Here is a 227,456-nt window from a genome sequence, read left to right as displayed (position 1 = left end):
TTTTTTGTAAGGATATCTGCCGAGTTTTATGGGGCCTCTTGCCAACACGTCAGAGGTGTGGATTCCGGCCCAAAGCGAGCACCGGTTCCGAAGCAAATCGTCCACCCGTTGCGACTGAAATCGTCCACCCGTTCCGGCCAAACCGACCATCAGTTGTTGGGCCGGAAGCTCTAAAGCAGCGCTGGAGACCACTCGGCCAGAGGACTTTAGTCCCGAGGCCCGGAACTAGCAAACAAGCAAGTTTTACGGGGAAGGGGTCAAGAGCGTGGCCAACAGGAGGTTATCCATGCACAAGATCAAAGAGATTCTTCGCCTACGTTACGAGCTGGAAATCGGAGTGCAGCAGATCGCCCGCAGCCTCTCCAGGCGCACAGCACCGTGAGCGGCCTCCTTGAACGGGCCAAGGCGGCAGGCCTTACCTGGCCGCTTCCCGCAGACCTCAGCGATGTCGACTTGGAAAGAAAGCTGTACCCCGGTAATGCCGACAAAGCGCGTCCGCCGCTTCTGCCGTGCTAAGCCAGCCGACCGTGGAGAAGCTGGCGTAAGCTCAGGCTGACGGGGATGGCAGAGGGCTTTCTTGCCCAGCTTCAAGCACTGGACTATGATTGAGCAACACCCATGCCGAGCGAACAAAAAGGGGCCCTTTCTAGAGCCCCTTAAGCACTCAACCTAGTCTCTCTTAAATCAAACTACCCTGATGGCAAACTCTGGACATACTGGGTTGCAGTATCCGCACAGTATGCACTTGGTCGGATCAACTTGTGCACGACCGTTACGCACTGTAATAGCCAGATTAGGACAGGCCCTGGCGCACGTGCCGCAGCCCTTACAAAAGCCCATAATCACAACCCGTTTCTGATCCCTGCCCAGATTTCCTGCTGATTTCGTCGGCATTTTTCCACGGGTGAACAGTTCCACATTATACAGTAATTCCTGCTCGTTAACCATTCCTACAGCTACGGCACTAATTCCAGGCAAACTGCGCACGTAATTGATGCTCGAAGGAACATCGGATACGAGGTGCCCCCCTGCCAGGGCTTTCATTGCATAAACACCCTTGCCCGCACCGGCTGCATCACGAATTGCGGCTTCCATTTCCCCTCTCGAACCATCCTGAATACCGCGTCCGGCTTTATTAATAATGGGGAAAATAACATCTATGTCATTGCGCTTCGCCGCTGCTTCAACCACTGCTACAGAATGAGTCGATACACCGATGGCCCGAATTCGTCCCTTGGACTTATACTCACTTAAACAACCAATAGCTCCTGCTCGCGAAGCGAACACAGTCGCCGTTTCGCGTGAGGCATGAAGATGGTATATATCAATGTAGTCAGTCCTAAGTTCAACCAGGGACTTCTCCACGCTCCGGCGCATGTCCTCATAGGTCGTCGCAGCCGACTTCGTCGCCACCACTACTCTACTGCGATCCCACCCTTTTAGTGCTTTGCCGAGGTACTCCTGGGTTCCGTATAGTTCTGCAGTATCGAAAAAGTTGATCCCAAGTGACAAGGCATGTTGTAGCAACGATACTATGCTTTTCTCATCCAGGTTTTTCTGCAAAGGCCCGAGCGGCAGCAAACCAAAACAAAGTTCCGTTACCCTGAGGTCCATTGGCCCTAGGGCGCGAAATTCCATGTGCCAGGTAGCCTCCTTTCCGGCAAAATCACCCCCATTCATACAGTCCCTTCAGCCACCGACACCCCAGAAGAAAAACACCACTTCGCTGTCATGCGGAACAGGAATGGTAAGGTCGCCTTGGGAATAAACCTCCCTGCCGTTCAAAAGCATAGAAAACGGGGCGATAGCCTCTTCCCGCGGCTTGTAGAGAAGACTGCGCAGTGGGGGCAACGTCTCTGCAAGCTTCTCTATGAGCTGCCCCAAGCTGTAAGGCGGGTCTATGGCTACGTCTAATTCATCGGTTCCCGCTACGTCCCGGAACTCGCCGAGAAACTTAACATGTGCCATCTGTTTAAACATGGGCCATCCCCTTTGCCCGACTATTAAGGCCAAAGTTCCTCTGCTACTTGGTCGAGTCCTAATTCTAGCAACTTGTCGCGCGAAGGAATTCCGTCCCGAGTCCACCCTCGGATCTCGTAGAGTTCGTCTTTCATTTTTTCCAGCTCCTCCGGCGGGCAGTACATGCCCTCGGAGGGGCCTTCCGGAATCGGCTCGTGCATGAAGCGGTAGGGTAGAACATCATCTTTGCGGCTCATACCCTCGCGTACATTGAAGGCGCGCTCCAGGTTCCAGATTCTGTCCGCCAGCTGCTGCACCTCATTCACGGAGAGGTTCAGGCCGGTTACGGCATTGACCATTTCCGCATGTTTTTCCGTGATGCCCACGCGCCCGACCACATCTTCGATCATAGCGCAGTAGTTTAGGGTATCACGAATAGTTGTTGTGGAGGTGATATCGTAGTTGAGCTGTGCTTTGCCGCTGGGGTCGCGTCTATCGAATAACCCGGCACGTTCAGGAATATGCCGCATATCCTGGTGGCTACCACCGCGCGTGCTGGTGGCATAGCCCAAGCTCATGCCTTTATAGCCCCGAACGCTGTGGCCGGCCAACTCCAAGCCCTTGACATTGATGGCATACTTGTACGTTTCCCGGCCCAGGACTTCCGCCGCCCGCTTGGTACCTTCACCCAAGAGTTTATAGATGCCGCGGCGGGCCACGATGGACTCCAAAGCAGCAAGCAAACCCTCATCATTGCCGAAGGTGAGATCCAGCCCCCCCAGCTCTTCGTAGCTCAGTATGCCCCGCTCGTAAAGCTCCATGGCAAAAGCCACGGTGACCCCGGCCGAGATAGTATCGAGACCCATCGCATTGCAGTACTCATTGGCCTTGGCGACAGCCTTAATGTCTGTAAGGCCGCAAACTGAACCCAGGCTGTACATGGTCTCGTATTGCGGACCGATGGTGGTGGTGCCGGCATACTTGCCTTCTTTGATTCTCGAAAAATGCGTGCACCGCAACGGACACTGGAAGCAAGCCAGGTTCTTTTCGAACAGCTCTCTGAGGCAAGCATCTCCGTCGATGCTCGAGGCGTGTTCAAAGGTTTCACTTTGCCAGTTGCGCGTTCCCAAAATCCCCGAGGTCTGGTTCGCCTTCAGCGCTCCTGTGGTGCCATACTTGGGCATGCCGGTAGCCAAAGACGGGGTTTCTTGAATGTGCTGGTAGATCTTCTCTGCAAGCGCCAGCACAGCCTCGGGATCGGCAACCGGGATCGGGTTCTTTCTACCATACACAGCGATGGCCTTGAGTTTCTTGCTGCCGAGGACCGCCCCAACGCCACCTCGTCCGGCGGCATGCGACATGTCCACCATGACGCAGCTAAAGCGCACTAGTTGCTCCCCGGCGGGGCCTATAGAGGCAACGTGCACGGCGTCGTTGTTTAGATCGCGACGGACGGCGGCCTCTGTCTCGGGTACCGAAAGCCCCCACAGCTTGGAGGCGTCACGTAGCTCAGCCTGACCGTCCTCAATGTAAAGCCAAGTGGGAGCCTCGCTGGCACCTTCTATAATCACGCCGTCAAAGCCGGCGAACTTGAGCTCTGCCCCAAAGTGCCCGCCGGCATAAGAATCCATGAAGCCGCCCGTGAGGGGAGACTTGGTGAAGAAACCAACCTTAGGGGTGCACGGCACCACAGTACCCGTGAGGGGACCGGTAGCAACCACCACCTTGTTAGCGGCCGAAAAAGGGTCAATTCTTGCCGGAAGTTCGTTGTACAGGATGGCGGCACCGAAGCCGTTGCAGCCGACGTACTTTTTTACAAACTCCTCGGTCAATTCTTCCGTGGTTATTTTCTTGGCCGTAAGATCTACCCGAAGAAAGCGTCCACAGTATCCCCCGTACTTCAACATACAAACCTCTCCCCCTAGTTAATCTTGCACCGTCAGAGCCTGGGCCAGGCAGTGCTTCACGCAGGCCGGATCGCCCTGGCACAGGTCGCATTTGTCCGCCTTACCTGATTCAGTATCCAGGCGGATAGCGCCATAGGGACAGGCTTCCAGGCAAAGGCCACAGCCGACGCACTTCTCGGCGTCCACCACCCAGGCGCTGGTCTTACCGTCCTTTTGAATAGCCCCTTGGGGACAAGCCAGGGCACAAGGGGCGTTTTCACATTGACGACAGTAGATCACATGGCTGTCTGTAGGGCTGACGTAAGCGAACTTGATCCGGGTGCCGCCTGGGTGCACTAAGCCTTTCAGCCTAAAAGAACAGACGCTAGCACACACCGCGCAGCCGGTGCACTTGGATTGATCATACGCCAGTTTCATGCTCTGTCTCCTCTCCCGAGAAAGATTCCTTGCCTACTGCCGCTCATACTTCTGCAGCAACTTGGCAGCCCGATCGGGGTTAAAGATGCCGCACACACAGGGCCGCGCCATCTCCTCTGCGGCCTGTCGAGGGGTACGGCGCCCCGCCTTTACGTCGGCGATCAGTCTCTCCACCAAGCTGGCCGAGATCATACCGTGACCGCACATGGTAACGAATTCTAGGACCTCAGGGGAGGGCAGTGCCTCGGTCTTGCCGTGGATGCCGAGGGACAGGTTGATCGAGTGAGGCTGGATGTTTACGGCTTGCGTTATGTCCTTGATCTCGTCCACCAAACCGCTGACAGTTACAGACAGTCCGAAGTCTCGTTCCTTGATAAACTCAACCAGCTTTTTCACCTTCTCTTTGCTAGAAAAGCAAACCCGTACCCTCGGTGTTTCCGACAATTTCTCCTTGATCTCTTCGATGGTAGCTCCAGAAAAGACGGTACCCGTTTCGTACGAACCAATGTTGGTCGGTCCGAGGTCAAAGATAAAGTCGAGGATTTCCCTCAGCTTGTCCTGGCTTCCTTTGTTGTTTATGCCAACGGCCGGTGTAACCAAGACGACGAAATCATCTTTTAGGTTTTCGGGCGTTCCCGTTCTGTGAAGAGAGTGCGTCATTTTTAGTCCTCCTTCAGCGGTCGACCGAGCCCCAAGTTAACCTTGGCGTTCGGTCTGGGCGTAATCCCTAGGACTTCCAACTGTGGGGCTACTGCGATAGTAGGCTCGTTTTCTAGGCGCGAAATGAGATCCAAGGAGAAGACGGTGTCTATCTCCTGCGCGACCTCTTTGATGGTAGCCAGAGTACGCTCCAACATCTCATCCGGAATGGTGAACTCGATGATTGCAGACACCACCCGGCACTGTTTGGCTTCGTCGGTAAAGATGCCCTTCTCGGGATCTGCCATGAGATGTGTCAGGGGGTTGTCCCGCTCGAAGCGGGTTATGCCTTCCCGCGCCAGGGCCATCGTCACTTTCTCAATGTCCACAAACGAAGCCCCCAGGCACGGACGCCCCATCTCAATGGCGATACCAAACTGCCCCTTTTTCACCCGCCCAGTAACATCGTTGGTCTTTACCTCTTCTGTGCCGCGGCCTGGAACCTTCGTCTCCACATGGTAGGCCATGGGATCACTGAAGTACTTCCTGATGGAGCGCGGCCGCTGGTAGACGTCCTCGTCTTCGTGAATGGCTCCGCGAGGGCACCGCACTACCCGCGCCCGGCCACAGGTTCCGCACTCCAAGCACTTGTCCCGATCAATATGCGCCTTCTTGTTTTGGATGCTGATAGCGCCGGCGGGGCAGTAGGGCATGCAAACCCCGCAACCTATACACTTGTCCTCGTCGATACGCATGTTAACCCTCCTCCACAACCGGACTTAAATGCTCGGATAGATATTTGTAAATGCCGGAGATGTCCTTAGCCCCATAGCCTTGGTGTTTTGCCGCCTCGAAAAGCTGCAGTCCTAAGGCTCCAAGCAGCAACGGTTGTCCTGCTTCTAGAGCAGCCGACACAGCCAGTCTCAAGTCCTTGGCCGCCAGCTCCAGACTGAACCCCGGCTCGAAGTTGTCAGCAAAGATAAACTTGGGGCACCTGGTTTGTAGGGCATAACTGTTCCCAGCGCCGGCGCTGACGACCTCGTAAACTACGTTCTGATCCAATCCCAAGGCTTCAGCAAGTTTCAGGCCTTCCGCTAGGGCTGCCATATTGACCCCGAAAAGGAGCTGGTTTACCAGCTTGACTGCCTGTCCCGTACCAACCGGACCGACATGCACGATTTTCTTGCCAAGCACTTCGAGAATCGGCCTGGCCCGTGCCACCAGCTTTTCCGGCCCGCCAACCATGATGGTCAGGGTGCCGGCTACGGCCCCAGCCACGCCGCCGCTTACCGGCGCATCCAGAAAGTCTACGCCGATGGCTTGGCCTTGGGCGGCGATCTTATGCTCACTTTGGGGAGTGGATGAACTGAGGTCAATCAGCAGTTGCCCCGCTCGCGCCGCAGCGAATATGCCCCCGGAGCCCAGGACAACGTCTTCAACGATGGCTGGGTTGGGCAAGGACAGCAGGATGATGTCGCTCTCCTTCACTAGCTTGGGAAGCTCTGCCGGTATGGCTCCCGCCTCTGCCATGGCTTCCATGGCCGCCGCATAACGGTCGTAGACACGCACCTCGTACCCGGCCCGCACCAAATTGCTGGCCATGGCCCTGCCCATGCGCCCTACTCCGACAAATCCCAGGCGCACTGCTCTAGCTTGCTGTTCCATGTTCTCGATCTACTCCTCTCCTGACGCGCCCGCCCGAGCGGACAGTTCACCCTCGGGCAAACGGATCAACTTGTATCCTGTCATGTAGATGTGCTCGCGCATCAACCGTTCGGCCGCTTCGCCATCCCGCGCCTCCAGGGCCTGTAGGATGGCGTAGTGTTCCTCCTCGGCCTTGTGTACTCGCCCCGGCACTTCCAATGACGACACTCGTAACCCGTCCAGCTGCTCGGTAACCGTTGAGATCATCTTGGACAGCGGTACGCTCTTGGAACCAAGGTAGATCAGGCGGTGGAACCGCCGGTTACGCTCCGCCACTTGGCACATCCGCCTCTTGCTAGCGTAAAGCGTCGCCTCGTCCAAGATGTCGCCCAGCATTCGCAGTTCTTCAGCAGTCAGGCGCTGCGCCGCGATACGGGCAGCTAAGCCCTCCAGCATACTTCTTACAGTGTAGATAATCTCGATGTCCTGTGGCGACAGTTCCACCACTACCGCCCCGCCATTCGGCGGGATGGCCACCAGCCCCTCCTGCTCCAGCTTGTGAATGGCTTCCTTAACCGGAGTGCGGCTTACCTGCAGCTGCTCCGCTATGGCGCTGACGTTGAGCCGTGACCAAGGGCCGAATTCCCCGTGCAAAATGGCCTGTCGGAGCTCTTTGGCGATCTTGATGCTCAAAGGTCCAGCTTCGTTTATTTCCTTGTGGTCCACTTTCCTGGCAGGTCACCCCCTCTCAAGCTAGATTCATAGATCCGTGGATTCACTCTGGGCCAAAAAGCAGCGAGGTTTAAGGCTTAGCCGGCATGGGATTTACCTAGCTTCTGGGTTTGGCCCGTTTGGCGCCCATCGGCGCCTTTCACGAGCGCGATGCCGGAGATCACGATCAGCCCAGCCGCGGCCTGTTTCAGCGTGATCACTTCTCCAAGGAAGATCACCGAGCACAGGGCACCGACGACCGGGACCAGGTACTGGTAGACCATGGCGCCCGTGGCCCCCACCGCCTTGAGCCCCGTGTACCACGCGACGAAGGCAAAGACAGTCGACAGAACGGTGGTGTACATGAGGGCCAGCCACCCGGAAGCAGGCACCTGCTGCCAATCGAGCCGTACTACCTGAACTAGATTCAAAGCCAAAAGCACCACGGTACCGAACAGTGCGGCATAAGCTGTCACTTTCAAGGGCGAGTGTTTCCGCAGAATAGGTACACTCAGCGTCGAGTAGACCGCGAAACAGGCCGCACCAGCCAGCCCTAAAGCATCGCCCAGGAAGTGCCTTCCGCCCAAAGGCAGGGATGAGGTTCCAATAAAGGCAGCGACGCCGAAAAAGGCGAGGAGCATGCCCGCGTACTTGACTAAAGAAGCCTTCTCCTGGCGGCTCACTACCGTGAGCACAGCCCCGAACAGCGGGGAGGTGTTGTTGAGAAGGCTGGCGTTGGTTGCTGTGGTATAAGCCACGGCATGGATGAAGAACATCTGGTACATGGCTACGCCCGTGAGGCCCAAAAAGGCCAGCGGGATGAGCTCACCACAGTCGATGCCAGCCTTCTCTTCCCGAAGCTTCAGCAGCAGAAACAGCAGCGGCGTCGCCATGACGTACCGTACGGTCACGAACACGGATGGGGGAAAGTAGTTCATCGCGACCTTAGACACAACGAAGTTACCGCCCCAGATTAAAACAGTCCCCAAAAGTGAAATCTCGGCCAAGTAGGGTGAGGGAACGATCAAACAATCACTCCTTTACCGGCAGCCTCCTTGGCCACTTTACCCTCCAATTTCGCCGTACAAGTTGCCACCTTTCCCTATGTCTTGCGCTCCGTACTCCTTAAGGAAGATCGTCACCTTACCTGGTTCCACCCCCAACGCCTTTACCACCGCGTTGGTGATCCCACGGACGAGGTTGCGCTTTTCTTCAGCACTTTTCCCACCTAGCATGGACACATGGATTACCGGCATGCTGCACTTCCTTCCTGCTGTGGGGGAGCCTTTCCTCGGCCTTGGCTAAGCCTTACCGTGGACGCAGGAAAAGGCTCCCGCCGTCTTAGCTGTGCTCCAACCGTTACTTCGTGTTCAAAATCTGTTCGATCAGGTCTTTTGCGTTCAGCTTCTCTGCGTACTCGTCGTAAACAGGCTGTACAGCTGCTTTGAAGGCTTCCCTGTCAGGATTATGCTCGATCTCCATGCCCAAACCAGGTAGCTCTTTCAAAGCCTTGTCTTCCAGATCCTTAACGTAATTGCGCTCCCAATCGGCCGTCTCCTGCGCGGCTTCCACCAGCACCTTTTGCAGGTCAGCAGGGAGTTTGTCGTAGGTCTTTTTGCTCACCATAATCACTGCTGCACCATAAACGTGGCCCGTCAGGGAGATATACTTTTGCACTTCGTAAATCTTCTGGGTGTAAATGGTCTGAATGGGGTTTTCTTCGCCGTCCACCGTCTTTTGTTGGAGGGCGGTGTAAACCTCCGTCCAGGCCATTGGGGTGGGGTCAGCACCGAGTATCTTCCAGAAAGAAACATGCAGAGGAATCTCCTGCACGCGAATCTTTAGGCCCTTGACGTCGTTCGGCGTCTTGATCGGTCGTACGGAGTTGGTCAGGTGCCTGAGCCCATTTTCCCAGAAGGCCAAACCTACTATGCCTTTTTGGTCAAAGTCCTTTAATACTTCTTTGCCGATCGGCCCGTCCAGGACTTTGTAAGCGTGCTGTTGATCACGGAAAAGGAAGGGCAGATCGAACAGCTGCAGCCGGGGAACGAAACCGACCAGGGTGGCACTCCCGGCCACTTCCATATCCAGCGTCCCCATCTGCATGGCCTCAGCCAGGGTGCGGTCGTTTCCCAGCTGACCATTGGGGAAAATCTTAACTTCAAGGCGTCCGCCGCTCTTTTCCTTCACAGCGCGGGCAAACTCTTCCGCACCCTTGTGGAAAGGACTGGCTTCATTTAGGACATGACCAAGCTTCAAGACAATGGGTCCCTCTTGCTGTTTTTCCCCGGCATTGCTGCTCGCCTTATTCCCACTTCCACCACAACCGCTTAGCACAAGCAGTCCAACGAGCATCGCAGCCATGAACGCGAACGGTTTTTTCCTCAACACTAACACGTCTCCTTCTTCTTCGTCTCTGTGTTACCGTCCAAACCCCTCAGCCCCGTTATCCTCAAGAGCCAGAACGAACCACTTTTCTGCCCACCCCCTTCCACACTCAGACAGACAGCTACCGACCTGCCAAACGAACGAGGAACAAGGAAAGCTGTGGAATATAGGTAACCAGAAGAAGCGGGACCAAGGCAGCCCCTAAGAGCGGGATCAACCACCTGGTTACTTCCTCGATCTTCATCTTTGCGATCCCACAAGCTACGTAGAGGTTAACGCCAAAGGGCGGGGTCACCAAGCCCAAGCAAAGGTTGGTCACCATAACAGCGCCCAGGTGAACAGGATCCACGCCCAGATGGGTAAAGATGGGCATAAGGAGTGGCGCAAGGATAACGATAGTTGCATTTAATTCGATGAAGCAGCCGGTAAACAGTAGCAACGCGTTCAGGAGAATAAACAGCACATTGACATTGAAATTGCGCTCAACCACGAATCTTGCAAGGTTGCTCGGTATCTCCGCGTTGGAGAGAACCCAGCTAAGTGCAGATGCCGTTGCAATCACATACATAACCATGGCGGAAGTGATGGCGGACTTGACCAGTATACCTGGAAGATCACGAAGCTTGAGTTCCTTATAAACAAACATGCCCACGAGCAATCCGTAACCGGCAGAGACAACAGCTGCTTCCGTAGGCGTAAAAATCCCACCATAGATCCCGCCAAGGATCAGCACCGGCAAAAAGAGAGCCCAGGAGGCTTTTAATGTTCTTTGCCAAAGCACAGTGCCGGTTACCTGCGTCTCGGTCCCCACGTATCCCCGTTTCTTAGAAATGACGTATACGGCCACCATAAGTGATAGTGCGGTAAGAATCCCTGGCACAACTCCTGCCAGGAAGAGATCGCTGATGGATATGCCGGTGGCCACTCCATAGGTTACGAAAAGGATACTCGGAGGGATCAAGGGACCTAATGCTCCAGCGATTGCCTCAAGCGCTGTGGCAAAGGCCCGGTCATAGTTGTTCCTCTCCATGGCTGGTATCATTATGCTGCCGATGGCAGCGGTAGTGGCCGGTCCAGAACCTGAAATAGCCGCAAAGAAGGCACTGGTCACAACAGCGATCTGCCCTAGGCCGCCGGCCAGGCGTCCTACGAAAAGTTCGGCCAAGTCGACCAATTGGCGGGAGATTCCGCCGCGCTCCATGAAGTTCCCGGCGACAATAAAGAACGGTATCGCCATCAGGGGAAAGGAGTCTACAGCCGCATACATGCGTTGCGCGATGATGGCTGGGGACGTACCCGTCGTCATAGCAAGACTGAGCAAGGTCCCGGCCCCGATAGCTACAGCTATTGGCACGTTGAGCAGCATGAAGAAGAGGAGAAGGACAAAAACCAGAATTCCTGTCGCCATGTTTCCACTCCCCTTATCCGATCAGAGATCGTAACAGCGGGGCCGCTTGTAGCAGGAAGCGCACAGCCATGGAGAAGCTGCCCACTACCACAGCAAGGTAGGGCCCCCACATAGGTATTTCCATTGCCGGCGAAAGCTGCTGGGTCTCAGCCTGAAGTGCCACCAAGCCGTACCCAAAGTAAGCGATGGCAGCGCAAAATGCAGCACTTATCATCGATGCTATGATGTTGACCAGCAGCGCTGCCTTTTTGGGCAGCCGATCCACAAGCACTGAAACCGATACATGCGCCTTCTCGGCCACACCCACGCTGGCCGCGAGAAAAGATATCCATATGAAAGAGAAACGCAGCAACTCCTCTGACCAGGGCAAAGAAGAATGGAACACATAACGTGCTGCTACCTGCATGATGCCGACAACAATCGTCTCTGCCATAAGTAAAGCAATAATTCCTTCCTCAGCGCGCCGGACTCCTCGTGTTAGCTGGTCGAGCATGCCGATACCCCCTTGTACCAGATTTCCAGGCAACTGAGCCTATCTTGCATAGTGTGTCAACCCAAGCCTGGACAAAGTTCGTCTAGGCGTCACGCCGTCATTGCGTGCCGTGTAGCCCGCTGCGTGGAATCGGGCGAGAGCTTCCTCAACGTCCTCCGCCGCTACTGTGCAGGCTTGGGTCTTGTAGGTCCGACCAAGCTGATCGTACTTTCGCACACCCAATTCGTGATAAGGCAAGAGATGAACTTCGCGTATGCCACCGATAGAGCGCAACAGTTGGATGGTTCTCTCAACGGTCTCAGTATCCGCGTTGACTCGGCCGATGAACGGTATCCTCGCCACAACCGTTGCCTGGTGTTCCGCCAAATACCTTAGATTGGAGATGATTTGAGCATTGCTGACGCCTGTGTAAGCGCGATGCTTGTCCTCGTCGGGGTGCTTGATGTCAACCAGCCATAGGTCTATCAAACCCATTAGCTCCGCGATTCTTTCTTCCGGTGCATACCCAGAGGTTTCAATGGCCGTGGGAATGCCTCTCTCCCGGCAAAGGAGAGCAATTTCCTGCACGAATTCAGCCTGCAGGAGGGGCTCTCCACCCGAGAAGGTAACGCCCCCGCCTGACGCACGGTAAAAAGGCTGATCTCTTTCGATTACCTCTGCAATCTCACGGGCAGATTTGTGTTCGCCTGACCAGCGCAGTGCTTCGGCCATGCATTCGTTCACACATAGCCCGCACGCAGTGCACTTTCTGCGGTCGATTATGCGTTGACCAGCTGTCCCCGAGACAATCGCTCCTTGGGGACAGACGGCAGAGCAGGTCCCACAGTGCAGGCAGCGGCGCTCCAGGTACATGATCTGCGGTTCCGCTGTCTGCGACTCGGGATTAGAGCACCACTGGCATCGAAGAGGACAGCCCTTTAAAAACACCGTTGTCCGGATGCCCGGGCCATCGTGTAAGGAAAAACGCTGAATGTTAAACACAATGCCACGCATGGTGCTATCCTTCACAGCGCATGTTCTGTGCGATCGATGATGTCATCTTGCAGATCGCGGTTGATCTCCACAAAAAAGGCACTATAGCCGGCAACGCGGACGAGCAAATTGCGGTAGTCTTCAGGGTGTTCTTGGGCTTGCCGCAGCGTTTCTGCCGAAACGGTATTGAATTGGACATGGTTTAGCTTGAGGCTGCAGAACGTCCGCAAGAAGGCACACAGCCTGGTAAGCCCATCGTCACCGGCGAGTGTATCTGCCTGGAACTTTAGGTTCAGCAAAGTACCGTTCGTTGCCAGCACGTGCGGTACTTTTGCGACTGATTTGAGGACGGCGGTCGGCCCAAGCCGGTCAGACCCGTGGCAGGGCGAGATCCCATCCGCGAGCGGTGTAGCGGCACGTCGCCCGCTAGGAAGCGCTCCTACCACACGACCCAGTGGGACGTTCGAAGCTACGGGGTACAGGCCAGGCCGGTATTTGCCGCCCCTCGGGTTTTTGTATTTCTTGACTTCCAGGCAATAGATGTCGCCCACCAAACGCGCGAGTTCATCAGCGTAATCATCATCGTTACCGTATTTGGGTGCCTTGTTTAGCAAGCGCTGGCGTACCAGTTCGTAGCCCTGAAAATCATGCTCGAGAGCTGCATTCAATTGGTCCCATGTAAGGACCTTATCCTCGTACACCAACTTTCGAATGGCCGCCAGCGAATCAGCCACATCTCCTAAACCGATCCCTTGGGGACCGGTATAGTTGTACTTGGCCGAACCGGCCGTCATGTCTAGACCGTTCTCGATACAGCCGTCAGTAAGAATGGAAGCGAACGGAGTTGGATTGACCTCTGCCTGGACGATGTCCCAGGTGTTGAGCATTGTCACCATGTGCCGGACAAAGTAGCTGATTTGGGTTTTGTATGCCGCCAAGACGTCTTCGAAAGTGGCCATTTCTCTCGGGTCTGGCGTAACGGGACCAACCTGCTTCCCAGAAAGCCGGCACACGCCGCGATTGACCGCTAATTCGAGGCATTTGGCCATATTGAACATTGCGGCGTTCGTCCAACCGTTGCAGTTGTAAGAAGGAGCAGGTTCAACACAACCCACTATGGCATAGTTCAAAGCATCATCAAGAGTAACGCCATCACTCAGAAGGGCCGGTATGATAGCTTCGTCGTTGTAAACCGCTGGCTTTCCGTCCCCGAGCCTTATGACTGCTGCAGCCCACCGGAGGAACTCTTCCGGCGTGCCTTGGTGGATACGAATGCTCAACGCTGGCTGATCCAAACGAACATGGCTTTCAGCCACCAGGCACATGTACGAAAGCTCGTTAGTTGCATCCCGTCCCTGGCCGTCAACGCCACCTAAAATCAAGTTTTGTGACATGCTCACGCCGCCAAAGTATTTTGTCGCCGGGGGAACATCTGCAAGCTTTATGACTTCACCGAACTTGACCCAAAGGCAATCAAGGAGTTCTTGGGCCTGGTCCTTAGTCAATCTCCCGTTTTCCAGGTCAGCTGCCAGATAGGGATACACGTACTGATCGAACCGTCCCGGGGACTCGGCAAGTCCGTCGGTCTCAATATGAACAATAAGATGAACAAACCAGAACGCTTGTAATGCCTCCTGGAACGTACGCGCCGGGTGCTCCGGCACCCAGTCGCACACCTCGGCGATCTTCTCCAGCTCACGCCGCCGCTCCTGGTCCGTTGTCGTTCGGGCCAACTCCCGCGCTTTTGCGGCGTAACGATGTGCGAAGTTCACCGCCGCCTTGGCCACAATCTTGCCGGCATAATAGAACTGGAGCTTTGCGATGGCTTCCGGATCGGTCTGGTCCAGGCGCTTTTCCTGTTCCTCGATCTTGCGGTAGATCCCCGCAAACCCAATCCTCAGGACTTTAGGGTAATCAACGATTAGATGGCCGACGGAGTTTCTTAAATAAAGGGTTGGGGAGACTACCGGGTACTCCATGTCAAAGACTTGGCGTGTTTCTTCGGGGAGCATGGCCAGTGCGCGTTCTTGAACGGTTTTACCTTTCCAATAGGGCAGTATTTGCTCCTGAAGTTCTTTCTTGGTTTCTTCAGGCACATCAAAACGGTACTTCTCCCGTTTATCAAAATAATCAAGTTGCTCGCCCACCCAAACAGCCGCCGTCTCTGGAAAGACAGGCGCCCAGCGCGGATGGCTCGCCAGGTTACCTACAATCAATTCCCCATCGGAAATGTAGATCGTCATCTCGTTTAGGATTCTGGCAAGTGCCTTTGCCTTACGAACGACTATCGGGTCGCTTTCCGTTTCGCGGTAAGACAGCGTAATCAGCCTCGCCCTTTCGACACAGACCGCCGGCCTACTGTCACGAATTAACGTGCGAAGCTTTTCAATCCGCGGGCTCGCTTCTGTCACCAACATGCTATCCCCTCCCCTGACAAGCTGTTTAAGGCACCAACGCCACCCTGATACAGTCCCCAGGCGGGTTAAGGAACAACTTCATGGCATCTTCCGTTCTTTCTAGCGGAAAGTGGTGCGTAATAAGCTTCTCAAGCGGGTACTTGCGAGAGTTGAGCAACCTGACTGCATCCTCCACCTCCCAGGCCTGCCCGTGTCCACCAATAACCTGAAGTTCTTTGTTCACGATCTGGTCTGTGACCAGCTTCACCTCCTGCCCGCCGGTAACACCGGCCAACACGTAACGGCCCTCAGCTCGCACCAAATCTAAACCCATCACGATGGACGCCGGCGCCCCGGCACATTCCACAACCACGTCCGCCATCTTACCTCCGGTAAGCTCACGAACTTTTTCCTTCACGTTTTCCGTCTCGAGGTTGATAGTCGCATCTACGCCCAACTGATGCGCAACCCGAAACTTCGCCTCATCGCGGGTAAGGCCGATGACGACCACCGGTGAAGCCCCAGCTTCCGCCGCCGCGACAGCCGTAGTCAGGCCCAAGGCACCAGCTCCGACAATAATTACCGATTCGCCCGGCACAACTCGGGCCTTGGTCCGAATCCAGCGAATACCATTGCCAAGGACGGAAGAAAGGCAGGCAGCCTCAGCCGGGACATCGCCATTTACCTTGTGCACTTTACTTCCTGGCCCAATGTACATGTACTTACTGTATCCTCCGAGGAGATACGGCGGCTCATCACACGTGAAGCTCACCCCATAGTTCTTGCGCGGCTGGCAAGCAGCATAGTTGCCCGTGAGGCAGTGCTCGCAGTGGCCGCACATTTGGTACGGTTCAGGCGTCACGCGATCCCCCTTCTTAACCCCGTAACGCTCCGCTGCTTCTTCCCCCACCTCTTCCACGTAGCCGACTATCTCGTGGCCCAGGATTTTGGGGAAAGAGGAAGCTTTGTGCGTTCCCCGAAACAGCAGCCGGTCACTTCCGCAAATGGATACCATCTCGACACGCAGGAGAAGATCCCTTGGACCAATTTCAGGCAGAGGAAATTCCTTGAGGTAGAGTTTCTCTGGAGCCTCCAGAACTACCGCCAACGATGTTCTCTTCGACATTTACGCTCTCCCTTTCAGCGGGGCCCCGGGGCTCACGCATGCCCAGTCCCATTTATCAGCCCACTTAGTCCCAAGTAGGTCGTTGAGGGAGAGTACGTGCGTGACGAGAGCCGCGAACGCATACTGCCGTTTTTCCAAGAGATTCCTAGCTCCTTTAACATCCCAGCTAGGGCCGCTGATGGATTTGAAAGCTATCTCCTTCTTCATTCCATACTGGAATATCTCTTTGGGCACACCGTCCACGGTATCTACGACGACCACTGTCCCCCCTGGAACTAGCGCCTTAACACCGGACGTAAACGTCCGCGCATCACATGATGTTACCAAGAATAGGTCTGGAGCTGGCATATTCTCTGGAAGATCTTCCACTTTCTCTCCTCGCAGAAAGACACGCAGCGCTCCCATCCGGGTGGCCAGGTCCTTATTCGTGTCATCACAGTTCATCACAATCGGCTGCAGGCCGCTTTCCCGTGCCAAGGCAGCAGCCAAAAGGCCAGGAACAGTGGGAGCATCGATAAGGATTCCCTTGCCCAAACCGGCTTTACCGACTTCAAACAGGGCATCAAAAACCCAAATCGCTTCTGGAAGCAGAACTGCTGCACGCTCGTCCCAGGAGTCTGGTACCTTGTGAACCCGTGATCCAGGACGAACATACATGTACTCGCTGTAGGCGCCGCCTAAACCTGGGTGTTCCGTCAGGGAGAACCCTGCACCATACCATCGCTTGTGCGCGCAGAGCCGACGCTTGGCTGTAAGGCACGGCTTACACCGGTAGCAGGTGGTAAAGGGCTCAACCACTACCCTGTCACCCGTCTTCACTTCATAAAAGGAGGCAGCTTTCTGACCAACAGCTTGAACATACCCCAGTGCGATGCAGCCAGGAATCACAGCAGCCGTCAATTTTTCCCAGGAGAGCACTGCTTTATCCCGTTGCGTGATGCGTGCCAGTTCCACTTTCAACAGGAGTCCATCTTCGGGAACAGTAGGCACAGAGAACTCCTGTATTCGTCGATTAGCATCCGGTTCCAGCACCAACGCTCGAGAAGTAGTCAACTTTCTGCCTCCTCTGGGCTCAGCTGCTCCGACCCGGTTTCTTCGTAAAACCGGCGCCTAAGAGAAACCCCCGCTGTTTCCAAGAGAGCAACTTCCATAGTGAGTAGCACCGTGGTAGGTTTGAAAATGTGCCCACCGTAAACGTGATCCAACTGGTCCGCCAAGGCTGCATGTATATGAATGTAATAGTCGTCACGTTCTGTTCGAGCGACCGTACCCTCAGCTGCCAAAATGTTTAGAGGACCTGGAAGCACAAAAGGAACTCCTTTCCCGGCTCCAAGCTTGCTATCTTCCTTAGGCACGATGTATGTAAACTTAGCTTCAGACAGACTGCCGGTAAGGCCAAGGATAACTGCAGACTTAATATCGTACTTACTGCAAATGTCCTTGATGCCTTCAAGAAGGTCGGTTTTTGCACCGATTCGGGCAACCACCAGTCGACCTGGCTGGCCGCATGCAGATACGATTGTTTTCACTTCTTGTCATCCTCCACACAACTATCATTTCTTCATCTTGAGAACTTCATAGGCTGCTCTTACGATATGCTCCGGACTCATCCCGTATTTTGTTAACAGTTTCTCGTATGCGCCGGATTCTGCAAAGGTGTCGGCCAACCCTATACGCTTAACGGGAACCGGACAACCGTCACTGACAGTCTCTGCGACCGCCCCGCCAAGGCCATTGATAATGTTATGGTCTTCAACCGTCACAATTGCCCCTGTTTCTTCGGCGGCGCGCAGCACAGCCGCCTTGTCTATGGGCTTGACTGTATGCATATCAAGGACGCGCGCCTGAATACCTTCTCGTTCGAGTCGCCTTGCCGCTTCCTCCGCCCAACATAGCATGTCACCGAGGGCAATGATTGTCAGATCTGTTCCATCTCGTCGCTGGATTGCTTTCCCCAGCGCGAATTTCTGTTCCTGAGAGTACATAACCGGAACCGGGCCCCGCGTAAGCCTCACGTAAACAGGCCCTTCCCATGCAAGAGCTTGGTCAAGCAGCGCTTTCGTAGCAACTTCGTCAGCAGGCATAACAATGGTCATGGCCGGGATCGTTCGGAAAATGCCTATGTCCTCCGTGGCCTGGTGCGTGGGCCCATCACTTCCAGGGGTCACCCCTGCATGGCTGGAAGCAATCGTCACATTCAAACAGGGGTAAGCGATAAATGTCCGGACTTGTTCACAGGCACGCATACTTGCAAATACACCATAGGTGCTAACCAAAGCTCGCATTCCCGTACTGGCAATCCCTGCTGCGGCGCCCATCAGGTTTTGTTCAGCGATCCCAACGTTGACAAACCTGGATGGGTACCGCTCTGCGAAATGAATCGTTTGAGTTGATTTCGTACCGTCTGCCTGCAGAACGACGAGGTCCGGGTATTTTGCTCCCATTTCCACCAAGGCCTGCCCAAAAGCCTCTCTTGTAGACAACCCGAGCATTACGCCACCCCCAGTTCACGCAACGCGGCCGCCAGTTGCTCATCAGTGGGGGCTTTCGCGTGCCACTCGCGTACGTTTTCCATGAATGACACGCCCTTCCCCTTAATCGTGTGGGCAATCACCATGACCGGTTTGCCTTCGATACTTCGCGCCCAATCAAGAACACCAACAATCTCTTCCATGTTGTGTCCGTCTATCTCTCGGACCTCCCAGCCGAACGCCTTCCACTTTTCCGCCAGGGGTTCAACAGGCATAACGTTTTCAGTAAGCCCGTCCACCTGCATTTTGTTCCGATCAATAAATGCGACCAGGTTGTCCAGCTTGTATTTAGCGCAGGCCATGGCCGCCTCCCAAACCTGGCCCTCTTGAACCTCTCCATCCCCTAAGACCACGTACACCCGAAAACCTAAACCGGATATCCGACTCGCCATCGCCATTCCGAAAGCCAGGGACAAACCCTGGCCCAACGAACCAGTGGTCATGTCAACTCCGGGAGTCTTCTTCTTGTCCGGGTGTCCTTGAAGCATACTGTCAAGCTGGCGAAGAGTAGGGAGTTGATCCTTTGGGAAAAAACCGCGTTCTGCCAAGGCAGCATACCAAGCAGGGCAGGCATGCCCTTTCGAAAGAATGAAACGATCCCTTTGTGGCCAGGCAGGGTTCGTGGGGTCAATATGAAGCTCATAGAAATAGAGTGCCGTTACAATGTCTGCCACCGACAAGGATCCCCCTGGGTGCCCTGCGCCGGCGGCATGGATCATTCGTAAGATGTTTGCCCTCAGCTCGCAGCTTTTCTGGACTAACTGCCGGATAAGTTCTCTCCTCTGCATAATACAGCCCCTTTCTATTGCTCAAAGAACCGATTCTTACCGTTGTTCAGATGTGTCTCCATGAGGAGTTGAGCTGATGGGCTGTCGGTTCCGTTTATCAAGGCGTGTAAAATCGCCTCATGTTCTTCTATGGTTTGGCGCATACGTTGCTGATCGCGAGCAGCGTATATGCCACACTGTATCATGCGATCTCGCAAGTTCTCTAGAATAGCTACCATTTTTGTGTTGCCGTATTTCTTCAGCAGGTATAAATGGAAAGAGAAATCCAGGGTTACAAAGTCCGTTACGTTGCCTTTTTCCGCTATCTTTCGTTGTTCCACCAGTAATGTTTGCAGCGCCTCAACATCTTTTGAGTTTAGTCTATTCGGCAACCTCTGAGCAGCGTGGGCCTCCACAGCAATACGAAGGTCGAAAATGTCCCTGACCTCTTCGGCAGACATGTCGTTGACGATGGCGCCTTTCTGAGGAACTATTTGTACGAAACCCTCTTTGCTCAGCCTGACCAGAGCGTTGCGGATCGGGCTCCGACTCATCCCCAAGTCTTCGACCAGGCCATTTTCTGATAACATTTCCCCGGTCTTGTAGGTGTTGGTCAAGATCCGTTTTTTAATTATTTCGTAGGCTTTTTCTTGAAGTAGCAACCTATCTCGGACCTCCCCAAGAGCTCTGGTATACTAGTACTTTACTTGTATACTAGTATATCGGTTTAGGTATTCGGCATGTTTCCCCATTTTCCTCTCACAGTATAATAAATCTTTCTGCATATCTTATAACGGTTTATTATTGGATCGTGTCAAGGCACCGTAGGTCAATGCACATGAAAAAGACCGGCCCGGCTCCCAGGCTCACAGCTCAAAACCTCAGTCACGAACCTGGCGGGGAACTATCGCTCAGGTTGCATGCCTTAGCAAACGCACATAGTAAGGCAGCCCGCCCTGAACAAATCAGGACGGGCCGCCTTATTATCCACTTCATGCCTGGGCAACGCACCTTTTCCCCACTTCGGTATCTAATTAAGAGTACAATACCTGAACAACGTTGTTACCTCCCGCCAAGAGCGCCTGTAAAAGGTCAGGTTTCTGCCCGCCGGTTGTTAGGAACCACTGCACCTTACTAAGAGTTCTTTTGTTTCTCCGGCAACCACTTAAACGTGATCTCAGACTCCACCTTGTGAAACTCGGGGTCGCCTGTGACAACGGCGGCCCCCTGCTGCTTAGCCAACGCCAAACAGAAACAATCGGCATAGGCTATAGGATATTTGGCCTTGTAAAGCGCTGCTGTCAAAGCGAGGTCTCTGGAGATGGAGACAACCTCTATTGGCAGGAGGTCCAGCAGCGCCAGGGAGGATCGCATGGCCCTGCCTCCTGCTTTTCTCTTGACACTGTACGCTACTTCGCCGTAGTTCACAGCCGACAGAAAAAGGACCGCCTCACCCTGGGAAGCCTTTCTGAACAGGCTTTCCACCTCATCGGCACCGGGTTCATCCTGGAAGTAGACCAGGAGCGCGTAACTGTCCAAAACGTAAGGAGTCATTTGCTTTCAATCTCCAGTTCTTCTGCTTCCCTTTCTGTGGCACGATTGAACAAAAGGTCCGAAGTGAGATCATGTCCCTTTAGAATACCGCGTCCGGTTGCAATGGGATCGCGTGGCACAGGAAGTAACAAAAGCGCACCCTCTTGCTCCACAAACATAACCTTAGAACCGGCAGCAAGGCCGTAGTGTTTCCGCAGCTCCTTCGGTATAACAACCCAACCTTTTGGGGATACCCGGGCAATGGACGGCATGTCATCACCCCACAATGTAATACTTCCAGTTTGAGTTTAGCACCTTGGCAGTTACTTTTCAAGACCGGGTATCCGGCGATAGTGTCCAGGCAGGAACCGCTGGCACCAGAAGATCGCCGGCGGGTGCCGCCGCCGGCACCTCCACCTCGCACTGCTCCTCCTCGCTGGGAAGATCGCTGCGGTCCATGTGGAGGAACTCGGTACGAAAGAGGCCTACTCCCTAAACAGACTGATCTTATCCTGCACCAATTGTTTTACGGCCGCTATTACAGGTTTAAGCACTTTTCGTGGATCGGTCTCCTTCGGTTGTTCATCAAGGGATCGCCTGAGTTCCCGGGCCCACGTGAGCTTAAGGTCCGTGGCGATGTTTACCTTGCAGATGCCTCGGGAAATCGCATCGCGCAGTTGTCTGTCAGGTACTCCCGAGGCGCCGTGAAGAACCAAAGGAACGTTCACGGCAGACTTGATCAAATCCAGCCGGTCGAGATCAAGATGCGGCTCGCCGCGATAGACCCCGTGTGCTGTCCCAATCGCCACCGCCAGGCTGTCTACTCCGGTTTCAGCCACGAAGCTTCTTGCTTGTTCAGGGTCAGTGAGCGAGGTTGATCCGCTTCCCGGCAGCTCTTTTTCTTCTGTTCCCCCCACTTCTCCCAATTCCGCTTCCACCGCAGCTCCCTGCTTCCGGGCCAGGGCGACCACCTCACGCACTAAAGCCACGTTTTCTTCATAAGGCAACCTGGAGCCGTCGATCATTACGGAAGGATATCCTGCTGCCAAACACTCTTTCACAATTTCAACACTGTCCCCATGATCCAAATGTAGTATCAGGGGAACCTGCGCCTGCTTGAGTGCTTCTTTAAACAATGCAACCAGATAACCTGCGCCAATGAAGCGCACCGTGCCCGGCGTCGTCTGGATATAAACCGGCCTGTGCGTTTCTGCTGCCGCATCGGTCACAGCGCGAAACATCTCGAGGTTGTGTATGTTAAACGCGCCCACTGCGTATCCGCCCTGCTGTGCAGCCTGGAGAATGTTGCCCACGTTTTTGCCCATGTCTTGCACACTCCTCTCCACCCGGGCCTCCGACCTAACCGATTTTCTCCACCTGGACAACCTTGGCCAGGTGTTGAACATCAGCGGGCGACAAGACTCCTGCACCCACCTTTGTGACGCCGGCCGCAGCGCAGGCCGTCGCGTAGCGCAGAGCTTCGGCAAAATCGCCCTGTCTTAACCACGACAATGCGAACCCCGCTACAAACGAATCTCCCGCACCCACGCTACTTATTGCCTTTACCTGCGGCGGCCGGACGCTCCAGATACCATCTGCGCAGCCCCCAATGACCCCATCTTTACCGAGCGATACGGCCACTGCCTCCAACCCGTCGGCCAACAGTCTCTTTATGCCCTCAACGACAGACGATTGACTGTCCAGCGGACAGCCAAGGAGCTCTTCAGCTTCTACACGGTTGGGCTTGACCATCCAGGGGTGGGCAGCCAGACCAACCCTCAGTGCTTCCCCGCTCGTGTCCAGAATGACAGAGCGTTGTCTTGCCTTTGCCATTCTGATTAGCTCCGCATAGGCAGAAGAAGGCAGGCCGGCGGGAAGGCTCCCGGATAACATGATCATATCGGCCTTGTTGAGCTGGCGAGCAAAATGGTCCTTGAACCTTTCCCAATCTTCCCGGTCAATAACCGGCCCGTGTTCATATAGCCCCGTCTCGGAAGAACAGATAGGGTCGATTATGCTGATCGTGACCCGGGATTCGGGTTTTACCCTCACAAAAGCTGAGGGAATCCCTTCAGCCGCAAGGCGCTCTTCAATAAAAGCCCCGTTGTGCCCGCCGATAAAACCCGCGGCGAGAACATCGCCGCCCAGTGAATGGATAACCCGGGAGACGTTGATTCCCTTGCCCCCGGGAAGGGCTTTTGTCTCCTTTACGCGGAAAATCTCCCCCGGTTTGAAGCCTTCAATAACGTACGTTTTATCGATGGCGGCATTCAACGTGACACAGAGAATCATCCCACCATTTCCCCTAACCCCCGCTCGATCAGATCCCTTAGAGTCGCCGCGGCTGCAGCCTCATCCTTTCCGTCCGCTACAAGTTTTAGAGAAGTTCCTTGTTTCGCGCCCAGCGACATCACTGATAAAATGCTCTTAGCGTTAACCCTCCGATCATCTTTTTCAAGCCAAACGGCAGCTTCGAAGCGCTCTGCCGCTTGCACAAAGGCCGCTGCGGGGCGGGCGTGCAAACCCGTAGGGTTTTTTATTGTGACAACGATCTGAACCAAGAACAAGCCTCCTCCATCCCACTATTCCTTCTGCAGACTGTCCCAGACGATTGTCCCTCTAACCATGGTCAAGACCACATTGAAGTCCTGATCAAGCACCGTAATGTCGGCATCTTTCCCCGCGGCAATTTCTCCTTTCTTCGCGCTTACCCCCAGCACACGGGCCGGGTTCACCGTCGCCCATTGAACGACTTTCTGCAACGGAAAACCGGTAAAGGCCACCGCGTTCTTAACAGCCTTAACCAAGGTAAGTGTGCTACCGGCCAGGGAGCCGGTCGGTAATTTCGCCACCCCATCCTTAACGCGAACGGTTAAACCGCCCAGATCATACTGCCCGTCAGCGAGACCGGCCGCGCGCATGGCGTCAGTGACAAGGACCAGATCGTCCGGAGCTTTCAGCGAGGCTGTAAGCCGTACCGTGGCCGGGTGTAGGTGATGTCCATCGGCGATTACCTCACAAGTAACCCCCGGCCTGGTTAGAATGGCTCCGACTACTCCGGGTTCACGGTGATGCAACGGCCCCATTCCGTTAAAGAGATGAACCCCGTGGGTGAGCCCAGCTTCGAACGCTGCGTTCATAGTGGCAAAATCAGCACTGGTGTGTCCCGCTGCGGCTGTGACTCCTTGCCCTGCCATGTACTTAATGCAATCAAGCGCCCCTGGCAGCTCAGGCGCCAGGGTGACAACCCGTACCAAACCAGGAAAGCGGTGAAGCAGCGCCGCGACAGCGTTAAGGTCCACGCCTTGGATGGCCGCAGGGTTGTGCGCGCCCCGTTTTTCAGGGTTTAGGAAAGGACCTTCAAGGTGCAAACCCAGGATCTCGGCTCCAAGAGTATTGCTCTTCTTTGCCTCCACCGCAGCACTTGCAACTTTCCCCAGCTGCTCCCAGCCGGCACTCACCGTTGTCGGTAAGAATGAAGTAGTCCCGTTTTTCGCCAAGAAGCGCGCTATGGTCGAGATAGCCTCGGGTGCGGCATCCAGCGTGTCCGCTCCAAGAGCACCGTGGATGTGCATGTCAACAAAGCCTGGAACTACAGTCAGTCCTCTCAGATTCAGCACTCGTGCACTTGAGGGAAAGTCATTCAGTGCAGCAGGTTTCGCTTCCACTATTTGCCGTCCTTGGATAACAGCCGTTCCAGTCTTTATTTCAACATAAGGTGTGAGAATACGCCCGTTTGTCAGAACGGTTAACGTGTCAGATTCATTCCCCGCCGGCCGCATTTACAGACATTTGACCCTCCCTCTGTACTCTTTAATATAGCGGGAATTGATTTGATCACCTTGGTCCAGGTTGGAGCTGACCCATACAGGTGGTGTTATGCCTCGAGCCAAAAGCTTTTCTATGGCCTCCACAATTACAGCCTGGAGAATAGCACACCCAACGACTGTCGATGTCGGCCCGGCCTTAAACGGTATGCCCTCAAACCCTATTACCGCGTCACCGCTGACACCGCAATTGTCCAACACTACATCCGCCAGCTCATACAGCAACTTGCCGCTTGCGTGACGGGACTTAACGCTTCGCGTGAAAGCCATGGAGGTCAAGGCAATCACCTTGAGGCCCATATCCTTGGCTTGGAGGGCGGCGTCGATTGGCACTGCATTCCTCCCCGACGTAGAAGCGATAATCAGCGTATCGCCGGGTTGCGCAGGTTCGTTCTTCAAGATTTCTTTACCGTAATCTGGGCAGCGCTCGAACCAAGTGCTTTTGGGTGCCTCCGGCCGAAGCGAAAGGGCGGGCTCCAGTATGGCGTTTACAGGAACCAGGCCGCCTGCACGGTAGAAGAGCTCCTCGGCGTACATCTGGGAGTGACCGCAGCCGAATACATGAAGTAAACCGCTGCCCTCAATGGTATGGGCCACAAGCTCCGCAGCCTGCTGGATGGCTTGAAGCTGGCTTCCTTTGACCTCCTTCAAGATTGTCTCTACCTTATTCAGGTATTCTAAAGCTTTCATTTTTCAATTCAACCTCCAGATAGATATAATAGGGGGAAACCGGTGTGCCAGTTTCCCCGTCGCCTGCAACACTAGAAAATGCTGGCAATAGCTTTGATAATTGCTAAAACAGCCAGCCCATCCGGGACAAGCATGGCAACCCCGGTGATCCCATACTTGGGGAGATCGTACAGTGGGTAGAAAAGTGCGACTGGAATTGTAAGGATTAAGCCGTAGACAAAGCCTGCGATGACAGCGCCTCGCCTTCCTCCTACAGCATTACCAAAGATACCCGAGGTACCACCCGTAAAGAAGCCCCCGATGATCGAGGGAAGAGGTATTACGGTTCCGAGCAGCCGGGAGACAAACATGCCGACGATCATGCCCATCACAGAACTAACAAACCCCAGCATTAGAGCTGTAGGGGCATAAGGAAAAACCACCGGGCAGTCCAGCGCAGGGATCGCACCAGGAACCACCTTCAGCGCAATACCACGAAAAGAGGGGATAATCTCGCCCAGGAACATTCTTACGCCTTGCAGGAGGATGAGCACTCCCGCCGTGAAAGTCAGGGCCTGGACAACAGCGTAGGTCAGCGGTGACTGACCACCCGATGCCTTTGCCACAGCGGCAGGGCCAGCAACAAGTACTGTAACCACGTATATAACAAGCATCACCACGGAAATCGAGATCGCGGTGTCCCTGAAGAACTCAAGGCTTTCCGGCACCTTTACGTCCTCACTGCTTTGCTCAGGATCGCCGAAGACTTTTCCGACCAGGGCTCCAGCCACCACCCCTAAGGTCGTGAGGTGCCCGTAGGCAAACTGGTCGGATCCGGTCACCCGCCGCATGATCGGTTGGGCAATAGCTGGAAGCAGAGTCAAGACTACGCCTTGCACAAGGGATCCAATTACCACGATGCCGGTTTCAGAAAAGCCCAGATCGAAGAGGGCAAATGCCAAGAACCCTGCCATGATCCAGATCATGTGGCCTGTGAGGAAAATGTACTTGAAAGGAGTAATTCGCGCGACAAGCAGGTTTACCAGGAACCCAAAGGCAATAATCAACGAAGATGTTTTCGCCACGACCGCGATCTTCTGTATGACGGCGCCTGTCACTGCTTCGTCAAACGGGACTATACCTGTGAGGTTGAAGGCTTTTGTGAAAAGGTCGCTGAAGGGGCCAAGCGATTGCACGATGACGCCCGCCCCGCTGCTTAAGATAAGAACCCCAAGGATAGTCTTAAAGGTCCCAGTTATACACTCCGATGCAGATTTGCGCTGCAACAGCAAGCCAAGTAGGGCAACGAACCCGAGCATAATCGCCGGCGTCGTGAATACTTCCACCAATGCCTTAACCATCCAAATCCCCCCTTGATTGTTATCTTGGTAGTTCCCCAAGGAGCTTAGCCCTGATCTCAGCCTTGTCGGTCAAATTGTTGATAAGCACAACCTTCGGGAAACTATTGGCAAGATGCTTACCGATGTCTCTTGAAGCCACAACAATGTCCGCCTGCTTGCCCTTAGCGGAACCTACATCACACGCTTCTGTACTGGCCTTTATCCCCTCCTCCTTCAAAATATCATCAATCGTCATCTTGAGCATCAAACTCGTACCAAAGCCCATGCCACACACGGTAACGATCTTCATGGTTTTCCGTTTCACCTCCTGAGCTAAAGTCTCACAACTTGGGTTAGGTGCTGCGGCACATCGGGGTCGAGTTTTTTCGCAATGGCATGGTAATAGCCGAGCAACTGCACAAGCGGCATGGCCGCCAAACCCCGTGCAAAAGCATTCACCCCTTGGGGCAGAACAACGTTCCACTCGCTGACGGCATCCTCCGCACCAAGTGTAAGTACTTTAGCACCGTAGTCCATCATCTCTTTCAGGACATCCGCCTCGAAGCGCCACGCACTAGGTGAAACAAAAGCTACCACCAAAGTGTTATCGTCGACGATGGATTTAGGGCCGTGGCGCACCTCGAGTGAATGGTAAGCTTCTGACCAGGCGACAGCCTGTTCCTTGACTTTCAGCATTGCTTCCAAAGCCAGGCCGTAAAAAGAGCCCGAGCCCAGGAAAACAAAGCGGCCGGTCTTCGGGTCAGAGGCAAGGGTTGCCATCATTTGCTCATACCCCGCAATAACTTGTTGACCGATTTGCGGGAGCGATGCCAATTCGTCAAGGATACCCCTTTGCTGTCCAAGCGCGGCTGCAACCAGATCAAGGAACAACAGCAGGCTGGAAAACGATTTCGTCATGACCACGCTTTCTTCTTGCGCTTCCGGAATCGTCCAGACCTTTTCTGCCTGCCGGGTGATGCTGCTACCGGGATAACACGAAAGCGCGGCACTCGTTCCACGGCGGTTCTCCTTTACGTAGGAGAGTGCCATGACTGTCTCGCTGCTCTCCCCCGACCTGGAAACACCGATGACCAGCGAGTCGTTCCCTGCGGGAAGTGTTGTTTCCGGTTGCAGGAATACTTCCGATCCCGGAACACCTTGAGCTGGCTGCCCAGCCATGGCCCGAAAGGCCGCTGCCGCCGCCAAGGAGAGATAGTACGAGGTTCCGCAGCCTGTAAAGAGAATTGTTGCCGGAGCTTTTTCCCTAATCCACTCCACCGAATTGCCGAGATCCCCATTGAACCGTTCAACCGTGCGCTTCCAAGTCGCCGGTTGATCCAGGATTTCTTTAAGGGTTTTGTAGCCAGCAGTCTGAGTCATGGTGAACATCCTTTCTTCTTGGATTCAGTTTTCTTCGGAGACCTGAGAAACCAGCGCCAGAATCCCCTCCTTGCTGCCGGCTTCTCTAATGACTTTCAGGCGATTTGGGTTATTAACAAGTTTAGAAAGCTGGGCGAGAAGCTTCAGATGAGAGTCACTGTCAACGGCGCTCAAGCCGATGATCAAATCAACAGGATCGTTTGTTGGGTTACCAAATGAAACCGGGTTCTTGAGCCGAACCAGACTCAGCCCGATCTTTCGTGCCCCGTCTTCCGGGCGGGCATGCGGCATGGCGATACCCGGCGCTATTACAATGTAGGGTCCCAGTTCCTGGACCGCCTTGATCATACTGTCCACGTAGCGTTCTTCGATGGAACCACTTCGCACCAACAATCCCCCGGCAAGGCGAACGCCCTCTTCCCAGTCTTTTGCCTCTACATCTAGAGCTATGGTTTCTGCCACCAGCACGTCAGAAAGCACCGGTTTTGTCCCTCCCGAAAAGCCATGTTTGCTTTCTAAACCTTCTTTTTGCTTCACCCCGGGCTCACTTGAGCCAAAACCAAGTGCGGCCCGGAGTTCCTTGATTTCTTGGGAAGTTGGAATGCCGGACAAGACAATTGTCTGAACCCCACAATTCTTAATAGGAACGGTCGAAAGGACTAAATCGGGTTGAAGGCTCTTTATCTGCTGGGCAACGCAAAATGCCGAGCTAAAACCGACAAGCTCGATCTCCGGGATTTCGGACTCCAAAACGCTTGCAATGAGTTGTGATGTACCCACTCCACTGCCGCACACCACAAGAGCTCTTGGCCGGATACGATACCTGGTTTTCAGTCGCTCCACGGCTGCCCCCAGGTGCAGGGTGAGGTAGCCGATCTCTTCTTCGGGGAGGTTATTGCCCCAAGTGTCTTCAAGTGTCCTTGACGCCTGTTTAGCGACGAAGAACAGGAAGGAGAACTTCTGCTTGATTTCATCGAGGAGTGGATTGCGAAAGGGAAGGCCAAACTTCACTCGCGCTTGGACAGGTTGCAGATGGATTGTCAGCCCATCCAAAAGTTGCGTATCTGTTGAGAGTTCCACACCCAACAATGTCTCCGCACGACGTATGAATTGGGTTGCCAAGACCTTTATTCCATCTGCTTTACCGTCATGTCCCTTATAAGCTTTTTTCCTGTAAGAGCACAGCTTGGCCCCCATAAGATGCAAACTAATGTACCCTATCTCCGCCGGTGGCATCTCTACCTTGTACTGCTCGCGCACAGCCAATGCCACTTCGCCGGCTATGCCAAACTCAGGACTTTCCTTGATCTCGTCCAGGTCCGGGGAAAGCATCACGATATCCTTACCTTGCTTGAGACGCGTAATGGCAAGCGCGAGATGGATCACAAGGCCGACCATTGAACTGTCGTTTAAGGCAAGCCCGTTGCGTCCGCACACCTCCGTTACGATTTTCTCAAGCTCGGTCAAGTTCACTTCACGAAAAAGAGTCAGAACAAGCATGATACCGCCGTCCGGACCTTCTCGTCGCCATGGTCCGGACCCTGAACTCATCTCTGTAAGGTAACGAATCAAATGCTCTTCCCCGGCGGATCCTGTGAGAAGATCGCTGACAGCCCGCCGCCAGTCTTTTTCCGAGCTTTCTTGGTAGTATCCTACGTTGGGCTTACTGTGAAGGGAAATACCCCGGTCGGCAAACCAGCTGCGGACTTTCTGAAGGTCCGATACGACAGTCGCACGGCTGACCATGAGTCTGTCCGCGAGCTCTTCCGCGGTTAAAGGCCTGTCGGATCGCAAGAGCAAGGCAGCCAGCAGCTCCTGCCGCTCTTTCGGTGACAGCGAACAGTCATAGGAAACAGTCGGTCCCAATTCGTGTTGCAGCGCACACAATAGCTCCGGGTCGCCTTCAAGCCAGATACCTTGGTTTGGTTTACGGATAAGGTTAACATTACGTTTCTCAAGCCAGGACTCCAAGGAATCGAGGTCATAGCGGACGGTCCTTTGACTAACCCGAAGTCGTTCGGCCAACGCACGAATCGTTACACGTTCTGGAGATTGCAGAAGAACCCCTGCCAGTTTCCGCTGTCTTTCATTCAGGCTCAACACTGCCACCTCGCAATGTGGCAAATCTAGTCTTTCTATGTCGCCTCTGCATCCAGTCGGAGCTCTGTTCTTAATGTCATTTTAGCATATCCGGGAGCCGCTGACGGACTATTCTATTGCTATCTAAATGTGGCAATATTATACTAATATGGGGCTGGTCTTCGCCAAGCTCCGACCCTGGTGAAGACCAGCCCCGACGACGAGCGCTTCATGAAACCTTTTGTCAAGAAGCTCCATATGTATGCTACCGCGAATCAAGGAGCCGCCCCCGCACAAACAGCGCAGGAGCGGCTCCTTGTAGCTAACTGATATACTCCTCCAAACCGAGCTCGCGCAGCTTGGCATGTGTTGGGATGCCCTCTTCGCTCCAGCCTCGCCACGTGTAGTACTCGCTCAACATCTTGCCTAAAGGCGGCAGATTATCGGCTGCACCACCACTGCCGCGTTTGTGGGTCAGAATGCGGGGCGGCAAGATGTCGTCCTTACGGCTTATGCCGCAGCGCACGTTATACAGGCGCTTTAGGTTAAAGATGCGCTCCCCTGTCTTGAGGAATTCCTGTAGCGAAACATCCCAACCAGTTACGTAATTGAGCCATTTGATCATGTGGGTGACCTTCACCCCGCCCGACAAAGAGAACTTGCACATTTTTAGTGCGTCCATCAGGCACATAAGGTCTTGGCACTTGGCCGTCAGCTCACCCTTGCCCTCAACGCCGAACCGATCCTGGATCTCGTCGTAGCCGAGCTCGGGCATGGTGACGCTCTTTTCGAACATATGGGTGAAGCCCTGCAGGTGGCATGCTCCCCTGTTCGAGGTAGCATACCCGACCGCCACGCTGTTATAGGCACGCGGGTCATGCGCGGGAAATTCCAGGCCCTTGACATGAATGGCGTATTCCTCCGCCCGGGGACCCAAAGCCTGGGCGGCCGCTCGGACTCCGTCCGCCAACAGCCGGCCGAGCCCCTCGCGCCGGGCAATGGCCTGCACCAGCGTCAGCATTGCCTCAGCGCTTCCCCACTCGAGCTTGAGCCCGTCGGTATCTTTCGCAGTTATCAGGCCATGCTCCCAGCACTCCATGGCAAAAGCGATGGCGGAGCCGGTGGAGATGGTGTCCAGCCCGGAACGGTTGCAGTATTCATTGGCCAGGGCTACAGCTTCCAGGTCATCCACCAGGCAGAGGGCGCCAAGTGAAGCCAGGGTTTCGTACTCCGGTCCACCCTGTTCGACTCCGGCGTACTCCCCGCGGCCTAGCTTGACTACCCGGCCGCAACCGATAACACAGGCTCCACAGTGGTAATTCCGCGTCAGAATGCTCTCGGCCATACGCTGGCCGCCAATCTTAGCTGCTCCTTCCGGCCAACTGCCCTGACACCAGTTGCGGATGGGCAGGTCGCCCAGCTCCTCCATGGCCTGGAGGCCGCCGGCTGTTCCAAAACGGCTCATTCCCTGAGTCCGGTCTCGTATGGCAGTGACCATCTCTTTGGTAAACGTTTTGAGGTCTTCTTCTTTTGCCGCCATTGGGCGTTTAGTGCCGTACACTGCGACTGCCTTGAGGTTCTTGGATCCCATGACAGCCCCTAAACCGCCCCGCCCGGCTGTACGGCCCTCACGTCCATCACTCATAATTACAGCAATCCTGACGAGGTTTTCCCCTGCCTGGCCGATGGAGCTTACAACTGCCTTGGGATGCGTTTCGGCTTTAATCAAGTCCGCCACCTCAAAAGTGTCCTTACCCCAAAGGTGCTCAGCCGGACGGATCTCGACGCCCTGTTCGTGAACCCAAAGGTACACGGGTTCTGTGGCCTTGCCTCTAATCAGAATACCGTCAAAACCAGCCCGCTTCAGCATTACTCCCCAAGTTCCGCCGGCATCCCCTTCAGCCCAAATTCCGGTAAGAGGCGACTTAGCCGCCACAGCGTGCCTGCCCGAGTTCGGCACCACAGTGCCGGTGAATGGTCCCGTCATGAAAACAAGTAGGTTATCCGGCCCGAGCGGGTCAGTGCTGCCGTCCGTCTCCTCGTACAGATACTTGGCCGCAAGCCCGCTCCCTCCAATGTATTTGCGCGCAACCGCCGAGTCCAGGTCCTCTACGCATGTTTTCTTTTGCGTAAGATCAACACGCAAAAGTTTTCCCATGTACCCATAAGGCATTCGCAAGACCCCTCCCCTGAAAAACTGCTTGCTGGAACCTTATAACCAACACGCGTTTCTGTAGGCGGTCTTGAACCAGAGCGAAGACTCCAGCCACTCCTTGTCTTTGCTGTAAAACTCACGGTCTGTGGATACTGCTAACTCTGCGTTCCTAAGGCTCGTTCTCTTTCAGCCTCAGGGTCAAACAAGCTGACGAGCCTATCAGGAATGTGATACTGTACGTTCGCTTTACTATTCAAGAATCTTCCTGGCCTTGACCGCCCACTGCGGATCAGCAAACTGAGCCCTTCCAACACCGATGAGGTCCGCTTTACCATCGCGCACAATGCCATCGGCCAGGTGCGGTTCTCTGATACCACCAGTACAGATCACTGGAACAGAGACTACCTGCTTGATCGCACTCGCCAGGGGCAAAAAGTAAGCTGGCCCGGCACCTTCTGGGCTATACCCCCCCAGTCCTCCCGAGATGTCAAGAACATCGACACCGGCAGCAACTGCTTCTCTAGCGACAAGCTTGGACTCGGCAAGGGTAACCCCGCCCGGCAACATATCATCGCCTGCTAAGCGAAAAAGGAGTAGGTAGTCGGGGCCCACTACACGGCGGACTGCCTTCACTATTTCTAAGGGAAGGCGCATGCGCCCCTCCAAATCTCTCCCATACCTATCTTGCCTTCGATTCGTTATGGGTGACAGAAATTGGTTCAGGAGGTAACCGTGGCAACAGTGAATTTCCACTCCATCGCAGCCAGCAGCCTGCGCTCGGAGAGCCGCCTTAGCAAAGGAATTAATGACGCTCTCTATATCCTGCATTTCCATTTCCCTGGGTACCGTGTGGCTTTTTGGATGCTCAACCGCAGACGCGCCCAAAGGTTGCGCCCCGATAAGCTCAGCTCTAGTGTTGCTTCCTGCATGATTTAGCTGTGCCACCACCTTGGCCCCGGCCTGGTGCAAAACCCCGACCAGTGCAGCCAGTCCTGGAATCTTGGCGTCGCTGTCAATCCCCAGCTGGTTTGATCGGGCCTTCCCCTGCGGTGTGATGAAGGCATGCTCAAGAACTATGAGGCCTACCCCGGCCTGAGCCCGAGCCAGATAATGCTCTCGGTGCTCTTGCGTTACTCCTCCATCAGCCGTCGCCAGATAAGTGCCCATGGGAGGAAAGACAAGTCGATTCCGCAGGTGAATTCCCTTTATAGTTATCGGTTCAAATAGCATTGCCATGTCCTAATTTCCCTTTCCCGAGCCAATTTTCTCACTACAAAAGCTTGGGTAGCAACAGGGAGAGCTGCGGCAAATAGGTGAAGAGCATAAGGTTGATGATAAGAATGGTCAACATCGGCAGAACGGCTTTGACGAGCTTGTTGAAGGTCACCAAGCGGTCGAGTCCGCAGGCCACAAACAGGTTGACCCCGAGCGGCGGCGTCAAGAGGCCGATGGTCATGTTAACGACCATGATTATCCCAAAGTGAATAAGATCAATGTTTGCTTTCGTCACAAGCGGAAGGAAGATCGGGCCCAGAATCACGATGGCCGCGTTCAGCTCCATTAAGCAACCAGTAATGAGCAGGATGATGTTAATAACGAGCAAGAGAATTACCGGGTTGGTCGCCAAAGGAGCCATGCTTTGGGCCAGTTTCGTCGGAACCTGCTCGGTGGTCATCACCCACCCCATGGCAGTAGCCGTAGCAATGATGAGCATCACCATTGCGGAAGTGACCCCAGCCTCGTAAAAGACTCTAGGTAGCTCATTGAACTTGAGGACCCTGTAAACGAAAAGACCAACGATTAAACCATAAACGCACGCGATGCCGGCTGCCTCTGTCGGCGTAAACACCCCGCCGTAGATACCGCCTAGGATGATGATCGGCATAAGGAGTCCCCAGATCGCGTCCTTGAAAGCGGTAAGAAAACCTTTGAAGGTAGGTTTTATCGAAGCCTGGTAACCGCGCTTCTTGGCAACGTAGTAAGAGTAAATCATGAGGGAAAGCCCCATGATGGTGCCCGGGATGAATCCCGCCAAAAAAAGATCTCCAATCGAGGTGTTCATGGTGATGCCGTACGTGACAAAGGGAATGCTTGGGGGAATGATGACACCGATGGTCCCAGCGGAAGCCAACAGGCCTGCTGCAAAAGCGCGGTCGTAACCTGCTTCAACCATTGCGGGAACCATGATGCTACCGATGGCGGCCACGGTCGCCGGGGCCGAGCCGGAGATGGCGGCAAAGAACATGCACGCCAGGACTGAAACCATGGCAAAACCTCCGGGTAACCACCCGACGACCTGAGCAGCCAGGTCGACGAGACGGCGCGAGATTCCGCCTCGCTCCATTACCTTGCCGGCTATCATGAAGAGGGGAATTGCCAGAAGAGGGAAGGAGTCGAGCCCGGTAAACATCCTTTGCGCCACCAGAATTAGGGGTACCTTGCCGCCTGCTGAAAGCAACGCCACCGTGGTGGCCAAGCCAAGGCAAATACCAATCGGGACGTTGGCGATAACGAGAAGGCTAAACGTTAAGAGTAGGGCATTCGCCATCGGTTGACTCTTCCTTCCCTTTGAAAATTACGCCGACATCCTGGACAACAAGCATCAAGTAACGCACGCCCATGAAAAGCGCACCGACAGGAACCCCGGCATAAGCCCACGCCATCGGAATCCGCATGGCCGGGGAGAGCTGTTGGGTGGTCAGGAGCTTCTCGGTAAACTGAAAACCGGTCACCGTTACAAAGGCGACAAAGGCCAGGCAGGCAAGGTAAGTGACCAGGTTAACACAGCTGCGGGCCTTTTTCGGTAGGAGATTGACAAAAGCCTCTACGCCGATATGAGACCCCCAGCGCACCCCGAGGCTCGCGCCGACGTACGTGGCCCAAATGGTCAGGTACCGCGACAATTCTTCGGACCACTGCAGGGAGCGTTTGACAATAAACCGGTTGACAACCCCGTAAAAAACGATACACATCATGAGCGCAAGGCAGATGGCCACCACAGATTTTTCCACGACGGTCATCACTTTGTCTACCCGATCAGCGAATGACATGGTCTCTTTTTCCTCCTTGAACATAAGAGGGAGGAGGTATCTCCTCCCTGAGGCTGTTGACAAAGAAGGTCAGCAGCCTCTTTTTGTCGAATACTATATTAATGTAGTCAATAGAAAAAGGAGTGAAAGCAAGATAGATGTTTAGAACTCGTAAAACCCAACAACTGAGCTATGAATTCGTTAACATAGAAGACCTGGTTCCCAAGGACCATCTACTTCGAAAGATCACCAAGTACATAGATTTTGGGTTTATCACAGAGAAGACCAAGAACTTATATTGTGAGGATAACGGTCGGCCGTGTATTGATCCGGTGATTCTCTTTAAGATGTTGTTCATTGGTTACATTTATGGGATACGTTCAGAGCGTCGTTTGGTTGAAGAGATCAAAGTTAACGTGGCCTATCGCTGGTTCCTAGGGCTTTCTCTTTCAGATCTAGTACCCCATCACTCCACCATAAGCCAGAATCGACGTCGGCGGTTCAATGGAACAGATGTATTCCAGCAGATATTTGACGAGATAGTATTTCAGGCAATGTCCAAAGGGCTGATCGACGGGAAAGAATTGTTTTCCGACTCTACGTTCCTAAAAGCAAACGCCAGCAAAAGCAAATTCACCATTGAAAAAGTAGCCAAGTCAACAAAGGACTACGTAGAGGAACTGGACAAAGCAGTAGAGGATGACCGTTTAGAACATGGGAAGAAGCCGTTAAAGGATAAGGGAAAAGAACCTCCCGAAACAAGGCAAACCCGAATCAGTACAACTGACCCCGAAAGCGGGCATATGGTACGGGAAGGTAAGCCACGGGGATTCTTTTACCTGGAACATAGAACTGTAGACGGGAAGTTGAACCTAATCACAGACTCTTATGTAACCGCTGGGAATGTCCATGATTCTGTTCCCTATCTCAGTCGACTTGACAGGCAAATCCATCGCTTTGGTTTTAAAGTCGAGGCTGTGGCGCTTGATGCAGGCTATCTCACTAATCCTATTGCCCATGGTCTAAGGCAAAAAGGAATTTATGCTGTCATCGCTCATAGGAGGTTCCGTCCTAAGAAAGGGGTCTTTCACAAGTGGCAGTACAAATATGATCCTGAACAGGATCACTACACCTGTCCTGCCGGTAGCGTCCTCACCTATCGCACAACCAATCGTGAAGGGTACCGGGAGTATAAATCTGACCCCGAAGTATGTAAAAAGTGCCCAATGCTAAGCCGTTGTACACATTCCAAAAACCATACTAAAGTTTTAACCAGACATGTTTGGGAAGACGATAAGGAATGGATAAGGGAAAATCGTCTTAGCGTGCGCGGGAAAGAACTATACCGGCGAAGGAAGCTAACCATTGAAAGAAGCTTCGCAGATTCTAAAGAACTGCATGGTCTAAGATATTGCCGTATGCGGGGGCGCAGCAAAGTCACAGAGCAGTGCCTCCTTACGGCCGCTTGCCAGAACATGAAAAAGATGGCCCTCTTCTTGTGGAAACAGGGACAAGGACCATCTCCTAGTTCTCGCCTACATCAACTTTTACAGCATCTCTTCTCCTTCATAAGCCCGATATTAAGATTAAACCCCTGCACCGCTTGACGTTGCAGGGGTTTGTCAGCAATCTCAGGGAGGAGGTATCTCCTCCCTCCCGGTTGAAAGCTGAAGACTAAATTCCGTTAGCCTCCTGAGCCGCTTTCAGTACTTTCTCCATCAAGGCGGGGTCAAGCTGTTTGGCAAACTCGTCGTACACGGGCTGAGTCGCTTTGCGGAATACTTCCTTCTGTTCCGTTGTCAATTCATCAACCTGCACGCCGGCGTCCTTCATCAGTTTCACACCGGCCTGTACCTGCTCTTCGTTCAGCTTCCGCTCGACGTCCCTCCAGAGCGCCGCTGCTTCCTGCAACGCCTTCTGGGAATCCGCATCTAGTGACTGGAAAAACTTGTCATTGATGATTAGGAGGTAGGGGTTATACACGTGACCGTCCAACGTGCAGTACTTCTGCACTTCGTGGAACTTCATCGAGGTTATCAGCGAAACCGGGTTTTCCTGGCCATCCACAGTCTTTTGGGCCAGGGCCGTGTAAACCTCGCCAAACGCCATGGGCGTGGGGTCGCCGCCCAGAGTGCGGACGATAGCCATGTGCGCCGGGTTTTCCATAGTGCGGATCTTGAGGCCCTTTAGGTCTTCTGGCTTAAGTATGGGGCGGACGTTATTGGTAAAGTGGCGGAAGCCGTTCTCGCCCCAAGCGAGAGCCCGGATGCCGGTCTTTTGCAGCAGGCGGTCGAGGATCTCCTGCCCCACCGGGCCGTCCAGCACTTTAAAGGCCGCTTCGCGTGAGAAGAACAGGTAAGGCATGTCAAATACCATGATGTCCGGGAAAATGCCCGGGAAGGGGCCGCTGCTCAGGGCCGCCATCTCGATCGTACCCATCTGCACGCCTTCGAGCTCTTCCCGCTCTCCACCCAGCTGGGAAGCCGGGTACGTCTGTACGATGATTTTACCGTTTGTCTTTTCCTTTACCGCTTTAGCAAATTCCTGGCACGAAGCCTCAAGACGGTCGTTGGTAGCTGGAGAAGCGTGGGCTAGCTTAATGGTAATCGTATCCTGGGATGGTGCCGTACCGGAGCCTCCTTGCGGTTGAGCTTGCCGCCCCCCACCGCAACCGGAAAGCAACGATATGATGAGCACAGCCACTACTATGAAAGCGCAGAATTTTTTCACCCTAAACCCTCCTTCATGTGTTCTAAAACTTAAGCTTCTTACTCGTAAAAACCAGCTTAGCGCAGCTTGCCAACGTTTCTGCTTAGAAAGCCCCGGCTATCGCGTCCTGATACAGTTTACGGATGTCCTGAACCGTAGTCTTGCGAGGGTTAATCAAAACGTTTCCGCTGCGCATGGTGTCCTCGCAGAGCTTGTCCAGAGCCGCTGTCGTCACGCCAAGGCAACCAAGGTTATCCGGGATACCGATATCCGCGTTCAGCTCACGGACAAGCGCCACCGCTTTGAGCGCCGCCTCCCGCGGTGTCAGCCCTGTCACATCGGCTCCCATAGCGGCCGCGATGTCGGCAAATTTCTCCGGGCAAGCCAGGGCATTAAACTTCATGACGTACGGAAGGAGGACAGCATTGGCAATGCCGTGAGGTATGTTGAAAACGCCACCCAACGGGTGCGCCATGGCATGTACGTTTCCAAGTTTAGAGACAGCGAAAGCCATGCCTGCAAGAAGACTACCCATCATCATGTCGCCGCGGGCCTCCCGGCTGTCACCGTCGAAGACGGCGCGGCGAAGGCTGCGGCTGATGAGCCTGATGGCGTGCAGGGCAAAAGCTTCTGACTGCGGAATAGCTTCCTTGGAAACATAAGACTCTATGGCGTGGGTTAGGGCATCCATTCCAGTAGATGCCGTAAGAGCCGGGGGAACGGATAGAGTCAGTTCTGGATCGACCAGCGCGTACTCAGGTATAACGTTGAAACTAATGACTGCCATCTTGATCTGCCGCTGCCGGTCTGTAATCACAGACGACGCCGTGACTTCACTACCGGTCCCGGCGGTCGTGGGAATGGCTATGACCGTCTTCTTCGGCCTCGTTACTTTGTTATAGCCCTCGTAGTCGACAATGTGACCACCGTTGGTGGCAAGCACGGCAACGGCCTTCGCCGTGTCAATGGAGCTCCCGCCTCCCAGGCCAATTACCACGTCAGGCTTATACTGCTGATAGATAGCAAAGCAGGCCTCAACGTTTTCTATGGAAGGGTTTGGTTCTACCTGATCATAGCAGCTGAACGTAATACCTTCTTCTTCCAGCATGGAGCTAATAGTTCTCAACAAACCGGCCTTGACTAAGCCGGGATCGGTAACTATGAGGGCACTCCTGCTGCCGACCTCTTTTGACAATGCACCGATTGTCTTCGCAGCTCCGAAACCATACCTAACCTTGGTGGGTACGGTAAACTCGCGGATACCGGTCATAAGCCTATACCCTCCTCTTACTGCGTAAAGACAGTAGCTCATGCCACTTGGCTCTTTTTCCCCACCCCCCAACTCACTTTGTACATTGGTGCCCAACGGGCCGGCAGTACTTCTGCCAATGGTGCAAGTGAAAAAACATGCTCCTCTGAGCCGCCTCACAATCACCTCGCTTAAGGTCGTCTAATATTCTTGAATGTTCTTTAATAGCTTCGGTATGGTGGTATTCTATAGCCATCGCGTAGGAAAGCCCTTTCTCCTTGGCGATAATTGCTATCTTCTCGCTCATTTGCGCCGCAATGAGTTCGCTCATCGTTTCCATCAAGCTGTAAAGGATCTTGTTACCGGTCATCTCGACTATGCCAAGATGGAATCTAACGTCCTCGTCGAAAAATTCTTTGCCCTGCCCGATAAGAGTGCGTAACGTCTCGATACTCTGTTCCAACCTGGCAACTTTCTCCCTTGTTGCACGCTCCGCTGCCAACCCAGCGATTCCCACCTCTATAATCTTGCGGGCCTCATAAAGCTGGTAATCACTACTCCCGTAGATAAGCGAGGCACTTAAGACGGTCAACGCGGGAAGTTTCCCAGGTTTGTCATTTACAAAAGTTCCTTCCGGTGTTTTTTTCAAAATGCCCATAAAGGTAAGAGCTGACAATGCTTCTCTAATAGAAGCACGTCCAACACGTAGGGACTCAGACAGTTCTTTTTCTGTCGGCAACTTATCTCCCGGACTCAGTTTCCCCCGCAGGAGTTGGTTTTGAAAGTAGCCAATTAACGAGTCGCGTACGGTTATCCTTTTAATTACATCCAAAAAGATTCCTCCAAACATATGTTCATTCTAGAGAACAATTGTCTTTTTGGAAAAACATGTCTGGTTGTAGCCTTGTCCGACAATCATAGTGTTCGACACGCCTCCTCATATTCCTCTTGTTCTGCCAATATTTTTTCTCATAGCTCTTATAAGCGGTATTAGATGCAAAACTGTGCATTCTGATTAAAGTGACCACCCATTCACTTCAAAACAGGCCCAAAGTGTGGGCCACCAATGCTCAAATGCGTTGTGAAAGGAGAAGTTCACAGGGTGCTGGATTGTTTTCGATAATGTAAAAAAGACCACTTAGCGGCCTTTCGCCAACGCTAAAGGGGACCACCCTAACACGTCGAATCCTGTTGCTTAAGATCACTAATCTTGGCAACAGGAGGAAGAAGAGGTGCTAGAAGATTATATCCGGTGGCTACATGAGCGGCGAGGAAAGTCGATCCACCAGATCGCCCGTAAGCTGGGCCACTCGCGGAAGACGGTAAGCCCAGGCGGATCAATCTCTTCTGCATGCGGCTCTGCACGGTTTCGTTCGTTACCGCGTTCCTACACGTGAGTTCGTCCATATCTTCTGTCTTGAATGCTTCTTCGGTGAGCCGACGCTCAAGACAGCAATTGAGCAGGCTCTGGCTACCGGCAGTTACTCCTTTGCCACCATCCACGAGGTCCTATCCCAAATGGCTCGCGTGGGCCCTACAGAGAGATCGGCAGGCATACCCCATTCACCTACGGTGCAAAAACCTAACGTGGCCCGCTTTAACGTACTCTTGGGGGAGTAACAGTAAATGGACCGCAATATCTTACTTGAGGCGAACTTGAAGCGCCTAAGGCTCCCGGCCATGGCCCGCCTGTATCTATATCCCTGGCCAGAGAGGCTGTAGAGAGAAATGAGAAGCACGTCGACTACCTGGCTGCACTTACGGAACGAGAAATCATAGGGCATGAGAAAAGCAGCCTCCGCCGGCGTGTTAAGGCCGCCCGTTTTCCGCTTACGAAAACTCTCACTCTTTGCCGCCATCCCGTTGCTCAACAAGAGCAAGGTGCTCCTTCTAAGCCAATGTAAGTTCTGGTAAAACTGGTAAACCCATCTGGCCATCGCTCTTGGTATCTGTGCTTGCTGCCAAGGCCTTAAGGTACGCGGTTTTGACGTTAGTAATGACTCTGTGAGGTGATGTTTTTCACTCTACCCTTCGCAACTTCGATGCGTAACTTGCTTTGACCACGTCACTTATTAACCACTGCCATGGTATTACCCTAGCCGCTTTGGTACCTGTAACTCGGCCACACCAGGGCCTGGAACTATTAACCCCGAAGACAACGTTTCAGTAGCTTACATCTTTGGTGCTATTGGCAGTTACTTACACTCTACACCCTTCGTTTTTATACGGCCCGTTCTCGCCTCAATTATAGGCTGGACTAGGGCCCGGGTTAAGAACATCGGTGATTTATGCGGGTCCCACTTTCCGCGCTTCGCGCTGCATGTTTCTTGATTTGTTAGGCTTCGGGGAGGCATGGTTGCAGGGCCTGCCTGTCGAAGAAGAAAAAAGGCCATCCCTCAGTGAAAGGGTGGCCCTTTCGGATCGTATGGTCTATGCCTTATGCGCACGATACGCCTGTGATCATCAAATCGCAGCTCATAGTACCATCATCATCATCCGCCGACACCCCAGAAGAAAAAGGTCACCTCACTACCATCCGGAACTATTTGGGAAAGATCTCCCAGCGAGTACACCTCTTTTCCATTTAAGATCATGGAGAATGGCGCAAGGCCCTCTTCTCGGGGTTTCAAGAGGAGGGTCTGCAGCATTGGTACACACTTGCACAATTGGTGAATGAGATCTCTCAGGGTATGCCTGCTTTCCAATACGACCATCATTTGCTCTGTGCCAGCTAAGTCGCGAAACTCACCGAGAAACTTAACGTTAACCGAGCGTTTATCCATAGCCTAAACGCCTCCATGCGGGCAGACCTATTACGGCCACAACTCCGCCGCCACGTCATCGAGTCCAAGATCTAGGAGCAATTCCTTAGACGGTATGCCTTCCGGTGTCCAACGGCGAAGTTTGTAGAGCTCGTCCTTCATCCTCTCCAGTTCTTCGGGCGGACAGTGCATGCCCTGCGACGGCCCTTCCGGAATGGGCTCGTTCATGAAGCGGTAAGGAAGAACGTCGTCCTTGCGGCTCATACCCTCGCGGACGTTAAAGGCCCGCTCGAGGTTCCAGATCCTATCTGCGAGTCGCTGTACGTCTTGAACTGAGAAATTCAGTCCGGTAACAGTATTCAGTAACTCAGCATGCCGTTCGTTCAGGCCGACTCTTCCAATCACATCTTCTATCATGGCACAGTAGTTTAGGGTATCGCGGATTGTGGTTGTGGAGGTGATATCGTAGTTGAGCTGCGCCTTCCCGTTGGGATCTCTTCTGTCGAATTGCCCAGCTCGTTCCGGAAGATGCCTCATGTCCTGATGGCTTCCTCCGCGTGGGCTGGTGGCATAGCCAAGGCTCATACCCTTGTAGCCACGACCGCTATGACCCGCCAGCTCAAGGCCTTTGACGTGGACGGCATACTTGTAAGTTTCCCCACCGAATATTTCAGCGGCACGCTTAGTCCCTTCTCCCAGCGTGCGGTACACGCCGCTACGAGTCACTATTCTTTCCAGCGCTGCAAGCAGGGCGTCATCATTACCGAAGGTAAGTTGTAGCCCACCCAAATCTTCCGCCGTCAAAATGCCCCGTTCATAAAGCTCCATTGCAAAGGCTACCGTAACACCGGCCGAAATGGTATCCATCCCCATTGCGTTGCAGTATTCGTTAGCCTTGGCCACGGCTTTGATGTCCGCAATTCCGCACACCGAGCCTAAGCTGTACATAGTTTCGTACTGCGGCCCGATGGTTTCTGTTCCAGCGTACTTTCCTTCCTTAATCCGGGAAAAGTGAACGCAGCGCAGCGGGCATTGGAAGCAGGCAAGATTTTTCTCAAAGAGTTCTTTAAGGCACGCATCACCGTCGATATTGGAAGCATGCTCGAACGTTTCGCTCTGCCAGTTGCGCGTTCCAAGAATGCCGGAGGCCTGGTTTGCCTTAAGCGCCCCGGTGGTCCCGTATTTGGGCATCCCGTCGCGTAACGCGGGCGTTTCAGAAATGTGTTGGTAGATACGATCCGCTACAGCCTTCGTTGCCTCAACATTGGCCACCGGCACTGAGTATTTTGTGCCATGAACGACAATGGCCTTGAGCTTTTTGCTACCCAGGACCGCGCCTACCCCCCCTCTTCCGGCAGCGTGCGACATATCCACCATGACGCAGCCGAAACGTACCAGACGTTCCCCGGCCGGTCCAATAGAAGCTACGTGAACCGCGTTGTTGTTCAGCTCGGCTCGAACAGCCGCCTCCGTCTCAGGAACCGAAAGGCCCCACAGTTTGCCAGCATCTCGGAGTTCTGCCTGACCGTCGTGGATGTACAACCAAACTGGGTTTTCGCTGACGCCTTCAATAATCACACCGTCGAAGCCGGCAAACTTAAGCTCTGCTCCGAAATGTCCGCCAGCATAGGAATCCATAAAGCCCCCCGTCAGCGGTGACTTGGTGAAAATGCCCACTTTGGGAGTACATGGTACTATCGTGCCTGTCAGAGGACCGGTGGCCAGCACAACCTTATTTGCCGGCGAAAAAGGATCGATTCGTGCCGGCAATTCTTTGAACAGTATAGCAGCACCGAAGCCGTTGCAACCAACATACTTCCTGATGAAGTCGTCGGTCAGCACTTCTGTGCTTATTTTTTTCGTGGTAAGATCAACGCGCAGCAAACGTCCGCAGTAACCGCCGTAGCTTACCATTGTTCGCTCCTCCCTTTTTCTTATTCGTCGGCCAACTTGAGAGCCTGGGCCGCGCAGTATTTCACGCAGGCCGGTTCCCCTTGGCACAAGTCGCACTTGTCGGCTTTGCCGTTCTCTGCATCAATGTAGATGGCACCGTAGGGGCAAGCATCAACGCACAACCCGCAGCCTATGCATTTTTCGACATGCACCATCCAGGTGCCGGTTGCGCTGTGGCGGGTAATGGCCTCTTGGAGGCAGGCCTTGGCACAAGCGGCATCCTCGCACTGATGGCACACTACAACGTAGCTGTCCGTGGGGTTAACGTAAACGAATTTAATCCTTCCGTTGCTTTCATTGACCGGCCGCACATAACCCTTCCGGCAGAACGAGCAAACGCTCACGCATACGGCGCAGCCGGAGCACTTAGCCTGGTCATAAACCAACTTCATCGCCGTTTCTCCTTTCCAGGTATCTTCTACTTTCGACTACTTTTGAACATACTTGGCCAATAGCTTAGCAGCGCGCTCGGTATTAAAGATCCCGCACACACACGGGCGAGCCATTTCTTCAGCCGCCTTTTCCGGCGTGTAACGGCCCTCCTTTACACCTTCGATCAACTTTTTCACCAGGCTGGCAGAGATCATGCCGTGGCCGCACATGGTGATGAACTCCAGGACCTCGGGAGAGGGTAGGTCTTCTACCTTGCCGTGCACTCCCAATGACAGGTTAACTGAGTGCGGCTTAATCCCAAGTTCACGGGCCATGCCTTGGACTTCATCGATCAGCCCACTGACCGTTACCGATAGACCGTAGTCACGCTCCTTAATAAACTGAATCAGGTGTTTTACTTTCTCTTTGCTGGAAAAACACACTCTTACCCTTGGCGTTTCGCTGAGCTTAGCCTTGATTTCTTCGATTGTAGCTCCGGAAAAGATGGTACCCGTTTCGTAAGAGCCAATGTTCGTCGGCCCCAGATCGAAGATAAAATCGAGAATCTCGCGCAGCTTGTCCTGGCTGCCTTGGTTGTTAATACCAACCGCAGGCGTGACCAGTACTACGTAGTCCTCCCGCAGGCTTTCCGGAGTTCCAGTTCTGTGCAGGGAATGTGTCATTGTTAAACCTCCTTAAGTGGCTTACCTAAACCTAGATTGATCTTGGCGTTCAGCCTGGGTTTAATTCCTAGAGACTCTAATTGGGCCATAACTGGGATAGATCCGTTCTCATCCAACCGACAAATCAGGTCCAGTGAAAACACAGTATCAATTTCCTTCGCTACCTCTTTTAGAGTGGCGACCGTACGCTCGAGCATCTCTACGGGAATGGTAAATTCTATGATGGCCGATACAACCCGGCACTGTTTGGCTTCCTCGGTAAAAATGCCTCGCGCAGGATCGGCCATCAGGTGTGTCAGGGGGTTATCGCGTTCGAAAGTCGTGATTCCCTCTCTGGCCAGAGCCATAGTTACTTTCTCGATGTCGACAAAGGAGGCCCCAAGTACCGGCCGACCCATTTCAATGGCAATTCCGACCTGGCCTCTTCTGACGCGGCCGGTTACGTCATTGGTCTTGACTTCTTCCGTTCCCCGCCCCGGCACTTTGGTTTCGACGTGGTAGGCCATAGGGTCACTAAAGTACTTTCTTATCGACCGTGGCCGCTGATATACTGTTTCCTCCTCGGTTATAGCCCCTCTTGGACAGCGTACGACCCTGGTACGTCCGCACGTCCCACACTCTAGGCACTTTCCAGCGTCAATGCGCGCTTTTCTGTTCTCAACAGTTATCGCGTTAGCTGGGCAGTACGAAACACAAATCCCGCAGCCGATGCACTTTTCTTGGTCTATGTGCATTATTTTACCTCCTCAAGACGCCTACTAAGATGCTCAGACATATAGCACTTGAGCTCTGCCCCTAAGTGCCCCACCGGCATAAGAATCATGAAACCACCCGTGAGGGGAGACTTGGTAAAGAAACCAACTTTTCTTGCACCGTCAGGGCCTGGGCTGGGCAGTGCTTCATATAAGCCGGATCACCCTGGCACAGGTCGTGTCCGGCTTTACCTAATTCAGTATTCAGTGGAAGGACGCCACAGGGATAAGCCTCCATCCAAAAGCCACGAAGCTTCTGCCACCTAGGCGCCAGTCTTATTTTATCGTCCTTTGGGATGGCCCCTTGGGGATAAGCCTGAGCACAAGGGGTGTTTTGTCACGGCAGTAGATTACATGGCTATCTGTTGGGCTAACGTAAGCGAGCTTGATCGGGGCGCCGCCGGGGTGCACTAACCCTTTTAGGCTAAAAGAACAGATGCTAGCACACATCACACAGCCCGCTGCAGTTGGGTTGATCATACGCTAGTTTTCGTGTTCTCTCTCCTCTCCTGAGAAAGATCCCTTGCTTACTGTCGCTCATACTATTGCAACAGTTGGGCAGCCCGATCAGGGTTAAAGACGGCCGTACACGCAAGGCCGCGCATCTCCTCTACCTCCTGTCGATGGGTTCGGCGCCTCAGGCGCGAAATGAGATCCAAGGAGAAGACGGTGTCTATCTGCTGTGCAACCTCTTCGATGGTAGTTAGAGTACGCTCCAGCATTTTATCGGGAATTGTCAATTCAATCATTGCAGACACCACCCGGCAATGTTTAGCTTCGTCGGTAAAGATACCCTTCGCGGGCCATGAGTGCGTTAGCGGGTTATTCTGCTCGAAACAGGTTATGCCTTCCCGGGCTAGGGCCATTGTGACTTTCTCCGATGTCAGCAAACGAAGGCCCGAGGCACGGACGCCCCATCTCAATGGCGATACCGAACTGCCCCTTTTTCACCCGCCCAGTAACATCGTTGGTTTTTACCTCTTCTGTGCCGCGGGCTGCAACATTTGTCTCCACATGGTAGGCCGTAGGATCACTGAAGTATTTCCGAATGAGCGCGGCCGCTGGTAAACGTTCTCCTCCTCGTGAATGGCTTCGGCAGGGCACCGCACAACCTGCGCACGGCCACAGGTTCCGCACTCAAGGCACTTGTCCTGATTAACCTGCGCTTTCTTGTTCTAGACACTAATGGCTCCGGCGGGGAGTAGGGCACACACACCCCGCAGCGTATACATTTAGCCTCATCAATCTGCACGTTAACCCTCCTTAATAACCGGACTTAAATGTTCGGATAGGTATTTGTAAATGCTAGAGATGTCTTTAGCCCCATAGCCTTGGTGTTTTGCCGCCTCGAAAAGCTGCAGGCCTAAGGCTCCAAGTAGTAACGGTTGTCCGGCTTCTAAGGCAGCCGACACGGCTAGTTTCAAGTCCTTGGCCGCTAGCTCCAGACTGAACCCCGGTTCGAAGTTATCAGCAAAGATAAACTTGGGGCACCTAGTTTGCACGGCATAACTGTTCCCAGAACCGGCGCTGACCACCTCGTAAACTATGCTCTGGTCCAATCCCAAAGCTTCAGCAAGGTTCAGGCCTTCCGCCAGGGCTACCATGTTGACCCCAAAAAGGAGCTGGTTAACCAGCTTAACCGCCTGTCCAGAACCTATCGCTCCTACATGCACGATTTTCTTACCTATGACCTCTAGGACTGGCTTAGCTCGGGATACTACCTCTGTCGGTCCACCCACCATGATGGTCAAGTTAGCAGCCACCGCTCCGGCTACACCACCGCTCACGGGAGCATCAAGGAAATCCACTCCAATCTTCTTTCCTTGAGCGGCAATCTTCTGTTCGCTCTGAGGGGTAGATGAACTAAGATCAATAACCAGTTGACCAGGCCAGGCTGCAGCAAAGATCCCCTCCGGTCCAAGAACGACCTCTTCCACGATTGCGGGGTTAGGGAGAGAGAGTAAGATGACACTGCTTTCCCGTACTAGCTCAGGTAACGCTGTCGGCAGGGCCCCTTCTTGGGCCACCGCGTCCATAGCCAGCCTGTGGCAGTCAAATACGCGGACTCTGTACCCTGCTTTCACAAGGTTCGTAGCCATAGCTTTGCCCATACGACCTACACCAACAAATCCCAGGTTTTGTTTCTCCATCACGGTTTCTCCTTCCAGAATGTGATCTAATGGTTCCCTGCTGCTGTCAGAGGGTTCTTGCTCGCTCTTCCGGCAACCAAAGGCCAGGTGAGCGACATAACTATTAATACAATCAAGACCACTGAAAGCGGCCGAGTAAGGTAGAACAGCAGCACACTCCCTTTAGCTAATAGCAGTGATTGGCGAAAGCCTCGCTCTGCCATAGGGCCTAGTATAAGGCCAAGCACCATAGGTGCTGGATGGAAACCAGCCTCTTTAAGGTAATACCCTGCTGCTCCGAACACAAGCATAACACCGACATCGAAAAGGCTATTATTGATTGCATAAGATCCAACAACACACAAAATGGCAATGATGGGCGCCAGGATATTCGTTGATACCCGCGTTACTAGGACAGCATATCGTGAAAACGCTAAGCCAACAAAGAACATCACGATATTTCCGATCAAGAAGCCAATGATTAACGTGTATGTTATGTTGGCGTATGTGGTGAAGAGTTCGTGTCCCGGCACAAGACCATGTATTAACAGTCCACCAAGCATCACAGCAGTAGCAGCGCTTCCCGGAATACCTAACGTTAAGAGAGGTATCAGGGTTCCACCAGTTACTGCGTTATTGGCGGTCTCCGGAGCGGCTACTCCTTCAATTGTCCCGGTACCGAACTTCTCGGGATTCTTGGAAAACCGTTTGGCCTCGTTGTAACTGATCCAGGACGCTATATCTCCGCCTGCACCCGGGAGAATGCCGATGATTGTCCCAATTACTGCTGAGCGCAAGATAAGTTTCCAAAGTCTCTTAAGCTCGTCCCATGCTGGCAGAATGCGCTTGTCTCCTACCTGACCTGCGCTTTGGCTGGCTATAGACGAACGGCTTTCGCTAAGAGCCATAACTTCAGACAGGGAAAATAGTCCAATCATAGCCGGAACAAAGTTAACACCTGATTCCAGGGGAATAATGCCAAAGGTGAACCGGGGAAAACCTGAGAGCACGTCTACTCCAATCGTACCTAGCATGAGACCGACAAGTCCTGAAAGCAACCCTCTTAGGACAGACCCACTGGTCAAGCCACCTACGGTAGAGAGCCCAAAGATAGCCAAGAGGAAATACTCAGGGGGGCCGAACTTTAGGGCAATTTGTGACAGAGGCGGTGCAATAAGGAGAAGGGCTACCGCGCCAAAAACTCCTCCAATGGTTGAAGCTGTAATGGACATTCCCAGAGCTTTTCCGGCTTCCCCTTTCAAGGTCATCTGGTAGCCGTCCAAGGTAGTTGCGCAGGAGGAGGGCGTACCTGGGGTGTGAAGAAGAATCGCTGAGATAGAACCACCATAAGTGGCAGCGGTATAGATAGTTGCCAGCATTATTAGTGCCGGGGCAGGTCTCATCCCGAAGGTCAAGGGGATCAACAAGGCAATGCCCATGGTTGCACTGAAACCTGGCAACGCTCCAATAACTAGTCCACTAATTGTGCCTACTAGAATAGCAAACATAGTGTCCGGTTTAACAAGCTCTAATAAAACTGTACCCATAAGTACTTTTAGTACCCCCCTTCTAAATCCCCCAAATACCTTTTGGTAATGGAACATGTAACTCTATCACAAACACAAAATAAATGAATAGCTCAACCCCTAGGGTGCACAAAGCAATTGTGAGCCACTTACGGACGCCCTGAATGTACATTAGCGTAGGGAGAAAGATCGCTGTTGCAATACCAAAACCGACTAGGTAAAGCAAAAAGAAATATCCCAGGCAAACTGCAAACGTAATAAGGGGTACCCACTTCCATGAAACATCTTTGGGTCGCCGCAGGTCACTTATGAATAGGAAGACAGAAAGAGCAACAATGATAACCATAAGGGTCCTAGGATAAATTGCAGCTTCTGGAACGTAAGGGAGAGACTGATACCAAAGAAAAAAGCAGCATAAGATAAAGGCGAGGGCATACCACCGGGCTTTCATTATTACTCCTCCCGCTTCGAGTTAGGGAGGCCCTGGCAGGGTTTGACCAGGGCCTGCGGAATCAGGGTACTAGCTATTACCAGCCCATAAGCTCCTTAACAAGTTTCTCTTGATCTTTCAGGTACTTCACATACTGGTCGCCAGACATCGGATCCACAGTCAGCCCCAGTTTCGCCATCTTTTCAATATGCTCGCTGTTCATTATCGCTTTCTTAAAGGCGTTTTCCAATACATTGCGAACCTTTAGGTCAAGCCCGGCAGGAGCTGCAATACCCCGGCTTACCCCTCCCACGACGTTATAACCGAGTTCTTTGAAAGTTGGGACGTGAGAGGCAAGATCACTCCTTTTCTCGCTCATAACTCCAAGGATTTTGATCTTCCCTTCTTTTTCCAAACTAATCATCTCACCAAGATTTGCTACCAATAGATCTACATGGCCGCCTAAAACTTGGGCAATACCTTCAGATGTGCCATTGTTCTGAATAACCTTAAATGAACTTCCAATAGCCTTGCCAAAGGCCACGGCTGCTAGGTGGTCATCGCTACCAACGCCTGTAGATGTCGTTGTTAGTTCATCCGGGTGCATCTTTGCATAATCAACTACTTCTTTCAATGTTTTAAACCTGCCATTGGCTTTTACAGCCACAGCGCTAGGGTCTGTTACATGATTGATAATTGGTACGAAGCTTTCTAATGACTCCTTTCGGTTGAGTTTAGGGTCCAAGTATCCGGTAATAATAGTAGGAACGTTGATGTAGCCGAGAGTATAGCCATCTGGCTTCGCATGTGCGAGTTCTGTCCAGCCGACCCAGCCTCCCCCACCGGGCTTGTTAACAACGACTAACGGCTGCCCAAGTTCTTTTTCTACATAAGGCTGTAAGGTGCGGGCTCCTACATCTGTTCCTCCACCTGCTGCATACGATACAATAAGGGTGATTGGTTTATCCGGAAACTTTGTTTCTTGTTTCTCTGGAGCAGTTTCCCCCTTGAATCCTTGCCGACTATTACAGCCGACAGCTGCAATTGTAACAAGAGCCAACAGCAGTGACACCGCAAAGCTCTTCCTAGACATGTTCTTACCCCCTCGTAATATAGTTCTTGGACCGACCTCCAACAGCTTTACGGCGGACTAGGAGCTTGGAGCAGAAGAGCTGTTTCCCGTTCCTTCCCTAAAGCCCCAATAAGAAGAGGGTTTAGATCACCGCCGCCGGGGCTGTGGAGATGTGGGCAACGCGAGGCGGAGCCGAAGCGTTGTCCAAGCGCTCCTTCCAGCCTGGCCCGCATCCGTTTCGTAGAGAAGCAGATCAAGGCGGTGGACAAGCAAATCGAGCGGGAACTTACTGCGGTCAGCAATCCGCTTCTTTCGGTGCCCGGCCTGGGCCGTGTCTTTACCGCCGGGATCATCGCTGAGATTGGCGACATCTCCCGTTTCGCCACCGAGGCCGCTCTAGCCAAGTACGCCGGGCTGACCTGGCGTCGCAATCAGTCGAGTGAGTTTGAAGGTGAAGATCGCCCCCTTACCAAAACGGGCAACCATTATCTCCGGTACTACCTGGTGGAAGGTGCCAACAGCATGCGGGTGCACAATGCTGAGTACCAGGCGTACTACCAGAAGAAGTACCGGGAAGCCACGCGACACCACCACCGCCGGGCCGTGGTCCTCACAGCCCGGAAGCTCGTGCGGCTGGTTCATGCTTTGCTGCGCAAGAACCGACTCTACAAGCCGCGGAAAGGAAGATGATCTCTTAACTGGGTCACCGAAAACTTGATCGCTAATGCTTATTTTCCCAGTTAACTTATTCCTGGGGCTTAGTTAAATGTTGCCTTCTTGCCGCAACCGACCTTTCTCGAACATGTTTTCTGACATGTTGCCTCGTTACTAAATCGAACTTACTACTTCAGCAGCTTACCATCAGAAGCTTACCAACCGAACACTAGCCAAATTGGCCTCAGGCCTCTACTAAATGCCAACTCTAATCAAATCCCTAATTCGTAATTCCAACACTACGTCAATTACGACACCCCCACTTCAATTTATTTGGTACATAATGTCAGCCTTAAGATGTTCCGGCCTCCTCGCTCCATTATTGGCGTTGTCACGCTCGTCGTAGATTTTCGGGACGGGCGTTTTGGTGATTTTTAGGGTCCTTAGGCGACTGGATAGTTCTGTGAACAGTTTTCCTCCGCATCGCCTCCTCGGTATCCCTTGATGCGGTGAAAGCCCGGTTCAGCCTCCAGGTAGGCCGCCGCCATCCAGCGGAGGATGTGTTCCCTATGCCGCCATCTCTTCACGTTGCGGCAAGTCACCCGGACCTTGTCATTAGCACACTCAATGATGTCGGTGAGCTCAGGCTGACAAAGAGCTTTTCGGGGAGATGGAGGCAGACCGCTGGTCTGCTCGCCTTCAGGCAGGTGCTCCATTCCTGCGCCCCGGCGTTGATAAGCTGCCCGTACCGTCCTCGCCAGTCTGTCAATCCCCATCCATCCCTTGGCGATGGTTCTTTGTTGGTGCAGAGCACACTAAAGGGGAAAAGAGATCCTCCACCCGCCCGCCGAGAGCAGCTGCGATAGCCAAGGCAACTTTGAAAGAGGGAGGTCTTCCCGACTCGATATGGGCGTATGTCGAACGTTCAATGCCTACCAGTTCCGCAAGCTGTTTCTGCGTCAGCTTGGCTTCCTTTCGGGCCCGTCTTAGCTCGTAGCGCATGCGGTCCACTCCCGATGACTTGTGCTGCGCTAGCACAATTATATCGTGCTTTTTGCGCACTGTCAATGTTTTTTGTCGTATGTTGTTTTTATTTAGCACCTTCGTTGTAATACGGCACCCGGCACATTAACCTAGGGATGGAGGTGTGGCAAATGAGCACATTGGGGCAGCGGATCCGTGTGCTGCGGAAGGAAAAACGGTTGACCCAGGAAGAATTGGCCGATAATCTCAATGTCGCCCGTGGTACTCTGGCTAACTGGGAAGTGGATCGAACTAATCCAGATCCCCAAACGTTGCAGCGCCTGGCCGACTTCTTTGGGGTATCAACCGATTACTTGCTTTGCCGCACCAACGACCCTCACGGCACTTATGTGCCGCCTGGTACGCGCCCTGTCGGTTCGATGGTCCGAGTTCCTGTGCTTGGTATTATCCGGGCCGGCATGCCGATTTACGCCTGCGAACATGTCGAAAAGTACGAAGTCGTACCGGCAGCCGAGGTTGACGGAGCGGAATACTTTTTCCTTCGGGTGAGCACTGACAGTATGACCGGTGCCCGGATTTACCCTGGCGACCTGGCCTTGGTAAGAAAGCAGGACTGCATAAAGGACGGTGAAATCGTGGTGGTGATTGTGGACGGAGAGAATGCCACTTTAAGGCGCATCTACTTTCAGGGTGATACGCTTATTCTGCAGTCGGAAACAAAGAACTCGACTCAAAAACCCATGCTATTCCAAGGAGAAGATAGGAAGAACGTGCATATCATCGGCAAGGTGGTAAGGGTCACATTTGAGCCAAAATGAGAGTGCCTGGTACTTGGAAGCGGGCGGAAGAACGTAGAAGAGACCCCACCGCCCTCAGCCAGGACGAGGACCGTCAGAGGTCGGGCGGTTGACGGCGTCCTTATCACACGAAGTATAGTATACGGCTCTGGGGAAACGTTGAGCTTATTTGCTCTCGAAACCATTCTTCCACTTCCCTCATTGTGCCTGCAGGATATACGAACTTGCCGTAACCGAACTGCCCGTACTTGAACTGGCGCTCGCTTTCTTCCAGGGGCAACTCCGTGTCCGGATATACCTGTCGAATTACGCTCTTCGCCCGTGAGGTGAAGCGGTGCGTGATCAGTTCAAACGTGGGCGGGCCGGCAAGAGCGGCCTCCAGGTATTCCCTTGCTGTTCGCAGAAGGTTGAGGTAGTTGTCTTTCCAGCCGGGAAAGAGCAGGATGGGCGCAATCAGAAGGCCCAGGGGATATCCGGCCCGGGCTACTTTGCGGGCCGCCTCCATGCGCCTTTCCAGCCCGGGAACCCCTTTTTCAAAGTGGGAAAGCACGTAATCAGAGTTGATACTAAAACGAATCTCCGTCTTGCCCCGGTGATCCAAACCAAGCAAACCATCAACCGCGGTGAACTTGGTGACGAAACGAAAACCAGCACTTTCTAGTCGAGCGAAAAAAGCGATCGCTTCGGCCACGGAGCCGGTCCAGCCCTCCACCGCGACAGGATCGGAAGTGGCGGACCCCTCAAATATCGTCGTCTCCGGCCGCCTGGCCTCCGTGTAGCGTTGAGCTTGAGCTAAGATTTCCTCAGTGTTAACATACACCCGGACATACGGCCTATCTCCCAGATTGGTGGACAGGTAGCAGTACTCACACAAGCCCGGGCAACCCGACACCAGGGGGAGTTGGTAGTGAGCTGACGGCCTGCACGTTTGAAAGTCCCGCTGTGCCCAGACCCCAATCACCAGAGTCCTCTTAAGCGCCAGGAACTTGTCTTTGGCGCTCCGGTAACGAAGTGCCGGCACTTTGCGCTCGTAGACTTCGGTGGGAATCCCGCGCGAGCTCAGCTTTCTAACCAGGCGCTCTCCTTTTTCGTAGGCGAGGGCGGCTTTCTGAACGAACACCCGTTGAGGTACAAACTGTTCCACGTAGAAACCTCCTCAGGCAGCCAGCGCTATCAGCCCGTCAACGCTAGTATGATAAGGTTCCGCATTAGAGATGCGCCCGCTTAGGGCTTAACCACGGCAAGCACAGGCCGGGGGCTCAAAATATCCATGCCCGGCCTTCCAGGCAAAAAAAAATGGCCCGGGCAACGCCGGGCGGAAAGAGTATATGAAGAAGGGGGGTATAGGATAGCTTGGTTATAGGATAACAGGACATTGTTAAGATCGTATGACAAGATGATTACTGCCCGCTTAAAAAGCGCCGCGGATGAGCTCGGCTTTTGCTTCCCCGCCGGGGCCGAAGGTGACGGCCAGGACATCAAAGCGGCAGGGCCGCTCCAGGCCCCCGTGCGTAAGGAGGTAGTACTGGGCGAGGCGCCGCAGCCGGGCCTGCTTCAGAGGGGTCACTGCCTCCTGCGGGAGTCCAAAGCGGCCGCTACGCCGCGCTTTAACCTCCACAAAAACCAGCACGCCCCCGTCCTCGGCCACCACGTCGATCTCGCCCAGGCGGCAGCGGAAGTTGCGTTCCCGGATGCGGTACCCGCGCGCTGCCAGGTAACGCGCGGCAATATCCTCGCCCCGCGCTCCCAATAGCTTGTTATTCACCAAGCAAACCCTCCCGTAGCTCGCGGATGGGGCGAAAGCTGGTGCGGTGTAAGGGGCAGGGCCCGAGCCGCTGCAATGCGGCCAGGTGTGCGGGCGTTCCGTAGCCCTTGTGCTGGGCGAAGCCGTAGCCGGGATAAACCTTCTCCCACGCCTGCATGATGTGATCCCGGCGCACCTTGGCGACGATGGAGGCCGCTGCGATGCTGGCGCTCAAGGTGTCGCCCTTTACGATCGCCGTCTGGGGCAACTCCAGGGCCTCCAGCCGAACAGCGTCGAGGATAAGGTAATCCGGCCGCACGGCCAGGTTGGCCACGGCCAAGCACATGGCGTGCTTCGCGGCCGCCAGGATGTTGTGCTTTTCTATGTAGTACACGTCAGCCACGCCCACGCCCAGGGCCACGGCTTTCTTGCTGATCAAGCGGTAAAGTTGCTCGCGCCGTGCCGCCGTGAGCTGCTTGGAGTCGTTCACGCCGGGAAGGTCGGCCCCCGCCGGCAGGATCACCGCCGCCGCCACCACCGGTCCGGCCAATGGCCCGCGCCCGGCTTCATCTATGCCGGCCACGTAGCGGTAGCCCCGCCCCCAAAGGCGTTCTTCCCACACCCAGAGGGACGCCTCTTTTCTCAAGCCGGGCCACCTTCTTCACCCGGCGCCTCCAGCGTTATCCGGCCCAGCTTCCCCTGCTGGAAGTCCGCGAGCATAATGATCGCCGCCCTTTCCAGGTCCAGGCGGCCGCCGCTTACGTACAGGCCGCGCCGCCGCGCCACACACTCCAGCACCGCCGCCGGCTCGGCACCACCGGCGTCGTAAGCCGCCGCCATGCTTTCCGGTCGGAGCGCCTGGAGCTTACCAGCCAGCCACGCCGCCACCTCCTCCACCGGCAGCACTTCCGTGCGAATGGCGCCCACCGCCGCCAGCTTAAAGCCCACTTCTGCACCGGTCAACTTCGGCCAGAGCAGGCCCGGCGTGTCCAAAAGCTCTAGGTCTCCCGTCACCCGCACCCACTGCTCCCCGCGCGTAATCCCCGGGCGCGCCCCTACCCGGGCGCTGCGCCGCCCCACCAGCCGGTTGATGAGCGCCGACTTGCCCACATTAGGAATGCCCGCCACCAGGACCCGCACGGGGCCCACACGGCGCGGCGCCGGGCGTTGGGCTGCGTCCCTTATGTACTTTATCAGCTTCTTCCGCCCTTCCTTGAGGGCCGAAAAAGCCGCGGCGGCCGTACCCTGTGCCTTGAATGCCTCCAGCCAGGCACGGGTAAGTTCTGGGTCGGCGAGGTCGGACTTATTCAGCACCAAGAGGTGCCGCCTGCCTTTAGCCAGCGACCCCAGGTCCGGGTTGCGGCTGGCCGCCGGCACCCTGGCATCGGCCACCTCCAGCACCAGGTCGACGAGCGGCAGGCGTCCCGCCAACCGGCGCTTCGCCCTGGCCATGTGCCCGGGAAACCACTGAACCGGCACAGGCTCACCTCCCCGCGCCGCCGATCAAGCTTAGCCGTCCCAAAGGCCAATAGCGGAGGGCTGCCTTGCCGATGACGCTCTTTAAGGGCACCAAGCCCACCTCCGGATAACGACTATCCTGGCTGTTGTTGCGGTTGTCCCCTAAAACGAAGAGGCGCCCCTGGGGAATGCGGACCGGTCCGAACTGCCCATAGGTAGCTTCGCTAAGGTAGGGTTCTGCCAGGGGCTTGCCGTCTACCCAAACGCGCCCGTCCCTGATCTCCACCGTCTGGCCGGCCACGGCGATGACCCGTTTGATGTAATCGTCACGGGGGCGCACTGCCGGGTGAAATACGACAATATCGCCCGGTTTAGGCTGGGTGAACCGGTAGATGAACTTATTGATCAGCAGGCGTTCACCGCTGTGCAGGGTCGGCTCCATCGAGGGACCGGTAACAATGAAGGATTGTACCACGAAGGTTATGATAAAAAGTGCCAAAGCAAATGCCAGGAGGATGCTCTGAATATACTCCCACAGCACCTTGTGCATTTTTTCCACACCTTACCCCTCCCCAACCCGGTGCGGCCGCGGCCGGCCCACCGGCCCGCCTTGGACGCGCAGCGGGCCGGCATAACGAAAGCAGGGACTTTGCAGTCCCCCGCTTAGCTTCGCTTCTCCTTGATTCGCGCTGCTTTACCGCGCAGGTTGCGCAGGTAGTAAAGCTTCGCCCTGCGCACTTCGCCCTTGCGGACCACTTCGATCTTTTCGACCCGCCGCGAGTGGACCGGAAAAATACGCTCGACCCCCACGCCGTAAGAAACGCGCCGTACGGTGAATGTCTCCTGGGACCCTTTCCCCCGGCGACCGATGACCGTCCCCTCGAACACCTGAATGCGTTCGCGGTTGCCTTCGACTACCTTAACGTGCACACGAACAGTATCCCCAGGCCCGAAGTCCGGTATGTCCGTCCGCATCTGCTCTCGTTCCAGCGATTGTAAAAGGTCCATCCCTTCCGCCTCCTTTCTCTCCGCCTCGGCTCGGGCTTTGACCAGCCATACACCGCCGCTTCTGAGCATAGAACAAAGGTTATTATACCATGTCCGCCGGGCCAAAACAACTATTCCCGGCCGCGCTCCCGCTCCCGCTCGATTTCGGCAAGCAACCTCAGGTCCTCGTCGCTCAGCCTCGCCTGCGCCAGAAGATCAGGCCGCCGCTTGAGCGTGCGCGCCAGGGCCTCGCGCCGCCGCCACAGGCGAATATCTTCATGATTGCCGGAAAGCAGCACCGGCGGCACCCACCGTCCTTCCCACACCTCAGGCCGGGTGTACTGCGGGTACTCCAGGAGCCCGCTGCTGAAGGAGTCTTCGACCGCGCCCTCTTCCGCTCCTAAAGCTCCCGGGAGCAGACGAATCACCGCGTCGGCGATGAGGAGCGCCGGTATTTCGCCCCCGGTGAGCACAAAATCCCCCACGGAAATCTCGTCCGTCACCAGCGCTTCCCGCACGCGCTCATCCACGCCTTCATAATGGCCGCAGATGATGATGATGTGCTCTTCGCGCGCCAACTCCCAAGCCATGGCCTGCGTGAACAGCCGGCCCTGGGGACTCGTTAGGATCACCCGGGCCCCGCCGGTCGCAGCCAGCGCCCGCACCGCGCGGGCAATGGGCTCTACCTGGAGCACCATACCGTCGCCGCCCCCGAAGGGATAGTCATCGACAGCGCGGTGCTTGTCGGTACTCCAGTCCCGGATGTCGGCGACCCTAAGCTCAACCAGTCCCTTTTCCCGCGCCCGTTTGATGATGCTCTCGTCAAAGGGACCGGCGAACATGCGCGGGAAGAGCGTAAGAATATCCAGGCGCACATCTTTCCCTCCTTCAGCGCAGCCCGGGCAGGAGTTCCACCTCGATGCGCTGCCCCGGAAGGTCGATCTTCTTAACCACCTCATGCGTGGCGGGAAGAAGAAGCTCACGGCCGGTTTCATCTTCCACCACGTAAACGTCGTTGCTGGGAAGATCTATAATCCGGCTCACCCGCCCCAGGTATTCGCCGGCGGTGCTGTAGACCGGCAGGCCTACCACTTGGAAGTAGTAGTAGTGGCCGGGCGGCAGCTCCACCGCTTCCCCTTTGGGGACCGCCACTTCCCAGCCCTTCAGCGCCTGGGCGGCCTCGCGGGTGTCGATGGTCCCCAGCTTCAGGATAGCCCTCCCGCCGGCCAGGCGGGCCCTCTCCACCCCGTACGGTCCCTGGACGTTTTGCGCCGCCAGGAGATAGACCTCCTTCAAGCGCCGCACGCGTTCCGGGAAATCCGTGAGCAGGGCCAGGTTCAGCTCCCCCCGGACGCCGTGCGCCGACGTCACCTGACCGACGGTCACGAGGTCCCTCCTATTCATGGCGCAGCTCCACGACTTTGCCATTTTGGGTCACGATCTCAGCCCCCAAAAGGCGGGCGATGCTATCGCCGGTCTTGATCTCCACCCAACCCTCCAGCACTCCCTGGACGATCTCACTGCCGATCTCCCAGCCCTTGACCTCTTCCATCTTTTGGCGCAGGCGTGCGCGCATTTCCAGGCGTTTCTCCTTTTCCTGCTCCACCTGTTGTTTCGCCGCCAGCACCTGCTGGTGACCTTGTTTTTCGGCCTCGATCAAGAGCCGCTTCCCCTGGAATTCGATCTGTTGCAGCTCCAGTTCCGCCCGTTGCAAGGCAGTCTTAAGATCCAGAAGCATTTCCTGCTGGAATTCGGGGGTAACCACTGCCTTCAAGGTAATCGTCCGCTTGACCAACATCGTTCGCACCCCGCTTCGATCCCACGGGCCTGTGCGGCCCCAGCCAGGACACCTTAAGCCCTCAGGAGTGCTCAACAATCTCCACCATCACCCGGCGCCCGTCGCGGGCCGCCGCCGCCCGGATTACCGTGCGGATGGCTTTAGCGATGCGCCCCTGCTTGCCGATTACCTTGCCCATATCGTCCGGGGCCACTTTCAGCTCCAGGATTACCGAGGTTTCTCCCTGCACCTCATTCACCTGGACGGCATCAGGGTTATTCACCAGCGCCCTGGCGACAACCTCGAGAAGTTCCCGCATCAGGTCAACCCCCTTTAGCTCCGGGTAACCCCCTGGCTCTTTTGTTTCTGTGCGGCGAATTTCTCCCATACCCCGGTCTTTTTTAAAAGCTTAAGCGCTGTGTCCGAAGGCTGGGCGCCGCGCGCGAGCCAGTTCAGGGCCTTCTCCTCGTCCACCTTAACCACCGCCGGCTCACGGGTGGGGTTGTAATAGCCAATGCTCTCCACAAACCTGCCATCGCGAGGCATGCGGGAATCGGCCACCACCAGGCGGTAGAAGGGAGCTTTCTTAGCGCCCATGCGGCGCAGGCGAATTTTTACAGCCAAAGCGTTCACCTCCTTTCGCTGCCCTGCCCTCAGCGGGCAAACGGGCCCAGCGTTAAACTTGTTTTCCCCTTTTTACCCAAGCGGCCAAACTGCTTGAGGACTTTTTTCATGTCGTTAAACTGTTTGAGGAGGCGGTTCACATCCTGGATGGTGGTGCCGCTGCCCCGGGCGATACGCCGCCGGCGGCTGCCATCGATTATTTCCGGATGCACCCGTTCTTCGACCGTCATGGAACTGATGATGGCTTCCACGCGGGTAAGCTCCTTTTCATCCACCTCAATACCCGGTACCTTTTTCACCTGCGACCAACCCGGGAGGTGGGCTAAGAGCTGGTCCAGCGGCCCCAGCTTACGCACTTCCTTCAACTGCGTCCGGAAGTCCTCCAGCGTAAACTCTTCCCGCCGGAGCTTTTGCTCCAGTTTTTTCGCCGTCTCTTCGTTTAACGTCTCCTGCGCCTTTTCGATGAGGCTGAGGACGTCGCCCATCCCGAGGATCCGTGACGCCAGGCGCTCCGGGTGAAAAACTTCCAGCCCGTCGATTCCTTCGCCGGTGCCGGCGAACTTAATGGGTACGCCCGTAACCGCCCGCACCGACAAGGCGGCGCCGCCGCGGGCATCCCCATCGAGTTTCGTCAGGATAACCCCATCCAGCCCCAGCTTTTCTTGGAACGCCCCCGCAGCCGTAACGGCATCCTGGCCGGTCATGGCGTCCACCACCAGAAGCGTTTCCTGCGGCTTTACCTCCGCCTTCAGCCGCTCCAGTTCGGCCATCATCTCGTCGTCGATGTGCAGCCGGCCGGCCGTGTCAATGAGGACCACGTCAAAGCCCTCGCGCCGCGCTTTTTCCACCGCCGCGCGGGCGATCAGCACCGGGTCGCGCTCGCCTTGGCTGAACACCGGGACCTTGAGCTTAGCCCCCAGGACCTCCAGTTGTTTGACGGCCGCGGGGCGGTAGACGTCCGCCGCCACCAGAAGGGGTCGCTTACCCTGCTTCACCAGGAGGTGGGCCAGCTTGGCCGCCGTGGTGGTTTTACCGGCACCCTGCAGGCCCACCAGCGCGAAGACGCTGGGCGGCTCGGCCGCGAAGGTCAGGCGGCTGGCTCCCCCACCGAGGAGGGCCGTCAGCTGTTCATGGACCACCTTAACCACCTGCTGAGCCGGGGTAAGGCTGGCCAGAACCTCCTGGCCCACCGCCGCCTGGCGCACCTTTTCAATAAAATCCTTGACCACCCGGAAGTTGACGTCCGCCTCCAGCAGGGCCAGGCGCACCTCTCGGAGCGCCTCTTTAACGTCGTTTTCGGTCAGGCGGCCTTTGCTCCCCAGTTTGCGCAGCGCTCCCTGAATCCTTTCCGCCAGGTTCTCCAGCACTTTAATCCACCTCCCGGCCCATGGCCTCGAGTAGGGCCGTCATTTCCTGCACCAATGCCTCCTGCGGCGGGGTCAAACCTCGCTCCCTGAGCTCCTCGAGCAGCGCGCGCAGCCTTGCATAGCGCCGCTTTTGCCTTTGGTACTGCCTGAGCAGCCCCAGTTTCGCCTCCAAGGCCTCCAGAGCCGCCTCCGAACGGTGCAGGATGTCGTGCACCGCCTGGCGGCTGATTTGGAACTCAGCCGCTATCTCGCCCAAGGAAAGATCCTCGCCGAAATACAGTTCGATAAAGCGCTGTTGCCGTTCGGTGAGCAGCGGGCCGTAAAAGTCGTACAGCAGACTGGTGCGCACGCGAGCATCCATTCTACCCGCCCCTGTTAAGCACCTTTACTTTACACCTACAGAAGACATTCTAAAAGAAAGGGCGGCCCCTGTCAAGCCTCAGCTTCCGGGGAAGCCTCCCCGAGGAGGGCCGCCACAAAGGCCGCCGGCTGAAAGTCCGCCAGGTCGTCCATTCCCTCGCCGACCCCGATCAGCTTAATGGGCAGCCCCAGGTCGCGCTGCACCGCCACTGCGATGCCGCCTTTGGCCGTCCCGTCCAGCTTGGCTAAGATGACACCGGTGAGCGGCACCGTCTCCCGGAAGAGCCGGGCCTGGCTGAGGGCATTCTGGCCGGTGGTGGCGTCGAGGACCAGAAGCACCTCCTGGGGCAGGTCGGGACGCACGCGGTTTAAGACCCGGTGGATTTTGCCCAGTTCCGCCATAAGGTTCTTCTTGGTCTGCAGCCGGCCGGCGGTATCGACGATCAAAACGTCGGCCCGGCGCGCCAGCGCCGCCTGCAGGGCGTCGTACGCCACCGCCGCCGGGTCGGAACCCTCCTGGTGCTGGATGAGTTCCGCGCCGGTGCGCTGCGCCCAGACCGCCAGCTGGTCCGCCGCCGCCGCCCGGAAGGTGTCGCAGGCGGCCAGGATGACCTTTTTGCCCTCGCGCCGGTAGCGGGCGGCCAGTTTGGCAATGCTGGTCGTTTTCCCGGCGCCGTTCACCCCCACCACCAGTATGGTGAGCGGCGGTTCTACGGCGGCGGCCAGGGGGGTGTGCCCCTCGGCCAGCAGTTCCTCCAGCCGCTTCGCCAGGGCTGCCCGGAGGCCCGCCGCCGAGCCCACCCGTTCGCGGCGGACGGCCGCCAAAAGGTCCTCGGCCACGGTCACCCCCACGTCGGAACCGAGCAGAATCTCCTCCAGCTCTGTCAGCGTTTCCTCCTTAACCTTTCCCCCCAGGGGCACGATCTCCTGTAAGCGTTCTGTCAGTGCGGTCCGGGTCTTCGCGAGCCCGGCGCTCAAACGGCTCCAAAATCCCGCCAACTCCGTTCCTCCTTACCTAAACTGCTTCCTCCAACCGGATCGACACCAGGCGCGAAACCCCGCTGGCCCCCATGGCCAGGCCGTAAAGCGACTTGGCCCGGAGCATGGCCTGCTTGCGGTGGGTGATCATGATGAACTGCGTGCTCACGGCCAGCTCCTCCAGGTACGACAGAAAGCGGGCGGCATTGGCCTCATCCAGGGCGGCGTCAATCTCATCCAGGACGCAGAGGCTGGATGTGCGCGCCGTGAGCAGAGCAAAAAGGAAAGCAATGCCGGTGAGCGCGCGCTCCCCGCCGGACAAAAGGCTGAGCGGCTGCATTTTTTTGCCCGGCAGCTGGGCAAATATCTCCAGACCTGCCGTCAAAGGGTCTTCGCTGCCCGTGAGCACCAGATCTGCCCGCCCGCCGCCGAAGAGCCGCTGGAAAACCTCCTGGAAGTTTACCCGCAGCTCTCCGTAAGTATCCTCCAGGCGGCGCGCCACCGTGCGGTCGATCTCGCGCATCATCTTCTCCAGTGAGTCCCGCGCCGCCATGAGGTCCCCTGCCTGTTCCGCCAGGAAGCTGCAGCGCTCCTCAAGTTCCGCCAGCATCTGCGGCGCCTTAAGGTTAACCTCGCCCAAGGCGGCGAGCTCGGCCTTAAGCTCCGCCACCCGGGCCCGGGCTTCCTCTACGCTGAGCTCCAGCGCCGGAAGCGGAGCGCCCTGAGGAACACCATGGGTCTCAAAGAGCCGCCGCTCGGCCGCAGCGTGTTCTGCCGCCAAGCGCTCCAGGGTCACTTCCTCTTCGTGCACTGTCTGGCGCAAGGCATCCTCCTGCCGGCGCAGAGCGCGGCCCGCCTTTTCCTCCTCCTCCAGCGCCCGCCTGAGGTCCCCCACCCGCGCCGCCAGCTTATCCAGTTTGGCACGCAGCGCCGCCCAGGCGGCCTGGTGGACCGCCTGCTCCTTCTCCAGCTGCCGCCGCTGGCCGGCGGCCGCCCGGTCAAGCTCCTGCATTTCCCGGACGCGGGTTTCCTGTTCCGCCAGCTCGCGCTCCAGGCGAAGCAGCGCCTCTTCCCGTTCCTTTTCCCGCAGCGCCAGGTTCCGCGCCTTCTCTTCCAGCGCCGCCAGGTCAAGGCGCATCCGGGTGACCTTCTCCTGGGCCGCAGCCGCCGCAGCCCTAAGCCCGGCCTCCCTGTTTTCCAGGCTGTGCGTCTCCTCTTCCCAGCGCTCGATCGCAGCTGCCAGCTGGGCCCGTTCGTCCTCGGCCCGGGCGCGCTCGCCGGCCAGTTCCCTCAAGCTCTCCGCCAGAGCCGCCGCCTCCTCCTCCCAGGTGGAGCGGGCGTGCCCAAGCTCAGCGAGCTGGGCCTCGTACTGGGCCAGGGCACGGGCGCCGGCGCTGTGCGCCTGCTCCAGCTCCCGCAGCTCCTGCTCCAGGCGGCCCAGGGCCTCCCGGAGCTCGGCGGTACGCTTCTTCGCCTGTTCAGTCCGCGCTTCAGCCGCGGCGAATCTCTCCCCGGCCGCCTCAACTGCCTTCTCCAGTTCGCGCACCCGCCGGGCGCGCGTAAAAAGCGAGCGTTGCTCCCGCCGGCGGCTGCCGCCGCTCATGCTGCCTCCCGGGCTGAGAACATCGCCCTCCACCGTGACGATCTTCAGGCGGTAACCGGCCGCCCGCGCCACCGTCCGGGCGGCGGCCAGGGTCTGCGCCACCAACACCCGGCCGAGCAGGTGTTCCACCGCCGCCCGGTGCCGGGGCGCAAAGTCCACCAGCTCCGCCGCCCACCCCAGCACATCCGGGTGCTGGCCGAGCTTCCTTTCCTCCGGCCGGGGAGAAAAGGGACGGACGGTGTTGAGGGGCAAAAAGGTGGCCCGGCCCAGCCCTTTTTCTTTGAGCCAGGCAATGGCCGCCGCCGCTTCCTCATCTGTCTCCGCCACCAAGTACTCCTGAGCACCGCCCAAGGCCGCTTCCAGAGCCAGTTCGAGCCCCGCCGGCACCTCCAGGAGGTCCGCCACGGCCCCGTGAATGCCCGGAAGCTTCGCCTTGAGCACGGCGCGCGGCCCCTGGCTGTAACCATCGTGGTTTTGCAGCAGGTTCTTCTGGGTGGTGAGCTCCGCCCGGGCCCGCTCCAGCTCCCGCCAGGCGTCCTGGCTTTGCCGCCGCTCCTCCTCCAAAACCCCCTGCAGGCGCTCCAGCTCTTTTTCCAGCGCCGCCCGCTCCTCCTGGCGCGCAGCCAGGTCTTTTTTGCGAGCCGCCAGGCGCGTGTTTTCTTTATCCCGGGCCGCCGCGAGCTCCTCCGCCCGTGCCTCCGCAGCCTTACCCGTGGCCAGGACGCGCTCCCGCCGCTCCTTGAGCTTCTTTTCCTCGTGGTCCAGGGCCTGGAGCGCGTTGGCTTTGGCTGCCCGTTCGCTGAGCAGGGCGATGGTTCGTTCCCGGCGCTCCCGAAGAGCTTGGCCGGTTGCGCTCAGTTCCGCCTCCGCCCGGCGCGCCGCATCCTCCAGCGCGGCCAGGGCGGCCTGCCTCTCTTCCAGGGCCTGTTGCACGGCCGCCTGTTCGTCCTTCTCCTGGGCCATGAGCCGGCCCAGCTCCTGCCGTTCCCGGGCAATCTCCTCCCGGCGCCGTGCCAGCGCTTCCACCCGGGCCGCCCGTTCCCGCCCCGCCGCTGTAAGCTCTGTTCTGCTCCGCTCAATCGCCGCCAGCTTTTCCTCCAGCCGGTGCAGCGCGCACCCCTGCTCCTGCCAGGCGGCCTCCTTCCCGGCGAGCTCCAGTTTTTCCTTCTCCAGGCGCGCCTCCAGCTGCGAGCGCCTTCCGGCGAGCGTCGCCAGCCGCAGGCGGTCTGCCTCGGCCTGGGCCCGGGCTGCATCGAGCCGTGCCGCCAGTTCCTTGATCTCGGTTAGTCCGAGAAAAACCTCCAGGTCTTTCAGCCGCCGGCTCTTTTCCAGACAGCGCTCGGCGCGGCGGGCCTCCTCCTCCAGGGGGCCGCGCTGGCGCTCGAGTTCCGCCTGCACATCGTTCAAGCGGACCAGGTCCTGGTCAATCTCTGCCAGCTTCGCCGCCGCCTCTTTCTTGCGCTGCCGGTACTTCCATACGCCGGCGGCCTGTTCCAGGAACACCCGCCGCTCTTCCGGTTTGAGGTTCAAAACTTCATCGACGCGGCCCTGGCCGATAAAGGAGTACCCTTCCCGCCCCAGGCCGGTATCCCAGAAAAGCTCCTGGATATCTTTCAGCCGGCAGGCAACCCCGTTCAGCAGAAACTCGCTGTTGCCCGAGCGGTAGGCCCGGCGGGTAACGCTCACCTCCGAATAGGGAACGGGAAGCCTGCCGTCGGCGTTGGCAAAAACCAGGGTCACCTCGGCCAGGCCGTGCGCCCGCCGGTGATCCGACCCGCTGAAAATAATGTCCTCCAGGCGTTCGCCGCGCAGCGCGTGCAGGCTTTGTTCGCCCAGCGCCCAGCGGATGGCGTCCACGATGTTGCTCTTGCCGCTCCCGTTGGGGCCTACGATGGCGGCTATGCCCGGCTCAAAGGTAAGCTCCAGGCGTTCGGCAAAGGACTTAAAGCCCTGTATCACCAACCGTTCGAGGTACATCCAGCCCCTCCTCCCCACTCTTTCCATTTTATCACAGGCCGTCGGTCCCGCCTAGCCCCACAACAAAAAGGCCCACCCTCCCCAGGCAGGCCTCAAAGCCCTCTCACCCGGCCGGCCGCGCTCAACGCGGGCCGATGAGCAGCTTAATCGCCGTGCGCTCCTCCCCATCGATCTCAATCTCGGCAAAGGCAGGAACACAAACCAGGTCCATGCCATTCGGGGCGACGAAGCCGCGCGCAATGGCCACCGCCTTGACGGCCTGGTTCACCGCACCGGCGCCCACCGCCTGAACCTCTGCCGCGCCGTGTTCCCTGAGGACAGCCGCCAGAGCACCCGCTACTGATTTAGGGTTGGATTGAGCTGAAACTTTGAGTACTTCCACCTCTCTGCCTCCCTTAGTTAGATCGACCATAGGGCTCGTTAATTCTATTCGCCTCCTGCCGAAAAATTCCTGCTTTTCCCTGGCAGAGAAAAGGATGAAGTACGCTTTTTCTGCTGATAAAGTACTCAAGCAACCGGGTCGCCGCCGCTGCCTGCGGCTAGCCCGCCCCGAGCTCCTGCAGCAGGCGGCAGGCCGCCTCCTGCTCGGCCTCCTTTTTGCTCGCGCCTGTACCCCGGGCCCGTTCGGTCCCGTCGACAAAAAGGCCCACAGTAAAGGTGCGGGCGTGGTCCGGCCCGCTGGCGGTGAGCACCCGGTATTCGATGGCCACTTCCCCGCCTTGTTGCAGCCGTTCCTGCAGCTCTGTCTTGCAGTCCGTCTTTATCTCCTCTATTCCGTTCCAAAAGGGAGCCGCCAGCCGCTCCACCAGGGCCCGCGCCGCCGGCAGCCCGCCGCTTAAGTAAACCGCACCCAGGAGGGCCTCCACGGCATCCGCCAGCAGCGCCGGCCGCTGCCGCCCGCCCTGGGCCTCTTCACCCCGCCCCAGGTATACGGCCTCCGCCAGAGCGAGTTCGCCGGCCCACACGGCCAGGGTGGACTCACAAACCAGGGCGGCCCTAAGGCGCGTCAGCACACCCTCCGGGTCCGCCGCCCGGTCCTTAAAGAGCTTTTCGCTGATCACCAGCTCCAGCACCGCATCGCCGAGAAACTCCAGGCGCTCGTTGGAACGGGTCCCGTGTTCATAAGCGTAGGAGGAATGGGTTACGGCCTCCTCCAGCAGGGCCGGCTCCACCGGCACCTGCCAGGCCGCCAGCGTGGCCTTTAGTTTCTCCAACCCGCGCCCTTCACTCACGGTCCAACCTTCTCACCACTAAAGCTGCGTTGTGCCCGCCGAAGCCGAAGGAGTTGCTCAGGGCGGTTCGGACCTGTGCTTCCCGCGGTGTGTTGGGCACATAGTCCAGGTCGCAGTCGGGATCGGGGGTGGTGTAGTTGATGGTCGGGGGAATAATCCCCTCTTCCAGGGCGAAGAGGCAGGCGATCAGCTCCACCGCCCCAGCCGCTCCCAAGAGGTGCCCCGTCATCGATTTGGTGGAACTCACCGCCACCCGGTGGGCCTGCTCGCCGAAGACGCTCTTTATCGCCTGGGTTTCATAAAGGTCGTTGTAGCCGGTGGAAGTGCCGTGGGCGTTTACATAATCCACCTCCACCGGCGTCACCCCGGCATCGGCTAAGGCCAGGGCCATGGCCCGCGCCGCTCCTTCCCCTCCCGGCGCCGGGGCCGTTATGTGATAGGCATCGGAGCTGGCCCCGTAGCCGCAGAGTTCAGCGTAAATGTGCGCGCCGCGCGCCCGGGCGTGCTCCAGTTCCTCCACCAGGACCACCCCGGCCCCCTCGCCCATCACAAAACCGTCGCGGTCGCGGTCGAAGGGCCGGCAGGCATGTTCCGGGTCGTCATTGCGGGTGGAGAGGGCCTTCATGCTGCCGAAACCGGCCAGGCTGACCGGCGTGATGGGGGCTTCGGTTCCCCCGGCCACCACCACATCCACTTCGCCCCGCTGAATGAGGCGCAGGGCGTGGCCGATGGCATCCGCGCTAGAGGCACAGGCGCTCACCGTGGTCAGGCTCGGCCCTTTGATTCCGAGGAAGATGGAAATCTGGCCGGCCGCCATGTTGGGGATCATCATCGGGATGAAAAACGGGCTCACCCGCCCCGGACCCTTTTTATCGAGCACCAGCACCTGCTCGGTAAAGGTTTCAATCCCGCCGATGCCCGAGCCGATGGACAGGCCCACCCGGCACGGGTCTTCCTCCTCCAGCTTAAGCTGCCCGTCCGCCACCGCCAGGCGCGCCGCCGCCACGCCCAGCTGGCAGAAGCGGTCCATCCGGCGGCTCTCTTTTTTATCCATGTAGTCCGCCGGCTCGAAGTCACGGATCTCACCGGCCATCTGGCTGCCGAAGGGCGCGGGATCAAACCGGGTAATGCGGCCGATCCCGTTGCGGGCTGCACGCAGGCCTGCAAAGAAGCCTTCTTTGCCACATCCGATCGGGGTAAGGGCACCGATACCCGTTATAACCGCCCTCTTGCCCACAGGTTCCACACTCCTAACTTTGTAACGTAAAAGCAGGCTCTATGAAAAGTCCCGTAGCGTAAACTACGGGAACCTTCCTTAGCTAATCCCTACGAATTCGCCTTGATGTATTCCACCGCATCACCTACGGTAGCGATCTTCTCAGCGTCCTCATCGGGAATCTCGATCCCGAACTCCTCTTCGAGCGCCATCACCAGTTCAACGATATCGAGGGAGTCGGCTCCCAGGTCCTCGACGAAAGAGGCCTCTGGCGTCACCGCCTCCTCATCTACCCCCAACTGGTCAACAATGATCTCCTTGACGCGGTCGAAAATGGCCACAACCTTCACCTCCTTTCGCGTGCCCGCGCTACCTTAGGGTAAACCGAAGCAGGAGGCAGTATGCCCTACATCGCCAGCCCGCCGTCCACGGCCAGCACCTGGCCGGTTATGTAGGCGGCCGCTTCGCTGGCGAGAAAGGCCACAGCCCGGGCTACGTCCTCCGGCTCCCCGAAGCGCCCCAGGGGGATACGGCTCCGGTACGCTTCTCGTACCTCCGCGGGCAGCTTGGTCGTCATCTCGGTGGCGATGAAGCCGGGCGCCACGGCGTTGACCGTAATCCCCCGTCCTGCAACCTCCCTGGCCACCGACTTGGTAAAACCAATGATCCCGGCCTTGGCGGCCGCGTAATTCGCCTGCCCGGCATTGCCGGTCAGGCCCACAATGGAGGCGGTGTTCACAATGCGCCCCCGGCGCCGCTTCAGCATGCCCCGCAGCGCTGCCTGCGTACAGTGAAAGACGCCGCTTAAATTAGTATTTAAAACCGCGTCCCAGTCTTCTTCCTTCATGCGCAGCAGCAGCCCGTCGCGGGTGATGCCGGCGTTATTGACCAGGATCCCCACCGGCCCCAGGGCTGCTTCGGCCTCTGCCAGCAGCCGCCCCGCCTCCGCCGCTTGGGCCACGTCGGCCTGTACGGCCACGGCCCGGCCGCCTGCCGCCGTGATAAGCTCGACCACCTCCCGGGCCGCTTCCGCCCGGCCGGCGTAATTCACCGCCACTGGAGCCCCCAGGCGGGCCAGCTCTAGAGCGATCGCGCGGCCGATACCGCGCGAACCACCGGTGACTACGGCGGCCCCTGGAATCAATACCATTTTATCCAACCCCCTCAAGCTCTGCAAGGGTATTTTGGAGCGAGCTCAAGTCGCCCACCTGGAGGCAGCGGGCCCGGCGATCGATCTTTTTGACGAAGCCCGAAAGGGCTCGTCCTGGTCCCACCTCGATGAAGGTATCCACCCCGTCGGCCAGCATCCGCTGCACCGAGTCCTCCCAGAGCACCGGGTGGCTCACCTGCTTGACCAAGAGGTCTTTAACCTCTTCCTTGTCCCGCACGTACTGGGCCGTCACGTTGGCCACCACCGGCAGGTCGGGGTCGCTCAGGCTGACCCGCGCCAGCTCCCCGGCCAGGCGCTCGCCGGCCGGCGCCAGCAGCCGGGAGTGAAACGGCCCGCTCACCTTGAGGGGAATCACCTTCTTGGCGCCGCGCGCCAGGGCGAGCTCCGCCGCCGCGGTCACCGCGGCGGTCTCCCCCGCGATGACGATCTGCCCCGGGCAGTTGTAGTTGGCCGGCTCCACCACCCCCATGCCGGCAGCCGCGCGGCAGACCTCCTCCACCTCTTCCCGGCTCAACCCCAGGACAGCCGCCATGGTACCCTGACCGCTGGGCACGGCGCTTTCCATAAACTCGCCGCGCTTGCGCACCAGCCGCACCGCTTCCGCAAAGTCCAGCGTCCCGGCGCTCACGTGGGCCGAGTACTCGCCCAGGCTGAGGCCGGCGGTAACGGCCGGCTTGACCCCGTAATCCTTCAGAATCTCCCAGCAGGCTATACTGGTAGCCAGGACGGCGGGTTGGGTATTGGCGGTGAGGGTCAGCTCCTCCTCCGGGCCTGTAAAGCAGAGCTCGCTTAAGGGAAAGCCCAGCGCCGCATCGGCCTCGGCAAAGAGCGCCCGTGCCTTGGGATACCGGCGGGCCAGGTCCTGGCCCATGCCCACGTACTGCGCACCCTGGCCGGGGAACAGGAGCCCTATCTTTGCCACGTTCACACCTCCAGAATATGCACGTCTCGGGCGTTCGAAGCAGCCCGCCGGGCCAGTTCCGCCAGCACCGCGTCTGCTTCCTGCACCATGGTGGCGATGATGTCCCGCACCGGTAAAACTTTAGCGATGTACCCGGCGATCTGGCCGGACATCACCGAACCGTACTCCACGTCACCGTCGCGCACCGCCGCACGCAGCTTACCGGTGCCCAGCTTTTCGAGTTCCTCCCGGCTCGCCCCGGCCCGCTCCCGCTCAAGGAACTCGCGGGCCAGTTTGTTCTCCAGCACCCGCACCGGGTGCCCGGTACTGGCCCCCGTGACCACCGTGGAGCGGTCCCGGGCCTTGAGGAGGGCCTCCTTGTAGCGCGGGTGTACGGTGCACTCCTCGCTCAGGACGAACCGGGTCCCCATCTGCACGCCCTGGGCGCCCAGGGCCAGGGCCGCCGCCAGGCCGCGGCCGTCGGCGATGCCGCCGGCGGCGATCACAGGTATGTCCACAGCCGCCACCACCTGGGGCACCAACGCCATGGTGGTGATCTCACCGATGTGCCCCCCGCACTCCATGCCCTCGGCGATGAGGGCGTCGGCTCCCACGCGTTCCAAGCGCTTGGCCAGGGCCACCGAGGCCACCACCGGGATCACCTTGGTGCCGCCGGCATGCAGCCGTTCGATGTGCTTGCCCGGGTTGCCCGCGCCCGTGGTCACCACCGGAACGCGCTCGGCGATGACCGCTGCCATCACCTCTTCCACAAAGGGCGAGAGATAGTAGACGTTGACGCCAAACGGGCGGTCCGTGAGCGCCCGGCACTTGCGGATCTCAGCGGTGATGAGCTCGCCCGTCATGTTGCCGGCACCGATGATGCCCAGGCCGCCGGCATTGGACACCGCCGCCGCCAGCTCCGCCGTGGCCACCCAGGCCATGCCGCCTTGCAGAACGGGATAATCAATGCCGAGCAGGTCGCAAAGAGCTGTCCGCATCCTCTTCACTCCTTTATAGGTTTACCAGCGTACTGCAGCAGCGCCCCAGGTAAGGCCGGCGCCAAAGCCGACCAGCACCAGGATATCGCCGGGGTGAAAGCGCCCGGCGTCGGCCGCCTCCGCCAGGGCCACCGGGATAGACGCCGAAGACATGTTGCCGTAGCGGTCCAGGTTCACCAGCACCCGTTCCGGCGGTAGCTTCAGCCGGCGGGCGGCCGCGTCGATGATGCGCAGGTTGGCCTGGTGCGGCACCAGGTACGTCACATCCTGAAGCTCCAGGCCGGCGCGCTCCAGGGCCTTAACCGCCGCTTCACCCATGATCCGCACTGCAAACTTAAAGACCTCCGGTCCGTTCATGTGAATGTACTGCCGGCCCGCCGCCAGGTTCTCCGGCGTGAGCGGCTGCCGCGAACCCCCCGCCGGCAGGCAGAGGAGCTCGCCGCCCGCGCCGTCGCAACCGAGATAGGTGGAGAGAATACCCTGGCCCGGGGCCGCCGGGCCCAGCACCACCGCACCGGCGCCGTCGCCGAAGAGCACGCAGGTGTTGCGGTCCTGCCAGTCGGTGATTTTCGAGAGTAGATCCACCCCGACGACAAGGACATGATCGTAAGTTCCGCCGGCGATAAACTCCCGGGCCGTTGCCAGCGCGTACAGGAAGCCGGAACAACCGGCCTCCAGGTCAAAAGCGGCGGCCCGGCCGGCAGCCAAAGCGCTCTGCACCAGGCAGGCCGTGGCCGGAAAGGCCATGTCGGGCGTCACGGTGGCAACAATGATGAGGTCGATTTGCGCCGGCGCCACTTCAGCCCGCTGCAGCGCCTCCCGGGCAGCGACCACCGCCAGGTCGGAGGCGGCCGTCTCCGCTGCGGCGATGCGCCGTTCCCGAATGCCCGTACGGCTCACAATCCACTCGTCCGATGTCTCTACCATTCTTTCAAGGTCCTGGTTGGTAAGCACCCGCTCAGGCAGCGCCTGACCCCAACCCAGTATCTTGACCCCGCGCTGCTCGTTCATGTTTAAGCCTCGCTTCCTGCATCATTAGGCGCAGCTTGCGCCAGGGCGGCTATTTTGCCCACCACATCTTGTTCCAAGGATTCGCGCGCTGCCCGGATGGCGTTATGAATGGCCCGCGCGTCCGAAGAGCCGTGGCTGATGATGGTCAGGCCCTTTAGGCCGAGAAGTGGTGCGCCGCCGTATTCAGCGTAGTCCATTTTCGCTTTCAGGCGCTTCAAGGCGGGACGGGCCAAATAAGCGCCGGCCCGGGTGCTGAAGCCGGCCAGAAGTTCCTGCTTGAGCAGGCTGAAGAGGCCCTCTGCCAAGCCCTCGGCAAATTTAAGGAGGACGTTGCCGCTGAAGCCGTCACAAACGATGACATCGGCCGCCCCCAGCGGGACGTCCCGCCCCTCGATGTTGCCGATGAAGTTCAGGCCTGAGGCCGTAAGCAGCCTGCACGCTTCCTGCAAGACCGGCGTTCCCTTCCCGCTTTCCGCGCCCACGTTGAGCAGCCCCACCCGCGGGCGCGTCAGCTTAAGTACGCTCGCGGCATACAGGCTGCCCATCTGGGCGAACTGGAGCAGGTAATGCGGCTTTACCTCCACGTTGGCCCCGGCATCGATGAGAACGGCAAAGCCCCGTGTGGTGGGAAAGGGCGCGGCGATGGCCGGCCGCTCAACGCCGGGCAGGCGTCCCAGGGTAAAGAGCGAAAAGGCCATAGCTGCACCCGTGTTGCCCGCTGAAACCAGGGCCCCCGCACGCCCTTCCTTCACCAGCCGCGCGCCCACCGCGAGGGAACTGTCTTTCTTGTGCCGCAGCGCCTCCGCCGGATGCTCGCCCATCGCCACGCGCTCCCGGGCCGCAACCACCTCAACGCCGGGGCAGGGCAGGCCGGCCTCGGCGCCCACCGCTTCGATGGCACCCGGCTCCCCCACCAAGAGGATCTCCGCCTCGCCGGCACGGGCCGCCGCCACGGCCCCCCGCACCACCTCCAGCGGGGCAAAGTCGCCGCCCATGGCGTCCACCGCAATCTTCACACGGCACCGCTCCCTTCGTCCAGAGACACCATGATGAACTTGGCGCGGAAAACCTCACGTCCCTTTTTCTGCGTGCGCACGGTTACAAAGTACTTGTTCTGCCGCCGCCGGGTAACCTCGGCGCGGGCCACCAAGGTATCGCCCACGCACACCGGCAGCTTGTACTTGATATTGGCCACGCCGGTAAGCGCCACCTCGGCATCGATCACGGCCAGGGCCAGCGACTCAGCCTGGGCAAAGATAAAGTGCCCGCGCACCACTCCCGACTTTTCAAAGACCATGTCCGGGGTAGTGGTCAAAACCGAAAGGGCGCTCACACCCCGCTGGAGCTCGTACAGCTCGCCGACGATTTCCCGGCCGCGCACGGCGCGCAGCTGGCGGTACGCCCCTTCGGCCACGCGCCGGGTGCGTGCCCGCACTTCGGGGATACTAAGCTCCAGGCGGTCCAGGCGGATGGTCTGGCTGCTGACGCCGAAGCGCCGTGCCAGTTCCTCATCGGTGAGAAAGGGGTCCTCCTCCACCGCGCGCCGCACGGCGGCCAGGCGCTCACTCTTCGGCCACCGGCGCGTACCCATGTTTAGCACCTGCCTTTATGACCTGGTCATATATGCAGCTTGTAATAAAGTATAATGGAGCGTCCGAGGGTATGCAAGCCAAAACCTGGGGCAGGAAGTAAAAAGAGGCAGCCCTAGCTTACGCTAGGGCTGCCTCAGGCTTTTTCTACTCCGCTTTCTCTACTTTTACTACTTCTTTAGCCCCGTAATAGCCACAGGCAGGGCATACGCGGTGCGGCAGGGTCAGTTCATGACACTGCGGGCAACGGATAAGCCCCGGAACGGCCAGCTTCCACTGGGCACGCCGCCTATGAGTGCGGGCGCGGGACATCTTCTTTTTTGGTTGCGCCATACCGGCACCCCCTATCCATTATTTTCCTTCTTTGAACAAGTCGCGGAGAACAGCCAGGCGCGGATCCACCTCGTCTCCCCGGCAGCTGCAGGGTCCCTCGTTGAGGTTCTTCCCGCAATGCGGACACAGGCCCCGGCAATCCGGCCGGCAAAGAGGTTTCATGGGCAGTGCCAGAAACAGCGTATCCCTTACATCCTCGGTGATGTCGATGCGGTCGCCGCTGAACCCTCTGACCTCCAGATCCTCGTTCTCCGGTTCTTCTTCACTGCGGTGTTTCTTTCGTTCCTTGTAGCCGATGACGAACGGCGCTTCCAGGGCGTAAGGAAAAGCTTCCAGGCAACGGCTACACGTGAGCAGCAGCGTGGTCTTGAGCGATCCATCGGCCAGGATAATCTCGCCTGTATTTGTGAGCGTCAGCTTGACCGCAACCGGGTCGAGCACCTTTACCTCGGTACCGCCCCAGGCAAACGAGCCCCAGCGCTCCTTGAGTTCCACCTTAAGGACGGCGCCGGCAGAATACTTAATCGAGCCGACATCTACCTCCACGCGCCTCACCCACCAACGTTTGTATTATACTTTTCCCGCCCGCCGCTGTCAATGCAGCCTCAGCCGACGAGCTCCGCCGTTTCCTGGGCGATCATGAGTTCCTCATTGGTCGGCACGACCAGGATGCGCACCTTTGCCCCCGCCACGGCCACGTCAACCTCTTGGCCGCGTACCTTGTTTTTCTCCCGGTCGAGCTTCGCCCCCAGGAATTCCAGGCCGGCGCAGACACGCTCCCGAATCGTGATACTGTTTTCACCAATCCCGGCCGTAAAGACGATGGCATCCAGGCCGCCCATGGCCGCGGCATAGGCACCGATGTATTTGCGGGTCAGGTAGGCCAGCACGCTCAAAGCGAGCTCCGCCCGCTCGTTACCTTCTGCCGCTGCCGCCTCGATATCGCGCGCGTCGCTGGAGACGCCCGACAGCCCCAAAAGGCCGCTCTTTTTGTAGAGCACGTCGTTCATCGCCGCCGGGGTCAGGTTCTCCTTCTCCATAAGGAAAGGAATGATGGCCGGATCCACGTCACCGCAGCGCGTGCCCATGATGGTTCCGGAAATGGTGCCGAAGCCCAGGGAAGTGTCTACCGAGACCCCGCCTTGCACTGCGGTGATGCTGGACCCATTGCCCAGGTGACAGGTGACCAGCTTGAGCTCGCTGAGCGGCCGGCCCAGGAGCTTGGCCGCCCGCCGCGAGACATACTTGTGTGAGGTCCCGTGAAAGCCGTAGCGCCTAAGGCCGTACTTTTGATAATACTCGTAGGGAAGGCCGTACATGTAAGCTTCCCGTGGCATGGTCTGATGAAAAGCCGTGTCGAAAACGGCCACCTGGGGTGCGTCGGGTAAAAGTGCCCGGCAGGCCTCGATGCCGATGATGTTGGCCGGGTTGTGCAGGGGAGCCAGTTCGGAACACTCCCTGAGCGCCGCCATAACCGCCGCATCGACAACCACCGAGCGGGCGAATTTTTCGCCGCCGTGCACAACGCGGTGCCCGACAGCGCTTATCTCGCTCAGGTTTTTCAGCACGCCGTACTGGGGACTGAGGAGCGCGTCGATTACCAGCTGGATGGCAACCTTGTGGTCGGGGATCGCCTGCTGGATTTCGGTCTTTTGGCCGTTGGTACGGTGGGTGAGCAACGAACCTGCAATACCGATGCGCTCCACCAGGCCCTTAGCCAGCACCTGTTCGCCTTCCATGTCGATAAGTTGGTACTTTAAAGATGAACTGCCGCAGTTGATCACCAGGACCTTCACTTTTTCACCAGCTCCTTTTCCCAGGGCTGCGCCCGGGCAGCGCAGCTTTTCCTTATACGCCGGAGGACGGCTTGCGCCTACGCGCCCTGCACGGCGGTGATGGCAATCACGTTGACAATATCTTCGACACTGGCGCCGCGGGAGAGGTCGTTGACCGGTTTGGCCATGCCTTGGGACACCGGGCCGATGGCCTCCGCCTTGGCCAGCCGCTGCACCAGCTTGTACCCGATGTTGCCCGCCTCAAGGTCGGGGAAAATGAGGACGTTCGCCCTCCCCGCCACGGGGCTGCCCGGGGCTTTACGCCGCCCAATCTCCGGAATGATGGCCGCATCCAGCTGCAGCTCGCCGTCGAGAAGAAGCTCGGGCGCCTTTTCTTTCGCAATGGCCGTCGCCTTGGCCACCTTGTCCACCAGCTCGTGCTCGGCACTGCCTTTGGTCGAGAAGGAAAGCAGCGCCACCCGCGGCTCCATTCCGACGAGCGACCGGGCCGTTTGGGCCGATGCCAGGGCGATGGCCGCCAGTTCTTCGGGATTCGGGTTGGGGTTAAGGGCGCAGTCGGCGAAAACGAAGACCCCCTCTTCCCCAAGTGAGCAGTCCGGCACCACCATGACGAAGGCGCTCGAGACCAGAGGGATGCCGGGCGCTGTCTTAATGATCTGCAGCGCCGGGCGGAAGGTGTTGGCGGTGGTGTTCACCGCTCCCGAAACGTAGCCGTCGGCGTCGCCCTCTTTTACCATCATCGCGGCGTAGTACATGGGATCGGCAACCAGCTTTCGGGCATCCTCCAGGCTGAGGCCCTTGTTCTTTCTCAGTTCGTGGAGGGCCTCGGCATAGGCCGGCGCCTTGGGCGAGCGGGTCGGGTCAAGAACCTCCACGCCGTCGGCCTCGCCGCCGGCTTTCTTCAGCGCGGCCCTCACCTCATCCTCCCCGCCGAGCAGGATGGGCCGTGCCAGCCCTTTTTCTTTGGCGATCAGCGCCGCACGCACCGTCCGCTCTTCGGCACCTTCCGGAAGTGCAATGGTCTTCCCCAGCCGCCGGGCTTCTGCATAAATACGGTTCATAACATCCATAAAAATCCTCTGGCGACCGCCCGGGACATCCCGGGCCGCCTCCCGCTGCCAGTTACGCCCCTTTCTCACCCATAGTTGCCCTTCTTGCCGAAGGGCGTGTTGTGGGAGGCCGTTTTTTCAAGCCCGTGGGCCAACCTTGCTGCGGTGCTCACCGTCTATTCTTGGCCCCCAGGCAGAAAATATGTTTCCGCACCCTTCTTCCTCTTCGACACCGCTTGTTAATCTCCTGCTTGTCCTCCCCGCCGGCCTGGTGCATGGTTCTTTCGCATACCGTTCGTCGCGTAGGTGAGGCAATAAAAAAGCGGGGCATCCCCCCGCGCGTGCCGGATTGCTATTTGTTTTTGCCGGCGGCCTTGTACACCATGGCCTGGTGCTCCGGATCTACTTTGGCGCTGCCATGGGTCTTGCTGCCGAGAAAATGCAGGCAGATGTGCCCCGGGAAGTTGTTACCGGAAAGGTCGCCGCTCCCGTGCGGCATGCCGTTTATCGACGCCGCCACCGGTCCCGCCCCGTAGTCCACCAGTACGGCCCGCCGCTCCCAGCTCCAGCGGCCGTATATCTTCCTCAGTTTTTGGGTGTCCTCGGCGGTGGCAGGCTCAACGTCGGCATGGTAGTGCCCGCCCCGCCGCCGCACCCGGAAGGTAAGGCCCGTTTCCACGTCGGTAACGGTCGCCGTCGTCCCATCGCGAAAGGCGCGCGCCGCCTCCTCCCACCGTACCAGGCGACCCGACCCGGTGCCGGCCGCCTGGCCGCGGTCGGGGGTAGGTGCACTGCGCAGAGCAAGCGGCGGCAGGCGCAGCTTCTCGCCCGCCACCAGGCCCCGCTCCTGCAGCCCCGGGTTGGCCTCCGTCAGGGCCTCCACCGTGGTAGCAAACCGCGCGGCCAGAGCAGGCAGGGTATCACCCGGCTGGACCGCGTAACGTACGCGCAGCAACGCCGCCCAGGTGTCCGGCCCGACGACACCGTCCACCGGCAAACCGTGTCCGGCCTGGAAGGAACGCACCGCCTGTTCGGTAACGGGGCCGTAAACCCCGTCCGGAGTGACGGCAAAGAGCGCCTGCGCGCTCAAAAGTTCCTGGAGAACCCGCACGCCCTCGCCGCGGCTGCCTGGCTGGAGCGCTGCGGCGGGGCTTGCCCCCACCGGCAGCGCGCCCGCCAGAAGGATGGAGACGATTAGTGTCGCCGCTGCTGTTACAAGGCCTGCGCGCCGCATGCCTTGCCCCTCCCCTCCTTCTTACCGTTTGCCGCCAACCCTTACTTTATTTTTATTCGCGCTCTTTCTTACCAGTTCCTGCCGCTTTCTTCCTTCCCGCCGGCTTTTTTTCTAAAGCTTCTTTAATAGCCGGCAAAGCCGCCTCGGCAGCCGCCCGCCCCCGGCGGATAAGTTCCGGCCCGCGGTCCAAGCGCAGCGGGCTGAACTCACCCACCGCCGGCCGGATAAAGACATCGGCGGTGCAGGCTTTAAGCCGCATTACCTCTTCCTGCATGATATCGATGGCCTGCATGGTGATTTCCGGCAGGGTACGCAGCCGGCTGGCCTTAAGGCTGGGACCCACATCTACGGCCACCACCGCAGCCGGGGCCAGCTCACTGGCCACCCGTACCGGAACACGGTCCACCAGACCGCCGTCCACCAGGAGACGCCCCCTGTGCCGTACCGGCCGGAAAACACCGGGAATAGCGCAACTGGCCAGGACCGCATCCACCACCGGTCCTTCCTTCAGTACCACCTCTTCCCCCGTTTGCAGGTCGGTAGCGACCACCGCAAAAGGCAGGTAGAGATCGGCAAAGGTTTTGCCTCGCAGAAGCAGGCTGAGCAGGCCGCGCAGCTTTTCGCCGCCCACCAGTCCTTCCTTCGGGAGAACGAAATCGGCCACGTGTTTCAGCCGCAGGTGGCAGGCCAGCTTTTCCAGTTCGTACAGGTCAACGCCGGCGGCAAACAGGGCCCCCACCAGAGCGCCGATGCTGGTACCGGCCAGCCAGCCGATGTTTATGCCGGTTTCCGCCAGCACCTGCAGTACACCGATGTGGGCCAGGCCGCGGGCTGCGCCTGCGCCCAAGGCCAGCGTAACAGCTGGGTTCATGTTCTCCCCCCTCACAAGCGCCGTCGCGGGCCGCGGCGCCGCTGGCATATTGCCGCAGCCCGGCCAATATAATCTCAAGAGAAACATTCCAGCCCAGACAAGGGGGCAACACGCACATGGTCCGCCTTCCCAGCCGCCGCCGCTTCAAGAGCTACCTTGGGACGTACGCCCTCGCCGGCATAGCCGTCGTCCTTACTGTCTGCATGGTGCGCTACCCCGACGTGGCCTTCCAGGCGGCCGTTCATGGCCTGGGCGTCTGGTTTGAAATTGTCTTCCCCGCCCTGCTCCCCTTTTTCATCGGTTCAGAGATTCTCATGGGCCTGGGCGTGGTCCACGGCATGGGCGTTCTCTTGGAGCCTTTTATGCGCCCGCTTTTCAATGTCCCCGGTGCGGGTTCTTTCGTCATGGCCATGGGTCTGGCGTCCGGTTATCCCATCGGTGCCGTTCTCACCGCCCGTCTGCGTAAAGAGAAGCTCTGCACCCGCGTTGAAGCGGAGCGCCTGGTCAGTTTCACCAACACCGCCGACCCGCTCTTTATGATCGGAGCGGTGGCGGTGGGGATGTTCAGCATCGTCCAGATCGGAGTGGTGATCTCCCTGGCGCACTACATCGGTGCGATTCTAGTGGGGTTTGTCCTTCGCTTTTACGCCGCCGGCGACCGGGAGCGCATCCCCCAGGACAGCGGGCAAGGCAACATCTTGGTGCGGGCACTGAAGGCCCTCTACCGAGCACGGGTGGAAGACGGCCGCCCCTTCGGCCGGCTCCTCGGGGACGCCATCCGCCAGTCCGTGAACACGCTCCTTGTGATCGGCGGGTTCATCATGCTGTTTTCGGTGATCATTCAAATCGCCACCGCGGTAAAACTTACTTCCTCCCTGGCCGGGGCGTTTGGCCGGCTCCTCCTCTTCTTCGGCCTTGATCCTAATCTCGCGCCGGCCCTCGTCAGCGGCTTCTTCGAAATCACCATCGGCAGCGACCTGGCGGCCAAGGCCACAGACCTCAGCGGTACCGCCCTGCCGCTCTTGCAGCGGGCAGTGGTCGCAGCGGCCATCATCGCCTGGAGCGGGCTCTCGGTCCACTTCCAGGTGGCCGCCATGGTCAACGAAACCGACATCAGGCTGACGCCTTATGTAATCGCCCGTCTCCTGCATGCCCTTTTCTCCGGTGTAGTGGCTTACTTCTTGATGCCACATGTTATGAAAGCCAGCGCCCCCCTGGCTGCCCCGGTTTTCGCCCCCCTGGACGCAGGCGGTACAGCAGTCCTGTGGCGCTGGCACCTTTTATACCTGGGAGCCCTGCCGCTCCTGACCCTCCTCTTCTTGGGGCTCCTTTACGGTCTCGCGGCCACCGTGCGCCAGGCGCGCATCGTGTCTTTTCTCTGGCGCCGCTAGTTTACTGTTCCTTCGGTTTTAAGGCTTCCCGGCCCTGGCGGATACTGCTCAGCGCCTGCGTCAAGTACTCCTCCAGCCGCCCCAGCACGCCCTCGGCATACTCGTTGGCCCCGGCCCGGATCTCCCGGGCCGCCTTTTGCGCCTGGGCAGTGATCTCCTGCGCCTTTTGCTGGGCCAGCTTCAGCACCTCGTGTTCCTCCACCAGTTTCTGCGCGTAACTCTGGCCCTGCTCCGCCAGCTTGCGCGCTTCTTCCTCCGCCTCTTTCAGGTACCGCTGGCGCTCCCTAACCAGCCAGCGCGCCTGCCGGATTTCCTCCGGCAGGCTGTGACGGATCTGTTCGATCAGCTCAATGACCTCGTCTTCGCTGAGTACCAGCTTTCCTGTCAAGGGTATCCGCGGTGCCTGTTCCAGCATGGCTTCCAGTTGATCCAGTTGGTCGAAAATGTCCATCCTCGTCTCCTCCCCCCGCCTCCAGGCCTAGACCCGGTACTTTTGCCGCAGCCACTTCTCCACCACCGGCGGAACCATATCGCGCACGCAGCCGCCGTAACTCGCTACTTCTTTGACAATACTGGAGCTGAGAAAGCTGTATTCGGAACTCGTCATCATAAATAGGGTTTCGACGTTCTCGTCCAGTTTCTTCGTGGTGAGCGTCATTTGGAACTCGTAATCGAAGTCCGAAATCGCCCGTAGGCCCCGCACCACGATGTGGGCCCCACGGCGGCGCACGTACTGAACCAGGAGCCCGTCGAAGCTGTCCACTTCCACGTTGGGGAGGTCCTCGGTAACCGCCTTCAGCATCTCCACCCGCTCCTCGGTGCTGAAGAGCGGCTTTTTGTTGGCCTGCCGGCCTACGGCGACGATCACGCGTTCAAAAATGCGGGCCGCACGGCTGATGATGTCCAGGTGTCCGTTTGTCACTGGGTCAAAACTTCCCGGGTAAACTGCTATCGGCATGGAAACCTTCCTTTCGCATCGCTTCTAGGTAGGGGAAGTAGCCGGGCCGGGAAGGGTTGCCGTTTTAAGGCTGTAGAAGCTCAGCATGGTGTCGCCGTAGCGCTGCTGCCGGAGGCGCGTAAGGTCCCCCGCCGCTTCAGGCAACTCTTCACCGCGGGCATGCTCGTAGACCACCAGCCCGTCCCGGGCCAAGAGAGCAGGATTTATCGCATGGAGCAAAGCCGCCCCCATACCCGAGCGGTAGGGGGGATCAGCAAAGATGATCTCGTAAGGCTCATCCCGACCGCCGGCGCGGGCCACGTAGGCCAGGGCATCGGCTTTAACCACCTGGGCCCGGGCCGCGAGCCGGCACCGTTCCAAATTAGCGCGTACCACAGCCAGGCTGGCCGGATGATTATCCACAAAAACAGCGCAGCGGGCCCCGCGGCTAAGCGCCTCAATACCGAGTGCGCCGGTCCCGGCGAAAAGGTCCAGCACCTTGGCTCCCGGTACCCGGTGCTGCAGAATATCAAAAAGCGCTTCGCGCACGCGGTCCGAAGTCGGTCGCACGCGGCGCCCTGCCGGGCAGAGCAGGCGCCGGCCGCGCTCTCTTCCTGCGATGATGCGCACGGTGTCACCCCTCGCCGGCTTTCCTTTATTCTACCACAGGCTTCCTCGGAAAACCACCAATTCGACATAATTTGGGGGCGCGATGCCGCCCAGCTGCTTCATCGCGCCCCCCGGATGCGAAGGGCTAAAGCTTCATTTCCGGTACCGGTTCCTTAATGATGAGGTCGGCCGCAGTAGCTGCCTTCACCTGGTCCACCGTCACCCCTGGAGCCACTTCTTTAAGCACCAGGCCCTCGGGGGTCACTTCCATTACGGCCAGCTCGGTGATGATAATGTCCACCGCCTTGGCCGCCGAAAGGGGCAGCGTGCATTTCTTGAGGATTTTCGAGCGGCCCTTCTTGTCGGTGTGCTGCAGGGTGCAGATGACCTTTTTCGCACCCACCAAAAGGTCCATGGCCCCGCCCATGCCCGGCGTCCATTTGCCGGGCCCCAGGGGCAGCGCCCAGTTGGCGATGTTGCCCTCCTGGTCCACTTCCAGTGCACCCAGGATGGTAGCGTCCACGTGGCCGCCGCGGATGATGGCAAACGAGGTCGCCAGGTCGAAGGTGGAGCCGCCCGGCAGCACCCGGGTCGGTTGGCAGGCCGCGTCGGCGATGTACGGGTCTTCTTCGCCCTGGCGGGTCACCGTCTCAAAGCGCAAGATGCCGTTTTCGGCCTGCAGGATCACCTCCACGCCCTCGGGAATAAACGAGGCGGCCATTACGGGGATACCGAAACCGAGGTTCACAACGTACCCGTCTCTGAATTCCTGCGCCGCCCGGCGGGCGATGAGCTCACGTGCGTCCATCGTTCCTTCCCCCTTTACGCCAGTTTCTTGTTCTTGGTCCAGAGGTCGCGGAAGATCTCCCGCGTCTTCTCTTCGCCGTAACCCCTGACCACGGCGTCGACGAGAATACCCGGCGTGCCGACGCGATCCGGTTCAATTTCCCCCGCCTCTACCACGTAGTCCACCTCGGCGATGACGTAGTCGGCCGCCAGGGCCATGATGGGGTTGGAATTGGGCGTACCACGGTAAAGGATGTTGCCGACCTTATCGGCTTTGTAGCCGCGGATGATGGCCACATCGGCCTTGAGCGGCGTCTCCACCAGATATACCCGGCCGTCTACCGTAACCTTCTGTTTGCCCTCTTCCATAAGCGTGCCGACGCCGGTGGGGGTAAGGATGCCGCCCAGCCCGGCCCCGCCGGCCCGGATCTTCTCGATCACCGTGCCCTGCGGGTAGAACTCCACCTCAAGCTCGCCGTTTTTGTACTGCTCGACGGCGGCCGGGCAGGTGCCGATGTGAGAGCCGATGTACTTCTTCACCTGGTGGTTCTCAATCAGTTTGCCGATGCCAAAGCCGCCCCCCGGGTAGGCATTGACGGCGGCAATCAGGGTAAGGTCCTTCACCCCCAACTCCACCAAGCGGTCGATGGCGGCCAGGGGGGCGTTGAGGTCGAGAAAGCCGCCGATCATGATGGTCATGCCGTCCTTGACGTGGCTTAGGGCGGCATCCAGGGAAACCTCTTTCGACTTCATGTGGTCCACTCCCTTCTGGCGTTTAGAGTGCAGTGCTATTCTTCCCCGCCGGCGCCGCTCTTACTTCCTGGCGTTCAGCTGCGCCAAGAGGGCCGGGATAACCTCGCGCACATCGCCGACGATGCCGTAGGTGGCAAAATTGAAGATGGGGGCACCGGCGTCTTTGTTGATGGCCACCACCAATTTGGCCTTCTCCATGCCCACCGTGTGCTGGACCGCGCCCGAGATACCGCAGGCAATGTACAGCTTGGGCGCGATGGTCTTGCCGCTCTGACCGATCTGGTAGGCGGCATCGATCCAACCTTCGTCCACCGGCGGCCGCGTTGCGCCGACGACCCCGCCCAGGGCCCGGGCCAGCTGATAAAGGAGGGCGAAGTTTTCTTTGGAACCCATGCCGCGCCCGCCGGCCACCACCACCTCGGCTTCTTCCAGTTTAGAAGCAGGCTGTACTTCGGCCAGCACTTCCCGCACCCGGGTACACAAAGCCGCGCTGTCCAGGGAAACGCCGACCTCCTCGATACGGCCCCGGCGCGCCGCATTCTTCTCCGGCTGTGGAAAAACGTGCGGCCGTACCGTAGCCATCTGCGGGCGGTGCTCGGGGATCACGATGTCCACCATTACGTTGTCGCCGTAAGACGGCTTCGTCTGCACCAGGAGGCCGTCCTTGTCCAGGCTTAGGTCCAGGCAGTCGGCGGTAAGCCCTGTCCGCAGGCGGGCTGCCAGCCGGGGTGCCAGGTCACGCCCCTGGCTGGTGGCCCCAAAGAGCACAATGGACGGCCGGCGGGCCCGGATAAGGCCGGCCAGCACCTCAGCGTAAGGCAGGGTCCGGTAGGAAGCGAGCTCCGCGTGATCGGCCACAAGAACGGTGTCAGCGCCGGAAGCTATCAGCTCGGCGGCCAGTCCTGCGACCGGGTGGCCGGCCAGGACCACCGTCACCGCAGCGCCCGCAGCCTCTGCCAACGCCCGCGCCTTACCCACCAGCTCCAAGGTCACCGGCGCCAAACGCCCCTGGTTGGTTTCTGCAACAACCCAAATCTCCTGCATCCTCACAAACCTCCCTATGCCTGCAACACTTTGAGCTCCCGAAGCTTGGCCACCAGCGTGGCTGCCGCCTCTTCCGGCTTGCCGGGCAGTATTTCCACATGGGAGGTTCGCTGGGGCGAAAACAGCCGGAGCACGCGGGTGGGCGAACCTTTAAGGCCGATCTGGTCCTCCTCCACAGCCAGGTCTTTGGCCGTCCACACCGCCAGCGGCTTTTTCGCCGCCCGCATGATGCCGAGCGGGCTGGGATACCGCGGGGTGTTTATTTCCTTGTCCACCGTCACCACCGCCGGAAGCGGCACCTCCCAGACGGCGGTACCCTCTTCACACTCCCGCCAGGCAACGACGGTCTTACCGTCGCACTCCAGCTTCTTAACCAGGGTCGCCTGAGGCAGGTTCAGGCGCTCGGCCAGTTCTGGGCCCACCTGCCCGGTATCGGCATCGACGGCATGCCGGCCGCAAAGGACGAGATCAAAAGGAGCCAGCCGCCTGATCCCCTGGGCCAGCGTATAGGCGGTGGCCAGGGTATCGGCACCACCCAGCGCCCGGTCGCAGAGGAGGAAGGCCTCGTCCGCACCCATGGCCAGTGCCTTGCGCAGGGCCTCCTTCACCTGGGGCGGCCCCATGCTGATCACGCTCACCTTGCCGCCCAGTTGCTCCTTGAGCCGCAGGGCTTCTTCCAGGGCGTTTTCGTCGAAGCTGTTGATGACGCTCTCGGTGCCTTCCCGGATCAGGTTGTGGGTAACAGGGTCCACCCGCACGTCCAGCGTAGCCGGGACCTGTTTGATGCACACAACGATATGCAACTGAGCCACCTCTCGTTACGCTAGTTCTTTCAGGGTAGCGCCGCCGATGATCATGCGCATAACTTCCGAAGTACCCTCGCCGATCTCGAGCAGCTTCGCATCGCGCAGGTAACGTTCCACCGGGCAGTCGCGGGTGTACCCGTAACCGCCGAAAATCTGAATCCCTTCTTTGCAGGCCGCCATGGCGACCTCGGCCCCGAAGACCTTCGCCATGGCCGCTTCCTTGGAGTAGCGCTGGCCCTGATCGCGCAGCCAGGCCGCCCGGTAAGCCAGGAGGCGTGCCGCCTCAATCCCCGTGGCCATATCCGCCATCTTGAACTGGATGGCCTGCAGCTTGCTCAGCGGGCCGCCAAAGGCCTGGCGCTGGTTAGCGTAGCGTCCGGCCGCCTCCATGGCAGCTGTGGCACCGCCGACACCCATGGCACCTACACAGATGCGGCCGAAGTCCAGGGTCGTCATGGCTACCTTGAAGCCTTCGCCCTCTTTACCCAACAGGTTGGCCGCCGGCACCCGGCAGTTATCCAGGACAAGTTCCGTCGTCACCGAACCCCGGCAGCCCATCTTGTCCTCTTTCTTGCCGATGCTGAAGCCGGGGGTACCCTTTTCCACGATGAACGTGGAAATACCGCGGGCACCCTTGGTCTTATCAGTCTTGACGGCTATAACATAGATTTCGGCCGCACCCCCGTTGGTGATAAAGGCCTTGGTGCCATTCAGCACCCAATAGTCGCCATCCCGCACGGCCGTGCTGATGATCCCGGCGGCATCCGAACCGGCCACGGGCTCCGTCAGGGCAAAGGCCGCCAGTTTTTTCCCGCCGACCAAGTCAGGCAGGTACTTCTTTTTCTGCTCCTCGGTGCCGAAAAGGAAGATGGGGTCGACAGCCAGCCAGTGCGCATCCAGGGTTAAGGCCACGCTGGCCGAACCGCGGGCCAGTTCCTCAATGGTGATCACCGCCGCCAGTGAACCCATGCCGGCGCCCCCGTATTCTTCCGGATAAGGGATACCAAAGAACCCGTTGGCGCTCATCTTCTGGATGATGTCCCAGGGGAGGTCGTTCGCCCGGTCCATCTCAGCGTCGTGCGGCGCCACTTCCTTCTCCGTGAACTCCCGCACCGTCCGGCGCCACATTTCCAGCTCTTCACTGAGTTTGAAGTCCATACGTCTAACCTCCTAAGCGCTTTTTGGGCCGCCGCTCCCGGCCGGCAAGCGGCGGACCGCCCTTTTTTATTGCAACTCTTATGCCACGTTTCGGCCCCGAAATAAAAACGCCGACCCGCCTTAATTGACAGGTCGGCAACGTAACAAAGCCGTCTGCGCTGGAGTCCACTGCATGTGCATTCTTGCATAGTTCAGGCTGCTCTGCAGGCGTGTCGTCGGCGGATTCAGGACTTACAGGCCCTGTCGCCGCGTTTTCTCGGCGGGCGTGTTGTGCATATTTGCACATAGCTTGCACAAATGCCTCTGCTGCCGGCGGTAACGTTGTCGTTTTCTCGTCAAAGTCGAGACGTCTATCCCCAAGGCTTCCGCCGCAGCGGCCAAGCTCGGGCTGGCCTGCAGCACTTCTTCGATGATTTCGCGCTCAAACTCCGCCACCGCCTCTTTCAGCGGTTGCCCGTGCCAGCGGTTCTCACCGCAGCCGGCCAGCCGTTTCAGCCGCGCCGGCAGGTCACCCCGGGTAATGGTGTTGCCGGGGGTGAGTACCGTAAGCTGCTCCAAGAGGTTCTCCAGCTCGCGCACATTACCGGGCCAGGCGTAAGCCTGGAGGCAGGACAGGGTATCGGGCGCCAGCTGTTTTTCCAGGTGATAACGTTCATTCAAGCGGTCCAGGAAGTGACGGGCCAAAAAGGGGATGTCCTCGCGCCGTTCCCGCAGCGCCGGCACGTACACCGGCAGCACGTTGATGCGCCAGTAGAGGTCCTCGCGGAAGCGACCAGCGGCCACCATGGCCTCCAGGTTCCGGTTGGTGGCACAAATAAAGCGCACGTCGCTGTACCGCGGCCGCGTTGATCCTACCCGCACGAAGGTTTTCGACTGCAACACCTCGAGCAGTTTCGGTTGCAGCTCCAGCGGCAGCTCCGCGATTTCGTCGAGGAGCAGCGTCCCGCCCTGCGCCGCCTCCACCAGCCCCACTTTGCCCTCTTTGCGTGCCCCGGTAAAAGCGCCGCCCTCATAGCCGAAAAGCTCCGATTCCAGGAGCGTCGCCGGCACCGCGGCACAGTTGATGGCGAGAAAACGGCCCCGCCCGGAGCGGGGACTCAGGGAGTGCAAAAGACGCGCCAGCATAGTTTTCCCGGTTCCCGACTCACCGGTAAGGAGGACGGTGGAATCCACCTTGGCCACCTGCACCAGGGAACGAAGCAGCGACTGCATGGCCCCGCTGTGCGCCGCCAGGTTCTTGAGCTCGGGAATCTCCTGTGCGCGCTCCTGCCACTCCGCCGGCAACCGTTCCTTTAGGTAGCGGCTGTTTTCCCAGGCGGTGTAACCGGCCTCCAGCTCCACCACGTCCTGGACGCTGCAGATGACCAACTTTATTTTGCCATCGGCTCGCACGGGTATGGCCGTGGCCAGCGCCTCGGTGCCGTTGCGGAAACGCACCAGGGACGCCGCCGTCTGCCCTTCGCTCAGGGCCTGGGCCACCACCGAATGCGAGTAGTAACCTTCACGGACCAGGATGCGGACGTTGCGCCCTTCCACTTCCTGTCGTTCCAGGCCGCTGATCTGCTCCCAGTTCCGGTTGGCCAAGAGAATAATCCCGGCGGCATCGGTGAGAATAACTCCGTCGGAAAGTGAGTCCACCAGGAGGCGGAACTCATCCTGGCTGAGCGTAATGGCCCCCACCGCCGCCAAGGCCCCCGCCGGATCGCCGCGCGCCGCCGGTTTTTTCCCTTTGACGGCCGGCGCCTGCCGCATCAGCATCACCTCCCAGCTGGAATATATTACCTTAACATTTCAGGTATAAAACCACCATTTACCGGCCACAATTTAGGTAGTAAAATTTTACTTCTCCCCCATGAGCTCTTTCCTCCGGTTTCTCCTCTCCCAAATGGCGGCCCTCCCCGGCCGCCATTTAAACTTTCGCGGGCCAGCAAGGAGGTAACAGGATGACCGCACATGGCCTCATTCGAACCGATCTGGCACTGGAAGCGCGCGAAGCCCTGCTTAAGGAAGCCCGGCGTGAGGTGGCCGGCATCGAGACCAGTGGGCGCACCACGGCCCACACGCGCGTCACCAGGGTAAAGGTAACCTCAGAGGCAGGAGCACGCCGGCTCGGTAAACCCCCCGGCACCTACATCACCATTGAAGCACCCGAACTCCGGCAGGGAAGCCGGGTAGTAGCGAGCGAGGTGGCCGAGGTGCTCACCGCAGAGCTCGGCGCCCTGGCCGGCCTCCCGGAAAAGGCCGGCATCCTCGTCATCGGCCTGGGAAACTGGAACGCCACCCCGGACGCCCTGGGGCCCCGGGTGGTGGACAGCGTTATGGTCACCCGGCACCTCTTTGAATACGCGCCCCAAGAGCTCAAAGGCGGGCTGCGGTCCGTGGCCGCCCTCGCCCCCGGGGTGTTAGGCCTTACCGGCATCGAAACTGAAGAAATCGTCAAGGGCGTGGTGCAACACATCCGGCCCGATCTGGTCGTTGCCATCGACGCCCTGGCTGCGCGCAGCCTGGAACGGGTCTGCACCACGGTCCAGCTCAGCGACAGCGGCATCCACCCCGGTTCCGGCGTCGGCAACAAGCGCCTCGGGCTGACAGCGGAATCCCTCGGTACCCGGGTAATCGCAGTCGGGGTACCCACGGTGGTCCACGCCACCACCTTAGCCAGTGACGCGCTCGACCTTATGCTGGGCACCCTCTCCCGGGCCGACGGCGGCGGGGCCAAACTGGCCGAGGCCTTCACACCGGCCGAACGGCAAAAGCTCGTCCGGGAGCTTCTCCCCGACCACTGGGAAGACCTTTTTATCACGCCCAAAGAGATCGACGCCCTAATCGCCGACACCGCGCGCGTGCTGGCCAGCGGTCTCAACGCCGCCCTGCACCCGCGCGTCACCGCCGCCGAGGGCGAACGCTATCTCCAGTGAGGCCGCCGGCTCTTTATTCCACTGAAAGGATGTAGTAATAAAGCGGCTGACCGCCCGGGTGTACCTCCAGCTCGCAGTGCGGGAAACGCTCCTTGATACGCGCCCCCAGTCGCTCGGCCGCCGCGGAACTTACGCCCTGCCCGGCAAACACCGTTATCAGCTCGCTTTCCGGGCCTACCATCTTCTCCAGCACTTCCTCGGCCACCTGCTCCACCTCGCGGCCGGTGGCCACGAGCTCATCGTCCACCAGGCCGAGAATGTCGCCGGCGGCGATCGTACGGCCGTTCACCCGCCTGGAGAGCACAGCGTAGGTGATCTCGCCCGTTTTCACCTTCTGCGCGGCTTTTTCCATGTTGCCGGCGTTGGCGGCCAGGTCGAGCTCCGGGTTGAAGGCCAAAAGGGCCGCAATCCCCTGCGGTATGCTGCGCGTGGGCACCACGGCGACCTTCTTTTCCGTCAGCTCCTCTGCCTGGCGCGCCGCCAAGATGACGTTCTTGTTGTTGGGTAAAATGAGGATACTCCGGGCCGGAATCCGGGTGATGGCGGCGAGGAACTCTTCGGTGCTGGGGTTCATGGTTTGACCGCCGCTCAGCACCTCGTCCGCCCCTAAGCCCGAGAAGGCAGCCTTGATACCTTCCCCCTGGGCCACCGCCACCACGCCCAGCTCTTTTTCTCCTTGGGGCGCGGGCGCCGCCGGCGGCGGCACCGCCACGGATTCGCGATGCTGGTCGCGCATATTATCGATTTTTATGTCGTGGAGTGTACCGCAGGCCAAAAGTTCTTCCAGCACCTGTCCCGGGTGGTTCGTGTGGATGTGCACCTTTACCGTATCGGCCCCGCCCACCACCAGGAGGCTGTCCCCGTAGCCGGCCAGCCTCTGCCGCAGCCCGGCGACCTCCAGCCGCTCACCGCGCAACAGGGCTTCGGTGCAGTAGCCGTAAACAAGCTCGGCGGGCACGGCCGGAACCGGCTCCTCCTTGGCCGGGGGCGGGGCCGCCGGCACCACCGCGGGAGTACCTGCTTCTCCCACCCCGGTGCCCTCCAGCGCAGCCAACGCCCCGGTCAGGATATAGACCAGCCCCTGGCCCCCGGCGTCCACCACGCCTGCCTCGCGCAGCACCGGCAGCAGCGCCGGCGTCTTGGCCAGCGCCTCCCTGGCCCCGGAAACCGCGGCCCGTAGCACTCCCTCCACATCGCTGCCGCTGCGCGCCGCCAGAAGCGCCTCCCGCGCCGCCAGCCGGGCCACCGTGAGGATGGTCCCCTCCACCGGTTTCAATACCGCCCGGTAGGCCGTGCGCGTGGCCTCTACCAGGGCCTGCGCCACCTCCTTAGGACCGGCTGTCGGGTGCTGGGCCAGGCCCTGCGCGGCCCCGCGGAAGAGCTGGGATAGGATCACCCCGGAATTGCCTCTGGCGCCCATGAGCGAGCCGGTGCTGGCCGCCGCAGCCACGCTGGGCACATCCTCCGCCCCCTGCAAGGCCTCCCGCACCGCCGCCGTCAGCGTAAGGAACATATTGGTACCGGTGTCGCCGTCCGGCACCGGAAAGACATTCAGGGCGTTTACCTGCTCCTTGTTTTTCTCCAGGAGGGCCGCCGCCCCCTGGAGCATGGCCCGCAGGTGGCGCCCTGTAATCGCGCCCACTGTCACCGCTTTTGCCCCCCTGGTCGCGCCTGGCTGAGTTGCACGCCCTGTACATAAACGTCCACCCGCGCCACCTTAAGGCCGGTGACGCTTTCGACCGCATACTTGACCTTTTCCATTACGTTTTTCGCTACCTCAGAGATGCGCACCCCGTAGCTGACGATGATATGCAGCGTGACATACACACGGTCCTCTTCCAGCTTAACCTCAACGCCCCGGCTCCAGTTATCCCGGCCCAGGAGCTCCACAAAGCCATCGGTGATCCGGCGCGAAGCCATGCCCACCAGGCCGTAGCACTCCATCGCCGCCGCTCCGGCCAAGGTGGCGATCACTTCGTCGCCGATGGCGATACTGCCGAACTCATTGCGATTTTCGCTGAGCATTTGCGCGCCCCCTTCCCAGAATGTGCTCCTATCAAGTATAACTTGTCCGGGCATCAAGCTCAAGCGCCGTGGCAAATAAAAAGCCCCCACCCAGTGGGCGGGGGCCAGGAGAATCAACCCGGTCCGACAAGCCGCCGAGCCGGCGCAGTCGTCTATTTCCCAGCCAGGGTTGTGCCGGCGGGCAGGGTCTTGAGCTCGCCCTCCGTGGCCGCCACCACCACTGCACCCGCGCCGTCGCCGGTGACGTTGACACACGTCCGGGCCATATCCAGCACCCGGTCGATGCCGGCGATGAGCAGAATGCCGTCGAGCGGGAGACCCACCGCCTGCAGCACCATGGTGAGCATAATCATGCCGGCGCCCGGTACGCCCGCCGTGCCGATGGACGCCAGGGTGGCGGTGAGAATAATGGTCAGGTATTGTGGCATACCGAGCGGAATGCCGTAAACCTCGGCGATGAAGAGCGCACACACGCCTTGGTAGATGGACGTGCCGTCCATGTTGATGGTGGCGCCGAGCGGCAGGGCAAAGCTGGCGATGTCTTTGGGCACCCCCAGGTTCTCCTGGGCGCAGCGCAGCGAAACCGGCAGCGTGGCCGAGCTCGAGCAGGTACTGAAGGCCACCAGCGAGGCGTCGAAGAAACCGCGGAAGTACCTGAGCGGATTCATCCGCGCAAAGATGGAAACGGCCGAGGAGTAGACAACGGCCGCGTGCAGGAAGCAGCCCAGGTAAACCACAAAAATAACCTTGGCCAGCGGTACGAGCACGTCCGGGCCGTTGGTGGCCGTGACCCAGGCCATAAGGGCAAAGACGCCGATGGGGGCAAACTCCATGACGATCCCGGTGATCTTGTACATCACTTCGGCCAGGCTGTCAAAAAAGGCGTGCACCGGCTTACCCTTGTCGCCGATGAGAGCGATGGCGACACCCATAAAGAGAGCGAAGGCGATGATCTGCAGCATGTTGTCCGAGACCATGGCGCCAAGGGGATTGGTGGGAATAATGTTAAGGAGCGTCTCCACCAGGCTCGGGAGGGGCTTGGCCTTGTAGGTTTCCGTTGGAATCTGGAAGCCGGCCCCGGGATGCAGTAGCGTCGCCAGGATAAGACCGATGGTGACCGCCACGGCAGTGGTTACCAAGTAGTAGGCCAGCGTTTTGGCCCCCACCCGCCCCAGTTTACGCACATCGCCCATGCTGGACGCTCCGATCACCAGCGAGGAGAACACCAGGGGGACGATCAGCATTTTAATAAGACGAATAAAAAGATCTCCCAACGGTTTTAAGGCGGCAGCCGGTGGCCCCACCAGCAGCCCGACGATCGCACCCAGGACAAAACCGATCAGGATCTTGGCCCACAGTTTCACGTTCTTTCCCCTCCCCTTTCTCGGCTTAAGGCCTCCGGAACCAGTCTTTCCTCCCCGGCATCCCCCCTCTCGACTTGCGGGAGCCAACCCGCCCCTTGCGGAGTTCGTTTTCCTGTGCTAGAATTCTTTTATGGGCCTTGGCCCCCTAAGCGCGAGCAAATTCCGGAGGTGAAAACGTGGCCAAAGTGTGTTTTGTTTGCGGTAAGCAAAGGCAGATGGGGTTGCAGGTGAGCCACTCGCATATTCGCACCAAACGGCCCTGGCGGCCGAACATTCAGCGGGTGAAGATCCTGGTGGATGGAACCCCGCAGCGGGTTAATGTGTGCACCCGGTGCCTCCGGTCTGGAAAAGTCAAGCGAGCACTGTAAAAGCGCCTAGTGCGCTTTTATTTCTTCTTCTCCCCTTCCAGGCGTTCGCGCCGGGCCGCAGCGTGGGCCAGGATCCCGCTCAGGCTAACAACAGCCCGTTGATGAGTGCCGTGCCCAATTTCTCCCATCTCATCGTAGGCCCGGAAACGGAAAAAAAGCCGGTTATCCTGCACTTTTTCCAGAACAGCCTGGACAGTAACCGTTAGCCCTTGGGGCGTGGGCGCGGTGTGCCGGATTTCAAGCCCTGTTCCTACCGTTACCAGACCCTCAGGCAACTCAGCGTCGACGGCCTTGACCGCGGCCTCAATCACCAGCGCCGCCAGGACCGGCGTGGCGAACATGGTCTTTAACGCACCACTGCCGAAGTGAAGGGCGGTGTCGGCCTCGGTGACCCGTTTCTGCACGACGGCGCTTATTCCGGGTGAAAGCTGCAGCACAGCCATGCTTCGCCCCTCCCCGTTACAGTATTTTATGTTAATATTGTAGCACCTCTGACCAGGTAGAGCAATCCCTAAAAATGGAAAAGGAGGTTACCTTTCACTGACCGGTAACCTCGAGCTTGTAGTAAACCTCTTTGACATTGTCAGTCTCTATTTTACGGTAAATCTGGTTGATCTCCGCCAGCAGCACCTCATAAAGGATCAAGCGCCGGTATGCTGTGTCGACCAGCCGGTAGCCGCTGGTTTTGCAGAGGAGCCTTTCACCCACCTTCCTTCTCTCCCTTCCCCGTCTCACCCCCCAGGAGGCCTAGCACACCTTCATTCGCCGCGGTGAAACACGCTGAGCAGGCCCATAAGGATGCTGCCGAGAAACTTGGGCACCCGGATCACATGGATACGCATTTTGCTCCCTCCTTAACCAGACCTGACAAAGAGATACCCTCCCAGCGCGGCCAAGGTAAGTCCCAAGAGCATTGTCCAGAGCCAACCGGGGATGGCCAGGGCGAAGATGATGGCCCCGCCCGCCGCTAGTATTCCTCCCACGATCTTGATCCGGAAACGCGTGCGCCGTCTCACCTCCTTACCACCCCCCTTTGGTACTAGCACCCCCCTGGATTTGTTACATTATATTCCCGCCTCCTGGATTTGGCTCCTCGGCGCGCCAAAAGAAAAAGCCCGGTTCGCCCGGGCTTTTTGCCTTCACTCCTCCTGCCGGTAATGAAAAACCAGGAGCACGCCGCTTCTTACCGTGATCCTTCCCTCGCGGCTGCTGAGTTCGTTACTTACGCCTAGAATGTCGGAGTCCTTCAGGGTACGGTCGTTCAAGGCGTACTTAAAACCCTCCTCGGTAACCCCCACGGCGCTGCCGAAAACGGGGAACACGGAAACGGTGTCACCCGGCCGCCCACAGATGGTCAACCGGCTGCCGGTGGCGTGCACTGTAAGGGGAGGAGTAACGGCCTGGGCCTCAATTCCCCGCTGCGCCAGCCGGGCCAGAAGCACCAGGTTAGCCCAGGTGTGGTCCAGGCGGGACCCGATACCCCCCAGGAGGGTTATGGAACTGGCGCCCTGCTCCAGCGCGCAGCGTACGGCCAGCTCGGTATCGGTCTCATCCTTTTCCGGGCGTACCCGCACCAGCGGGCAACCCAGGCTTATGAGACGCTCGCGCGCTTCCTGCGCCAGCGAGTCGAAATCGCCCACGGCCACCTGGGGGACCATCCCCAGCGCCAGCAGAGCCGCCGCCCCGCCATCGGCCGCAACTATCATGTCGGCTGCCTCCAGGTAGGGACGGACGCGCTCATCCACCCTGCCGCCGAACGCCACCACCGTAGCCCTCATCGGCCGGCGCCCTCCCCGGCGGCGGCCCTTCTTAAGCCGGCCACCGCCGCCTGGAGGTCCGCCTGCCCGAACACAGCCGAACCGGCCACCAGCACCCCGGCCCCCGCCTGCACCGCCGGCCGGGCGGTGGCGGCATTGATGCCGCCGTCCACTTCAATGGGGATCGCCCGGCTGCGTTCTTTGAGCAAAGTGGCCAGCGCCGCGATTTTAGGCAGCACCGCCGGGAGGAACTGTTGCCCGCCGAAGCCGGGATTCACCGTCATAAGAAGAATGAGACCCGTCAGGTCCAGCACATACTCCAGAACCGTGAGCGGCGTCGCCGGGTTCAGCGCCACCGCCGGCACCTTACCGAGTTCCCGGATTCTTTGGAGCGTCCGGCTGAGGTGCAGGCAGGTTTCCGCATGCACGGAGATGATGTCGGCGCCCGCCGCCGCAAACTCCGCCAGGTATTCATCCGGCCTGGTGATCATCAGGTGAACGTCCAGGGGCAGGCGGGTATGCTGCCGGATCGCCCGGACCGCCTGGGGCCCGAAGGAGATGTTGGGAACAAAGTGGCCGTCCATGATGTCCAGGTGCAGCAGGTCGGCCCCCGCCGCCTCCGCTCGTGCCGCCTCCGCACCCAGGGCGGCGAAGTCCGCCGCCAAGAGCGAGGGCGCAATCTTTACCATCTGTTTTTCCTCCTTCGTTCCCTCAGTTCCTGTGCCATCTCCCGGTAGGAGGCCAGGCGGCTGGGGGCAACCTTGCCGACTGCCGCGGCCGCTCGCACGGCGCAGTCGGGCTCCTCCTCGTGCCGACAACCGGGGAAACGACAGGCGGGGGCATAGGCCCCCAGCTCGGGGAACAGGTACACCAGCTCGTCCACTTCTACGGCAGGGAGTTCCAAGGAGCTGAATCCGGGCGTGTCCGCCACCCAGCCGCCTTGAGGCAGCGGCAAAAGCTCCACCCGCCGCGTGGTGTGCCGGCCGCGCGCGGTGCGTTCGCTCACCTGCCCGGTGGTAAGCTTCAGACCGGGCGCCACGGCATTGATGAGGCTGGACTTACCCACCCCCGACTGCCCGGCCAGCACCGTAACCGCGCCGGCCAGCTCCCGGGCCACCGTGTCAATGTTAAGGCCGGTTCTGCTGCTCACCGCGTAGGTGGCGTAACCCGCCAGGCGGTAGGGCCAAAGAAGCTGTTCCACCTCGTCCGGGCCTGCAGCCAGATCCACTTTGTTGAGGCACATGGCGGGCCTGATTCCTGCCGCCTCCACCTGGACCAAAATGCGGTCCAGTAAAGAGAAGCTGGGGGCGGGGGTTCGCGCTGCAAAAACCACCAGTGCTTTGTCCACATTGGCCACCGGCGGGCGTACCAGGCGCAGCGTTCGCGGTTCAAGGGCAACAACCAGCCCTTCTCCCGGTGCCGTGGGCCTCAGCACCACCCGGTCGCCCACGAGCACCTCTTGCCTTTTCTTGAGGGTTCCTTTGATAACACAGCGGTACGTCGTGTCCTGACAGGCGACGAAGAAGAAACCGCCCACCGCTCGCACAACGATGCCGCGTTTACTGTCCACCGCCACCCACCGGATACTCCTTCCAGACACGGCCGTCAATGATCACCCGCACTGTGCCCGGGGTGTTCACATCCAGGGCCAGCTCCACCGTTGTGCCCGGGGCCAGGCGCTGCCGATATTTTCGCCGGCTGTCTTGACCTTCCACCACCCACACCTCCACCAGCTGGAGCGGCGGCCCATCCGGCACCGTAAACTTGAGGTTATAGGTGGTCTTTTGCGGCTGGGGCTCCGGCGGCGGGCCCTGGCTCACCACCAGGTCCACGCTGCTGCCTTCGGCCACCTCTGCCTGCGCCGGCGGGTCCGTCCGGATCACCTTGCCGGCGCTGAAGATGTTGCTGGGCTCCTGGGTAATTTGGCCCTCCTTCAAATGAAGGCTTTGCAGCGCCTTTATTACCTTATCCAGGTCCTGGCCTTCAAAGTCCGGCAAGATGCGGTTCATGGGCGGCGGACCCAGCGATACCACGATGGAGACCCGACTTCCCGGCCCCACCTGGGCCTTGGGTGCGGGTTCCTGGCTCACCACCAGTCCGGCGGGCGTCACCGCGTCGTACTCCTCCCGCACTGTGCCCAACACCAGTTTCCGCTCGGTGAGGGCCGCCTCGGCGGCGGCGCGCGTTTGCCCGCGCACGTCCGGCACCTCCGCCTTTTCCGGTCCCCGGCTCAGCACCACGCTCACGGTTTCACCCACGCCGCTCTTGCGCGGTGTGCCCGCCTCCGGATCCTGGGCCAGCACCGTGTCCGGCGCCTTGTCGCTGTACTCGGAGCGCAGGATCTTGTACACCAGGCCCTTCTCCTCGATCAATCGCCGCGCCTCTGCCGCGCTTTTCCCCACCACGTCCGGCACCTTAACCACCGGCACCAGGAAGTAGGAGCGGAAAGCCAGCATTCCTCCTCCCAAGACGGCCAAAAAGAGCAGCACCGCCACCGCCCAGAGAAGACCGCCGCGCCGTTTCGGCACGGCCACCTCCCGCTCGGCCGGCAGGGCAGTCGCCGGCGACCGCAGGACGCGGGTCGGCTCGTCCACCGGGAGCGCCGTGCCTAAAAAGGTCTCCAGGGCCAGCTTGAGCTCGCCGGCCGTTTGGAACCGTTCCGCCGGGTCCCGCGCCATGGCCTTCATAACAATGCGCTCGAGCTCCGGCGGCACGTCCGGGCGCACCTCGCCGGGGCGCGGCGCGTCGGAATCCAGGTGCCGCAAGGCAATGGCAATGGGGGAATCGCCCTCAAAGGGAAGCCGGCCCGTAAGGAGTTCGTAGAGTACCACACCCAGGGCGTAAATGTCCGAGCGGCTGTCCACCGCTGCCCCCCGGGCCTGTTCCGGGGAAAAGTAGTGAACAGAACCCAAGACCACACCGGTTTCGGTAAGGCTGGAGGCGGCGGCTGCGCGGGCGATGCCGAAATCCGTCACCTTCACCTGGCCCTCCGGGGTCATTAAAATGTTGTGTGGCTTGATATCGCGGTGGATAATGCCACGCTGGTGGGCATGTGCCAACGCCCCGGCGATCTGCCGCCCGATTTCCGCCACCGTCCGGGGCGGGAGCGGCCCCTGGCGGCGCAGGTAGTCCTTTAGGTTCTGTCCCTGGACGTACTCCATCACGATGAACTGTTTGTCTCCCTCTTGCCCCACGTCGTAAATCAAGACGATGTTCGGATGGGACAAGCGCGCTGCCGCCCGCGCCTCGCGCTTGAAGCGGTCCAGGAACTCCTGATTGGCGGCATATTGGTCCCGCAGCAGCTTAATGGCCACCAGCCGGTCGAGTAGCGTGTCGTGGGCTTTCATGACTACCGCCATGCCGCCCGCGCCGATCGTCTCGAGCATCTCGTACCGGTGCGCCAAAACGTCGCTCATTTACTGTCTCACCACCTCGAGGGCCGTCTGCAGCAGCCGGCGCGCGATGGGCGCCGCCGCGCCCCCGCCGCTGCCGCCGTTTTCCACAATCACCGCCACCACCACCCGCGGCGCCTCCGCCGGCGCAAAGCCCACAAACCAGGCGTGGGGCGCGCCGTGGGGGTTTTCCGCCGTTCCAGTCTTGCCGGCCACCGCCACCCCGGGCAGCGCCGCGGAGCGCCCGGTCCCGTGCTGTGTCACCCCCACCATCATGCGGGTGATGGCAGCCGCCGTGTCCGGGGTAACGAACGTACTGAGCTTTTGCGGGACGGTGTCATCCACCACCAAAGCGCCCAGCCGCCGTTCCTGAACCAGATACGGGCGCATGATGCTCCCGCCGTTGGCGATGCCGGCCGTAAGGAGTGCCATGGTAAGCGGCGTTGCCAGTACCTCGCCCTGGCCGATGGCGCGCTGGGCCGTCTCTCCCGCGCCCGGCCTGCCCCGGGGAAAAGAACTTACCGCCGTCGGCAGGTCAAAGGGCACCGCCTTGTTGAAACCCGCTTTTTCCGCCTCTTCCGCCAGCGCTGGATTGCCCGCCGCCAGGCCCAGCTTGGCAAAGGTGACGTTACACGAAACCGCCAGCGCCTGAGCCAAATCCACGTCGCCGTGGGCGCGCGGGCAATGCACGGTATACCCGGGCAGAACCAGCTTCCCGGGGCAATTGTAGCGCTGCTCGCCGGCAGCCGGCTGCCGGCTGAGCACCGTGGCCAGGGTAAGGAGCTTGAGCGTAGACCCCGGCGGGTAGAGGCCCTGCGTCGCCCGGTTGAGCAGCGGTGCATCCTCGTCTTTGCTTATCTTTTCCCATTCCTGGGCCACGCTCGCCGGGTCGAAAGCCGGCCGGCTCGCCAGTGCCAGCACAGCGCCCGAGCGTGGATCCAGTACCACGGCAGCGCCCTTTTTCCCGGCCAGGAGGCGCATGGCCTCCTCCTGAACACCTCTATCCACGGTGAGGATCAAGTCTTCGCCCCGTCCGGTCAGCGGGAAGCTCAGCCCCAGGGCCGACCACACCGCCGGGCGGCCCGTCAGCACCGCCGCGTACCGCGCCTCCACCCCGCTCGCGCCCAGCCGCGGGTTAAGGTAACCGAGCACCGGTCCAAAGGCCCAGCTGTCCCGGTAGCGACGCGGGCCGCCGGCAGATTCAGTTTGGGCTAAAACTTCGCCACTGCGGTCGTAAATTCCTCCCCGCCGGCTCTGGTTATCCCACCCAGCCAGCCGACGGCTGTTGGCCGCAGCCGACATCAGCTCTTCCCGCTGCAGGACCGTAAGGTTGGTGAGCACCAGGGTGACCACCGCGAAGGCCGCCACCAGGGCCCGGAACAGGTAGTTGATGTTGCGTTTCATGGCGTCCGCCCCTCCGCTGAAATAAGCAGCAAAAGGCCGAACCCGCCAAGCGTGCTCACCAGCGAGCTGCCCCCGTAATTGAAAAGCGGCAGGGTGACCCCGGTGAGGGGGATCAGGCGTAACGCGCCGCCTAAAATCACCAGGGACTGCAGGGCAAAAAGGCCGGAAATCCCCACCCCGGCCAGGGTCGAGAAGCTGTCGCGGCTGCTGAGTGCGGCGCGAAAGCCCCGCTCGGTAAGGAGCAGGTACACGGCCAGGAGCGCCAACGACCCGGCCAACCCCGTCTCCTCGGCCCAGGCGGCAAAGGTGAGATCAGTGGTGACGGCCGGAATGAGCAGCGGCTGCCCCTGGCCCAGGCCGGCACCCAGGAGGCCGCCCGCGCTGATGGCCAGGAGCGACTGCACCAACTGGTACCCGGGGCCGCTCGCTTGCGCCCACGGGTTCAGCCAGACATCAATGCGGGCCCGGACGTGTCCAAACAGCCGGTAACCGATGGCGCCTCCGCCGAGGAGGGCCGCCGCGCCCAAGAGCAGGTAATCCAGCCGCGGTGCCGCCACATAAAGCTCACAGGCAAAGAGGCCGAACATAAGAAGCGCCGTCCCCAAATCCCGCTGGCCCACCATGAGCACCAGGGCGAGGAGCACCACCAGAAGCAGGGGGCCGAAGTAGGCCGGGTGGGGCAGGGTAAGGGGCCCGAGACGCCAGCCGCGCACCATAAGGAGCTCTTTGCGCCCTGCCAGGTAGCCGGCCAGGGCAAGGCTGAAAAGCACCTTGGCCGGCTCGGAAGGCTGGAAGCGCACCGGCCCCAGCACCAGCCAGCTGCGCGCCCCGTAAACCTCCACACCGAAAAGCAGCGTTGCCGCCAAAAGAACAAGTCCCAGAACAAGAAAGGCCGGCCACCACCGCTTGAGGCCCGCCACACCCGGAAGAAACGCCGGCACGGCCAGAGCCAGCCCCAGACCCAGTATCGCCCACACCACCTGCCAGAAGGCGCTCCAACGGTCCAGGCGGTACAAAGTGGCCACCGAGAGAAGCAGCGGCACCGCCAGGAGCGGCAGCAGCAACTCGTCGGCTGTAAGGTCCAGCTTGACGAGCGCCAGGTGCACCAGCCAGAACGCCACCGACACGGTCAGCGGGTACAGCCAGGCCAGCGGCTCCAGCGGCCGGGAAGCGGCCCAGACCGCAGCAAAGGCCAGCCCGCCCAGGACAAAGGCGGAGGAAAGCAGCGCTCCTTCGGTGCGCCGCGCACCCGTCGTCTTCATACGGCTGCACCCACTTCAACGATGACCACGGTAACGTTGTCCCTCCCGCCGCGGCTGTTCGCCAGCCGGATGAGCTCGGCGCCCGCTTGCGCCCGCGGCGTGTTTCTGAGCGTCTCCAGAAGTTCCGCATCGCTCAGCGTCCCCGAAAGGCCGTCCGTGCATAAAAGCAGTACGTCGCCCGGCCGCAGCTCTTCGTGGCGCGTATCCACCTTGAGCACCGGCCCCGTCCCCAGGGCCCGGGTCAGAATGTGCCGCTGGGGGTGAAAGCGCGCCTCGCCGGGAGCAAGGGAGCCCTGGTTGACCAGCTCCTGGACCAGGGAATGGTCCTCCGTGAGTAGTTCCAGCCGCTCCCCCCGCAGGCGGTAAGCACGACTGTCACCCACGTGCGCCAGTTCCATCTCCCGCCCGTGGATCAGGGCAGCCGTCACAGTGGTGCCCATGCCGGCCAGACCGGGCTCTTTTTGGGCGAGCCGGTACACCTCATCATTTGCCCGGGCGACGGCCTTGAGAAGCAGCGCTCGGCAGGCGGGCCCGTCTTTACCGGCGGGGTCGGCGCTTTCCACCGTCCGGCCGATAACCTCCGCCGCCACCCGGCTGGCCACCTCGCCCGCCTGGTGACCGCCCATGCCGTCGGCCACCAAGGCCAGGTACCAGTCCCTGCCACCGCCTTCCCAGAACGCGTCTTCATTGTTGGCACGCACGCGCCCCACATCGGTTTGCGCCCAGGTCTTCAGCAATCTCCTCACTCTCCTGCCGGGCCCTCACGGCGGCCACCCCTGGGGTTCTTCTCCGTACCGGCCGCCGCGAGGTCCCGTTCGATGGCTTTGACTATACTGTAAAGAAAGCGGTAGAAAAAAGCAAGGAAAAGAAGGTGTACTGCCAGTCGCAGGATGCTCATGACGGACATGCACCATCACTCCCGGTACTCAAGGCAGGTTGAACCCAGAGTAATCTGATCGCCCGGCTCGAGCAAAGTCTCCGTAACGCACTCGCCGTTGACCCAGGTCCCGTTAAGGCTGCCCCGGTCTTTTATCCGCCACCCGTCGGCCGTCCGCACGAGCTCCAAGTGAACGCGGGAGATGCCGGGGTCATGCAGGACGACGTGATTTGTAGCGCGCCGCCCTACGTATATTATATCGCCCCACAGGGTGAAGGTAGAACCCCGGTCCGGTCCCGCGAGCACCACCAGCGTGCCCGCCTTCCGGGGCCGGAGGCCTTGCACCCTGTGCGCCGGGCGAAAGGTGAGCGTCGCCTCCAGCTCCTTTTTTTCGGCCGGCTCCGGGGGCGGCCCAGGCCGCTTCGTTGCCACAATGCCGATCGCAAGCCCCTCTCCCTTCACAATCTCCACCGTCACGGGCCCGGCCAGCGGGTAACCGCGCCGCCCGGCCTCTTCCGCCAGCTCCCGGGCCAGGCGGTCGGCCAGGTCCGGCCAGAAAGCAGCGCTGGCGTAATCGGCCGCCGGGAGACTTAATTCATAATGGTTGGCCCGCACCTTACCTCCGCCTCTGCTCTCCTCCAGCGCAGCCACCAGGTTGAGGCGCAGCACCTCCGGTAGCCGCTCCCGGCGCCGCACCGCCATGCGGCGGCGCCACCTCTCGCGTAAGCCGTCCAGCAGCCGCAGCGCTTTCACGCTCTCCCCTCCTCGCCGAGGACGCGGTGCCGGAGCTGCCCGCAGGCCGCGGAGATGTCGGTGCCCAGTTCACGCCGCACCGTGGTCGGTACTCCCCGGGCCCGCAGGATCGCAGCAAACGCCGTGATGCGCCGCCGGTCCGGGCGCGCCAGCCCCCGTTCGGCCACCGGGTTGAGCGGTATAAGGTTGACGTGGGCCGAAAGCCCCCCCACGAGTTGGGCCAGCGCGCGGGCCTGCCGTGCGGAATCGTTTACTCCGGCGATGAGGGCGTACTCAAAGGTCACCCGCCGCCCGGTTAAGGCGGCGTACTCGCGGCAGGCCGCCAGGAGCTCGGGGAGGGCATAGCGCCGGTTCACCGGCATCAGCCGGCTGCGCAGTTCATCTGTGGGGGCGTGCAGGGAAACGGAAAGGGTTAAGGGCAGCCCTTCGCGGGCCAAGCGGCGGATCCCCGGCACCAACCCACAGGTCGAGAGTGAAATGTGGCGGTAGCCGATCCCCAGGCCCTCCGGCTGGGCGATGAGGTGGATGAAGTGCAGCACGGCCTCGTAGTTGTCCAAGGGTTCGCCGGTGCCCATGAGCACCACGCTGCGCACCCGGCCGCCCTGGGCGCGCGCCTCCCGCGCCAGCGCCACCACCTCGTCCACCATCTCCGCCGCCTCCAGGTTGCGGGCCAGGCCCCCCAGAGTCGAGGCGCAGAAGCGGCAGCCCATGCGGCACCCCGCCTGGGAGGAGATGCAGGCGCTGAACCAGTTGCGGTAGCGCATCAGCACTCCCTCCACCGCCTGGCCGTCGCGCAAAGAAAAGAGGAGCTTCACCGTACCGGTGGCCTGGGAAAACTCGCGGCGGGTTACGGTAACGGCGTTCAACTCCGTCTTGTCCGCCAGGCGCGCGCGCAGTTCGGCGGGAAGGTCGGTCATCTCGGCGTACGACCGGGCCAGCCGCCGGTACAGCCAGGTGTAGAGCTGGGCGGCGCGGTAGCGCGGCTCACCCCAGGAGCCGAGCAGTGCGGCCGCCTCTTCCCGGCTTAGGCCTTTGAGAGCGGTCTTTTCCACTCACCATCACCTCCCTTGCCGGCGCAGGCGGGCCAGGAAAAAGCCGTCCACCCGGTGCCGGTGGGGATAAAGCTGTAGATAACCCTGGTTCAAAGTCTCGGCGGACAGGTGCCGCCCCAGCTGCGGCGCAAGGCCCTCCAGCCGAAAGGCGCCGTTTTGCGCCAGAAAAGCCCTGACCACCGCCAGGTTCTCTTCCGGCTCGATACTGCAGGTGCTGTAAACGAGGACACCGCCGGGGGCCACCGCAGCGGCAGCCCCGGTCAAGATGGCCAGCTGCAGCGGCGGCAGGGAGGCAATCTCCTCCGGCGACTTATGCCAGCGCAGGTCCGGGCGGCGCCGCAGCACGCCGGTCCCGGAGCAGGGCGCGTCCACCAGCACCCGGTCGAAGCGACCCTGGTAGGCCTCAGGAAGCCGGCGGGCATCGCCCATCTCGGCCTGGATAATACTAAGACCCAGGCGGGCGGCGGCGGCCTGAACGAGTTCAACCTTGTGCGGGTGCACGTCGAGAGCCGTAACCTCCCCCGCATTGCCCATGAGTTCGGCCAGGTGCGTGGTCTTGCCGCCGGGGCCGGCGCAGGCATCCAGCACCCGTTCTCCCGCCCGGGGAGCCAGCGCGTGGGCCGCCAGCATCGAGCTTTCATCCTGCACCGTGAAGAGCCCCTCGCTGAAGCCCGGCAGGCGCTCCACCGCACCTGCTTCTTTCAGGTGCAGGGCTTCGGGCGCGTACAAGAAGTGGCCCACGGCAAAACCTCGCTCTTCAAAGTAGCCCACCAGTTCGCTGCGGCTGATGCGGACAGTGTTCGTCCTCAGCGTCAGGGGTGGTACCTCGTTGTTCGCCCGGCAGAGGCGGATGGTCTCTTCCACCCCGAGCCGCTCCAACCAGCGGGCGACCAGCCACTCCGGGTGAAAGTACTTCAAGGCGATGTGCCGCACCGGCTCTTTGTTCAGGTCAGGGTAGCTCAGCCGGTCCCGCTCACGGGCCAACCGCCGTAGCACGGCGTTGACGAACCCGGCACTGCCGGCGTGGCCCACCTCTTTGGCCTGTTCCACCGCCGTGTAACACGCCGCCCGGGCAGGGACGCGCGTGAAAAGGAGCTGGTAGGCCCCCAGCCGGAGCACCGCAAGCACAGGCGGGTCCAGTTTGTCCAGCGGAATACTGCTCCACCGGCTTAAAGCCCAGTCCAGGGTGCCCTGGGTGCGTACCGTCCCATAGACTAATTCGGTGGCCAGCGCGCGGTCCCGCGCCTCCAGGCCGCTCGAAGCGAGGGCCCGCGGCAGCAGCAGGTTGGCATAAGCCCCGCCCTCCTCCACGCGCCGCAGCACCTCCAAGGCCACAGCCCGGGCCGACCTCGCTTTTGCCACGCCGCTTCCCTTCTTTCACTCTCAGTGTTAGACCAGCCGCCGGGTGCGCACGAAAAACTCCGTCGGCAGGACCTGCCAACCCCAGGAAACAAACGCCGGGCGCTCTGGGCTGTACTCCACCCCGACAATCACGCGGTCGCGCACGTCCCAGTTTGTGGTGAGATGCGCCTGCAGGAAGTCCCCCAGCAGCGGCCCGCTTAAATTGGCAACGGCCAGGGCCAGGATGACATTGAGCAGATTAAAGTGCCCGCTGGTCAAAAGCAGCAACAGGAACACCGCCGAAGCGACAAAATTGGCGGCGGCAATGGTTGTTCCACAGCGTTTGTGAATGGCCAGATGCCGCTCGCCCGCCACCAGGCGCCCGTAGCCGATCTGCGCCGCCTCTTCAATGAGGCGCGGGTCGGCCGCCCCGTGGATGTAAAAGCCGTCCTCCGCTGCGTTACCAGCGAGGTGCTGCGGTCCAAAGCGTTCTTCCAGGACGTTGATGGTGGCATGCTCCAGGGCATGATTCTTCCGCAGGTTCGGGTTCAGGGCGATACGCGCAAGCTCACCGGGGACGGTAAAAAAGTTCCACAGAGAGCGCAGCGTAAAGCCAAAGGGCAAAAGGAGCAGATTCAGGAGAAAGAACGCGGCCAGGGGTAAAATCAGCCAGGGGAAAAAGACGATGAGGAAGAGAAAAAAGAGAAGGAGCGGCACCTACACCGCCCCCTTTGCCGCCGGGCGGCCGATGAGATCCAGCACCGCCTGCCGTACCCGTTCGATGTCCACGCGGGTGTCCACGCAGGGGCCGTAGGGGCGTTGGTTTAGAATCCCCAAGGCCGGCAAAGGATAGACATCCTGCAGCCCGCTGGTGAGGTCCCGTTCACAGGCCACCGCCACCACCGCCCGCGGCCGCAGTTCCTCCACCCGTTTGCGGGCCAGGGTTCCCCCGGTGACCACCGCCAGGTTAACGCCCAGCTCCCGCGCCAGGAGCACCAGGTCCTTCACCTGACAGCGCCCGCACAACCGGCAGTTGTTGACGTCCATGGTGATCTTGTGCGGGCAGCCTGAATACTGCAGGCAGTGGGGGGCCAAAATGAGAAGCCGGGAGGGCGCCACCGCCACCTGGCGCGTCCTGACCAGGGCGTTGTTAATCTCGATGAACGAGCGTTCCAGTTTTTCCTTGGCCACATGGAAGAGCCGGCCCAGGTACATCACCAGGGGCAGTAAGCGCGTGATCAGGATGCTCACCGGCCGCTCCAGGAAGGGAAACGGCCGGTGCCGGAGGATGATGAGCACCACGCCGACAAGTCCCAGGAAAGCCGTCAAAATGACGATGGCAAAGAAAACCCCCAGGCCGAAGAACACCAGCCGCGACAGCCCGTCCAATCCGTGGAAAAACACATGCCAAAGCCCGGCGGTGAACCCGGTGAGCGCCAGGAGCAGGCTGAGCGCGATTCCGAGAATGAGCCTTTTCCTCGCCAGCATCGCTTTCTCCCCCCTCAAACCTCTGGCTCAGCGGCCCCAAACATCGCCTTCTGCAACCCGGTAGCCGCTGGCGAACGCCGTCGCCGGCATCGCCCGCCTGCCGGCCGGCTGCACCTCCTCCACCAGCAGCGCGCCGGCCCCGCTCCCGACCAAGATACCGCCGCCGCCCTTGACGGCGAGCACCCGGCCCGGCTCCCCCGCCGCTTCTTGCACCGGGCGCGCCCGCCAGATCTTAACCGCTTTGCCGGCCACCCGGGTCACGGCGCCCGGCTGCGGGTTAAGGGCGCGCACCCGCCGCGCCAAAGCGAGGGCGGGCTCCTGCCAGTCAAGCACCTCGTCTGCCCGCGTGAGCGGCGGCGCGTAGGTGGCCTCCGCCTCGTCCTGCGGCCGCCGCGGCGCCTGCCCGGCCCGGATGGCGCGCACAGTGGTAAGCAGCAGCTCCGCCCCGCGCGCCGCCAGCCGGGCGGCCAGGGTGCCGGCCGTATCATCGTCGCGAATCGCTTCCTCTTCCTGCAGGATGATGTCCCCCGTATCCAGGGCCGGGGCCATGTACATGGTGGTCACCCCCGTCAGCGCATCACCGTTTAAGAGCGCCCACTGGATGGGAGCCGCGCCGCGCAGGCGCGGCAGCAAGGAGGCATGCAGGTTGACGCAGCCCAAAGGCGGCAGGTCAAGCAGGGCAGGCGGCAGTATCTGCCCGAACGCAACCACCAGGATAAGATCTGGTGCCAGCTCCTTCAGCTGCGCGATAAAAGCCGGCTCGCGCACCTTGGGCGGCTGCAGGACGGTCAGGCCCAGGGCCAAGGCCTGCTCCTTCACCGGCGAAGGGAGCAGCCGCTGCCCGCGCCCGCGCGGGCGATCCGGCTGGGTGACCACCGCGGCGATCTCAAAGCCCGCCGCGGCCAGTTTGTCCAGAGAGGGCACGGCAAAGGCAGGTGTTCCCATAAAGATGAGCCGCATGTTTATCTTCCCCCCTGGCCTTCATCCATTTCTCCTTCGCTCTGGGCCGGGCGCAGGTTGCGGGCCTTGTCGACAAAAAGGATCCCGTCCAGGTGATCGATTTCATGCTGCAGAGCCCGGGCCAGAAGCCCTTCCCCAACGATTTCGCGTTCCCGGCCCCGGGCATCCAGGGCCCGCACCGTCACCTTCTCGCTGCGCACCACGTCGCCCACCAGCCCGGGCAGGCTGAGGCAACCCTCGACCCCGTCCTGGGTACCTTCCCGGGCGATGATCTCCGGGTTGATCAGCTCCAGCGGTCCTTCACCCACATCGATCACTACCAGGCACTTGAGCACTCCCACCTGCGGTCCAGCCAGGCCTACTCCTTCCGCCGCATACATGGTACGCAGCATGGCGGCCAGGATCCGCTTCACCCCGGCATCCACGCGGTCAACGGGCTGGGCCTTCTCGCGCAGCACTGGGTCACCGTAAAGGCGAATCTTTAGGGTATCCATGCTGTCCTCTCCTCTTCCTACTACAGGTAAGACATGGGATCAACGTCAACGCTCAGCCGGGCGCCCTGCCGCCGCCAGCCGGCGTTGAGCTCCGGCACCTCCACCGCCAGCCGCCGGCGCAGCTCCCCCAAGTCCGTACCCTTAAAGATCGCCTGCCAGCGATAATCGTCCCCGGTCTTCGGAAAGGGGCAGGGCGCCGGCCCCTCCACCTCGACCGCGCCGGCTGCCAGGCGTGCCATTAGTTCCTCCAGGAGGCGCCGGGCCGCCTCCTCGCTCGGCGCCAGGGCCCGCACCAACACCACCTCAGCAAAGGGCGGGTAATGGTGTCGCCGGCGCCGGGCAAGCTCGGCACGGTAGAAACCGCCATAGTCGTGTCGCCCGGCGCATACTATGCTGGTATGCGCGGGATTGTATGTCTGGAGGATCACCCGGCCCGGCGCCTCCCCCCGCCCGGTACGTCCCGCCACCTGCTCCAGGAGCTGGAACGTCCGCTCCCAGGCATAGGGGTCGGGAAGGTGCAGGGCCAGGTCGGCACTGATGATACCCACCAGGGATACCCGGGCGAAATCCAGCCCTTTGGCCACCATCTGCGTTCCCACCAGCACATCGGCCTCATGCGCGGCAAAGCTGCTGAGAATCCGGTCGTGGGCCCCGCGCCGCACCGTGGTGTCACCGTCCAGGCGCAGAATGCGGGCAGCAGGCAGGAGCTGGGCGGCCGCGGCCGCCACGCGCTCCGTACCGCACCCAAAATCGCGGATATAGCGGCTGCCGCAGCGCGGGCAGGTACGGTAGGGCAGCGCCGTGTAGCCGCAGTGATGGCAGACGAGCCGCCCGCTGTCTTGGTGCAGGGTAAGGGCGAGTTCGCAGCGCGGGCAACTCGCCACCAGTCCGCACTGCCGGCAAAGAACAAAGGTGCTGTAACCGCGGCGGTTCAAAAAGAGAATGGCCTGCTCTCGCCGGCCGACGGTTTCCTCAAGCGCCTGCGCCAGGTTGCGGCTGAAGATGCTGCGGTTGCCCGCCGCCAGCTCCGCCCGCATGTCCACCACCGTAACCTCCGGCAACGGACGCCGGGCAATGCGCTCCGGCAGCGTCAGCAGCCGGTAACGCCCCTGGGTGGCATAGTAATATGTCTCCACCGCCGGCGTGGCACTGCCCAGGACGAGCACCGCCCCTTCCTGCCGGGCGCGCCAGCCCGCGACTTCGCGCGCCAGGTAGCGCGGACTCTCCTCTTGCTTGTAGGCCGGTTCATGTTCTTCATCCAGGATAATCACCCCGGGGCGGGCCAGCGGGGCAAACAGGGCCGAACGGGCGCCCACCACCACCCGCGCCTCGCCCCGGCGGATGCGCTCCCACTGGGCGTATCTTACCCCGGCACTCAAAGCGCTATGTAGCACGGCCACTTCCCGGCCGAAACGCCGGGCGAAGCGCTCCAGGGTCTGCGGCGTCAAGGCTATCTCGGGAACGAGCATTATCCCGCCCCGTCCCTCAGCCAGCGCCGCTGCCAACGCCCGCAGGTAAACCTCCGTTTTGCCGCTCCCCGTCACCCCGTGCAGGAGAAAGGCCTGGTAGTTCCCTTCCTTCACCGCCGCGCCGATGGCGGCGGCAGCTGCGGCCTGCGCCGGCGTAAGCTCCGGCGGCACCCCGCAGGACAAGTCGGCGCGGAGGGCGTTTTTTCCTGCCGCTGCCGGCGCTTCAGCGGCCAGAGAAACGGCGCCACGCCGGAGCAGCCCCTTCAGGCTATCAGCCCCTGCATCCGCCAGCGCCAGGAGCCGGGCGCGCGCCAGGGGGGCCGGCACCTCCGCCAGCGTTTTAAGCAGGCGGGCCTGAGCCGGGGCGCGTCTTTCCAGTTCCCGGCTTAAGGCCAGGGCCTCTTCCGGCGGGACGGCCAGCCCCACCTTAAACTGCCGGGCGCGCGCCGCCTGCGCCCCGGCCCGCGGCGGTAGGATAAGGCGCAGGGCTTCCACCAGGTGGCAGACGTAACGCTCGCTGAGCCAGCGCACCAGTTCCCAGCCGGCCGGTGTAAACAGGCCCTCGGCCAGCACGGCGGCGATGGACCGTACGCCCTCCACCGGCGGCGCCGCCTCCGGGACCACGTAGCCCGTCAGCCACCGCTTGTTAAATGGTACGCGGACCGCGGTCCCGCAGCGCACCCGGCCGGCCAGCTCCACCGGGACGCTGTACGTAAAGGCCCTGTTCGTCCCCGGGTTTACAAGGTCCACCACCACGGCGGCCAGCTCCGGCATCGCTTCACCCTCCCCCGTGGTTATTTCGGCGCCGCGTCTGCCATATCCTTTCGCGCCGCCACCGCCCGGTTCCAGATGGCCGCAGCCACCTCCTCCTTCGCGGCCCGCGGCAGCTCCTCCACCCGCCCATCCGGCCACAGTATCTTCACCTCATTGGCATCGCTGGCAAAGCCGGCGTCGCTGCGAGTGATGTCGTTGGCCACAATGAAATCCAGCCGCTTCCTTAGCAACTTCTCCCGGGCGTTCTCGGTAAGGCGCGAGCTTTCCGCGGCAAAGCCGATCACCAGCTGTCCCGGCTTTTTGCGCGGCGCCACCGCCGCCAGAATATCGGGCGTCCGCTCCAGCTCCAGGAGCAGGGACTTATGCTCGCCTTTCTTAATCTTTTCCGGGCTGAAGGCCTTGGGCCGCCAGTCCGCCACCGCCGCCGCCATCACCAGCGCCGTTGCCCCGGAAAAATGCTCCAGCACGGCGGCGCACATCTCCGCAGCGGTGGTCACCTCGACCCGCTCCACCCCGGGCGGGACCGCCAGGGCCGTCGGCCCGCTGATTAAAGTCACCGCCGCGCCGCGGGCCGCCGCCACCTGCGCCAGGGCATAGCCCATCTTGCCGCTCGAGCGATTGGACAAAAAGCGCACCGGGTCGAGCGCCTCGCGCGTCGGGCCGGCCGTCACCACCACCCGCCAGCCCGCCAGGTCGCAGGCCGGCCTGAGCAGCTCTTCCGCCGCTGCCACAATGGCTTCCGGGGCCGCCAGGCGTCCGGGGCCGCTCGTGCCGCAAGCCAGCCGGCCGGTCTCCGGCTCCACCATGTGGAAACCCCGCCCGCGCAAAATGGCCAGGTTCTGCTGCACGGCGGGGTTAAGGTACATGCTGCTGTTCATGGCCGGCGCCACCAGCACCGGCGCCCGCGTCGCCAACACCGTCGTCGTCAACATATCGTCGGCCAAGCCATGGGCCAGTTTGGCCAGCACGTCGGCGGTGGCGGGAGCGATGAGCACTAAATCCGCCGCCGCGGCGTAAGCGACATGGGCGACGTTCCAGACCGGCGGGGCAGCGAACATGTCAACCACCACGGGCTGGCCGGTGAGGGTTTGAAAGGTAAGCGGTGCCACAAAACGGGTGGCCGCCTCTGTCATAATCACCTTAACCGTATGCCCGGCCTGAACCAGGCGGCTGGCCACCTCCGCCGCCTTATAGGCGGCAATGCCGCCGGTTACGCCGAGGATCACCGTCTTTTCCGCCACCGGTCACCCCTGCCTTTTATCCTCAACCTGGCCCTCCGCTCCCGGCGTCACCACGGTCACCACACCGGCGGCAAATTCCTCCAGCGCCATGGTAACAGCCTTGCCTTCAACCTCTGGAAGGCGAGGAGCCGCACCGTTCATGAGTTGCCGGGCACGCTTGGCCGTAGCCGCCACCAGCAGGTATTTGTTCGGGATCCTCTTCCGCAGCGTTGCCAGGCTTGGTCCTTTCATACCAACTGTCCCCCCAGTAGTTCCTTTAGCTCGGCATCGCTAAAGCGCTCCACCCGGGTATGCTCCGCCAAGAGAATGGCCTCCACCCGGGCCACAGCTTGCTCCACCTTGTCGTTGATCACCACGTAGTCATAAGAACGTACCTGAGCGATTTCGCTCTGGGCGGCCGCCAGGCGGCGCGCCCTTTCTCCCAGGTTTTCCGTGCCCCGGCGCGTTATCCGCGCCTCCAGTTCCACCAGGGAAGGCGGCAGCAGGAAAATAAACACCCCTGCGGGGTAGTTCGTCTTCACCTGCATGGCTCCTTGCGTGTCGATCTCCAGCAGCACGTCCTGCCCCCCGGCCAGCTTTTCCTGCACGTACGAGCGCGGCGTTCCGTAAAGGTTGCCGTACACCTCCGCCGACTCCAGAAACTCCCCTGCCGCGCGCTTGGCGAGAAACTCTTCCCGGGTGAGAAAGAAATAGTTGACCCCGTCCCGTTCACCGGGACGAGGGCGCCTCGTGGTGGCGGACACCGAGTAGGCCAGGGCGGAATTGCGCTGCCGGAGCAGCTGGCAAACAGTGCCCTTGCCGGCGCCGGAAGGCCCCGAAAGCACCACCAGCAAGCCCTGCGGCACTTACCTCACCCCTTACTCTTCTTCGTCGTCCTCTTCATCGTGGTCCGCCAGGCGGTTGGCCACCGTCTCCGGCTGCACCGCCGAGAGGATCACGTGGTCGCTGTCGGTGATGATCACCGCCCGCGTGCGCCGCCCGTAGGTGGCGTCAATGAGCATGCCCCTGTCCCGGGCCTCCTGGACGATGCGCTTGATGGGCGCCGACTCGGGGCTCACAATGGCCACGATGCGGTTGGCCGAAACGATGTTGCCGAAACCGATGTTGATGAGACGTATTTCCACCACTTAAACCTCCTCCGTAGGCTGGACCGCCGCGCCGGTCCCCGGGCAGCGCTCTTTCCTACTCGATGTTTTGCACCTGTTCACGCATCTTCTCCAGCTCCGCTTTGCACTCAACCACCAGCTGGCCGAGGCTGAGGCCCTGCGCCTTGGCACCGATGGTGTTAACCTCGCGGTTGGCCTCCTGCAGCAAGAACTCCAGGCGCCGGCCCACCGGACCCTCCCCTGCCAGCGCTTGTACGAGCTGATCCAGATGGCTCGCCAGCCGCACCAGCTCTTCGGTAACGTCCGCCCGGTCGGCCAGAAGCGCCACCTCCTGTGCCAGCCTGAGCTCGTCGATACCGCCCGCCACCTCTAGTGTAGCCAGACGTTCCTTCAGCCTATCCCGGTAGAGGCGGGGAACTTGGGCGGCTTCCCGCTCGAGTGCTGTATGGAGCTGACGCAGGTTAAGAGCACGCTCCCTTAGATCGGCGGCCAGGGCCTTCCCTTCGCGCGCCCGCATCGCCAGGACCTGCGCCAGCGCCTCTTCCAGGGCCGCCGCGCAGGCCGGCCACCAGGCCTCCAGGTCAACCTGCTCCTCCTCCACCTGGACCACCTCGGGAAGGGTGAGCAAGAAGCCCGGCGTAACCCCCGTTTCCGTGTTAAGCTCCGCCGCCAGAGCTTGGGCTGCCTGCCAGTACGCGGCCGCCAGCTGCTTGTCCACCCGTACCGTTTTGGGCCACGCCCGGCCGCTCACCGTAACCCACACCTCTACCCGGCCGCGGGCCAGCGCCCGGCCGAGCCTCTGGCGCAGGCGCTCTTCCCACTCGCCCAGTTCGTGGGGCAGGTGCAGCATCCACTCGACAAAACGGTGGTTGAGGGTACGAATCTCCACCGTGAACGTTGTGTCGCCCGCTCGGGCGCTGCCCCGGCCAAAGCCGGTCATGCTGTGCACGTTATCGCTTCCCTGCAAAAGTGATGCCCGCCTGCCGCAGCCGCTTTACCGCCTCGGCCAGGCGGTCTTCGTCCACGGTAAGGGCAATGCGGAAAAAGCCCTCGCCCTGCTCACCGTAGCCGTTGCCGGGCGCCACGTTCACCCCGGCCTGCTCGAGTAAGAGCGCGGCAAACTCTTTAGAGGTGTAACCCGCCGGCACCGGCGCCCAGACGTAAAAGGTGGCCTTGGTGGGCTCCAGCCGCCAACCCAAGCTGTTCAGACCTTGGATGATGACGTTGCGCCGGCCGGTGTAGATCTTGTTCATGCGCTCGATGATGTCCTGCGGGCCGGTCAGGGCGGCGCGCGCCGCCAGCTGCACGGCGTCAAACACGCCGGAGTCGACATTGGTCTTGATGATGGAGAGGGCCGCCAGGACTTCCTTGTTACCTACGGCAAAGCCCACGCGCCAACCCGTCATGTTGTACGGTTTGGAGAGGGAGTTGAACTCGATGCCCACCTCTTTCGCCCCCGGTGTCGCCAGAAAAGACGGCGCCCGGTAACCGTCAAAGGTGGTCTCGCAGTAGGCAAAGTCGTGGCAGACGATGATGTTGTGGCGGCGGGCAAAGTCCACCACTTCAGCGAAGAACTCGGGCGGCGCCACCGCCGCGGTGGGGTTGTTCGGGTAGTTGAGAAAAAGGAGTTTCGCCTGCTCGGCCACTTCCGGTTCCACGGCCGTAAGGTCGGGCAGGAACCCGCGCTCGGGGGTCAGGGGCATTGTGTACGGCCGGCCGCCGGCGAGGAGCGTACCGGTGCGGTACACCGGGTAGGCCGGGTCCGGTACCAGGGTGACATCCCCGGGGTCCACGAAGGCCCAAAAGACGTGCGCAATACCTTCCTTGGAACCGATGAGTACCAGCACTTCGTTTTCCGGATCGAGCTTTACCCCGTAGCGCTCGTCGTACCAGCGGGCAATGGCTTGCTTGAGCTCAGACAGGCCCTCATAGGGGGGATAGCGGTGCGTCGCCGGGTCGCGGGCCGCCGCGGCCAGCGCCTCCACCACATGCTCGGGTGTAGGCTTGTCCGGGTCACCGATCCCCAGGTCGATCACATCCACGCCCCGCGCCCGGGCCGCGGCCTTGAGTTTGTCGATCTCGGCGAACAGGTAGGGCGGTATCGCGGCGATACGCTTGGCACGCTGAATCAATGTTTTAACCTCCCTCAACAGCTTGTCATCGGTCGCTTTTTATCAGTGCTTTTCATTTTTACGCTGGACCCGAGGTTGTCGGCCTCCGTGGGGGAATGGCCCTCGGGTTGCCCTTCTCACGCCAGGGTGGCAAGGTCCAGCAGGTACTCGCCGGTAAAAACCGTGGCGGCCGGCCCCGTCATGTACACGTGGTCGTTTTCGGCCCAGAGGATCTCGAGGTCCCCGCCGGGGAGGTGCACGGTAGAGCGGCGCTCGAGCCGCCCTGTGAGGGAAAGCGCCACCACCGCGGCACAGGCACCGGTACCGCAGGCCAGGGTTGCCCCAGCCCCGCGTTCCCACACCGCCACCTGCACCTCCTGTGGGCCCAGTACCTGGGCGAACTCGACGTTGGTCTTGCGCGGGAAGGCGCTATGGCTTTCCACCGCCGGGCCCAGGGTTTGCCACGGCAGCCGCGCCAGGTCATCCACCTGGATCACGGCGTGGGGGTTGCCCATGGAAACCGCGGTGAAGGTGAGCTTGGTACCGTCCACCGTAAGCTCGGCCTCGCGCACCGGTCCCGGGCCGAAGCCCGCCACCGGAATCTCGGCGGCGGTAAGGCGCGGCCGGCCCATGTCCACCCGCACCTCCTGCACCTCGCCCCCGCTGACCTTAAGCTGCGGCTTAATGATACCGGCAAGGGTTTCCACGGCCAGGTTCGTCTTCTCTGTCAGGCCTTGTTCGTAGACGTACTTGGCGAAGCAGCGGATGCCGTTGCCGCACATCTCGGCTTCGCTGCCGTCCGGATTGAAGATCCGCATGCTAAAATCGGCCTTTTCACTGGGCAGCACCAGGATCAGGCCGTCGGCGCCGATGCCAAAGTGGCGGTCGCAGAGCGCGCGCGCCGTCCGGGCCAGGTCGTGCCGCGCCGGATCCAAATCCCGGGTAAGGACAAAATCATTGCCTAGACCGTGGATTTTATGAAAATGCACGTTCAGGCCCCACTTTCATGTATTATTACCCATTATATCAAGCTGGCGCTTTTCTGTCCACCCAGAGGCCCAGAGTAGTCCCCGGCCGAGAAACGACCCGCCGGCCACCAGAAGGAGCAGGGCCCACTCGCGGCCCGTCAGAGCTGCGGTGGCAAAGACCCGGCTTAAAACAGGATGATAGAGAACGGCCCACTGCATACCGAACGAGACGGCCGTAGCCCCGAAAAGATACGGGTTGCTGAACAGGCCGACGGCGAATACCGAGCGGGTCTCCGAACGGCACTCGTGCACATGAAACAGCTGCTGTAAAACCAGCACGGTAAACGCCAGGGTGCGCGCCAGCGGCAGCCCGCCGCCGCCATACAGGCCCAGCATGAACACGGCCACCGTGAAGACTCCAATCGTCAGGCCGCGCAGCAGGATCTTACGCGCCAGGCCGCGGGAAAAGACGCTTTCCCCCGGGTGGCGCGGCGCTCGCTCCATAATGTCGGCAGTCGGCGGGTCGAGCCCCAGTGCCAGGGCAGGCAGGCCGTCGGTGACCAGGTTCACCCAGAGGATCTGCGTGGGAAGGAGCGGCAGCGGCATCTCCAACAGGGCGGCCAGCAGCATGGTGACGACCTCACCGATGTTGCAGGCCAAGAGATAGCGAATGAACTTCCTGATGTTGTCGTAAATGGCACGCCCTTCTTCGACCGCAGCGACGATGGTGGTGAAGTTGTCATCCTGGATGACCATGGCGGCAGCCTCTTTGGCCACAGCAGTGCCGCTCTGCCCCATGGCCACACCGATATCGGCCTCCTTGATGGCGGGGGCGTCGTTGATGCCATCGCCGGTCATGGCCACCACGTGGCCCCGGCGCTTCAGCGCCCGCACGATGCGCAGCTTGTGGCGGGGACTGACGCGGGCATAGACCGAGAGCCTTTCCACCTTCTCTTCCAGCTCGCGCTGGCTCCAGCTCTCCAGCTCGGCCCCGGTGGCCACCCCGTTTTCCCAGGGCAGGCCCAACTCTTTAGCGATGGCCACCGCCGTCGCCTGGTGATCGCCGGTGATCATCACCGTCTTGATTCCGGCCCGCCGGCAGCGCGCGATGGCCTCCCGCACGCCGGGCCGCGGCGGGTCGCTTAAGCCCACGAGGCCGACAAAAACCAGTTCGTTTTCGAGTTCAGGACCCGCTTTCGGCTCCAAGTCAGGCAGGTCCCGGTACGCCACCGCCAGCACCCGCAAGGCCTGTCCCGCCAGGGCCTCGTTCCGGCCAAGCCACGCTTTCCGCGCGCCGGCGTCCAAGGGCCGTACCTGCCGCCCGTCGTGGTAGGCCCGGCAACGCTCCAGGACCACGTCCGGGGCGCCCTTGACCAAGAGCCGTACCCCGGCACCCCAGCGGTGGGCCGTGCTCATGAGTTTACGGTCAGAATCAAAGGGCACCTCGCCAAGGCGGGGGTGCTCCTGTTCCAGAAAGCCGCGCACCAGCCCGGCGGCGGCCGCCGCCGTCAGCAGCGCTGCCTCGGTGGGATCGCCCGTAGCCATCCATTTTTCTTCCCCTTCCAGCCGCCGGCGCCACAGGTTGGCCACCGCCGGCCCGGCGCGCGTGAGGACGGCGTTATTGCAGAGGGCACCGATGGTAAGGGCGAGCTCCCGGTCCTCCGCCTCGATCCGGCGCAGGCTCATCCGGTTCTCGGTCAGCGTCCCGGTCTTGTCGGCGCAGATCACCGTGGTACAGCCCAGGGTCTCCACCGCCGGGAGCCGCCGGACGATGGCCTGCCGGCGGACCATGCGCTGCACCCCCACCGCCAGGGCCAGGGTCACCACCGCCGGCAGCCCCTCGGGGATGGCCGCCACCGCCAGGCTGATGCCGGCCATCACCAGTTCCAAGGGGGGGCCGCCGCGCCGGAGCCCGAGGAAGACCACCACGGCGCAGATGGCGATACAGCCCGCCACCAAAAGCCGCCCGAGCTGGTCGAGCCGCCGCTGCAGCGGCGTAAACTCTCCCGTATCGCGTTTTAAGAAACGCGCTATCTGGCCCATTTCCGTGCGCAGGCCGGTCGCCACCACCACGGCTTCGGCCTTGCCGCGCGTCACCAGGGAGCCGGCAAATACCATGTTGCGCCGCTCGGCCAACGCTGCCGCCGGGGGCAGCTCCCTTACCTCTTTGGCCACCGGCAAGGATTCTCCCGTTAGGAGCGACTCGTCGCAGGCCAGATCCCAGCTCTTAACCAGCCGCGCGTCCGCCGCCACTCGGTCCCCGGCCGCCAAGAGCAGCAGGTCTCCGGGCACCAGCTCGGCCGCCGGAACCTCCACCTCCAGCTCCCTGCGGCGGCAGCGGGCCCGGGGGGCGTTAAGCTGCTTTAAGGCCGCCAGCGAGCGCTCCGCCCGGTACTCCTGAAAAAAGCCCAAGGCCGCGTTCAAGATGACGATGGCCAGGATGGTGACGGCATCGTTCCACTCGCCCAGAAGGGTCGAGAGCAGGGCCGCCGTAAGGAGCACCAGCACCATGAAATCCTGAAACTGCGCCGCAAACACCTGCAGGGCGCTCTTCTTGCGGCGGGCGGGGAGCTCGTTGCGGCCGTACTCCAGCTGCCGTTGACGTGCCTGGGCCGGTGCCAAGCCGGTGACCGGGTCGGTTTTTAGGTAGGCAATGAGGTCGGCAAGGGGCCGAGCATGCCATGGTTGCACCGCATTCTCTCCTCCCTGGGACTGGTTCCAAGAAAATCCCTATGCCCCAGGGACGGAAAAAATAACCCGCCCAAATTGACCCCCGTTCCCGGCCGGGTTATACTGAAGTGTAACCTGGAAAAAAAGAGGATGATGGTTATGGCCTTCGATGCTGCAATGCTAAGCGCCTTGGAACCGGAACTCCACGCGCTGTGCGGAAGCCGGATCCTGAAAGTTTACCAGCCGACCCGCCTGGAGCTCGTCCTCACCCTGCGCCACGAGCGGGAAAACGTGCGCCTGCTCGTCAGCGCTCATCCCGAACGGGCGCGGCTGCACCTCACCACCCGCACGCAGCCCAACCCGGCGGTACCGCCTGCCTTCTGCATGTACCTCCGGCGTCACCTGGAAGGCGCCCGCCTCGTGGGCATCCGCCGGCCGCCGGCCGAACGCATCATCGGTCTCCGCTTTGAGGGGCGCGATGAGCTGGGGGAGCGGCAGGATTTAGAGCTTATCGCAGAGATCATGGGCAAGCACAGCAACATCATCCTGGTAAACACCAAAAGCGGCCTCATTTTGGAGGCCATCAAACACGTCACAGAAGAGATAAACCGCTTCCGGGAGGTTCTGCCCGGGCTGCCCTACCGTAATCCCCCGGCTCAGGACAGGGTGCCGCCGGCTGAACTCACCGAGCTGGCCTTTTATTCCGCCCTGCAGGCCCGGGGGAAGGCGGTGGTGCCGGCCCTCGTTGGCACCCTGTCCGGCTTCAGCCCGCTCCTGGCCCGGGAGGTGGCCGCCCGGGCCGGCGTGGACGAGCGGCAAAACGTACGGCAGGCCACCCGGGCCGAGCTGGGGCGCCTGTGGCACGCCCTGGAGGAGGTGTACGCTACGCTCACCAACGGCGCCTGGCGGCCCACCGTCTACTTTACCCCGGAAGGCCGGGTGCTGGAGGTAGCCCCCTTTCCCCTCGTCCTCTTCGCGGGGATGGCCGCGCAAGGCTTCTCTACCGCCAGCGCCGCCTTAGACTGTTTTTACGGCCGGAGGGAAGAGGAGGAACTCATCAGCACCACCCGGCACAACCTCCTCGCGGTGGTCACCCGCGCCAAGGAGCGTGCCGAGAAAAAGCTCGGCCTGCACCTGGAAGCGCTCGAGCAGGCCGGCGCCGCTGAAGCATACCGCCGCTTCGGCGAACTGCTCTTCGCCTATGGCCAGAACGTGCCGCCCGGGGCAACTGAGTTCGAGGCCGAGGACTGGGAAAGCGGCGCCCGCCTGCGCATTCCCCTCGATCCCCGCCTTACCCCCGGGCAAAACGCCCAGGCCTACCTGCGCCGCTTCACCAAAGCCAAGAAAACCTTAAGCGCCGCACGCGAGCAGGCCATGCACGACCGGGAAGAGCTCGCCTACCTGGAGAGCCTGGCCCTGGCCCTGGAGGAAGCCCGGGACCTCACCGACCTGGAAGAGATCCACCTGGAGCTCGAGAAGGAAGGGTATGTCAAGCGGCCGGCCCCCGCCCGGCACGGGGCCGCACCCCGGGCGCCGCGCTCGGAGCCGTGGAGTTTTCTTTCCACCGACGGCTGGACCATCCTGGTCGGCCGCAACAACCGACAAAACGACCGTCTCACCCTGCGCCTGGCCCGTCCCCACGACCTCTGGCTGCACGCGCAGAACATCCCGGGTTCCCACGTGGTGGTGCGCTGTCCCGAGGGCCGAGAGCCGCCGGAGACCACCCTGTACCAGGCAGCGCTCCTCGCCGCCTACCACAGCCGCGCCCGCCTCTCCTCCCGGGTGCCGGTGGACTACACCCGCTGCCGGCACGTGCGCAAACCCGCCGGTGCCCGCCCCGGCTTTGTCATCTACGACCACCAGCGCACCCTCTACGTAACGCCCTCCGCAGAAAACCTGAAAGCCCTCCAGAGCGTGAGCTCCTAGAGGGCTTCTTAGTTCTTAGACCTCCTGAAGCGCCCCTTTTCACCGACCCCCGGCGGCGGCCTTGGCCGGGGAAGCTTCGTGCGCCGCCTGCGCCCGGTCTTCCGGTTCGCCGGCCGGTGCCGGGCCCGTCTCCTCTTGCGCCGTAGGGAGAATCAGGTTGAGCACGATGCCGATGAGCGTCGCGAGCGGCATGCCGCTGACATTGAAACTGCCGATGTGCAGTTCCGCTCCGCCGATGCCGATGACCAGGATCACCGAGGCCAGAATCAGGTTGCGGGTTTGGGAGAAGTCCACCTGGCTCTCCACCAGCATGCGCACGCCGGCGGCGGCGATGGTGCCGAAGAGGAGGATGGAAATGCCGCCGAGCACCGGGGTGGGTATGGTCTGGATGGCCACGCCCAGCTTCTGCACGAAGGAGAGGACCACGGCAATGGCGGCCGCCCAGCCGATCACCCAGACGCTGTAGACCCGCGTGATGGCCATCACTCCGATGTTCTCGCCGTAGGTGGTGTTGGGCGGTGCACCGAACAGGGCCGCCAGCGAGGTGGCCAGGCCATCGCCCAGGATGGAGCGATCGAGCCCGGGATCTTTGGTAAAGTCGCGGCCGACGATGTTGTTGGTGACGAGGAGGTGTCCGATGTGTTCCGTGATGCTCACCACCGCCACCGGGGCGATGAGCAGAACGGCCGGAAGCGAGAAGCGCGGGGTTACAAAGGGCGGCAGGGCAAACCACTCGGCCGCGAGCACCGGCGTCAGGTCAACCAGGCCCTGGGTGAAAGCAAAGCCATAGCCGGCGAGGATACCGATGAGGATGGGGATCACGTTCAGGATGCCCTTGAGGTACACCGAGGCGATCACCGCCACCGCCAGGGTGAACATGGCGGTCCAGACCCCGGGGGAGGTCAAAAGGTTGATCGTCTGGCCGTCCTTAGGCAACAGCCCCGCCATGTCCACGGCTGTGCGCGCCAGAGCCAGGCCGATGACGATAACCACCGAGCCCACCACCACAGGGGGCAACAGCCGGTCCAGCCAGCCCGTACCGGCCTTGTGGATCACGGCGGCCACCGCCACGTACACCAGGCCGGCCACCAGGCAGCCGCCCAGTGCAGCTGGAACCCCGTAGTACTTGCTGGCCACAATGATGGGAACAATGAAGGCGAAGGAAGAGCCCAGGTAGGCGGGGATTTTACCGCGGGTGCAAATGATGTAGGTGAAGGTGCCTAAGCCGCTGCCAAGAAGAGCCACGGAAGGATGAAGTCCGGTCAAGATAGGAACCAGGATGGTGGCGCCGAACATGGCGAACAGGTGCTGGATGCTCAGGGGGAGGGTCGTGAGAAGGGGCAGCCTCTCCTCAGGGTTGATGATGCGGCGCACGTTAACTCCTCCTTTGGGTGATATAGAAAAACCTCCTCGCCGGCCTGCACCGGTAAGGAGGTTGTGTCCTTCCCTCCCCTTACCGGCCTCACAGGACCGCCTTAAAGGGGTTTTCACCTAGGGTTCCAGAAGAACCACCCGGTCTTCACCATCGGTTTCTTTAAGTTTTACTGCTACTTCCTCGCGATGCGAGGTGGGAACATTCTTGCCGACGAAATCGGGGCGGATGGGCAGTTCGCGGTGACCGCGGTCGATGAGCACGGCCAGCTGGATGGAGCGCGCCCGCCCCAGGTCCATCACCGCATCCATGGCGGCGCGCACCGTGCGGCCCGTATAGAGCACGTCATCCACCAGCACCACCCGCTTGCCTTTCAGGCTGAAGGAGAGCCCTGTAAGCTCCCGCGGCGCCGTGCCGGCCGGTTCGCCCCGGTCGTCCCGGTACGGCGTGATGTCGAGGTGGCTCACCGGTATTTCCTGTCCTTCAATCTCGTGGATCTTCGCCGCCAAACGCTGCGCCAGGGGGTAACCGCGGGTACGGATGCCCAGGAGCACCAGGTTCTCGGTGCCTTTGTTGCGCTCTAGAATTTCATGCGCAATGCGGGTCAGGGCACGGCGCACCGCATCGGCGTCCATCAGCTGCGTTTTTTCCTTCGGCACCTGCATCGGCCCCCTAGCTTAAAAGCCTTCCCGCGGCTGGCGGAAAGGCTTTGCTGCGCTCCTTACCAGCCTCACGGGACTAGTTTCAAGGCCCTTTTATCGGCCTAAGTTTACCATGCCGCCTGCAAATCGTCAAGGATTTTTTTCGTCCTCTTTCCCCGCCCGCAGGGCAGCCAGCACCGCCGCCAGGTCGGAAGGCAAGGGGCTGGTGAAGGCAAGCTCCTTCCCGTTCACCGGGTGAACAAAACTCAGGCGCGCGGCGTGCAGGAACTGCCGCTTAAGGCCCAGGTTCCCCTGGCGCCGTCCGTAGACGGGGTCACCCACCACCGGGTGGCCGATGAAGGCCAGGTGCACCCGGATCTGGTGGGTGCGTCCCGTCTCAAGCCGTGCCTCCAAGAAGGTGTAGCGGGAAAAACGCTCGCGCACGTAAAGGTGTGTCCGCGCCGGGCGGCCGTTGTGTTCCACCACCGCCATCTTCTTACGCTGCACCGGGTGGCGCCCGATGGGCGCATCCACCGTGCTCACATCGGGTGCGAGCACCCCGAAGGCCAGGCACAGGTAGGCGCGCTCAACCTCATGCACCTTGATGGCTGAACTGAGACCCCGCTGTGCCGCCTCGCTCTTGGCCACCACCAAAAGACCGGAGGTGTCTTTGTCCAGCCGGTGCACGATGCCGGGGCGCAGCACCCCGCCGATCCCCTTAAGGCCGGGTCCACAGTGGGCCAGGAGGGCGTTCACCAGCGTTCCCCCGGCATGGCCGGGCGCCGGGTGCACCACCACGCCGGCCGGTTTGTCTAGGACGATAAGGTGCTCATCTTCATAGACGATGTTGAGCGGCAGCGGCTCCGCCTCCACCGCCAGGGGGAGCGGCGGCGGCACCACGGCTCTTACTTCCATGCCGGCCGTAAGTCTGAGGCTGGCCTTCGCCGTCTGCCCGTTCACCGTAACCCGGTCTTCAGCTATCAGGCGCTGGGCCTGGGAACGGCTGAGACCCAGCCCGGCCGCGGCCAGAAAAACATCAAGCCTGGTACCGGCTTCCTCCGGGCGCACCGTCAGAACGTGCCGGGTGCCTTCAGGGGTGGAAGGGCCGCTCACGCCCGCTGCCCCTCGGCCCGCAGAAGATGGAGGAAAAGCAGTCCCACGCCCACCACCACCGCCATGTCGGCCACGTTGAACACCGGCCAGACGCGAAAATCGAGAAAATCCACCACGTAGCCGAAGCGCAGGCGGTCGATGAGGTTGCCCAGCGCCCCGCCCAGTTCCAGAGCCAGGGCCAGGCGCAACCAGCCGGCCCCCGGCCCCAGGCGGCGCGCGTAGATGATGATGGCGGTGGCCACCACCGCCGTGACGGCAATAAAAAGGCCGGTCTGGTACTTGAGAATGCCGAAGGCCGCGCCGGGATTCTGCACGTAGGACACGTGAAACACCCCCGGCCAAACAGGTATGCTCTGCCCCGGTAAGAGACGGCGCCGTACGGCCAGTTTGGTCACCTGGTCCAAGAGCACCACCAAGCCGGCACCGATAAAAATCCGCACCAAGAGTCCCCCTTTGCTGTTCTCCCCTCCCGGCGCTCAGCTGCGCCGCCTGGAACGACCTGGGCTGGGGCGGGCCCGGCCAAAGAGCTCCGCCGGGTCCTCGATCACCACTTCCTCCACGTCTTCCACCGCCCCGCGCTGCTCGTCGGAATTGATGTAGGTGTCGTTGTAGGAATCGACGCCGCCTACGTCCTGGGGCCCTTCGGACGTACCGTAGCGGGCCGCTGCCTGCCAGGCGTCTTCGCCGTCGAAGCCCACGTAGTCGGTGTTGTCAAGGAAGGTGCGCCCAAATGGTTCGTCTAAAACCGGCTCCTCCAGCGGCCGGTCGGACGGCCCCCACTCGCGCCGCTCCTCCTTCTCCTTGCACTCCCGGCAGAGCGTCGTCCAGGGCACCGCCTCCAGCCGGTCGAGGTCGATGTCCCGGCCGCAGAGTTCGCAGCGGCCGTAGGTGCCGCTCTTGATGCGGGCCAAGGCCTCCTCCACCTTCCCCAGGAGCACGCGCGTATTGTCCAGGAGCCCCAGGTCTTTGCCGCGCTCGAAGGTCTCGTCTCCCAGGTCGGCGGGATGGTTATCATAGGCGGAAAGCTCCCCCACCGAGTCCGCCTGGGCCTCGTCCAGGCCGTACCTGTGTATGGTTTTGGCCCTGTCGCTGAGCTCCTCTCTTTTCTTTTCCAAAAGAGCGCGGAAGCGCCGGACATCTTCCATGCTAGTGCCTCCCCAGCTGTGTGGTGACGATGTCCACGATCTGGGCAATGAAGGTGCCGATGACGGGGATGCTCACCATCCGGCGCAGGATATAGAGGGCCACGGCGCCCACCAGGGTGAAACCCACAGCCATGCCCAGGCCCCGCGCCACACCGGCGACGAAGTTGAGGTAAAGAAGCCGCCGCGTGTCCTGCTGCAGCGTGACGTACTCGGCAATCCGGTTCTGCTCCAGGGTCCGGGCCAGCCGCTCTACCTGTGTTCCCAGTTCTCGCTTCTCACCCTCCACGCCCACACCCGTCACCTCGTCTTTAGAATGCCCGGCAGAGACCATCCTTAGTGCACCATACCCTATTTCATTCGCCGCGGCCGGGAGAATTCCTTTCCACACTTTCCATAATCGAGAAGAGGGGGCGGTTAGCCCCCTCCTCTCAACTGGGAAAAGTATCCGCGCCGATCAGGGGAAAGCGTGAGGACCCAGAACAGTTGAATTCTCCAAGTGCCGATCACAGCAACCGGACAAATTTCAGACAATTGATCTCAGTAAAGCACTGATGAAAGGGCTAACTGAGAAGAGGCAGTTCCACGTGGCTCGGATAATCCGGCTCGTGCAACACAGTCTGGTTCGCGACCACGCTTTCTGTGTCGGCAGCTGGATCATTGCCCGTATTGGTATTAGGAAAAGCAAGGTTTTGGGCACCAGAGGTTACCTGTACTCTAATCCTGTGGCCTTCCTTAAAGACATAGCCGACGCGGGTTAAACGCAGTCGGTACTCCTCCACCTGGCCGGGGGTAAGGAGCTTGGGGCAGTCAAATCCATGCCGGTAGCGGGCTCGTAGAATACCGTCAGAAACCCGAATTGAATTACCTTGGTCGTCCACATCCGTCACCCGGATGACCCAGTCAGTATCCTTGGCACTACTGGCAGCGTAGAGGCAGGCAAAAAGGTCACCGGCGACGGTCACGTCTTCCGCCAGCGGCTCGGTGGTATAAGTGAGAACATCTGCTCTTTTTTCTACTTCTTTGTAGTTTTCAGGAACACTGAGCTCGTTTTCCGAAACGTCGATCAGATGAGGAGCAGGGTCGGACGGATCGAAAGTATACGTATCGGGTCGCTCTTGAGTCGGCGGGGCAGTGAATGATAGCCTGCCGCCTGCACGCAAATAGAGTTTGGTAAGCTTCACTTCTGCCGGCGGCCAAGCGTCGGCGTTCCGCCATTCGCCGGCACCCACGAGGTAGTATTGAACGCGCGGCTCCTTCTCCACTTCGTTCTCAACGCCTTTGAGAAAACGATCAAACCAACGCAAATAGAGTACGTCGAGGTCATACCGGATGGCGTTGTCGCCGAAGGCAATGTTGTGAATGTCGCGCGTAGTGTTGGCCTGGTGATACCAGGGGCCAAGGATAAGGCGCTGATTCCCCCGGCGGTATTTGTTAACCATTTCCCAGGCCTCACTGGTGCCCTGGCCATCGTCGTCATACCACCCAGAGATGATCAGTGCCGGCACGTTAATCTTGTCACCGTGACATCTCCAGTCCCCTGCCTGCCAAAACCGGTCGTAATCTGGGTGGCGCATCCACTCGCTCCAGAAGGGTATTTCTTTACCCAAAGCCTTGAAGGGAATGTCCTTTATCGGCCGGTGGCTGAGAACCTTGTCCCAGTCGTCACGCTTTACAGCCGCCGGGTCGGCGTGTTTCGCCGCTACCATGAAGCACCAGGCAAGGACGCCCGACATGAGGGTCCCCCCTTTACGCGGGAGATCCCCAAAGGGACTGCCTGAAGTCACAAGACTCACCATAGCCTTGAGGTGGGGGTTGCCGCTTCCGGCGGCAGCCCACTGGACGAAGCCTCCGTAAGAGCCGCCGATCATCCCCACTTTGCCGTCCGACCATGGTTGGGCGGCGATCCAATCCAGGGTATCGCTGCCGTCGGCGAGCTCGTGCACGAACGGCAGCCACTCTCCTTCAGAATCTCCACGCCCCCGGCAATCCTGTGCCACCACTGCGTACCCGCGGAAAACAAAGCGCAGTTCCGGCTCAGCAAACTTGGTCCGCCCGTACGGCGTACGAATCAGAATGGTAGGTACCTTGGTCCCCGGGAGCAAATCCCCCGGCAAATAGACCTCAGTTGCCAGCTTTACTCCATCTCGCATTTCCACCTGGAAGGTGCCCATGTGCTTAACGGTGTGCACCGCCTGGGAAAGACCCGGCCGGTGCCACTCTCCTAGAGGAGTCAGGTCCTCGTACCCGGGCCGCACAAGAATCAGGCAGCCTTCCCTCCGGGTCTTGATGAAACCTATGACTTCATCCCGGCAGGCAACTACATCGAGCGGGAACTTAACCCCTCGTTGCACCCAAATCCAGGCGGTGTCCCGCTTCCCGGCCACCGAACCGGCGACCCTTTGATAACGATGATAATGCGCACCATAACCAAGTGTAACTTCCGCGGCGCCTTCCCGGAAGGCGCTGTTTAACTCCTCGAGATTTTGGGCTATCTCAGCCAGCGGAAGCTCGTAGAAAGCACTGTCTTTTTCTCCCACAGGGCGGAAGTCCGACCACGCCCCGGTACCGACATCCTTTTTTCGGTGCAAGACGCCGGCGCGTTCCAGAATCACGTCGGCTCGATGCACCCCATACTTGTAGTACGCAAAAACCTGATTCCCGGTATCCATCTTGTTGCGCGCTCCTTTACTACAGACCCAGCACCGTTTTGAGCAGGTACGCAACCCCTATCCCCAAGTAGTTTCCTACCGCGTTGCCGATGGCCCCCAGGATTACGGCCGTACCTATGATGCCGTTCCAACCGCCCGAACCAGCCACCAGCGCAGATGTCGTGCCATCAGCGATGGAAGCGACGATGGAGATCAGCGTGTACTGATAGCTGACCTTGAACAACCGACAGAGAGTAGCGTGCAACAAAAGAGAACCCACAGCAACGAAAAAGCAGTACAGGGTAACCAGAGGGGCAGAGCCTAAAAACTGTTTAAGGTCAATGGCTAAACCAATAGCTGCCAAGTAGAACAACGAAACAAAGAGGCCTAAGTCCATGTTTCCTTTAATCTGCCGCATTGGTTTAAACTGAGCCAAGATAAGGGATAAGGTTGTGACTGAGATGATGCGTACTGCACCTGCCACCGCTTTATTAAAGTAACCAGCGATTTGAGTAGAGACAGCAGTCACTACGAAACCAATGGCGAAAAGTACCGCTATGTCGATCACCGACCACTCTTTCTTCGTAAGAAGGGACGCCGCGTCATCGCCCACAAGCTCATGATCTCTCAGACTATACGGCCAGAATTTCTTAAAAGCCTTAGAACGGGCAATAAGGGCGGGAGCAGCAAAGAAAAAGACAATCGTAGGGATACCGATCACATAGTCGGCGGCGTTAGCGGTTGCGAAGGTCGTAGGTGTCACCTCAAGTCCTGTCCCGATCGCCGCTAGGTTGCTGCTGCCTCCGGTGTAGGTACCTACAAACATGCCTGCGATCTTCCAACCTTCGTCAATCTTCGGGGCCAGCACCAAACCGGTGGCAAGGGCCATAATGCTTACGCTGATAACGGCCAACAGCATAGCGAACAGCGGTTGGCGTGAGAGTCTGATCCACTCCTTGATATTTACTGAAAGCAAGAACATGGTAAGAGCAAGGGGAATCGCGTAGGTGAAAAACACGCCATACGTTTCATCCGAATGTGGGAGGATCTTTAAGTTAGAGACGATTATCCCGAGAACAATGCAGGTAAGCGCAGGACCGATCGACTTAAAGAACCTGTACTTTTGTAGAAATAACGATGTGGCCACCATTGCGGCGACTCCGGCCAGAAGGCCCGGCTGAGTTGAGATCAACGAAGGCACCCCGAATCTCCTCCTCCAGTTTTGATAAGTCTTAGTTAAATGGCCTGAAGGCACAACCGCCAGACATGATTGACTGGAACCAGACGAGCCGGCTCACGTGATTACGCTCTTATTTTCCAACTACTTCCTTGAAGACGCGCAAATAATTGCCGCCCATGATTCGCGCTACTTCAGATTCACTAAACCCACGCTGCAAGAGTCCTTTTTTCACATTTACAACTTCTCCATGGTTGGAAATTCCAGGGGCGGCAAAGAACTTGGGCAGGCGGGCCTTCTCAGCGTCAGATAAGAAGGCAAGAAGGTGATCGCAAAAATCGAATCCGAGGCCTACAAAATCTACTCCGACCAAATCAGCAACATACTCCACATGATCAAGATACCGGGAGACGTCGACTCGCTGGGGATTGGTGTCGAGCATAAGATTCGTTGCATTAATACAAACGACTCCGTTATGTTGTGCAATAGCCTTGATCTGGTCATCGGTGACGTTTCTCGGAACGTTGCAAAGCGCCTTAGGGTTTGAGTGTGAAAAGATCACCGGCCCAGGGCAAAACTCCATCGCATCCCAAAAACCTTCTTCGTTGAGATGGCTCACATCGACGACTATGCCAAGCCTTTGAGCCAGCTCAACTACCCTCACGCCGAAATCAGTCAGCCCCCCTGCTTTACCTGACGGAACTTCCGTGTACGCGCAACCGTCGGCAGCATAATTTCTGCGGCTGTGAGTCAGAGTGACTACTCGTACGCCAAGCTGATAAAAAACGGGGAGGAGATTAAGGTCATTAAAAAGGGGCTCCACTCCTTCCATAGTAAGGATGATCGCAACCTTACCGGCTTCACTGGCAGCAACGATGTCTTGGTATGTGCAGCAAAGTTGGATATCGTCAGGCGTATCTTGCAATTCTTGATAAAGGGAGCTTACTTGGTCCAACGCCTGCCGGAGTGCCATCTCCGGCAGATAGGCATCATCCACATAAATAGCCCCGGCAACAACGTCAACCCCGCCTTCTCGAAACAACGGAAGATACCTGTTCTTGATCACCTGCTTTTCTCCCAAGGTGTGCCTCTTGCCCAGATCGAAGAGTAAATCAAAATGCGCATCAACCACCAAAGCCTTTTGTTTACCTTCTGCCACCGTGCTAATCGCTCCTCACCTAGTCTAGATTGGTTGCCGTCTGTCTTTCCTCCTCCCGTTCACCTCCTTTCCGACTACCTATGAGGTTGTCTAGGGATTTACAAAGGGCCGCCAAGTGGTCCCCTTGTACATTACCGCAAAACTACCACGCACAAAGTTTAGTAATACTTAACCAAATTATATATAGCTAAAGTTGGATCCGTCAAGACGGCATACCGCCCATGCGACCCACGAGTCTTACGCTCGGGCAGCCTGCGACCGTGGCAACCTTGTAACGCGCCAGACCGTAGGGAATACGCTGAAGAAGCTTCCTATCGAGGATGGCTTACACATACCGAAGCGCTATCGTTGCCATCGCTGGCCAGGAGTGGCCTCTTTCATCCGCATTGACCTCGGTGCCTTGATACTAACCACCTTGTTTCCTGTTCTTTCTTTCTTCTCTAGTGGGTGTTATACTTGTATGGAAAGTTCAAGCGTTAAGGAGGATTGGGGTGAACTTTGTTGGACAGCGTATTGCTGAAATACGTAAGAAAAAAGGGCTGCTGCTTAAAGAGCTGGCCGGCAAAACAGGCTTGAGCAGCGGCTATCTGTCTCTGCTCGAACGGGGCAAAATAGTTCCCTCGCTAAAGGCCCTGGAAAAGATCGCCCAGGCACTGGACGTTCCTTCTTTCTTCTTTCTCATGAACGACGTAGATAGGGTAACAGAAAACAACATTGTAAAAAAAGATGAACGAGCTGTTTTCAGGCTCCCGAACGCGTGCTATTCCCTGGAGATCCTGACACCGATTTTCAACAAAGGCATTAAACGTCAGTTCGATGTCTTCTATGTGGTGCTTAAGCCTAAGTCCTATCTAAACCAGGTTTTCATGGTTCATGAAGCAGATGAATGCAGCATCGTCTTGAGTGGTAAGGTAGATGTGTTGATCCGTGAAGAGCGTTTCGTCTTGTGTGAAGGAGACAGCATCTATATTTCGTCTTTTGCTCCCCACAACTACTACAACGGCGAGGATCAGGACGTCAGCCTGCTCTGCATTATGGCCCCGGCGGTGATGAAGAACTACCTGAAAGAGGGGTAAAACGGGAACCCCCTTGTCTCTTCTTGAAGCAAGGGGGTTCCTGAAAAACTCCTGTGCGCCGTGCTTAATGGGTTTAATCTTCCGGCTTTCAGCCTTGACGGCGCCCCGGTTCCGCCAGCACTGCGCGGCAGCGCGGGCAGACACCGCCCTCGATATCCTCGTGGTACATCCAGCAGCGCTCGCACTTTTCGCCCGCCGCCAGGCTCACCCGGCAGCGCGCCCCGAAGAAGCGCTCCATCGCCGCGGCCTCCGCCGGCGGCGTGTCCTCCGGCCCGTGCAGCTCCACCTGGGAAACGATAAAGAGCGTGGGCAGCTGGTCGGCGTAGCGCTTCAACAGCTCATAGGTTTGCCGCAGGTTCTCTGGGAACCAGAGGTCCACGCGCGCCCGGAGCGAGGTGCCGATGAGGCCTTCCTGGCGCGCCTTCTCCAAGGCCTTGGCCACGTCGTCCCGGACCTGAAGGAGCTCGTTCCAGCGTGCCTCCAGGTCGATGTCCAGGTACTCCTTTTTCACCTCGGGCCAGGCCGTAAGCTGCACGCTCGCTTCCTTGTCCTCGCCCGGCACGTAGGTCCAGATTTCCTCGGCAGTAAAGGTGAGCACCGGCGCCATCAGGCGCACCAGCGTTGTGAGTACCTCGTAGAGCACCGTCTGGGCCGCCCGGCGATCGCGCGCCTCGGGAGTGCTGCAGTAGAGGCGGTCCTTGATGACGTCCAGGTAAAAGGCGCTCATGTCGAGGGCACAGAAGTTGTGCAGGGCGTGGTAGAGCAGGTGGTAGTCGTAGTTCTCGTAGGCGGCGGTGACCTTCTCGGTGAGGCGCGCCAGCGTTAAAAGCGCCCAGCGATCCAGCTCGCCAAGCTCTGCATACGGCACTTTATCCCGGGCCGGGTCGAAGTCGTACAGGTTACCCAGGAGGAAGCGCGCCGTGTTCCTGATCTTGCGGTACACCTCGGCCAGTTGCAGGAGAATCTCCCGCGACACGCGGATGTCGGCTTTAAAATCGGAAGAGGCCACCCAGAGGCGCAGGATGTCCGCCCCGAACTCCTTGATGATCTCCTGGGGAAAGATCACGTTCCCGATGGACTTGGACATCTTGCGGCCCTCGCCATCGACCACGTAACCGTGGGTGAGCACCGCGTTGTACGGCGCCCGCCCGCGCACCGCCACCGCCGTAAGGAGCGAGGACTGGAACCAGCCGCGGTGCTGGTCGCTGCCCTCCAGGTAAAGGTCGCAGGGCCACTTGAGTTCCGGCCGGGTCTCCAGCACCGCAAAGTGGCTGGAGCCGGAATCGAACCACACGTCCATGGTATCGGTCTCTTTGCGGAAGGTGGTATTGCCGCACTCGGCGCAGGCGGTGCCGGGCGGCAGGATCTCCGCCGCGCTGTGTGTAAACCAGCCGTTGGAGCCTTCACGCTTAAAGAGATCGCGCACCGCCGCAATGCTTTCAGGAGTGATGAGTTCCTGGCCGCACTGTTCGCAGTAGAAGATGGGAATGGGCACACCCCAAACGCGCTGGCGCGAAATGCACCAGTCGGAGCGTTCGCGCACCATGGCGCTGATGCGCTCCTCGCCCCAGCTCGGGTACCACTTGACGTCCTTGATCGCCTCCAGGGTCTTATCCCGGAAGGCGTCCACCGAAGCAAACCACTGCTCGGTGGCCAAAAACAGCACCGGGTCTTTGCAGCGCCAGCAGTGCGGGTACTGGTGGGTGATGGTGCTGAAGTGGAGCAGCGCGCCGTGCCGCTTCAGTTCCGCAACGATGGGTTCGGTGGCCTCCCGCACCGGCAGGCCCGCGAACTTACCGGCTTCTTCGGTAAAGACGCCTTTACCGTTCACCGGGTTGAGGATGGGAAGCTTATACTTCTGCCCCACCTCGAAGTCCTCGAGGCCGTGGCCCGGCGCGGTATGCACACAGCCGGTACCGGCATCCAGGGTAACGTGCTCGCCCAGGATCACCACCGAGGGGCGCTCGATAAACGGGTGCCAGCACTCGACGCCCTCTAGCTCCTCGCCCCGGAAGGTACCCACAATGCCGTCGGCCCGGCGCCCGACTTCCTGCATCACCATCTCCACCAGGTCTTTGGCCAGTACATAGTACTCGTCGCCTGTTTTCACCAGCGCATACTCAAAGCGCGGGTTGAGGCAAACGGCTAGGTTGGCCGGCAGGGTCCAGGTGGTGGTGGTCCAGATCACAAAGTAGATCTTGTCGGCCGGCGCCAGCACGGTGAGGCGCCCGGTGGGGTCGGCCTTGAGGGGGAACTTCACGTAGAGCGAATCGGACTTAGCCTCCCGGTACTCCACCTCGGCCTCGGCCAGGGCCGTCTCACAGGTGGTGCACCAGTAGACCGGCTTAAGGCCCTTGTAAATGTAGCCCTTCTGGGCCATGGCCCCGAAAACCTCAATCTGCTTGGCCTCGTATTCCGGCTTGAGCGTCAGGTAGGGGTGTTCCCAGTCGCCCCGCACGCCCAGGCGCTTGAACTCCGCGCGCTGCTCGGCCACGAAGTGCAGGGCGTACTCGGCACAGCGCTTTCTCAGCTCCGCCGTAGAGATCTCGGCCCGGTTGAGGCCCAGGTTTTTGATGGCCGCGTGTTCAATGGGCAGGCCGTGGGTGTCCCAGCCCGGTACGTAGGGCGTATCGTAGCCGCGCATGTACTTGTACTTGTTGACAATGTCCTTCAGCACCTTGTTGAGGGCCGTGCCCAGGTGAATGTTACCGTTGGCGTACGGGGGGCCGTCGTGCAGGATGAACTTGGGCCGGCCCGCCGCATGTTTGCGGGTCAGGCCGTAAATATCCATCTCTTCCCAGCGGGCTAGAATCTCGGGCTCGCGCTGGGGCAGATTCGCCCGCATGGGGAACCTGGTCTTGGGTAGGTTAAGGGTCTTCGAGTAATCCATGCCTCCACCTCCAAAAGCACTGTTCGACCCGGAGCTTGCCCGGGTTGACTCTCTTCCTGAAACAGAAAACTCCCGTCCCCTTTGGGACGAGAGTTATTCCCGCGGTACCACCCATCTGGGCGCAAAAGTGCACCCGCTCGCGTCCGGTAACGGCCTCAGCCGGGGCCGCTTACTCCTTTAGAGTTTCAGCGCCCGACTCCCGGGTGATCTTCAGCCTGGACCGCCGTGCCGGCTCGCACCTTCCCCGGCTCTCTGCCCGTAGGCCTCGGCCTACTTTCCCGTTCATCGCCTTTAGCTTTTTGATTATGCCCATTATACAGCCCGGCGAAGCAAAAGTCAATTAAGCGCCCGCGCCGCGTTTGGGCACCCTCTCCCGCCGGCGTAGCCACAGCGAAAGCACCCCGGTGGCCATAACCGCCGGAACCAGGCGCACGGCCAAAACGCCGAGCGCCGGCAGGCCCAGCGCGGCAAAAATGGCCGTATCTTCAATAATGGCATGGTTGAGGCTTAAAAACACCCAGAGCAGGGTGAGTTCGCGCCGCGTCCAGCCGCCTTCCCGCACCGCCGCCAGGATTACACCGGCCCCATAGGTAAAACCGATGATCAGGCCGGTCGCCAAAGGGAGCGCCGCCCGCTCCGGCAGAAAAAGCCGCCTTAAGCCGCCCGCCAGGCTACCGCTCACCTTCTCCAGCCAGCCCATTTCCTTGGCCAGCTCCATGCCGGTCAAGAGGGGCACCAGGAGGAAAGCAACCCTGGCCAGGGAAAAAAAGCTGGCCGTAAGGCCGTCCGCCAGGACCTCCCAGAGAAATGCCACCGTGCGCCTCCCCCTTAAAAAAGCAGATTGAGTGCCAGGCCCACGGCGCCCGCCGTTAAGAGCCGGGCAGCGATTACAGTGGCTACTTCCCCACCGGCCTGGGCGACAATGGCGCCTTCCTGGGGCAAGGAATGCGAGAGCATCAGCATGGCGGCAAGAATGAGGCGCTGCTTGGCGCTGAGTTCCAGGACGGCCATGGCTCCCACCCCGGCGTACATGCTGGAAAGGTTGCCCGCCACCAGGGCAACGGCTGCCTCCCCGGGCAGCCCCAGCCAGGCCATGGCCGGGGCAAAGGCCCGGGCGAGCCGGGTCAGCCAGCCGGTACGGTCGAGGAAAGTCACGGCCAGGGTGGCCGGCACCATCACCTTGGCCAAAAGCCAGAGCACGGAGAAGGCGTTCTTAAGACCCGCCGTCAGGCTGTGCGCCAGTTTCTCCCGCTCCATCCGCTTCAGCTTCCCCCTTCTCCTCCGCCGGTGCGTCCAGAAGCGCCACCGCCCCCAAAAGCAGGGCGCGCGTCTGGGCCTTGTAGGCCGCCACTTCACTTTGGAGCCGGGAGTATTCCTCCTCCAGCTCCTTGAGGCGCCGGCGCCCTTCCTCGGCCAGCGCCTGCGCCTCGCTCCGCGCCTGGGAAATGATCAGCTCGGCCTCTTTCTCGGCGTTGGTGCGGGTGGCGTCGGCCGCTTTCTGGGCCAGCACCAGGGTGTTCTTCAGCGTCTCTTCCAGGTTGGCGTAGCGTTCTGTTTCCGCCCGCAACCGCCCCACCTCGTCCTTGAGGCTGGCGTTTTGCCGGTACAGCAGTTCATAATCCTCCAGCACCTGGTCGAGAAACTCATCCACCTCTGCCTCGCTGTAACCGCGCAGGCGCCGGTGGAACTCCTTTTTCTGAATGTCCAGAGGGGTAAGCATAGCGGCCCTCCTACCTTACATTACGAGATTAAGGATCAGGCTCAGCACCAGCCGGCGGATAAAGGAAAGCACTAGGAGCGCCAAGAGCGGGGAAAAGTCAATCATCCCCACCGGCGGCAAAAGCCGCCGGAAGGGCTCCAGGAAAGGCTCCGTCAGCTGGTAGACAAAGCGCACCCAGGGGGCGTAGGGGTCCGGGTTTACCCAGGAAAGGAGCAGGCGGATCAAGATAAGGAGGTTGTATAGGTCGAACAGCCGGGCAACAACGTTATAAAGGAACAAACCTTCACCCCCGCTTACTTTCGGGCCGCCCCCAGCTCCGCCGAGCGCTCTGCCCCCGCCTGCACCGCCTGGAGCACCAGGCCGCGGAAACCACCGGCCTCCAAAGCGGCAATGCCGGCGATGGTGGTACCGGCCGGCGAAGCCACCCGGTCTTTCAGGTTGCCGGGGTGTTCGCCCGTCTCCAGCACCATTTTAGCGGCGCCGAGCACTGTTTGCGCTGCCAGGGTCTGGGCCACCGATCGCGGTAAGCCGGCCAACACCCCGCCGTCCGCCAGAGCTTCGATGAACATGTAGACATAGGCCGGGGCCGAACCGCTGAGGCCGGTGACGGCGTCCAGCAGGCCTTCGTTCAGGATAAAGGCCTTGCCCACCGCTCCCAGAAACTCGGCCACTTTCTCCACGTCGGCCTGCGTTGCCCCTGGGCCGGCCGCCACGCCCGCCGCGCCCGCCTGTACCAGGCACGGGGTGTTGGGCATCACCCGCACCAAACGGGCCGGGTTAAGGAAACCGGCCAGGTAGGAGGTAGGCACCCCGGCCATAATGGAGACCACCAGGTGGCGCGCCTCCCAGGTACCCTGGAGTCCTGCCAGCACGGCGGCGGCCGCCTGCGGCTTCACCGCTAAAAAGACAATGTCGGCGCGCGCCGGCACCTCTTTGTTGTCTCGCACCGCCTGCACGCCCAGAGTCCGGGCCAGGTAAGAGACGCGCTCCGCGTCGATGTCGCTCACCACGGCCTGCCCCGGTTCAACCAGCCCCTGGGCGATAAAGCCTTTGAGCAGCGCTTCGGCCATGGCACCGCCGCCGATAAAACCAACCGTCTCTGCCATAACTCGCTTTGCCTCCACTTCCAATTCCGGCCTTTTTACCTCAGCCAGGGTAAAGCTGCTTCTTTTACTTCCCTTTCCGGCGCCAGCACATCCACGTTGCTGGGGGCAAAGAGCACAATGTCCGCCCCCACCCGTTCCACCGTGCCGCTCAGCGCAAAGGCGGCGCCGCTGACAAAGTCCACCAGGCGCTGGGCCGTGGCGTCATCCACCTCGGCCAGGTTCACAATCACCGTGCGGCGGGACTTAAGATGGTCGGCCACGGTTTTTGCGGCTTCAAAGCCTTCCGGTTGCACCACCACCACCTTGCTGCCGCCGGCGGCGCTGGGCAGGCCCACCACCTTACCTTTTTTCCGCTCGGACCGGGCCGGAGGCGCCTCCATCTCCGGGGCGGCCTCTTCCGGCTCGCCTTCGACCAGCATCTCCTCAAACCCCATCAGGTTGAGGAACTTTCCCACCCAACCTCCTGCCATGCTTGCACCTTCCTTCTCTTAGTCACTCCCGTCTTAACTCCGGCGGCCAAAGATAGCCGTGCCGATACGCACCATGGTGGCACCTTCTTCTATTGCCACCTCGAAGTCGCCGCTCATGCCCATGGACAGCTCGGTCATGGTGACCTGCGGCAGCTTAAGCTCTGCCGCCTGCCGGGCCAGCGCAGCCAGTTCTCGGAAAACCGGCCGCACCTCCTCCGGGTCGGTCACGTACGGGGCCACCGTCATCAAGCCGCGCACCTCGATGTGCTCCAAGGCCGCCACACCTTCCAGGAGCTTTAGCGCTTCCTCCGGCCGCACCCCGTGCTTACTGGCCTCACCGGCCACATTCACCTCCACCAAGCACTTTACCCGCACGCCCGCGGCCGCGGCGCGTTTCTCCAGGGCCTGCGCCAGGTGCAGGCTGTCCAGCGAATGCACCCAGGGGAAAAGCTGCACGGCCTGCTTGGCCTTGTTGGTTTGCAGGTGGCCGATGAGGTGCCAGGTAATACCGGCCGGCAGGGCCGGTGCCTTGCCCAGGGCCTCCTGGACCCGGTTTTCCCCCACATCGGTTATACCCGCTGCTAAAGCCTGGCCAATCACCTCCGGGCTGACTGTTTTCGTTACCGCTATCAGGCGAATATCTTCTGGTCGGCGACCAGAACGGAGAGCAGCCTCCGCGATCCGCTCGCGTACCGCGGCCACGTTGTCTGCCACCGTCCCCACGGCCAATGCCTCCTTTGCACCCTCACAGGGAAAGACCCTTTCCCATGCTATTCGACACTATCCAGTTATTCCCTTCAAGCGCAGCGAAAAAACTATCATCGAGGCGAAAAAACGAGATTTAGGGGTGCCAGCCCACCGCCACCTCATCCCCGGCCTTGAGACCCGCCACTAAGGCCTGGCCGTTTTGCTGCAAGCGCACCTCTACCGCTGCAAACCGCCACCTGCCGCCGCGGCGCACGTAAACACCCGTTTCTTCCCCCTCCTGCACCAACGCCTTCTCCGGGACCAGGGGGCCGACCAGCTCCCGGGCGACAAGCTCTACGCTGGCCGTGCGCTTTTGCGCCAGGGCTGCCGGCGCGTTGTCCAGCTTGACCAGGAGTGTGTCCGGGCCGGAGGCGCGTTTCACGGCCACCACGGCGGCCGCCACGCGCGCTCCCTCCGGGGTGAAGACAACCGTCACCCTGTCACCCGGCTTAAGGTCCACCGCCGGCAACTCCTCGGCGTTCACCTTGACAAAGGTGGGCTCGTCCTGAACCACCTTGGCCAGAATCTGGCCGGGCGCCACGCTCGCCCCGGCGGGAACAGGGGTGCTGAGCACCGCGCCTTGGGGCTCGCTCAACGTCACGGCCGCCTCGCCCTGCAGCGGGTCAAAGGCTTCCTCCCAGCCGTCCAGGGTAAAGAGCACCACCCCGGCCACCGGCGCCAGCACAGGGGTGCCGGCCGCCTGGAAAAGCCGCTCCGCCTCCAGGTTCTTTTCCCGCCAGGATCCGCCCCGGACGGCCGTGTCGTTGAGCCGCGCCTGTTCCGCTTGGAGGGCGGTGCGCCGCTCGACCAGCCTCGCCAGCTCCTCCTCCAGGCGCCGTGTGGCGGCCGTCTCATCGCCCTGGCGCACCCGGACGCGCAGGACAGCCAGGGCGGACTGGATGGCGCCGGTTACCTCTTTGAGCTCCGCCTCTACCCGGCTTAAACGGGCGTTAATGTCCCCCTGCCAGTCGGCCCGTTCTTTCTCCACTTCCCGTTTGAGCGCCTGCGCCCGTGCCAAAAGGTCTGGGTCCAGGATCTCCCCGATGCGGGCACCGGCGCTTACCCGCGTTCCAGGCTCGACCTGGATCTGCCAGAGCCCGGCCGCCGGGGCCACCAGCACCGCCTCGCGCCTGAGGAGCAAGGCCTCGCCCGCCAGCTTGACCGCCAGGGTTCCCTCTGTTACTGGTACGCTGCGCACCGCCCGTTCCAGGAAGGCCCGGCCGGCCAGGTAGGCAGTATTCACCGCCGCCACCAGGCCGAACACCGCCAGGAAGGCCAGCACCAGAAGGGGGGGCCGGCGTTTTCTCCGCTCCACTACCGTCATGAAGGCCACCTCGCGTTCGAGAGATTGCCTTCATAATTTCCACATCCTGGAAGTCATCTCCTCCTGGGGTCGGCGTTTTTTCAGGCTAGGGCTGGAGGGCTATCACCGCGGCCAGGCTGCCGGTGCGTCCCTTTTCGACACGGTAGGAGTAAAAATCCGCCACCCGGCAGGCGGTGCACAGCCCGGCGACAGCGATGTTTTCCGGCCGTACTCCGGCCGCCACCAGCTGCCGCCGGTTAAGCTCCCAAAGATCGAGCAGCCAGTGTCCGGAGCCGTGCGCCTGAACCACTTCCCGCCAAAAGGGGAAGTGGGCCTTGAGCGGCGCCAGCACGCGTTCGTCCACCTCATAGCAGCAGGGGCCGATGGAAGGCCCCATCGCCACCAGCATGTCGCCGGGGCGGGTCCCGTACACCGCGCTCATCTTCGCCAGCGTCGCCAGGGCCACCCCGTCCACACTGCCGCGCCAACCGGCGTGCACCGCGCCCACCGCCGGCCGCACCGGGTCGAGAAAGAGAAGCGGGACACAGTCGGCGGTGTAAACCGAAAGCGGCAGGCCCGGCACCGACGTGACGAGCGCGTCAGTGGCGGGAAGCCCCTCTTCCCACGCCTGTGCCCCGCGACCGGCCTCGGCCGGGGTAACCGCGGCCACGTGCGTGCCGTGCACCTGTTGCCCGGCCACCAAGGCCCGCGGGTTAAGCCCCAGGGCGGTGAGAAAAAGGTAACGGTTTTCCAGCACCTCGCCCACCCGGCCGTTCTTAAAACCAAGGTTAAGGCCGGTCACCTCGCCCCGGGAGACGCCGCCGTGCCGGGTGCTGAAGCCATGCCGCACCCGGCCGGTGGCGGAAAAAAGGTCGGCGGTAAGATAAACCAGAGCGCCCGCTTTCTGCCAGCTGAACCCTTGTGCCATAAGCTACTTCCTTTCCTTTTCAGCCTCGCTACATCATTCGGCCCGGGCGGCTGCGTTTCCTGCCCTTCCATCACAGCCTTCCGGCCCCAATAAGAAAGGCCCGGCGAGCCGGGCCGCTACTTGCCAGGGGGAGAGGAGAAGGGGCGATGCTCTACGAGTATCACATCGTAACCGATGCGTTTTACCTTTTCCCAGCTGATCACCACGTCCTCATTGCGTCCGAAAAGGCCCAGCACTCTGGTTGCGCCGGGGACAATCAGGGCGCGGATCCGCCCGGCCTCCAGGTCGATGTCCACATCTACCACGTTGCCGAGTTTCCGCCCGTCGCTGATATTGATAACTTCACGGGACCTGAGTTCCGAACCGCGTACGAGCATGGCCCTCGCCTCCCCCGCACAACATATATATGCGGGGGAAGGAGAACTTAAACCTCAGACTTTTGGTTCGAGATGCGGGCTGGCCACGGCCTCAAAACGGAGGAGGTTGGTGGTGTTGTAGGCCTGGACAGCCCGGTTGCGCCAGGCAGGGTAAGAGCCCACCGTGAGGATGATAAGGGCCGCGGCCAAAAGAACCATCCGGCGCACTTGTACCACCTCCCTAAATGTAGCGGCGCAGCCGCTGCAGCGCAGCCTTCTCGAGCCGTGAGACCTGGGCCTGGGAGATGCCAATCTCTTCGGCCACTTCCATCTGGGTCTTGCCGTGAAAGAAACGGAGATTGAGGATATGCCGCTCGCGCGGGTTCAGTTTGTTCATCGCCTCGCGCACCGCCAGGTCCTCCAGCCAGTTTGCATCCTGCTGCTTTTCGTCCTTCACCTGGTCCATCACGAAGATCGGGTCGCCGCCGTCGTGGTACACCGGTTCAAAAAGCGAGATGGGCTCTTGGATGGCGTCCAGGGCGAACACCACTTCTTCGCGCGGTACCTTGAGTTCGTGAGCGATCTCACCCACGGACGGTTCCCGGGCGTAGCGGTTCACCAGGGAATCGCGCACCTGGAGCGCCTTGTAGGCGATGTCGCGCAGGGAGCGGGAGACGCGAATCGGGTTGTTGTCCCTGAGGTAGCGGCGAATTTCACCGATGATCATGGGCACCGCATAGGTGGAGAACTTCACGTTTTGATTAAGGTCAAAGTTATCGATGGCCTTCATGAGACCAATGCAACCCACCTGGAAGAGATCGTCCACGTTTTCGCCCCGGTTGTTAAAGCGCTGGATCACGCTCAGCACCAGGCGCAGGTTGCCGCTGATCAGTTTTTCGCGGGCCGAGCTGTCTCCGCCCTCGAGCGCCCGGAACAGCTCCCGCATCTTGGCGTTGGAAAGCACCGGGAGTTTCGCTGTGTTGACGCCACAGATTTCAACTTTGTTCGCTAACACCAAAACCCCTCCCGGAAGGCTGCCTAGTCCCAGTATTGCCAGGCGAGAGGGGTTTTATGCCTCGTCACTCCATGCGCTTGATTTCGCGGCGCAAGCGTTTGATGATCCGTTTTTCTAAACGTGAAATATAAGACTGTGAAATACCCAAAAGGTCCGCCACCTCTTTTTGCGTCTTTTCCGGACTACCCTTCAAGCCGAAACGCAGTTCCATGATCAGTTTTTCCCGCGCTGAAAGTTTTTGCAGGGCCTGGTGGAGCAGTTTTTTGTCCACTTCTTCCTCTACGGAGCGGGAGATAATATCGCCCTCGGTCCCCAAAACATCGGACAGGAGGAGCTCGTTCCCATCCCAGTCGATGTTCAGCGGCTCGTCAAAGGACACCTCTGAACGTACCTTGTTGTTGCGGCGAAGGAACATGAGGATTTCGTTCTCCACGCAGCGCGAGGCGTAGGTGGCCAGCTTGATCTTTTTCGCCGGGTTAAAGGTATTTACCGCTTTGATCAACCCGATGCTGCCGATGGACACCAGGTCCTCTATCCCGACGCCGGTGTTTTCGAACTTGCGGGCAATGTAAACCACGAGCCGCAGGTTGTGCTCGATGAGCAGGCTTTTTACGGCCTTGTCGCCGCGCTGCAGCCGTTCCAGGAGGTACCCTTCCTCCGCGCTGGTAAGCGGGGGTGGCAGGGCTTCACTGCTGCCCACATACCAAAGGGCGCGACGCTCAATGCCGAGAAATTGCAGCAGCCGGATGAGAAAAAGCCGTACCGCCAGGCGGCCGGCAGCCGAGAAAGGCTTCATGCGCATCTCCCCCTCAAGCCTCATCCAGGTATGGGGCAAGCACCTGCGGATTAACAAGGGCCTGGTAGGCACCCTCGGGCGACAGGCGTTGCAGCGCCAGGCCTACTACGGCCCGCGGGATCTTCGTTTTCCGCCCGGCATAGGTAACCCCCACCTGATCCGGGCGAAAGGCCAAAAGCAAGGAGTTGGTCTGCCCCAGGGAATCAAACGGTATAATGCGAAAGCGGTGCGCTTCAGGTTCTGCCGCCAGCACCTGGCTCAACCTGTCCAGGTCAAGGCCCTCCTTAAGGGCGGCCAGCAAACGCGGCGACACCAGGAAGGAGAGGGCCGCGGCTTCCGCCACCACCACCGGCGCCCCGGTAAGCGGGTCGACCAGGAGGTTGCCGCTATCCAAGATCGCCTTCAGTTCGGCCTCGCGGCTCCCCCAGCGGATGGTAAGCTTGGCCTGCACCTCCTTTTGCCAGCGCCGCCGGCTCAGGTACAGCCAGGCCAGCCGCGCCGCCGGCACTGTTACTGCCAAGCCCAGCAACAGCGTCCACCAGGGGATGCCGGGGAGCGGCCCGCTGGTTTCAACAGCCGGGCCCTGACCCAGGTAGTACACGGCCAGGGCCGCCCCGCCCAGCGTGAACGACAGTAAGTAGAAGTAGCCGGCGGCACGCAAAAAGCGAACCGGGGACGCGGGAACAAAGGTAGCCGCCAGGATCAGTACGGAAAAAAGCACCTTGGCCACCCATCCCACCCCCAGGGTGGAGGGGGTGAGCACAAGGTACACCGCGTACGCCGTTCCCACCGCCGCGCCCAGAAGGAGGCGCCCGAGGCGTGCCGGAACCTGGGCCAGCCAGGAAGTGAGGAAAAGAATAATGAGGTTCATCACCAGGTTAATGGCGACAAGGACGTCTAAATAAACATAACGCACGGCCGTGCCTCCTGGCAAATGTACCTACTTCTACCTTAACATGTGTATGAGACCCGGGCCGCCTCTAGTACACCTCCATTATAGCTGTCCTCTCTGGCAAAAAATGTCATTTCCCGCATCAGAAAAAAGACGCGGCCGACCGCGTCTTTCACCGTAAGGAATTTATTTGTTAGACCTGGCCCCGGCGCAGGAAGGGTGGGATGTCGAGCTCGTCGCTGGCGAAGGGGCGGATGTCGAGGTCGCGCAGGAATTTATCCTTATCTTTATCCTTGTCCTTCTCCCCGCGGCGGCCCGCCCGCGGCTCGAAGCCGGTGGCGATAACGGTAACCTTTACCTCGTCCTCCATGGTTTCATCGATAACAGCCCCGAAGATGATGTTCGCATCCGGATCGGCGGCCTCGGAAATAATGGCCGCCGCTTCGTTTACCTCGAACAGGCCCAGGCTGGCCCCGCCCGTGATGTTAAGCAGCACGCCTTTGGCCCCGTCGATGGATGTCTCCAGGAGGGGGCTGGAGATGGCCATGCGCGCCGCCTCCACCGCGCGGTTCTCCCCGCTCGCCCGGCCGATCCCCATGAGGGCGGAGCCGGTGTCCACCATAATGGTCTTGACATCGGCAAAATCCAGGTTAATAAGGCCGGGCACGGTGATGAGGTCGGAAATCCCCTGCACGCCCTGGCGCAGCACGTCGTCGGCCACGCGGAAGGCGTCCACAATGGAGGTGCGTTTTTCCACCACCTGCAGCAGGCGGTCGTTGGGGATGATGATCAGGGTGTCCACCTTTTCCTTCAGTTCAGCGATGCCCTTTTCTGCCTGCATCATGCGCCGGCGCCCCTCAAAGGTGAACGGCTTGGTGACCACGCCCACCGTGAGTGCGCCCATCTCCTTGGCCACCTCAGCCACGGTGGGGCTGGCACCGGTGCCCGTCCCGCCACCCATGCCGGCGGTTACAAACACCATGTCCGCTCCCTTGAGTGACTCTTGCAAAAGTTCCCGGTTCTCCTCCGCCGCTTTCTTGCCGATGTCCGGGTTGGCCCCGGCCCCCAGGCCCTTGGTGAGCTTCTCGCCGATCTGAATCTTGCGGTTGGCCTGGGATAACAGGAGCGCCTGGGCGTCGGTGTTTACGGAGATAAACTCTACTCCCTTAAGCCCGGAGGCAATCATGCGGTTCACGGCGTTGTTACCGCCGCCACCTACGCCGATAACCTTGATATCGGCAAAACGGTCCGTATCCATATCGAATTCCAGCATAAACTGGCGCCCTCCTCAGCTCTCTAGCCTGCTGCCTAATAGAATTCAACATGCGGCTGAAATTCCCTTTTTTCCCTGGAATTTTTTTATCAACCTGATCCTGCCAGATCGGGCCCGACTCGAGGGTCAAGCATTTTCCCTCGAATTGTTAAAGACTCCGGCAAAACCCTTTGGCCGCTGCAAGGCAGCAGGAATTCGTACCGGTCCGGCGAAAGTATTCGCATGCCCTCAAAACATCACTACCCTACTCCGGCCCAGAAGGATCGAGCAAATGCTCCTACCGACACGCTATGCTATGAAAAGAGGTGCATCAGCCGTGGAACTCCTGCGGAAAGAGGCGGCCGCCCTGCCGCCCTACCAACCCTTCCCCAGCGGGGCCAAGGTAAAGCTCGACATGAACGAGAACCCCTTCCCGCTGCCCGAGCCGGTGCGCCGGGCGGCCGTGGATATCGCCGGGCGGCTCAACTTCGCCCGCTACGGCGACAGCGGCGCCTCCGCCCTGCGTTCGGCCCTGGCCGCCTACGCCGGGGTAAGGCCGGAGATGGTTTTCTGCGGCAACGGGTCGGATGAGATCATCCACCTTTTCCTTACCGCCTTCGGTGGAAACGGCCGGCGCGTCATCGTCCCCCGCCCCACCTTCGTCACCTTCCGGCGCGAGGCCATCCTGAGCGGGGCGGAGCTGGTGGAGGTGCCGCTGGCACCGGCCGAAAGTGCCGACCCCTTTGCCCTGGATATTGAACAGGTCGTTCGGCTTGCGAAGGAAAAGCCCGGTGTCGTCTTCATCGTCAACCCCAACAACCCAACGGGCAATCTCATTCCCCGGGAGGCCCTGCTGAGGATTCTTGCCGAAACCGAATCACTCCTGGTGGTGGACGAAGCGTACTACGAATATGCCGGCACCACCCTGGCCGGTGAGGTGGCCCGCAACCCGCGCCTAGCGGTGATGCGGACCCTCTCTAAGGCCTTCGGCCTGGCCGGCCTGCGCCTGGGGTACGTCATCGCCGTGCCGGAGGTGGTGGCCGCGCTCGACCGGGTGCGGCTGCCCTTCAACGTGAACATGTTCACCCAGGGCTTGGCCCAGGCCGCGGTGGAAAACGCCCCCCTCTTCAAGCCCCAAGTGGCCGCCCTCCTTGCCGAGCGGGACAAGCTCTGGCAGGGCCTGGCCGCCCTCCCGGGCGTACACCCCTTCCCCACCCACACCAACTTCATCCTCTTCACCGTGCCCCAGCCGCCCAGCACGGTATGGCGCAAGCTCTTCGCCGCCGGCGTCCTCATCCTGGACGTCAGCCGCGACCCGCTCCTTAAAAGCTGTCTGCGCGTCAGCACCGGCACGGCGGAAGAGAACGCCGTCTTCCTGAAAGCCCTGGCCGCGGCCCTAGCTTGACCGGCGGCACCGCTTAGCCAGCGCGGGCAAACGCCTGCATCTACTTTTTCCCAGGTGCCGGGCACCTGGAAAAACCCGGGCAGCGCCTCTGGCGGCATCTACTTTTTCCCAGGTGCCGGGCACCTGGAAAAACAGGAGGGTGAGGCAAGTTGAAATCCGTTTTGATTACAATGGTCTTCTTTCACGTCTTCGTCTTATGGCAAGGCTATCCGCTGGCCAACCTGCTTTTTCCGTGGGCAGAATCCAACCTGAAACCGATATACCTGGGCATAGTCTTCTTGAGCGGCTTAATTGTGGGCTGCACTGTTTATCTTGCCGAGCAAATAAGAGAGCTGAAGTCCGAGCGGAAAGAGGAAAAGGCGGAGACTGCGGCGAAGTAAAGGACAAAGCCGGTCGGCGTGGGGGTTAGGTGCAGTACGCCGGCCGTGGTGTAAGGTAGTCGGAAAGGAAGTGGAGAGCGTGCGGAAACTTTTGCCCAGCGTGGTGGAGGCCATCGGTGAAACTCCTTTGGTAGACCTGGAGCGCCTCGTCCGGGCACACGGACTGACAGGACACATTTACGCCAAGCTGGAGTACCTGAACCCGGGCTACAGCAAAAAGGACCGCATCGCTCTTCAGATTATCGAAGAGGCGGAAAGAAGCGGCGCGCTCAAGCCGGGGCAGACGGTGGTGGAGCTCACCAGCGGCAACACGGGCACGGGCCTCGCCATCGTCTGCGCCGTGAAAGGCTATAAGTTCGTAGCCGTGATGTCCAAAGGCAACTCGCCGGAGCGGGCACGCATGATGCGGGCGCTGGGGGCGGAGGTGGTCCTGGTGGACCAGGCGCCCGGCTCGCCGGCGGGCCAGGTCTCGGGCGAGGACCTGGCGCTGGTCGAACAAGAAACAGAGCGCATCGTGCAGGAAAGGGGCGCCTTCCGCGCCGACCAGTTCAACAACGACGCCAACGTGCGCGCCCACGAGCTTCACACCGGCGAAGAAATGTGGGCGCAGGCGGAGGGAAAGATCGACGCCTACGTGGACTTCGCCGGCACCGGTGGCACCTTTGCCGGCTGCGCGCTGGCGCTAAAGAGACATAACCCCGCCGTCCGCTGCTATGTGGTCGAGCCGGCCACGGCCGCCCACCTGGCCGGGCGGCCCGTCACCAATCCCAACCACCGCATCCAGGGCGGGGGGTACAATATGGACCTGCCGCTTCTGGAAAAGGAGCTCGTCGACGGTTATCTGGCCGTGAGCGACGAGGAGGCCATGGCCGCCGCGCGCGAGCTCGCCCGGCTGGAGGGAATCTTTGCCGGTTTCTCCTCCGGCGCCAACGTCGCCGCCGCTCTTAAACTCCTGCGCGGCCCAGAGCGGTGGAGTACCGTCGCCCTTACCATCAACGATTCTGGTCTGAAGTACCTGAGCACTGACCTGTATTTGTAGGTAGAAGCTCGGCTTCCGATGTGTCCAATGGCAAAATCAGCCGGTAATGGTACCAGGCACCTGGGGACATCTGCTAGGCGCTCGGCACCTACACATACTTCAGTATCAGCCAGTAGTGGCAGAAGCTCCCGGCTAAAATGAACAGGTGAAAGAGCTCGTGAAATCCCAGGATCTTGGCAGCAAAGTTCGGCCGCTTGGTGGCATAAATGAAGGCACCTACGCTGTAAAAAAGACCGCCCGCCAGTAGCCAAGCGAAGGCGGCCCTGCCCAAGGACCGGAGCAGCGGGGGCGTAGCGATGATGATCGCCCACCCCATCAATACATAAATCAGGGTGGACAGCCAGCGCGGGGCATTCAGCCATAAGCCTGTCGTAACCATCCCCGCACCGGCCAGTGCCCAAATGCCGATGAGGATGTTCCGTCCCCAGCTACCGGGCAGGACTAAAAGGCAAATGGGCGTATAAGTCCCGGCGATGAGAAAATAAATCATCATGTGGTCAACATAGCGCAGCGCCCTCGTTACTTTCTCCGGAACAAGCAAAAGGTGATACACGCTGCTGGCAGTGTAGAGCATGATCAGGCTGGCCCCGTAAACCGCGTAAGCAATTATGCGGGCGCTGGAGCCTGACCGAGCGGCCGCCAGCATGAGGACCACCAGGCCCCACACGGACAGTCCGGCGCCCGCCGAATGGGAAAAGCCGTTAAACGGCTCGCGAAACAGTCTGCGCTGGGTCGGCATAGCTCGGCTCCTTTCGCGGTGGCGCCTGCTCAGTAAGCTGTTGTCCCTTGAACCATTCGGCAAAGGCGGCCAGAATCCTGCCGTTCGCCTGGAAACCCAGGCGCCGGGCACTCGGGAAACCTTTGCAACTAGACACCGGCTCCCCTCCTCGCTGGGGAGCCGGTTCTTTTTGGGACCCGGCAGCGGCCGCGCGCTGCCAGCCGCTTAGCAGTATTGTCTTGCCAGTGTATGCAAGGCCTCTACCGCCGTCTGCACTTCTTCTTCCGTATTGAAGTAGCCGAAGCTGAAGCGCAGGGTACCGGCCGGGAAGGTGCCGAGGGTCCGGTGCGCCAGGGGCGAGCAGTGCAGGCCGGAACGCACCATAATCCCGTACTCCGCGTCCAAAACCGCGGCTACCTCCCCTAAATCGGCCCCACCCAGGGTGAGCGAAACGGTAGCCACCCGTTCCTCCACCTTTGCCGGCCCGTACACCTGCACGCCTGGAATCTCCCGTATGCCAGCCAGGAAGAGCCGGGTTAAATGTTGTTCGTGCTCCCGGATCTTCTCCAAGCCGGTGCCGAGGACAAACTGAGCCCCGGCGCCCAGGCCGGCAATGCCCACGGTGTTGGCCGTGCCGGCCTCGAATTTATCGGGAAGGAAGTCCGGCTGTTCCTCCTGGTCGGACTTGCTGCCCGTGCCCCCCTCCACCAATGGGATCAGGCGCTCTGCAGCCCGCTCGCTGACGACAAAGCCGCCCGTCCCAGGCGGGCCGTAGAGGGACTTGTGCCCGGTAAAGGCAAGGAAATCGAGGCCCAGCTCCTGAAAGTCGATGCTCAGCACCCCGGCCGTCTGCGCCGTGTCGAGGACGAAAAAGGCATCTGTCTGCCGGACGATGGCGGCCACTTCGTTTACGGGCAGAATCGTTCCCGTAACATTGGAGGCGTGGGTGAGCACAACCAGTTTGGTGTTTTTTCTCAGTGCCCGGCGGATGTCCTCTGGATTGAGCCTCCCGGCGCGGTCGCACGGAACAACGGAAAGCTCCACCCCGCAGTTCTTTTCCATAAACCGGAGCGGCCTCACCACGGAATTATGTTCCATGCTGCTCAGGATCACGTGATCCCCCGGCGTAAGGAGGCCTTTGATGGCGAAATTCAAGGCATAGGTGACGTTGGGGGTGAAGATGACCTGTTTTTCGGAAGGAGCATTGAACAGGGTCATGAGCCGCTCCCGGGCCATGAAGACAATCCGGCCCGCCGCGATGCTGCCGGCATAGCCGCCCCGACCCGGGTTACACCCAACATCCCTCATGTAGTGCTCCATGGCCTGCCAGGTAACCTCGGGCTTGGGGTTGGACGTGGCCGCGTTATCAAAATACAGCACCTATGTTTCCTCCTCTCCCGCCTTTTCTATCAGGTAGCACCGGAGCGCCTCCGTCGCCGGCGAAAGCACCTTCTGCTTATGGGTGATCAGGTAGAACTGGCGCCTGAGGTTAAGGTCCTTGACCCGGAAACCGCGCAGCGTGCCAGCCGCAAGTTCCCGTCGGGCCGCGAGCTCGGAGATAACCCCTAGGCCCAGGCCGGCCGCCGCCGCGGCTTTAACCGCCTCCGTGCTCTGCAGGCGGGCCACCACGTGCAGGGTTGCAGCCGGGAACCCCTTCTCCGCCAGGGCCTGTTCAAAGGTGTGCTGGGTCCCCGACCCCACCTCCCGCACTACCAGGGGTTCGGCCAAAAGTGTCTCCACCCCGATTTCCGGCCCCCATCGCCCGTACTTGCCCTCGGGTGCCGCCACCACGATAATGTGGTCGGCCAAGAAGGGCACGTACCCGATCTCTGCCCCGTCCCCAAGCGTACCCACCACGCCTAGGTCGGCCGCGTAACCCGCCACCTTCTCCCACACCTCCTGCGAGTCGGAGCGGGCCAGGTTGATGAAAACGCGTGGGTGCTGCCGCAAGAAGTCCGGCAGGAAGCGGGGGAGCAGGTAGTCGGCCGGTACGCTGCTGGCCCACACATTCACCGTACCGGCAATCTCCCGGGAGTAGGCGCTCACGGCTTTGACCGCTTTGGCGCGCAGCATCAGGATATCCGTCGCATACCTAAGGAACATCTTCCCGGCCGGGGTCAGCGCGTTCCTTCGGCCCTGGCGTTCAAAGAGTTTCGCCCCCAGTTCTTTCTCCAGCGCTGCCATCTGCATGCTGATCGTCGGTTGCGAAATGTAGAGCGTCTTGGCCGCTTCCGTAAACGTTCCCTGCCTGGCGATCTCAAGGAACATCTCCAGCTGCTTCAGTTCCACCCTGCGTACCCCCTGATTTCTCCTGGAATCAGTATCCTATAGCTGCCAGGCCTTGTCAATGACCTATTGTTTTTCTTGATGGGTAACTTCGGCAAGATCAATAGTTTGTATTTGTCGCCCTTTACCGGCTGCCCTATAATTGAAGTGGTGTTCTGTTATAATCTTCACAAGAGGTGGTATTGCCGGTGAACGAAAAGAAGCTGGTTCTGGGGACAGGAGCGGTCATCGGTCTCTTAAGCGTACTGCTCATGAAGTTTGGAAATCCGCCGAACATGGGGGTGTGCGTCGCCTGCTTTATCCGGGACATCGCCGGCGGCCTGGGGCTCCACCGGGCGGAGATCGTCCAGTACCTCCGGCCGGAAGTGCCGGGCTTTATTCTCGGCTCCACCCTGGTGGCCCTGGCGACGGGCGAGTTCCGCGCCCGGGGCGGTTCGGCGTCCTTGCAGCGCTGTTTTCTGGGCTTCTTTGTGATGGTCGGTGCCCTCGTTTTCCTGGGCTGCCCGTTGCGCATGGTGCTCCGCCTGGCCGCTGGTGACTTGAACGCCGTCGTCGCCCTGTTCGGCTTTGCCGCCGGCATTTGGGTCGGACTCATCTACATAAAAAACGGCTTTTCCCTAGGCAAGGCCGGGCGGCTGGCACCGGTGAACGGTTTCATCCTGCCGGGAGTAGCCGTGGTGCTTTTGCTTTTCGTCCTGGTTGCGCCGCCCTTCATCTTCTTCAGCGCCAAGGGCCCGGGCGCCGCACACGCGCCTTTTTACTTCTCCCTCCTCGCCGGCCTCGTCATCGGTGCCCTGGCCCAGCGCTCGCGCCTCTGTATGGCCGGGGGCATCCGTGACCTCTTCCTCATTGGCGACCCGCACCTCTTCGTAGGGTTTGTCGCCATCTTTCTGGTTGCCTTGGGACTCAATCTCACCGTCGGCCAGTTTAAGCTCGGGTTTGTAGGTCAGCCCATCGCCCACAGCGACGTCCTGTGGAACTTCCTCGGTATGTTCCTCGCCGGCTATGGTTCGGTGCTTTTAGGCGGTTGTCCGCTCCGGCAGTGCATCCTGGCCGGCGAGGGCGATACCGACGCCGCCCTCACCTTCCTAGGCATGCTCGTGGGCGCCGCCTTTGCCCACAACTTTTCCTTGGCCGCCTCGCCCAGTGGGGTCCCTGTGGGCGGTAAAGTAGCGGTGATCATCGGCCTTCTGGTCGTCACCGCCATCGGCTACTTCAATCTACCCCGGGCTGCCCGCGCCGGCAGCCGGAAGGAGGATGCTTCCTATGCCGCACAGGGTTGATGCACGGGGGCTCTCCTGCCCCCAGCCGGTGGTGCTAACCAAAAAGGCGCTGGCCAGCCTCACAGCGGGCCAGCTGGAGGTGCTGGTCGATAACCCCGCCGCCCGGGACAATGTGCTGCGCTTCGCCCGGAACACCGGCTGCCGAGTTGAGCTTGGTGCCGCAGGTGATGACTACCTTATCCGCATCACCAAAGGGTAGGGTGGGAACATGGACACCCCCGCCCAACCGTACCTGGTGATTACCTTCCCCAGCACCCATGCAGCCCTTAAGTTCGACAGCGCTTTTAAGGAAAAAGGGGCAGCTAAGCTAGTGCCCGTGCCGCGGGAGATAAGCTCCAGCTGTGGGCTCGCCGCGCGCCTGCCTGACCAGGACGCGACAAAACTTGTTGCCTCGCTGGCCGCTCTAGACGTGGAATACGAAGAGATCTACCGCCTCGTGCCGGGAGCAAAACCCCGGTGCCTGGCACCTTCGCCCGGCCGGTAGTCCTGAAAGACTGCCGGCCGGGTTTTTCTCTCTGGTGCCTTCATTCTCGCCCATGGGATGTCACTTTGTCACCCTGAAGAACTTCTGACGTATGGCCGCCGACCTTCGCGGCTGGTTACAAAAAAGCATCCCTCCTTTCAACCGGCGCAGGAAGAAGGGACACGGCACTTAAGCTGGAGCCGCCGCTCACCCCGTCCGGAGGCGTCGCCCTTAGCCACGAGCTCCAGCTGGACGGCGGGAATTACCTCGCCCTCATGGACGGCGTGGAGACAAAGCAACCACGGCCTCGATGCGGCGCATGGTGCTGGGATGCGTGTAGGTGAACCACTCGATGAAAGGCGGCGGGGAAATGTCGGCCAGGTCGCGCCGCGCCAAGTCCACCTGCAGGCGTACCACCGCTCGGGGATCGCCGGTGAGCTTTACCGAGTACGCATCGGCGGCCGCCTCCATGCGCCGCGAGATGCCGTTGGTGATGGGGTTCCCGATGAAAGACGTCAGGAGAAAAAAGAACACCACCAGCGCCCAGGCCTGCGGTGGGTAAGGCCCGCGGTGCGGCAGGTCCAGCGACAAGCGCAAGACCAGAAAGAGGAGTAGCCAGAGGGCAAAATTCGCCGCTATCCCGTAGACCGTCCCGCGCCGGATGTGCCCCAGCTTCCAGTGGGCCAGCTCGTGCGCCACCACAGCTTCCACCTCGTCGCGCGGGTAGTCGCGAAGGAGCGTGTCGTAAAGCACGATCCGCTTGGTCCGGCCAAGGCCGGCGAAGTACGCGTTGGCCTTGGTGGTGCGCCGGCTGGCGTCCATCACCAGAACCTTGCCCACGGAAAGGTCGGCCCGCTCCGCCAGGCGCTGCACCATGGCCACCACCTCCGGGTCCGTGGCCGGCGTAAAGCGGTTAAAGAGCGGCGCCACCACCACCGGCCAGAGGTAATTGGCGATTATGATCCAAGCGGCGAGAAACGCGCCCGCGGCCAACCACCAGGTGCGCGGCCAGCGCCTGGTTGCCCAGAAGAAAAGCACCACCCCGGCACCGCTCAGCATCAAGTCAAGCACGGCGCCCTTAAGGTAGTCGCCCCACCACCCCGCCAGGCTCTCAGTGGAAAAGCCCCACTGGTGCTCCAGGTAGTAGCCGCTCAAAAGGCTAAAGGGCAGGTTCACCGCCCGGAGCAGCACCCACAGGGCTGCAAAGAAAAGAAGCCCAGCCACTAAAGGCCGTCCCTGGGCCAGCCGGGTTGCACCGTGCCCGAGCCGGGCGGCCGCCGGGCTGAAAACCAGCCCGGCCAGCACAGCGAGCTCCACGAAAAAGCTTACGATGAAGATCAACCGGTTTGCCTGCGCGTACCGCCGCCCCGCAGCAATCTCCGCTGCGGTGAAATACTGGCGCGCCGCCGGGTCCACCGGCCCCGGCACCAACGTAAAGTACAGGTAAGCCAGCGCGAACACGCCCGCCAGCAAAAGAAGCCCCCACCACACCACTCGTCCCCGCACGCTCCCCCTCCTCGGTTTGCCGAGCGCCTCAGGCACCGCCGCACCCGGCGGGGCCTCCTCCACATTTTGAAGTTCGTATACTATCTTCCCCTGCAGCGCCTCCCGGCAGACAATTCCCGGGACATCACGGTAACACCCGGCGCGTTCCGGCGTACCCACCGGCACATCAACCGGGACTTCAACCGGAAGCCGGCTTCGCGCCGGGAAGAGGCGTAGCAGGGGGAGGTTGCGGTAAACAGGCGGCCCGGGTTACCGGCCGGGGCGCGGCGCAGGAGGGAAGTCGGGGCCGGCCTGGGCAGGCGGAGGCGCCGGGCTGTTCGCTATGGCCAGCACAAGGTACCCTCTTTTAGTGTAGGTTGGCTCCCAGCCTGCGCCGGAAGTGCTCTACCAGGTGGCGGCGCATTACCGCCAGGTTCTGGAAGATGCGCACCCCGAAGGCGAAAAGGGCGGCGTAATAGATCTCCACACCCAGCCGGTCCCCCAGGTAGGTGAGGCCGGCCGCCAGGAGAGCATTGCTAAAAAAGCCGGTGATAAAGATGACTGGATCGAATTGCTCCTCGATGCTGCCACGCAGGCCGCCGAAAACAGAGTCCAGTGCCGCCAGGATGGCCACCGCCACGTAGCGGGTGTAGGCCAAGGGAAAGGTGAAGGGAAAGGCCAGCCCGAGAGCAATTCCCAGCAGCAAACCGAAAAGCGGTGCCCACATCAGCTCTGCGCCTCCTTCGCCACCGGCCGGGCAAAGTGCCACGTCGGGCTGCCCACATAGGCTGGGAGGGTCAGCTTGTCCTTTTTCTCTATCTGGACCTGGATCCCCCAGAACTGCACTGTCTCCAGGATACCGCCCCGCATCTTGATGGCTGTCTCCAGGCCGTCCGGGTCGCCGATGGCCTGGACCACATAAGGCGGGGCGATGCGCGTGTTGTTTACCGAAATGGTGGGCCCGGCGCAGCGGATCTCTGTGGAGGCCACCACGCGCTGGCCGTTTACGGTAACGGCCTCGGCGCCCGCCGCCTTCAGCTCGTTGACGAGCTTGAGCAGGTCCTCGTCGTGAATGAGAAACAGGTTCGGATCCTGGCCCGGCTGGGCCACCCGCGTGCTGTCGTTAAGCGTCACCACAATGCCGGGGCCTTCCAGCGGAATCAAACCGGCCATCAGCCGGACCCGCTCCAGCTCCTCCTGCATGCCGGCGGTAACGCTTTCCTCTTTTGTCATCACCTCATCGAGTTGGGCCGTAAGCTTGTTCACCTGGACCCGCAGCGCGTCCCGCTCCGACTCAGCCTGCTTAAGAAGACTGGCCATCTCCTCGATCCGCTTGGTGGGAATGTTGCCGCGCAGGCTGGCCTGGGTCCTAAGCTGAGCAGTTAAAATAACGCCGAGAATAATACAGATAAAGGTAATCCATAGTTGTGAGCTGCGCTTCATGGTAGGATCACCTCCGTTTCATTACCTCATTATAGCACACTTGTCTATCCGGGTTTATTTCTGCTTAAGGCGGACTACCGCCTCTTTGGCGCTTCTGACGTCGATGGTGACCGCCACCTGCCCCTGCGCTTTCAGCTCGGCTAAAGTTCCCGCCAAAAGTGCCAGTTTTTGGTTCAGGTTTTCGGGCTGCCCCAGCAGGATCTGCTGCCTGCTCAAGGTATAAAGGGTGAATTCCCCCGCCCCATCCAGGTGAATCTCGGCCACCTGGGCCAGAAAGTCGGCGGGCAGCCCCTTAAGGCAGCGGCTGATCTGCTCCACCGCCGGGCCGGATAGGCGCTGGCCGAGGCGCACCTCGCCTGCAACGCTAAAACCAGTCACCAAAGGCAGGGCTTGTCCGCTCAAGGTGGGCCGGACAGCCAGGATCACCCCGTCGCCGGCCACCTCCAGGAACGAGGTTCGGTAGGGCACCAAAAATAAGGGCCGGCGCTCGTGAACCGTAAGCACCACCTGCCCGGGCAGGTGACGTGTAAGGTCGATGCTCTTTATCCACGGGTGCCCGCTCACCGTTTTGGCCAGTTCGTCGGCGCGCAGGCTGAAGATGTTCACCCCCGGCCTCACGCCGGTGAGTTCCTTAACCTCCTCCGGGCTCACCCGCTGGGTACCCAGGACCTGCACGCTGCGTACAGCAAAGTAAGGGGAGCGCAGCAGCCCGCCGCCCGCTCCCATCAGGATGACAAATATGAGTAGAAGGATGCGGAAGGACCGTTTGGAAAGCATTTGTCTCACCGCGATTCTTTCAGCCGCTGTACCTGAGCACCCAGGCGCCGCAACTTTTCCTCCAAGGCCTCGTAGCCGCGATCGATATGGTAAACGTTCTCCAGCACCGTCTGCCCGTCGGCGACCAGCCCGGCCAGCACCAGGGCTACGCCGGCTCTGAGGTCGGAGGCCTCTACGCAGGCGCCGCTCAGGCGCTCCACGCCCCGGATAACCGCCGCCCGGCCCTCAATGTTGATCTGGGCGCCCATCCGGCGGAGTTCATCGACATGTTTGAAGCGATTGACAAAAATGTTTTCAATTGCCACGCTGGTGCCTTCGGCAACGCTCAGCATGGCCATGGTCTGCGGCTGCATGTCGGTCGGGTACCCCGGATAGGGCAATGTCTTTATGTCTACCGCCTGCAGGCGCCGGCGGGCCGTTACGTAAATCCCTTCCCCGCTGCTTACCACTTCCGCTCCCGTCTCGCGCAGTTTGGCCGCCACCGGTTCGGTGTGCTCAGCGATTACGTTTTCCAGGTGAACGTCGCCTTGGGTCATGGCCGCCGCCAGCATAAAGGTGCCGGCTTCGATGCGGTCCGGAATCACGGAATGGCTGGTGGGATAAAGGTCGCTGACACCTTCAATCTTGATGGTGTCGGTACCAGCACCCCGGATCTTGGCCCCCATCTTATTGAGGAAATTCTGTAGATCCACCACCTCGGGCTCTTTCGCCGCATTGCGGATGACAGTCACTCCCTGGGCCTTCACCGCCGCCATCATAATGTTTTCCGTGGCCCCCACACTGGGAAAGTCCAGGTGTACATCGCTCCCTCGCAGGGCCGGGCCCTCGGCCAGGACATAGCCGTGTTTCTCGGTGATCTTGGCCCCCAGGGCGGAAAGCCCCTTGAGGTGTAGGTCGATCGGACGCGGCCCGATGGCGCAACCGCCCGGGTAGGAGACCTTCACCTTGCCCAAGCGCCCGAGCAGGGCTCCCATGATGAAGATGGACGAGCGCATCTCGCGCATGAGGTTCTCGGGTACTTCACACGCCGCCACGCTGGCGGCGTCGATCCGGCAGTACCCCTTGCCCGCTTCCACCTTGGCGCCCATCAGTTTCAGGATTTCGCACATCACCCGCACATCGCGCAGGTCCGGCACCTCGTGTATCTCACAGGTGCCGGGGCAAAGCAGGGAAGCCGCCATGATAGGGAGGGTGGCATTTTTTGCTCCAGCGATACGGACGGTCCCTTTGAGCGGCGCTCCACCGGTGATAAGAAATCTGTCCATGCTGGCAACACCCCCGTTTCTCCTCTCCCAAAAGCCCGGGTTAAGCCTGGGCGGCGCGTTTCACTTGACTGAGGGCAGCCACCAGTTCCTCGCCCACCGTCCAGATGTTGCCGGCACCCACAGTGAGCACCAAATCGCCCGGGCGCACGCGCTCCAGCAAGTACGGTACAATATGTTTCAACTCCGGGATGTATACCGGTTGCGGCCCGTCCTGCGCCGCCACCGCGTCAACGATAAGCTCCGAGCTGACACCGGCAATCGGTGTTTCACCGGCCGAGTAGATGCCGGTGATGATAAGCTCGTCGGCCTGCCCGAAGGCCGCGCCGAACTCCTTGTGCAGGAACTTGGTCCGCGTGTAGCGGTGGGGCTGGAAGACACAAATGATGCGGCTGAAGCGCCCCAGTTTCGCCGCGCTGAGGGTGGCCTTGATCTCTGTGGGGTGGTGGCCGTAGTCATCCACCACGTAGACGCCGCCCACTTCACCCAAGAGCTCAAAGCGGCGATGCACGCCGTGAAACACGGCCAGGGCCTCCCGTACGACGGCAAAGTCCACGCCCACTTCTCGTGCCACGGCCACCGTGGCCAGCGCGTTGAGGATGTTGTGCCGGCCGGGAACACTCAAGCTGAGCGATCCCAGGTAGGCCCCGCGCTCAAAAACATCGAAATCGCTGTGCAGGGTACGGTGGCTGATATTACGGGCTTCGTAGGTAGCCGGGTTATCAAGCCCATATGTTACTGTCCGCCGTTGGCACACGCCGGCGATGTGAGCAGCGGTGGGGTTGTCGGCGCACAGAACGGCGAGGCCTGCGCCCGGCACCCGGGCCACGAACGTCGCAAAGGCCGCCGCTATTTTTTCCACACTGCCGTAGTAGTCCAGGTGATCGTCCTCCACATTGGTAACCACCGCGATGTGCGGCCTGAGCTTAAGAAAGCTCCCGTCACTTTCATCGGCCTCCGCCACCAGGTACTCGCCTCGGCCCACTTTGGCGTTACCGCCAATGTCGTTGAGCTCACCGCCGATGAGAACGGTGGGGTCAAGCCCTGCCCGTTCCAGAACCAAAGAAATCATGGAAGTCGTTGTTGTTTTACCGTGCGCTCCCGCCACGGCGATGCCTTTACGGTCGTCCATAAGCTCGGCCAGCATCTCGCCACGCTGGACGATGGGGATACCGGCTTCTTTGGCCGCCGCCAGCTCCACGTTGGTCGCCGGAATGGCCGACGATACCACCACCAGGTCCGGGTGCTTCAGGTTCTTCGCCCGGTGGCCGATGTAAATGGTCGCTCCCATTCTGGCTAGCCGCGCGGTGGCCTCGGACCGTTTAAGGTCGGAACCTGTGATGGTATTCCCTGCTTCAAGTAGCACTTTGGCAATGGCGCTCATACCGGCGCCGCCGATGCCGATGAAGTGAATGGTGCGTTTGTTGCTCGGCATTCAGGTTCTCTCCTTCCCAACTCTGTACTTCCTCCGCGCGGCAGGGTAACCTTTCGATGGCACTCTGCATTGTACTGTATGCGCCGACCGGTGCAAGTGTTACTTTCTCCGCGCCAGGCGCTCAATCTCGTCGGCAATTGTTTCTGCCGCCTCGCGTTTTCCCAAGGCGCCGGCCGCCGCCGCCATCCGCGCCCGCTCATCCGGCCGGGCCAAGAGGTCTTCGATCGCCCGCGCGAGCCGCTCGCCGCTCAGTTCCTTTTCCCGGATCATAAGAGCGGCGCCCCGCCGTACCAAAAGCCGGGCGTTGAATTCCTGGTGGTTGGCGGTGACGTAAGGCGAGGGCACCAGGATGGCAGGAATACCGCGGGCGGTGATCTCGGCAATGGTGGTGGCTCCGGCCCTGGTTACCACCACATCTGCCGCCGCCAAGGCGTCTTCCATGTTGTACAAATAGGGTCTTAGTAACATTTTCCCCTTCCCGGAACGCTGTATACCCAGGCACCGCACTTTCTCCTCAATTGTAGCAAAATCGCCGCTACCTGTCACCACAAGTAGCATATTCCCGGGCTGGCTCAGAAGTACCGGCGCCGCCGCCACGGCGGCCTCGGTCACCGGCCGGGCCCCCCGGCTCCCCCCAAAAACGAGCACCAGGCGGGCATCGGCCGGGATTTCCAGGTTTTGCCGCCCTTCTTCCCGCGTGCGCCGCCAAACGGCCTCCCGCACCGGATTGCCACTCACCAAAACCTTGCGCCGGGGAAAGTAGCGGGCCGAATCGGCGTACGACACGGCAACCCGCCGGGCAAAACGGCTCAGCCACCGATTGGCCAACCCCGGCAGGGCATTTTGCTCGTGCAGCACAACCGGAACGCCCTGCAAAAAGGCAGCCATCACCACCGGGACGGTGACATAGCCGCCCGTTCCCAGCACCACGTCCGGGCGAAAGCGCCGGATAATGGCCAGGGCCTGGCCAAAGCCGCGCAGGTTCTGAACCAGCGTGCTTAAATTTGCCAGCGTGAGGCGCCGGCGCAGGCCGGCCGAATGGATGGCCTTAAGCGCAAACCCGGCCTTCGGCACCAGGTCCTGCTCCAGGCCGCGCTCGGTACCGACAAAGAGAATGTCCGCCTGGGAATCCCGCCGGCGCAGGAGTTGGGCCACCGCCAGCGCCGGGTAGATGTGTCCCCCGGTACCACCGCCTGTAAAAAGAACGCGCATTACGGAGCCTCCTTACACTACGCCCGTCGGCCCTGGCTGGAGATGTTGAGCAGAATGCCAATTCCAGCGAGGGAAAACACCAGCGATGAGCCGCCGTAACTGATAAAGGGCAGGGGGATACCGGTAATGGGAAGCGAACCGGTCACCACCCCGATGTTCACCAGTGCCTGTAGTGCCACCATGCTTACTATGCCAATGGCGAGCAGAGTGCCGAAGCGGTCGGGCGCCAGCATGGCCGCCCGGCAGCCGCGCCAGGCCAAGAGGAAAAACAGGGCGAGAACGAGCAAAGTTCCTAAGAGCCCCAGCTCCTCACCTAAGATGGCAAAGATAAAGTCAGTGTGCCGCTCCGGCAGGTAGAGGAATTTTTGGTGGCTTTGCCCCAGGCCGACGCCCAAAAGCCCGCCCGAACCCAAGGCATACAAGGACTGGATGATGTGGTACCCGCTGCCCTGCGGATCCGCCGCCGGGTCCAGAAAGGCTAGGAAGCGGGCCCGCCGGTACTCCTCGCCCATGATGGCCCACCAGAGCACCGGTACGGCCGCTGCACCCAACCCGGCCAGGTGCCTGAGATCCGCCCCCGCGCTAAACAGCATCACCCCGGCGGTTCCCGCCAGGGCCACCGCCGTTCCCAGGTCCGGCTGCTTGAGAATCATCAGGCAGAGCACGCCCAAAAGGACCAGCGCCGGCAGCAGGCCGCGCCAGAAATTCCTGATCTTGTCTCCCCGGTCGGCCAGGAAGGCGGCCAGAAAAAGGACGCTGCACAGCTTGGCCACCTCGGAGGGCTGGACGTTAAGGGGCCCCACCTGGAGCCAGCGGCGCGCACCGCCGCCGGCCACGCCGATGTCCTTAACCATCACCAGCCCTAAAAGAAGCACCGCACCGGCCAGCGCCGGCAAGGCCCAGCGCTTAAGGTAATGGTAGTCCAGCTGCATGAAAACGCTCATGCCCACCAAGCCGATGAGGGTCCAAACAGCCTGGCGTTTCAGGTAATACAGGCTGTCGTTGAACTCGGCCAGGGCGGCCACGCTGCTGGAGCTGAAGACCATGACAATCCCCAGACCGAGCAGGGTGGCGGTGGCAAAAAAGATCAGGAAGTCAGTTCTCCCCTTCTCCTTCATGCCGGCTCCCTCCCAAGTTCAGCCACCAACGCCTTGAAGAGGAGCCCCCGCTCCTCGTAGTTCTTAAACATGTCAAAGCTGGCGCAGGCCGGCGAAAGGAGCACCGTGTCCCCCGGCCGGGCCAGGGAGCGGGCCGAGCGCACGGCCGCCGCCAGGGAGTCGACTTCTGTAACGGCACTGAAGCCGCCGGCCGCCAGGGCGCGGCGAAACTTGGGCACGGCTTCGCCCAGCAGCACCACCGCCCGGCAGCGGTTCTTAATAACCTCCACCAGAGCGCCGAGGTCGGTGCCCTTTTCACGGCCCCCGGCGATGAGCACAATAGGCGGGGGAAAGGCTTCCAGGGCCTTAATGGCGGCGTCGGGGTTGGTGCCCTTGGAGTCGTTGATGTAGCGCACGCCGTCCACCGTAGCCACGTACTCGCAGCGGTGCTCCACGGCGGGAAAAGTTCTCAGCGCTGCAGCAATGGCTGCCGGCGCAGCCCCCGCGCAGCGGGCCAGCAGCGCCGTGGCCAGGGCGTTTTCCAGGTTGTGGGCGCCGGGCAGGGCCACTTCCTCCGCCCGGCAGAGACGCTCCAGCCCCCCCTCCCATCCCAGCACCAGCCGGTCCTCCTCAAGCCACGCCCCCTCCGCCAGGCGCTGCCGCCGGCTGAAGTAGAGCACGTGGGCCGGGGCCGCGCCGGCCAGGGTACGGGTCGGTTCATCGTCGGCATTGAGCACCAGGTAGTCCTCGGGCCCCTGGTTGGCGAAAATCCGGGCCTTGGCCGCCCGGTAAGCGGCGAAGCCGCCATGCCGGTCCAGGTGGTCTTCGCTGAGGTTTAAAACGGCGGCCACGCGCGGATGGAAGCGCTCGGTACGCGCCAGCTGAAAGCTCGACACCTCCGCCACCACCCAGGTACCAGGGGCAAGTTCGGTTACAGTACGGCTTACCGGCACACCGATGTTCCCGGCTACGGCCGCCGGCACCCCCGCCTGCTCGAGCGTCCACCCCACCCAGCTGGTGGTGGTTGTTTTGCCGTTGGAGCCGGTGATCGCAAGATAAGGCCCCGCGTACAGGCGGGCCGCCAGCTCCACCTCGCTCAGCACCGGGAGGCGGCGCCGCTCGGCCTCGAGAAGAAGCGGGATGTCGTCCGGCACGCCTGGGCTCACGATGATCAGGTCCACCCTGTCCAGGAGACTCAGCGGGTGACCGCCAAGCACCAGCTCCACCCCCAGGACGCGCAGCCCGGCGACCGCTGCGCCCAGGTCTCGTTCCGCCCGCACGTCGGTGGCAACCACGTGCGCCCCGCGCCGGGCCAGCACCTGGGCTGCGGCGGTCCCGCTCCGCGCCAGTCCCACCACCAAGATGCGCCGGCCACAAAAATCCTCCATGCTCCGCACCCCCTAGGCCCCGAAATACCAGAGGGCCAGGCCGAGGACGGCCAGGGCCGTCCCACCCAGCCAGAAGCGCCGTACCACCACCGGTTCGGGCCAGCCCCCCAACTCAAAGTGGTGGTGCAGGGGGCTCATGCGAAAGATGCGCCCGCCGGTGAGCCGAAAGTAGACCACCTGCAGGATCACCGACAGCGTCTCCACCACAAAAACGCCGCCGATCACGGCCAGCCAGATCTCTGTTTTGGTGAGCACCGCGGTGGCCGCCAAGGCGGCACCCAGCGCCAGGGAGCCTGTGTCGCCCATGAAGATCTGCGCCGGGTAGGAGTTGAACCAGAGAAAGCCCACACAGGCCCCGGCAAAAGCCGCCGTAAAGACGGCAAGCCCTGGATTCTGCCCCAAGGCGATGAAGGTAAAAGCCAAAAAGGCGATGCCGGCCGTGCCGGCCGCCAGGCCGTCCAGGCCATCCGTGAGGTTGACGGCGTTGGCACTGCCCACCACCACCAAGACGATAAAGGGGATGTACCACCAGCCGGGGTGAACAGTCCCCCAGAAGGGAATGCGGACGCCGCCGCCCAGCGCCGGGTGAAAGTACACCCAGGCCCCCAGCAGGCCGGCCAGGACAACCTGAGCGACCAGTTTCTCCCGCGCCTTAAGCCCTAAGGCACGCCGGCGCACGGCTTTACGGGCGTCGTCCTCAAGCCCGATGAGGGCATATCCCACCGTCAGGCCTACCGCCGGCAGGGTCTCCGGCGCTCCCCGCGCGAAGAGCAGGGTACCGGCGGCTGCCGCCCCCACCAGCACCACTCCGCCCATGGTGGGCGTGCCCGCCTTCACCTGGTGCCGGGCCGGCCCCTGGCTGCGGATGGCCTGGCCATAGTGCAGGCGCCTGAGATAACTGATAAGAGGCGGCGTAAGCGTAAGGGTAAGCGCCAGGCTGAACACCGCCGCCGCCAACAGAGAACTTAACATCAGTGCTCCTCCAAACCTCTTCCTGTTAGGGCCGCCGCCACCTGTTCAAAGTGCATACCCCGCGAGGCCTTCACCAGAACCGCATCCCCCGGCCGCACCCGGCGCTTCGCCTCCTGGGCAGCCGCCGCGGCATCAGGACAAATAAAGACCTGGTCGCGCGTAAGGCCCGCTGCCAGCGCCGCCTCGCCCAGGTGAGCCGCCAGCGGCCCGCCCGTTATCAGGCAGGTAACGCCCAGCTCCACCGCCCGGCGCCCGATTTCGCGGTGGGCCTCCGGGCCGTAAGCGCCCAGCTCCAGCATGTCGCCCAACACCGCCACCTGCCGCCGTCCGTCGGCGAGGTCCCGCAGCGTCTCCAGCGCCCCCCGCATGGAGGTGGGATTGGCATTGTAAGCGTCGTCGATGATGAGCGTGCCGTCCGGGCGCCGGCAGAGGTTGAGCCGCATGGCCGAGGGGCGAAAGGCCCTTAAACCGGCGCGCATCTCATCCAGGTTCAGGCCGAAGTAGTGCCCCACCGCCAGGGCCGCCAAGGCATTGCAGGCGGTAAAGCGGCCCGGGAGGGGCACAAACACCTCACCGCTGCCGCAGGGGCCGCTCACCGTAAAACGCACGCCCTCCGCCCCCACCGGCTCCACACCCTGAGCGCGGAAGTCCACTCCTTCCCCCAGGCCAAAGGTCACCCGGCGCGCCCGGCTGCGGGCCGCCTGGCTGAGCACCCAAGGATCGTCGCCGTTGAGGACGGCCAAGCCGGCAGCCGGCAGGGCCTCCAAGAGCTCACCCTTAGCGCGGGCGATGTTCTCCTGCGAGCCGAGAACCTCTATGTGGGTGAGCCCGACATTGATCAGCACCCCGACCTCCGGCTGCGCCACCTCCGCCAGGCGGGCGATCTGTCCCGGCCCGCGCATGGCCAGCTCCACTACCGCCGCTTCATGGTGCGGCTCCAGGTTAAAGAGCGTTAGCGGCAGGCCGATCTCGGTGTTAAGGTTACCTTCGTTCTTTAAGGTGGTATAGCGGGTACTAAGGACGGCCGCCGTGAGGTCCTTGGCGGTGGTTTTGCCTGTGCTCCCGGTGATGGCCACGGTGCGCACGGCGAAACGGCGGCGGTACCAAGCGGCCAAGGCGAGCAGGGCGGCGGTGGTGTCCGCCACCGCAATAAGCGCCTTGCCTTCCGGCACCTCCACCGCAACTTCCCGCTCGACCAGCGCGGCGGCCGCCGCGCCGGCCAGCACGGCCGGCACAAACGAGTGCCCGTCCACCCGCTCACCGGTAAGCGCCACAAAAAGGTCTCCCGGCCGCACCCGGCGCGAGTCGCTGGCCACACCGGTGATCGGGGTTCCCGCCGCGCCAGAGAGGAGGCGGCCGCCGGTAACCTGGGCTACCTCGGCTGCCGTTACCGGCTGCATTGCCCCGTCATCTCCTTCAGGAACTCGCGCGCCACCTGCCGGTCATCAAAGGGCAGAGTGCGGTCGCCGATTATCTGGTACGTCTCGTGGCCCTTGCCGGCAATGAGGACCACGTCCTTGGGCCGGGCCGCCGCCAGGGCCTGGCGGATGGCCTCGCGCCGGTCGGGGACCAGGGTGTAGCTCCCCTTGGGCGATCCTTCTTCCTTGGCCCCCGCCTCAATCTCGCGGATGATAGCCAGTGGGTCTTCGCTCCGGGGATTATCAGAGGTGATGAAGGTCAGATCGGCGTGCTCCACCGCCAGCCGCCCCATGATGGGCCGTTTGGTGCGGTCACGGTCGCCGCCGCAGCCAAAAACAAGGATGATGCGCCCGCGGGCGAACTCCTCCGCTGTTTTCAGTATATTCTCCAGTCCATCCGGAGTGTGGGCGTAGTCTACGATCACGGCGAACTCCTGGCCCTCTTTCACCAGCTCGAAGCGCCCCGGTACCCCGGGCAGGCCTTCCAGAGCCTGCTTGATCACCGGCAGGGGAATATTCTGGGCCAGGCCCACGCCACAGGCCGCCAGGGCGTTATAAACGCTGAAGAGGCCGGTGAGGTGAAGCCGCAGGCGCTCGCTGCCGGCTGGGGTGTGCAGGGTGAACTCCACCGCCTGCAGCCCGATGTCGATATCCCCGGCGCGGATGTCGGCCGGCTGCCGGACCCCGTAGGTAAGAACCCGCGCCTGGGTGGCCCGGCGCATGGCGGCACCGCTCGGATCATCGGCGTTGATAACCGCCGTGCGCCCGCCGGCTTTACCGCCGGGCCGGCTGAGCTGCTGAAAAAGCTTAGCCTTCGCCTGCCGGTAGTTATCCAGGGTCTTATGAAAATCCAAGTGGTCCTGCGTAAGGTTGGTGAAGACAGCCACATCGAACTCGATGTTTTTCACCCGCCCCAGCTCCAGGGCATGCGAGGAAACCTCCATGGCGGCGTGCGTAACGCCTGCCTTTACCATGCGGCAGAAGAGCTCTTCTACGTCCAGCGACTCCGGCGTGGTCCTTTCCACCGGGAGTACCTCGGCGCCGACGTGGTTCTCCACGGTGCCGATGAGCCCGGTGCGGTAGCCGGCCGCCCGGAAGATGGCCTCACTCAAAAAAGCGGTGGTGGTTTTCCCGTTGGTACCCGTAACCCCCACCACGCGCAGCCGGCGGGAAGGGTGGTCATAAAAAGCCGCCGTCAGGTCCGGCAACGCCTGCCGGCTGTCCGGCACCACCACCTTGGCAATCCCCGGTGGCACCGCTACCTCCGGCCGATCGACCACCACCGCCCGCGCCCCCCGGGCCAGGGCCTCCGGCAGGAAAAAATGGCCGTCCTGGCGGAAGCCGCGCACGGCTACGAAGAGGCCGCCCGGCTCCACCCGGCGGGAATCATAAGCAATCTGGCTGATGCTGAGATCGTCTTCCGGCCCCAGCCCTTCCAGGGTGGTCACCGGTATGTTTTCCAGGAGTGCGCGCAGCTTTTTCGGCATCTCTCAGACCTCCCCAGTTCCTCCGCTCCCTAGTATAGCCCTTAACGTGGTACCCCATCCAGGGTTTTCCTCTACGGCTGCTGCAAATCCGACTAGAGATTTCGGCTGTGGCTGAGTATTTCCTGCTGCCTGCGGCGGCCGCAGCGGTTAACATTTCGTAAACATTTGGCTAGGGGGCGCGGTGGGAGTCGGCGGCCGGCGGCCCGGCCTGCGGCGGCTGAAAGTTGACCACCACCATGGAACCGGCCGGCACTTGGCGGCGCGGGGGCGGGTCCTGGCTGACTGCCAGCCCCGTTCCTACCGGTTTCATCGTAAGTCCCATCTCCGCCAGATTCTGCGCCGCCTGGCGCATGGTCTGTCCGGTGAGATTGGGCACGGTGACCAGACCGGGAGCAGGCCGCGCCTCGCCCAACACCACGATGACCCGCGTTCCAGGCGCCACCATGGTCCCAGGCGGCGGCGTCTGGTCGATGACCACGCCGCCTGTGCCCTCCACCTGATACGGGAGGCCTTTGCCCTCCAGGAGCTTGCGCGCCTCCGCCGGAGGAAGGTTAACCACGCTCGGCACCTCTATGCTTGGTTCTTGATCCTCCTTTGGTGGCGCAGTGGGAGCCGGCGGCACACCCAAATACCGCAGGCTGTCCTCCATAACACGTTTGAAGACCGGCGCCGCTACCACACCGCCGTAATAAGCGCCTTGGGGTTCATCCACCACCACCAGGACGGCCAGGCGAGGATTGTCCACCGGTCCAAAGCCAATGAAGGAGGCCACATGTTTGTCGGAGACGTAACGGCCGCCGACGATCTTCTGCGCCGTGCCGGTTTTACCGGCCAGGCGGTAGCCGGGTATCTGGGCCCCGCGGCCGGTACCATCGGCAACCACGCCCTCGAGCAGCTGGGCCAGTTTGCCGGCGGTGGCGGGGGATATCACCTGGCGTACTTCCTCGGGGGCAAAGGGCTTTATTACTTTCCCGTCACTGGCGCGGATCTCCCGTACAATCTGCGGCTTCAGCAGTGTGCCGTGGTTGGCCACCGCCCCCACCATGGCGATCATCTGCAGCGGGGTAACCGCAATGCCTTGGCCGAAGGAAATATTGGCCTGCTCCACCGGACCCACCCGGTCGAGGGGGAGAAGGATGCCTTCGGCCTCCCCCGGAAGGTCGGAGCCGGGAGCTGCGCCAAAGCCAAAAGCGTGGATGTAGTGGTAGAACCGGTCTTTGCTCATCCTTAGGCCCACGGTCATAAAGCCGACGTTGCAGGAGTTCTTAACCACCTCGGCGAACGTCTGGCTGCCGTGGGCTGTCACACAGCCGATGTAGTGATCGGCCACCTGCAGGCCGCCGCGGCAGTAAAAGCCGTCGTTGGGGTGGACGACCCCCTCCTCGAGCGCGGCAGCCGCCGTGACAATCTTGAAGGTCGACCCGGGCTCGTAGTTGTACCACACGGCCAGGTCCCGCCGGTCGGCCTCGGGTACCGCCAGCGGTTTGTTGGGGTCGAAGGTGGGACGGTTCGCCAGGGCCAGAATCTCGCCTGTCTGCGGGTTGGTGACGAGAATGGTTGCTCCTTTGGCGTGCGTCTCCTGCATCAACCGGTCCAGTTCCCGCTCGGCGATGTGCTGGATTACCTCGTCCAGGGTAAGAACCAGGTTCGCGCCGTCTTTAGAGGGTACGTACTGTTTCTCCCCGCCGGGTATTTCCCGCCCGTAGGCATCGGTCTCGCCGCGAAAGCGGCCCAACGTCCCCCGGAGCTCCTTATCATACACCAGCTCCAAGCCCTCCAGGCCCTGGTTGTCGATGCCGGCAAATCCCAGGACGTGGGCCGCTAAGCTGCCGTTAGGATAATAGCGCTGGCTCTCCTCAACCAGGTAGATGCCGCTCAGCTTGAGGTCGCGCACCTTTTTCGCCCGTTCAGGCTCGATCTTACGTTCGATCCACTCAAAGGATGTGTTCTTTTTTAGCTTGGCCAGAACGTCGTCCGCCGGGAGGCCCAGCGCCGCGGCCAAGGCGGGGGCTACCTTCTCCGGTTCTTGAATCTGCCGCGGGTTGGCCACCACGCTGTCCAGGCTCACATTGATGGCCAGCTTCTTGCCACTGCGATCGGTAATCAGGCCGCGTTTGGGCTGGATCTCAATCTCGCGCAGCCGCTGCGCCAGAGCCTGGGACTGGTACTTGGCGTTGTTCAGGACCTGAAGGTAGAAAAGGCGGGCCGCCAGCCCGCAGTAAGAAAGCGCCATAACGAGGAGAAACACCCCTATCCGCCTGCGCATGAGAAGGGTCTGTTTCACGCCTATACACCAGCCTTTAGTTATCGCTTATCCCCTTGGCAAGCGCCCGGCGTACCCCCTGAGCCCAATCCAAAAGCGCCGTGACCTTGTCCGGCTTGGCCGTAGGAGCGGCCGCCGGGGCCGCCTTTTCCTCCGCCTTCGGCTGGGGTACCGCCGCGGCTACTACCTGCACTTCTTCCGGCTCGCGCATGCCCAGGCGCTGAGTGGCTTCTTTTTCGATCCGGGCCAGCGACTTCAGCTCGCTGGCCTGCTGTTCCAGCTGTTCTTGCACGGTGATCGCGCGCGCCAGGTCCTTTTGCGCCCGTGCCAGCCGCAGGTTAAGCTGAGCAACGTAAGCGTACGGAGCCACATAAAGCAGCACCAGGACAACCGCCGCCGCCACAAAAAGCCCGTACGCCGCCAGGGGTGCCACCCGCCTGCGCGTCCGTCGCCGCGGCCGCAGCTCCACCGCCGGCCTTTCCTCCTCGAGGGGTACGCGCAGCACTGCAGTCTTCCCTACCACCTTATGCGTCCCTCCTTTGGTCTAGAACCCTTTCCGCCGCCCTGAGCTTAGCGCTGCGGGAACGGGGATTGTTTTGGATCTCTTCCTCTCCCGGTGTCACCGGTTTCTTCGTTAGAAGCTCCAGTTCTCCGGCGGCCGCCAGCTGGCGCAGGGTATGTTTGGCGATCCTGTCTTCCAGGGAGTGAAAGGAAATAACGCAGACGCGGCCGCCCGGCGCCAGGATGTGGCCCGCCGCCGCCAGACCTTCTTTAAGTGCCCCCAGTTCATCGTTTACGGCGATGCGTAGAGCCTGAAAGGTGCGCCGCGCCGGGTGCGGCCCGTGGCGCCGGACGGCGGCCGGAATGGCCTCCTTGATCACGTCTACCAACTCCCCGGTGGTCTCCAGCGGAGCACGCCGCCGGCGCTCGTCTATAAACCCGGCGATGCGCAGCGCCCACCTTTCTTCACCATACTCGCGTATGATGCGCGCCAGCTCGTGGCGCGGCCACGTATTTACTATCTGCCGGGCGGTGAGCTCCTGCCTTTTGTCCATGCGCATGTCGAGCGGCGCGTCCACTTGATAAGAGAAGCCCCGCTCCGGCTCATCCAGCTGCGGTGAAGACACGCCGAGATCAAATAAAATGCCCTGCGGCGCCGGCAACGACGAGGCCCGCCAAATGCCTGCCAGCTCGCGGAAGTTGCCCTGTACCAGACGGACGCGTTCCTTAAAGGGCGCCAGCCTTTCCCGCGCCGCCTCGAGGGCGGCGGCATCACGATCGATGCCGAGCAGGAGCCCGCCGGGGGTACTGCGGAGCAGGATTTCCCGGGCATGGCCGCCGCCGCCCAGGGTGCAGTCGATGTAGATGCCGCCCGGCCGGCAGGCCAGGTACGCCAGCGTCTCGCTCAGAAGAACCGGCTGGTGCTGGAAACGCATACAGGACCTCCTAGATGCCGAAGTCCACCATCTTCTCCGCCAACTCGGCGTAATTGTCGCGCACCTTGGCGCTGTAGTTCTCCCATTCCTGCTGGCTCCAGATCTCCACCCGGGTGGAAACCCCGATGATGCTCGTTTCTTTCTCGATGCCGGCGTAGCTGCGCAGGCTGGGCGGGATCAAGACGCGTCCCTGGTTATCCGGCTGGCACTCGGTGGCCCCGGCAAAAAAGAAGCGCACGAAGGCCCGGGCCTCGCTGCGGGTGAAGGGGAGTTCTTTCAGCTTGCGCTCCAGCGTAGCCCATTCGGCAAGCGGGTATACAAACAGGCAGCGGTCCAGCCCCCGGGTCATGATGAAACGTTCGCCCAGTTCCTCCCGGAGGCGGGCCGGGATAAAGAGCCGGCCTTTGCTGTCTAGAGCGTGCTGGAATTCACCCATGAACACGCCGCTCACCCCACCTGCCTGCCTTGTTCCCCACTTTCCCCCACTTCTCACCACATAAATTCGCCCTGAAGAGCAAAATTCCTTCCGGATTTGGAAAAAAATAAAAGACCTGGGTAAACCAGGTCCCGCCTCTCGGGGAAGCTATGGGTTTGTCTTTGCCGGCGCCTCCCCGCCCTCGCCGGCGGCGGCCATGGCCACCGCCCGGTGCCCCAGCCCCAGCGCCACCTCGTTCAAGTGCAGAAGCCCGATGCCGCAGAAGATTACCACCACAATGTGCTCGCCCTTGCGGGCGATGCCGATTTTCCCGCCGACATTAAGCCCAATGGCCTTGGGCATTATCTGCGACAGCGCTTCCCGGGCGGCTCCCGCCACACCTCCCTCTTCGGCCTGTACCTCGGCGATCAGCCCTTCGCGTTTGGCCGCCACCACCGCCCGTTCAATGACTTTCTTCACCGAGGAGATGAACTCTCCCCCGTAGTCCACGGCCGCGGCGTGAATGCCTTCGTACCGGTAGGTCTCCTTGAGCCGCTGCTCATCCTCCCGCGTGCGCGACACCGCCATCTCAATGGCGGCGCGCGCCACCTCGCTGGAGCGCGCTGCTTCCATGGTTACTATCCCCCCTTGTACAATATAGTCGGTCAGGTTCCTGCAATAGAGGACCTGATAAGAGACAATTCCTCGTGAAAGGGTGGGAGCAACTCACATTCCCTTGCCGTGGCTTTCGGAACATCAAGACAACATTTCAATGATCTTTTCGTCAGGGTTCGCAAAGACATTGGGCAGTCGCCCGAGCCTAGAAATCACGAAAACGGCCGTCCCGAAAATCTACGAAGAGTGGGACAACGCCACGGTGGCCGTTAGGGCCAAATCTGGTGGCGGAAAACTTGACCGTCCTCGTACTCCACCCGTGCAACTATACGCGAGAGGCTTTTTGTTTCTCCCTGGAAAGAAGCTTCATATACCGGTACTTCCCGCTCAGCGTACCGAAGAGTAGTGGTACCCTTTTTAAGGGAAATCTCGGCAGGATTTCCGTCACTACTTTTTTGGTCGGGATAAACCTCCAAATAGGCGCCTACCAAACGGTGCTGCGGTTCTAGCGGCCCTTCTTCATAAATGGACACATGCAGCTCACCACGGCGCTGATCCTCCTCAATTTGGACCGTTACAGGGCTGAAATGGTATAGGGCCAATTTTCCCAGGTCCAGTCTAGATAACTCTGTGCTGCGGACCTGTCCACCTTGCCGCACATTAATATAATAATCGTAAAGATACCCGGGACCCTCAAGATCAGGTTTTACTGGTTTCGCCTCTTCCGCTTTCTTATCGTCGTTGGTGCCTGACGGGTTCTTAACATTGAAATGTATTCTAAAGGCAGGCCTGTGTGGGATACCGTCGATGGGAAACTTTACTTGAAAGGTGTTGCCTCCTACGTTTTCCGCTGCAAGTGACGCAAAGGCCTGTTCACCCTGTCGGCGGTAGAAGAACCCAACCGGCGACCCTTCTTCATATTCTTTGACCTGCCAAGTTAAAAGAACGGTAAGTGCTTTGCCTTCATCTGTCAAAGAAGGATGAATTTCAACTGGCGTCACCCACCTCTGTTCTTCTCTGAACTCCGCCAGCGAGGACCTGATGTCTTGTGCTTGATTTTGTGTTTCCATACGGATATATGAAACCTCGGACATAAGCTGGTTCATTTTCTGGGTTAATTTCCCCAGTTGGTGGTACTGGTTTAAATTTAGGGCTATACTTAAGATTAAAGCCACAGAAATGAAAAGTATAATCTTATCGAATTTCCCCGGTTGACCTGTCATGATCCAGCTCCTTTTCTATCCACTAAATCTGCCCGTTCTGTTTAGCAACACTTTCAATTCCATCTCTTACTGACCCTGGACGGGCCGAGCCCCTTTAACTTTTTAACGTAAGTCAAAAGACATTGCGAACAAGCCATATAAAGTCGCTCCTTAACTATCCCAGCGGCACCAGGGTCCGCCGGCGCCCCTGAAAGGTGGCAACCGCCGTGTACCCCGCCCGGCGTGCCAGGGCCGCCGCGGCGGCAATGTCTCGTCCGGCCTGTTCCGGGGCATGCGCATCCGAGCCCAGCGTTAAAGGGATCCCCTCCTCGTGACACCTGGCCAGGAGAGCCTGGGCCGGGTAAAACTCGTGCACCGGCTTGTAACGCCCGTTGGTGTTGAGTTCCAGGCAGGTGCCCGCCCGCCGGATGCCGGCCAGGGCCGGTTCCGCCAGGGCGACCATGTCCTCCGCCGGGACAAAGTTAAAGATTTTGATGAGGTCGAGGTGGCCGATGATGTCGAAGAGCCCGCTCTCCGCCGCCCGGGCGACATGGGCAAAGTAGCGGCGGAAAAGTGCTGTCGTCTCCCAGGCGGCGTACTTGGGTACGTCCTTTTCCTCATCAAAAGAGAAGCCGTCCACCTGGTGGACGGAACCAATAACGAAGTCGAGGGGCTGCGCTCCGAGAAGAGCGCGGATCTCAGCTTCCCGGCCGGGGATGTAGTCCACTTCTATCCCCACGCGCACGGTGAGCTCCGGGAAGCGGCGCGCCTGGGCCAGGATGCGCTCCGGCCGGAAATGGGTGTAATAGTAGTCGTGGTCGGCAATACCCAGTTCCTTTACCCCGCGGGCGAGGGCCGTTTCGTAGTAACGGGCGATCTCGGACTCCTCGACATAAAAGGCATCGTGCCCCAGGGTGTGGACGTGGTAATCTACCAGCAATGAAAGCCCTTCCTCTACACGTTACTAGCGTAAACCGGAAAGCTCCCGCGTCGCCAGCACCAGATACCGATCGAGCTCGGTGCTGAGGGCCAGCACCGAACCCTTGTCCCGGTTGCCACCGCAGCCGGCCGCCGCCCGGTAAAGTTCTGCGCGCAAGGCCTCAATACGCTTAAAAAGCTCACACGTCACCGCCCTTTGCCTCCCCTGTCAAGCTCTTACCATCATAGCAAACGATGAATGGTAAATCAAGTAAGTATTTGGATGATTTTACATTAAGATGTCTTAACAGGGGAAGATTTGTGGCCGGTCCGTTTTAACCCGCCCGATTCCGGTTACCATACCGCCGCAAGGCGAACCGAACTAAACCGAAGAGCACACCCGCCAGAACCAGGGTTCCAAGAAGGAGGTCAAGCCAAAGCGCCATTCTGCCGTCCCCCCTCTGGTTTACTCTCCAGAATTATTATACAATACTTCCGGAGCGCCCACAAGGCCCCGCCGGCCTTGGGGCGGAAAAAAACTAGGGGAGGGAACGCAGGTACACGGTGATCGGGTACGGAGCAGCCTGGTTGTCGGCACTGAGATAAGCCAGCCAGGAGTCGGAGAGGGTGAGGCGGCTTTTCCAGCCGGCCCCGGTGGTAAGCTGGGTGGTCTTACCGGCCGGGCTGCGCAGGTAGATCTGGGTATTGAGAGTGTCGTTGGGGCCGCTTTCCAGCCGTGCCGTCAGCAGGTTGGCGCCCCACCACGCCGGCGGCTCGTCCACCGCTTCCTCCATCAGCACCTGGACCCGGCCGGCATCCGGCCCATACGCCAGGACTGTAACCCCGCCGCCCGCCTCGTAACGGTACACCAGCACCTGGCGCCCGCCGGGCACAAAACCGGCCACAGCCAGCCATTCGCCGTGGACCGCTCCCAAGTCCCGCAGCGCTTCACCCGGCGCAGCGAGCAGCAGGCGCTGCCAGCGCACCGCATCCATGCCGTCGGCGCCCTTGGTCACCACCGCGCTAAGAAATGCCACCTGCCGGCCGTCCGCCGACCAAACCGGTGCACCGGCCTTTTCCCCTTGAGGCGCCACCCAAGAGGCGAGGGGGTGCCCCTCTTTCGTGACCACGTTAAGGCGGGTGGCCGGCGGCAGCGGGCCGTCCTCACCGATCTGGAAGTCGTAGGTTTCACCCCGGGCCTGGGCGCTCAGGAAGCTCAGTTTGCTCCCGTCCGGCGACCAGACGGGAGCAAAAGCATACTCGCCGGCCGCTCCCACCTCGACCTCTTTCCCTGTGTTCACGTCCAGCAACAGGAGCCCGTGCCGCCGGGGCCGGGTGTCCGGATAGGCCACCACCTCGCCCGTAGGTGAAGGGGCCACGCCGAAGAGGCCGTCCCAGGTGGGGAGGTTGTCTTTCAGGTGAACCTTCTGGCCGCTTTCCACATTGACGCGCCAGAGGTCCTGCCCCCGGTGGATGAGGAGCCACCCGGTCGCGGGGTTGAAATGCTGGCTGCGGATCAGTTCCGGCCCGCCGGGCAGCCAGGCAATCTCTTCCTCCACCCCGTCGAGCCTCACCTTTTTCACCGCCACACCGCGCTCGCCCAGGTGCGGACCTGCCGCCTGCACGCCGTCGACGGCGTAATAGAGGGCCCCGCCGTCCCGGCTCCAGCCGAAAAAGGCCACCGCCGTCGCTCCCTGGCCGCTGCGGTCAAGGAGCTTCAGGAGTCGCACCACGTCCCCCTTATCTTTGTTCCACACCCAAATCCCATACCCGCCTGTTTCGCCGTAAATGGCCAGGCGGTCGCCCGCCGGGGACCAGGCCAGCTCCGGCAAGATGCCGTAAAAAGGCCCGATGGCGATCCTGCCCTGCGTGTGGGAAAGCTCCACCCCGGCCGGCAAAAGCGGGGCGGCCGCACCTGGCGGCTCCGGTTCCGCCGGCGGTGTAGGTTCTGCCGGTGCCGGTTCATCTGCTGCCGGCCCTTCCGGAGGAACGGGCGCTGCCGAATTTCCCTCCCCGGGAGCCAAGCCGGGGCCCACCGCAGCCGGCGCCGGCAGGTCACGCCCGCCGCTCGGCCGCTGAAGCCGGCAGCCGGTAAGGGCGAGTAACACTATGAGTACAGCGACTAAAGCCCGGATTGCTGTCCTGTGTACGGCCATCGGTTTTTCCTCCCCGGTTTCTCTTCCCAAATTATAAGACGTACAGATTACGAAAAAGTTACTATCAATTAAAGACCCCGGAGTCCGGGGTCTAATCCTTGATTCTGCCGTCGCGCCGGTCCATCTCTTTTTCGGCAAAGCGCACCATCTTCTTCACCATGTGCCCGCCGATCTTTCCCACCTCGCGGGTGGTCATGTTCTCCCAGCCTTCTTCGGCGATGTCGTCCTCCAGGCCTAAGTCTGCGGCCACTTCATCCTTGAGGGCATCCAGTTCATCCTCAGCCGACGGGATCTCCGTCTTTCTTCTTTCCTTGCGCGCCATTTTATCCCCTCCTTCTCGTAGTATCCCCTGGCCGGCGGGGATGTTGCACGAAAAATACGCCGCAGCAGGAATAGGGCGCCAGGTACGGGAATAATTAGAGGGGAGGGATTTTCATGGGCGCAGATCGTCGTCTTGCCCTGCTGCAGCTGCTCCGGGAGCGCCGCCAGCCCGTCACCGGCGCCGAGCTGGCCCAGCGTTTCGGGGTAAGCCGCCAGGTTATTGTGCAAGATATCGCCCTGCTCCGGGCCCAGGGCGCCGACATCGTCGCCACGGCGCAGGGTTACCTGTACGGCGAAGCGAGTGTGCCGGCCGTGGTCTCGCGGCGCCTGGCCTGCCGGCACACGGCGCAGCAAACGCGGGCGGAACTTCTGTCCATGGTGAAAGCAGGGTGCCGGGTGGTGGACGTTATTGTGGAACATCCCCTGTACGGTGAGATCCGCGGCCTGCTGCTCTTGAGGACAGCAGCCGATGTCGAGGAGTTTGTCCGCCGCTACGAAAGCCAGGGCGCCCAGCTTCTCTCCAGCCTCACCGGCGGCGTCCACCTGCACACCCTGGAAGCAGCCATGCCGGCGGCGCTGGAGCGGGCGGAAAAGGAACTCAAGCGGCTGGGGATTCTGCTGACTTGAACATTACACCTGACTTTACACTTGACAAGACGCCCTTCTTCCGCTACAATGTCACTGAACGTTAACCAAGAACTTACAGGGGAGAAGGGGATCTTAATGCGTGCCCGCGACCTGGTGTATGGAGCGCTGCTCACCGCCCTCTCGCTGGTTATTCCGCTGGCCTTCGGCAATTACCTGCGCATCTACCTACCGCCTTTTTCAGCCACTTTGGCCTCGCACGTTCCGGCGATGCTGGCCATGCTGATAAGCCCGGCTGCAGCAGTGCTGGTGGGGCTGGGCTCGGCCCTCGGCTTTTTGGTGGCGATGGGGCCGGTAATCGCCGCGCGCGCCGCTGTGCACGCGTTCTTTGGGCTGGCTGGGGCCCTCCTCATCCGGCGCGGCCTGAGCTTCCGGGGGGCGCTCACGGCCACGGCCCCGATCCACGCCCTGGGTGAAGCTCTGGTGGTACTTCCCTTCGGCTTTACCTCTTACCAGGCGGTGGTTGTGGTCGGCGTCGGCACGGTGCTGCATCACGCGGCCGATGCCCTCATCGCCCTGGCGGCGGTGAGCAGCCTGAAGCTTTCCAGCTTCCTGCGCCCGCGCCAGGTATAAACCTGTCTTACAAGCATTGCGCCCCTGCAGGCCGCCTGCAGGGGCGCAATCTCTTTCCGGCTTATTCGGGCTTCGGGGCGCCTACCGGGCAGACATCAGCACACGAACCGCACTCAATGCACTTCTCCGGGTCGATAACGTAGATGTCCCCTTCGCTGATGGCCTCCACCGGGCACTCCGGCTGGCAGGAACCGCAGGCAATGCACTCTTCCCCGATCTTGTAAGCCACCTGTGTCACCTCCGTCTTTCGCTTGGCTTCCTTGGCGTGGGCCAGCCTGGCTCGCAGCTGAAGCTGCCACTGGTCCTCCACTGGCCTCCTACCGCGCAGAACCAGTATATAGATTCTCACCGCACAGCCAAAATCCTCTTTTCCCCCAAGAATTTTTTCGCCTTCTGACGTCCTTTTCCTTCAGGAGAGCTGCGTCAGCAGCTCTTCATCTTCTTCTTTCACATTATTCGGGTCCACGTGCACCACTACCGTTCCCGGCACACGTTCTTTGATACGCTTTTCCACCTGGGCGGCAATCTGGTGTGCCCGGTCGAAGCTTATGTCCACATCCACCACAATGTGCAGGGAGACGGCCTTCACGCTGCCGTAGTCGTGGACGGCCACATCGTGAACGCTGAGCACGCCGGGGACGCTTTTGGCGAGGGCCAGTATCTCCTGCACCTGCCCGGTGGTCGGTGCTTCACCCATTAGGGTGCTGCCGGCCGAGTGCCCCAGTTCCCAGGCCGTGTAAAGGATAAGGCCGGAGACCAGCAGCCCGAAGACGGCATCTACGCTGGCAAAGCCGTAGCGGGCTGCCACAATGGCAACAGCCACCAGCACGGAGGCGATGGCATCGCTACGGTGGTGCCAGGCATCGGCCAGGAGGGCGCCGGAATCAATGCGGCGGCCCAGGTCAATGGAGACAAGGGCCATGGCCTCCTTCACCGCGCCGGAGACAAGCATTATCACCGCAGCTGCGATGCTGCCGGCGACCTTGTTGCCATAAAGGAGCCGCAGAAAAGAGGAACGCGCGAACTCCAGACCCACTAGGCCCAAAAGGAGGGCTATCACCAGCGTGGCCACAAACTCAATCCGCCCATGCCCAAAGGGGTGCTCCTTGTCAGGGCGCCGGCGGGCGGCGTAAAACCCGACCACTACCACGGCAGAGGTAACCACGTCGGAGAAGGTGTGTGCTGCGTCGGCGAGAAGGGAGACACTGTTGAGGGTGAGCCCGAGGAACAGCTTGACGAGGGACAGGACGATGTTCCCGCCGATGCTGAGCCACCCCTCAAGAAAGCCGTAGCGGGCGCGAACTTCTGGATCGGCTGGATCGCGGTGGCCGCGGAGGAAAACAGAAAGCAGCCAGTCAGTAAAGCGCTGAATCAAGGATCTCTCTCCTTTCTGCCTCCAGCCGTTAAAAAAGGCACTTGTGGAGGCTTTACAGTCCCACAAGTGCTCTTTCCGACACTTGCTGCACCCAAGGTGCCCGGCTTCACCAACTGTGAGGTCGGCCGCCTGTTCTTGCAGCATTATAACACACCGCCTGCGCTGGTGCAACGCGTAGACAGGCCGGGGCGCGATTTTTTCGTTTGCGCGGGCAGGACGCTGTGCTATAATAGACACAAAAATCCGCGTGGGGAGGCAACGGCCGTGCCGGATGCCAGTAAAATCACCCAGTTTCTAGCCTTTGACCCCCTGGATAATCCGCTCTACCGCTCCCAAACCATCGGTACGGGCAAAATCGGCGGCAAGGCCCGGGGCCTGCTTTTCGCCCGTGAAGTGCTGGCGCACCGCCGGGACCCAGCCCTGGCCCAAGTAGCCATACCTGAAAGCTATTTTATCGCCACCGGTGTCTTTGATGAGTTCGTCAGCGCCAACGGGCTGCAGGTCCTGGCGGAGAGCGGCCGCGATTACAGCGAAATCGAAGCGGCTTTCGAGCGCGGTGCTTTCGCGCCCTGGTTCCGGGAAGCGCTCGCCGCGCTGCTGGAGAAACTCCCCTGCCCGCTCGCCGTGCGTTCCTCGTCGCAGCTGGAAGACAACCTCAAGTACTCGTTCGCCGGCAAATACCTGACCACGTTTGTTTCCGGCAGCGGCGACCCGGAATCGCGCCTCCTGGCGCTGGAGGCGGCCATTAAACGCGTCTACGCCAGCGTGTACTCGCCCAGCGCCGCCGAATACCGGCGCAAGCACGGCCTGCGGGGCGACAAGATGGCGGTGCTCATCCAACGGCTCATCGGGAAAGAACGTGGCGGTTACTTTTACCCGGAGACGGCCGGTGTTGGCTTTTCCAAAAATTATCGGCGCTGGACGGAGCGCATTAAGAAAGAGGACGGCGTGGTACGCCTGGTGTTCGGGCTGGGAACGCGCTGCGTCGGCCGCGAGTATGCCCGCACTTTTTCCCTCACCAACCTGAACCTGCGTCCTGAAGGCCACAACCCGCGCGAGATCGCCAAGTACTCCCAGGAGCGTTTCGATTCCGTGGATCTGGCCACGGGCCAGGTGCAGGTGTTCAACATCAATCACCGCCTGAGCGCGCTCGATTACCACCCCGGCTTCCACCAGTATGCACAGGTGTACCTGGCCGGCAGCAACGAGATTCGTGACCTGGGCGCCTTCCTCCCCAACCTCGGCCCGGGAGACAAGATCGTTTTTACCTTCCGGAACTTTCCCCGCTATCACCCGGAGCTTTTCAGCGTCATGCACGCCCTCTTCGCCACCCTGGAGGAAGAAATGGGCGTGCCGGTGGACATCGAATTCACCTATGAGGCGGAAGACAAGGTTTTCACCCTGGTGCAGGTGCGGCCGCTCTCAAGTTACGAAGAGTACCGTTCCGTGCATATCCCGCCCCATCTGCCGGCGGACCACGTGCTCCTAAAAGGCGACCGCATGCTCACCAACGGCACGCTCCTCGGGGTAAAACACCTGGTGTATGTGGACCCGTACATTTACCAGGAGGCGCCCGATAAGTATGCCGTGGCCCGGGAGGTGGGGCGGGTTAACCGGCGCTTGGAAGGCGAGCGCTACATCCTGGTGGGACCGGGCCGCTGGGGGTCCACCAGCCCGGAGCTGGGCGTACCGGTGAATTACAGTGAGATCTCGAACACGGGGCTTCTGGTGGAACTCGGCATCCGCCAGGCGAACTTTGTGCCGGAGCTTTCCTACGGCACTCACTTCTTCGCGGACCTGGAGGTGGACGGGATTCTGTACCTCCCCGTCTTCGATACCATTGCTACCAACGTCTTTAACGCGGCCTGGTTTCAAAACCACCCGGCCGAACCCACCGGCCACCCGGCGGTGCGCGTTTACAGCGGGCTTTTCGATGTCTACCTGGACGGTGAAGGACTGTGCGGCTGTGTAGCGCTGAGCCGCTGAGGAAAGGCTGAGCCTAAAAGAAGAGAGGTGCAAAAGTGAGGTCCAAGCCGACGCTTCACTCTTTTGCCTTCACGGCGCTCTTTGCCGCCCTGGTGACCATGTCCACCGTCGTCTTTAAGGTGCCGGTGCCGGCCACCAACGGCTTTATCAACCTGGGCGATACCTTCATCTTTGCCGCCGCTCTGCTCTGGGGCCCCTCCAGCGCCTTTTGGGCCGGGAGCATCGGCTCGGCGCTGGCCGACGTGCTGGGCGGGTACCCGCACTGGGCGCCCTTCACCTTTTTTATCAAAGGCCTGGAAGGATTCGTGGCCGGCCGGGCGGGCCACCCGCCCTTCAGCAGCGACGGCCGGTTGGGACCGGCCGTACTGGGTCTGGTGCTGGGCGGGCTTCTCATGGCTGCCGGCTACTTCGCGGCCGAGGTGCTCCTCTACGGGCTGCCCGCCGCGCTGGTGGAGCTGCCGGGTAACGGCCTGCAGGCGGGCGGCAGCATCGTGATCGCCCTGCCCCTTTCCCTGGCACTGAGGCGCATTGGCCTGCACCGGCGCGGCTTTGAAGGGCGTCAGTGACGTCTCTGCCCCCGCTCCCCCCGCCAGGCCCAAAGAAAGCCGGCGGCCAGGACCAGGAAATAAAGGATGAAGGGAGCTACGTTTCCGCAGCCGGGAGCCGCGCGGAGCCGACTCCCCAGGTAAGAATAGAGCAGGACACCGGGCACGATGCCGACGGCCGTGGCCAAGAGGTAGGGACCGGGGGCAACCCCGCTTAACCCGGCGGCATAGTTGACGGCGTCAAAGGGTAAGACCGGGGTAAAGCGCAGGGCGAGCAACCTTTGCCAGCGGATGTCGGTGAACTCCGCCAAGAGACCCTGCCAGCGGCGCGGCAGCAGGCGCTCCACCAGGCCGTGCGCCAGCCAGTTGCTTGCAGCGTAGGCCGCAAAAGCCCCCAGCCAGGTACCGAGCCAGGCGTAGCCGAAACCGCGCCACGCGCCGAAAACCAGCCCCGCCGCCAGGGCGAACACTGAACTGGGAATGAGGACGAAAGGCCGCACCAGGCAAGCGCCCAGAAAAACCCAGGGCGCCAGGCTCCCCCGGCGCGCAAGGTAATAAGCCAGGGTCTTGGTGGTAACGGCGTTCCGCCAACCGCTGCGGCAAACAAAGAGTACCAGCAGCAGAGCCACCAGGGCAATAAGGTCCCAGCCGGGACTTATTTTTTTCTGCGCCATGGTCCTTCCCCTCGTTTAAGCGCCCGCTGCACCCGTCCCTGTACACGGGAATAAAGCCCCCGCGCGCCAGTTAGACTAACACTGAGGTGAACGCCATGTCCCCAAGCTACGATGCCGTAGTGGTGGGCGCCGGACCGGCCGGTGCGGCGGCCGCACTCATGCTGGCGCGCAACAATCTCAAAGTGGGCCTCTTTGAGCGCGGCCCGTCACCCGGTACCAAGAACATGTTCGGCGGAACGATCTACCGGCTGCCCACGGCGGAGCTGATCCCGGCCTTTTGGGAAAGGGCGCCGCTCGAGCGCCCGGTGGTAAGCGAAGAGCTGTGGTTCTTGGATGATACCTCGGCGGTGAAGCTGGGCTTCACCTCCCTTAAGTTTGGCCGCCCACCGTACAACAAATTCACCGTGCTCCGCCCCGAGTTCGACCGCTGGTTTGCTCAGGAGGCGGTCGCAGCCGGAGCCGCGCTGCATACCGCCACCCTCGTGCGGGACATCCTCTGGCGCCGGGAGGGGCTTACCGGCCGCCGTGCCGCCGGGGTGGTACTGGAAGACGGCACGGCAGTCGAAGCCAACGCTGTGGTCCTGGCAGAAGGGGTAGCGGCCTTTCTCGCCCAGAAGGCCGGCCTGCGCCGGCCCATCCGGCCGGATCAACTCACCCTGTACGCGCGCGAGGTGCTGGCACTGCCGGCGGAAAAGATCGAGGAGCGTTTTGAACTGGAACCCGGCGAGGGGGCGAACTTGGGCTTTGTGGGTTACCCGGCAGGCGGCATCATCGGCAAGGGCGGCATCTGGACCAACCGGGACTCGCTGGCCGTGGTGGTGGGCGGATACCTCAACCAACTAAAAGACGCCGGTTACAGCCCGTACCAACTTCTCACCCGTTTCAAGTCCCACCCGCTGGTGCGACGGCTTTTGGCCGGGGCCGAGCCGCTCGAGTACCAGGCCCATGTGATTCCCAAGGGCGGGTTCAGCGCCATACCGCAGCTTTCCACCGCCGGCCTCCTGGTGGCCGGCGACGCCGCGGTGATGGTCAGCGGACGCCGCGGCTCCGACCTGGCGCTTCTCACCGGCCAGTACGCGGGTGAGACTGTCGTGCAGGCCCACGCCAAGCAGGACTTCAGCGCCGGGATCCTCTCGGCCTATGACCGTCGCATCAAAAGCAGCTTCTTTCTGGCCGACATCAAAGCAGCCCGCAACACGCATGTTTATTATCAGCAGCACAGCGACGCCGACCTGCTCATCACCAAGGCCTTGAACGACGCCCTGAGCGAGTTTTTCCGCATGGACCTGAGGACGCACCAGGAAAAGCTGCAGCGCATTATGATCAAGCTGAAGTCCATGCAGGCCCCGGGTAAAACTCTGCGGGACCTGTGGGCCGGTTTGAACAACTGGGGGGTGTTTTAACTGCACGCGGACGGCGACCCACTCCAGCACACCACCATCAAGGTGGCCCACCGGTCCCACATCGCCCTTAAAGACCCGCAGGGCTGCGGGCGCTGTCGGGACCGCGCCTGCGTAGCCTTTTGCCCCAGCGGCGTCTACGCCTGGCAGGCGGAGCGGCTTACGGTGGACTACCGGCGCTGCATCGAGTGCCTGGCCTGCCCCTTCGTCTGCCCCAGCGGTAACATCGTCTGGCACTACCCGCCGGGCGGGTACGGCGTGATCTACCATTACTAGCTAGCCCAGTTTCCTCCCTACCGCAACGAGCCGCAGGGCGCGCTCGGTGGCCAGCGCGAGCAGTTCGCCGCCCCGCCGCATGGCTTCACCGAGCGCGAGCGGATACGGCGTCAGCGGGTACAAAGCGTCGATGCCGCAGCTGTAAACCGGTTCCACGTCATCCCCAATTCCACCGGCGACGGCGATTACAGGCAGCCCCGCCGCTTTGGCCACCCGCGCTACCCCGGCGGGTGTTTTCCCGAAGGCCGTCTGGGCATCGATCTTGCCTTCGCCCGTGAGCACCAGGTCGGCCCCCGCCACGCGCGCCGGCAGGTTGACGGCCTGAATCACCATCTCCACACCCGCCATGAGGCTGGCGTCCAAAAAAGCGATCAGCCCCGCCCCGAGCCCGCCCGCCGCGCCCGCGCCGGGGATGTCGGCCACGCTCCGCCCCAGGTCCTGCGCGATAACCTTTGCCAGGTGGCTCAGGTTGGCATCCAGCGTGGCCACCATTTCCGGCGTGGCGCCCTTTTGCGGGCCGTAGACGGCCGCCGCCCCGCGCGGGCCGCAGAGCGGATTGTCCACGTCACAGGCCACGCGCACCGCCACGGCCTTAAGCCGGGGATCCAGGCCCGTAAGGTCGATGTGCGCCAGCTCCCCGAGGCTGCCGCCGCCCCGGCCGATCTCCCGGCCGGCAGCATCAGTGAAGCGGGCGCCCAGCGCCTGGGCCATACCGACACCGCCGTCGTTGGTGGCGCTGCCGCCGATGCCCACCACCAGGCGGCGGCAACCGGCGTCCAGGGCCGCGCGGATCAGCTCGCCCACGCCGTAGGTGGTGGTAACGCGCGGGTCGCGCCGCTCCTCGGGGACCAGGTACAGCCCGGCCGCCGCCGCCATCTCGATAACTCCCGTCTCACCGTCGCCCAGGATACCGAAGCCGGCCCGTACCGGCTCGCCCAGCGGGCCCGTGACAGTTTTCTCCTGCAACCTACCGCCGGTGGCGCGCACCAGCGCCTCCGTGGTGCCTTCGCCCCCATCCGCCATGGGGACCAGCACCGTCTCCGCCTGCGGCCACAGGCGCCGCACGCCAGCGGCCATGGCCTCGGCGGCTTCCCAGGCGCTGAGGCTCCCCTTGAATGAATCGGGTGCTATCACGACACGCATAGTTTTTCTCCTCCCACGCTTTCTTCTGGAAAAGAATTGGCTACCGCACCGGGTTTTCCTGCCGCTCAGGGCATACTAGGGGCAGAAAAAGCGCTGAGGAGGCTACGTTGTGGAGGTACTGGAAACCCTGCTGGAGAACAGCCGGGAAATGCTGAAGATGGTGAAAAAGCTTGGGGATATTTCGGAAGAGCTGACGGAAGAGACTCTCCCCAAGTACGGCCCCCTTCTGGGTGAGGTGGCCAAGTTCTTGGCCGATAAGGCCATCAACCACCTGGCCAACGAGGAAGCAGCCTTCTTCCCGGTGCTGGGGGCCGCGCTGGGCAAAAACGACCTCATCCCGACGCTCCTTAAAGAACACCGAGAAATCTACCAGGCCTTTAACAGCTTCATCCGGGGGGTGAAAGAAGAATCGCCCGCCGACATCGCCGCCGCGGTGGTTAAGATCGTACGCCTCCTGCCGTCCCACTTAAAGCATGAGGCTGACGAGCTTTACCCCCAGGCGAAGGAGAAACTGGACAAGGAAGACTGGGAGGAAATCAAGAAAAGGCTGCGGGCTTAACCTGCAGCTTTTCTACGCGCTCTCGTCTCCCGCGCCGGTGGGACTCTTAAGGGGTACACTTCTGCCTGAAGCCGCGCCGGCCGTAAGGGCCGCCGCCACCTGCTTCTCGCCTCCGCCCGGGGCACCTGCGGGGGCCAGGAAGGGCACAGGGGCCTCTCCTTTCGTCACTGGCCGGCCACGGCCCCGCCCTGGCGCTGGCGGACGCGGTAATCGTATATCAGGCGCGAGATTTCCCCGATGGCCGCAAAGCCTGGATTTTCGCTCGCGCCCACGTCCTTGGTCATTACCGTGAGGATGTAGGGACGGTCCGGCAAAAAAACAATGCCCGTATCGTTGGCCACCGCCGGCAGCGCCCCTACCTTGTGGCCCACCGTAACATCCTCGGGCAGCAGGGCCGGGAGGCCGTCTTTGTAGATGCTGTGGGTAAGGTCGTCGATGAGGAGACCGCCCAGCTCAGGGTTTTTCTGCGCGAAGTCGAGCGTTGCGCGCATGTAGGTGCTGAGGTCTTCCGCCGTAGAGAAATTCTTGTCCTCGGGGTACACGGTTTTCCCGCCCAGGCTGCGCATAAAGGCCTTCAGGTTTTCTTTGCCCAGACGGCGTGTCAGCATGTGCCAGGCGATGTTGTCGCTGACCCGGATCATCACCTGGGCCAGCTCGCGCAGGGTAAAGGTTTGACCGGGAGCAGCCGTGAACTGCAGGGTCCCGGCACCGCCCTCGTAATCGAGATCGGGATTATAGGCCATGCGCTCGTCCAGGCTGAGCCGGCCCTCCGCCGCCAGGCTGTAAAGATAAAGGGCAACAGCCACCTTGATGGAGCTCGCCGCCGGCAGGGCCACCGTCTCGTTGATGCCGAAATGGCCGCCGCTTTTAAGGTCCCAAAAATACACACCGAAGGTGCCGGGCTTTGTTTTAATGTATTCCTCCACGGCAGCCTTTAATTCGTCGCAGTGCTCGCGGATAGCCAGCGGGTCCGGACCATATTTGTAATAACCGCGCGGCAAAAGCAGGCTGTGGGTCCCTACGGCCAGCACCAGGGTGAACACCACCCCCACCACTAGCCACCACCCTGGGTGCCAGTTCTCCCGCCGCCGCCAGTCCCACTGCTGCACACTGCCTCCCCCCTTGTGTCATCAGGTTTTCCGCTGCAGCGCGCAAGTATACCTCCAAGCAAAAAGCAGGCGCCGGGAGAGAGCCCTCTCTCCTGCGCCTGCTTCCTCGGTTCTTCCTCTTTCCCCGCTTCAGCGGCGGGTAAGGTGCGCCTTTACCACCTATGCGTACTCCTGGGCTGTTTCCTCGCCCCGCAGCACCCGCAGCGCGCCCTGCGCCAGCGCCGGCAGTTCCTCCTCGCCCGGTACCACCACCACCGGGGCGATGAACTCCACGCGCCGCCGCACGCCGGCCGTGATGCGCTCTGAGTGGGCCACCCCTCCGGTGAGCACCACCCGGTCCACCCTGCCTTCCACCACCGTGGCCATGGCGCCGATGGCCTTCGCCACCTGGTAGACCATGGCGTCCAGCACCCGGGCCGCCCGGGCGTCGCCGGCAGCAGCCCGCCGCTCCGCCTCGCGCAGGTCTTTAATGCCCAGGTAGGCGTAAAGACCTGACTCCTTGGTGAGAATCCCCTGGACGTCTTCAGCGCTCAGCCCCTGCCGGAACTTCTCGTAGCAGAAGGCCACCAGCTGCGTCGTCGGCAGGTCGCCGGCGCGCTCAATGGAAAGAGGGCCCTCGTCGTTGGCGTTGGTGGTGTCGATCATGCGGCCCTCGCGGTGCACGCTTATCGAAAAACCACTGCCCAGGTGCGCCACCACCAAAGTGACATCCTGGTAGGAGCGGCCCAGATCGGCCGCCACCTTGCGGGCCACCGCCTTCATGTTAAGAGCATGCGAACGGCTGAGGCGCTCGATGGCCGGGTGGCCCGAGATGCGCGCCACCTCTTCGTATTCATCCACCACCACCGGGTCGACGATAAACGCCGGAATGCCCAGCTCCTGGCCCAGGTGATACGCGATCACCGCCCCCAGGTTCGAGGCGTGGTCCGCCCCGGGACGGTTGATGAGGTCGTCCACCATCTGCGCATTCACCCGGTACGTGCCGCCGGCTAAAGGCTTGAGCAGCCCGCCCCGGCCCACCACGGCCGCCAGTGTTTTAAGGTCGATCCCCGCCGCCGCCAGGGCCCGGCGCAGGACGTTCAGCCGGTACTCGTACTGGTCGGTGGCTTTCTTGAACCCCTTCAGCTCCTCTGGCCGGTGCTCCACCTTGGACTCCAGGAGCAGCCTATCGCCCGCGAAGACGGCGATCTTGGTGCTGGTCGAGCCCGGGTTGATGGCCAAAACCCGCAAATCTTCCGACATATTGCGTCCCCCTTCGTCAGCTCCACGTTCTCCTGCCGGGCCCGTTCTTCCGTTCTTCACCTGTATCTATTTTCGCTGCCTTCGCCCCGGCTTCCTTCCTCCGCCCAACAAAAAACCGGTTCGCTTGAACCGGCTTGGTTTTCTAGCGCGCGACCACAGTGATGGCACCGTGCGGGCAAACGCGGGTGCAGCTGCCGCACCCGGTGCACAGGTCGGGATCGACCTTAGGTGCAGAGACGCGAAACAGGCCCAGGCGTTCCTGGCGGAGCGCCCCGGCCGGACAGCTCTGGCGGGCCGGGCAAAAGGGTGAACGGTCACAGCGTGCCTCGTTTACCACCGCAACGCGTTTGGCGGCCACGGCTATTCCTCCTTAAAAGAATTACCCGGGTAACGCCCGGGTGCCAGCTTGCATGAGAACCACCGGTCCTCACCTGCCCCCTCAGCCAAAGGAACAACTCGGTGCAGCGGCGCCGCCGCCGTCACCTCCGCCCACAAAGCCAAGGCCAAAAACTTCTTTCAGGTCCTGGCTGCCGCACTTGGGACAGCGGACTTCCTTCTTCTGGCTGTAGGGAACAATGGTAGTGAAGTTCTCGCCGCACTCCCGGCAGATGAACTCATAGCTCGGCACAGTCCTCACCTCCCCTGTTCCGGCAAGACGCATCCACCAATTTGTTTTCAATTATACTATTCGTGACCTTCGCTGTCAACAGCAAGAGCCGGCGGCGACGGCCCTTGCAGGCCCCAGGCAGCGGCGAAGGGCCGTGCCAGGGCCGCGCTCGGCCAAACCCGCAATGCTGCCTGTGCCGGCGGCCGTCAGACAGGAGGGCCCGCCGGAATACCCGGCAGGCCCTGCGCTCCGCTCACGAGTGTTCAGTGTTTGGCCCAACCCAGGGAGCGCTCCACCGCCCGCACCCAGTCGGCGTAAAGGCGCTCCCGCTCCTCGGCCGGCATCTGCGGATAAAAGACGCGGTCGATCTCCCGGATGGCCAAAAGTTCCTGCTGCGACTGCCAGACCCCCGCCGCCAGTCCGGCCAGGAAGGCAGCGCCCAGGCTGGTGGCCTCCACCGAACGCGGCCGCTCCACTTCGGCGTCCAGCATGTCAGCCTGGAACTGGAGAAGGAAGTTGTTGGCCGCCGCGCCGCCGTCAACTTTCACAGAGGTGATGTTCACGCCCGACTCCTTGCGCATGGCCTCGAGGATGTCCTTGGTGTGGTAAACGATGGCCTCCAGGGTGGCGCGGACGATGTGTGCCCGCTTGGTGCCGCGGGTAATGCCAATGATGAGGCCGCGGGCAAAGGGATCCCAGTAAGGCGCCCCTACACCGGTGTGGCCGAGCACAAAGTACACCCCTTCGCTGGAAGGAACAGAGGTGGCGATTGCCTCCGTCTCGGCGGACTTTGTGATGATTTCCAGGCCGTCGCGCAGCCACTGGATGGCTGAGCCGGTGACGTTGGCGTACCCTTCCAGGCCAAAGGTGGTCTGCCCCTTGATGCGCCAGGCGATGAGGCTGTTGAGACCGTAACTGGAGATAACGGGTTTAGCGCCGATGTTCATGTCCAGGAAGGTACCGGTGCCGTGGGTGCACTTTACCGTGCCGGGGGTAAAGCACCCCTGGGCGAAGAGCGCGGCGTGCTGGTCGGCGACGGCGGCCAGGATGGGAACGCAGGCGCCGAACACAGCCGGGTCGGTCTCGCCGAAGAAGCCGCTGTCATCCTTGGGCTCGGGAAAGATGCTCACCGGGACGCCCAACCAGGTGAGCCACTCGTCGTACCACTTCAGCGTGTGCAGGTTAAGGCTGCCGGTTACTGAAGCGTTGGAGTATCCGATGGCGTGCTCTTTGCCGCCGGTAAGTTTCCAGATGAGCCAGCTGTCGATGGTACCGAAGGCCAGCCGTCCCTGCGCGGCCAGAGTTTTCGCCTCCGGCACGTGGGTGAAGATCCACTTGAGCATCAGGGAGGAGTACACCTGGGCAACAGTCCAACCGGTGCCCTGGTGCGCCTTCTCACCCCACTCGCTGGCCCGGATTTCCTCCACCAAGTCGCCGGTGCGCATGTCCTGCCAGACGATGGCCCGGTGGATGGGCTCACCGGTGAGCTTGTCCCAAACCACCGCGGTGGCCCGCTGGTTGGTGATGCCGATGGCCGTGACGTCCGCGGGTTTTAGCCCCGCCTTTTCCAGGGCCTGCCGGACCATGGCCAGTGTGGTGTCCCAAATCTCTACGGGATCGTGCTCGACCTTGTCGGGACTCGGGGTGTACTGGGTAAACTCACTGTAAGCCTGCGAAACAACAGCCCCCTCTTGGTCAAAAACGAGCGCCCGTGTGCCGGTGGTACCCTCGTCGATAACGAGGATGTGCTTCTTCTCCATGCTCTTCCCCCCGTTTTCTTAAAGAGCTATCCCTGATTTCTCTCCGGATGACACCGTGTGGCCGCTGAGTCGCTCTTGCTCACCCCCCGGCGCGAGCATCCGTTAATCCGGCTGCACCCCTCCGCCGGAGCTTCCGGCAAAGGGTGGGATAGACCTTGCCTCGGACACGAGGAAACGATCGCCCGTGGCGCCGCTTCCTGCCAGGTGCATTGTTCTTCAGCTCGGCAGACGCATCGCCAAGGCCTGGCTGAGGTCCGCCACCTCCACCACGTCCCCGGCCGCCGCTTTCAAGGCGTGGTACGAGTACGGATCGGCGGTGATTATGAGCCGCGCGCCGGTGTCCCTGAGCTCGGCCAGGCGCCGCACCGCCATGCCCTTGGGCACGGCCGGGGCAAGCGCGGCGGCCAGGCCCTCCGGCGCAGCCGGGTTCGCCTCGGCTTGGCTGGGGTTTGCTTCGCAGACATCGTCAAAGGCGGCGCCCAGTAGCGCGCGGGGTGAGTCCGCATCCTCCAAGTAGCGCACCTGGTAGGCGCTGTCTTGGAAGACTACCGGCCCCGGGGCCAGGTTGAACCGTAAGCGGCCCTTCTTCATGAGGCCGGCCAGGAAAGCGCCGGCCGTGGTCACCGGTCCGGGAAGGGGCGTGCCCTCCTCCCCGTACCAGGTGGTGAGAGCGTAAGCTACCTGCGGATTAAGGGTAACCACCGGCCCCGCGCCGGGCGAGCGGAACCAGTCCACCAGTTCGGCCGCGGTTTCTGTGCGCAGCGCCCGCGCCGCATCCGCCAGGCCGATGTCAGCCAGCTCAAAGCCGGTGAGCAGGCTCTTGCTCAGCCGCACCGCCACCTGCGCCGCTCGGGCAAGGGCAAAGAAGGCGCGTACCGCCTCCCAGCCCTGGGCCAAGGTCGCTGCATCGGCAAAAATGAGCACCTCTTCCCGGCCGGTGCGCGGCGCTTCCTCAGCCAGCTCGTTGCGCCGGCCGTCCACGTTCCCCCACGGGGTTCCCTCCGCCTGGGTACGGGCCGCCAGGGCCGCCACCTCCGGCAGGACAACGCCCCGGGCCACGGCTTCCGCCCGCGCGGCGCGCAGGGCGGGGGCCAAGTCCTGGCGCTCCTTGAGGTACACGCACCAGCGCCGGCAGAGGCGGCAGGAGGTGCACTGGTAAAAGAGACGGGCGGTCTCCTGGTTTAACGGCAGTTCACCGTGCAGCACAGCACGGGCGACCTGGGCCTTGCGCGAGGGATAAACGGTCGTACGGCGGTCTTCGGTAAACACCGGGCAGCTGAAGGCGCACTGGTCGTGGCAGATGGTGCAGCGCTCCAAGACTTCTGCGTGTTGCTCTAGCATGGGGCCTTCCCTCCCAGCCCCAGCACGCCCGGGTTCATGATGTCCGCGGGGTCCAGGGCGGCCTTAATCTTTCGCATCACTTCGAAACCCACCCCGTGCTCCGCCGGCATCCAGGGCGCCTTCACCCTACCGACGCCGTGGTGGTGCGAGATGGTGCCGCCCGCCGCCAAGGAGGCCTCGACGGCGGCTCTAACGCAGCGCCGGTAGTGTTCTTCGCCCTGCCGGGCGTCGCCGCCCGTGCGGGCGTAAAAGAGGACGTAGACGGAACCGCCGGTGTGGTAGAAGTGCGAGAAGTGGCAGTGGACCTCTTGCGCCAGGGGCTCCAGGGCCCGGCGCATGGCCCGCCAGACGCCCTCGAGCTTGTCCCAGGGCGCTGACACCTCGATGGCATCCGCCGCGCCCCCGGGGAGGTAGTTGGTCTCCACCAGGTGCTGGGTGCTGAGCCGCGACGCAAACCAATGCCGGCCCGGCTCCGGGCCTTTCGGGAGGCCGCCCTCGGCACGGCAGAGCTCGTCCGCCACCCGCCGCTCCAGCGCCACCAGGTCGCGCCGGCCCTCAAAAGCCAGGATGAGAAGCGCGTAGCCCTGCTCGTACCCCAGGGCGGCGATGCGCGCAGCGGCCTCGTCCGGGTCGTAAAGCCGCACCAGGGCCGGGTAGAGGCCGGTGCGCAGTATCTTGCGCACCGCGGTGAGGCCCGCGCCCGTGGTGGGAAAGGTGTAGCCTTCCCACTCCCGCGCCTCCGGCCGCGGCCAGATACGGAAGGTGGCCTGGGTGATCACGCCGAAGGCACCTTCAGAGCCGAGAAAGAGGTGCTTAAGATCCGGGCCGGTGGACTCTTTCGGGGCCTCGGGTGTCCTTAGGACCTCCCCTGTCGGCAGGACCACCTCCAACCCCACGAGCATGTCGTCGATTTTCCCGTACTTGGTAGAAAAAGTTCCGATGGCCATGGGCGCCACCCAGCCGCCTACGGTGGCCGAGTGAATGGACTGCGGGAAGTGCCCCAGGGTATAGCCGCGCCGGTTGAGTTCGTCTTCCAGGTGCTGGCCGTTGTAGCCGGCACCTGCTGTTACGGTAAGATTGGTGTCGTTTACGCTCAGGCTGGTCAGGCGCTTCAGGTCGAGCACGATCCCGCCGTGCTCCGGCACGGTGCCGCCCACAATGCCCGAGCCGCCCCCGTACGGGATCACGGGCACCCGGTGGCGCACCGCGGCCTTGACCACCGCCGCCACATCCGCGGTGCTCTCCGGCCACACCACCAGGTCCGGGAGGCAGGGGTAGGGTCCCTGCTCAAGCCACTTGAACTCGTAGGGGCAGGTGCCCCGGGCGCAGGCCAGGCGATCGGTGATCTGCGCGGAAATCTGCTCGGGTCTCAGCTTCTCCTTAAGCTCTGCCAGGACTTGTGTCAGCGTCTCAGCTGCCAGGGTCAAACTTTATCCCACCTTTTCGGCTAGTTCGCGCGCGGCGACAATATCCACTCCCGTGCCGGCGATGTCCTTCACAATGACCTGCCCGTAAGCGACTGGGGCATCCACCACCACCCGGGCCAGCTCAGCCAGGCAGGCAGGAAACAGCCGGCGGGGAATATCGGCGCTGGAGACCACCGGCAGGCGCGGCAGGATGCCGCCCCGGACGGTAACGGTGGTGGTCAGCATCCGCCGCGGCTCGCGGATCTCTTGCTCAGCATACTTCAGGCCGCGCCTGCAGCCGTAGCCGGTTATCTCGGCGCCCCCGTCTTCCACCGTGATGCGGCAGCTCCTGGGGCAGACGATACAGGTTAAAATGCGCGTGCTCATACCTACGCCCCCTCACTCCACACTTACCACAAGGTCGGCCGCTCCGGCCCGGGCCAGTTCCGACGCGGTGAGCGTAAAGCTTATCATCTCCGGCGGCCGCACCACCACCTGCAGCAGCGTCTTCACAACCTCGCCGCCGGCCCGCACCACAACCTGGGCGCGTTCTTTGCTCTCCTTTACCCGGAGGTAGAAGGCCACCCCTGCGTGGACGCGCTCCGGGTGCAGCCTCTGGGGCAAGACAAAGCTCACGTTGGCCCCCGGCTGTACGGCCAGGGCCGGCCCATCCCGCAGTTCGCCGGCGGCGTAACGTGCCGCGGACCGCCCGGCCACCTCCCCGGTGGCGCTCACGTAGTCCACCAGGTCGAACACCGCCACCGCGTTCCCGGCGGCGAACACGCCCGGCAGGCCGGTTGCCATGCTCTCGTCCACCACCGGCCCGCCCGTCACCGGGTGAAGTTCCACGCCGGCCCCGCGCGAGAGCTCGTTCTCCGGGATCAGACCCACAGACAGCACCAGGGTGTCGCAGGGGATGTAGCGTTCCGTCCCCGGCACCGGCCGCCGGTCCGGCCCCACCTGGGCCACGGTGACGCCCGTAAGGCGCTTTTCCCCGTGGATGTCCACCACCGTGTGGGAGAGATGAAGCGGAATGTTGTAGTCCTCCAGACACTGCACAATGTTGCGGGTGAGGCCCCCCGGCTGGGGCATCACCTCATAGACGCCCTCCACCTCCGCCCCTTCAAGGGTGAGGCGCCGGGCCATGATGAGGCCCACATCACCGGAGCCGAGAATCACCACCCTGCGCCCGGGCAGGATGCCTTCCATGTTGATGTAGCGCTGCACCGCGCCGGCGGTGAAGATGCCGGCCGGGCGCGTCCCGGGAAGCCAGATCTGGTTCCGGGTGCGTTCCCGGCAACCCATGGCCAGGACCACCGCGCCTGCCTGCACGGCCAGGAGTCCTGCGGCCGGGCTGGCCACGTAGAGGATCCGCTCCGGGGTGAGTTCCAGCACCATGCTGTCCGTCAACACCTGAACGTCCGTTTGGGCCAGGGCGTCAATGTAGCGCTGCATGTAGGCCGGACCGGGCAGACGCTCGCCGAACCTGAGGAGCCCGAAGCCGTCGTGTACGCACTGCTGCAGGATACCGCCCAGCTCGAAGTCCCGCTCCAACACCAGCACCCGGGGGGCACCGGCCTCCTTGGCAGCCAGGGCCGCCGCCAGGCCCGCCGGCCCGCCGCCCACGACGGCAACGTCCACGTTCATGTTTTTAATGCTCACTTTGCCGCCCCCTTTTCCAGCCGGAGGTCCTCAATGCGCCCGGCGAAAAGCTCCGAGCCCGGCCCCTTTTTGGTGACGGCCGTAACCGGTACGCCCAGTTCGCGCGCTAGAATGGCCGCCACGCGCGGCCCGCAGAAGCCGCCCTGGCAACGCCCCATGCCGGCGCGGGTACGGCGCTTCACGGCGTCCACGTTGCGCGCCGGGATGGCGCTGTGGATGGCCCGTACGATCTCCGCCTCCGTCACGTGCTCGCAGCGGCAGATAATGTGCCCGAAGCGCGGGTCTGCCGCGATGAGGGCGGCCTGCTCTTCCCGGGAGCGCTCGCGGAAAGGCACAAAGCGCTTACGGTAAGGGTTAAAGTCCGGCCGCTCGTGCAGGGGTTCGTACTCCTTCATGATCCCTACCACCATCTCCGCAATGGCGGGCGAAGAGGCGACACCCGGCGACTGAATCCCGGCCACATTGACGAAGCCGTGCACTTTCGCCGAAGGCTCGATGAAAAAGTCCTCGGTGTAGGTGGCCGGGCGATTACCGGAGAAGTAAGTGATCACCGTGTCGGTCGGGAAGTTCGGAATGAAACGGCCGTCCTTCTCGATCACCTGGCGGAGGTCTTCTGCGCTGACGGCCGTGTCTTCTTTGTCCGCCACCTCAATGGCCGACGGTCCCCAGAGCGGGTTGCCGTCCGGGGTGGTCATGGGACCGCCTCCCTTGGTGTACTCGCCCGGCACCGCCCCGATAAAGCAGGAGAGGTGTTTGCCCTCCCGCTTGTCGAAGACGATCAGCGTGCCGCGCCGGGGGTGAATGGTGAACTCCCGGGCCCCGGCCATCTCCGCCACCTTGTCCGCATAGACGCCGGCGGCGTTGATGACGTAACGGCTGCGGAAGGTACCCCGGGTGGTGACCACACCTTGAACCCGGCCTCCTTCCACCAGCACATCCGTCACCTCAGCCCCGAGGAGAAAGCGCACCCCGTTGGCCACGGCATTTTCAGCCAGGGCCAGCACCACCTGCTGCACCTCCACATAGCCGGCCGAGGGTGTCCAGAGCACAGCGATGATCTCGGGGCTCAGGTTGGGCTCCTTTTTGCGCGCTTCGTCCCCCGAGATGATTTCGATCCCAGGGACACCGTTCACCTTACCCCGCTCTAAGAACTTCTCCAGGGCCGGAAGTTCTTCTTCGCTGAATGCTGCCACCATCGAGCCCGTCTGAACGAGTTTAAAGTCCAGCTCAGCAGCCCAGCGCGGGTAAAGTTCCACACCGCGCACGTTGAGCTTGGCCTTCAAGGTGCCGGGCTTCGGCTCGTACCCGGAGTGGACCATGCCGTTGTTGGCCTTGGAAGCCCCACAGCACACATCCTCTTCTTTGTCCACCACGAGGATCCTTAAGTCATAGCGGGCCAGTTCCCGGGCGATGCCGCAACCCGTGATGCCCGCGCCCACAATGACCACATCGTACTCCTCTCCCACCTGAGCTACCCCCTAGTCTTGAGGTCGTTGATAACCCCTTTTACCCCCGGCAGGGCGCCGGCGATGTGCCCACAGCGCACCACCTGGTCCCAGGTGGCGCAGGTGCCCGAGAGGTAAACCACCCTGCCTTCAAAGCGGGCAGTTATCGCCTGAGCGGCCAGGTCCGGGTCGGCCTTAACCTGCCCCCAAAACTCCTTGAGAACATCCTCTTCCAGCGCCACGTTTCTCCCCCCGTCTTCGCTCCCAGACTGGACTGTTCTTTAAGCTGCAAGCCCGCGCCTAGATTACCTTGATGTCGTGGGCGGCAGCATAGGCGCGCATGTCGGCCGGGAAGTCGTCGTCCACGATGAAGCCCGTAAACTCCTCCAAGCGCGCGAACTGGCCGAAAGCCACCCGCCCAAACTTGGAGGAGTCCACCACCAAGTACTTCTCGCGGGCGATCTCCATCATAAGCCGATTGAGCGGCACCTCCTCCAGCACCGGGTGGGTAACACCCTTTTCCAGTGAAACCGCCGAGGCACCGATGAAGGCCTTGTCCACGCTCAAGGTAGACAAAAAACGCTCGGCGTGGCTGCCGCAAAATTCATATGAAGTGCGGCGAAACACCCCGCCGGGCAAAACCAAATTGACGTAAGGAATCTTTGCGGCCCGCACGGCGACGTTGAGGGACAGTGTCACCACCGTCAGCGCCGTCAGCTTGGGCAGATAGTCCAAAATCAACTCCACCGTGCTGCCCGCATTGAGGCCAATGGAGTCCCCTTCTTGGACCAAGGCCGCTGCTTTTTGGGCAATGAGGTTCTTCTGCTCTGTGTTGATGAGCGTTTTCTGGGTAAGGGGAAACTCCTGCAGCATCCCGTAATGCGGCAGGTGCGCCCCACCGTAGGTCACCACTACGCCGTAGTTTTTCTCCAGGTAACGGAGGTCGCGTCGAATCGTCGCCTCACCGACGTCAAACTTTTCTACCAATTCCGCTACCGTAATGGTACCGTTCTTGCTTAGAAGCTCCAGGATCCGGCGGCGCCGTTCTATCGGCAGCATGCTACCCCACCCCCTGTGCGGCGGCGCCTTTTTTGCGCCGCGCCAAGCCGTCCATTTTCTTCGAGCGAGTTCTCGCTGGACCTGCTCCCTAAGGACATCGTAGCACTTTGTTGTTCATTTTGCAATAACATATTTTAGATCTTGTGATCATTTATGGTAACATCTTATTCACTTTATGCTCGATGCAGCAATCACCGTAATAACCAGGCAAGAATAAAAGCCCGGGTTACCCCGGGCAGCGGGCGGCTGCCGCTCACCGCCGCCGCACGTACACCACCTTGCTGCGCATGAGAAAGACGTAAGCCGCCATGGCGAGCATCACATTCACCGCCGCAGCGACGATGAAAGGAGCCAGCGAACTCGTCACCAACGCCTGCCCGCCCAGCGGCCAGGAGAGCGCAGCCGCCACCACGCCGGCCAGGAAGATGGTGGCCAGCATGGCCAGCACGGGCCCACCCCGTTCGTAGGCCAGGCGCAAACAGGTCGCCCAGAGGGCCGCTTGGACGGCGGCGTAAACATGTACCAGAACACCCAGCGGGAAACCGGAAATGAGCGCACTGAGCAGCGAACCCAGTCCTGCCACCAAGGCCCCTTCACCCCAGCCGAAGGCCAAGGCCGCGAAGTAGCTCGGCGCCGCATCCAGGGTGACCGCCCCCAACGGCCCCGGCACCTTGGCCATCGCCCCCAACGCAGAAAGGACAATGAACACGATCAGCCGTGCCGCCCGCTGCACCTCGCGGGCCTCCCCCAAAACCCGCGGTACCTTCGCCCGCACCCGCGGAAGTTCCACCCTGCACACCTCCTTTTGCCCATTTCCCTTTAGAATTCCTATTCTTAGGCTGTTCCCTCTAGACCAGACCACCCCTTGGGAATATCCTCCAGAAAAACAACCGCTCTCCCAGCAGGAATACTGACATGTAGTGGTGAATATTCTTCTAGCACCAACGTTCATTGGTGAACATTTGTTCAAGGGGGTTGCTGGCATGCGCAATAAGATGTGGGCCTGGAACCTATACGCGCCGGCCGACCTGCGGTACGAAGAGGTGCCAGTGCCGGAGATCGGTCCAGGTGAAGTGTTAGTGAAGGTGCGGGCGGTCGGGGTCTGCGGCTCTGACATTTCCCGCCTCATGAAAACTGGAACCTACCACTACCCCACCATCTGCGGCCACGAGTTTGCCGGCGAGGTGGTGGCCGCAGCACCGGATGTTGCGAACTGCCGGGTCGGGGATCGGGTCACCGTGATCCCGCTGCTCCCCTGCGGCACCTGTGACTACTGCCGTCTGGGCCACTATCAGCTGTGCGAGCATTACAACTACCTTGGCTCCCGTACGGACGGTGCCTATGCCGAGTACGTGAAGGTATGGGCCGGCAATGTGCTGCCTCTCCCGAAAGGCGTCCCCTTTGAGGCCGCCGCCATGACCGACCCGGCGGCCGTGGCGCTCCATGCCATCCGCCGTCTACCCCTCCAGCCCGGGCAAAGTGTGGTGGTGCTCGGCATCGGGCCGATCGGCCTGCTGGCGCTGGAGTGGGCCAAACTCCTCGGTGCCGGTAAGGTGGTGGCCGTCGACATCTTCCCGGAAAAGCTGGCCGTGGCCAAGGACCTGGGCGCGGACTACGCGATCAACGGCCGGGAAGAAGACCCAGTGAAAAAAGTCCAGGAACTCCTTGGCGGGGCGGACCATGCCATTGAGTTCGCCGGCAATAAAATCACGCAGGACCAGGCGCTCCGCCTGCTCGCCAAACGCGGTCATGCCGTCTTCGGCGGCATCTCGCACACAGATCTGCCGCTTTCCCCCGAGGCCGTGGAACACCTCCTGCGCTACGAACTCACCCTGCACGGTTCCTGGAACTCCTCCTTCGCCAGCCTCAGCGAAAACGACTGGCGGGTGGCTCTGGAGTTTATGGACACCGGACAGCTTAAGACCGCCCCGATCATCACGCACCGCCTGCCCCTACCGGAACTAAAGGATGCCTTCCAGATGATGTACGAACGGCGCGCCTACTTCGGTAAGGTCATGTTCTTCCCCCACGGGGAAGAGAAATAAGGAAGGAGGCCTATGGGATGAGCCCGCAGCCCCCGTATGTCATCGGCATCGACTCCGGTACCCAAAGTCTGCGTTCCGGCATCTTTGACCTGGAAGGAAACCCGGTCGTCTTCGCCACCTACGAGTACCCCACCTACTTCCCTAAGCCCGGCTGGGCCGAGCAGGAGGCCGCAGATTGGTGGACCGCCACCGTAGCTACCGTGCGCGCCTGTCTGGAAAGAAGCGGGGTCAACCCCGCCGACATCATCGGCATCAGCGTCGACGGCACTTCCTCCACTGTGGTACCTGTTACAGAAGACGGCACACCGCTGCGTCGCGCCATTCTCTGGATGGACAGCCGCGCGCACCGGCAGGTGGAAACGATTGCCGCCAGTCGCCATCCGGTGCTAAAATATGTAGGTGGACAGGATGCAGTGGAATGGATGGTGCCCAAAGCGCTCTGGCTCAAGGAAAGCGAACCTGAGGTGTACCATAAGGCAGCGCGCATTGTTGAGAGCACCGACTGGCTCACCTGGAAGCTGAGCGGCAAGTGGACGGCATCGGTGTGCAACGCCACCTGTAAGTGGAACTACGTTCAATCTGAGGGTGGCTGGAATGCGGAGTTCCTGTCGGCTGTAGGACTGGACGACATCCTCGCCAAGTGGCCGCAGCGCGTCCTCTTTATGGGTGACCAGGTAGGCCGGCTCACGCCGGCGGCCGCCGCCGAGTTGGGGCTTCCCGGGGGCATAGCCGTGGGCCAGAGCGGCATCGACGCCCACGCTGCCATGTTCGGACTCAACGTGGTGCGCCCCGGCCGCTTGGCGCTCATCATCGGCTCTTCTACCGTGCACCTGGCCCTCTCCAGCGAACCCGTCTATGACCCCGGCATTTGGGGGCCGTACCCCGAGGCTGTGGTGCGCGGGGCCTGGTTGATTGAAGGCGGCCAGGTCTCCAGCGGCTCCGTGATCTCCTGGCTCAGGGAGAACTTTGCCTACCGTGAAGAGTGCGAGGCCAAGGAACAAGGGAAAAATGTCTTTGAGCTCTTGGACGCGAAAGCGGCCGCCCTGCCGCCCGGTGCCGAGGGATTGGTCATGCTGGACTATTTCCAGGGTAACCGTACCCCCCTGCGGGACCCGCTGGCCCGCGGGATGATCTGGGGCCTCAGCTTAAAGCACGGCCTGGCCCACCTGCTACGCGCGGCCTACGAAGGGACGGCCTTCGGTACGCGCCACATTCTGGACACCTTCGCCGCCTCGAACTTCCATGTGCAGGAGATTTATGCCTGCGGCGGCGGTACGAAGAGCCAGCTCTGGCTCAAGATCCACGCCGATGTGAGCGGCGTGCCGATCTACCTTACCAAGGTCGGCGAGGCCTCCACGTTAGGGACGGCCGTGTGCGCTGCTGTAGCAGCCGGTGCCTACCGGAATGTGGAAGAAGCCGCCGGTAAGATGGTCACGATAACCGATAGAATTGAACCCGACCCTGAGGCGCACGCGGCCTATGAGTTTTTCTACCGGCAGTATGTGGCCGGCTATCCGCGGATGAAGGAGCTCATGCATGAGCTGGTGCACCACGTGGAAGGAGCATAGTTGGTAAGATGCAGCTTAAAGAACTCGCTCGGATGATCGATCACACCCTGCTCAAGCCCACCGCCACGCCGGCGGCGATCCGGGCTCTCTGTCAAGAAGCCAAAGAGCACGGCTTCGGCGCTGTCTGCGTGCAGCCGTGTTATGTCAAGCTGGCCGAGGAGGAACTCAAGGAAACAGCGGTGAAGGTGGCCACCGTCATCGGCTTTCCCCTGGGGGTGACCACGAGTTTAGTCAAAGCCGCTGAGGCCGGGGAAGCCGTGGCAAACGGTGCCGACGAGCTGGACATGGTGCTGAATATCGGCGCGGTCAAGGCCGGCGGCTGGGACCGGGTGGAAAACGACATCCGCGCCGTCGTCCAGGCGGCGGGGACGGCGCTGGTAAAGGTCATCCTGGAAACGTGTTACCTTACCGACGAGGAGATCGTGCGCGCCTGTCAGGCCGCCGTAGCAGCAGGCGCCGGGTTTGTCAAGACCTCCACCGGGTTCGGCCCGGCCGGCGCCAAGCCGGAACACGTGCGGCTGATGCGGCAGACCGTGGGGCCTAACATCGGCGTGAAAGCCGCCGGCGGGATTCGGACCTTCCGCGACGCTCAGGCCATGATCGAGGCCGGAGCCACTCGCCTGGGCGCCAGCAGCGGCGTGCAAATCATCAAGGAAGCTGAGGAGGCTGGAATTCACTAAGCGATGGTGGGAACAAGGACGGAGGAGCGACTGCTCTTAGAGATCGCGCACCTTTATTACGAACAAAACCTCACCCAAAACGAGATTGCCGGTCGGCTGGGCCTTTCCCGTCCCAAGGTCTCACGTCTTCTCAAGGAGGCCCGGGAGCAAGGCCTGGTTAAAGTCCTCATCCTTGATCCCCACGCCGATCTCGCGAAACTCGAGAATGAACTGGCCGCGCGCTTTAGGCTGCGGGCGGTGCGCGTGGCCCCGGCACCCGCCCTCGACGACATGCTGATCAAACAGGCCGTCGCACAAGAGGCGGCGGCCTTCGTTCCCCGCTTTCTCACGCCGGGCGATACCATCGGCGTGTCCTGGGGCACCTCGCTGTACGAATTGGTACGTGTTTTCCCCGCCCTGCCGCTCCCGGGGAGCACGGTGGTGCAACTGAACGGTGGTGTGGACAACGCCAATACCCGCAACCACGCCGCCGATATTGTCCAAGGCCTGGCGCGGCGCCTGCAGGCGGAGGCTTACACCCTCCCCTGCCCTGACATTGTCGGGAGCCCGGAGATTCGCGCCGCCTTCATGCGGGACGACCGCCTGGCCCGCGTCCTGGAGCTCGGCCGCCGCGCCACCAAGGCGCTCGTCAGCGTGGGCGTTCCCGGTCCGGAGTCCGTTCTCGTGCAGGCCGGTTACTTCAGCGCCGCGGACATCGCCGCGCTCAAGGCCAAAGGCGCCGTAGGCGATATCTGCTCGCGTTACTTCGATATCAACGGCCGCGTGTGCGACCCGGACCTGGACGCGCGCACCATCGGGCTGTCACTCCAGGAACTGCGGCGCATCCCCTGCGTCATCGCCCTGGCCGCCGGCCTGGGCAAAGGGCAGAGTCTCCTCGGCGCTCTGCGCGGCGGCTATATCGATGTTCTCATCACCGACGCCGCCACCGCCACCGCCGCCCTCCAGGGTCAGGTATCAACTTCGCAAAGTTATTCGCAAACCTGCAACAAGCGTCTATTCCCAATAGAGAAAATCTAAACACCGCAATTAAAACCCGGCCCGGGGTACGCCATACGGCCCCCGGGTTCTACTTATTATGTCATCGGGAGACTCTTTGCCTTCGCCAGTGGTTCCCGCTTTCCGCCCAGCTCGAGCACTGCTTTCCGGTACAGGGCGCACTCCACCCGATTGCGCGCCTGGGCGCAGCCCGGTTCGCAGGGTTGATGAGGGTCGCCGTGAAAGAGATCGGCGTTGGCGTGGCATCCGCCGCCACAGAAGTACCGGGCCCGACAGGCGCGGCAGAAAGGTTTGCTGGATTGTGACCATCTGGGCGCCCACCCGTTCCCAGTCCGTCATCGCCGACGGACTAAAAAGCGAGAGTAAAAAGCAGGGCAGGCTCATCGCCTGCCCTACAGTTGCTCTTTTTCGCAGCTTTGAGAAAAACGAAGGAAAGTTTATACCTGACCCCGGTCCCAGCCGGCCCAGAACGCCTTGAGGTTGGCGTCAACGGTTTGCGGGGGGACGTTTTCGCTGACGGCCTTCTCCCAGGTGCCGGGGGCGATGCCCAGGCGCTTGGCCAGGGCACCTAAGAGGACAATGTTCTGGGTGCGGGCGTTACCGGTTTTCTCCTCGGCCAGCTTGGCGGCGTCCACCACCACCAGATCCTTTACCTTCTGCCCCAGGATGTCAAGGGCGTTGTACGGGTACTCCGCCTTGCCCAGGAGCACCGGCGCAGGCAGGATGGCCAGGTCGTTCACTACCAGGGTCCCCTCCGGCTTGAGATAGGGCAGGTAGCGCAGGGCCTCCAGCTTCTCGAAGGCCAGGATGAGGTCGGCCGTGGCCTTTTCCACCAGCGGGGAATTGACTTTGTCGCCGTAGCGAACGAAGGTCACTACGCTGCCGCCGCGCTGGGACATGCCGTGCACCTCGGACATCTTTACGTCGTAGCCTTCCTGCATGAGGACGCCGGCCAGCACACGGGTCGCGAGGATGGTGCCCTGGCCGCCGACGCCGACCAGGAGGACGTTCGTGACTTTAGCCACGCTCCCCACCCCCTGCTTTTTCGATGGCACCAAAGGCGCAGACCTGGCCGCAGACAAAGCAGCCGTTGCAGGCATTCGGATCGATGGTGACGCTCCCGTCCGGGTGGCTCACCAGGGCCGGGCAGCCGGTTCTGAGGCAGGCATGGCACTGGGTGCACTTTTCTTGGTTGATGACAGCCTTGCCCAGGTTGGGGAGCCCCTTGAGGAGGGCGCAGGCCCGGCGGCAAATGACCACGGAGGGACCGTCGAACTCCAGGGCGTGGCGCAGGGCCGTCTCCACGGCTTTAAGGTCGTAGGAGTCGACGATGGCGACGTCTTTTACGCCCATGGCGCGTACGACGTCTTCGATCTTAATCTCCTCGGTGGGTTCACCCTTGGCCGTGATGCCGGTGCCGGGGTGCGGCTGGTGGCCGGTCATGGCGGTGGTACGGTTGTCCAGCACGACGAGCACGCCGCCGCCTTTGTTAAAGACCATGTCGGCCAAGCCCGGCATGCCGCCGTGGAAGAAGGTGGAGTCGCCGATGACACCGACGGCCTTGCGGCTGAGCCCGCTCCAGGCGCTGGCCTTTTGGAAGCCATGGGCCATGCCGACGCTGGCGCCCATGCAGACGGTGGTGTCCACCGCCTCCAGCGGCGGCTGTAGGCCAAGGCCGTAGCAGCCGATGTCGCCCATCACCGGCACGCGCAGCTTCTTGAGGATGTAGAAGACAGGCCGGTGCGGGCACCCGGCGCAGAGGACAGGTGGCCGGGGCGGCACGTTGACGCCGGCCACCGGGTTAGGTGCCGGCGCGCCGCCGAAGAACTTCTGACGCAGGATGTCCGCGGAAAGCTCATACATATTGGGCACAATGTCTTTGCCCACCACAGGGATGCCCAGGGCCTTGATGTGAGTCTCGAGGAAGGGGTCGAGTTCTTCGATGACATAGAGCTTCTCGACGCCGGCCGCAAACTCGCGGATGAGTTTTTCCGGTAGCGGCCAGGTGAGGGTGAGCTTGAGGTAGGAGGCTTTGTCCCCAAAAACCTCTTTGGCATACTGGTAGCTGATGCCGCTGGTAATGATGCCGACCGCCTTATCGCCCCACTCGATGCGGCTCCACGGGAAGGTCTCGCCGAACTCGGCCAGGCGGCGCGTCCGTTCTTCCACAAAAACCCGCCGCTTCATGGCGTTGGCCGGGACCATGCAGTACTTGGCCGCATCTTTTTTGTACTCCTTGAGCGGGACCTCCTGGCGCTCGTGGCACTCGACGAGCCCCTTGGCATGGGCGATGCGGGTGGTGATCCTGAGAAGCACCGGGGTGTCGAACTCTTCGCTGATCCGGAAGGCCTCGCCCACCAGGTCCTTGGCTTCCTGGCTGTCGCTGGGCTCGAGCATGGGGATCTTGGCGAAGGGTGCGATGTTACGGTTGTCCTGCTCGTTCTGGGAGCTGTGGAGGCTCGGTTCATCGGCCGAGACGACCACCAGGCCTCCGTTAACTCCGGTGTAGGCGGCAGTAAAGAGGGGATCGGCTGCCACGTTAAGCCCCACGTGTTTCATGGACACAATGGTGCGGGCACCGGCCAGGGAAGCGCCCAGGGCAACTTCCAAGGCCACCTTCTCGTTGGGGGACCACTCGGCATAGATCTCTTTGTACGGGATGAGGTTCTCTAGAATCTCCGTACTTGGAGTCCCCGGGTAGGCCGTCGCGAACGTGGCCCCATATTCATAGGCGCCGCGGGCGATGGCCTCGTCCCCCGAAAGGAGCTTCTTCACGCTACTTCCCCCTTTCGCAGATTTTCGGCTCTGCTAACTACCGTCCTACCATCCTCCACCATAGATTTCGCCAATTGCGACCCGATTCCTCTTTGTGAATAAGAAAACAGGGGAGGGTTCCTCCCCTGCTTCCTAATTATAGCCTACTTCTTTTTCGTGGCCACCACACCCAGGGCGATGGAAAGGAGTTTTGTTTCATGCGGATCGGCCCGCGACACCAGCACTACCGGCGTCCTGGCACCGACGATGATGCCCGCCGACTTGCCGTGGCCGAAGTAGGTCATGGCCTTGCCTAAAAGGTTCCCGGCTTCAATATCGGGAACCAGGAGAATGTCGGCCTGCCCGGCCACCGGGCTCTTGATACCCTTGTGGGCCGCCGCCTCGGTGCTGATGGCGTTGTCCAGGGCGAGCGGGCCGTCGATAAGGCAGTCCTTGATCTGCCCGCGCGCACCCATCTGCGCCAGGGCTGCCGCATCCAGGGTGGCCGGCATGTCCGGGTTGACCACCTCAACGGCCGCCAAGGCCGCCACCTTAGGCCGGACAATGCCGAGGGCGTGGGCCGTTTCCACGGCATTGGCCACGATGTCGGCCTTCTGCTTCAGGTCCGGCGCCGGGTTCATGCCGCCGTCAGTGAGGAAAAAGAGGTGGTCGTAGCCAGGCAGTTCGTAAATCATCACGTGGCTGAGAATACGGCCCGTTCTGAGGCCCACTTCTTTATCTAACACCGCGCGCAGGATGTCAGCGGTGGACATGAGCCCCTTCATCACCAGGTCGGCCTGTCCGGAGCTCACCAGCTCCACCGCTCGGCGGGCGCAGCCGGCTACCCCGGGCTCGTTGTATACCGCAACACCGCTCAGGTCAAAGCCCACCTCTTGCGCCCGGACACGGATCTTATCTTCCTGACCGACAAGAAGCGGGGTGGCGATCCCTTGCTCCCGTGCTGCCTTGACCGCCAAAAGGACCTCATCGTCCTCCGCTGCCGCCACCGCCAAGCGCAGCGGACCGTACTCCCTGGCCCTCGCTAAGAGTTCAGCCAGGCTTTTGGTCACGCCTTCTTACCCCCTCCTTCTTTTTTCGTAAACGTACCCTTTTCGCCGCATTCCGGGCACTTCTGGGGTTTGCAGCGCCCCTCTTTCTCAAAGCCGCACTTACTGCACTGCCAGACAGCCATACAGTTCACCTCCTGAGAAGCATTTCGACAATGCCCACTTTTTTCCTTCCAGGCTTAGGCAAAAAGCGCGCCCAGAAGCCAAGCGCCCAACGCCGACAGCCTCATCTCTCCTAACGCCAAGCGCCCAACGCCGACAGCCAATAACTTAGGGAGGTACAGCGTACCTCCCGCAGCCACTACTTGTTATCCGCCAGTGCCCTTTCGGCCCGCTCGATCGCCAGCCGGACCAGGTTGCCGCAGTTGCGCGATGACACCTCGCCCCAGTAGCCGTCACGGACCGCATCGGCCACCCCGAGCTCTTCGGCTAACTCGTACTTGAGTCGTTCGGACATGACCCCGCGACCTCGCCTACTCATTAGCCTCACTCCTTAAGACTAAAGTAGCGGCAAAGTTAGTTTTTCCGGAACCTCCTTCCACCATTCCAGTGAACAGCTGGTGTCCCTGCTGGCTTCTGCCAGACCGGGCACTCACTCAGGCCGCACCTCACCTGCCCCGCCGCCGGCAGCGGGCCGCGGCCCCGGTTTCGGGCACTGACGCCCGCTGTGGCTTTCAATATAGTAATGATCTTTGTAAATGAGTTGCGAGACGGGGACAATCTGGTAACCATCGGCCTGCAGTTTTGCAATGATGCCGGGAAGAGCTTCGGGGGTATGCACGGCGTTGTTGTGGAAAAGGACGATGGATCCTGGTTTCACCTGCTCCAGCACGCGTCCGGCGATCTCGGCGGCAGAAAGGTCCTGCCAGTCGAGTGAGTCCACATCCCACTGAATGGTAAACATCCCCAGGTCCTCTACAGTGCGAATGAGGGTATTGTTGTACTCGCCAAAGGGCGGGCGAAAGAGCAGCGGGTCCTGCCCGGTGAGGTCTTTGATGCGCTTGTTGGTGGCCGTAAGCTCTTCACGGATCTGAGCCTGGCTTAACGCCGCCATGTGCGGGTGGGTGGCCGAGTGGTTGCCGATTTCGTGGCCGGCGGCGGCAATTTTCTTCGTCATCTCCGGATATTTCTCCATCCAAAAGTCCACCAAAAAGAAGGTCGTTTTGACCTTGTACTTTTCCAGGATGCGCAGTAGTTCCTCCGTCTTGTCCGCCCCCCAGGCGGCGTCAAAGGAGATGGCCACCTTTTTGGCCGGGGTCTCCACCGAGTAAATGGGGACCAGGCGGTCGGCGGGGGCTAGAACAGGAAGGAGCCGGGTTATCGATTCGGCCACACCTAGGCCAAGTCCTAAACTTATGATCACCGCGCCGATAATGACGCGCGGCCAGGGAAAATACAGTACCTTCATGCACCTCCCCCCTCCCTTCATCCTATGGCCTTTTCAGCGGGCATAGAACTCTCCCTCGCGGCAGCCGGGAAGTGCACCAGACTCCGCGGCGGGCCTTGACACGCCCCGTGGCTTCAGCGGAGGCTGGAAAACAAAAAAGAGGGTGCTTTTTAAACACCCTCTGCCCATTCATTCTCAGGCCGTCTCTGCCCCGGCCCGGCCCCGCCGGCCGTGCGGTAAGCAGATGTCTAGAAGATCCAACAGCTCGTCCAGCAGGAAGTCCGGCTTTTCTGCCAGGAGCAGTTCGCGCGGCAGGGCGCTCCAGAGCGCCGCGGCCGTACGGCTGCCAGCCGCCCGCGCACACGCCAGGTCCATGGGGCTGTCACCCACCATGAGCGCGCCGTGCGGGCGCGCACCGAGCAGCTCCAATGCTTTCAGCACCGGTTCCGGCTCCGGCTTGTGCCGCACTGTGTCTTCGGGCGTGATGACGGCGTCCATGTACGCATCCAGGCCAAAAAGCTTGAGCCCCCTGAGGGCCAGCCCGCGCCGTTTAGAGGTGACCAGCGCCAGGGAAAGCCCCGCTTCTTTCAAAGCCGCGAGCGTTTCCTTGGCACCCGGGATAAGGGTGGTAGTGGCGTCGTGCCGGGATTCGTTGTAGCTGCGGTAGGTGGCAAGCATCTCCTCCGCCTTCTCCGCTGAGAAGTGGCGTAGGCCCTCGATGAGCGGCATGCCAAAGGTTGGCACGATTTCGGCAGCCGGAACCTCGCGCCCGAGATGCAGCCTCAGCGTATACTGGAACGACTCGATCACGAGCCGGTTGGTATCGATAAGGGTACCATCCAGATCAAACAGCACAGCATGGATGTCAGGCACGGCTCTCCCCCCGGCGCCCGGGCTCCGCCCGGCGGTGATACAGCCCTATCATACCACAACCGCCCCAGCCGGGAAAAGACCAGCTTGATTTCACCTCCCCGCAAGGGTCGCATCATACCCGGCCGCCGCAGACAAGAAAAACCCCCGGGCTCTTAACCGGCGGGAACTTCCAGGACAAACTTTTGCTTTTTTGTAACCTTCGCAGCGACGAAAAGTGGTATCATGAGGTAAAAGAACGAAAGACTTCCAACCGGCTCGAAATGGGAGAGGACAGCCGTGGTGCCAAATTTGTTCAAGGGACGTAAAGGACTTTTTGCCGTGGGTGTGTTGACCGTGCTTTTTCTCTTCGCCTCCTGGACCCTGGCTGCCGCTCTCGTGGAGAGCAGGTTGGTGGCAGGCCCGGCCATGCGCGTGGCCGCCGCCACCGACCAACCGGCGCAGGAAGAGCCGGAGCAGCCGAAAGACCAAGGTGTAAAAGGTACAGCACCGGAAGCACCACCGCAGCCGACCGTGCCCGCCGCCGTGTACCAGGAGAACCCGGGGAGCACCACCCCCGTTGCCGACCTTGCTCCCCCGCCGGCTGCCCCCGCCGAAGCCGGGCCGCCACCGGCACCGGAAGCCGCCAAGGCTGCGCTCCGCCAGGCGGCTTTTCCAAACAAGCAGTACAGCGCCGAGCGGCTGGGCGGAAACCCGCAGGCAGGTAAACGCATCGCCCTCACGTTTGATGACGGCCCGGCTCCCGAGTGGACGGAAAAGTACCTGGCGGTGCTCCGCGAAAAGCATGTTCCGGCTACGTTCTTCTTTGTCGGGCGGAACGCCGCCAAGGAGGCGCAGTTGGTGAAAAAGGCGGCCGCCGACGGGCACGAGATTGGTGCGCACTCGTACTCCCACCGCAAACTCACCTGGTTGGAAAAGCCTCAGGTACAGGAAGAGTTCTGGGACGCAGGTACCTCCATCTACCAAATCACCAAACGCCCTGTCTACTACTTCCGCCCCCCGTACGGGGCAACCAACAGCACCGTCCTTGAAACGGCCGAGGAACTGGGACAAACCATCGTCCTGTGGAACGTCGATCCCCGTGACTGGGAAGCCACGAGTGCACAGCACATCGTAAGCAGCGTGGTAAGCCACGTGCGGCCGGGTGCCGTCATCCTGCTGCACGAAGGCAAGCCGCAAACCTACCAGGCCCTGCCCGCCATCATCGACCAATTGCGCAGCAAAGGATACGAGTTTGTCACCGTCTCGGAGCTCTTCGGCTTTGGTTCCCCACAAGCGGAAAAGCGCGTGGTGACGCAGCAACCGGGGAGTCGCGGCCGGGCAGACCGCCAGGTGAGATAGGGCAATAGGCGAAAAAGAACCCCGCAGCAGCTTACCGCTGCGGGGCTTTTCGTCACTCCAGGTAGCCGCCCTGCATGGCCGAGGCGGCTGAGCGGCAGTAGATCTTGAGCACGCCTTTCTTCTCGGGAAGCGCCGGCGGCTGCCAGGTCGCCCGCCGCTCCGCCAGGATGCGCTCCATTTCCTCCGGGCTTTTTTCCGCCCCGGCTACACCCACCAGGTCGAGGCGCCGACCTGGAATATCGATGCGGATGAGGTCGCCCGCTTCTATCAGGGCGAGGGGCCCGCCGCTTATCGCCTCGGGCGAAACGTGGCCGACCGCCGGGCCGCGCGTGGCGCCGGAGAAGCGGCCATCGGTGACAATGGCCGTAGAGGCCACCAGCTCGGGATCAGCCGCCAAGGCCTCGGTGGTGTAGAACATCTCGGGCATACCGGAGCCGCGCGGGCCTTCGTAGCGGATCACGATGACGGAGCCGGGCCGAATGCGCTTCTCGACGATGGCCCGGTAGGCCTCCTCTTCGGAGTTGAAGGGGACAGCGGGGCCGGTGTGGCAGAGCATCCGGGGAACGATGGCCGCCGGCTTCACCACCGCCCCGAGCGGGGCCAGGTTCCCGCTCAGCACGGCGATGCCGCCCTCCGGGCGCAGCGGGTGCGAACGCGGCCGGATGACGTCCTCCTTGTGCAGGCCGAAGCGCTTAAGCTCGAGCTCCCCCAGCGCGAAGTAGCCGCGCGCCTCCAGCTCCTCCAGGTTCTCCCCCACGGTCTTTCCGGTTACGGTGAGGGCGTCGAGCTCGAGGAGATCCTTTATCTCCCGCATCACCGCCGGAACCCCGCCGGCGTAACGCATGAGCTCTGTGGGGTAGCGACCGCCCGGCTTCGTATCCACCAGCCATGGTACCTGGCGGTTGATTTCATCGAAGAGGCGAGGCTCCAGCGCAATGCCCAGCTCGTGGGCGACGGCCGGCAGGTGCAGGAGCACGTTGGTGGAGCCCGCGATGGCGGCGTGTACCCGGATGGCGTTGCGGAAGGCGGCAGGCGTGAGGATGTCTTTGGCCGTGATGCCTGCGTCGATCAGACAGGCCACCGCCTGCCCCGCCGCCCGGGCACTTCTCAGGATGGCATTCTGCGCCGCAGGGAGAAGCGCGCTCCCCGGCAAAGCAAGCCCCAGGGCCTCGGCCATAACCTGCATGGTGCAGGCCGTGCCCATGAACTGGCAGGCCCCACAGGAGGGGCAGGCGTTCAGTTCATAGCGGCGAAACGCTTCGGGCGAGATCTCTCCCTGCTCCAGTTTCACGTTGTAGGTCCCGATCTGCTCCAGCGTTAGGAAATCCGGCCCGGCAGGCATGGTACCGCCGGGAACGTGCACCGCAGGCAGTCCCAGGCGCGCCGCTGCCATGAGGTGAGCCGGGACAGCCTTGTCGCAGGAAGACACCAGCACCAGACCGTCAAAGGGCGTGCTGCGGGCGTGGATCTCGATCAGGTTACAGATGAACTCGCGCGAGGCCAGGGAGTAGTTCATCCCGTCGTGCCCCTGGGCAATCCCGTCGCAGATGTCAGTTACCGTGAAAAACGAAGGCTGGCCGCCGCTGCCGCGTACGCCCTCGCCGGCCGCCTGCGCGAGCGAACCCAGATGAACGCTTCCCGGGTGGCTGGTCCCGGCCGTGCTTTCAACGAGCACCTGCGGCTTCTCCAGATCCTCCGGGCTCCACCCCATTCCCAGCCGCAGCGCCCCGATCTCCGGCGCCACCCGGGCGAGCTTTTGACTTTTGTACACCTTTCCTCTCCCCCACTTTATACCTAGTTGCCCACCACCGGCAGGATTTCGCCCGCATGCCGGAAAGCCAGTACGGCCGCATTTTTTTCTAGGAGTCCAAAGGCCTCATCTAACGCCCTCTGCGCCGAAGGCATCCAGGTGAAGCCGAGGCGGCGGGCCGTCTCAGCGTCAATCCCCGGGGAAACCAGGTAACAGCGGGCACATTTGTGGATTACCTCACCCACATGCACCAGATGCGCCGCCGCACTGAGGTCCTTTATCTCCCCGGTAGCCACCAGTTTCTCTGTTTCGGCGTACGTTCGGTACCCGTAACGCTCTACCTCAGGATGCTGCGCCGCCACGCCCTCAGGGCAGGGTGTTACCAAAATCACTACCCCACCATCCCTTACCGCCAGGTCTGCCATGTACATCCCTTTGGCCGCCTGCCACATCTCGATGTCGGCCGGGTAAGTATCGGTGATTACTATGTCTCCCAGGCGAGGAATCCCCACCCCAAATACATCCAGCGCTATCTGGGTACCCACCCGGTGGGCGACTACAGGATCGCCAGCCACCACCCTTACGATGCGCCCGCTGCGGTCCTGCACGGCGTTGATGATGAAACTCAGGCCGGCTTGGCGGGCCACGGCCTCCATTTCCAGGCGCACCGGGTTGTCTGCTTTCCCCATGATTTCTTTGCCCGGGAATCGCGCGCTCAGCCAGTGTGTCTGGCCAGTGGTTATTTCACCACAGACGGCAGGCTGAATGATCTTTGCGCCGCCGCTGAACCCCGCCACCCGGTGCGGTACTATGTGCCCGAGCCCTATCACGAGATCCGCTTCGATAACGGCCTTATTGACCCAAACCTCGGTACCGCGTTCGGTTTTGCCCAAGTGAACGAGATCTTCTGTACGGCGAAAATCGTGCTCCAACAAACGATACGGCCCACCTGTGTACCGGCCGTATTTTCTTTGCTTTTCCTCGGTCGTCATCGAGCGATGCGTCCCGTACCCGATCATCAGGGTGATGTCGTCTGTTTTTACTCCGGCTGCTGCCAATTCTTCCTCCACAAACGGAAGAATCTTCTCCACCGGCGTTAACCGCGTGTTATCGTCCCCGATAATGAGAATTTTCTGCCCTGGTCGGGCCATCTCCTTGAGCCTGGGCGTGCCGAAGGGGGCCGCCAGCCCCTGGCGGATGATTTCACCTTCATTGCCGCCCACAGGCGCTTCCTTAGGTTCGAACACCCCGAGTAGATTGCCGGCAGGAATGTTCACTGCTTCTATGTCCGGGTAAAGAAAACGGAGCTCCATTTGCTATCCCCCTTAACATTACGGTAATATTCTCCTAGTATATTGTTTCTCCGTGAAAGTTTGTTTTCCTCTATTCCGAAAGCTATTTTCTTGCTTTTTGTCTTTATCCCTGTCGTTTCGGCATTTTCTGCCCTTCCTCTGCCCTTCCATGGAGGAAACACCGATGGCAAAAACAAAAATTATTTTAACCTCAAGCAGGATTATTGCAATGGACGTGTAATATTATCTTAAAATGCTTTTCCACCTTCAGTCCCAGGAAGGGGGGAACTAAAAAAGGCCCGGGTATGGGGACATAAGAGATCCACGAGAAAAAATGGAGGAGGGTATTTCATGTTTAAGAAGGTTGTCGCACTTCTGGCACTAATTGTGCTGGTCGTGAGTCTCGCCGGCTGCGGGGCGCCGAAAAGCCAACAGGGTAGCGGCGATGCTTCTCCCGAACCTGCCGCGCAAGCCAAGGTTGTAAAAATCGCCAACTATTTCCCACCGGAGCACCCACAAAACGTAGCTTTGCGCGAAAAGTTCAAACCACTCCTGGAAGAGAAAACAAACGGGGCATTTAAAGTCGAGATTTACGACAACAACCAACTTGGCTCCGAAAAAGAAGTCATCGACGGCGTCCGCATGGGAACCATCGAGATGGCGATCGTAGGCCTGCTTCAGGCCGATCAGTTTCCCAAGCTTAAGATCCCTGAGATGCCCTATCTGTTCCGTGATTACGACCACGCCATGAAGGTCCTCAACGGACCGATCGGCAAAGAGTTGACGGAGGGCCTGATCGAGGCCGGTGATCGCCCGCTGGCATGGAACGTGAACGGCATGCGCGTTGTCTCTAACTCCAAACATCCGATTAACTCCATTAACGACACAAAGGACATCAAACTGCGGGTACCGACGAACAGTACGTTCGTTGAGGGCTTGGGAGCCCTGGGATTCAACACAGTTACCATGCCAATGACGGAGCTTTTTACGGCTTTACAGCAGAAGATCGTCGATGGTCAAGAAAACCCAGCGCCCACCCTGCTCACCAGCGGTTGGTATGAAGTCCAAAAGTACGTGGCAATTACGAATCACATCATCGGTCCCAATATGTTCATCATCAGCGAGAAATTCTACCAGAGTCTCAGTCCCGAACAACAAAAAATCTTCGAAGAGGTGGCTCAAGAAACCGCTGCCTACGAAGTTGATCTCATGAAGAAGTTCGAGCCGCAGTCCATTGAAACCCTCAAGCAAAAGGGTCTGGAAATCACCTACCCCGATCTGAAACCCTTCCAGGAAGCTGTTCAGACGGCCTACGACAAGTGGTACCAGAAATGGCCGGAGTTCAAAGATATCATTGAGCGCATCCGCAACACACAGTAGGAGATAGTCAGGCAGGGAGGGAAGTGTCTGGTCGCCTGCACTTCCCTCCCATTCAAGCACCCTGTCGAGGAGGACAGAAGGTATGACCCGCATCCTGGCTGCCATTAACCGTTTCCTTGAGCTGTTCTGCGGGACACTTTTGGCAGGCATGTCCATCATCGTTTTTGGTAATGTGGTAGCGCGTTACGTTTTTCAACGGGCGTTTGCGTGGTCTGAGGAGATCGCCCTTTTTGCTTTTGTTTGGCTTGTCTTCCTGGGTGCAGTCCTGGCGCTTCTGCGCAGCCGGCACCTGGGCCTCGACATCTTGATCAATGCTTTGCCGGTGGGTGCCCGCCGCTACGTGCTTTTATTGGCCAATCTCGTAACAGCAGTAACTCTGTGGTTCGTGGTCTACGGCGGCTACAAGTACTACCTTACCACAGTACCCTGGCCCGCACCGGCCACCCACATACCATACGGGTACATCAATGCCGTTCTTCCTTTCAGCGCCCTTTTGATGATTATCGTCCTCGTCAAACAGACCCTGGATCTTTTCGCGCACAAGTAATCAGCGGGGTGATGGGATGCTAGCAGTTTTTCTCGGAAGTCTTTTTGGTCTGCTTCTTGTCGGCGTACCTGTGGCCTTTTCATTGGCCATGAGTGCCATTGCGCTCATGTATTTCAAAGGTATGGTACAGCCTGAGATTTTGGTCCAGCACATGCTGGCCGGCGCCAACAATTACACCTTGATGGCCATTCCGTTCTTTATGCTGGCCGGCGAACTAATGAACGCCGGCGGGATGTCCCGCCGTATTGTCCAGTTCGCTAACGACCTGGTCGGGCACGTGCGCGGTGGCTTAGGTTATGTGACTGTGGTAGCCAGCATGATTTTTGCCGGCGTGTCCGGTACAGCCGTGGCCGATACCGCCGCCGTAGGTTCCATCCTTTACCCCGTGATGAAAGAGGAAGGTTATGCCGAAGACCGTAGCGCCGCGCTTATTTGTGCCGCCGGCTGTACAGGGCCCATCATCCCGCCCAGCATGCCCATGATCCTTTACGGTGTCATCGGCGGTGTGTCGATCATTAAATTATTCTTAGGCGGGATTGTCCCCGGCGTTATCATGGGATTGGCCTTGATGGCCTTTTGGTTCTTTCACGCACGCGGTAGCAATTATCCCGTGAAGAAACGCCCCAGCTTTAGGCAGCTCCTGCGCAGCACTCTTTCGGCCAGTTGGGCCTTGGTAATGCCCTTCATCATCCTGGGCGGAATTCTCCTAGGCATCTTTACGCCGACAGAAGCTGCCGTAGTGGCCGTAGCCTATGCCTTTTTCGTCACGGTATTCGTTTACCGTGAGCTAAAACTTAAAGACCTGCCGGACATTCTGGCCAACTCCGCCATCAACACGGCCGTGGTGGTGTTCGTTTGTGCCACCGCCAGCGCCGCCGCCTTTATGATCACCGTCGGGCGAATCCCCCAGAGCATCGGTGAGCTGATCACCTCCATCTCGAGGGATCCCCTGGTCGTGATGTTCATCATCAACATCTTCCTGCTCTTGGTGGGAGCTGTCATGGATCTCACCCCGGCTATGCTGATCCTGGCCCCGATTTTGATTCCTCTTGTCAAGAGCCTCGGCCTTGACCCGCTCTACTTCGGCGTGGTCATGGTGTTCAACCTGTGCATCGGCCTCCTAACTCCACCGGTGGGTACGGTCCTTTACGTGGGGTGCGGCCTCAGCAACTTGAGTATCATCCAGCTTTCGCGCCGCGTAATGCCGTTTGTAGTGGTTCTAATACTGGTCCTCTTTCTTATCACGTACTTCCCGAAGACCATTCTCTTTATCCCCGCCCTGTTCTCCTAACGGAGGCAAAAGGTAAATTCGCAGGGTTTCTTAGGAAGAAGGTGGAGCCAAATGCTTGACCTGAAGTATTCTGAGCACGCCAGCAGCGGCGGTACCCTGGTCCGCCTGCGCAGCGTTTTTCCCTCCCTCAAGCAGGCGGAGGCGCGGGCGGCGGCCTGGATGCTCGACAATCCCCAGGAAATAATCCACATGACCATCACCGAGCTGGCCGACCAGTGCGGCGTGGCGGAGGCTACCATTGTCCGCCTGAGCAAGAAACTCGGCTACAACGGCTTTCAGGACCTTAAGATTGCGCTGGCGCGCGACTTGGTGGAGCCATTAAAGAGCATCCACGAAGAGGTCTCGGCAGACGACGACCTTCCTATCGTTGCGCACAAGGTCTTTGAGAGCGCCCGGCAGAGCCTGGCGGATACCCTGAAAATCCTTCCTCTCCATGAGGTGGATAGAGCGCTCAAGGCCATGCTGCGCGCCCGTAAGATCGACTTTTACGGCTCGGGCTCCTCCGGCTTTGTCGCCCTGGACGCCCATCACAAGTTCTTTAAGACGGGCCTGGTTTCGGCCGCGTACAACGACCCGCACATGGCCATCATCTCGGCGAGCCTTCTCACACCCGAGGATGTTGCCGTCGGGATCTCGCACAGCGGCAGCACCAAGGACACCATTGAATCGCTCAAAGCAGCTAAGGCGGTGGGCGCCACCACCATTTGCATCACCAGCTACATGAAGTCGCCCATCACCAAGGTTGCCGATATAAGCCTGGTGGTCTCGGCACGGGAGACCACCTTCCGTAGCGAGGCCACGGCGGCGCGCATCGCCCAGCTCTGCCTCATCGACCTCCTGGTGGTGGGAATTTCGCTCCAGCGCCAGGAAGAGAGCCTGACCGCCATCGATAAGATTCGCCAGGGTATCGCGCTTAAGCGCTACTAAGGGGGAAGACCTGTGTCCCAACGCGAATGCGCCATCGGCATCGACATCGGTACGGGCAGCAGCCGTGCCGCCGCCTTTGACCTGGGCGGCCGCCTGCTCTTCAGTCAAGCCGAGGAGTACCCGCTTTCCTATCCACGGCTGGGGTGGGCGGAGCAGGACCCGGAGGTGGTCCTGGCGGCCGTCATTAAAGCCCTTAAGGATTTAACCGCACGTTTAGCTGAGCACGGCTACCGGCCGCTGGCGGTGGGCTTAAGCTCCGTGTTCCATAGCGTCTTGCCCCTCGGAAAAGACGGCCGGCCCCTGGCCAATTGCCTGCCTTGGGCCGACAGTCGCAGCACCCAGATCGTTAACGCGTGGAAAAAGGATCCTGCCGCCCGGGCGTGGTACGCGCGCACGGGCTGTCCCCTTCACCCCATGTATCTCCCGGGGAAAATCGCCTGGTGGCACGCCAACGAGCCCGAACTTTTCGCCCGGACGGCCCGCTTCGTTTCGCTCAAGGAGTATATCATCACCCGCCTCTTTGGCCTGCCGTGGGTGGACTACTCCGTTGTCTCCGGAAGCGGGCTGCTCAATGAAGAGAAGCTGACATACGACGACGACGTCTTGACCGCCCTGGGCATCGGGCCGGAACGGCTGTCGAAACTTGTTCCCACAAAGACCGTCCTGGGCGAACTCTCGCCGGAGTGGGCCGCGGCTACCGGACTTCCTCCCGGCGTACCCTGGGTGATCGGCGCCGGTGACGGCGCCCTCTCCAGCTTGGGGACAGGAGGCGTCACACCCGGCATTCTTACCGCCATGATCGGAACCAGCGGCGCCGTCCGCCTGGCCTCGCCCGTGCCCCGGGTAGACCCCAAAGGCCGGACCTGGTGTTACCACCTTACCGAAGACTGCTGGCTCCTGGGCGGGGCCATCAACAACGGCGGCATCGTCTATCGCTGGCTGCGCGATGGCTTTGTTCCCGACGCCTTGCGTTCCTACGATGCCCTGAACACGGCCGCTGCCCGGGTGCCGCCCGGTTCAGCCGGCATCATCTTCCTCCCCTTCCACAGCGGCGAACGCAGCCCTTACTGGAATGCCGATGCGCGCGGCATCGTCTTCGGGTTGGGCCTGGAACACACGGCCGCCCACCTGGCCCGTGCCACCATGGAAGGCATCACCTACCGCATGTACAGCATTTTCCAGGCGCTCGAGGAGCTGGCCGGCCCGGCGCGCGAGGTGCGCGCCTCGGGCGGCTTCGCCCGCTCGGCCCTGTGGCTTAAGATCATGGCCGATGTGTTTGGGAGGAGGGTGTACGTCCCCACCGTATCCGAGGGCTCGGCCCTGGGAGCCGCCCTCCTGGCGCTCATCGCCGTCGGTGCCCTGCCGGACCTCAAGGCAGCGGCGCAGCTTGTCAGCATCAACGCCGCTTATGAGCCGGATCCGGAAAACCACACCCTCTACCAGGAGCTTTACGCCCTTTACACCAGCATCTACTTCAAGCTCCAGGACGAATTCGCCGCCCTGGCCCGCTTCCGCGAGCGGGAGAACAAGGAGAGTGCCTGCCATTGAACACCTTAAACGCTACGCTGCCCCCTTTCCAGCGTGCCATCTGTAAGGGGCACTTGGTGTCCACCGGCATCGACATCCGCGACCTGGACCGGCCCCTCATCGGAGTAGTCAACTCCTGGAACGAGATCGTTCCCGGGCACGTGCACCTCCGCGAGGTAGCCGCCTGGGTTAAAAAGGGGATTCTGGCCGCCGGCGCCTACCCTCTGGAGTTCAACACCATCGCCGTGTGCGACGGCATCGCCCAGGGCCACGCCGGCATGCGCTATTCGCTGCCCAGCCGGGAGCTCATCGCCGATTCCATCGAACTCATGGTGCGGGCACATGGTATCTTTGACGGGTTGGTGTTCATCGCCTCCTGCGACAAGATCGTCCCTGCCATGCTCATGGCGGCGGCCCGCCTGAATACCCCTTCCCTCCTCGTCCCCGGTGGGCCCATGGTGCCGTGCATCACGCCGCGTGAATCGAAGGCTGCCCGCCAGGCCTTCTTGCGCGGCGAGCTGGACGAAGAGGCTCTGGTGGCCAGGACGCGCGAGTACTACCCCGGCCCCGGGGCTTGCCCCTTCCTGGGGACGGCCAACACCATGATGATGCTCGCCGAAGCCCTGGGCTTTACCCTCCCGGACATGGCCCTCACCCCCGCCGCCAGCGCCGCCGCCTATGACCTGGCGCGCCAAAGCGGCGAACAGGTGGTGCGCTTGGTGGCGGCGGGGATACGCCCGCGCGACATTCTGACCCGCCCGGCCTTCCTCAATGCCCTTACGGTGCTCTCAGCTACGGGAGCCTCGCTCAACAGCGTGCTGCACCTCCCGGCCATTGCGGCCGAGGCCGGGGTGAAACTTACACTCACCGACTTTGAGGCGGTGAGCGAGCGCACCCCCTTCCTGGTGGCGGTAACGCCGAACGACGCTGAGCACACAGTGGCCGACATTCACCGCGCCGGCGGGCTGCCCGCGCTCCTCCATGTGCTTCTTCCGCTCCTTACGGGTAACGCTTCCACCGTAACCGGAAAGTCCCTGGCGGAAAACGTGGCCGGGAGAAAGGTCAAGAACCCGGCCCTTATCCATTCTCTGGACGACCCCCTGGCCCCCAGCGGCGGCATCGCCGTGCTCAGCGGGACGTTGGCGCCGGGCGGCGCCGTGGTAAAGACTTCAGCGGTGGCAGCGGCCGACCAGGTTTTCTCCGGCCCGGCTCGGGTGTTTAACAGCCAGGAGGAAGCCCTGGCCGCGGCCGAGGCGGGTCGCATCCAGAGCGGCGATGTGGTGGTGGTGCGCTATGAAGGCCCGCGCGGCGGGCCCGGCATGCGGGAGCTCCACCGGCTCACCGAGGTCCTCGCTCTGGTGCCGCACACCGCCATCGTCACCGACGGGCGTTTCTCCGGGGCGAGCGGCGGCCTAGCCGTCGGTTATGTCTCGCCAGAGGCAGCCGGCGGCGGGCCGCTGGCGCTGGTGGCTGAGGGTGACCGTATCAGCATTGACATCCCCCAGCGGCGGCTGGACCTGGTTGTGCCGGCGGAGGAGTTGGCGCGGCGAAGCGCCAGCTTCACTCCCCCCAGCCGGAAACTTAGTGGTTGCCTCGCCCTCTATGCCGCCCATGTGGGTGAAGCCGCTCAGGGTGCAGTGCGCCGGCTTTAACAAACAGCATGACTCAGCATAGGAGGCAATTTCATGGCACGCATCTTTGTCAGCGCCCTCTCCTTTGGCCGCTACAGCAACGAGCCGCGCCAGCTGCTTGAGGCGGCCGGGCATGAGGTGGTCCTGAACCCGGCCGGCCGGCCGCTCACAGCGGAGGAACTCGCTGAAAAAGTGCAGGGTTGCGCCGCACTGATCGTAGGGGTCGACCCGGTCACGGCGGAGGTCTTCGCCGCCGGGCGTGACCTTAAGGTCGTGGCCAAGCACGGGGTGGGCGTTGATAACATCGACCTCGCCGCGGCGCGGGCGCACGGCGTCACCGTGACCAATGTTCCCAACTCCAACAGCGAGGCGGTGGCCGACCTCACTTTCGGCCTGCTCCTGGCCGTGACGCGCCGCATCCCGCAGGCGGACCAGGCCGTACGCGGCGGCAAGTGGCAGCGCTTCGTCGGCCCCGAGCTTTACCAAAAGACGCTCGGCATTCTGGGTCTAGGAGCCATCGGCAAGGGCGTGGCCCGGCGAGCGCGCGGCTTTGACATGCGCATCCTGGCCTACGACATCCACTGGGACGAAGCTTTCGCCCGGGCGTACCGGGTGGAGCGGGCACCCCTGGAAGAGGTGCTCGCGGCGAGCGACTTCGTCTCCCTGCACCTGCCCCTGGTGCCGGAGACGGAAAAGCTCATCAACGCCCGCACGCTGGCCCTCATGAAGCCCACGGCTTACCTGATCAACGCCGCGCGGGGCGAGCTCGTCGACGAGGCCGCCCTCGCCGGCGCCCTGAGCGGCGGCAAACTCGCCGGGGCGGCACTGGACGCCTTCGCCGCAGAGCCACCGGGATCCGACAATCCCCTCTTTTCGCTCCCCAACGTGGTGGTTACGCCGCACATCGGCGCGTACTCGTATGAAGCCAACCGCAATATGGGGGTCGGGGCGGCGAAGAACGTGCTGGCCGTGCTGGCCGGCTCGCCGCCGCCGAACCCTGTAGTATTACCTGACTAGGAGGTCTTAGTATGACACCGCTACACGGTATCATCGTGGCCATGCTCACCCCGTACGGCACAGGCGGCGAAGTCAACCTGCCTGCGCTGCGGGAGTACGTCGACTTTCTCATTGCCCGGGGCGTGCACGGCCTCTTTCCCACCGGCACCAACGGGGAAGGCCCAGCGCTTACGCTCGACGAGCGCAAGCAGGTTATTAAAACAGTGGTGGAGCAGGCCGCCGGGCGCGTCCCGGTCATCGCCCATACCGGCGCCATCACCACCGCTGAGACCATCGAGCTCACCCGCTACGCGCAGGCCGCCGGTGCCCGGGCCGCGGCCGTGGTCAGCCCCTACTACTTCCCCCACGACGAGGCCGCGCTGGAAAGCCACTTCAGCGCGGTGGCGGAGGCCGTGCCGGGTTTCCCGCTTTACCTTTACAACATACCGGGCAATGCCAAAAACGACCTGAAGCCTGGCTTCGTGGCACGCCTCCGGCAGCGCGCGCGGAACATCGTGGGCATCAAGGACAGCTCCAAGGATCTAACGCGCCTGGAGGAGTACATCGCCGCGCTCGGTCCCGGTTTCACCACCATCGTGGGGACAGACACTCTCATTCTCCCGGCCCTGGTGATGGGCGCGGCCGGCGTGGTCTCCGCCGTAGCCAACGTCTTCCCCGAACCCTGCGTGGCCCTTTACCGCGCTTGGGAAAAAGGCGACCTGGAGCAGGCGCGCACCCTGCAGTACCATATCAACCGCATCCGCACCGTCCTCAAAGCCGGCCCCTACATCACCCCGTACCGCGCCGCCCTCGCCTGGCGCGGCCTGCCCTTCGCCGGGGTGCGCCCGCCCTTTAGAACTCTCAGCGCCAGCGAAGAGGAAAACCTGAAGCAAAACCTGCGCGAGCTGAAAGAACAAGGTATTCTGCAGCCGGCACTCTAAGGAGGTCATCAGTATGGCGGTAAGCCAATTCGATCTCACGGGCAAAGTGGCTTTAGTAGTGGGCGGAAGCGGTGGCTTGGGCACCGCCGTCTCCACTGGTCTGGCGGCTGCCGGCGCCGACGTTATCCCCGTAAGCCGGAACCGGGAGCGCAACGCTGAGGTGGCGGCGGCCATCGAGAAGTTGGGGCGCCGCTCCAAAGCCGTTTCCGTGGACGCCGCCGACCGGGAACAGGTGGAACAGTTCGTGGACCAAGTGATGGACGAATTCGGGCACATCGACATCCTGGTCAACATGGCCGGGGCCTTGGTCAAGAAACCCCTGCTCGAGCTTAGCGAGGCCGAATGGGACAAGGTGATGAACGTCAACCTCAAAGCCATCTTCGTCTTCAGCAACGCCGTCGCCCCAAAGATGCAGGCCCAGGGCGGGGGCGCCATCATTAACTTCGCCTCGATGGGGTCTTTCCTGGGCATCACCCGTTCCGGCGTCTATTGTGCCAGCAAAGGCGGTGTGGCCCAGCTCACCAAGGTCCAGGCAGCCGAGTGGGCCAAGCATGGGATTCGCGTCAACGCCGTTGCCCCCGGTTGGTTCAAGACGCCGCTCAATCAGGCCTTTCTGGGGCAACCGGAAGTAGAAAAAACCATCACCGACCGTACCCCGCTCGGGCGCTACGGGAAGCCCACCGACCTGGTCGGGCCGGTAGTGTTCCTGGCTTCCCCGGCCGCTGAATTCGTCACCGGCATAGTGCTGCCCGTGGACGGCGGTTACCTGTCCTACGCCATCTGATACGCGCGAAAAGGAGCGGAGAAACATGCGCGCTGCGCGTTACTGGGGAAAAGAAGATATTCGCGTAGAGGACGTCCCGGTGCCGGAGATCGGCCCCGGTGAGGCTTTGATCAAGGTCGGGTATGCCGGCATCTGTGGGAGCGACATGTGGATTTACAGCGGAACGCATCCACGGGCTAAGGCACCCCTCATCATGAGTCACGAATTCGCCGGCGAGATCGCTGCGCTCTCCGGTGAGGACAACCGCGGGTTTAAGGTGGGGGACCACGTGACCGTGAATCCGCTCCTCTACTGCGGTCGTTGCCTCCCTTGCCGCAGCGGCCGGCACCACGTTTGTAAGAAGCTGGGACTGAGCGGCATCGACGCCGACGGCGGCTTTGCCGAATACGTCAAGGTGGGTATCAACCAACTCGTCAAGCTGCCCCCCGACCTGCCGCTCGACACCGCCGCCCTTACGGAGCCTGCAGCTGTCACTGTGCATGCCGTCCACCGCGGCGGGGTCAAGGTGGGTGATCAGGTGGTAGTCCTCGGCGGCGGGCCCATCGGGTATCTGGTGGCGGTGAGCGCGCGGGCCGCCGGGGCCGCCCAGGTGATTGTCTCCGAGCCGAGCGACCTTAGGCGTAACCTTGCCGCCCGACACGGCTTCACTGTGGTAGACGGCGGATCAGGCACCAAAGATGCCGTCCTGACGCTCACGGGCGGCGATGGAGCCGATGTTGTGTTCGATGCCGCCGGCGTTCCGGCCACCGCTGCCCTGGCCACCGAAATTGTGCGCGTAAGCGGCCGCGTGGTAGTGGTGGGCGTCTTTAAGCACCCGGCACCGGTGGACCTCCTGGCAGTGAACTTCAACGAACTCGAGATTGTCGGCACGCGGGTGTATACAGATCAAGCCTTCGAGGCCGCGGCCCGGCTGGTGGCGAGCTCGCCGGACGTGGCGGCGGTAATCTCCCACCGTCTTCCCTTAAGCGAAGCACCACAGGCCATGCGCGTAGCCCGCGAGGCCAAGGACGCCATGAAGATCCTGATTCATCCTTGAGTACTGTCTTGGTGACGAAAAAGGTACCGGCAACAGCGCCTCGCATTCTCGCAGGATTGCTTATCCCTTGTCCTTTCGACGGAAAAGGTTCCAGCCTTTCTAGCCGTCGGCCCGGAGCGCCCGGGCCATGACGGCGACCGGCGCGGGTTTGCCCGTCCACAGTTCGAAGGCGAGCACGCCCTGGTACAGTAGGAGCACCAGCCCATCTAGGGTGCGCAGGCCGTGCCGGGCAGCCGTACGCAGGAGATTTGTCGCAAGCGGCTCGTACACGGCGTCGCACACCACCACCGCGCGCTTGAGCTCCCGCCAGGGCAGGTCGGCGGCAAAATCCGGCTCGCCCAGCATCCCGGCGCGGGTGCCGTTTACGATAACGTCGGCTTCGGAAAGGAGCGGTGCCCACGCCTGCGGTTCCCAGGGCACGGCCAGCGTTTCGCACCCTGTCGCCCGGGTGACGTGGGCCGCCAGCTCCTCAGCCCGTCCCACGGTGCGGTTGGCGATGGCCAGGGAAGCCGCCCCCGCCGCCCCGAGCTCCAGTGCCAGGGCGCGGGCCACGCCTCCCGCGCCGAACAGGAAGACGCGGCGCCCGCGCACCTCAAGCTGTCCCTCTTGGCGTAGGGCACGGATGAACCCCCGCCCGTCCGTGTTCTCCCCGATCAGCCTGTCGCCCTGCCGCACAATGGTGTTCACCGCGCCGATGCGGCGTGCGCCGGGCGCCACTTCATCCAGGTAGGGTATTACAGCCGCCTTGTGCGGCATGGTGACGTTGGCGCCCTGGAAACCCAGGGCGCGCAGGCCCGCAACGGCCGCCCCCACGTTTGCCGCCTTCACCGGCAGAGCTATGTACACCCAGTCCAGTCCCAGGGCGCGGAAGGCTGCGTTCTGCATGAGCGGGGAGCGCGAGTGCTCCACCGGATCGCCGATAAGAGCCACCACTTTCGTCTTTCCCGAGATGTCTGCCTGCCTTTCCTCCATGCCCAACCCCTCTTTCCCCTCGACCCGGGCTCTTCGGTCAGGTAAAATAAAGGTAAGCAAGCCCGGCGTTCGTTTTCCCTAGTATACCACGGTAATGAAGAGGGCGGAAGGCACCGGGAAAACCGGGCCGCCTCAGCCCAAGAGGTTACACTATACAAGGGGAAGGAGGATGGAGCCGTGGCTGAAACCATCCTGCACGTGGACATGAACGCCTTTTTCGCCGCCTGCCACCAGGCAGCCGACCCCGGCCTGCGCGGCCGCCCGCTGCTCGTGAGCGGCGACCCCGAGGCGCGCCACGGCATCATCCTTACCGCCTCCTACGAGGCGCGCCCCTTCGGCGTAAAGACCGCCATGCCCACCGGCGAGGCGCTGCGCCTCTGCCCCCAGGCCACGGTGGTCCGGCCTGACTTTAAGCTCTACTCCTCCTATTCCCGGCGCGTGATGGCCATCCTTTCCTCTTACACCCCGCTGGTAGAGCAGTTCTCCATCGACGAGGCCTGGCTGGACGTGGCCGGGTGCGAAAGCCTTTTCGGCCCGCCCATGGCCGTTGCCCGGGAAATCAAGGCCCGCATCAAGGCGGAACTCGGCCTCACCTGCTCCATCGGCATTGCGCCCACCAAGATCCTGGCCAAGATGGCCTCCGACCTGGAAAAGCCGGACGGCCTGGTGCTCATAAGTATGGCCGACGTCCCGGCACGCATCTGGCCGCTTCCAGTAGAGGCGCTCTTTGGCGTCGGCCCGCAGACGGCGGCCGCCCTGAGAAAGCTGGGCATCCGCACCATCGGCCAGCTGGCCCGCTACCCGCGTGCCAGCCTCAAGGCGCGTTTTGGCGTCTACGGCGAGTATCTGGCGGAACTCGCCCAAGGCCGGGACGGGAGCCGGGTGCAGCCGGAGGGCGAAGGGGTAAAGTCCGTGGGCAACTCCATCACCCTACCCCACGACACTGCCGACCCGGAGGAGATTGAAACCGTCCTTCTCGCCCTGGCGGAAGAGGTGGGTACCCGCCTGCGCCGCCGGGCCCTGGCCGGGCGCACCGTCACCGTCAGCGTGAAAACCCCGGAGTTCAAGCTGCACACGCGCTCAGCCACCTACCCGGATGCAACCGCGCTCACGGAGGCCATCTACGCCCGCGCCCGGGAGGTTTTCCGCCGGCATTTTGTGGGGCGCACCGTACGCCTGGTGGGCCTGAGCGTGGGCAACCTTGTCCCGCCCGAAGCTCCCGCCCAACTGGACCTCTTTACCGCCCCGGAGACAGAGAAGCGCGCCCGCCTGGCCCAAACCGTGGACCGGCTGCGCGCTCGTTTTGGGGAGGACGCCCTGGTGCGCGCCCGCCTCCTCAAAGGGCCGCGGCTCTCGAAGAAGTAAGGCTGCTACTTCTCTTCGCTCAGTAGCTTCACGGTGCTCTTAAACTCTGTGAGGGAACTGGAAGTCCAGCCCAGGCGCTGGTCGCGGATTTTCCCCTTCCTGTCGACGAAGAAGCTGGCCGGGATGCCGTCCACCTCGTAAGTGCGGAAGATGTCCAGCTTCTTATCCCAAACAACCGTCGCCTCCAGCTTGGTACGGCCGAAGAAAGCCCTTAGGTCCCGTTCGCTACCCGCAGCGATGATGTAAAAGTCCAGTCCCTGCTCTTTCAGTTTAGGAAGTTCCGGCTGCAACTGCAGCACCTCGCGCACGCAGAAGCTTCAGCCGGGGGAGAAGAAGCTGAGGACCGCCACCCGGCCGGCGGACGCCGAGGGGAAAGAGATTTCATCTCCCGTGGTCAGTTCCTCACCCCTAAAGGCCAGGGCCTCCACGCCCACCGCCGGCTGGGGCGGGCTTACCGGAGCCTCTGCCGCGGGTTGCTCTACCGGCGCGGGGGCGGGTGTGGTCACCTCCGGCGGCTGCAAACCTGCACCTTGCCCCCCCGGTTTCCAGGGTACCCGGCAGCCGGCAAGAACAAGGGCGAGAAGCAGGGCGAGAGCGCCGGTGCAAATGAGTTTGGCTCGCCAGTGCATTATTTCACGCCTCCTTCGCGGCTGGAGTAAAGGCAGGGGCCTTTGCCCCGCTGCCAAAGGTGAGGGCCTGGGTTGGACAGGCCTGGGTGCACTCCAGGCAGCGCACGCAGGCAGAGGGGTTGGAATCGCGGTGTGGCTTGAGCCCGGCCGGGCAACGCCGGGCACAGGCGCCGCAGGAAGTGCAGCGGGCACCGTCCACCTGGAGCCGGAAGAGGCTCACCCGGTTGAAGAGACCGTAAAAAGCGCCCAAAGGACAGAGGGTGCGGCAGAAGGGCCGCCAGACGAACACAGCGGCTGCCACCAGCACCGCCAAGATACCCACTTTGAGAAAGAACAAAGGCCCCACCAACGCGGCCAGCTCTGTGCGCCGGCCGACGAGCGGTAGCCCGGCTTCCAGGGTGCCGGCGGGGCAGACGTATTTGCAGTAGTATGGTTCAGCCAGCCCCACGGCATCCCGCCAATAGAAGGGCAGCAACACCGTAAGAAGCAGTACCGGCCATTTGAGGTATTCCAGGACACGCGGTAAGGCCCAGCGGCGTGGGCTCAGGCGGTGCAGGAGCTCTTGAATGAAACCAAACGGGCAGAGCCAGCCGCAAACGAAGCGGCCTCCGGCCGCCCCCACGGCCGTCAAGAAACCCAGCACATAAAGCGAAGCGGTGTGGCTGAAGCCGGCCGCCAGGGACTGGAAAGAGCCCACGGGGCAGGCACCCAGCGCCCCCGGGCAGGAATAGCAGTTGAGAAAGGGAGCGCAGACCGACTTTAGGCGGCCCTGGTAGATCCGCCCCTCAATAAACCCGGGCAGGTTGGCGTTGGCCAGGAGGGCGGAAAGAGCCTGTACGAGGCGACGGCGCACGCTTTCACCTCCTAACCGATCCCGATGCACTCGAGGCACAGGCTGGCCGCCTTCTCGAACACGGCTTCCGCTTCGCCCCGGAGTAGGCCCAGAGCAACGAGGACGACCCCGGCTGTGAGCAGTGCCAGGCCAAGGCGATTGCGCCGGAACATGGCTTCTCGCTCCTTGTATGTGTTTCGCTTATGCTATATACTATATTCGCTAGAACTTCTCCGTATCCTTCTTTCCGCACCCTTGTGAAGGCATAAGCCTGTCCATATTCGCCAGACTAAACTTATGCTGGAGGTGCATACCCTATGCCTGGCTACCCGTACAGCGATGAACAGCTGCGCAGCCTGATCGCCCGCGCCCGCACCATCGCCGTGGTGGGGCTTTCGGCCGCCGAGCACAAGGCCAGCTATCAGGTGGCCGCCTAT

The 227,456-nt window shown here is 61.2% G+C and carries 240 protein-coding genes, 1 pseudogene, 1 riboswitch and 1 other annotated feature (1 of these 243 only partly in view); of the genes and pseudogenes, 38 read left to right on the top strand and 203 right to left on the bottom strand.

The window, feature by feature from the left end; genetic code table 11:
• Positions 1–684 precede the first annotated feature (684 nt).
• From K5554_RS08215 to K5554_RS08040, 37 genes and pseudogenes are all read right to left on the bottom strand, one after another.
• Positions 685–1,638 carry an aldo/keto reductase gene (locus tag K5554_RS08215; protein WP_221038030.1) on the bottom strand — a complete coding sequence of 318 codons (954 nt, stop codon included), beginning with the start codon at positions 1,636–1,638 and terminating at the stop codon, positions 685–687.
• A gap of 51 nt (positions 1,639–1,689) precedes the next feature.
• Positions 1,690–1,980 (bottom strand): MoaD/ThiS family protein, encoded by a 291-nt coding sequence (locus tag K5554_RS08210; RefSeq protein ID WP_221038029.1) that lies wholly within the window; start codon positions 1,978–1,980, stop codon positions 1,690–1,692.
• Between the two features lie 23 nt (positions 1,981–2,003).
• The gene (locus K5554_RS08205) at positions 2,004–3,866 is read right to left on the bottom strand and encodes an aldehyde ferredoxin oxidoreductase family protein (protein ID WP_221038028.1); all 1,863 of its coding nucleotides are present in this window, start codon (positions 3,864–3,866) and stop codon (positions 2,004–2,006) included.
• Between the two features lie 18 nt (positions 3,867–3,884).
• On the bottom strand, positions 3,885–4,283 hold the full coding sequence (locus tag K5554_RS08200; protein ID WP_221038027.1) for a 4Fe-4S dicluster domain-containing protein: 399 nt from the start codon (positions 4,281–4,283) through the stop codon (positions 3,885–3,887).
• A 33-nt stretch (positions 4,284–4,316) separates the two neighbouring features.
• On the bottom strand, positions 4,317–4,943 hold the full coding sequence (locus K5554_RS08195) for a hypothetical protein (RefSeq protein WP_221038026.1): 627 nt from the start codon (positions 4,941–4,943) through the stop codon (positions 4,317–4,319).
• 2 nt (positions 4,944–4,945) lie between these two features.
• Positions 4,946–5,677 (bottom strand): DUF362 domain-containing protein, encoded by a 732-nt coding sequence (locus K5554_RS08190; RefSeq protein WP_221038025.1) that lies wholly within the window; start codon positions 5,675–5,677, stop codon positions 4,946–4,948.
• A gap of 1 nt (position 5,678) precedes the next feature.
• Entirely contained in the window at positions 5,679–6,587 is a 909-nt protein-coding gene (locus K5554_RS08185) for an NAD(P)-dependent oxidoreductase (protein ID WP_221038024.1), read from the bottom strand.
• A 9-nt stretch (positions 6,588–6,596) separates the two neighbouring features.
• Positions 6,597–7,259 (bottom strand): GntR family transcriptional regulator, encoded by a 663-nt coding sequence (locus K5554_RS08180; protein ID WP_221038023.1) that lies wholly within the window; start codon positions 7,257–7,259, stop codon positions 6,597–6,599.
• Positions 7,260–7,375: 116 nt separating this feature from the next.
• The gene (locus K5554_RS08175) at positions 7,376–8,284 is read right to left on the bottom strand and encodes a DMT family transporter (RefSeq protein WP_255565602.1); all 909 of its coding nucleotides are present in this window, start codon (positions 8,282–8,284) and stop codon (positions 7,376–7,378) included.
• 57 nt (positions 8,285–8,341) lie between these two features.
• Complete coding sequence (locus tag K5554_RS08170) at positions 8,342–8,533, bottom strand: tautomerase family protein (RefSeq protein ID WP_221038021.1); 192 nt, start codon at positions 8,531–8,533, stop codon at positions 8,342–8,344.
• Positions 8,534–8,636: 103 nt separating this feature from the next.
• Positions 8,637–9,668 (bottom strand): TRAP transporter substrate-binding protein, encoded by a 1,032-nt coding sequence (locus K5554_RS08165; RefSeq protein WP_221038020.1) that lies wholly within the window; start codon positions 9,666–9,668, stop codon positions 8,637–8,639.
• 118 nt (positions 9,669–9,786) lie between these two features.
• Complete coding sequence (locus K5554_RS08160) at positions 9,787–11,073, bottom strand: TRAP transporter large permease (protein ID WP_221038019.1); 1,287 nt, start codon at positions 11,071–11,073, stop codon at positions 9,787–9,789.
• A 13-nt stretch (positions 11,074–11,086) separates the two neighbouring features.
• Positions 11,087–11,566, bottom strand: coding sequence for a TRAP transporter small permease (locus K5554_RS08155; protein WP_221038018.1), 480 nt, complete (start codon positions 11,564–11,566; stop codon positions 11,087–11,089).
• A 39-nt stretch (positions 11,567–11,605) separates the two neighbouring features.
• Positions 11,606–12,559, bottom strand: coding sequence for a glycyl-radical enzyme activating protein (locus K5554_RS08150; protein WP_221038017.1), 954 nt, complete (start codon positions 12,557–12,559; stop codon positions 11,606–11,608).
• An 11-nt stretch (positions 12,560–12,570) separates the two neighbouring features.
• Positions 12,571–14,955 (bottom strand): glycyl radical protein, encoded by a 2,385-nt coding sequence (locus K5554_RS08145; protein ID WP_221038016.1) that lies wholly within the window; start codon positions 14,953–14,955, stop codon positions 12,571–12,573.
• 25 nt (positions 14,956–14,980) lie between these two features.
• Entirely contained in the window at positions 14,981–16,060 is a 1,080-nt protein-coding gene (locus K5554_RS08140) for a zinc-binding dehydrogenase (RefSeq protein WP_221038015.1), read from the bottom strand.
• On the bottom strand, positions 16,061–17,113 hold the full coding sequence (locus K5554_RS08135; protein ID WP_221038014.1) for an alcohol dehydrogenase catalytic domain-containing protein: 1,053 nt from the start codon (positions 17,111–17,113) through the stop codon (positions 16,061–16,063).
• The gene (locus K5554_RS08130; protein WP_221038013.1) at positions 17,110–17,589 is read right to left on the bottom strand and encodes a PPC domain-containing DNA-binding protein; all 480 of its coding nucleotides are present in this window, start codon (positions 17,587–17,589) and stop codon (positions 17,110–17,112) included. The genes K5554_RS08135 and K5554_RS08130 overlap by 4 nt, the downstream gene beginning before the upstream one ends.
• Before the next feature lie 24 nt (positions 17,590–17,613).
• Positions 17,614–18,552 carry a transketolase family protein gene (locus K5554_RS08125; protein ID WP_221038012.1) on the bottom strand — a complete coding sequence of 313 codons (939 nt, stop codon included), beginning with the start codon at positions 18,550–18,552 and terminating at the stop codon, positions 17,614–17,616.
• Positions 18,552–19,379 carry a transketolase gene (locus K5554_RS08120; RefSeq protein WP_221038011.1) on the bottom strand — a complete coding sequence of 276 codons (828 nt, stop codon included), beginning with the start codon at positions 19,377–19,379 and terminating at the stop codon, positions 18,552–18,554. Before K5554_RS08120 ends, K5554_RS08125 begins: the two co-directional genes overlap by 1 nt.
• Positions 19,380–19,393: 14 nt before the next feature.
• Complete coding sequence (locus K5554_RS08115; protein WP_221038010.1) at positions 19,394–20,020, bottom strand: GntR family transcriptional regulator; 627 nt, start codon at positions 20,018–20,020, stop codon at positions 19,394–19,396.
• A gap of 472 nt (positions 20,021–20,492) precedes the next feature.
• Complete coding sequence (locus tag K5554_RS08110) at positions 20,493–20,912, bottom strand: type II toxin-antitoxin system VapC family toxin (protein ID WP_221038009.1); 420 nt, start codon at positions 20,910–20,912, stop codon at positions 20,493–20,495.
• Positions 20,909–21,178 carry an AbrB/MazE/SpoVT family DNA-binding domain-containing protein gene (locus K5554_RS08105; protein WP_255565327.1) on the bottom strand — a complete coding sequence of 90 codons (270 nt, stop codon included), beginning with the start codon at positions 21,176–21,178 and terminating at the stop codon, positions 20,909–20,911. The genes K5554_RS08110 and K5554_RS08105 overlap by 4 nt, the downstream gene beginning before the upstream one ends.
• A gap of 100 nt (positions 21,179–21,278) precedes the next feature.
• A pseudogene (locus K5554_RS14705) lies at positions 21,279–21,383 on the bottom strand (putative PEP-binding protein); the annotation flags it as partial.
• A complete protein-coding gene (locus tag K5554_RS08100) occupies positions 21,377–22,216 on the bottom strand; it encodes a class II fructose-bisphosphate aldolase (protein ID WP_221038008.1) in 840 nt (279 codons plus the stop codon). The gene K5554_RS08100 and the pseudogene K5554_RS14705, both read right to left, overlap by 7 nt.
• Positions 22,217–22,250: 34 nt before the next feature.
• The gene (gene pfkB, locus K5554_RS08095) at positions 22,251–23,183 is read right to left on the bottom strand and encodes a 1-phosphofructokinase (RefSeq protein ID WP_221038007.1); all 933 of its coding nucleotides are present in this window, start codon (positions 23,181–23,183) and stop codon (positions 22,251–22,253) included.
• A complete protein-coding gene (locus K5554_RS08090; protein WP_221038006.1) occupies positions 23,180–23,452 on the bottom strand; it encodes an HPr family phosphocarrier protein in 273 nt (90 codons plus the stop codon). The genes pfkB and K5554_RS08090 overlap by 4 nt, the downstream gene beginning before the upstream one ends.
• Positions 23,453–23,473: 21 nt before the next feature.
• Positions 23,474–24,673 (bottom strand): N-acetylglucosamine-6-phosphate deacetylase, encoded by a 1,200-nt coding sequence (nagA, locus tag K5554_RS08085; protein ID WP_221038005.1) that lies wholly within the window; start codon positions 24,671–24,673, stop codon positions 23,474–23,476.
• A complete protein-coding gene (locus tag K5554_RS08080; RefSeq protein ID WP_221038004.1) occupies positions 24,674–25,408 on the bottom strand; it encodes a sugar isomerase domain-containing protein in 735 nt (244 codons plus the stop codon).
• A 71-nt stretch (positions 25,409–25,479) separates the two neighbouring features.
• A complete protein-coding gene (locus tag K5554_RS08075; RefSeq protein WP_221038003.1) occupies positions 25,480–26,748 on the bottom strand; it encodes a PTS ascorbate transporter subunit IIC in 1,269 nt (422 codons plus the stop codon).
• A 19-nt stretch (positions 26,749–26,767) separates the two neighbouring features.
• Entirely contained in the window at positions 26,768–27,037 is a 270-nt protein-coding gene (locus tag K5554_RS08070) for a PTS sugar transporter subunit IIB (RefSeq protein WP_221038002.1), read from the bottom strand.
• Between the two features lie 23 nt (positions 27,038–27,060).
• A complete protein-coding gene (locus K5554_RS08065) occupies positions 27,061–28,107 on the bottom strand; it encodes an SIS domain-containing protein (RefSeq protein ID WP_221038001.1) in 1,047 nt (348 codons plus the stop codon).
• 24 nt (positions 28,108–28,131) lie between these two features.
• Positions 28,132–30,207, bottom strand: coding sequence for a transcription antiterminator (locus K5554_RS08060; RefSeq protein WP_221038000.1), 2,076 nt, complete (start codon positions 30,205–30,207; stop codon positions 28,132–28,134).
• 301 nt (positions 30,208–30,508) lie between these two features.
• Positions 30,509–32,359: an aldehyde ferredoxin oxidoreductase family protein gene (locus K5554_RS08055; protein WP_221037999.1), complete on the bottom strand. Its 1,851-nt coding sequence runs from the start codon at positions 32,357–32,359 to the stop codon at positions 30,509–30,511.
• 231 nt (positions 32,360–32,590) lie between these two features.
• The gene (locus K5554_RS08050) at positions 32,591–33,577 is read right to left on the bottom strand and encodes an NADH:flavin oxidoreductase (protein WP_221037998.1); all 987 of its coding nucleotides are present in this window, start codon (positions 33,575–33,577) and stop codon (positions 32,591–32,593) included.
• A 34-nt stretch (positions 33,578–33,611) separates the two neighbouring features.
• Entirely contained in the window at positions 33,612–34,889 is a 1,278-nt protein-coding gene (locus K5554_RS08045; protein WP_221037997.1) for a TRAP transporter large permease, read from the bottom strand.
• Positions 34,861–35,391: a TRAP transporter small permease gene (locus K5554_RS08040; RefSeq protein ID WP_221037996.1), complete on the bottom strand. Its 531-nt coding sequence runs from the start codon at positions 35,389–35,391 to the stop codon at positions 34,861–34,863. Before K5554_RS08040 ends, K5554_RS08045 begins: the two co-directional genes overlap by 29 nt.
• Positions 35,392–35,528: 137 nt before the next feature.
• On the opposite strand from K5554_RS08040, the gene K5554_RS08035 reads away from it, so the two are divergent.
• Positions 35,529–36,977, top strand: a complete 1,449-nt coding sequence (locus K5554_RS08035; RefSeq protein WP_221037995.1) for an IS1182 family transposase — start codon at positions 35,529–35,531, stop codon at positions 36,975–36,977.
• Between the two features lie 67 nt (positions 36,978–37,044).
• Here K5554_RS08035 and K5554_RS08030 read toward each other — a convergent pair whose 3' ends face one another.
• The 14 genes from K5554_RS08030 to K5554_RS07965 form a co-directional block, all read right to left on the bottom strand.
• Positions 37,045–38,100, bottom strand: a complete 1,056-nt coding sequence (locus K5554_RS08030) for a DctP family TRAP transporter solute-binding subunit (RefSeq protein ID WP_221037994.1) — start codon at positions 38,098–38,100, stop codon at positions 37,045–37,047.
• An 82-nt stretch (positions 38,101–38,182) separates the two neighbouring features.
• Positions 38,183–39,349: an iron-containing alcohol dehydrogenase gene (locus K5554_RS08025; RefSeq protein WP_221037993.1), complete on the bottom strand. Its 1,167-nt coding sequence runs from the start codon at positions 39,347–39,349 to the stop codon at positions 38,183–38,185.
• Positions 39,350–39,422: 73 nt separating this feature from the next.
• Positions 39,423–40,160 (bottom strand): FadR/GntR family transcriptional regulator, encoded by a 738-nt coding sequence (locus K5554_RS08020; RefSeq protein WP_221037992.1) that lies wholly within the window; start codon positions 40,158–40,160, stop codon positions 39,423–39,425.
• Between the two features lie 1,660 nt (positions 40,161–41,820).
• Entirely contained in the window at positions 41,821–42,111 is a 291-nt protein-coding gene (locus K5554_RS08015) for a MoaD/ThiS family protein (protein ID WP_221037991.1), read from the bottom strand.
• A 30-nt stretch (positions 42,112–42,141) separates the two neighbouring features.
• The gene (locus K5554_RS08010) at positions 42,142–44,004 is read right to left on the bottom strand and encodes an aldehyde ferredoxin oxidoreductase family protein (protein WP_221037990.1); all 1,863 of its coding nucleotides are present in this window, start codon (positions 44,002–44,004) and stop codon (positions 42,142–42,144) included.
• A 20-nt stretch (positions 44,005–44,024) separates the two neighbouring features.
• Positions 44,025–44,435 (bottom strand): 4Fe-4S dicluster domain-containing protein, encoded by a 411-nt coding sequence (locus K5554_RS08005; protein WP_221037989.1) that lies wholly within the window; start codon positions 44,433–44,435, stop codon positions 44,025–44,027.
• A gap of 36 nt (positions 44,436–44,471) precedes the next feature.
• On the bottom strand, positions 44,472–45,098 hold the full coding sequence (locus K5554_RS08000; RefSeq protein WP_221037988.1) for a hypothetical protein: 627 nt from the start codon (positions 45,096–45,098) through the stop codon (positions 44,472–44,474).
• A 2-nt stretch (positions 45,099–45,100) separates the two neighbouring features.
• A complete protein-coding gene (locus tag K5554_RS07995) occupies positions 45,101–45,832 on the bottom strand; it encodes a DUF362 domain-containing protein (protein ID WP_221037987.1) in 732 nt (243 codons plus the stop codon).
• A 560-nt stretch (positions 45,833–46,392) separates the two neighbouring features.
• Positions 46,393–46,599, bottom strand: a complete 207-nt coding sequence (locus K5554_RS07990) for a hypothetical protein (RefSeq protein ID WP_221037986.1) — start codon at positions 46,597–46,599, stop codon at positions 46,393–46,395.
• A gap of 281 nt (positions 46,600–46,880) precedes the next feature.
• Entirely contained in the window at positions 46,881–47,102 is a 222-nt protein-coding gene (locus tag K5554_RS14700) for a 4Fe-4S binding protein (protein ID WP_221037985.1), read from the bottom strand.
• 1 nt (position 47,103) lies between these two features.
• Positions 47,104–48,000 (bottom strand): NAD(P)-dependent oxidoreductase, encoded by an 897-nt coding sequence (locus tag K5554_RS07980; RefSeq protein ID WP_221037984.1) that lies wholly within the window; start codon positions 47,998–48,000, stop codon positions 47,104–47,106.
• 26 nt (positions 48,001–48,026) lie between these two features.
• A complete protein-coding gene (locus K5554_RS07975) occupies positions 48,027–49,526 on the bottom strand; it encodes a tripartite tricarboxylate transporter permease (protein ID WP_221037983.1) in 1,500 nt (499 codons plus the stop codon).
• A gap of 22 nt (positions 49,527–49,548) precedes the next feature.
• Complete coding sequence (locus K5554_RS14695; RefSeq protein ID WP_221037982.1) at positions 49,549–49,956, bottom strand: tripartite tricarboxylate transporter TctB family protein; 408 nt, start codon at positions 49,954–49,956, stop codon at positions 49,549–49,551.
• A gap of 76 nt (positions 49,957–50,032) precedes the next feature.
• Entirely contained in the window at positions 50,033–51,028 is a 996-nt protein-coding gene (locus K5554_RS07965; RefSeq protein ID WP_221037981.1) for a tripartite tricarboxylate transporter substrate binding protein, read from the bottom strand.
• A 108-nt stretch (positions 51,029–51,136) separates the two neighbouring features.
• Between K5554_RS07965 and K5554_RS07960 the strand changes: the two genes are divergently transcribed.
• Positions 51,137–51,697, top strand: a complete 561-nt coding sequence (locus K5554_RS07960; RefSeq protein ID WP_221040555.1) for an IS110 family transposase — start codon at positions 51,137–51,139, stop codon at positions 51,695–51,697.
• A gap of 729 nt (positions 51,698–52,426) precedes the next feature.
• Here K5554_RS07960 and K5554_RS07955 read toward each other — a convergent pair.
• Complete coding sequence (locus tag K5554_RS07955) at positions 52,427–52,663, bottom strand: helix-turn-helix transcriptional regulator (protein ID WP_221037980.1); 237 nt, start codon at positions 52,661–52,663, stop codon at positions 52,427–52,429.
• A 152-nt stretch (positions 52,664–52,815) separates the two neighbouring features.
• Here K5554_RS07955 and K5554_RS07950 point away from each other — a divergent pair, with 152 nt between their 5' ends.
• Positions 52,816–53,463, top strand: coding sequence for a LexA family transcriptional regulator (locus K5554_RS07950; protein ID WP_221037979.1), 648 nt, complete (start codon positions 52,816–52,818; stop codon positions 53,461–53,463).
• 103 nt (positions 53,464–53,566) lie between these two features.
• Here K5554_RS07950 and splB read toward each other — a convergent pair whose 3' ends face one another.
• From splB to K5554_RS07795, 31 genes are all read right to left on the bottom strand, one after another.
• Complete coding sequence (gene splB / locus K5554_RS07945) at positions 53,567–54,586, bottom strand: spore photoproduct lyase (protein ID WP_221037978.1); 1,020 nt, start codon at positions 54,584–54,586, stop codon at positions 53,567–53,569.
• Between the two features lie 267 nt (positions 54,587–54,853).
• Positions 54,854–55,210: a YraN family protein gene (locus K5554_RS07940; RefSeq protein WP_221037977.1), complete on the bottom strand. Its 357-nt coding sequence runs from the start codon at positions 55,208–55,210 to the stop codon at positions 54,854–54,856.
• Positions 55,200–55,832: a ribonuclease HII gene (locus K5554_RS07935; protein ID WP_221037976.1), complete on the bottom strand. Its 633-nt coding sequence runs from the start codon at positions 55,830–55,832 to the stop codon at positions 55,200–55,202. Before K5554_RS07935 ends, K5554_RS07940 begins: the two co-directional genes overlap by 11 nt.
• On the bottom strand, positions 55,829–56,665 hold the full coding sequence (gene ylqF, locus K5554_RS07930; RefSeq protein WP_221037975.1) for a ribosome biogenesis GTPase YlqF: 837 nt from the start codon (positions 56,663–56,665) through the stop codon (positions 55,829–55,831). Before ylqF ends, K5554_RS07935 begins: the two co-directional genes overlap by 4 nt.
• 4 nt (positions 56,666–56,669) lie before the next feature.
• A complete protein-coding gene (gene lepB, locus K5554_RS07925) occupies positions 56,670–57,194 on the bottom strand; it encodes a signal peptidase I (protein ID WP_255565600.1) in 525 nt (174 codons plus the stop codon).
• 113 nt (positions 57,195–57,307) lie between these two features.
• Positions 57,308–57,652: a 50S ribosomal protein L19 gene (gene rplS, locus K5554_RS07920; protein ID WP_221037973.1), complete on the bottom strand. Its 345-nt coding sequence runs from the start codon at positions 57,650–57,652 to the stop codon at positions 57,308–57,310.
• Between the two features lie 110 nt (positions 57,653–57,762).
• Positions 57,763–58,506: a tRNA (guanosine(37)-N1)-methyltransferase TrmD gene (gene trmD / locus K5554_RS07915; protein ID WP_221037972.1), complete on the bottom strand. Its 744-nt coding sequence runs from the start codon at positions 58,504–58,506 to the stop codon at positions 57,763–57,765.
• 13 nt (positions 58,507–58,519) lie between these two features.
• The gene (gene rimM, locus K5554_RS07910) at positions 58,520–59,017 is read right to left on the bottom strand and encodes a ribosome maturation factor RimM (RefSeq protein ID WP_221037971.1); all 498 of its coding nucleotides are present in this window, start codon (positions 59,015–59,017) and stop codon (positions 58,520–58,522) included.
• 10 nt (positions 59,018–59,027) lie between these two features.
• Positions 59,028–59,429, bottom strand: coding sequence for a YlqD family protein (locus K5554_RS07905; RefSeq protein ID WP_221037970.1), 402 nt, complete (start codon positions 59,427–59,429; stop codon positions 59,028–59,030).
• A gap of 61 nt (positions 59,430–59,490) precedes the next feature.
• The gene (locus tag K5554_RS07900; RefSeq protein ID WP_221037969.1) at positions 59,491–59,727 is read right to left on the bottom strand and encodes a KH domain-containing protein; all 237 of its coding nucleotides are present in this window, start codon (positions 59,725–59,727) and stop codon (positions 59,491–59,493) included.
• A gap of 14 nt (positions 59,728–59,741) precedes the next feature.
• Entirely contained in the window at positions 59,742–60,032 is a 291-nt protein-coding gene (gene rpsP, locus K5554_RS07895) for a 30S ribosomal protein S16 (protein WP_221037968.1), read from the bottom strand.
• Positions 60,033–60,061: 29 nt separating this feature from the next.
• A complete protein-coding gene (gene ffh / locus K5554_RS07890; RefSeq protein WP_370636976.1) occupies positions 60,062–61,405 on the bottom strand; it encodes a signal recognition particle protein in 1,344 nt (447 codons plus the stop codon).
• Entirely contained in the window at positions 61,401–61,760 is a 360-nt protein-coding gene (ylxM, locus tag K5554_RS07885) for a YlxM family DNA-binding protein (RefSeq protein ID WP_221037966.1), read from the bottom strand. The genes ffh and ylxM overlap by 5 nt, the downstream gene beginning before the upstream one ends.
• A 71-nt stretch (positions 61,761–61,831) precedes the next feature.
• Positions 61,832–62,758: a signal recognition particle-docking protein FtsY gene (ftsY, locus tag K5554_RS07880; protein ID WP_221037965.1), complete on the bottom strand. Its 927-nt coding sequence runs from the start codon at positions 62,756–62,758 to the stop codon at positions 61,832–61,834.
• Positions 62,759–62,774: 16 nt separating this feature from the next.
• Entirely contained in the window at positions 62,775–66,317 is a 3,543-nt protein-coding gene (smc, locus tag K5554_RS07875; RefSeq protein ID WP_221037964.1) for a chromosome segregation protein SMC, read from the bottom strand.
• A 121-nt stretch (positions 66,318–66,438) separates the two neighbouring features.
• Positions 66,439–66,699, bottom strand: a complete 261-nt coding sequence (locus tag K5554_RS07870; RefSeq protein ID WP_221037963.1) for a stage V sporulation protein S — start codon at positions 66,697–66,699, stop codon at positions 66,439–66,441.
• Positions 66,700–66,856: 157 nt separating this feature from the next.
• The gene (gene rnc, locus K5554_RS07865; protein WP_221037962.1) at positions 66,857–67,549 is read right to left on the bottom strand and encodes a ribonuclease III; all 693 of its coding nucleotides are present in this window, start codon (positions 67,547–67,549) and stop codon (positions 66,857–66,859) included.
• Positions 67,542–68,786 (bottom strand): beta-ketoacyl-ACP synthase II, encoded by a 1,245-nt coding sequence (fabF, locus tag K5554_RS07860; RefSeq protein ID WP_221037961.1) that lies wholly within the window; start codon positions 68,784–68,786, stop codon positions 67,542–67,544. The genes rnc and fabF overlap by 8 nt, the downstream gene beginning before the upstream one ends.
• Before the next feature lie 89 nt (positions 68,787–68,875).
• Complete coding sequence (acpP, locus tag K5554_RS07855; protein WP_221037960.1) at positions 68,876–69,106, bottom strand: acyl carrier protein; 231 nt, start codon at positions 69,104–69,106, stop codon at positions 68,876–68,878.
• A 65-nt stretch (positions 69,107–69,171) separates the two neighbouring features.
• A complete protein-coding gene (fabG, locus tag K5554_RS07850; RefSeq protein WP_221037959.1) occupies positions 69,172–69,915 on the bottom strand; it encodes a 3-oxoacyl-[acyl-carrier-protein] reductase in 744 nt (247 codons plus the stop codon).
• Between the two features lies 1 nt (position 69,916).
• Complete coding sequence (fabD, locus tag K5554_RS07845; RefSeq protein ID WP_221037958.1) at positions 69,917–70,858, bottom strand: ACP S-malonyltransferase; 942 nt, start codon at positions 70,856–70,858, stop codon at positions 69,917–69,919.
• 2 nt (positions 70,859–70,860) lie between these two features.
• Positions 70,861–71,835, bottom strand: a complete 975-nt coding sequence (fabK, locus tag K5554_RS07840; protein WP_221037957.1) for an enoyl-[acyl-carrier-protein] reductase FabK — start codon at positions 71,833–71,835, stop codon at positions 70,861–70,863.
• 21 nt (positions 71,836–71,856) lie between these two features.
• Entirely contained in the window at positions 71,857–72,846 is a 990-nt protein-coding gene (locus K5554_RS07835) for a beta-ketoacyl-ACP synthase III (RefSeq protein WP_221037956.1), read from the bottom strand.
• Between the two features lie 2 nt (positions 72,847–72,848).
• Positions 72,849–73,862: a phosphate acyltransferase PlsX gene (plsX, locus tag K5554_RS07830; RefSeq protein WP_221037955.1), complete on the bottom strand. Its 1,014-nt coding sequence runs from the start codon at positions 73,860–73,862 to the stop codon at positions 72,849–72,851.
• Positions 73,859–74,437, bottom strand: coding sequence for a transcription factor FapR (gene fapR, locus K5554_RS07825; RefSeq protein WP_221037954.1), 579 nt, complete (start codon positions 74,435–74,437; stop codon positions 73,859–73,861). The genes plsX and fapR overlap by 4 nt, the downstream gene beginning before the upstream one ends.
• A gap of 145 nt (positions 74,438–74,582) precedes the next feature.
• A complete protein-coding gene (rpmF, locus tag K5554_RS07820) occupies positions 74,583–74,768 on the bottom strand; it encodes a 50S ribosomal protein L32 (protein WP_221037953.1) in 186 nt (61 codons plus the stop codon).
• An 18-nt stretch (positions 74,769–74,786) separates the two neighbouring features.
• Entirely contained in the window at positions 74,787–75,314 is a 528-nt protein-coding gene (locus K5554_RS07815; protein ID WP_221037952.1) for a DUF177 domain-containing protein, read from the bottom strand.
• A 59-nt stretch (positions 75,315–75,373) separates the two neighbouring features.
• Positions 75,374–76,564 (bottom strand): acetate/propionate family kinase, encoded by a 1,191-nt coding sequence (locus K5554_RS07810; RefSeq protein ID WP_221037951.1) that lies wholly within the window; start codon positions 76,562–76,564, stop codon positions 75,374–75,376.
• Between the two features lie 77 nt (positions 76,565–76,641).
• A complete protein-coding gene (pta, locus tag K5554_RS07805) occupies positions 76,642–77,634 on the bottom strand; it encodes a phosphate acetyltransferase (protein WP_221040554.1) in 993 nt (330 codons plus the stop codon).
• A 331-nt stretch (positions 77,635–77,965) separates the two neighbouring features.
• The gene (locus tag K5554_RS07800) at positions 77,966–78,847 is read right to left on the bottom strand and encodes a peptidoglycan-binding protein (protein WP_221037950.1); all 882 of its coding nucleotides are present in this window, start codon (positions 78,845–78,847) and stop codon (positions 77,966–77,968) included.
• A 52-nt stretch (positions 78,848–78,899) separates the two neighbouring features.
• The gene (locus K5554_RS07795) at positions 78,900–79,718 is read right to left on the bottom strand and encodes a patatin-like phospholipase family protein (protein WP_221037949.1); all 819 of its coding nucleotides are present in this window, start codon (positions 79,716–79,718) and stop codon (positions 78,900–78,902) included.
• 116 nt (positions 79,719–79,834) lie between these two features.
• Here K5554_RS07795 and ylbJ point away from each other — a divergent pair, with 116 nt between their 5' ends.
• Positions 79,835–81,109 (top strand): sporulation integral membrane protein YlbJ, encoded by a 1,275-nt coding sequence (ylbJ, locus tag K5554_RS07790; protein ID WP_221037948.1) that lies wholly within the window; start codon positions 79,835–79,837, stop codon positions 81,107–81,109.
• Between the two features lies 1 nt (position 81,110).
• On the opposite strand, the gene K5554_RS07785 is transcribed toward ylbJ, so the two are convergent.
• From K5554_RS07785 to K5554_RS07745, 9 genes are all read right to left on the bottom strand, one after another.
• Positions 81,111–81,560: an ATPase gene (locus tag K5554_RS07785; RefSeq protein ID WP_221037947.1), complete on the bottom strand. Its 450-nt coding sequence runs from the start codon at positions 81,558–81,560 to the stop codon at positions 81,111–81,113.
• Between the two features lie 27 nt (positions 81,561–81,587).
• On the bottom strand, positions 81,588–82,067 hold the full coding sequence (coaD, locus tag K5554_RS07780; RefSeq protein ID WP_221037946.1) for a pantetheine-phosphate adenylyltransferase: 480 nt from the start codon (positions 82,065–82,067) through the stop codon (positions 81,588–81,590).
• 24 nt (positions 82,068–82,091) lie between these two features.
• Positions 82,092–82,676 carry a 16S rRNA (guanine(966)-N(2))-methyltransferase RsmD gene (gene rsmD / locus K5554_RS07775; RefSeq protein ID WP_221037945.1) on the bottom strand — a complete coding sequence of 195 codons (585 nt, stop codon included), beginning with the start codon at positions 82,674–82,676 and terminating at the stop codon, positions 82,092–82,094.
• 124 nt (positions 82,677–82,800) lie between these two features.
• Positions 82,801–83,463: a 3-oxoacid CoA-transferase subunit B gene (locus K5554_RS07770; RefSeq protein WP_221037944.1), complete on the bottom strand. Its 663-nt coding sequence runs from the start codon at positions 83,461–83,463 to the stop codon at positions 82,801–82,803.
• Between the two features lie 14 nt (positions 83,464–83,477).
• Positions 83,478–84,194 (bottom strand): CoA transferase subunit A, encoded by a 717-nt coding sequence (locus tag K5554_RS07765; RefSeq protein WP_221037943.1) that lies wholly within the window; start codon positions 84,192–84,194, stop codon positions 83,478–83,480.
• Positions 84,195–84,254: 60 nt separating this feature from the next.
• Positions 84,255–85,238: an electron transfer flavoprotein subunit alpha/FixB family protein gene (locus tag K5554_RS07760; protein ID WP_221037942.1), complete on the bottom strand. Its 984-nt coding sequence runs from the start codon at positions 85,236–85,238 to the stop codon at positions 84,255–84,257.
• Between the two features lie 14 nt (positions 85,239–85,252).
• Entirely contained in the window at positions 85,253–86,041 is a 789-nt protein-coding gene (locus K5554_RS07755; protein WP_221037941.1) for an electron transfer flavoprotein subunit beta/FixA family protein, read from the bottom strand.
• Positions 86,042–86,056: 15 nt separating this feature from the next.
• Entirely contained in the window at positions 86,057–87,202 is a 1,146-nt protein-coding gene (locus tag K5554_RS07750; RefSeq protein ID WP_221037940.1) for an acyl-CoA dehydrogenase family protein, read from the bottom strand.
• Between the two features lie 231 nt (positions 87,203–87,433).
• Positions 87,434–88,954: a sigma-54-dependent Fis family transcriptional regulator gene (locus tag K5554_RS07745; protein ID WP_221037939.1), complete on the bottom strand. Its 1,521-nt coding sequence runs from the start codon at positions 88,952–88,954 to the stop codon at positions 87,434–87,436.
• 191 nt (positions 88,955–89,145) lie between these two features.
• Between K5554_RS07745 and gpr the strand changes: the two genes are divergently transcribed.
• Positions 89,146–90,120, top strand: a complete 975-nt coding sequence (gpr, locus tag K5554_RS07740) for a GPR endopeptidase (protein WP_221037938.1) — start codon at positions 89,146–89,148, stop codon at positions 90,118–90,120.
• A gap of 13 nt (positions 90,121–90,133) precedes the next feature.
• Here the strand turns inward: gpr and K5554_RS07735 are convergent, their stop codons facing one another.
• The 3 genes from K5554_RS07735 to K5554_RS07725 form a co-directional block, all read right to left on the bottom strand.
• The gene (locus K5554_RS07735; RefSeq protein ID WP_221037937.1) at positions 90,134–91,768 is read right to left on the bottom strand and encodes a DAK2 domain-containing protein; all 1,635 of its coding nucleotides are present in this window, start codon (positions 91,766–91,768) and stop codon (positions 90,134–90,136) included.
• Entirely contained in the window at positions 91,765–92,145 is a 381-nt protein-coding gene (locus K5554_RS07730; RefSeq protein ID WP_221037936.1) for an Asp23/Gls24 family envelope stress response protein, read from the bottom strand. The genes K5554_RS07735 and K5554_RS07730 overlap by 4 nt, the downstream gene beginning before the upstream one ends.
• Positions 92,146–92,297: 152 nt before the next feature.
• Complete coding sequence (locus K5554_RS07725; RefSeq protein ID WP_221037935.1) at positions 92,298–93,509, bottom strand: dicarboxylate/amino acid:cation symporter; 1,212 nt, start codon at positions 93,507–93,509, stop codon at positions 92,298–92,300.
• Between the two features lie 176 nt (positions 93,510–93,685).
• Between K5554_RS07725 and rpmB the strand changes: the two genes are divergently transcribed.
• The gene (rpmB, locus tag K5554_RS07720) at positions 93,686–93,877 is read left to right on the top strand and encodes a 50S ribosomal protein L28 (protein ID WP_221037934.1); all 192 of its coding nucleotides are present in this window, start codon (positions 93,686–93,688) and stop codon (positions 93,875–93,877) included.
• Positions 93,878–93,894: 17 nt separating this feature from the next.
• Here rpmB and K5554_RS07715 read toward each other — a convergent pair whose 3' ends face one another.
• From K5554_RS07715 to K5554_RS07585, 27 genes are all read right to left on the bottom strand, one after another.
• Positions 93,895–94,320, bottom strand: a complete 426-nt coding sequence (locus K5554_RS07715) for a thioesterase family protein (protein WP_221037933.1) — start codon at positions 94,318–94,320, stop codon at positions 93,895–93,897.
• A gap of 94 nt (positions 94,321–94,414) precedes the next feature.
• On the bottom strand, positions 94,415–94,585 hold the full coding sequence (locus K5554_RS07710) for a hypothetical protein (protein WP_221037932.1): 171 nt from the start codon (positions 94,583–94,585) through the stop codon (positions 94,415–94,417).
• Between the two features lie 146 nt (positions 94,586–94,731).
• Positions 94,732–94,893, bottom strand: a complete 162-nt coding sequence (locus K5554_RS07705) for a hypothetical protein (protein WP_221037931.1) — start codon at positions 94,891–94,893, stop codon at positions 94,732–94,734.
• A gap of 123 nt (positions 94,894–95,016) precedes the next feature.
• Positions 95,017–95,655 carry a thiamine diphosphokinase gene (locus K5554_RS07700; protein ID WP_221037930.1) on the bottom strand — a complete coding sequence of 213 codons (639 nt, stop codon included), beginning with the start codon at positions 95,653–95,655 and terminating at the stop codon, positions 95,017–95,019.
• Positions 95,652–96,323: a ribulose-phosphate 3-epimerase gene (rpe, locus tag K5554_RS07695; RefSeq protein ID WP_221037929.1), complete on the bottom strand. Its 672-nt coding sequence runs from the start codon at positions 96,321–96,323 to the stop codon at positions 95,652–95,654. The genes K5554_RS07700 and rpe overlap by 4 nt, the downstream gene beginning before the upstream one ends.
• Entirely contained in the window at positions 96,317–97,210 is an 894-nt protein-coding gene (gene rsgA, locus K5554_RS07690) for a ribosome small subunit-dependent GTPase A (protein WP_221037928.1), read from the bottom strand. The genes rpe and rsgA overlap by 7 nt, the downstream gene beginning before the upstream one ends.
• On the bottom strand, positions 97,194–99,050 hold the full coding sequence (locus K5554_RS07685) for a PASTA domain-containing protein (protein ID WP_221037927.1): 1,857 nt from the start codon (positions 99,048–99,050) through the stop codon (positions 97,194–97,196). The genes rsgA and K5554_RS07685 overlap by 17 nt, the downstream gene beginning before the upstream one ends.
• A complete protein-coding gene (locus tag K5554_RS07680; RefSeq protein ID WP_221037926.1) occupies positions 99,051–100,430 on the bottom strand; it encodes a penicillin-binding protein 2 in 1,380 nt (459 codons plus the stop codon).
• A complete protein-coding gene (locus K5554_RS07675) occupies positions 100,427–101,692 on the bottom strand; it encodes an FtsW/RodA/SpoVE family cell cycle protein (protein ID WP_221037925.1) in 1,266 nt (421 codons plus the stop codon). Before K5554_RS07675 ends, K5554_RS07680 begins: the two co-directional genes overlap by 4 nt.
• Positions 101,689–102,429 (bottom strand): Stp1/IreP family PP2C-type Ser/Thr phosphatase, encoded by a 741-nt coding sequence (locus K5554_RS07670; protein WP_221037924.1) that lies wholly within the window; start codon positions 102,427–102,429, stop codon positions 101,689–101,691. The genes K5554_RS07675 and K5554_RS07670 overlap by 4 nt, the downstream gene beginning before the upstream one ends.
• A gap of 5 nt (positions 102,430–102,434) precedes the next feature.
• Positions 102,435–102,599: a hypothetical protein gene (locus tag K5554_RS07665; RefSeq protein WP_221037923.1), complete on the bottom strand. Its 165-nt coding sequence runs from the start codon at positions 102,597–102,599 to the stop codon at positions 102,435–102,437.
• Positions 102,600–102,605: 6 nt separating this feature from the next.
• Positions 102,606–103,322, bottom strand: a complete 717-nt coding sequence (locus tag K5554_RS07660; RefSeq protein WP_221037922.1) for an FhaA domain-containing protein — start codon at positions 103,320–103,322, stop codon at positions 102,606–102,608.
• Positions 103,319–104,374, bottom strand: a complete 1,056-nt coding sequence (gene rlmN, locus K5554_RS07655) for a 23S rRNA (adenine(2503)-C(2))-methyltransferase RlmN (protein WP_221037921.1) — start codon at positions 104,372–104,374, stop codon at positions 103,319–103,321. The genes K5554_RS07660 and rlmN overlap by 4 nt, the downstream gene beginning before the upstream one ends.
• A 6-nt stretch (positions 104,375–104,380) precedes the next feature.
• A complete protein-coding gene (gene rsmB / locus K5554_RS07650; protein ID WP_221037920.1) occupies positions 104,381–105,736 on the bottom strand; it encodes a 16S rRNA (cytosine(967)-C(5))-methyltransferase RsmB in 1,356 nt (451 codons plus the stop codon).
• A 27-nt stretch (positions 105,737–105,763) separates the two neighbouring features.
• On the bottom strand, positions 105,764–106,432 hold the full coding sequence (locus K5554_RS07645) for a DUF6391 domain-containing protein (RefSeq protein ID WP_221037919.1): 669 nt from the start codon (positions 106,430–106,432) through the stop codon (positions 105,764–105,766).
• A complete protein-coding gene (locus K5554_RS07640; RefSeq protein ID WP_221037918.1) occupies positions 106,433–107,203 on the bottom strand; it encodes a DUF116 domain-containing protein in 771 nt (256 codons plus the stop codon). It lies immediately after the preceding gene.
• 27 nt (positions 107,204–107,230) lie between these two features.
• Positions 107,231–108,163, bottom strand: coding sequence for a methionyl-tRNA formyltransferase (gene fmt / locus K5554_RS07635; protein ID WP_221037917.1), 933 nt, complete (start codon positions 108,161–108,163; stop codon positions 107,231–107,233).
• A gap of 2 nt (positions 108,164–108,165) precedes the next feature.
• Entirely contained in the window at positions 108,166–108,657 is a 492-nt protein-coding gene (gene def / locus K5554_RS07630) for a peptide deformylase (RefSeq protein ID WP_221037916.1), read from the bottom strand.
• A gap of 20 nt (positions 108,658–108,677) precedes the next feature.
• On the bottom strand, positions 108,678–110,900 hold the full coding sequence (gene priA / locus K5554_RS07625) for a primosomal protein N' (RefSeq protein WP_221037915.1): 2,223 nt from the start codon (positions 110,898–110,900) through the stop codon (positions 108,678–108,680).
• A gap of 20 nt (positions 110,901–110,920) precedes the next feature.
• Entirely contained in the window at positions 110,921–112,141 is a 1,221-nt protein-coding gene (gene coaBC / locus K5554_RS07620) for a bifunctional phosphopantothenoylcysteine decarboxylase/phosphopantothenate--cysteine ligase CoaBC (RefSeq protein WP_221037914.1), read from the bottom strand.
• 3 nt (positions 112,142–112,144) lie between these two features.
• Complete coding sequence (gene rpoZ, locus K5554_RS07615) at positions 112,145–112,372, bottom strand: DNA-directed RNA polymerase subunit omega (protein ID WP_221037913.1); 228 nt, start codon at positions 112,370–112,372, stop codon at positions 112,145–112,147.
• Complete coding sequence (gene gmk / locus K5554_RS07610) at positions 112,369–112,986, bottom strand: guanylate kinase (protein WP_221037912.1); 618 nt, start codon at positions 112,984–112,986, stop codon at positions 112,369–112,371. Before gmk ends, rpoZ begins: the two co-directional genes overlap by 4 nt.
• Positions 112,987–112,998: 12 nt before the next feature.
• Positions 112,999–113,265: an extracellular matrix/biofilm regulator RemA gene (gene remA / locus K5554_RS07605; protein ID WP_221037911.1), complete on the bottom strand. Its 267-nt coding sequence runs from the start codon at positions 113,263–113,265 to the stop codon at positions 112,999–113,001.
• A 58-nt stretch (positions 113,266–113,323) separates the two neighbouring features.
• A complete protein-coding gene (locus tag K5554_RS07600; protein WP_255565599.1) occupies positions 113,324–114,187 on the bottom strand; it encodes a YicC/YloC family endoribonuclease in 864 nt (287 codons plus the stop codon).
• Between the two features lie 10 nt (positions 114,188–114,197).
• Positions 114,198–115,376 carry an LL-diaminopimelate aminotransferase gene (locus tag K5554_RS07595; protein ID WP_221040553.1) on the bottom strand — a complete coding sequence of 393 codons (1,179 nt, stop codon included), beginning with the start codon at positions 115,374–115,376 and terminating at the stop codon, positions 114,198–114,200.
• Between the two features lie 119 nt (positions 115,377–115,495).
• Positions 115,496–116,347, bottom strand: coding sequence for a diaminopimelate epimerase (dapF, locus tag K5554_RS07590; protein WP_221037909.1), 852 nt, complete (start codon positions 116,345–116,347; stop codon positions 115,496–115,498).
• A gap of 15 nt (positions 116,348–116,362) precedes the next feature.
• Positions 116,363–119,017 carry a calcium-translocating P-type ATPase, PMCA-type gene (locus tag K5554_RS07585; protein WP_221037908.1) on the bottom strand — a complete coding sequence of 885 codons (2,655 nt, stop codon included), beginning with the start codon at positions 119,015–119,017 and terminating at the stop codon, positions 116,363–116,365.
• A gap of 138 nt (positions 119,018–119,155) precedes the next feature.
• On the opposite strand from K5554_RS07585, the gene K5554_RS07580 reads away from it, so the two are divergent.
• Positions 119,156–120,922, top strand: coding sequence for an NFACT family protein (locus K5554_RS07580; RefSeq protein ID WP_221037907.1), 1,767 nt, complete (start codon positions 119,156–119,158; stop codon positions 120,920–120,922).
• 39 nt (positions 120,923–120,961) lie between these two features.
• Here the strand turns inward: K5554_RS07580 and uraA are convergent, their stop codons facing one another.
• From uraA to K5554_RS07535, 9 genes are all read right to left on the bottom strand, one after another.
• Positions 120,962–122,296, bottom strand: coding sequence for a uracil permease (uraA, locus tag K5554_RS07575; protein WP_221037906.1), 1,335 nt, complete (start codon positions 122,294–122,296; stop codon positions 120,962–120,964).
• Between the two features lie 117 nt (positions 122,297–122,413).
• Positions 122,414–122,959, bottom strand: a complete 546-nt coding sequence (pyrR, locus tag K5554_RS07570; RefSeq protein WP_221037905.1) for a bifunctional pyr operon transcriptional regulator/uracil phosphoribosyltransferase PyrR — start codon at positions 122,957–122,959, stop codon at positions 122,414–122,416.
• 126 nt (positions 122,960–123,085) lie between these two features.
• A complete protein-coding gene (locus K5554_RS07565; RefSeq protein WP_255565324.1) occupies positions 123,086–124,048 on the bottom strand; it encodes an RluA family pseudouridine synthase in 963 nt (320 codons plus the stop codon).
• Positions 124,045–124,488, bottom strand: a complete 444-nt coding sequence (gene lspA / locus K5554_RS07560) for a signal peptidase II (RefSeq protein ID WP_221037904.1) — start codon at positions 124,486–124,488, stop codon at positions 124,045–124,047. The genes K5554_RS07565 and lspA overlap by 4 nt, the downstream gene beginning before the upstream one ends.
• Before the next feature lie 36 nt (positions 124,489–124,524).
• Positions 124,525–125,193, bottom strand: a complete 669-nt coding sequence (locus K5554_RS07555) for a TraR/DksA C4-type zinc finger protein (RefSeq protein ID WP_221037903.1) — start codon at positions 125,191–125,193, stop codon at positions 124,525–124,527.
• Between the two features lies 1 nt (position 125,194).
• On the bottom strand, positions 125,195–125,485 hold the full coding sequence (locus tag K5554_RS07550) for a DUF5665 domain-containing protein (protein ID WP_255565323.1): 291 nt from the start codon (positions 125,483–125,485) through the stop codon (positions 125,195–125,197).
• A gap of 268 nt (positions 125,486–125,753) precedes the next feature.
• Positions 125,754–127,862, bottom strand: coding sequence for a CocE/NonD family hydrolase (locus K5554_RS07545; RefSeq protein WP_221037901.1), 2,109 nt, complete (start codon positions 127,860–127,862; stop codon positions 125,754–125,756).
• Positions 127,863–127,881: 19 nt separating this feature from the next.
• Positions 127,882–129,042 carry a DUF819 domain-containing protein gene (locus K5554_RS07540; RefSeq protein ID WP_221037900.1) on the bottom strand — a complete coding sequence of 387 codons (1,161 nt, stop codon included), beginning with the start codon at positions 129,040–129,042 and terminating at the stop codon, positions 127,882–127,884.
• Positions 129,043–129,151: 109 nt separating this feature from the next.
• Positions 129,152–130,177 carry a dipeptidase gene (locus K5554_RS07535; RefSeq protein ID WP_221037899.1) on the bottom strand — a complete coding sequence of 342 codons (1,026 nt, stop codon included), beginning with the start codon at positions 130,175–130,177 and terminating at the stop codon, positions 129,152–129,154.
• A gap of 491 nt (positions 130,178–130,668) precedes the next feature.
• Here K5554_RS07535 and K5554_RS07530 point away from each other — a divergent pair, with 491 nt between their 5' ends.
• Positions 130,669–131,253, top strand: coding sequence for a helix-turn-helix domain-containing protein (locus K5554_RS07530; RefSeq protein WP_221037898.1), 585 nt, complete (start codon positions 130,669–130,671; stop codon positions 131,251–131,253).
• A gap of 88 nt (positions 131,254–131,341) precedes the next feature.
• Here the strand turns inward: K5554_RS07530 and ileS are convergent, their stop codons facing one another.
• The 16 genes from ileS to ftsZ form a co-directional block, all read right to left on the bottom strand.
• Positions 131,342–134,143: an isoleucine--tRNA ligase gene (gene ileS / locus K5554_RS07525; protein WP_221037897.1), complete on the bottom strand. Its 2,802-nt coding sequence runs from the start codon at positions 134,141–134,143 to the stop codon at positions 131,342–131,344.
• Positions 134,144–134,222: 79 nt separating this feature from the next.
• Positions 134,223–134,438: a binding site (T-box leader), on the bottom strand.
• Positions 134,439–134,483: 45 nt separating this feature from the next.
• Complete coding sequence (locus K5554_RS07520) at positions 134,484–134,957, bottom strand: nucleoside recognition domain-containing protein (protein WP_221037896.1); 474 nt, start codon at positions 134,955–134,957, stop codon at positions 134,484–134,486.
• A gap of 14 nt (positions 134,958–134,971) precedes the next feature.
• Complete coding sequence (locus K5554_RS07515) at positions 134,972–135,400, bottom strand: nucleoside recognition domain-containing protein (RefSeq protein ID WP_221037895.1); 429 nt, start codon at positions 135,398–135,400, stop codon at positions 134,972–134,974.
• The gene (locus tag K5554_RS07510; RefSeq protein ID WP_221037894.1) at positions 135,357–135,863 is read right to left on the bottom strand and encodes a DivIVA domain-containing protein; all 507 of its coding nucleotides are present in this window, start codon (positions 135,861–135,863) and stop codon (positions 135,357–135,359) included. Before K5554_RS07510 ends, K5554_RS07515 begins: the two co-directional genes overlap by 44 nt.
• A 15-nt stretch (positions 135,864–135,878) precedes the next feature.
• Positions 135,879–136,142: a YggT family protein gene (locus tag K5554_RS07505; RefSeq protein WP_221037893.1), complete on the bottom strand. Its 264-nt coding sequence runs from the start codon at positions 136,140–136,142 to the stop codon at positions 135,879–135,881.
• Between the two features lie 14 nt (positions 136,143–136,156).
• The gene (gene proC / locus K5554_RS07500; protein WP_221037892.1) at positions 136,157–136,969 is read right to left on the bottom strand and encodes a pyrroline-5-carboxylate reductase; all 813 of its coding nucleotides are present in this window, start codon (positions 136,967–136,969) and stop codon (positions 136,157–136,159) included.
• A 35-nt stretch (positions 136,970–137,004) separates the two neighbouring features.
• Positions 137,005–137,439, bottom strand: coding sequence for a cell division protein SepF (locus K5554_RS07495; RefSeq protein WP_221037891.1), 435 nt, complete (start codon positions 137,437–137,439; stop codon positions 137,005–137,007).
• A gap of 33 nt (positions 137,440–137,472) precedes the next feature.
• Complete coding sequence (locus tag K5554_RS07490) at positions 137,473–138,162, bottom strand: YggS family pyridoxal phosphate-dependent enzyme (protein ID WP_221037890.1); 690 nt, start codon at positions 138,160–138,162, stop codon at positions 137,473–137,475.
• A gap of 118 nt (positions 138,163–138,280) precedes the next feature.
• On the bottom strand, positions 138,281–139,510 hold the full coding sequence (locus K5554_RS07485) for an HlyD family efflux transporter periplasmic adaptor subunit (RefSeq protein ID WP_221037889.1): 1,230 nt from the start codon (positions 139,508–139,510) through the stop codon (positions 138,281–138,283).
• Positions 139,511–139,595: 85 nt separating this feature from the next.
• Positions 139,596–140,417 carry a peptidoglycan editing factor PgeF gene (pgeF, locus tag K5554_RS07480; protein WP_221037888.1) on the bottom strand — a complete coding sequence of 274 codons (822 nt, stop codon included), beginning with the start codon at positions 140,415–140,417 and terminating at the stop codon, positions 139,596–139,598.
• A gap of 116 nt (positions 140,418–140,533) precedes the next feature.
• Positions 140,534–140,794, bottom strand: a complete 261-nt coding sequence (locus K5554_RS07475) for a YlmC/YmxH family sporulation protein (RefSeq protein WP_221037887.1) — start codon at positions 140,792–140,794, stop codon at positions 140,534–140,536.
• 54 nt (positions 140,795–140,848) lie between these two features.
• Positions 140,849–141,001: a hypothetical protein gene (locus K5554_RS07470; RefSeq protein ID WP_221037886.1), complete on the bottom strand. Its 153-nt coding sequence runs from the start codon at positions 140,999–141,001 to the stop codon at positions 140,849–140,851.
• Positions 141,002–141,014: 13 nt separating this feature from the next.
• On the bottom strand, positions 141,015–141,788 hold the full coding sequence (gene sigG, locus K5554_RS07465) for an RNA polymerase sporulation sigma factor SigG (RefSeq protein WP_221037885.1): 774 nt from the start codon (positions 141,786–141,788) through the stop codon (positions 141,015–141,017).
• Positions 141,789–141,852: 64 nt separating this feature from the next.
• Complete coding sequence (gene sigE / locus K5554_RS07460; RefSeq protein WP_370636849.1) at positions 141,853–142,584, bottom strand: RNA polymerase sporulation sigma factor SigE; 732 nt, start codon at positions 142,582–142,584, stop codon at positions 141,853–141,855.
• Positions 142,585–142,597: 13 nt separating this feature from the next.
• Entirely contained in the window at positions 142,598–143,500 is a 903-nt protein-coding gene (locus tag K5554_RS07455) for a sigma-E processing peptidase SpoIIGA (RefSeq protein WP_221037883.1), read from the bottom strand.
• Positions 143,501–143,669: 169 nt separating this feature from the next.
• On the bottom strand, positions 143,670–144,749 hold the full coding sequence (gene ftsZ, locus K5554_RS07450) for a cell division protein FtsZ (RefSeq protein ID WP_221037882.1): 1,080 nt from the start codon (positions 144,747–144,749) through the stop codon (positions 143,670–143,672).
• 316 nt (positions 144,750–145,065) lie between these two features.
• Between ftsZ and hisC the strand changes: the two genes are divergently transcribed.
• The 3 genes from hisC to K5554_RS07435 all read left to right on the top strand — a co-directional run bounded on the left by hisC (position 145,066) and on the right by K5554_RS07435 (position 147,552).
• Positions 145,066–146,133: a histidinol-phosphate transaminase gene (gene hisC, locus K5554_RS07445; RefSeq protein ID WP_221037881.1), complete on the top strand. Its 1,068-nt coding sequence runs from the start codon at positions 145,066–145,068 to the stop codon at positions 146,131–146,133.
• A 149-nt stretch (positions 146,134–146,282) separates the two neighbouring features.
• Positions 146,283–146,513: a hypothetical protein gene (locus tag K5554_RS07440; RefSeq protein WP_221037880.1), complete on the top strand. Its 231-nt coding sequence runs from the start codon at positions 146,283–146,285 to the stop codon at positions 146,511–146,513.
• Positions 146,514–146,592: 79 nt separating this feature from the next.
• A complete protein-coding gene (locus K5554_RS07435; RefSeq protein ID WP_221037879.1) occupies positions 146,593–147,552 on the top strand; it encodes a PLP-dependent cysteine synthase family protein in 960 nt (319 codons plus the stop codon).
• 88 nt (positions 147,553–147,640) lie between these two features.
• Here K5554_RS07435 and K5554_RS07430 read toward each other — a convergent pair whose 3' ends face one another.
• From K5554_RS07430 to K5554_RS07420, 3 genes are all read right to left on the bottom strand, one after another.
• Positions 147,641–148,291, bottom strand: coding sequence for a hemolysin III family protein (locus K5554_RS07430; RefSeq protein ID WP_221037878.1), 651 nt, complete (start codon positions 148,289–148,291; stop codon positions 147,641–147,643).
• Between the two features lie 204 nt (positions 148,292–148,495).
• The gene (locus K5554_RS07425) at positions 148,496–149,650 is read right to left on the bottom strand and encodes an aminotransferase class V-fold PLP-dependent enzyme (protein WP_221037877.1); all 1,155 of its coding nucleotides are present in this window, start codon (positions 149,648–149,650) and stop codon (positions 148,496–148,498) included.
• On the bottom strand, positions 149,651–150,559 hold the full coding sequence (locus K5554_RS07420) for a selenium metabolism-associated LysR family transcriptional regulator (RefSeq protein WP_221037876.1): 909 nt from the start codon (positions 150,557–150,559) through the stop codon (positions 149,651–149,653).
• A 185-nt stretch (positions 150,560–150,744) separates the two neighbouring features.
• Here K5554_RS07420 and yedE point away from each other — a divergent pair, with 185 nt between their 5' ends.
• The 3 genes from yedE to K5554_RS07405 are packed head-to-tail and all read left to right on the top strand — an operon-like array spanning position 150,745 to position 152,323.
• Positions 150,745–151,839, top strand: coding sequence for a YedE family putative selenium transporter (yedE, locus tag K5554_RS07415; RefSeq protein WP_255565322.1), 1,095 nt, complete (start codon positions 150,745–150,747; stop codon positions 151,837–151,839).
• The gene (locus K5554_RS07410) at positions 151,823–152,038 is read left to right on the top strand and encodes a sulfurtransferase TusA family protein (RefSeq protein WP_221037875.1); all 216 of its coding nucleotides are present in this window, start codon (positions 151,823–151,825) and stop codon (positions 152,036–152,038) included. The genes yedE and K5554_RS07410 overlap by 17 nt, the downstream gene beginning before the upstream one ends.
• A gap of 9 nt (positions 152,039–152,047) precedes the next feature.
• A complete protein-coding gene (locus tag K5554_RS07405; RefSeq protein WP_221037874.1) occupies positions 152,048–152,323 on the top strand; it encodes a DUF3343 domain-containing protein in 276 nt (91 codons plus the stop codon).
• A gap of 252 nt (positions 152,324–152,575) precedes the next feature.
• On the opposite strand, the gene K5554_RS07400 is transcribed toward K5554_RS07405, so the two are convergent.
• From K5554_RS07400 to K5554_RS07295, 22 genes are all read right to left on the bottom strand, one after another.
• Complete coding sequence (locus tag K5554_RS07400) at positions 152,576–153,973, bottom strand: M48 family metallopeptidase (RefSeq protein WP_255565321.1); 1,398 nt, start codon at positions 153,971–153,973, stop codon at positions 152,576–152,578.
• Between the two features lie 181 nt (positions 153,974–154,154).
• On the bottom strand, positions 154,155–154,514 hold the full coding sequence (locus K5554_RS07395; protein ID WP_221037873.1) for a small basic family protein: 360 nt from the start codon (positions 154,512–154,514) through the stop codon (positions 154,155–154,157).
• Positions 154,514–155,230 (bottom strand): DUF881 domain-containing protein, encoded by a 717-nt coding sequence (locus K5554_RS07390; RefSeq protein ID WP_221037872.1) that lies wholly within the window; start codon positions 155,228–155,230, stop codon positions 154,514–154,516. Before K5554_RS07390 ends, K5554_RS07395 begins: the two co-directional genes overlap by 1 nt.
• Before the next feature lie 54 nt (positions 155,231–155,284).
• A complete protein-coding gene (locus K5554_RS07385; RefSeq protein WP_221037871.1) occupies positions 155,285–156,007 on the bottom strand; it encodes a cell division protein FtsQ/DivIB in 723 nt (240 codons plus the stop codon).
• Positions 156,008–156,012: 5 nt separating this feature from the next.
• Complete coding sequence (gene murA, locus K5554_RS07380) at positions 156,013–157,272, bottom strand: UDP-N-acetylglucosamine 1-carboxyvinyltransferase (RefSeq protein ID WP_221037870.1); 1,260 nt, start codon at positions 157,270–157,272, stop codon at positions 156,013–156,015.
• Positions 157,273–157,312: 40 nt separating this feature from the next.
• Positions 157,313–158,704, bottom strand: a complete 1,392-nt coding sequence (gene murC, locus K5554_RS07375) for a UDP-N-acetylmuramate--L-alanine ligase (RefSeq protein ID WP_221037869.1) — start codon at positions 158,702–158,704, stop codon at positions 157,313–157,315.
• A gap of 99 nt (positions 158,705–158,803) precedes the next feature.
• Complete coding sequence (gene murG / locus K5554_RS07370; protein ID WP_221037868.1) at positions 158,804–159,916, bottom strand: undecaprenyldiphospho-muramoylpentapeptide beta-N-acetylglucosaminyltransferase; 1,113 nt, start codon at positions 159,914–159,916, stop codon at positions 158,804–158,806.
• Between the two features lie 17 nt (positions 159,917–159,933).
• Positions 159,934–161,034, bottom strand: coding sequence for a putative lipid II flippase FtsW (gene ftsW, locus K5554_RS07365; protein ID WP_221037867.1), 1,101 nt, complete (start codon positions 161,032–161,034; stop codon positions 159,934–159,936).
• Complete coding sequence (gene murD / locus K5554_RS07360) at positions 161,031–162,401, bottom strand: UDP-N-acetylmuramoyl-L-alanine--D-glutamate ligase (RefSeq protein WP_221037866.1); 1,371 nt, start codon at positions 162,399–162,401, stop codon at positions 161,031–161,033. The genes ftsW and murD overlap by 4 nt, the downstream gene beginning before the upstream one ends.
• Positions 162,402–162,413: 12 nt before the next feature.
• Entirely contained in the window at positions 162,414–163,373 is a 960-nt protein-coding gene (mraY, locus tag K5554_RS07355; RefSeq protein WP_221037865.1) for a phospho-N-acetylmuramoyl-pentapeptide-transferase, read from the bottom strand.
• Positions 163,373–164,773: a UDP-N-acetylmuramoyl-tripeptide--D-alanyl-D-alanine ligase gene (gene murF / locus K5554_RS07350; protein WP_221037864.1), complete on the bottom strand. Its 1,401-nt coding sequence runs from the start codon at positions 164,771–164,773 to the stop codon at positions 163,373–163,375. The genes mraY and murF overlap by 1 nt, the downstream gene beginning before the upstream one ends.
• Positions 164,761–166,278 carry a UDP-N-acetylmuramoyl-L-alanyl-D-glutamate--2,6-diaminopimelate ligase gene (locus K5554_RS07345; RefSeq protein ID WP_221037863.1) on the bottom strand — a complete coding sequence of 506 codons (1,518 nt, stop codon included), beginning with the start codon at positions 166,276–166,278 and terminating at the stop codon, positions 164,761–164,763. The genes murF and K5554_RS07345 overlap by 13 nt, the downstream gene beginning before the upstream one ends.
• A 169-nt stretch (positions 166,279–166,447) precedes the next feature.
• Positions 166,448–168,562, bottom strand: a complete 2,115-nt coding sequence (locus tag K5554_RS07340; protein WP_255565319.1) for a PASTA domain-containing penicillin-binding protein — start codon at positions 168,560–168,562, stop codon at positions 166,448–166,450.
• A gap of 16 nt (positions 168,563–168,578) precedes the next feature.
• On the bottom strand, positions 168,579–169,064 hold the full coding sequence (locus tag K5554_RS07335) for a hypothetical protein (RefSeq protein ID WP_221037862.1): 486 nt from the start codon (positions 169,062–169,064) through the stop codon (positions 168,579–168,581).
• Position 169,065: 1 nt separating this feature from the next.
• Entirely contained in the window at positions 169,066–169,977 is a 912-nt protein-coding gene (gene rsmH, locus K5554_RS07330; protein ID WP_221037861.1) for a 16S rRNA (cytosine(1402)-N(4))-methyltransferase RsmH, read from the bottom strand.
• Positions 169,978–169,987: 10 nt separating this feature from the next.
• Positions 169,988–170,419, bottom strand: a complete 432-nt coding sequence (gene mraZ, locus K5554_RS07325) for a division/cell wall cluster transcriptional repressor MraZ (RefSeq protein WP_221037860.1) — start codon at positions 170,417–170,419, stop codon at positions 169,988–169,990.
• A 141-nt stretch (positions 170,420–170,560) separates the two neighbouring features.
• On the bottom strand, positions 170,561–171,025 hold the full coding sequence (locus K5554_RS07320) for a HutP family protein (protein WP_221037859.1): 465 nt from the start codon (positions 171,023–171,025) through the stop codon (positions 170,561–170,563).
• A gap of 251 nt (positions 171,026–171,276) precedes the next feature.
• The gene (locus K5554_RS07315; RefSeq protein WP_221037858.1) at positions 171,277–172,230 is read right to left on the bottom strand and encodes a hypothetical protein; all 954 of its coding nucleotides are present in this window, start codon (positions 172,228–172,230) and stop codon (positions 171,277–171,279) included.
• 154 nt (positions 172,231–172,384) lie between these two features.
• Positions 172,385–173,149, bottom strand: coding sequence for a histidinol-phosphatase HisJ family protein (locus tag K5554_RS07310; RefSeq protein ID WP_221037857.1), 765 nt, complete (start codon positions 173,147–173,149; stop codon positions 172,385–172,387).
• A gap of 24 nt (positions 173,150–173,173) precedes the next feature.
• On the bottom strand, positions 173,174–173,338 hold the full coding sequence (locus tag K5554_RS07305; RefSeq protein ID WP_221037856.1) for an aspartyl-phosphate phosphatase Spo0E family protein: 165 nt from the start codon (positions 173,336–173,338) through the stop codon (positions 173,174–173,176).
• Positions 173,339–173,666: 328 nt separating this feature from the next.
• Entirely contained in the window at positions 173,667–175,283 is a 1,617-nt protein-coding gene (locus K5554_RS07300; protein ID WP_221037855.1) for a hypothetical protein, read from the bottom strand.
• Between the two features lie 91 nt (positions 175,284–175,374).
• Complete coding sequence (locus K5554_RS07295) at positions 175,375–175,605, bottom strand: alpha/beta-type small acid-soluble spore protein (protein ID WP_221037854.1); 231 nt, start codon at positions 175,603–175,605, stop codon at positions 175,375–175,377.
• Between the two features lie 113 nt (positions 175,606–175,718).
• Between K5554_RS07295 and K5554_RS07290 the strand changes: the two genes are divergently transcribed.
• The gene (locus K5554_RS07290) at positions 175,719–176,231 is read left to right on the top strand and encodes a transcription repressor NadR (RefSeq protein WP_255565318.1); all 513 of its coding nucleotides are present in this window, start codon (positions 175,719–175,721) and stop codon (positions 176,229–176,231) included.
• Between the two features lie 96 nt (positions 176,232–176,327).
• Positions 176,328–176,822, top strand: a complete 495-nt coding sequence (locus tag K5554_RS07285) for an ECF transporter S component (RefSeq protein WP_221037853.1) — start codon at positions 176,328–176,330, stop codon at positions 176,820–176,822.
• Positions 176,823–176,883: 61 nt separating this feature from the next.
• Here K5554_RS07285 and K5554_RS07280 read toward each other — a convergent pair whose 3' ends face one another.
• Positions 176,884–177,051 carry a 4Fe-4S binding protein gene (locus K5554_RS07280; RefSeq protein ID WP_221040547.1) on the bottom strand — a complete coding sequence of 56 codons (168 nt, stop codon included), beginning with the start codon at positions 177,049–177,051 and terminating at the stop codon, positions 176,884–176,886.
• A 180-nt stretch (positions 177,052–177,231) separates the two neighbouring features.
• On the bottom strand, positions 177,232–178,197 hold the full coding sequence (locus tag K5554_RS07275; RefSeq protein ID WP_221037852.1) for a cation diffusion facilitator family transporter: 966 nt from the start codon (positions 178,195–178,197) through the stop codon (positions 177,232–177,234).
• A gap of 53 nt (positions 178,198–178,250) precedes the next feature.
• Positions 178,251–178,344, bottom strand: a riboswitch (NiCo riboswitch).
• Between the two features lie 117 nt (positions 178,345–178,461).
• On the opposite strand from K5554_RS07275, the gene K5554_RS07270 reads away from it, so the two are divergent.
• On the top strand, positions 178,462–180,183 hold the full coding sequence (locus K5554_RS07270; RefSeq protein ID WP_255565317.1) for a PEP/pyruvate-binding domain-containing protein: 1,722 nt from the start codon (positions 178,462–178,464) through the stop codon (positions 180,181–180,183).
• 35 nt (positions 180,184–180,218) lie between these two features.
• A complete protein-coding gene (locus K5554_RS07265) occupies positions 180,219–180,749 on the top strand; it encodes an ECF transporter S component (RefSeq protein ID WP_221037851.1) in 531 nt (176 codons plus the stop codon).
• Here the strand turns inward: K5554_RS07265 and K5554_RS07260 are convergent.
• Complete coding sequence (locus K5554_RS07260; protein ID WP_221037850.1) at positions 180,743–181,402, bottom strand: TVP38/TMEM64 family protein; 660 nt, start codon at positions 181,400–181,402, stop codon at positions 180,743–180,745. The two genes, K5554_RS07265 and K5554_RS07260, sit on opposite strands and share 7 nt — an antisense overlap.
• Positions 181,403–181,497: 95 nt before the next feature.
• Between K5554_RS07260 and K5554_RS07255 the strand changes: the two genes are divergently transcribed.
• The gene (locus tag K5554_RS07255; protein ID WP_221037849.1) at positions 181,498–182,805 is read left to right on the top strand and encodes an NAD(P)-binding protein; all 1,308 of its coding nucleotides are present in this window, start codon (positions 181,498–181,500) and stop codon (positions 182,803–182,805) included.
• A 42-nt stretch (positions 182,806–182,847) separates the two neighbouring features.
• Positions 182,848–183,078, top strand: coding sequence for a ferredoxin family protein (locus K5554_RS07250; RefSeq protein ID WP_221037848.1), 231 nt, complete (start codon positions 182,848–182,850; stop codon positions 183,076–183,078).
• Here the strand turns inward: K5554_RS07250 and K5554_RS07245 are convergent, their stop codons facing one another.
• Positions 183,079–184,221, bottom strand: coding sequence for a glycerate kinase (locus tag K5554_RS07245; protein ID WP_221037847.1), 1,143 nt, complete (start codon positions 184,219–184,221; stop codon positions 183,079–183,081). It abuts the gene before it with no gap.
• 109 nt (positions 184,222–184,330) lie between these two features.
• On the opposite strand from K5554_RS07245, the gene K5554_RS07240 reads away from it, so the two are divergent.
• Positions 184,331–184,780, top strand: coding sequence for a hemerythrin domain-containing protein (locus tag K5554_RS07240; RefSeq protein ID WP_221037846.1), 450 nt, complete (start codon positions 184,331–184,333; stop codon positions 184,778–184,780).
• A gap of 164 nt (positions 184,781–184,944) precedes the next feature.
• Here K5554_RS07240 and K5554_RS07235 read toward each other — a convergent pair whose 3' ends face one another.
• The 13 genes from K5554_RS07235 to K5554_RS07175 form a co-directional block, all read right to left on the bottom strand.
• Complete coding sequence (locus K5554_RS07235; protein WP_221037845.1) at positions 184,945–185,889, bottom strand: serine hydrolase; 945 nt, start codon at positions 185,887–185,889, stop codon at positions 184,945–184,947.
• Between the two features lie 159 nt (positions 185,890–186,048).
• Positions 186,049–187,119, bottom strand: a complete 1,071-nt coding sequence (gene buk, locus K5554_RS07230; protein WP_370636975.1) for a butyrate kinase — start codon at positions 187,117–187,119, stop codon at positions 186,049–186,051.
• A 154-nt stretch (positions 187,120–187,273) separates the two neighbouring features.
• The gene (locus K5554_RS07225) at positions 187,274–187,489 is read right to left on the bottom strand and encodes an ATP-binding protein (RefSeq protein ID WP_221037843.1); all 216 of its coding nucleotides are present in this window, start codon (positions 187,487–187,489) and stop codon (positions 187,274–187,276) included.
• Between the two features lie 81 nt (positions 187,490–187,570).
• A complete protein-coding gene (locus K5554_RS07220; RefSeq protein WP_221037842.1) occupies positions 187,571–187,759 on the bottom strand; it encodes a zinc ribbon domain-containing protein in 189 nt (62 codons plus the stop codon).
• Positions 187,760–188,001: 242 nt separating this feature from the next.
• Complete coding sequence (locus tag K5554_RS07215; RefSeq protein ID WP_221037841.1) at positions 188,002–189,498, bottom strand: glycerol kinase GlpK; 1,497 nt, start codon at positions 189,496–189,498, stop codon at positions 188,002–188,004.
• 216 nt (positions 189,499–189,714) lie between these two features.
• Positions 189,715–190,839, bottom strand: coding sequence for a (Fe-S)-binding protein (locus K5554_RS07210; RefSeq protein WP_221037840.1), 1,125 nt, complete (start codon positions 190,837–190,839; stop codon positions 189,715–189,717).
• Positions 190,833–192,266, bottom strand: a complete 1,434-nt coding sequence (locus K5554_RS07205; protein WP_221037839.1) for an FAD-binding oxidoreductase — start codon at positions 192,264–192,266, stop codon at positions 190,833–190,835. Before K5554_RS07205 ends, K5554_RS07210 begins: the two co-directional genes overlap by 7 nt.
• Positions 192,267–192,269: 3 nt before the next feature.
• The gene (locus K5554_RS07200; protein ID WP_221037838.1) at positions 192,270–192,632 is read right to left on the bottom strand and encodes a DUF1667 domain-containing protein; all 363 of its coding nucleotides are present in this window, start codon (positions 192,630–192,632) and stop codon (positions 192,270–192,272) included.
• A gap of 12 nt (positions 192,633–192,644) precedes the next feature.
• Positions 192,645–193,892 carry an FAD-dependent oxidoreductase gene (locus tag K5554_RS07195; protein WP_221040545.1) on the bottom strand — a complete coding sequence of 416 codons (1,248 nt, stop codon included), beginning with the start codon at positions 193,890–193,892 and terminating at the stop codon, positions 192,645–192,647.
• A gap of 11 nt (positions 193,893–193,903) precedes the next feature.
• A complete protein-coding gene (locus tag K5554_RS07190) occupies positions 193,904–195,373 on the bottom strand; it encodes an NAD(P)/FAD-dependent oxidoreductase (protein WP_221037837.1) in 1,470 nt (489 codons plus the stop codon).
• Positions 195,374–195,378: 5 nt separating this feature from the next.
• Positions 195,379–195,594: a BON domain-containing protein gene (locus K5554_RS07185; RefSeq protein WP_221037836.1), complete on the bottom strand. Its 216-nt coding sequence runs from the start codon at positions 195,592–195,594 to the stop codon at positions 195,379–195,381.
• Between the two features lie 58 nt (positions 195,595–195,652).
• On the bottom strand, positions 195,653–196,411 hold the full coding sequence (locus K5554_RS07180; protein ID WP_221037835.1) for a DeoR/GlpR family DNA-binding transcription regulator: 759 nt from the start codon (positions 196,409–196,411) through the stop codon (positions 195,653–195,655).
• Between the two features lie 253 nt (positions 196,412–196,664).
• A complete protein-coding gene (locus K5554_RS07175) occupies positions 196,665–197,201 on the bottom strand; it encodes an ECF transporter S component (protein ID WP_221037834.1) in 537 nt (178 codons plus the stop codon).
• A gap of 193 nt (positions 197,202–197,394) precedes the next feature.
• On the opposite strand from K5554_RS07175, the gene K5554_RS07170 reads away from it, so the two are divergent.
• From K5554_RS07170 to K5554_RS07155, 4 genes are read left to right on the top strand one after another with little or no spacing between them, the layout of a single operon-like run.
• Positions 197,395–198,456, top strand: coding sequence for a galactitol-1-phosphate 5-dehydrogenase (locus K5554_RS07170; RefSeq protein ID WP_221040457.1), 1,062 nt, complete (start codon positions 197,395–197,397; stop codon positions 198,454–198,456).
• Positions 198,457–198,473: 17 nt separating this feature from the next.
• The gene (locus tag K5554_RS07165) at positions 198,474–200,024 is read left to right on the top strand and encodes a ribulokinase (protein ID WP_221040456.1); all 1,551 of its coding nucleotides are present in this window, start codon (positions 198,474–198,476) and stop codon (positions 200,022–200,024) included.
• Positions 200,025–200,032: 8 nt separating this feature from the next.
• Positions 200,033–200,704 (top strand): deoxyribose-phosphate aldolase, encoded by a 672-nt coding sequence (gene deoC / locus K5554_RS07160; RefSeq protein ID WP_221040455.1) that lies wholly within the window; start codon positions 200,033–200,035, stop codon positions 200,702–200,704.
• 3 nt (positions 200,705–200,707) lie between these two features.
• Positions 200,708–201,721: a sugar-binding transcriptional regulator gene (locus tag K5554_RS07155; protein WP_221040454.1), complete on the top strand. Its 1,014-nt coding sequence runs from the start codon at positions 200,708–200,710 to the stop codon at positions 201,719–201,721.
• A gap of 416 nt (positions 201,722–202,137) precedes the next feature.
• Here K5554_RS07155 and K5554_RS07150 read toward each other — a convergent pair whose 3' ends face one another.
• The 7 genes from K5554_RS07150 to ppaX all read right to left on the bottom strand — a co-directional run bounded on the left by K5554_RS07150 (position 202,138) and on the right by ppaX (position 207,781).
• Entirely contained in the window at positions 202,138–202,725 is a 588-nt protein-coding gene (locus K5554_RS07150; protein WP_221040453.1) for an indolepyruvate oxidoreductase subunit beta, read from the bottom strand.
• Positions 202,718–204,475, bottom strand: a complete 1,758-nt coding sequence (iorA, locus tag K5554_RS07145) for an indolepyruvate ferredoxin oxidoreductase subunit alpha (RefSeq protein WP_221040452.1) — start codon at positions 204,473–204,475, stop codon at positions 202,718–202,720. Before iorA ends, K5554_RS07150 begins: the two co-directional genes overlap by 8 nt.
• Positions 204,476–204,618: 143 nt before the next feature.
• A complete protein-coding gene (locus K5554_RS07140) occupies positions 204,619–205,524 on the bottom strand; it encodes a phosphate butyryltransferase (protein WP_221040451.1) in 906 nt (301 codons plus the stop codon).
• The gene (locus K5554_RS07135) at positions 205,521–205,646 is read right to left on the bottom strand and encodes an RCKP-type rubredoxin-like domain-containing protein (RefSeq protein WP_221040450.1); all 126 of its coding nucleotides are present in this window, start codon (positions 205,644–205,646) and stop codon (positions 205,521–205,523) included. The genes K5554_RS07140 and K5554_RS07135 overlap by 4 nt, the downstream gene beginning before the upstream one ends.
• A gap of 176 nt (positions 205,647–205,822) precedes the next feature.
• Entirely contained in the window at positions 205,823–206,002 is a 180-nt protein-coding gene (locus K5554_RS07130; RefSeq protein ID WP_221040449.1) for a small, acid-soluble spore protein, alpha/beta type, read from the bottom strand.
• A gap of 111 nt (positions 206,003–206,113) precedes the next feature.
• A complete protein-coding gene (locus tag K5554_RS07125) occupies positions 206,114–206,929 on the bottom strand; it encodes a polysaccharide deacetylase family protein (protein ID WP_221040448.1) in 816 nt (271 codons plus the stop codon).
• Positions 206,930–207,103: 174 nt separating this feature from the next.
• A complete protein-coding gene (gene ppaX / locus K5554_RS07120) occupies positions 207,104–207,781 on the bottom strand; it encodes a pyrophosphatase PpaX (RefSeq protein WP_255565554.1) in 678 nt (225 codons plus the stop codon).
• 276 nt (positions 207,782–208,057) lie between these two features.
• Between ppaX and K5554_RS07115 the strand changes: the two genes are divergently transcribed.
• Complete coding sequence (locus K5554_RS07115; protein WP_221040447.1) at positions 208,058–209,119, top strand: polysaccharide deacetylase family protein; 1,062 nt, start codon at positions 208,058–208,060, stop codon at positions 209,117–209,119.
• A 52-nt stretch (positions 209,120–209,171) separates the two neighbouring features.
• Here K5554_RS07115 and ilvD (K5554_RS07110) read toward each other — a convergent pair whose 3' ends face one another.
• Both ilvD (K5554_RS07110) and larA read right to left on the bottom strand, forming a co-directional pair.
• Positions 209,172–210,890, bottom strand: coding sequence for a dihydroxy-acid dehydratase (ilvD, locus tag K5554_RS07110; RefSeq protein WP_255565553.1), 1,719 nt, complete (start codon positions 210,888–210,890; stop codon positions 209,172–209,174).
• A gap of 23 nt (positions 210,891–210,913) precedes the next feature.
• Entirely contained in the window at positions 210,914–212,182 is a 1,269-nt protein-coding gene (gene larA, locus K5554_RS07105) for a nickel-dependent lactate racemase (RefSeq protein ID WP_221040446.1), read from the bottom strand.
• 330 nt (positions 212,183–212,512) lie between these two features.
• On the opposite strand from larA, the gene K5554_RS07100 reads away from it, so the two are divergent.
• The 10 genes from K5554_RS07100 (at position 212,513) to K5554_RS07055 (ending at position 223,221) form a co-directional block, all read left to right on the top strand.
• On the top strand, positions 212,513–213,541 hold the full coding sequence (locus K5554_RS07100; RefSeq protein WP_221040445.1) for a TRAP transporter substrate-binding protein: 1,029 nt from the start codon (positions 212,513–212,515) through the stop codon (positions 213,539–213,541).
• An 82-nt stretch (positions 213,542–213,623) separates the two neighbouring features.
• Positions 213,624–214,088, top strand: a complete 465-nt coding sequence (locus tag K5554_RS07095) for a TRAP transporter small permease (RefSeq protein ID WP_221040444.1) — start codon at positions 213,624–213,626, stop codon at positions 214,086–214,088.
• A gap of 16 nt (positions 214,089–214,104) precedes the next feature.
• Positions 214,105–215,379 (top strand): TRAP transporter large permease, encoded by a 1,275-nt coding sequence (locus K5554_RS07090; RefSeq protein WP_221040443.1) that lies wholly within the window; start codon positions 214,105–214,107, stop codon positions 215,377–215,379.
• Positions 215,380–215,430: 51 nt separating this feature from the next.
• Positions 215,431–216,306 (top strand): MurR/RpiR family transcriptional regulator, encoded by an 876-nt coding sequence (locus K5554_RS07085; RefSeq protein WP_221040442.1) that lies wholly within the window; start codon positions 215,431–215,433, stop codon positions 216,304–216,306.
• A 12-nt stretch (positions 216,307–216,318) separates the two neighbouring features.
• Positions 216,319–217,854, top strand: a complete 1,536-nt coding sequence (locus tag K5554_RS07080; protein WP_221040441.1) for a gluconokinase — start codon at positions 216,319–216,321, stop codon at positions 217,852–217,854.
• On the top strand, positions 217,851–219,485 hold the full coding sequence (gene ilvD / locus K5554_RS07075; protein ID WP_221040440.1) for a dihydroxy-acid dehydratase: 1,635 nt from the start codon (positions 217,851–217,853) through the stop codon (positions 219,483–219,485). Before K5554_RS07080 ends, ilvD (K5554_RS07075) begins: the two co-directional genes overlap by 4 nt.
• A 33-nt stretch (positions 219,486–219,518) precedes the next feature.
• A complete protein-coding gene (locus tag K5554_RS07070; protein ID WP_221040439.1) occupies positions 219,519–220,481 on the top strand; it encodes a phosphoglycerate dehydrogenase in 963 nt (320 codons plus the stop codon).
• An 11-nt stretch (positions 220,482–220,492) separates the two neighbouring features.
• Complete coding sequence (gene dapA / locus K5554_RS07065; RefSeq protein ID WP_221040438.1) at positions 220,493–221,401, top strand: 4-hydroxy-tetrahydrodipicolinate synthase; 909 nt, start codon at positions 220,493–220,495, stop codon at positions 221,399–221,401.
• 13 nt (positions 221,402–221,414) lie between these two features.
• A complete protein-coding gene (locus tag K5554_RS07060) occupies positions 221,415–222,185 on the top strand; it encodes an SDR family NAD(P)-dependent oxidoreductase (RefSeq protein WP_221040437.1) in 771 nt (256 codons plus the stop codon).
• Positions 222,186–222,210: 25 nt separating this feature from the next.
• A complete protein-coding gene (locus tag K5554_RS07055; RefSeq protein ID WP_221040436.1) occupies positions 222,211–223,221 on the top strand; it encodes a zinc-binding dehydrogenase in 1,011 nt (336 codons plus the stop codon).
• 99 nt (positions 223,222–223,320) lie between these two features.
• Here K5554_RS07055 and K5554_RS07050 read toward each other — a convergent pair whose 3' ends face one another.
• On the bottom strand, positions 223,321–224,193 hold the full coding sequence (locus K5554_RS07050; RefSeq protein WP_221040435.1) for a shikimate dehydrogenase: 873 nt from the start codon (positions 224,191–224,193) through the stop codon (positions 223,321–223,323).
• A 177-nt stretch (positions 224,194–224,370) separates the two neighbouring features.
• Between K5554_RS07050 and dinB the strand changes: the two genes are divergently transcribed.
• Complete coding sequence (gene dinB, locus K5554_RS07045; protein ID WP_255565552.1) at positions 224,371–225,558, top strand: DNA polymerase IV; 1,188 nt, start codon at positions 224,371–224,373, stop codon at positions 225,556–225,558.
• Between the two features lie 5 nt (positions 225,559–225,563).
• Here the strand turns inward: dinB and K5554_RS07040 are convergent, their stop codons facing one another.
• Genes K5554_RS07040 through K5554_RS07025 form a run of 4 tightly spaced genes read right to left on the bottom strand, consistent with a single transcriptional unit; the run spans position 225,564 to position 227,192 of the window.
• Entirely contained in the window at positions 225,564–225,866 is a 303-nt protein-coding gene (locus K5554_RS07040) for a redoxin domain-containing protein (RefSeq protein WP_305038874.1), read from the bottom strand.
• Positions 225,867–225,875: 9 nt separating this feature from the next.
• On the bottom strand, positions 225,876–226,187 hold the full coding sequence (locus tag K5554_RS07035) for a hypothetical protein (protein ID WP_221040433.1): 312 nt from the start codon (positions 226,185–226,187) through the stop codon (positions 225,876–225,878).
• Positions 226,188–226,191: 4 nt separating this feature from the next.
• On the bottom strand, positions 226,192–227,040 hold the full coding sequence (locus tag K5554_RS07030) for a 4Fe-4S binding protein (RefSeq protein ID WP_221040432.1): 849 nt from the start codon (positions 227,038–227,040) through the stop codon (positions 226,192–226,194).
• Between the two features lie 11 nt (positions 227,041–227,051).
• Positions 227,052–227,192, bottom strand: coding sequence for a CD1871A family CXXC motif-containing protein (locus tag K5554_RS07025; protein WP_221040431.1), 141 nt, complete (start codon positions 227,190–227,192; stop codon positions 227,052–227,054).
• A gap of 144 nt (positions 227,193–227,336) precedes the next feature.
• Here K5554_RS07025 and K5554_RS07020 point away from each other — a divergent pair, with 144 nt between their 5' ends.
• Positions 227,337–227,456, top strand: the 5' portion of a protein-coding gene (locus tag K5554_RS07020) for a CoA-binding protein (RefSeq protein ID WP_221040430.1). The gene runs 297 nt beyond the window's last position; only the first 120 of its 417 coding nucleotides appear in the window; the start codon lies at positions 227,337–227,339; the stop codon falls past the right edge of the window.

Origin of the sequence: Gelria sp. Kuro-4, assembly GCF_019668485.1 — a bacterium.
Lineage (GTDB): Bacteria > Bacillota > DTU030 > DUMP01 > DUMP01 > DUMP01.
The sequence above is the reverse complement of the archived record's forward strand: the minus strand, read 5'-3'. Positions and strand labels throughout refer to the sequence as shown.

Coding starts and splice junctions, on each gene's coding strand:
- K5554_RS08215 (WP_221038030.1), bottom strand. CDS start 1,638: ATGGAATTTCGCGCCCTAGGGCCAATGGACCTCAGGGTAACGGAACTT.
- K5554_RS08210 (WP_221038029.1), bottom strand. CDS start 1,980: ATGTTTAAACAGATGGCACATGTTAAGTTTCTCGGCGAGTTCCGGGAC.
- K5554_RS08205 (WP_221038028.1), bottom strand. CDS start 3,866: ATGTTGAAGTACGGGGGATACTGTGGACGCTTTCTTCGGGTAGATCTT.
- K5554_RS08200 (WP_221038027.1), bottom strand. CDS start 4,283: ATGAAACTGGCGTATGATCAATCCAAGTGCACCGGCTGCGCGGTGTGT.
- K5554_RS08195 (WP_221038026.1), bottom strand. CDS start 4,943: ATGACGCACTCTCTTCACAGAACGGGAACGCCCGAAAACCTAAAAGAT.
- K5554_RS08190 (WP_221038025.1), bottom strand. CDS start 5,677: ATGCGTATCGACGAGGACAAGTGTATAGGTTGCGGGGTTTGCATGCCC.
- K5554_RS08185 (WP_221038024.1), bottom strand. CDS start 6,587: ATGGAACAGCAAGCTAGAGCAGTGCGCCTGGGATTTGTCGGAGTAGGG.
- K5554_RS08170 (WP_221038021.1), bottom strand. CDS start 8,533: ATGCCGGTAATCCATGTGTCCATGCTAGGTGGGAAAAGTGCTGAAGAA.
- K5554_RS08160 (WP_221038019.1), bottom strand. CDS start 11,073: ATGGCGACAGGAATTCTGGTTTTTGTCCTTCTCCTCTTCTTCATGCTG.
- K5554_RS08155 (WP_221038018.1), bottom strand. CDS start 11,566: ATGCTCGACCAGCTAACACGAGGAGTCCGGCGCGCTGAGGAAGGAATT.
- K5554_RS08150 (WP_221038017.1), bottom strand. CDS start 12,559: ATGCGTGGCATTGTGTTTAACATTCAGCGTTTTTCCTTACACGATGGC.
- K5554_RS08145 (WP_221038016.1), bottom strand. CDS start 14,955: ATGTTGGTGACAGAAGCGAGCCCGCGGATTGAAAAGCTTCGCACGTTA.
- K5554_RS08140 (WP_221038015.1), bottom strand. CDS start 16,060: ATGTCGAAGAGAACATCGTTGGCGGTAGTTCTGGAGGCTCCAGAGAAA.
- K5554_RS08125 (WP_221038012.1), bottom strand. CDS start 18,552: ATGCTCGGGTTGTCTACAAGAGAGGCTTTTGGGCAGGCCTTGGTGGAA.
- K5554_RS08120 (WP_221038011.1), bottom strand. CDS start 19,379: ATGCAGAGGAGAGAACTTATCCGGCAGTTAGTCCAGAAAAGCTGCGAG.
- K5554_RS08110 (WP_221038009.1), bottom strand. CDS start 20,912: ATGACTCCTTACGTTTTGGACAGTTACGCGCTCCTGGTCTACTTCCAG.
- K5554_RS08100 (WP_221038008.1), bottom strand. CDS start 22,216: ATGGGCAAAAACGTGGGCAACATTCTCCAGGCTGCACAGCAGGGCGGA.
- pfkB (WP_221038007.1), bottom strand. CDS start 23,183: ATGATTCTCTGTGTCACGTTGAATGCCGCCATCGATAAAACGTACGTT.
- nagA (WP_221038005.1), bottom strand. CDS start 24,673: ATGCGGCCGGCGGGGAATGAATCTGACACGTTAACCGTTCTGACAAAC.
- K5554_RS08080 (WP_221038004.1), bottom strand. CDS start 25,408: ATGAAAGCTTTAGAATACCTGAATAAGGTAGAGACAATCTTGAAGGAG.
- K5554_RS08075 (WP_221038003.1), bottom strand. CDS start 26,748: ATGGTTAAGGCATTGGTGGAAGTATTCACGACGCCGGCGATTATGCTC.
- K5554_RS08070 (WP_221038002.1), bottom strand. CDS start 27,037: ATGAAGATCGTTACCGTGTGTGGCATGGGCTTTGGTACGAGTTTGATG.
- K5554_RS08065 (WP_221038001.1), bottom strand. CDS start 28,107: ATGACTCAGACTGCTGGCTACAAAACCCTTAAAGAAATCCTGGATCAA.
- K5554_RS08055 (WP_221037999.1), bottom strand. CDS start 32,359: ATGCCTTATGGGTACATGGGAAAACTTTTGCGTGTTGATCTTACGCAA.
- K5554_RS08050 (WP_221037998.1), bottom strand. CDS start 33,577: ATGGCAATGCTATTTGAACCGATAACTATAAAGGGAATTCACCTGCGG.
- K5554_RS08045 (WP_221037997.1), bottom strand. CDS start 34,889: ATGGCGAATGCCCTACTCTTAACGTTTAGCCTTCTCGTTATCGCCAAC.
- K5554_RS08040 (WP_221037996.1), bottom strand. CDS start 35,391: ATGTCATTCGCTGATCGGGTAGACAAAGTGATGACCGTCGTGGAAAAA.
- K5554_RS08035 (WP_221037995.1), top strand. CDS start 35,529: ATGTTTAGAACTCGTAAAACCCAACAACTGAGCTATGAATTCGTTAAC.
- K5554_RS08025 (WP_221037993.1), bottom strand. CDS start 39,349: ATGACCGGTATCCGCGAGTTTACCGTACCCACCAAGGTTAGGTATGGT.
- K5554_RS08015 (WP_221037991.1), bottom strand. CDS start 42,111: ATGGATAAACGCTCGGTTAACGTTAAGTTTCTCGGTGAGTTTCGCGAC.
- K5554_RS08010 (WP_221037990.1), bottom strand. CDS start 44,004: ATGGTAAGCTACGGCGGTTACTGCGGACGTTTGCTGCGCGTTGATCTT.
- K5554_RS08005 (WP_221037989.1), bottom strand. CDS start 44,435: ATGAAGTTGGTTTATGACCAGGCTAAGTGCTCCGGCTGCGCCGTATGC.
- K5554_RS08000 (WP_221037988.1), bottom strand. CDS start 45,098: ATGACACATTCCCTGCACAGAACTGGAACTCCGGAAAGCCTGCGGGAG.
- K5554_RS07995 (WP_221037987.1), bottom strand. CDS start 45,832: ATGCACATAGACCAAGAAAAGTGCATCGGCTGCGGGATTTGTGTTTCG.
- K5554_RS07990 (WP_221037986.1), bottom strand. CDS start 46,599: ATGATTGAATTGACAATTCCCGATAAAATGCTGGAGCGTACTCTAACT.
- K5554_RS07980 (WP_221037984.1), bottom strand. CDS start 48,000: ATGGAGAAACAAAACCTGGGATTTGTTGGTGTAGGTCGTATGGGCAAA.
- K5554_RS07975 (WP_221037983.1), bottom strand. CDS start 49,526: ATGGGTACAGTTTTATTAGAGCTTGTTAAACCGGACACTATGTTTGCT.
- K5554_RS14695 (WP_221037982.1), bottom strand. CDS start 49,956: ATGAAAGCCCGGTGGTATGCCCTCGCCTTTATCTTATGCTGCTTTTTT.
- K5554_RS07965 (WP_221037981.1), bottom strand. CDS start 51,028: ATGTCTAGGAAGAGCTTTGCGGTGTCACTGCTGTTGGCTCTTGTTACA.
- K5554_RS07955 (WP_221037980.1), bottom strand. CDS start 52,663: ATGCGCTACGAGCTAAGACGGGCCCGAAAGGAAGCCAAGCTGACGCAG.
- K5554_RS07950 (WP_221037979.1), top strand. CDS start 52,816: ATGAGCACATTGGGGCAGCGGATCCGTGTGCTGCGGAAGGAAAAACGG.
- lepB (WP_255565600.1), bottom strand. CDS start 57,194: ATGCACAAGGTGCTGTGGGAGTATATTCAGAGCATCCTCCTGGCATTT.
- rplS (WP_221037973.1), bottom strand. CDS start 57,652: ATGGACCTTTTACAATCGCTGGAACGAGAGCAGATGCGGACGGACATA.
- K5554_RS07905 (WP_221037970.1), bottom strand. CDS start 59,429: ATGTTGGTCAAGCGGACGATTACCTTGAAGGCAGTGGTTACCCCCGAA.
- K5554_RS07900 (WP_221037969.1), bottom strand. CDS start 59,727: ATGCGGGAACTTCTCGAGGTTGTCGCCAGGGCGCTGGTGAATAACCCT.
- ylxM (WP_221037966.1), bottom strand. CDS start 61,760: ATGGATGCTCGCGTGCGCACCAGTCTGCTGTACGACTTTTACGGCCCG.
- smc (WP_221037964.1), bottom strand. CDS start 66,317: ATGTACCTCGAACGGTTGGTGATACAGGGCTTTAAGTCCTTTGCCGAA.
- fabG (WP_221037959.1), bottom strand. CDS start 69,915: ATGGTATTGATTCCAGGGGCCGCCGTAGTCACCGGTGGTTCGCGCGGT.
- fabK (WP_221037957.1), bottom strand. CDS start 71,835: ATGCGGACAGCTCTTTGCGACCTGCTCGGCATTGATTATCCCGTTCTG.
- K5554_RS07835 (WP_221037956.1), bottom strand. CDS start 72,846: ATGAACGAGCAGCGCGGGGTCAAGATACTGGGTTGGGGTCAGGCGCTG.
- fapR (WP_221037954.1), bottom strand. CDS start 74,437: ATGGGTACGCGCCGGTGGCCGAAGAGTGAGCGCCTGGCCGCCGTGCGG.
- rpmF (WP_221037953.1), bottom strand. CDS start 74,768: ATGGCGCAACCAAAAAAGAAGATGTCCCGCGCCCGCACTCATAGGCGG.
- pta (WP_221040554.1), bottom strand. CDS start 77,634: ATGGATGTTATGAACCGTATTTATGCAGAAGCCCGGCGGCTGGGGAAG.
- K5554_RS07800 (WP_221037950.1), bottom strand. CDS start 78,847: ATGCGGCGCGCAGGCCTTGTAACAGCAGCGGCGACACTAATCGTCTCC.
- K5554_RS07795 (WP_221037949.1), bottom strand. CDS start 79,718: ATGAACCCAGCTGTTACGCTGGCCTTGGGCGCAGGCGCAGCCCGCGGC.
- ylbJ (WP_221037948.1), top strand. CDS start 79,835: ATGGTCCGCCTTCCCAGCCGCCGCCGCTTCAAGAGCTACCTTGGGACG.
- K5554_RS07785 (WP_221037947.1), bottom strand. CDS start 81,560: ATGGACATTTTCGACCAACTGGATCAACTGGAAGCCATGCTGGAACAG.
- coaD (WP_221037946.1), bottom strand. CDS start 82,067: ATGCCGATAGCAGTTTACCCGGGAAGTTTTGACCCAGTGACAAACGGA.
- K5554_RS07770 (WP_221037944.1), bottom strand. CDS start 83,463: ATGGACGCACGTGAGCTCATCGCCCGCCGGGCGGCGCAGGAATTCAGA.
- K5554_RS07765 (WP_221037943.1), bottom strand. CDS start 84,194: ATGAAGTCGAAAGAGGTTTCCCTGGATGCCGCCCTAAGCCACGTCAAG.
- K5554_RS07760 (WP_221037942.1), bottom strand. CDS start 85,238: ATGCAGGAGATTTGGGTTGTTGCAGAAACCAACCAGGGGCGTTTGGCG.
- K5554_RS07750 (WP_221037940.1), bottom strand. CDS start 87,202: ATGGACTTCAAACTCAGTGAAGAGCTGGAAATGTGGCGCCGGACGGTG.
- K5554_RS07745 (WP_221037939.1), bottom strand. CDS start 88,954: ATGCGGCAGGCGCCGGCCGTCAAAGGGAAAAAACCGGCGGCGCGCGGC.
- gpr (WP_221037938.1), top strand. CDS start 89,146: ATGACCGCACATGGCCTCATTCGAACCGATCTGGCACTGGAAGCGCGC.
- K5554_RS07730 (WP_221037936.1), bottom strand. CDS start 92,145: ATGCTCAGCGAAAATCGCAATGAGTTCGGCAGTATCGCCATCGGCGAC.
- K5554_RS07715 (WP_221037933.1), bottom strand. CDS start 94,320: ATGGCTGTGCTGCAGCTTTCACCCGGAATAAGCGCCGTCGTGCAGAAA.
- K5554_RS07700 (WP_221037930.1), bottom strand. CDS start 95,655: ATGAGGGCTACGGTGGTGGCGTTCGGCGGCAGGGTGGATGAGCGCGTC.
- rpe (WP_221037929.1), bottom strand. CDS start 96,323: ATGGTAAAGATTGCGCCCTCGCTCTTGGCGGCGGACTTCGCCGCCCTG.
- K5554_RS07685 (WP_221037927.1), bottom strand. CDS start 99,050: ATGAGCGACGTTTTGGCGCACCGGTACGAGATGCTCGAGACGATCGGC.
- K5554_RS07680 (WP_221037926.1), bottom strand. CDS start 100,430: ATGAAACGCAACATCAACTACCTGTTCCGGGCCCTGGTGGCGGCCTTC.
- K5554_RS07675 (WP_221037925.1), bottom strand. CDS start 101,692: ATGAAGACGACGGGTGCGCGGCGCACCGAAGGAGCGCTGCTTTCCTCC.
- K5554_RS07665 (WP_221037923.1), bottom strand. CDS start 102,599: ATGTCCGTCATGAGCATCCTGCGACTGGCAGTACACCTTCTTTTCCTT.
- K5554_RS07640 (WP_221037918.1), bottom strand. CDS start 107,203: ATGCTGGCGAGGAAAAGGCTCATTCTCGGAATCGCGCTCAGCCTGCTC.
- fmt (WP_221037917.1), bottom strand. CDS start 108,163: ATGCGGCTCATCTTTATGGGAACACCTGCCTTTGCCGTGCCCTCTCTG.
- def (WP_221037916.1), bottom strand. CDS start 108,657: ATGGATACCCTAAAGATTCGCCTTTACGGTGACCCAGTGCTGCGCGAG.
- priA (WP_221037915.1), bottom strand. CDS start 110,900: ATGCCGGAGCTGGCCGCCGTGGTGGTGGACCTTGTAAACCCGGGGACG.
- rpoZ (WP_221037913.1), bottom strand. CDS start 112,372: ATGAAAGGACCAAGCCTGGCAACGCTGCGGAAGAGGATCCCGAACAAA.
- K5554_RS07600 (WP_255565599.1), bottom strand. CDS start 114,187: ATGACCGGCTTTGGCCGGGGCAGCGCCCGAGCGGGCGACACAACGTTC.
- K5554_RS07580 (WP_221037907.1), top strand. CDS start 119,156: ATGGCCTTCGATGCTGCAATGCTAAGCGCCTTGGAACCGGAACTCCAC.
- pyrR (WP_221037905.1), bottom strand. CDS start 122,959: ATGCAGGTGCCGAAGGAAAAAACGCAGCTGATGGACGCCGATGCGGTG.
- K5554_RS07555 (WP_221037903.1), bottom strand. CDS start 125,193: ATGGAAGATGTCCGGCGCTTCCGCGCTCTTTTGGAAAAGAAAAGAGAG.
- K5554_RS07545 (WP_221037901.1), bottom strand. CDS start 127,862: ATGGATACCGGGAATCAGGTTTTTGCGTACTACAAGTATGGGGTGCAT.
- ileS (WP_221037897.1), bottom strand. CDS start 134,143: ATGGATTACTCGAAGACCCTTAACCTACCCAAGACCAGGTTCCCCATG.
- K5554_RS07515 (WP_221037895.1), bottom strand. CDS start 135,400: ATGGAGCGGGAGAAACTGGCGCACAGCCTGACGGCGGGTCTTAAGAAC.
- K5554_RS07510 (WP_221037894.1), bottom strand. CDS start 135,863: ATGCTTACCCCTCTGGACATTCAGAAAAAGGAGTTCCACCGGCGCCTG.
- proC (WP_221037892.1), bottom strand. CDS start 136,969: ATGGCAGAGACGGTTGGTTTTATCGGCGGCGGTGCCATGGCCGAAGCG.
- K5554_RS07495 (WP_221037891.1), bottom strand. CDS start 137,439: ATGGCAGGAGGTTGGGTGGGAAAGTTCCTCAACCTGATGGGGTTTGAG.
- K5554_RS07485 (WP_221037889.1), bottom strand. CDS start 139,510: ATGACGGTAGTGGAGCGGAGAAAACGCCGGCCCCCCCTTCTGGTGCTG.
- pgeF (WP_221037888.1), bottom strand. CDS start 140,417: ATGGCACAAGGGTTCAGCTGGCAGAAAGCGGGCGCTCTGGTTTATCTT.
- K5554_RS07475 (WP_221037887.1), bottom strand. CDS start 140,794: ATGCTCGTACGCGGTTCGGAACTCAGGTCCCGTGAAGTTATCAATATC.
- sigE (WP_370636849.1), bottom strand. CDS start 142,584: ATGAAGCCTTTCTCGGCTGCCGGCCGCCTGGCGGTACGGCTTTTTCTC.
- ftsZ (WP_221037882.1), bottom strand. CDS start 144,749: ATGCTGGAATTCGATATGGATACGGACCGTTTTGCCGATATCAAGGTT.
- K5554_RS07430 (WP_221037878.1), bottom strand. CDS start 148,291: ATGCCGACCCAGCGCAGACTGTTTCGCGAGCCGTTTAACGGCTTTTCC.
- K5554_RS07410 (WP_221037875.1), top strand. CDS start 151,823: ATGCCGCACAGGGTTGATGCACGGGGGCTCTCCTGCCCCCAGCCGGTG.
- K5554_RS07405 (WP_221037874.1), top strand. CDS start 152,048: ATGGACACCCCCGCCCAACCGTACCTGGTGATTACCTTCCCCAGCACC.
- K5554_RS07395 (WP_221037873.1), bottom strand. CDS start 154,514: ATGTGGGCACCGCTTTTCGGTTTGCTGCTGGGAATTGCTCTCGGGCTG.
- K5554_RS07390 (WP_221037872.1), bottom strand. CDS start 155,230: ATGAAGCGCAGCTCACAACTATGGATTACCTTTATCTGTATTATTCTC.
- K5554_RS07385 (WP_221037871.1), bottom strand. CDS start 156,007: ATGCTTTCCAAACGGTCCTTCCGCATCCTTCTACTCATATTTGTCATC.
- murA (WP_221037870.1), bottom strand. CDS start 157,272: ATGGACAGATTTCTTATCACCGGTGGAGCGCCGCTCAAAGGGACCGTC.
- murC (WP_221037869.1), bottom strand. CDS start 158,704: ATGCCGAGCAACAAACGCACCATTCACTTCATCGGCATCGGCGGCGCC.
- murG (WP_221037868.1), bottom strand. CDS start 159,916: ATGCGCGTTCTTTTTACAGGCGGTGGTACCGGGGGACACATCTACCCG.
- ftsW (WP_221037867.1), bottom strand. CDS start 161,034: ATGAAGGAGAAGGGGAGAACTGACTTCCTGATCTTTTTTGCCACCGCC.
- murD (WP_221037866.1), bottom strand. CDS start 162,401: ATGGAGGATTTTTGTGGCCGGCGCATCTTGGTGGTGGGACTGGCGCGG.
- mraY (WP_221037865.1), bottom strand. CDS start 163,373: ATGTTAAGTTCTCTGTTGGCGGCGGCGGTGTTCAGCCTGGCGCTTACC.
- murF (WP_221037864.1), bottom strand. CDS start 164,773: ATGCAGCCGGTAACGGCAGCCGAGGTAGCCCAGGTTACCGGCGGCCGC.
- K5554_RS07345 (WP_221037863.1), bottom strand. CDS start 166,278: ATGCCGAAAAAGCTGCGCGCACTCCTGGAAAACATACCGGTGACCACC.
- rsmH (WP_221037861.1), bottom strand. CDS start 169,977: ATGCGTTTCCAGCACCAGCCGGTTCTTCTGAGCGAGACGCTGGCGTAC.
- K5554_RS07320 (WP_221037859.1), bottom strand. CDS start 171,025: ATGGAAGCAGCGCGCTCCAGCGAGGTGGCGCGCGCCGCCATTGAGATG.
- K5554_RS07315 (WP_221037858.1), bottom strand. CDS start 172,230: ATGACAGGTCAACCGGGGAAATTCGATAAGATTATACTTTTCATTTCT.
- K5554_RS07300 (WP_221037855.1), bottom strand. CDS start 175,283: ATGGCCGTACACAGGACAGCAATCCGGGCTTTAGTCGCTGTACTCATA.
- K5554_RS07295 (WP_221037854.1), bottom strand. CDS start 175,605: ATGGCGCGCAAGGAAAGAAGAAAGACGGAGATCCCGTCGGCTGAGGAT.
- K5554_RS07290 (WP_255565318.1), top strand. CDS start 175,719: ATGGGCGCAGATCGTCGTCTTGCCCTGCTGCAGCTGCTCCGGGAGCGC.
- K5554_RS07285 (WP_221037853.1), top strand. CDS start 176,328: ATGCGTGCCCGCGACCTGGTGTATGGAGCGCTGCTCACCGCCCTCTCG.
- K5554_RS07260 (WP_221037850.1), bottom strand. CDS start 181,402: ATGGCGCAGAAAAAAATAAGTCCCGGCTGGGACCTTATTGCCCTGGTG.
- K5554_RS07255 (WP_221037849.1), top strand. CDS start 181,498: ATGTCCCCAAGCTACGATGCCGTAGTGGTGGGCGCCGGACCGGCCGGT.
- K5554_RS07245 (WP_221037847.1), bottom strand. CDS start 184,221: ATGCGTGTCGTGATAGCACCCGATTCATTCAAGGGGAGCCTCAGCGCC.
- K5554_RS07215 (WP_221037841.1), bottom strand. CDS start 189,498: ATGGAGAAGAAGCACATCCTCGTTATCGACGAGGGTACCACCGGCACA.
- K5554_RS07210 (WP_221037840.1), bottom strand. CDS start 190,839: ATGCTAGAGCAACACGCAGAAGTCTTGGAGCGCTGCACCATCTGCCAC.
- K5554_RS07200 (WP_221037838.1), bottom strand. CDS start 192,632: ATGAGCACGCGCATTTTAACCTGTATCGTCTGCCCCAGGAGCTGCCGC.
- K5554_RS07195 (WP_221040545.1), bottom strand. CDS start 193,892: ATGAACGTGGACGTTGCCGTCGTGGGCGGCGGGCCGGCGGGCCTGGCG.
- K5554_RS07180 (WP_221037835.1), bottom strand. CDS start 196,411: ATGCTGCCGATAGAACGGCGCCGCCGGATCCTGGAGCTTCTAAGCAAG.
- K5554_RS07170 (WP_221040457.1), top strand. CDS start 197,395: ATGCGCAATAAGATGTGGGCCTGGAACCTATACGCGCCGGCCGACCTG.
- K5554_RS07165 (WP_221040456.1), top strand. CDS start 198,474: ATGAGCCCGCAGCCCCCGTATGTCATCGGCATCGACTCCGGTACCCAA.
- deoC (WP_221040455.1), top strand. CDS start 200,033: ATGCAGCTTAAAGAACTCGCTCGGATGATCGATCACACCCTGCTCAAG.
- K5554_RS07155 (WP_221040454.1), top strand. CDS start 200,708: ATGGTGGGAACAAGGACGGAGGAGCGACTGCTCTTAGAGATCGCGCAC.
- K5554_RS07135 (WP_221040450.1), bottom strand. CDS start 205,646: ATGGCTGTCTGGCAGTGCAGTAAGTGCGGCTTTGAGAAAGAGGGGCGC.
- K5554_RS07130 (WP_221040449.1), bottom strand. CDS start 206,002: ATGAGTAGGCGAGGTCGCGGGGTCATGTCCGAACGACTCAAGTACGAG.
- K5554_RS07125 (WP_221040448.1), bottom strand. CDS start 206,929: ATGAAGGTACTGTATTTTCCCTGGCCGCGCGTCATTATCGGCGCGGTG.
- larA (WP_221040446.1), bottom strand. CDS start 212,182: ATGGAGCTCCGTTTTCTTTACCCGGACATAGAAGCAGTGAACATTCCT.
- K5554_RS07100 (WP_221040445.1), top strand. CDS start 212,513: ATGTTTAAGAAGGTTGTCGCACTTCTGGCACTAATTGTGCTGGTCGTG.
- K5554_RS07095 (WP_221040444.1), top strand. CDS start 213,624: ATGACCCGCATCCTGGCTGCCATTAACCGTTTCCTTGAGCTGTTCTGC.
- K5554_RS07090 (WP_221040443.1), top strand. CDS start 214,105: ATGCTAGCAGTTTTTCTCGGAAGTCTTTTTGGTCTGCTTCTTGTCGGC.
- K5554_RS07085 (WP_221040442.1), top strand. CDS start 215,431: ATGCTTGACCTGAAGTATTCTGAGCACGCCAGCAGCGGCGGTACCCTG.
- K5554_RS07070 (WP_221040439.1), top strand. CDS start 219,519: ATGGCACGCATCTTTGTCAGCGCCCTCTCCTTTGGCCGCTACAGCAAC.
- dapA (WP_221040438.1), top strand. CDS start 220,493: ATGACACCGCTACACGGTATCATCGTGGCCATGCTCACCCCGTACGGC.
- K5554_RS07060 (WP_221040437.1), top strand. CDS start 221,415: ATGGCGGTAAGCCAATTCGATCTCACGGGCAAAGTGGCTTTAGTAGTG.
- K5554_RS07055 (WP_221040436.1), top strand. CDS start 222,211: ATGCGCGCTGCGCGTTACTGGGGAAAAGAAGATATTCGCGTAGAGGAC.
- K5554_RS07050 (WP_221040435.1), bottom strand. CDS start 224,193: ATGGAGGAAAGGCAGGCAGACATCTCGGGAAAGACGAAAGTGGTGGCT.
- K5554_RS07035 (WP_221040433.1), bottom strand. CDS start 226,187: ATGCACTGGCGAGCCAAACTCATTTGCACCGGCGCTCTCGCCCTGCTT.
- K5554_RS07025 (WP_221040431.1), bottom strand. CDS start 227,192: ATGTTCCGGCGCAATCGCCTTGGCCTGGCACTGCTCACAGCCGGGGTC.